General features: G+C 60.1%; 179 protein-coding genes, 1 tRNA gene and 3 pseudogenes (2 of these 183 running past the window's edge). 103 read left to right on the top strand and 80 right to left on the bottom strand.

The features are described 5' to 3' along the window. The 11 genes from ACGSLL_RS01400 to ACGSLL_RS01350 form a co-directional block, all read left to right on the top strand. Window positions 1-1,003, top strand: partial view of a DUF1302 domain-containing protein gene (locus ACGSLL_RS01400; protein ID WP_394502426.1) — the 3' portion only. The gene continues 641 nt to the left of window position 1, outside the view; the window shows 1,003 of its 1,644 coding nt (coding positions 642-1,644); its start codon lies beyond the left edge, outside the window; its stop codon occupies window positions 1,001-1,003. Between the two features lie 8 nt (window positions 1,004-1,011). Next, entirely contained in the window at window positions 1,012-3,414 is a 2,403-nt protein-coding gene (locus ACGSLL_RS01395) for an efflux RND transporter permease subunit (RefSeq protein ID WP_394502424.1), read from the top strand. 10 nt (window positions 3,415-3,424) lie between these two features. Continuing rightward, entirely contained in the window at window positions 3,425-4,369 is a 945-nt protein-coding gene (locus tag ACGSLL_RS01390) for a WD40/YVTN/BNR-like repeat-containing protein (protein ID WP_394502422.1), read from the top strand. 244 nt (window positions 4,370-4,613) lie between these two features. Continuing rightward, window positions 4,614-5,897, top strand: a complete 1,284-nt coding sequence (locus ACGSLL_RS01385; RefSeq protein ID WP_122843987.1) for an acyl-CoA dehydrogenase family protein — start codon at window positions 4,614-4,616, stop codon at window positions 5,895-5,897. Between the two features lie 54 nt (window positions 5,898-5,951). After that, complete coding sequence (locus ACGSLL_RS01380; RefSeq protein WP_394502419.1) at window positions 5,952-7,085, top strand: saccharopine dehydrogenase family protein; 1,134 nt, start codon at window positions 5,952-5,954, stop codon at window positions 7,083-7,085. A gap of 10 nt (window positions 7,086-7,095) precedes the next feature. Continuing rightward, window positions 7,096-8,655, top strand: a complete 1,560-nt coding sequence (locus ACGSLL_RS01375) for an AMP-binding protein (RefSeq protein ID WP_394502417.1) — start codon at window positions 7,096-7,098, stop codon at window positions 8,653-8,655. A gap of 13 nt (window positions 8,656-8,668) precedes the next feature. Next, window positions 8,669-9,907 (top strand): thiolase family protein, encoded by a 1,239-nt coding sequence (locus ACGSLL_RS01370; RefSeq protein ID WP_394502415.1) that lies wholly within the window; start codon window positions 8,669-8,671, stop codon window positions 9,905-9,907. Between the two features lie 11 nt (window positions 9,908-9,918). Further along, the gene (locus tag ACGSLL_RS01365) at window positions 9,919-11,286 is read left to right on the top strand and encodes an NAD(P)/FAD-dependent oxidoreductase (RefSeq protein WP_394502413.1); all 1,368 of its coding nucleotides are present in this window, start codon (window positions 9,919-9,921) and stop codon (window positions 11,284-11,286) included. A 190-nt stretch (window positions 11,287-11,476) separates the two neighbouring features. Beyond that, window positions 11,477-12,949, top strand: coding sequence for a flavin monoamine oxidase family protein (locus ACGSLL_RS01360; RefSeq protein ID WP_394502411.1), 1,473 nt, complete (start codon window positions 11,477-11,479; stop codon window positions 12,947-12,949). Window positions 12,950-12,958: 9 nt separating this feature from the next. Then, on the top strand, window positions 12,959-13,615 hold the full coding sequence (locus ACGSLL_RS01355; protein WP_394502408.1) for a c-type cytochrome: 657 nt from the start codon (window positions 12,959-12,961) through the stop codon (window positions 13,613-13,615). Between the two features lie 39 nt (window positions 13,616-13,654). After that, entirely contained in the window at window positions 13,655-14,317 is a 663-nt protein-coding gene (locus tag ACGSLL_RS01350; RefSeq protein ID WP_394502405.1) for a hypothetical protein, read from the top strand. An 88-nt stretch (window positions 14,318-14,405) separates the two neighbouring features. On the opposite strand, the gene ACGSLL_RS01345 is transcribed toward ACGSLL_RS01350, so the two are convergent. The 5 genes from ACGSLL_RS01345 to ACGSLL_RS01325 all read right to left on the bottom strand — a co-directional run bounded on the left by ACGSLL_RS01345 (window position 14,406) and on the right by ACGSLL_RS01325 (window position 18,744). Further along, window positions 14,406-15,062, bottom strand: a complete 657-nt coding sequence (locus ACGSLL_RS01345) for a c-type cytochrome (RefSeq protein WP_394502403.1) — start codon at window positions 15,060-15,062, stop codon at window positions 14,406-14,408. Then, window positions 15,062-16,546: a flavin monoamine oxidase family protein gene (locus tag ACGSLL_RS01340; RefSeq protein WP_394502401.1), complete on the bottom strand. Its 1,485-nt coding sequence runs from the start codon at window positions 16,544-16,546 to the stop codon at window positions 15,062-15,064. Before ACGSLL_RS01340 ends, ACGSLL_RS01345 begins: the two co-directional genes overlap by 1 nt. 181 nt (window positions 16,547-16,727) lie before the next feature. Continuing rightward, window positions 16,728-17,390, bottom strand: coding sequence for a TetR/AcrR family transcriptional regulator (locus ACGSLL_RS01335; protein ID WP_394502398.1), 663 nt, complete (start codon window positions 17,388-17,390; stop codon window positions 16,728-16,730). 90 nt (window positions 17,391-17,480) lie between these two features. After that, on the bottom strand, window positions 17,481-17,897 hold the full coding sequence (locus tag ACGSLL_RS01330; RefSeq protein ID WP_394502396.1) for a RidA family protein: 417 nt from the start codon (window positions 17,895-17,897) through the stop codon (window positions 17,481-17,483). 13 nt (window positions 17,898-17,910) lie between these two features. Further along, on the bottom strand, window positions 17,911-18,744 hold the full coding sequence (locus tag ACGSLL_RS01325) for a phytanoyl-CoA dioxygenase family protein (RefSeq protein ID WP_394502394.1): 834 nt from the start codon (window positions 18,742-18,744) through the stop codon (window positions 17,911-17,913). Between the two features lie 185 nt (window positions 18,745-18,929). Between ACGSLL_RS01325 and ACGSLL_RS01320 the strand changes: the two are divergent. Then, window positions 18,930-19,221, top strand: a pseudogene (locus tag ACGSLL_RS01320) (winged helix-turn-helix domain-containing protein); the annotation flags it as partial. Between the two features lie 728 nt (window positions 19,222-19,949). Here ACGSLL_RS01320 and ACGSLL_RS01315 read toward each other — a convergent pair. Further along, a complete protein-coding gene (locus ACGSLL_RS01315) occupies window positions 19,950-20,465 on the bottom strand; it encodes a cupin domain-containing protein (protein WP_394502392.1) in 516 nt (171 codons plus the stop codon). 79 nt (window positions 20,466-20,544) lie between these two features. After that, entirely contained in the window at window positions 20,545-21,531 is a 987-nt protein-coding gene (locus tag ACGSLL_RS01310; RefSeq protein WP_394502390.1) for an SDR family NAD(P)-dependent oxidoreductase, read from the bottom strand. A 556-nt stretch (window positions 21,532-22,087) separates the two neighbouring features. Here ACGSLL_RS01310 and rfaH point away from each other — a divergent pair. The 15 genes from rfaH to ACGSLL_RS01235 all read left to right on the top strand — a co-directional run bounded on the left by rfaH (window position 22,088) and on the right by ACGSLL_RS01235 (window position 39,989). After that, a complete protein-coding gene (rfaH, locus tag ACGSLL_RS01305) occupies window positions 22,088-22,621 on the top strand; it encodes a transcription/translation regulatory transformer protein RfaH (RefSeq protein WP_394502388.1) in 534 nt (177 codons plus the stop codon). Window positions 22,622-22,658: 37 nt separating this feature from the next. Continuing rightward, complete coding sequence (locus tag ACGSLL_RS01300) at window positions 22,659-23,819, top strand: outer membrane beta-barrel protein (RefSeq protein ID WP_394502384.1); 1,161 nt, start codon at window positions 22,659-22,661, stop codon at window positions 23,817-23,819. A 12-nt stretch (window positions 23,820-23,831) separates the two neighbouring features. Beyond that, window positions 23,832-24,365, top strand: coding sequence for a polysaccharide biosynthesis/export family protein (locus tag ACGSLL_RS01295; protein ID WP_394502382.1), 534 nt, complete (start codon window positions 23,832-23,834; stop codon window positions 24,363-24,365). A gap of 2 nt (window positions 24,366-24,367) precedes the next feature. Beyond that, complete coding sequence (locus ACGSLL_RS01290) at window positions 24,368-26,689, top strand: GumC family protein (protein ID WP_394502380.1); 2,322 nt, start codon at window positions 24,368-24,370, stop codon at window positions 26,687-26,689. A 148-nt stretch (window positions 26,690-26,837) separates the two neighbouring features. Next, complete coding sequence (locus ACGSLL_RS01285; protein WP_394502377.1) at window positions 26,838-28,229, top strand: undecaprenyl-phosphate glucose phosphotransferase; 1,392 nt, start codon at window positions 26,838-26,840, stop codon at window positions 28,227-28,229. A 70-nt stretch (window positions 28,230-28,299) separates the two neighbouring features. Then, window positions 28,300-29,640, top strand: a complete 1,341-nt coding sequence (locus tag ACGSLL_RS01280) for a UDP-glucose dehydrogenase family protein (protein WP_394502375.1) — start codon at window positions 28,300-28,302, stop codon at window positions 29,638-29,640. A gap of 13 nt (window positions 29,641-29,653) precedes the next feature. Further along, the gene (locus tag ACGSLL_RS01275) at window positions 29,654-30,358 is read left to right on the top strand and encodes a WecB/TagA/CpsF family glycosyltransferase (protein ID WP_394502372.1); all 705 of its coding nucleotides are present in this window, start codon (window positions 29,654-29,656) and stop codon (window positions 30,356-30,358) included. A 2-nt stretch (window positions 30,359-30,360) separates the two neighbouring features. After that, window positions 30,361-31,443: a glycosyltransferase gene (locus ACGSLL_RS01270; RefSeq protein ID WP_394502370.1), complete on the top strand. Its 1,083-nt coding sequence runs from the start codon at window positions 30,361-30,363 to the stop codon at window positions 31,441-31,443. Beyond that, window positions 31,440-32,552 (top strand): glycosyltransferase, encoded by a 1,113-nt coding sequence (locus tag ACGSLL_RS01265; protein ID WP_394502368.1) that lies wholly within the window; start codon window positions 31,440-31,442, stop codon window positions 32,550-32,552. Before ACGSLL_RS01270 ends, ACGSLL_RS01265 begins: the two co-directional genes overlap by 4 nt. Next, window positions 32,549-33,862 carry an O-antigen ligase family protein gene (locus tag ACGSLL_RS01260; RefSeq protein WP_394502365.1) on the top strand — a complete coding sequence of 438 codons (1,314 nt, stop codon included), beginning with the start codon at window positions 32,549-32,551 and terminating at the stop codon, window positions 33,860-33,862. Before ACGSLL_RS01265 ends, ACGSLL_RS01260 begins: the two co-directional genes overlap by 4 nt. Window positions 33,863-33,879: 17 nt before the next feature. Then, window positions 33,880-34,824, top strand: a complete 945-nt coding sequence (locus ACGSLL_RS01255) for a glycosyltransferase family 2 protein (RefSeq protein WP_394502363.1) — start codon at window positions 33,880-33,882, stop codon at window positions 34,822-34,824. A gap of 13 nt (window positions 34,825-34,837) precedes the next feature. Beyond that, on the top strand, window positions 34,838-36,256 hold the full coding sequence (locus ACGSLL_RS01250; protein ID WP_394502361.1) for an oligosaccharide flippase family protein: 1,419 nt from the start codon (window positions 34,838-34,840) through the stop codon (window positions 36,254-36,256). Between the two features lie 32 nt (window positions 36,257-36,288). Continuing rightward, entirely contained in the window at window positions 36,289-37,344 is a 1,056-nt protein-coding gene (gene galE, locus ACGSLL_RS01245; protein WP_394502359.1) for a UDP-glucose 4-epimerase GalE, read from the top strand. Beyond that, a complete protein-coding gene (locus ACGSLL_RS01240; RefSeq protein ID WP_394502357.1) occupies window positions 37,341-38,843 on the top strand; it encodes a family 16 glycosylhydrolase in 1,503 nt (500 codons plus the stop codon). The genes galE and ACGSLL_RS01240 overlap by 4 nt, the downstream gene beginning before the upstream one ends. 96 nt (window positions 38,844-38,939) lie before the next feature. Then, window positions 38,940-39,989, top strand: a complete 1,050-nt coding sequence (locus ACGSLL_RS01235; RefSeq protein ID WP_394502355.1) for an acyltransferase family protein — start codon at window positions 38,940-38,942, stop codon at window positions 39,987-39,989. A 10-nt stretch (window positions 39,990-39,999) separates the two neighbouring features. Here ACGSLL_RS01235 and ACGSLL_RS01230 read toward each other — a convergent pair whose 3' ends face one another. Further along, on the bottom strand, window positions 40,000-40,899 hold the full coding sequence (locus ACGSLL_RS01230; protein WP_394502353.1) for a helix-turn-helix domain-containing protein: 900 nt from the start codon (window positions 40,897-40,899) through the stop codon (window positions 40,000-40,002). A 162-nt stretch (window positions 40,900-41,061) separates the two neighbouring features. Between ACGSLL_RS01230 and ACGSLL_RS01225 the strand changes: the two genes are divergently transcribed. From ACGSLL_RS01225 to ACGSLL_RS01205, 5 genes are all read left to right on the top strand, one after another. Next, entirely contained in the window at window positions 41,062-42,420 is a 1,359-nt protein-coding gene (locus ACGSLL_RS01225; protein WP_394502351.1) for a glutamine synthetase family protein, read from the top strand. Window positions 42,421-42,846: 426 nt separating this feature from the next. Beyond that, window positions 42,847-43,935 carry a polyamine ABC transporter substrate-binding protein gene (locus ACGSLL_RS01220; protein WP_394502349.1) on the top strand — a complete coding sequence of 363 codons (1,089 nt, stop codon included), beginning with the start codon at window positions 42,847-42,849 and terminating at the stop codon, window positions 43,933-43,935. Beyond that, window positions 43,932-45,233, top strand: a complete 1,302-nt coding sequence (locus tag ACGSLL_RS01215) for an NAD(P)/FAD-dependent oxidoreductase (protein ID WP_394502346.1) — start codon at window positions 43,932-43,934, stop codon at window positions 45,231-45,233. Before ACGSLL_RS01220 ends, ACGSLL_RS01215 begins: the two co-directional genes overlap by 4 nt. Window positions 45,234-45,462: 229 nt before the next feature. Continuing rightward, the gene (locus ACGSLL_RS01210) at window positions 45,463-47,118 is read left to right on the top strand and encodes a PqiB family protein (RefSeq protein WP_394502344.1); all 1,656 of its coding nucleotides are present in this window, start codon (window positions 45,463-45,465) and stop codon (window positions 47,116-47,118) included. 17 nt (window positions 47,119-47,135) lie between these two features. Then, window positions 47,136-47,687 carry a PqiC family protein gene (locus tag ACGSLL_RS01205; protein WP_394502342.1) on the top strand — a complete coding sequence of 184 codons (552 nt, stop codon included), beginning with the start codon at window positions 47,136-47,138 and terminating at the stop codon, window positions 47,685-47,687. 6 nt (window positions 47,688-47,693) lie between these two features. Here ACGSLL_RS01205 and ACGSLL_RS01200 read toward each other — a convergent pair whose 3' ends face one another. Beyond that, the gene (locus tag ACGSLL_RS01200) at window positions 47,694-48,539 is read right to left on the bottom strand and encodes a site-specific integrase (protein WP_231990226.1); all 846 of its coding nucleotides are present in this window, start codon (window positions 48,537-48,539) and stop codon (window positions 47,694-47,696) included. A gap of 430 nt (window positions 48,540-48,969) precedes the next feature. Here ACGSLL_RS01200 and ACGSLL_RS01195 point away from each other — a divergent pair, with 430 nt between their 5' ends. From ACGSLL_RS01195 to ACGSLL_RS01180, 4 genes are all read left to right on the top strand, one after another. Beyond that, window positions 48,970-50,349: a UDP-glucose dehydrogenase family protein gene (locus ACGSLL_RS01195; RefSeq protein ID WP_394502340.1), complete on the top strand. Its 1,380-nt coding sequence runs from the start codon at window positions 48,970-48,972 to the stop codon at window positions 50,347-50,349. A 949-nt stretch (window positions 50,350-51,298) separates the two neighbouring features. Continuing rightward, window positions 51,299-51,988: an HPP family protein gene (locus ACGSLL_RS01190; RefSeq protein WP_394502338.1), complete on the top strand. Its 690-nt coding sequence runs from the start codon at window positions 51,299-51,301 to the stop codon at window positions 51,986-51,988. 142 nt (window positions 51,989-52,130) lie between these two features. Further along, window positions 52,131-53,237 carry an enoyl-CoA hydratase/isomerase family protein gene (locus ACGSLL_RS01185; protein WP_394502336.1) on the top strand — a complete coding sequence of 369 codons (1,107 nt, stop codon included), beginning with the start codon at window positions 52,131-52,133 and terminating at the stop codon, window positions 53,235-53,237. Window positions 53,238-53,240: 3 nt separating this feature from the next. Then, entirely contained in the window at window positions 53,241-54,392 is a 1,152-nt protein-coding gene (locus ACGSLL_RS01180; RefSeq protein ID WP_394502334.1) for an acyl-CoA dehydrogenase family protein, read from the top strand. 227 nt (window positions 54,393-54,619) lie between these two features. Here the strand turns inward: ACGSLL_RS01180 and ACGSLL_RS01175 are convergent, their stop codons facing one another. The 5 genes from ACGSLL_RS01175 to ACGSLL_RS01155 all read right to left on the bottom strand — a co-directional run bounded on the left by ACGSLL_RS01175 (window position 54,620) and on the right by ACGSLL_RS01155 (window position 60,327). After that, entirely contained in the window at window positions 54,620-55,393 is a 774-nt protein-coding gene (locus tag ACGSLL_RS01175; protein ID WP_394502332.1) for an enoyl-CoA hydratase, read from the bottom strand. A 15-nt stretch (window positions 55,394-55,408) separates the two neighbouring features. Continuing rightward, window positions 55,409-56,536: an acyl-CoA dehydrogenase gene (locus ACGSLL_RS01170; protein ID WP_394502330.1), complete on the bottom strand. Its 1,128-nt coding sequence runs from the start codon at window positions 56,534-56,536 to the stop codon at window positions 55,409-55,411. 142 nt (window positions 56,537-56,678) lie between these two features. Beyond that, a complete protein-coding gene (locus ACGSLL_RS01165; RefSeq protein ID WP_394502327.1) occupies window positions 56,679-57,872 on the bottom strand; it encodes an acetyl-CoA C-acyltransferase in 1,194 nt (397 codons plus the stop codon). Window positions 57,873-57,884: 12 nt separating this feature from the next. Beyond that, entirely contained in the window at window positions 57,885-58,646 is a 762-nt protein-coding gene (locus tag ACGSLL_RS01160; RefSeq protein ID WP_394502325.1) for an SDR family NAD(P)-dependent oxidoreductase, read from the bottom strand. Window positions 58,647-58,662: 16 nt separating this feature from the next. Next, entirely contained in the window at window positions 58,663-60,327 is a 1,665-nt protein-coding gene (locus tag ACGSLL_RS01155; protein WP_394502323.1) for an AMP-binding protein, read from the bottom strand. A 247-nt stretch (window positions 60,328-60,574) separates the two neighbouring features. Here ACGSLL_RS01155 and ACGSLL_RS01150 point away from each other — a divergent pair, with 247 nt between their 5' ends. Next, complete coding sequence (locus tag ACGSLL_RS01150) at window positions 60,575-63,763, top strand: dermonecrotic toxin domain-containing protein (RefSeq protein ID WP_394502320.1); 3,189 nt, start codon at window positions 60,575-60,577, stop codon at window positions 63,761-63,763. 1 nt (window position 63,764) lies between these two features. On the opposite strand, the gene ACGSLL_RS01145 is transcribed toward ACGSLL_RS01150, so the two are convergent. Continuing rightward, complete coding sequence (locus ACGSLL_RS01145) at window positions 63,765-64,802, bottom strand: AraC family transcriptional regulator (protein ID WP_394502318.1); 1,038 nt, start codon at window positions 64,800-64,802, stop codon at window positions 63,765-63,767. 403 nt (window positions 64,803-65,205) lie between these two features. Between ACGSLL_RS01145 and efeU the strand changes: the two genes are divergently transcribed. Genes efeU through efeO (ACGSLL_RS01125) form a run of 4 tightly spaced genes read left to right on the top strand, consistent with a single transcriptional unit; the run spans window position 65,206 to window position 69,416 of the window. Continuing rightward, a complete protein-coding gene (efeU, locus tag ACGSLL_RS01140; protein WP_394502316.1) occupies window positions 65,206-66,045 on the top strand; it encodes an iron uptake transporter permease EfeU in 840 nt (279 codons plus the stop codon). An 8-nt stretch (window positions 66,046-66,053) separates the two neighbouring features. Beyond that, on the top strand, window positions 66,054-67,253 hold the full coding sequence (gene efeO / locus ACGSLL_RS01135) for an iron uptake system protein EfeO (RefSeq protein WP_394502314.1): 1,200 nt from the start codon (window positions 66,054-66,056) through the stop codon (window positions 67,251-67,253). A gap of 18 nt (window positions 67,254-67,271) precedes the next feature. After that, window positions 67,272-68,570, top strand: a complete 1,299-nt coding sequence (gene efeB / locus ACGSLL_RS01130) for an iron uptake transporter deferrochelatase/peroxidase subunit (protein ID WP_394502312.1) — start codon at window positions 67,272-67,274, stop codon at window positions 68,568-68,570. A 21-nt stretch (window positions 68,571-68,591) separates the two neighbouring features. Beyond that, window positions 68,592-69,416 (top strand): iron uptake system protein EfeO, encoded by an 825-nt coding sequence (gene efeO / locus ACGSLL_RS01125; protein WP_394502310.1) that lies wholly within the window; start codon window positions 68,592-68,594, stop codon window positions 69,414-69,416. Between the two features lie 122 nt (window positions 69,417-69,538). On the opposite strand, the gene pssA is transcribed toward efeO (ACGSLL_RS01125), so the two are convergent. Then, on the bottom strand, window positions 69,539-70,882 hold the full coding sequence (pssA, locus tag ACGSLL_RS01120; RefSeq protein WP_394502308.1) for a CDP-diacylglycerol--serine O-phosphatidyltransferase: 1,344 nt from the start codon (window positions 70,880-70,882) through the stop codon (window positions 69,539-69,541). 215 nt (window positions 70,883-71,097) lie between these two features. Here pssA and ACGSLL_RS01115 point away from each other — a divergent pair, with 215 nt between their 5' ends. After that, on the top strand, window positions 71,098-71,661 hold the full coding sequence (locus ACGSLL_RS01115) for a TetR/AcrR family transcriptional regulator (RefSeq protein WP_394502306.1): 564 nt from the start codon (window positions 71,098-71,100) through the stop codon (window positions 71,659-71,661). A gap of 54 nt (window positions 71,662-71,715) precedes the next feature. Then, window positions 71,716-72,195 (top strand): nuclear transport factor 2 family protein, encoded by a 480-nt coding sequence (locus ACGSLL_RS01110; RefSeq protein ID WP_394502304.1) that lies wholly within the window; start codon window positions 71,716-71,718, stop codon window positions 72,193-72,195. 85 nt (window positions 72,196-72,280) lie between these two features. On the opposite strand, the gene ACGSLL_RS01105 is transcribed toward ACGSLL_RS01110, so the two are convergent. The 13 genes from ACGSLL_RS01105 to ACGSLL_RS01045 all read right to left on the bottom strand — a co-directional run bounded on the left by ACGSLL_RS01105 (window position 72,281) and on the right by ACGSLL_RS01045 (window position 93,925). Next, the gene (locus ACGSLL_RS01105; RefSeq protein WP_394502301.1) at window positions 72,281-74,134 is read right to left on the bottom strand and encodes a polyurethane esterase; all 1,854 of its coding nucleotides are present in this window, start codon (window positions 74,132-74,134) and stop codon (window positions 72,281-72,283) included. A gap of 217 nt (window positions 74,135-74,351) precedes the next feature. Continuing rightward, entirely contained in the window at window positions 74,352-76,040 is a 1,689-nt protein-coding gene (locus ACGSLL_RS01100) for a polyurethane esterase (RefSeq protein WP_394502299.1), read from the bottom strand. Between the two features lie 68 nt (window positions 76,041-76,108). Further along, window positions 76,109-79,186: an autotransporter domain-containing protein gene (locus ACGSLL_RS01095; protein ID WP_394502297.1), complete on the bottom strand. Its 3,078-nt coding sequence runs from the start codon at window positions 79,184-79,186 to the stop codon at window positions 76,109-76,111. A 172-nt stretch (window positions 79,187-79,358) separates the two neighbouring features. Beyond that, window positions 79,359-82,310 (bottom strand): autotransporter serine peptidase EprS, encoded by a 2,952-nt coding sequence (eprS, locus tag ACGSLL_RS01090; protein WP_394502294.1) that lies wholly within the window; start codon window positions 82,308-82,310, stop codon window positions 79,359-79,361. Between the two features lie 216 nt (window positions 82,311-82,526). After that, the gene (locus ACGSLL_RS01085; RefSeq protein WP_394502292.1) at window positions 82,527-83,894 is read right to left on the bottom strand and encodes a TolC family outer membrane protein; all 1,368 of its coding nucleotides are present in this window, start codon (window positions 83,892-83,894) and stop codon (window positions 82,527-82,529) included. A gap of 2 nt (window positions 83,895-83,896) precedes the next feature. Beyond that, window positions 83,897-85,246 carry an HlyD family type I secretion periplasmic adaptor subunit gene (locus tag ACGSLL_RS01080; RefSeq protein WP_093101589.1) on the bottom strand — a complete coding sequence of 450 codons (1,350 nt, stop codon included), beginning with the start codon at window positions 85,244-85,246 and terminating at the stop codon, window positions 83,897-83,899. Continuing rightward, entirely contained in the window at window positions 85,243-87,018 is a 1,776-nt protein-coding gene (locus ACGSLL_RS01075; RefSeq protein WP_394502289.1) for a type I secretion system permease/ATPase, read from the bottom strand. Before ACGSLL_RS01075 ends, ACGSLL_RS01080 begins: the two co-directional genes overlap by 4 nt. A gap of 210 nt (window positions 87,019-87,228) precedes the next feature. After that, the gene (locus ACGSLL_RS01070) at window positions 87,229-87,651 is read right to left on the bottom strand and encodes an AprI/Inh family metalloprotease inhibitor (RefSeq protein WP_394502287.1); all 423 of its coding nucleotides are present in this window, start codon (window positions 87,649-87,651) and stop codon (window positions 87,229-87,231) included. 93 nt (window positions 87,652-87,744) lie between these two features. Further along, entirely contained in the window at window positions 87,745-89,190 is a 1,446-nt protein-coding gene (locus ACGSLL_RS01065) for a serralysin family metalloprotease (protein ID WP_394502285.1), read from the bottom strand. Between the two features lie 941 nt (window positions 89,191-90,131). Continuing rightward, a complete protein-coding gene (locus ACGSLL_RS01060; RefSeq protein ID WP_394502283.1) occupies window positions 90,132-91,217 on the bottom strand; it encodes a polyamine ABC transporter substrate-binding protein in 1,086 nt (361 codons plus the stop codon). 58 nt (window positions 91,218-91,275) lie between these two features. After that, window positions 91,276-91,620 carry a cupin domain-containing protein gene (locus ACGSLL_RS01055; protein ID WP_394502281.1) on the bottom strand — a complete coding sequence of 115 codons (345 nt, stop codon included), beginning with the start codon at window positions 91,618-91,620 and terminating at the stop codon, window positions 91,276-91,278. 30 nt (window positions 91,621-91,650) lie between these two features. Then, a complete protein-coding gene (locus tag ACGSLL_RS01050) occupies window positions 91,651-93,057 on the bottom strand; it encodes an NAD(P)/FAD-dependent oxidoreductase (protein ID WP_394502279.1) in 1,407 nt (468 codons plus the stop codon). Between the two features lie 52 nt (window positions 93,058-93,109). Continuing rightward, window positions 93,110-93,925, bottom strand: a complete 816-nt coding sequence (locus tag ACGSLL_RS01045; RefSeq protein WP_394502277.1) for a helix-turn-helix domain-containing protein — start codon at window positions 93,923-93,925, stop codon at window positions 93,110-93,112. 262 nt (window positions 93,926-94,187) lie between these two features. Between ACGSLL_RS01045 and ACGSLL_RS01040 the strand changes: the two genes are divergently transcribed. Continuing rightward, window positions 94,188-94,460 (top strand): DUF1652 domain-containing protein, encoded by a 273-nt coding sequence (locus ACGSLL_RS01040; protein ID WP_203418104.1) that lies wholly within the window; start codon window positions 94,188-94,190, stop codon window positions 94,458-94,460. 59 nt (window positions 94,461-94,519) lie between these two features. Here the strand turns inward: ACGSLL_RS01040 and ACGSLL_RS01035 are convergent, their stop codons facing one another. Next, window positions 94,520-96,985 (bottom strand): UvrD-helicase domain-containing protein, encoded by a 2,466-nt coding sequence (locus ACGSLL_RS01035; protein WP_394502274.1) that lies wholly within the window; start codon window positions 96,983-96,985, stop codon window positions 94,520-94,522. 255 nt (window positions 96,986-97,240) lie between these two features. Between ACGSLL_RS01035 and ACGSLL_RS01030 the strand changes: the two genes are divergently transcribed. Further along, on the top strand, window positions 97,241-97,936 hold the full coding sequence (locus ACGSLL_RS01030; protein WP_394502272.1) for a pirin family protein: 696 nt from the start codon (window positions 97,241-97,243) through the stop codon (window positions 97,934-97,936). Between the two features lie 188 nt (window positions 97,937-98,124). Here the strand turns inward: ACGSLL_RS01030 and pgm are convergent, their stop codons facing one another. The 4 genes from pgm to ACGSLL_RS01010 all read right to left on the bottom strand — a co-directional run bounded on the left by pgm (window position 98,125) and on the right by ACGSLL_RS01010 (window position 104,367). Further along, window positions 98,125-99,771, bottom strand: coding sequence for a phosphoglucomutase (alpha-D-glucose-1,6-bisphosphate-dependent) (pgm, locus tag ACGSLL_RS01025; protein WP_394502270.1), 1,647 nt, complete (start codon window positions 99,769-99,771; stop codon window positions 98,125-98,127). 105 nt (window positions 99,772-99,876) lie between these two features. Then, window positions 99,877-101,277: an aminotransferase-like domain-containing protein gene (locus ACGSLL_RS01020; RefSeq protein ID WP_394503065.1), complete on the bottom strand. Its 1,401-nt coding sequence runs from the start codon at window positions 101,275-101,277 to the stop codon at window positions 99,877-99,879. Window positions 101,278-101,326: 49 nt separating this feature from the next. Then, on the bottom strand, window positions 101,327-102,793 hold the full coding sequence (locus tag ACGSLL_RS01015) for a hypothetical protein (RefSeq protein ID WP_394502268.1): 1,467 nt from the start codon (window positions 102,791-102,793) through the stop codon (window positions 101,327-101,329). 551 nt (window positions 102,794-103,344) lie between these two features. Further along, on the bottom strand, window positions 103,345-104,367 hold the full coding sequence (locus tag ACGSLL_RS01010) for a zinc-dependent alcohol dehydrogenase family protein (RefSeq protein ID WP_394502266.1): 1,023 nt from the start codon (window positions 104,365-104,367) through the stop codon (window positions 103,345-103,347). A gap of 270 nt (window positions 104,368-104,637) precedes the next feature. Between ACGSLL_RS01010 and ACGSLL_RS01005 the strand changes: the two genes are divergently transcribed. After that, window positions 104,638-105,552 carry a LysR family transcriptional regulator gene (locus ACGSLL_RS01005; RefSeq protein WP_090283491.1) on the top strand — a complete coding sequence of 305 codons (915 nt, stop codon included), beginning with the start codon at window positions 104,638-104,640 and terminating at the stop codon, window positions 105,550-105,552. Between the two features lie 111 nt (window positions 105,553-105,663). Here ACGSLL_RS01005 and ACGSLL_RS01000 read toward each other — a convergent pair whose 3' ends face one another. After that, window positions 105,664-106,914 carry an MFS transporter gene (locus ACGSLL_RS01000; protein ID WP_394502263.1) on the bottom strand — a complete coding sequence of 417 codons (1,251 nt, stop codon included), beginning with the start codon at window positions 106,912-106,914 and terminating at the stop codon, window positions 105,664-105,666. A 102-nt stretch (window positions 106,915-107,016) separates the two neighbouring features. Between ACGSLL_RS01000 and ACGSLL_RS00995 the strand changes: the two genes are divergently transcribed. After that, a complete protein-coding gene (locus tag ACGSLL_RS00995; RefSeq protein ID WP_394502261.1) occupies window positions 107,017-107,985 on the top strand; it encodes an AraC family transcriptional regulator in 969 nt (322 codons plus the stop codon). Between the two features lie 34 nt (window positions 107,986-108,019). On the opposite strand, the gene ACGSLL_RS00990 is transcribed toward ACGSLL_RS00995, so the two are convergent. From ACGSLL_RS00990 to ACGSLL_RS00980, 3 genes are read right to left on the bottom strand one after another with little or no spacing between them, the layout of a single operon-like run. Next, window positions 108,020-109,255, bottom strand: a complete 1,236-nt coding sequence (locus tag ACGSLL_RS00990) for an MFS transporter (RefSeq protein ID WP_394502259.1) — start codon at window positions 109,253-109,255, stop codon at window positions 108,020-108,022. A 42-nt stretch (window positions 109,256-109,297) separates the two neighbouring features. Continuing rightward, window positions 109,298-110,401, bottom strand: coding sequence for a sugar phosphate isomerase/epimerase family protein (locus ACGSLL_RS00985; RefSeq protein WP_394502257.1), 1,104 nt, complete (start codon window positions 110,399-110,401; stop codon window positions 109,298-109,300). Next, window positions 110,398-111,564 (bottom strand): Gfo/Idh/MocA family protein, encoded by a 1,167-nt coding sequence (locus ACGSLL_RS00980; protein ID WP_394502255.1) that lies wholly within the window; start codon window positions 111,562-111,564, stop codon window positions 110,398-110,400. The genes ACGSLL_RS00985 and ACGSLL_RS00980 overlap by 4 nt, the downstream gene beginning before the upstream one ends. Before the next feature lie 178 nt (window positions 111,565-111,742). On the opposite strand from ACGSLL_RS00980, the gene ACGSLL_RS00975 reads away from it, so the two are divergent. Further along, complete coding sequence (locus ACGSLL_RS00975) at window positions 111,743-112,750, top strand: LacI family DNA-binding transcriptional regulator (RefSeq protein WP_394502252.1); 1,008 nt, start codon at window positions 111,743-111,745, stop codon at window positions 112,748-112,750. 33 nt (window positions 112,751-112,783) lie between these two features. Here ACGSLL_RS00975 and ACGSLL_RS00970 read toward each other — a convergent pair whose 3' ends face one another. The 3 genes from ACGSLL_RS00970 to gcvA all read right to left on the bottom strand — a co-directional run bounded on the left by ACGSLL_RS00970 (window position 112,784) and on the right by gcvA (window position 115,376). Next, window positions 112,784-113,545 (bottom strand): SDR family oxidoreductase, encoded by a 762-nt coding sequence (locus tag ACGSLL_RS00970; RefSeq protein ID WP_394502250.1) that lies wholly within the window; start codon window positions 113,543-113,545, stop codon window positions 112,784-112,786. A gap of 28 nt (window positions 113,546-113,573) precedes the next feature. Next, window positions 113,574-114,401: an EamA family transporter gene (locus ACGSLL_RS00965; protein WP_394502248.1), complete on the bottom strand. Its 828-nt coding sequence runs from the start codon at window positions 114,399-114,401 to the stop codon at window positions 113,574-113,576. Window positions 114,402-114,482: 81 nt separating this feature from the next. After that, on the bottom strand, window positions 114,483-115,376 hold the full coding sequence (gene gcvA / locus ACGSLL_RS00960) for a transcriptional regulator GcvA (protein WP_394502246.1): 894 nt from the start codon (window positions 115,374-115,376) through the stop codon (window positions 114,483-114,485). Between the two features lie 242 nt (window positions 115,377-115,618). Between gcvA and ACGSLL_RS00955 the strand changes: the two genes are divergently transcribed. The 9 genes from ACGSLL_RS00955 to ACGSLL_RS00915 all read left to right on the top strand — a co-directional run bounded on the left by ACGSLL_RS00955 (window position 115,619) and on the right by ACGSLL_RS00915 (window position 133,714). Next, a complete protein-coding gene (locus tag ACGSLL_RS00955; protein ID WP_394502244.1) occupies window positions 115,619-117,358 on the top strand; it encodes a dipeptidase in 1,740 nt (579 codons plus the stop codon). Between the two features lie 974 nt (window positions 117,359-118,332). After that, window positions 118,333-119,586 carry a multidrug efflux RND transporter periplasmic adaptor subunit MexE gene (gene mexE, locus ACGSLL_RS00950; RefSeq protein WP_394502242.1) on the top strand — a complete coding sequence of 418 codons (1,254 nt, stop codon included), beginning with the start codon at window positions 118,333-118,335 and terminating at the stop codon, window positions 119,584-119,586. Window positions 119,587-119,601: 15 nt separating this feature from the next. Next, window positions 119,602-122,793 (top strand): efflux RND transporter permease subunit, encoded by a 3,192-nt coding sequence (locus ACGSLL_RS00945; RefSeq protein ID WP_394502240.1) that lies wholly within the window; start codon window positions 119,602-119,604, stop codon window positions 122,791-122,793. Then, window positions 122,790-124,211: an efflux transporter outer membrane subunit gene (locus ACGSLL_RS00940; RefSeq protein WP_090283548.1), complete on the top strand. Its 1,422-nt coding sequence runs from the start codon at window positions 122,790-122,792 to the stop codon at window positions 124,209-124,211. The genes ACGSLL_RS00945 and ACGSLL_RS00940 overlap by 4 nt, the downstream gene beginning before the upstream one ends. 1,128 nt (window positions 124,212-125,339) lie before the next feature. Beyond that, window positions 125,340-127,055 (top strand): amidase, encoded by a 1,716-nt coding sequence (locus ACGSLL_RS00935; RefSeq protein ID WP_394502237.1) that lies wholly within the window; start codon window positions 125,340-125,342, stop codon window positions 127,053-127,055. A gap of 418 nt (window positions 127,056-127,473) precedes the next feature. After that, complete coding sequence (locus ACGSLL_RS00930; protein ID WP_394502235.1) at window positions 127,474-128,769, top strand: OprD family porin; 1,296 nt, start codon at window positions 127,474-127,476, stop codon at window positions 128,767-128,769. A 257-nt stretch (window positions 128,770-129,026) separates the two neighbouring features. Then, a complete protein-coding gene (locus ACGSLL_RS00925) occupies window positions 129,027-129,380 on the top strand; it encodes a type II toxin-antitoxin system ParD family antitoxin (protein WP_394503063.1) in 354 nt (117 codons plus the stop codon). Window positions 129,381-129,707: 327 nt separating this feature from the next. Then, complete coding sequence (locus tag ACGSLL_RS00920; RefSeq protein ID WP_394502233.1) at window positions 129,708-132,911, top strand: hypothetical protein; 3,204 nt, start codon at window positions 129,708-129,710, stop codon at window positions 132,909-132,911. A 443-nt stretch (window positions 132,912-133,354) separates the two neighbouring features. Beyond that, window positions 133,355-133,714, top strand: coding sequence for a DUF6124 family protein (locus ACGSLL_RS00915; protein ID WP_394502231.1), 360 nt, complete (start codon window positions 133,355-133,357; stop codon window positions 133,712-133,714). A gap of 216 nt (window positions 133,715-133,930) precedes the next feature. Here ACGSLL_RS00915 and ACGSLL_RS00910 read toward each other — a convergent pair. From ACGSLL_RS00910 to fdnG, 7 genes are all read right to left on the bottom strand, one after another. Continuing rightward, window positions 133,931-134,026, bottom strand: a tRNA-Sec gene (locus tag ACGSLL_RS00910). A gap of 6 nt (window positions 134,027-134,032) precedes the next feature. Then, window positions 134,033-135,949, bottom strand: coding sequence for a selenocysteine-specific translation elongation factor (gene selB, locus ACGSLL_RS00905; protein ID WP_394503061.1), 1,917 nt, complete (start codon window positions 135,947-135,949; stop codon window positions 134,033-134,035). Beyond that, window positions 135,946-137,346: an L-seryl-tRNA(Sec) selenium transferase gene (gene selA / locus ACGSLL_RS00900; protein ID WP_394502229.1), complete on the bottom strand. Its 1,401-nt coding sequence runs from the start codon at window positions 137,344-137,346 to the stop codon at window positions 135,946-135,948. The genes selB and selA overlap by 4 nt, the downstream gene beginning before the upstream one ends. Window positions 137,347-137,397: 51 nt before the next feature. Further along, window positions 137,398-138,324: a formate dehydrogenase accessory protein FdhE gene (gene fdhE / locus ACGSLL_RS00895; RefSeq protein ID WP_394502227.1), complete on the bottom strand. Its 927-nt coding sequence runs from the start codon at window positions 138,322-138,324 to the stop codon at window positions 137,398-137,400. 3 nt (window positions 138,325-138,327) lie between these two features. Beyond that, window positions 138,328-138,993 (bottom strand): formate dehydrogenase subunit gamma, encoded by a 666-nt coding sequence (locus ACGSLL_RS00890; protein ID WP_394502225.1) that lies wholly within the window; start codon window positions 138,991-138,993, stop codon window positions 138,328-138,330. Continuing rightward, window positions 138,990-139,925: a formate dehydrogenase subunit beta gene (fdxH, locus tag ACGSLL_RS00885; RefSeq protein WP_394502223.1), complete on the bottom strand. Its 936-nt coding sequence runs from the start codon at window positions 139,923-139,925 to the stop codon at window positions 138,990-138,992. The genes ACGSLL_RS00890 and fdxH overlap by 4 nt, the downstream gene beginning before the upstream one ends. Before the next feature lie 14 nt (window positions 139,926-139,939). Further along, window positions 139,940-143,005 (bottom strand): formate dehydrogenase-N subunit alpha, encoded by a 3,066-nt coding sequence (gene fdnG, locus ACGSLL_RS00880; RefSeq protein ID WP_394502221.1) that lies wholly within the window; start codon window positions 143,003-143,005, stop codon window positions 139,940-139,942. Between the two features lie 342 nt (window positions 143,006-143,347). Here fdnG and ACGSLL_RS00875 point away from each other — a divergent pair, with 342 nt between their 5' ends. The 4 genes from ACGSLL_RS00875 to ACGSLL_RS00860 all read left to right on the top strand — a co-directional run bounded on the left by ACGSLL_RS00875 (window position 143,348) and on the right by ACGSLL_RS00860 (window position 148,180). Beyond that, a complete protein-coding gene (locus ACGSLL_RS00875) occupies window positions 143,348-144,502 on the top strand; it encodes a MalY/PatB family protein (RefSeq protein ID WP_394502218.1) in 1,155 nt (384 codons plus the stop codon). A gap of 735 nt (window positions 144,503-145,237) precedes the next feature. Continuing rightward, window positions 145,238-146,095 carry a glucose 1-dehydrogenase gene (locus tag ACGSLL_RS00870; protein ID WP_394502216.1) on the top strand — a complete coding sequence of 286 codons (858 nt, stop codon included), beginning with the start codon at window positions 145,238-145,240 and terminating at the stop codon, window positions 146,093-146,095. Window positions 146,096-146,182: 87 nt separating this feature from the next. Next, window positions 146,183-146,794, top strand: a complete 612-nt coding sequence (locus ACGSLL_RS00865) for a Yip1 family protein (RefSeq protein ID WP_394502214.1) — start codon at window positions 146,183-146,185, stop codon at window positions 146,792-146,794. Window positions 146,795-146,836: 42 nt separating this feature from the next. Further along, on the top strand, window positions 146,837-148,180 hold the full coding sequence (locus ACGSLL_RS00860) for a cation:proton antiporter (RefSeq protein ID WP_394502212.1): 1,344 nt from the start codon (window positions 146,837-146,839) through the stop codon (window positions 148,178-148,180). A gap of 23 nt (window positions 148,181-148,203) precedes the next feature. Here the strand turns inward: ACGSLL_RS00860 and ACGSLL_RS00855 are convergent, their stop codons facing one another. Beyond that, on the bottom strand, window positions 148,204-148,368 hold the full coding sequence (locus tag ACGSLL_RS00855; RefSeq protein ID WP_203418149.1) for a hypothetical protein: 165 nt from the start codon (window positions 148,366-148,368) through the stop codon (window positions 148,204-148,206). Here ACGSLL_RS00855 and ACGSLL_RS00850 point away from each other — a divergent pair. After that, window positions 148,367-148,663 (top strand): hypothetical protein, encoded by a 297-nt coding sequence (locus ACGSLL_RS00850; protein WP_394502209.1) that lies wholly within the window; start codon window positions 148,367-148,369, stop codon window positions 148,661-148,663. The genes ACGSLL_RS00855 and ACGSLL_RS00850 overlap by 2 nt on opposite strands. Before the next feature lie 248 nt (window positions 148,664-148,911). On the opposite strand, the gene ACGSLL_RS00845 is transcribed toward ACGSLL_RS00850, so the two are convergent. From ACGSLL_RS00845 to ACGSLL_RS00830, 4 genes are all read right to left on the bottom strand, one after another. Continuing rightward, complete coding sequence (locus ACGSLL_RS00845; RefSeq protein ID WP_394502207.1) at window positions 148,912-149,451, bottom strand: hypothetical protein; 540 nt, start codon at window positions 149,449-149,451, stop codon at window positions 148,912-148,914. A gap of 78 nt (window positions 149,452-149,529) precedes the next feature. After that, window positions 149,530-151,449, bottom strand: a complete 1,920-nt coding sequence (locus ACGSLL_RS00840; protein WP_394502205.1) for a hybrid sensor histidine kinase/response regulator — start codon at window positions 151,447-151,449, stop codon at window positions 149,530-149,532. 5 nt (window positions 151,450-151,454) lie between these two features. Next, on the bottom strand, window positions 151,455-153,773 hold the full coding sequence (locus ACGSLL_RS00835; protein WP_394502203.1) for an ATP-dependent DNA helicase: 2,319 nt from the start codon (window positions 153,771-153,773) through the stop codon (window positions 151,455-151,457). Beyond that, window positions 153,770-155,437: a VRR-NUC domain-containing protein gene (locus ACGSLL_RS00830; protein ID WP_394502199.1), complete on the bottom strand. Its 1,668-nt coding sequence runs from the start codon at window positions 155,435-155,437 to the stop codon at window positions 153,770-153,772. The genes ACGSLL_RS00835 and ACGSLL_RS00830 overlap by 4 nt, the downstream gene beginning before the upstream one ends. 177 nt (window positions 155,438-155,614) lie before the next feature. On the opposite strand from ACGSLL_RS00830, the gene ACGSLL_RS00825 reads away from it, so the two are divergent. Next, on the top strand, window positions 155,615-155,839 hold the full coding sequence (locus ACGSLL_RS00825) for a YgdI/YgdR family lipoprotein (RefSeq protein WP_394502197.1): 225 nt from the start codon (window positions 155,615-155,617) through the stop codon (window positions 155,837-155,839). 45 nt (window positions 155,840-155,884) lie between these two features. Here ACGSLL_RS00825 and ACGSLL_RS00820 read toward each other — a convergent pair whose 3' ends face one another. After that, a complete protein-coding gene (locus ACGSLL_RS00820; protein WP_394502195.1) occupies window positions 155,885-156,259 on the bottom strand; it encodes a hypothetical protein in 375 nt (124 codons plus the stop codon). Between the two features lie 399 nt (window positions 156,260-156,658). Here ACGSLL_RS00820 and ACGSLL_RS00815 point away from each other — a divergent pair, with 399 nt between their 5' ends. Further along, a complete protein-coding gene (locus ACGSLL_RS00815; RefSeq protein ID WP_394502193.1) occupies window positions 156,659-157,438 on the top strand; it encodes a TSUP family transporter in 780 nt (259 codons plus the stop codon). Here ACGSLL_RS00815 and nudC read toward each other — a convergent pair. From nudC to ACGSLL_RS00795, 4 genes are all read right to left on the bottom strand, one after another. Beyond that, window positions 157,406-158,236: an NAD(+) diphosphatase gene (gene nudC / locus ACGSLL_RS00810; RefSeq protein WP_394502191.1), complete on the bottom strand. Its 831-nt coding sequence runs from the start codon at window positions 158,234-158,236 to the stop codon at window positions 157,406-157,408. The genes ACGSLL_RS00815 and nudC overlap by 33 nt on opposite strands. A gap of 6 nt (window positions 158,237-158,242) precedes the next feature. Further along, window positions 158,243-159,055, bottom strand: a complete 813-nt coding sequence (locus ACGSLL_RS00805) for a crotonase/enoyl-CoA hydratase family protein (RefSeq protein ID WP_093101431.1) — start codon at window positions 159,053-159,055, stop codon at window positions 158,243-158,245. A gap of 232 nt (window positions 159,056-159,287) precedes the next feature. Beyond that, window positions 159,288-160,433: a PQQ-dependent sugar dehydrogenase gene (locus ACGSLL_RS00800; protein WP_394502188.1), complete on the bottom strand. Its 1,146-nt coding sequence runs from the start codon at window positions 160,431-160,433 to the stop codon at window positions 159,288-159,290. A 51-nt stretch (window positions 160,434-160,484) separates the two neighbouring features. Then, entirely contained in the window at window positions 160,485-160,805 is a 321-nt protein-coding gene (locus ACGSLL_RS00795; protein WP_394502186.1) for a hypothetical protein, read from the bottom strand. Window positions 160,806-160,994: 189 nt separating this feature from the next. Between ACGSLL_RS00795 and ku the strand changes: the two genes are divergently transcribed. After that, a complete protein-coding gene (gene ku / locus ACGSLL_RS00790) occupies window positions 160,995-161,855 on the top strand; it encodes a non-homologous end joining protein Ku (protein WP_394502183.1) in 861 nt (286 codons plus the stop codon). A 643-nt stretch (window positions 161,856-162,498) separates the two neighbouring features. Here the strand turns inward: ku and lpxO are convergent. Both lpxO and ACGSLL_RS00780 read right to left on the bottom strand, forming a co-directional pair. Further along, window positions 162,499-163,398, bottom strand: coding sequence for a lipid A hydroxylase LpxO (lpxO, locus tag ACGSLL_RS00785; protein WP_394502181.1), 900 nt, complete (start codon window positions 163,396-163,398; stop codon window positions 162,499-162,501). Window positions 163,399-163,672: 274 nt separating this feature from the next. Then, window positions 163,673-164,206, bottom strand: coding sequence for a hypothetical protein (locus tag ACGSLL_RS00780; protein WP_394503100.1), 534 nt, complete (start codon window positions 164,204-164,206; stop codon window positions 163,673-163,675). On the opposite strand from ACGSLL_RS00780, the gene ACGSLL_RS00775 reads away from it, so the two are divergent. From ACGSLL_RS00775 to ACGSLL_RS00765, 3 genes are all read left to right on the top strand, one after another. Beyond that, window positions 164,205-164,486: a hypothetical protein gene (locus tag ACGSLL_RS00775; RefSeq protein ID WP_394502179.1), complete on the top strand. Its 282-nt coding sequence runs from the start codon at window positions 164,205-164,207 to the stop codon at window positions 164,484-164,486. The genes ACGSLL_RS00780 and ACGSLL_RS00775 overlap by 2 nt on opposite strands. A gap of 282 nt (window positions 164,487-164,768) precedes the next feature. Next, complete coding sequence (locus tag ACGSLL_RS00770; protein WP_208937436.1) at window positions 164,769-166,355, top strand: ABC-F family ATPase; 1,587 nt, start codon at window positions 164,769-164,771, stop codon at window positions 166,353-166,355. Between the two features lie 413 nt (window positions 166,356-166,768). Beyond that, window positions 166,769-167,956, top strand: a complete 1,188-nt coding sequence (locus ACGSLL_RS00765; RefSeq protein WP_394502175.1) for an MFS transporter — start codon at window positions 166,769-166,771, stop codon at window positions 167,954-167,956. Between the two features lie 133 nt (window positions 167,957-168,089). On the opposite strand, the gene ACGSLL_RS00760 is transcribed toward ACGSLL_RS00765, so the two are convergent. Both ACGSLL_RS00760 and ACGSLL_RS00755 read right to left on the bottom strand, forming a co-directional pair. Next, window positions 168,090-169,127 (bottom strand): alpha/beta hydrolase family protein, encoded by a 1,038-nt coding sequence (locus ACGSLL_RS00760; protein WP_394502173.1) that lies wholly within the window; start codon window positions 169,125-169,127, stop codon window positions 168,090-168,092. A gap of 201 nt (window positions 169,128-169,328) precedes the next feature. Beyond that, window positions 169,329-169,940 carry an FMN-dependent NADH-azoreductase gene (locus ACGSLL_RS00755; RefSeq protein WP_394502171.1) on the bottom strand — a complete coding sequence of 204 codons (612 nt, stop codon included), beginning with the start codon at window positions 169,938-169,940 and terminating at the stop codon, window positions 169,329-169,331. 127 nt (window positions 169,941-170,067) lie between these two features. Here ACGSLL_RS00755 and ACGSLL_RS00750 point away from each other — a divergent pair, with 127 nt between their 5' ends. Both ACGSLL_RS00750 and ACGSLL_RS00745 read left to right on the top strand, forming a co-directional pair. After that, window positions 170,068-170,976 (top strand): LysR substrate-binding domain-containing protein, encoded by a 909-nt coding sequence (locus ACGSLL_RS00750; protein WP_208937433.1) that lies wholly within the window; start codon window positions 170,068-170,070, stop codon window positions 170,974-170,976. Then, window positions 170,973-171,332, top strand: a complete 360-nt coding sequence (locus ACGSLL_RS00745) for an MmcQ/YjbR family DNA-binding protein (RefSeq protein WP_394502168.1) — start codon at window positions 170,973-170,975, stop codon at window positions 171,330-171,332. The genes ACGSLL_RS00750 and ACGSLL_RS00745 overlap by 4 nt, the downstream gene beginning before the upstream one ends. A gap of 120 nt (window positions 171,333-171,452) precedes the next feature. Here the strand turns inward: ACGSLL_RS00745 and ACGSLL_RS00740 are convergent, their stop codons facing one another. After that, entirely contained in the window at window positions 171,453-171,881 is a 429-nt protein-coding gene (locus tag ACGSLL_RS00740) for a DUF1294 domain-containing protein (protein WP_394502166.1), read from the bottom strand. Then, window positions 171,878-172,708 carry an undecaprenyl-diphosphate phosphatase gene (locus ACGSLL_RS00735; RefSeq protein ID WP_208937430.1) on the bottom strand — a complete coding sequence of 277 codons (831 nt, stop codon included), beginning with the start codon at window positions 172,706-172,708 and terminating at the stop codon, window positions 171,878-171,880. Before ACGSLL_RS00735 ends, ACGSLL_RS00740 begins: the two co-directional genes overlap by 4 nt. A 304-nt stretch (window positions 172,709-173,012) precedes the next feature. On the opposite strand from ACGSLL_RS00735, the gene ACGSLL_RS00730 reads away from it, so the two are divergent. The 10 genes from ACGSLL_RS00730 to ACGSLL_RS00685 all read left to right on the top strand — a co-directional run bounded on the left by ACGSLL_RS00730 (window position 173,013) and on the right by ACGSLL_RS00685 (window position 183,571). Beyond that, complete coding sequence (locus ACGSLL_RS00730; RefSeq protein ID WP_394502163.1) at window positions 173,013-174,647, top strand: methyl-accepting chemotaxis protein; 1,635 nt, start codon at window positions 173,013-173,015, stop codon at window positions 174,645-174,647. Between the two features lie 166 nt (window positions 174,648-174,813). Continuing rightward, on the top strand, window positions 174,814-175,377 hold the full coding sequence (pnuC, locus tag ACGSLL_RS00725) for a nicotinamide riboside transporter PnuC (RefSeq protein WP_394502161.1): 564 nt from the start codon (window positions 174,814-174,816) through the stop codon (window positions 175,375-175,377). Next, window positions 175,374-175,928 (top strand): AAA family ATPase, encoded by a 555-nt coding sequence (locus tag ACGSLL_RS00720; RefSeq protein WP_394503059.1) that lies wholly within the window; start codon window positions 175,374-175,376, stop codon window positions 175,926-175,928. The genes pnuC and ACGSLL_RS00720 overlap by 4 nt, the downstream gene beginning before the upstream one ends. A gap of 291 nt (window positions 175,929-176,219) precedes the next feature. Continuing rightward, on the top strand, window positions 176,220-176,669 hold the full coding sequence (locus ACGSLL_RS00715) for a hypothetical protein (RefSeq protein WP_394502159.1): 450 nt from the start codon (window positions 176,220-176,222) through the stop codon (window positions 176,667-176,669). 1 nt (window position 176,670) lies between these two features. Beyond that, window positions 176,671-177,243, top strand: a complete 573-nt coding sequence (locus ACGSLL_RS00710; RefSeq protein WP_394502156.1) for an adhesin — start codon at window positions 176,671-176,673, stop codon at window positions 177,241-177,243. Between the two features lie 68 nt (window positions 177,244-177,311). Next, complete coding sequence (locus tag ACGSLL_RS00705; protein WP_208937425.1) at window positions 177,312-178,313, top strand: heme utilization protein; 1,002 nt, start codon at window positions 177,312-177,314, stop codon at window positions 178,311-178,313. Window positions 178,314-178,378: 65 nt separating this feature from the next. Then, on the top strand, window positions 178,379-179,059 hold the full coding sequence (locus ACGSLL_RS00700) for a C39 family peptidase (protein ID WP_039760558.1): 681 nt from the start codon (window positions 178,379-178,381) through the stop codon (window positions 179,057-179,059). 43 nt (window positions 179,060-179,102) lie between these two features. Continuing rightward, window positions 179,103-179,849: a hypothetical protein gene (locus tag ACGSLL_RS00695; protein WP_394502153.1), complete on the top strand. Its 747-nt coding sequence runs from the start codon at window positions 179,103-179,105 to the stop codon at window positions 179,847-179,849. A 45-nt stretch (window positions 179,850-179,894) separates the two neighbouring features. Beyond that, on the top strand, window positions 179,895-181,211 hold the full coding sequence (locus tag ACGSLL_RS00690) for a transporter (protein WP_090283650.1): 1,317 nt from the start codon (window positions 179,895-179,897) through the stop codon (window positions 181,209-181,211). A gap of 167 nt (window positions 181,212-181,378) precedes the next feature. After that, window positions 181,379-183,571: a hypothetical protein gene (locus ACGSLL_RS00685; protein WP_394502151.1), complete on the top strand. Its 2,193-nt coding sequence runs from the start codon at window positions 181,379-181,381 to the stop codon at window positions 183,569-183,571. Between the two features lie 294 nt (window positions 183,572-183,865). On the opposite strand, the gene ACGSLL_RS00680 is transcribed toward ACGSLL_RS00685, so the two are convergent. Further along, window positions 183,866-185,191 (bottom strand): sigma-54 dependent transcriptional regulator, encoded by a 1,326-nt coding sequence (locus ACGSLL_RS00680; RefSeq protein WP_090283651.1) that lies wholly within the window; start codon window positions 185,189-185,191, stop codon window positions 183,866-183,868. A gap of 355 nt (window positions 185,192-185,546) precedes the next feature. On the opposite strand from ACGSLL_RS00680, the gene ACGSLL_RS00675 reads away from it, so the two are divergent. The 4 genes from ACGSLL_RS00675 (at window position 185,547) to nhaB (ending at window position 190,142) form a co-directional block, all read left to right on the top strand. Beyond that, window positions 185,547-185,813: a hypothetical protein gene (locus ACGSLL_RS00675; RefSeq protein WP_394502148.1), complete on the top strand. Its 267-nt coding sequence runs from the start codon at window positions 185,547-185,549 to the stop codon at window positions 185,811-185,813. A gap of 277 nt (window positions 185,814-186,090) precedes the next feature. Further along, window positions 186,091-187,404, top strand: coding sequence for an NHL repeat-containing protein (locus tag ACGSLL_RS00670; protein WP_394502146.1), 1,314 nt, complete (start codon window positions 186,091-186,093; stop codon window positions 187,402-187,404). A 133-nt stretch (window positions 187,405-187,537) separates the two neighbouring features. Beyond that, complete coding sequence (locus ACGSLL_RS00665) at window positions 187,538-188,464, top strand: hypothetical protein (RefSeq protein ID WP_394502144.1); 927 nt, start codon at window positions 187,538-187,540, stop codon at window positions 188,462-188,464. A 175-nt stretch (window positions 188,465-188,639) separates the two neighbouring features. Continuing rightward, on the top strand, window positions 188,640-190,142 hold the full coding sequence (nhaB, locus tag ACGSLL_RS00660; protein WP_394502142.1) for a sodium/proton antiporter NhaB: 1,503 nt from the start codon (window positions 188,640-188,642) through the stop codon (window positions 190,140-190,142). A gap of 167 nt (window positions 190,143-190,309) precedes the next feature. Here the strand turns inward: nhaB and ACGSLL_RS00655 are convergent, their stop codons facing one another. Genes ACGSLL_RS00655 through gnd form a run of 3 tightly spaced genes read right to left on the bottom strand, consistent with a single transcriptional unit; the run spans window position 190,310 to window position 193,628 of the window. Then, window positions 190,310-191,131: an HAD family hydrolase gene (locus ACGSLL_RS00655; protein WP_394502140.1), complete on the bottom strand. Its 822-nt coding sequence runs from the start codon at window positions 191,129-191,131 to the stop codon at window positions 190,310-190,312. After that, window positions 191,128-192,651: a glucose-6-phosphate dehydrogenase gene (zwf, locus tag ACGSLL_RS00650; protein WP_394502138.1), complete on the bottom strand. Its 1,524-nt coding sequence runs from the start codon at window positions 192,649-192,651 to the stop codon at window positions 191,128-191,130. Before zwf ends, ACGSLL_RS00655 begins: the two co-directional genes overlap by 4 nt. Beyond that, window positions 192,648-193,628, bottom strand: a complete 981-nt coding sequence (gene gnd / locus ACGSLL_RS00645) for a phosphogluconate dehydrogenase (NAD(+)-dependent, decarboxylating) (RefSeq protein WP_258449227.1) — start codon at window positions 193,626-193,628, stop codon at window positions 192,648-192,650. The genes zwf and gnd overlap by 4 nt, the downstream gene beginning before the upstream one ends. 273 nt (window positions 193,629-193,901) lie before the next feature. Here gnd and ACGSLL_RS00640 point away from each other — a divergent pair, with 273 nt between their 5' ends. From ACGSLL_RS00640 to ACGSLL_RS00625, 4 genes are all read left to right on the top strand, one after another. Next, window positions 193,902-194,084: a DUF6026 family protein gene (locus ACGSLL_RS00640; RefSeq protein ID WP_394502135.1), complete on the top strand. Its 183-nt coding sequence runs from the start codon at window positions 193,902-193,904 to the stop codon at window positions 194,082-194,084. 204 nt (window positions 194,085-194,288) lie between these two features. Next, window positions 194,289-196,037, top strand: coding sequence for a phosphoethanolamine transferase CptA (locus ACGSLL_RS00635; protein ID WP_394502133.1), 1,749 nt, complete (start codon window positions 194,289-194,291; stop codon window positions 196,035-196,037). A gap of 145 nt (window positions 196,038-196,182) precedes the next feature. Next, complete coding sequence (locus ACGSLL_RS00630) at window positions 196,183-198,411, top strand: TonB-dependent siderophore receptor (protein WP_394502130.1); 2,229 nt, start codon at window positions 196,183-196,185, stop codon at window positions 198,409-198,411. A 195-nt stretch (window positions 198,412-198,606) separates the two neighbouring features. After that, complete coding sequence (locus ACGSLL_RS00625) at window positions 198,607-198,822, top strand: hypothetical protein (RefSeq protein WP_394502128.1); 216 nt, start codon at window positions 198,607-198,609, stop codon at window positions 198,820-198,822. Window positions 198,823-199,119: 297 nt separating this feature from the next. On the opposite strand, the gene ACGSLL_RS00620 is transcribed toward ACGSLL_RS00625, so the two are convergent. The 5 genes from ACGSLL_RS00620 to ACGSLL_RS00600 form a co-directional block, all read right to left on the bottom strand. Continuing rightward, window positions 199,120-199,617, bottom strand: coding sequence for a GNAT family N-acetyltransferase (locus tag ACGSLL_RS00620; protein ID WP_394502126.1), 498 nt, complete (start codon window positions 199,615-199,617; stop codon window positions 199,120-199,122). A 106-nt stretch (window positions 199,618-199,723) separates the two neighbouring features. Then, window positions 199,724-200,308 (bottom strand): DinB family protein, encoded by a 585-nt coding sequence (locus ACGSLL_RS00615; protein WP_394502124.1) that lies wholly within the window; start codon window positions 200,306-200,308, stop codon window positions 199,724-199,726. 17 nt (window positions 200,309-200,325) lie between these two features. Beyond that, complete coding sequence (gene zapE, locus ACGSLL_RS00610) at window positions 200,326-201,444, bottom strand: cell division protein ZapE (RefSeq protein WP_394502122.1); 1,119 nt, start codon at window positions 201,442-201,444, stop codon at window positions 200,326-200,328. A gap of 22 nt (window positions 201,445-201,466) precedes the next feature. Further along, window positions 201,467-201,808 (bottom strand): nuclear transport factor 2 family protein, encoded by a 342-nt coding sequence (locus ACGSLL_RS00605; protein WP_394502120.1) that lies wholly within the window; start codon window positions 201,806-201,808, stop codon window positions 201,467-201,469. 52 nt (window positions 201,809-201,860) lie between these two features. Next, on the bottom strand, window positions 201,861-202,577 hold the full coding sequence (locus ACGSLL_RS00600) for a helix-turn-helix transcriptional regulator (RefSeq protein ID WP_394502118.1): 717 nt from the start codon (window positions 202,575-202,577) through the stop codon (window positions 201,861-201,863). 340 nt (window positions 202,578-202,917) lie between these two features. On the opposite strand from ACGSLL_RS00600, the gene ACGSLL_RS00595 reads away from it, so the two are divergent. Together ACGSLL_RS00595 and ACGSLL_RS00590 are read left to right on the top strand one after the other, a co-directional pair. Beyond that, a complete protein-coding gene (locus ACGSLL_RS00595) occupies window positions 202,918-204,384 on the top strand; it encodes a nucleobase:cation symporter-2 family protein (protein ID WP_394502116.1) in 1,467 nt (488 codons plus the stop codon). Between the two features lie 67 nt (window positions 204,385-204,451). Beyond that, on the top strand, window positions 204,452-204,925 hold the full coding sequence (locus tag ACGSLL_RS00590) for an LEA/WHy family protein (RefSeq protein WP_394502113.1): 474 nt from the start codon (window positions 204,452-204,454) through the stop codon (window positions 204,923-204,925). A 304-nt stretch (window positions 204,926-205,229) separates the two neighbouring features. Here ACGSLL_RS00590 and ACGSLL_RS00585 read toward each other — a convergent pair whose 3' ends face one another. Beyond that, on the bottom strand, window positions 205,230-206,153 hold the full coding sequence (locus tag ACGSLL_RS00585) for a carbon-nitrogen hydrolase family protein (RefSeq protein ID WP_394502111.1): 924 nt from the start codon (window positions 206,151-206,153) through the stop codon (window positions 205,230-205,232). An 84-nt stretch (window positions 206,154-206,237) separates the two neighbouring features. On the opposite strand from ACGSLL_RS00585, the gene ACGSLL_RS00580 reads away from it, so the two are divergent. Beyond that, window positions 206,238-207,146 (top strand): LysR family transcriptional regulator, encoded by a 909-nt coding sequence (locus tag ACGSLL_RS00580; protein WP_394502109.1) that lies wholly within the window; start codon window positions 206,238-206,240, stop codon window positions 207,144-207,146. Window positions 207,147-207,149: 3 nt separating this feature from the next. Here the strand turns inward: ACGSLL_RS00580 and ACGSLL_RS00575 are convergent, their stop codons facing one another. After that, window positions 207,150-207,404 (bottom strand): hypothetical protein, encoded by a 255-nt coding sequence (locus ACGSLL_RS00575; protein ID WP_095189013.1) that lies wholly within the window; start codon window positions 207,402-207,404, stop codon window positions 207,150-207,152. A 153-nt stretch (window positions 207,405-207,557) separates the two neighbouring features. Between ACGSLL_RS00575 and ACGSLL_RS00570 the strand changes: the two genes are divergently transcribed. Further along, window positions 207,558-207,875, top strand: coding sequence for an ElaB/YgaM/YqjD family protein (locus ACGSLL_RS00570; protein WP_090283688.1), 318 nt, complete (start codon window positions 207,558-207,560; stop codon window positions 207,873-207,875). An 863-nt stretch (window positions 207,876-208,738) separates the two neighbouring features. On the opposite strand, the gene ACGSLL_RS00565 is transcribed toward ACGSLL_RS00570, so the two are convergent. Further along, window positions 208,739-209,779, bottom strand: a complete 1,041-nt coding sequence (locus ACGSLL_RS00565) for an Ldh family oxidoreductase (RefSeq protein WP_394502106.1) — start codon at window positions 209,777-209,779, stop codon at window positions 208,739-208,741. A 230-nt stretch (window positions 209,780-210,009) separates the two neighbouring features. Between ACGSLL_RS00565 and ACGSLL_RS00560 the strand changes: the two genes are divergently transcribed. Continuing rightward, window positions 210,010-214,872, top strand: coding sequence for a dermonecrotic toxin domain-containing protein (locus ACGSLL_RS00560; RefSeq protein ID WP_394502103.1), 4,863 nt, complete (start codon window positions 210,010-210,012; stop codon window positions 214,870-214,872). A 70-nt stretch (window positions 214,873-214,942) separates the two neighbouring features. Here ACGSLL_RS00560 and ACGSLL_RS00555 read toward each other — a convergent pair whose 3' ends face one another. Further along, window positions 214,943-215,212: a PepSY domain-containing protein gene (locus tag ACGSLL_RS00555; protein WP_394502101.1), complete on the bottom strand. Its 270-nt coding sequence runs from the start codon at window positions 215,210-215,212 to the stop codon at window positions 214,943-214,945. A gap of 152 nt (window positions 215,213-215,364) precedes the next feature. Here ACGSLL_RS00555 and ACGSLL_RS00550 point away from each other — a divergent pair, with 152 nt between their 5' ends. Then, window positions 215,365-216,366 carry a FecR family protein gene (locus ACGSLL_RS00550; RefSeq protein WP_394502099.1) on the top strand — a complete coding sequence of 334 codons (1,002 nt, stop codon included), beginning with the start codon at window positions 215,365-215,367 and terminating at the stop codon, window positions 216,364-216,366. A 53-nt stretch (window positions 216,367-216,419) separates the two neighbouring features. On the opposite strand, the gene pvdQ is transcribed toward ACGSLL_RS00550, so the two are convergent. After that, window positions 216,420-218,765 (bottom strand): bifunctional acylase PvdQ, encoded by a 2,346-nt coding sequence (pvdQ, locus tag ACGSLL_RS00545; RefSeq protein WP_394502097.1) that lies wholly within the window; start codon window positions 218,763-218,765, stop codon window positions 216,420-216,422. An 880-nt stretch (window positions 218,766-219,645) separates the two neighbouring features. On the opposite strand from pvdQ, the gene ACGSLL_RS00540 reads away from it, so the two are divergent. Beyond that, a complete protein-coding gene (locus ACGSLL_RS00540; protein WP_394502095.1) occupies window positions 219,646-220,023 on the top strand; it encodes a fe2+ zn2+ uptake regulation protein in 378 nt (125 codons plus the stop codon). 18 nt (window positions 220,024-220,041) lie between these two features. Here the strand turns inward: ACGSLL_RS00540 and ACGSLL_RS00535 are convergent, their stop codons facing one another. Next, window positions 220,042-220,230 (bottom strand): hypothetical protein, encoded by a 189-nt coding sequence (locus ACGSLL_RS00535; protein ID WP_394502093.1) that lies wholly within the window; start codon window positions 220,228-220,230, stop codon window positions 220,042-220,044. Between the two features lie 157 nt (window positions 220,231-220,387). Here ACGSLL_RS00535 and ACGSLL_RS00530 point away from each other — a divergent pair, with 157 nt between their 5' ends. From ACGSLL_RS00530 to ACGSLL_RS00505, 6 genes are all read left to right on the top strand, one after another. Continuing rightward, complete coding sequence (locus ACGSLL_RS00530; RefSeq protein WP_394502091.1) at window positions 220,388-220,522, top strand: hypothetical protein; 135 nt, start codon at window positions 220,388-220,390, stop codon at window positions 220,520-220,522. Between the two features lie 240 nt (window positions 220,523-220,762). After that, window positions 220,763-222,010: an MFS transporter gene (locus tag ACGSLL_RS00525; RefSeq protein ID WP_394502089.1), complete on the top strand. Its 1,248-nt coding sequence runs from the start codon at window positions 220,763-220,765 to the stop codon at window positions 222,008-222,010. Window positions 222,011-222,023: 13 nt separating this feature from the next. Next, window positions 222,024-223,154 (top strand): LuxE/PaaK family acyltransferase, encoded by a 1,131-nt coding sequence (locus ACGSLL_RS00520; protein WP_394502087.1) that lies wholly within the window; start codon window positions 222,024-222,026, stop codon window positions 223,152-223,154. A gap of 1 nt (window position 223,155) precedes the next feature. After that, the gene (locus ACGSLL_RS00515) at window positions 223,156-225,558 is read left to right on the top strand and encodes an acyl-CoA reductase (RefSeq protein ID WP_394502084.1); all 2,403 of its coding nucleotides are present in this window, start codon (window positions 223,156-223,158) and stop codon (window positions 225,556-225,558) included. Between the two features lie 37 nt (window positions 225,559-225,595). Continuing rightward, on the top strand, window positions 225,596-226,897 hold the full coding sequence (locus ACGSLL_RS00510) for a phenylacetate--CoA ligase family protein (protein WP_394502082.1): 1,302 nt from the start codon (window positions 225,596-225,598) through the stop codon (window positions 226,895-226,897). Further along, window positions 226,885-227,823 (top strand): GNAT family N-acetyltransferase, encoded by a 939-nt coding sequence (locus ACGSLL_RS00505; protein WP_394502079.1) that lies wholly within the window; start codon window positions 226,885-226,887, stop codon window positions 227,821-227,823. Before ACGSLL_RS00510 ends, ACGSLL_RS00505 begins: the two co-directional genes overlap by 13 nt. A 45-nt stretch (window positions 227,824-227,868) precedes the next feature. Here ACGSLL_RS00505 and ACGSLL_RS00500 read toward each other — a convergent pair whose 3' ends face one another. Then, window positions 227,869-228,396, bottom strand: a complete 528-nt coding sequence (locus ACGSLL_RS00500) for a hypothetical protein (protein WP_394502077.1) — start codon at window positions 228,394-228,396, stop codon at window positions 227,869-227,871. A 380-nt stretch (window positions 228,397-228,776) separates the two neighbouring features. Between ACGSLL_RS00500 and ACGSLL_RS00495 the strand changes: the two are divergent. Both ACGSLL_RS00495 and ACGSLL_RS00490 read left to right on the top strand, forming a co-directional pair. Then, a pseudogene (locus ACGSLL_RS00495) lies at window positions 228,777-229,907 on the top strand (HAMP domain-containing protein); the annotation flags it as partial. Between the two features lie 333 nt (window positions 229,908-230,240). Further along, window positions 230,241-230,686 (top strand): annotated as a pseudogene (locus ACGSLL_RS00490) (methyl-accepting chemotaxis protein) (its annotated part continues 82 nt past the right edge of the window); the annotation flags it as partial.

Below are 230,686 nucleotides of genomic sequence, written 5' to 3'. Positions count from 1 at the left end.
GCCGGCGCCGATGCTCAGCCTCGCGTCGGGGCTTGGCGCAGGAGTGAATATCGAGGCGTACTGGCAGTTCAACTGGAACAAAAGCGAATTGCCGCCAGTGGGCAGCTATTGGTCCACCACCCATGCGCTGGGCGAGGGCAGGGGGGCCTACGGGTACGATGAAAAAGAGGCGCGCAACGGCGGCCAATGGGGCGTATCGCTGCGCTGGCAGCCTGACAACACCGATCTCAACCTGGGTCTGTACGTGATGCGTTACCACGACAAACTGCCGTCACTGAGCGTGCAGGTGGATCCGCAAACCTTCGCCGTGTCGCCGACCTGGGAATATCCGGAAGACCGCATGATGTACGGCATCAGCGCCAACATGCCGGTCGGCGACTGGGCCTTGGGCACCGAGTTGTCCTACCGCCCCAAAGATGCGGTACCGCTCAACCCGGTCATCGACGCCTGCGCCGCCAACGGCGGCAAATGCTGGAAAGACGCAAAGAAACTGCAGTGGCACCTGACCGGCATCTACAGCATGACGCCGTCCAACTCGCCAACCTTGCTTGAATTCACCGGTGCCAGCACCGGCACCTTGTTGAGCGAACTGGTGGTCGTGAAATACCCCGGCCTGCATAACGACTACGCCGGGGAACCGATCGCCGCCGGCCTCAATACCTGGCAACTGGATCCGGCCATTGCGCCAAGCGCCAAGGGCAACAAAACCTCCTCCGGCATTAGCCTCGATTTGAGCCTGACCTACGACAACACGCTGATTCCCGGCTGGCAGGTCACGCCGGGCGTGTTCTATTCGCGCTCGATCAATGGACGCACTCCGAACCTGTCAGCCACCTTCACCGAAGACGCCAGCAGTATGAATCTGTACCTCAATTTCGTGCGCAATCCGGCGAGCTGGCAGATCTCGGCCAACTACGCAAAGTTCATGGGCGGCAAGACTCCTTACGATCAACTGCTGCGTGATCGCGATTACGTCGGCCTTGTGGTTTCCCGAACCCTGTGAGGCGCGCCGTGAACAGTTCCCTGAACCTCAAGCAAAACCCTGTGCGCGGCGTCCTGCCGCGCATCGAACAATGGCTGTTCTCGCACCGCCTGCTGACGTTGGCGAGTCTGGCGCTGTTCACTGTGGGCATGGCCTGGTTTGCCGTGCAGTTGCGCATGGAAGCCGGGTTTGAAAAGCAACTGCCCATCGGCCACGAATACATCGAAACCTTTGAGACCTACCGCAATGACTTGCTCGGCGCGAACCGGTTGACGGTGGTGGTCAAGGCGCACCAAGGGACGATCTGGAGTCAGCCAGCGCTCAAGCGTCTTTATGACGTCACCCAGGCGCTGATCTTTCTGCCCAACGTGTCACGCAGCAGCGTGCGTTCGTTGTGGACGCCCAACGCGTTCGTCAATGAAATCACCGAGGAGGGCTTTCGTGCCGACCCGCTGGTACCGGGGACGGTAACCCCGGAAAGTCTCGATGAGGCGAGCATTGCGATGATCGCCAACTCGACGGCGCAGGGCGGTTTTATCGGGACGCTGGTGGCTCGCGACCAGAGCAGCGCGATGATCACGGTCGATCTCAACGAGTTCGATGCCACCGGCCAGCGCCTGGATTATGTGGCGTACAACCAGGTGCTGGAGCAGCAGATTCGCCGTCAGTTCGAAGACCAGGATTTCGAGATCCAGATCATCGGCTTCGCCAAGCAGATCGGGGACATTGCCGTGGGTGCGTCGGCGGTTCTCGAGTTCTGTCTGCTGGCCTTGTTGCTGACGGCGGCTGCGGTGTACTGGTACTGCCATTCGCTACGCTTCACCTTGCTGGCGGTGGGTTGCTCGCTGGTGTCGCTGATCTGGCAGTTCGGCGCCTTGCGTCTGCTCGGTTACGGCCTGGATCCGCTGGCGGTGCTGGTGCCGTTTCTGGTGTTTGCCATCGGCGTGTCCCATGGCGTGCAACAAATCAACTTCATCGTTCGCGAGATCGCCTGCGGCAAGTCGGTGGAGGGCGCGGCGCGAGCCAGTTTCAGTGGGTTGCTGATTCCCGGCACGCTGGCGTTGGTCACCGCATTTGTATCGTTCGTGACATTGCTGTTGATCCCGATCCCCATGGTGCGAGAACTGGCAATCACCGCGTCATTGGGGGTCGCGTTCAAGATCGTCACCAATCTGGTGATGCTGCCGGTGGTGGCCTCGATGCTCAGCGTACAGGACGGTTACGCTGCGGCCGAGGAAGTTTCTCGCCAGCGCCGCGCTCGTTGGTTGCACGGTCTCGCACGTTTGAGCGTATGGCACAACGTGCGCTGGGTGCTGGGCATGGCGGTGCTGATCTTTGTCACAGCCGCCTGGCAAAGCCATGATCGAGTGGTCGGTTCCTTGCAGGCCGGCGCCCCGGAACTGCGCGAGGATGCGCGCTTCAATCGGGATGCGCTGTCGATCGCCAGCCATTACGACATCGGTCTGGACTGGCTCAGTGTGGTGTTCGAGGTCAAGGTCGAGGGTGGGGCGAACGACTGCGAAAACGTTGCGCTCGGCCAGTATCAGGACCGCTTCGTCTGGGCCATGCAAGGAGTGCCTGGTGTGGTCTCGGTGACTTCGTTTTCCAACAGCCTGCGTCAGTTCAACGAGGGTTATAACGAGGGCAACCCGAAAATGAACGCGGTGCCTATCGACCCGACCAACTACTCGTCGATGGCCGCCGAGGTGGCTCGCGTGCCCGGAATGATGCGGCCCGATTGCAGCATGACCGCGGTGCATCTGTTTCTCGCCGATCACAAGGCGACCACCATTCACCGGGTGATCGCGGCGGCCAAGGCGTTCCGTAGCCAGTTCACTCAGCCCGGAGTGAGTGTACGTCTGGCGTCCGGTAATGCCGGTGTGATTGCGGCGATCAACGAAGAGGTGGAACGCAGCGAGCTGCCGATGATGCTTTACGTCTATGGCGCAATCGCGCTGCTGGTATTTGTCGTCTATCGCGACTGGCGTGCCGTGCTGGTCTGCTGCCTGCCGCTGACCCTGGGTACTTTCATCGGCTACTGGTTCATGAAAGAACTGCAGATCGGCCTGACCATCGCCACCTTGCCGGTCATGGTGCTCGCCGTCGGCATCGGCGTGGATTACGCGTTCTACATCTACAACCGTTTGCAGCTGCATCAGGCCCTCGGCCAGCCGATCACCAAAGCTGTCGAGCACGCGCTGCTGGAGGTCGGCGTCGCCACGATTTTTACCGCCATCACCCTGGCGGTGGGCGTCGCCACCTGGGCGTTTTCCGATCTGAAGTTCCAGGCAGACATGGGCAAACTGTTGGCCTTCATGTTTCTGGTCAACATGATCATGGCCATGACCGTTCTCCCAGCCTTCGCCGTATGGCTGGAGCGGACATTCCCGCGGCGGCGCCCAGTGCGTCTGATCGGCTCACTGGTGCATTGAGGAGACAGCCATGCGAAACCTGATGCCTTTACTGGTTCTGATGTTGCCGACGCTGTTGCAGGCGTCATCCTTGTCGGCGGTTCCGGCGACCGTGACGGCCAGCGCCACAGCCGCGACGCTGTTGAGCGTTGCCCGCGCCGGGGAGCGAACCGTTGCCGTCGGCGATCACGGTGTGGTGCTGCTGTCGGACGATCACGGCGGGCATTTCCGCCAGGCGGCGTCCGTGCCGTTGTCCACGCCTCTGACCGGGGTGTCCTTCGTCGACGCCCGTCAGGGTTGGGCGGTGGGTCACTGGGGGGCGATTCTGGCCACTACTGACGGCGGCGACACCTGGCAGGTGCAGCGCCTGTCCAGTGCGGAAGATCGGCCGCTGTTTGCCGTGCACTTTTTCAATCCGCAGCAAGGGGTGGCGGTGGGGCTGTGGTCGCTGGTACTGACCACCGATGACGGCGGCAAGACCTGGACCGAGCAGCAACTTGAAGCTCCGCCAGGATCGAAGCGCGCCGACCTGAACCTGATGGGGCTGTTTGCCGATCGAGAAGGGCGCTTGTACGCCACCGCCGAACGCGGCCAGTTATTGCGCTCGGACGATCAGGGCAAGCACTGGCGCTATATCGATACCGGTTACAGCGGCACGTTGTGGACGGGTGCGGTGCTGGGCGACGGCTCGCTGCTGGTGGGCGGGCAACGCGGCACGTTGCTGCACGGCTCCGCCGACGGCGCACGCTGGCAGCGCGTACCGCTGCAGAGCAAGAGCTCGGTCACCGCCATCGATGTTTCCGGGCAGACAGTCATTGCGGTAGGGCTCGACGGCTTGCTCGTGCGCAGTGACAACGGTGGCCAAAGTTTCCATGAGCAACCCAGCGGCGACGGGGTTTCGCTCACGGCGACACTGCTGAACGGGGATGGCTCGCCGATCGTGTTTTCCCGTAGAGGCGTCGTTTCTCGGCGCTGATACCCGGGTGGATGTCGGGAGGCCGGCGCCATGCTGGATTCCCGGCAGTTCAGCGCGATTTTTTCTCAAACAAACTGCTGATTTTCGGCCGGTTTTCCCGTGCCTGAAGAAGTCTTTGCACGCTCGAAATAATAAACATAACGTGTGTTGCGTTAAATAATTTTGCTTGTTAGAGTCGATGACAAATAACAAGACGCAGCACGTTGCAAGCGCAGCGGCTGCCACTCTCGATGGAGGTACTTTGATGATCTCGCTTAAGTCGACACTCACCCTGCCAGCCGCCGGACTCACCGGTTTCGAAACCCCGCTGACAGAAGAGGAGGCTGCGATTCAGGCCTCCGTGCACCGCTTCGCCAAAGAAGTGTTGCGGCCATTGGGTCGCGAGCTGGATCGCATGACCGCCGAAGAGGTGGTTGCCCCCGGCTCGCCTTACTACTCGCTGTTTGCCGAATTCGCCAAACTCGGCCTCGACCCTGCGCTGTTGGCGCAGTTGCCGCCGGACATGGCGGTGCGGATCGAATCGCTGATCGGTGAAGAACTCGGTTGGGGTGATGCCGGGCTGGCGATCTCTTTGGGCTGCGCCGGTTTCCCTCTGCAAATGGCCGTTGCCGCCGGCAATGCCGAACTGGTCGAACTCTGCCAGGGCCGGATCGGCTGCTGGATGGCCACCCAACCCGACCGTGGCAGCGACAACCAGATCTTCGACATGGCGCGGGACTGGCCAGCGGGCAAGCCCGGCAATATCGGTAACCTGACCGCCAAAGTAGTTGGCGATGAAGTCATCCTCAACGGCCAGAGCTCGGCGTGGGTCTCCAACGGCGTCATCGCTCAGGTCGCACTGGGCTTGATCTGCGCCGATTACGGTGACGGTTTTTACGATGAGAATGGCCGGCCACACGGGATTGCGCTGATTATTCCGCTCGATCTCAAGGGCGTGTCCAAAGGCAAGCCGCTGGACAAAATCGGGCAGCGCTCCTTGCCCCAAGGCGAAATCTACTTCGACAGCGTACGTGTGCCCCGGCGCTTTGCTATCGCCGAGCGCGACAACTACTACGGCGCCGTCAGTTCCTCCTGGTCGTTCGCCGGCACCCACATGGGGCAGGTGTTTACCGGCGTCGCACGTGCCGCCTTCGAAATGGCCCTGCAGTACTGCCATGAACGCCGCCAGGGCGGGCATCCGTTGATCGACCACCAGATGACCCGCCTGCGTCTGGGCGACATGTTGCGTCGGGTCGAAACGGCCCGTGCGGTCGCCCGCCGTTCGCTGAGCTTCGCGCGCCTTTCACCGCAAACCCATCCGTACGCTACCGCCTCCGCCAAGGTCACGGTGACCGAAGAGGCAATGGCTGTTGTGCAGGAAGCTTTCCGTCTGTTCGGCGGCAATGGCACCACCCGTGAATACCCGATCGAAAAACTCTTGCGTGACACCCAGTCGTCATTGATCGAGGACGGCGAAAACCGCGTCCTGACCATGCGCTTGGGGCTGCTTGCCCAGCAGCTGTACGCCGAAGGTTGGGCCAACAACTGATTCTGCATTCACCCGACATTACTCATCCAAAAACAACAAATGAGGTAAATCCCGATGGCCAAATATCCTGTCGTTGTCTACGGCGCCAGTGGTTACACCGGCATGCTGATCATGGACTGGTTGATCGACCAGCACATCCCGTTCACCGCCGTTGCGCGCAACGCCGCGCGGGCTCAGGAAATGATGGCGCAACGTGTCGTCGGTCTGGAGTCGGCCACTTACGAAATCATTGAATGCGTCCACGAGGTCGACGCGCTGGTCTCGGTGTTCAAAGGTGCGCGCGTGGTGTGCAACACAGTCGGCCCGTTCATCAATTTTGGCCTGACTGCCGTGGAAGCGGCCTTGAAAGCTGGCTGCCATTATCTGGATCCGGCCGGCGAGCAGGCGCACATCCGGGCCTTGCGCGACCAGTTCGGCGAGTTGTATCGCCAGGCCGGGCTGCTGCTGTCGCCATCGTTGGCGTACATGTACACCTACGCCGAGATCGCCGCCGAACTGGCCCTGGAGACGCCGGGTGTCGATTCGCTGGAAACCGCGACCCTGACCCGTGGCCCACGCACCGGTGCCGCCGGGGTGACTGTCGGTTCTACGGCGACCATTTTCGAAGGCGTGCGTTACCCCGGTGCCTACCTGTGGGAGAAGGAACTGGTGCCTTATGCACCGAACGCCAGCTTCAACGTGGTCTGCCCCGATCTGCTGGAAGCGGTGTTCTGCCTGCCTTGGGGCGGCACCTCGCTGCCAGTGTTCTTCGAGGACGATGGCCGGGTGCGCAGTTGCATGTCCTGTGTCGGCTTCTACGACAACCCGGTGATGAAAATGGTCCACGGCCTGGGCGAGAAGTGGGAAGCCGAATACAAGCACCTGCCCAAAGAACAGCAGGACGCGGTGATTCAGAGCCTAGTGCAATCGACCACCCCGAGCATGCCACCGCGTGAGCGCAGCACCCTGCAACGTACCGTAGACTTCGCGATCGGCCGCGGTCAACTGACAGCGGTGCGTGCCACCGTGCATGGCATCACGCCGTACATCGCCACCGGCGCCTTGCACGCCGCAGCCGTGGTCAAGCTGTTGAATAACGACACCGCCAAGACCGGTTTCGCCTCGTCCTCGAAAGCCTTCGGTCATCGCTACCTGCTGGGCTTCCTTGAACAGCGTGGCCTGGCCCGCGCAACCGTTACTCAACTGTGAAGTGACTAACATGGCGATTATTGATTTCTTTGACCGTGGCTGGCGGATCAATCCGTACGGCGCGGCGTACATCCAGGACGGTCGGGTATTCACCTTCACCGAAGTCCGCCACCTGTCCTGCCGGATCGCCAACGCATTGTTGGCGGCCGGTTTACCCAGCGGCACGAAAGGTGCAGTCTGGTCCGCCAACGACGCGGTGGCCTGGACCTGCACCCTGGGACTCTGGCGCGCCAATCTGTGCTGGATTCCCGTCGGCGCACGCAACAGCGCCGAAGAGAACCGTCACGTGCTCGATGCCTTCGACTGCGAGGTGCTGTTTTTTCAGCGAGAGTTCGCGCCGATCATCGACGCATTGCGTCCGAGCCTGCCGAAAATCCGTTTGTGGATCTGCATCGACGAGCACCTGCCGGGGGCGCCGTCGCTCAAGTCCTGGATTGATGATCAGCCGGTCACGGCACCGGAGGTCGAGTATCAACTGGACGATGTCGTGGCACTCTCGCCAACCGGCGGCACCACCGGGCTGCCCAAGGGGGTGATGAACACCCATCGCAGTATCCAGACGTTCTGCGCGCACTTCATGATCAATTTCCCTTACGGGGATGACCATCCGCCAGTCAACCTGGCGGCGGCGCCGATGACCCACACCGCTGGCACGCTGTCGCTGCCGTGCACCTCGCGGGGCGGCACCGTGGTGATCATTACCAAACCGGATCCGGCGCTGATGCTGGCAATGATCCCGAAGTACAAGGTCACCGAAACCTTTTTGCCGCCGACCGTGATCTATCGACTGTTGGATGTGCCGGATCTGGCGCAGAAGGTCGATTTCAGCTCGCTGAAGTATTTCCTGTACGGCGCGGCGCCGATGTCGGTGGACAAACTCAAGCAAGCCATCGAGACCTTCGGCCCGGTGATGGCCGGCGGTTACGGCCAGACGGAAGCCCCAGCCTCGATCTCCAACCTGCCGCCCGCCGAGCATCTGCACGGAGGACGCCTGGCATCGGACGAGCGTCTGTCTTCGGTGGGCCGGCCTAATCCGCTGGTGCGCGTGGAAATCCTCAGCGACGCTGGGGACATCCTCGGTCAGGGTCAAACCGGCGAAATCTGTGTACGCGGCGATCTGGTGATGAAGGGGTATTACAAGGACCCGCAGAAAACCGCAGAAACCATCATCGATGGCTGGCTGCACACCGGCGACATCGGCCACGTTGATGCGCACGGCTACCTGCACATTACCGACCGCAAGAAAGACATGATCATCTCCGGCGGATTCAACGTTTATCCCAGTGAAGTCGAGCAAGTGCTGTGGAGTCATCCGGCGGTGCAGGACTGCGCGGTCATCGGTGTGCCGGATGAGCAATGGGGCGAGGGCGTGAAAGCCGTGGTCGAGTTGAGCGCCGGGCATACCGTCACCGCCGAGGAGTTGATCGAGCTGTGCAAGAGCCGGCTCGGCTCGGTCAAGTCGCCGAAAACCGTGGATTTCATTGATGCATTGCCGCGCAGCCCGGTCGGCAAGGTGCTGAAGAAAGATCTGCGTGCCCATTACTGGCAAAACGTTGAGCGGCGTATCTGAGGGGAATGATGTGATGGAACCTATCTACATCGCCGGCATTGCCATGACCGAGTTCGGTCGTCACCTGGACCGCAGCCTTCAGGATCTGGCGCTGGAGGCCTTACAAGGCGCACTCGCCGACTCCGGTGCCCTGCGCGCCGATATCGGTGCGGTGTTCTACGCCGGGATCACCAACGGTCATCTGCAAGGACAACTGTCGATTCCCGGGCAGGTGCTGTGCAGCAAGATCGGCCTCGAAGGGGTGCCGGTGTACAACGTCGAAAACGCTTGTGCCTCGGGCAGTACCGCGGTTCATCTGGCGGTGCAGAGCTTGCGCTCAGGAGCTACCGACGTGGCCCTGGCGTTGGGCGCGGAGAAAATGAACGTGCCGGACAAGGCGCGGGCGCTGGCTCTGTTCGAAACCGGCTGGGATGTTTCCACCGCCGAGGAAAACTACGCGACGCTGGTGAAAATGGGCGAGGGCATCGTGGTGCCGACGGGCTCGGAATCCGATCGTCCATACAGCAAGTTCATGGCCATCTATGCCGCCATGTGTCGCTGGCACATGAAGACCTACGGCACCACTCAGCGACAGATTGCGGCGGTATGCGCCAAGAACCATCAACACTCGGTGCACAACCCGTATTCGCAGTTTCGCAAGACCTTCACCATTGAGGAAGTGCTCGCCGCGCCGCCGATTACCTATCCGATCACACTGCCGATGTGTGCGCCGTTATCCGACGGCGCGGCCGCCGCGATTCTCTGTACCGAGGCGGGACTGAAACGCATCGGTGCCGACCCGAAACGTTGTGTACGGATCGCCGCCAGCGTGATCCGCAGCTTCACCCTGCGCGGGCTCGATGAGCCGCACAAGCACGTCAGCCTATTGGCAGCGCGTGAAGCCTACGAAATCGCCGGCCTTGGCCCGCAGGACATGCACGTGGCCGAAGTGCACGACGCCTCGGCCATGGGCGAAATCATCCAGGCGGAAAACCTCGGGCTTGCGCCGCTGGGGGAGGGTGGTGTGTGTGCCGAACGCGGCGATTTCACCCTGGGTGGTCGCCTGCCGATCAATCCCTCCGGGGGCCTGGAATCCAAGGGCCATCCGCTGGGTGCGACAGGGATCGGCCAGTTGTACGAGCTGACCACCCAGTTGCGAGGGGAGGCCGGTGCACGCCAGGTACCCGGTGCGCGGTATGCCATCCAGGAAAACGGTGGCGGGCTGCAGGGTGTCGAGGAAGCCGCCGTCGCTATTCACATCCTGAGTCGATAGGAGCACATCACATGTCCATGACCTACCTATCACGAGAGCTGGAAAGCCACTTCGCCGGCGGGCATTTCCGTCGGCTGGGTGGCTGGGTCGAAACCCCGGCTGATCTGCAACCCGAGCTCGAGGGCGATGTCAGCGCGGACGTCATCGTGATCGGTGCCGGTTTCGCCGGGCTGTCCACCGCCCTGGAACTGACGGCGTTGGGGGCCACGGTTGTGGTGCTGGAGCAAGCGTTTGCCGGTTTCGGCGCCAGCGGGCGGAACGCCGGCTATCTGGGTGGCAGCATCGGCATCGAGTTCGAGTTGTTCTTGAAACGTGTCGGCAAGGAAAAAGCGCAAAACATCGTCAGGTTCTATGACGAAGCGGTCGCCTACGTCGAAGGTCGATTGCGCGAACTGGGGATCGACTGCGACTACAACGCCTCGGGCATCATCAGGGCGGGCATCCATCCGTCGCAGAAGAAAAGGCTGCGCAAAAGCATGGCCGTGGGCCACGAATTGGGTTCGCCAACCGAGTTTCTGGATCAGGCACAAATGCGCGCGCGGGGGATTCCACCGGCCTTTCTGTTTGGCTGCCTGCAACGCCACGGCGGTACCCTGGACCCTGGCAAATACGTGATGGGCCTGCGCCGCGGTGCACTCCAGGCGGGGGTGAGGCTGTATGAAAACACCACGCTTGAGTCGTACTCCGACGGGCCGACGATCACCTGCCGGACGCCACGCGGGCGGGCGAGCGCGCCAATAGTGGTGCTGGCCACCAATGCCTTTACGCCGCAGCTCGGACTTCTGCGCGACAAAGTCGTACCATTTCGGGTGTCGGCGGTCGAAACCGAGCCATTGACACCACAACAGTTGGCATCGCTGGGCTGGGCAGGGCGGGAAGGGTTGACCACGCCGCACCTGGTGATGGAAAGCCATCGCCTGACCGCACGCAATACGCTGCTGATGACCACCAAACGGCTGGGTTATGCCTACGGCTCGAAAACCCCGAACATTCCCGATGAGGTGACCTACCGCGCGTTGCAAGACAACCTTGGCGTGCGTTTCCCGATGTTGCGCGGTGTCGGCATTCAAGCGTGCTGGAGTGGTTACGTCAGCATGGCCTACGACGCGTTGCCGGTGGTGGGCGAAACCGGGTCGCACCACAACATTCTCTACACCGCGGGTTGCTCCGGACACGGTGTCGCCTCGCAGTCGCTGGTCGGCCATCTGCTGGCGGAAAGAATCGGCGGTATCGAGCATCCGCTGCTCGCCGCGCTGCGGCATAAAACCCCGAAAACCCTGCCCGAACCGCTGCAGTGGTGCGCCGTGAATGTGGCGCTGGGGGGAGCACATCTGCTGGACGAATACACCAACCGCAAAGTTGCGCGCCCTCATGCCTGACGGTTGAGGCTTATAGAACCAACACGCTGATTTTCCGTGGTGACGCTGACCTTGAAGTCCTGGGTCCGGCAGGCGTTCGCCTGCAGAAAGACAAACGAATGTTTGCGTTTTCGTCACCATTTTTTACTGCCGCACCCACGCTCGGCTACGGGCGTTCAATCCAACAATAACGTGATGTGAGGCCTCGAACATGAGCACTGACGCCCCTCCCGATCTGAAGCGAAGACAATTACTCAAACTGGCCGGTGCGACCGCCGCCGTGGGATCGATAGGTTTGAACCTTGGCCTGGCCAATGCTGACGATGCGCTGCAAAAAGACAGTCCGGACGATGTGTTTGACGTGGTGATCATCGGTGCCGGCCTGGCTGGTTTGACCGCCGCCCGTGATCTGCATCTGGCAGGTTGTGAGTCGCTGCTGGTGCTTGAAGCGCGCGATCGTGTCGGCGGCCGCACCCTCAATCATGACTTGGGCTCCGGCTACATCTCCGAAGCCGGAGGTCAGTGGATCGGTCCCGGACAAACCGCCGTAGCGGATCTGGCCCGTGAGCTTGAGGTCGGTACCTTTCCCAGTTTCTATGACGGGGAAACCGTGATCCTTGGGGGCGATGGACGTGTAGCCGTCGATTTGAAAGGCACCTTCGGTACCGACGAAAGCGTCTCGGCAAAACTCAGCGAGCTGTCGCGTGATGTGCCGTGCGGGGCGCCATGGAAATCCCCCAGGGTGGCCGAACTGGACAAGCTCTCGGCGGGCGACTGGCTCGCTCAGCAAAACATCAAGCCGGAAGACCGCGCAGGGTGGAATGCCAGCTTCCTCCTGACCTGCGGTGTCACGCCGGCAAAGATGGGCTTCTTGCATTTTCTGTCGATGATCAATTCGGCCGGAAGCGAATACATGCGGCTCGATTCGATCAAGGACAGCGCGCAAGGCACACGGATCGTCGGCGGTTCACAGGTTCTCAGCAGCAAAATGGCGAAATTGCTGGGCGACAAGGTTCTCTTGTCGTGCCCGGTGCGCAAAATTGCTGACTGGAACCGCGACATCGTCAGACTGCAAACGGATCAGGGCGAGATCCGCGCCCGCCGGGTGATCATAGCGATTCATCCCGCGCTGTGCCAACGCCTGCAATTCGATCCACCGCTGCCCGAAGCTCGCGCCGCCCTGCAGCGGGCCTGGCCAGCGCACTCGCCGGCACGCAAGACCGCAATGGTTTACCCGCGGCCTTTCTGGCGCGACAAGGGCTTGAACGGCCACATCATTCAGGTCGGCGGGCCGGTCATCTGGGCTTACGACAACTCGCCGCCAGACGGAGAAATCGGCGTGATCAACGCATTCATTCTGAATGCCGCCGCCCCCACCGACCCCGAAGCCGCGAAGCGTGTGCAGACCGAAATCTATGCACGCGCCCTGGGGGACGCAGCGCTTGAGCCGGTTTCCTACCACGATCACGACTGGGCGCATTTCGACCCGTGGACCATCACGTGCGTGTCGCCGATTCCCCCCGGTTTCTGGTCGACACATGGCGAGGCACTGCGTCCGCCGTGCGGCAATCTGTTCTGGTCGGGCAGCGAAACCGCTGACATCTGGGCAGGTTACATGGACGGTGCCGTGCGCGCCGGACGCCACAGCGCCTTGCAGGTGCTCAACGCGTTACGTCGGGCATAGGAGGCGGCAATGAAAAAAATCATAGCGCTTGGCGTCATCGCGGTCATTGCGGTGCTGGTGGCGGTTTTCGGCCGTGATCTGCTCGACCTGTATCGGCTGCAGACTTACATCACGACCTCCACGGAGGCCTATCAGGCCGAACGCGGAAACTGGCCACACCTGACCGATGCCTGCACCGGTTGCCATGGCAGCCACGGTAACTCGCTGAACCCGACGTATCCGAGCCTGGCCGGGCAACCCGCCGCGTATCTGTCTGCCCAGTTGCGCAACTTCGCGAGCGGGCAACGGCTTGCGCCCCACATGGGGCCGCTGGCGATGACCCTCAGCCCGGATGAAATTGATCTGCTGGCGAAGTTCTATGCCCGGCAATCGGTAGGTGCCGATGCGGCTGTCAGCCCTGACGAGGGGCTGAAGGGTCAGGGCAAACAACTGGTGCAAACCCGCGGTTGCACCGCCTGTCATGGTGCCCAACTGATGGGTCACGACGCATTCCCGCGACTGGCTTCACAAGGCCAGGACTACCTTTTGGCCCAGCTCAACGCTTTTGCCAGCGGCAAGCGAATTGAGCCCACTGGCGCGATGCAAGCCATGGCAGCGGCGCTTTCAGCGCAGGAGCGCCAGGCAATTGCGGCTTACCTGGCTGCACTGGTTCCTCAACCCCGCTAACCCATCAAATTTTCTGTCAGCTGTACCGAGGCTATCGTTATGGAACCGAGAAATATCGTGCTGTGCCTTGCCTGTTTCTTGCTGCTTGCCAATGGTCTGACCTTTGGCATCAGGTTTCTGAAGAAGAGAAACCTGCTACTGGCTCTGGAGTGGTTTGTGGTTGCCTTTTCCGCGACAAACTTCTTGATCTTCTTCCTGACAGGATCGGAGCATGCGTACCTGATTTCATACGTCTGCGACGCGTTCTCCAGAGCCTTCGGAATTCCACTGATTACCGTGCTCGGGCTGATGGCGGTAACGCATGCGTACAAGCCCTCCGTGAGCAAGGAGCTCATGATGTTTGCCGGCGCTCTGTTGGGCACGCTCGCGTTGATCTCTACCAAGGTCCTGGTCACGCTCCTACCGTATTTCTACGTGCTGATGTGGGTGATGTTTTCGGTCTACCTGGTGTATTTCGCGGTACGCCTGGCAAATGCCGGAGAGTCATTGCATGCGATCGGTGTGATGTTTGGCATGCTCGCCTCACTGACCATTGCCTGCATCTACGACTTCTACAAGATCCCCGGCGACGACAGCAATGTGCTGCTCAACTTCTACGTGCTTGCACTGACGACCTGGGCTTATCTGCTGGTGCACCTGTATTACGCGTATTGCGCGCTGGAGCGCGCGAAGGGCGCAATGACAGTTCTGCAAACGCGCTGAGGGGGAGTTGAAGTGCTCGAAGCCGCCGTTCTGGCGGCTTTTTTGCGTGATGCGGAGTAGGGCGGTGGGTATCCTTGCCCGGGCAGGATCAAGAGTTCAGCTTGGCCAGATAATGCGCCACGGCCTTGATGTCCTCATCGGACAGGGTGCCCGCCATGGCATTCATGGCCTGCGTCGGATCGGTGCGTTGGCCACGTTTGAAAGCGCTCAGTTGATCGCTCAGATAAAGCTGCCCTTGTCCGGCGATACGCGGAGCCAGGGGGCCGCCAGAGAGTTTTTCGCCGTGGCAGGCTGCACAACCATTGGCGGCGACCACACGCTCACCGCGCTGGTCCAGTGCATCATCCTTCGCCGGGACTTCAGTCACGCCTGGTTGCTGTTCGGCAAAATAACTGGCCAGGCGCTTGATCTGCTCGTCGGTCAGATTGGCCGCCAGCGGCTGCATCTGGGCATTGTGGCGACGCCCTTCGGAAAACGCGCGCAACTGGTTTTCGATGTACGCCGCGGGCTGCCCTGCAAGCGCTGCGTATTGAGCGTCGCGGGGTTGACCGTTGGCGCCATGGCAAAGCGCGCAGGTGTCCTGCAACTGTGGCCACGCACCGCCGTTGGCCTGGTACGCAGCGTCGTGCTGATCCACGGCCTGCATGAAACGATAGCCCGCCCACAGTTCCGGACCGGAAATCGCTATTGATCCGGCCAACGCCGCGCTCACGGCGATGGCTCCAAACACCATAGTCCGCTTCATCAGGCGTTCCTCCGCGGTTGAAGCAACGCCTGCAGCGCTTCCATGGCCGCGCGGCGTCCGGCACGGACCGCACCGTCCATTGCCCCGGCCCAGATCTCCGCAGTCTCGGTCCCCGACCAGATCAGGCGACCGACCGCCGGTCTCAGGTACTCGCCCCATTGCGTCCAGAAACCGGGAGGCATAGGGGATATACAACTCAAACTCCACGAATCGATCTTGCCCCAGTCCAGATCATGAAACTGAATCGGGTGTAGGGCCTGTTCGCCCATGGCGCTGGCGTAAATCGCCGACAGGGTATCCTGCGCCGTTTTCGGGTCATGGGGTAATTGTCCGGTCCTGACGAAGCCGCTCAGCACGCCAAGGCTGCCGTCCGCCGGGGAGTTGTCAAAGGCCCAGATCAGCGGACCGTCCACTGGCACAATCTGCCCATTGAGGCCTTGGTCGCGCCAGAACGGGCGCTCATAGACGTGCACGGTCTTGCGCATCGGTGCATGGGCCGGCCAATGCCGCTGCAGCTCGGCACGCCCGGACGGCAGGGGCGGATCAAAGACGATCTGATTGCACAGCGCCGGGCTCAGCGCAGCAATTACCTGCCGCGTGCGGATGATGCCCTGATCGGTGTGCAACTCGACGACATCACGATCCCAACCGACAATCTTGCGCACCGGGCACGCCAACCGAATTTTATCTCCGAGAGCATGCGCCATCTTCAAACTGAGAATTTGCGAGCCGCCAGCCAGACGAGATTCCTGCGCACCACCCTGGACCCCTTCGAGCTTTTCGAGGCGGCAGTCCGAGGAGTTGATCATCGCCAGGTAATGCAAAAGCCCCATGCCGGCCGGCGTGGTACCGAAGGTGAGGCTCACGGACATGTTGAAGCCGATCTTGTCGACGTTGCTGATGCCTTGACCGGCCAGCCATTGGCCAATCGACAGTTTGTCCAGCTCAGCCGCGTCCTTGGCTTTCCACGGCGCTTTGCTGGGGACGCCTTCGGCGAGCTTGTTCAGTTTTGCGACGACTTCGGTATTGGAATTCGGCCCGTCGCTGAGATCTTCCTGGATGTTGACCTCGTCGATCAGATACACCGCCTTGCCCTTGTAGTAGGTGGGGAAGGTGGCAACATCGAGCTGTCTGGCCAGGTCGGCGATCGATGTTTGCCCGGGGCCGATCCATTGGCCACCAGCCTCGGAGATCACGCCATCGCCCAGATCATGGTTAAGCGTGCGACCACCGACGCGGTCGCGGGCTTCAAGTATGGCAAACGACTCGCACCCAGCGGCCTGGAGGTCTCTGGCGGAGGTGAGCCCGGAAAGCCCTGCGCCTATGATCACCACATCCAGAATCGAGGTATCTACAGGTTCGGTTTGCGCCATCGCGCGCCCGGTGACACCGAGGCCTCCGGCGAGGGCTGCGCCTCCTATCGCTTGTAATAACAATCGTCGCTGTCGTGATTGCGTCGACAGTTCATCGAGATCCGCATCCATTTTCACCTCCGTCTTTTATTTATAATCACAGTTGTTATGCGAATATATGACGGATCAGGAATTCAGCAAAGTGAATTCGGCGCGATGTCGATTAACCGTGGGTATGAGCGAAAGGCGGGCGCGACCAGGCGGGGTCCGCTGCGCAAATGAAGCGAACCTTGTTAATGCCTGAGGGCAGGGTTTAGCGAGCGGGGCTGATCAGCGTGATGACCGCATCCATCAAGGCCTTGCTGCGTTTTGCTTCAAATCGCTCTGGCTCGATTGGCAGCATCATCATCCAGCCGTCACTCAGCGCGCTGAGCTGATCGGCAAGCAGATCGGCAGCAATGTCCTTGCGGATGATGCCTTGGGTTTGTCCCTTGCGCAGAATGCTGGCGAGATCCTCGCGAAAGCGCGAATAACGTTTCTGGATAACGTCGGCAAATACCGGTTCGTGTCGGGCGTGGGCAAGCATCTGAAACAAGGCCAGCCAACGCGCCGAGTCGTTGGCTTGAGTCAGGTTCAACCATTGCTCGATCATTGCCCTGACGTCGACTTTTTCCTGATCGGCATCCAGCAAATGGTCGAACTCGTCGAACAGACTCTGCGCCGCCGCCGTGATCATTTCTTCCTTATTGGCAAAGTAATAGGTCACGGCGCCCGTGGTGCAGCCGGCATGACTGGCGACCTTGCGCAGAGACGTCCCGGCATAACCTTCCTGGGCAATGACTTCGATGGCTGCGGTCAACAGTTCACCGCGTTTTTCCAGACGATTACCTACGGGACGACCGCGACGTGGAGCGGGCGCGGAATCACTGTCAATGGAGTGCTGATTATCCGTGGAAGGTGCTTGGGCATCATGCATGAGAGAAAGTGATTCCGTTGGTTTTAGGCGTTGAGCCGACAGCGGCTGCGAACGCCATTTTGGCTTGGCACGTCGCGATCATGCAATCGTTCAGATTCGGCCGCTGCCAATCACCGCGACGGCCCGGACTTCCACGCGCAAGCCCGGCATTGCCAGTTGGGAAATGCCGACAGCGGTCCAGGCTGGATAACGTTCAGGGAAGTATTCGTCCTTTACCTGTCCAAAGGCGTGCACTTCGGCCTGCAGGTCAGTATGAAACGTCATCAGCTCGACCACATCGGCCAGGCTTGCGCCCGCAGCTTCGAGGATGGTCCGCAAGGACTGAAACGCCAGATGGGATTGCGCCTGGATGCCGTTGGCTGGAACCATGGCCTCGTCGATACCGACCTGGCCGGACACCCAGATCATGTTGCCGACGCGCGTGGCCTGGGAAAAGTGGAAGTTGTCGTAGATCGCCTGGGTGTGACCAGGGTTGAAGGACTGACGCTGCAGGTCTTGAGTGCTCATGGCGGTGCTCCTCTTATATTAATTGGCGGAACGTTGGGTGGCGGAAGGCGTCTCCCGCTTTCAGCGTCGACAGTTCTTCAGTGAACAGCACGCCTTGCTGCGGATAACCGCCGGTGCTGTGTTCTGGCAAGGGATGGAAGGTGGCGTCGTCGCCAAAGAAACGGAAAACGAAGGTGTGACGATCAGGGAAAGCTTCATCCACCGGAGCGCCGCCATGCAGCGAACCCGGATGCAGCAGAAGGATATCGCCAGGCTCGGTGGCCCACGAAATGATCTCGAATGCCTCGGGATCGTTTTGCCGCAAAGCCTCGATGTCCGGCAGGCGTGGCAATGCATCGCCGCCATGCAGCGGTTGAGTCGGATCATTCGGATCGCGAAACGTGGTGCCGTCGTAGCGTGGTCCTTTGTGTGAACCTCGAACGATTTCCAAAGCGTTTTTCTTCGGCACTGATTCAAAACTGATCCAGGCATTGGCCCAGTGGTTTCCAGCCCACGGCAGATAAGACGTGTCCTGATGCCAAAGCGTGCGAGACCCGCGCCCACCTGCTTTGAGAAACACTTCTTCGGCGAAGTACCACACGTTCTCCGAGCCCCAGAGCTGGGCAAACAGCTGGCCAAAGGGCAGGGAGGTCACCAGTTCTTCGAGACGGGCCTTGGCGACGGGATTGGCGTTGTCGACGTGCGACTGTTGCTCCGTTCCGTCGAACATGCGAGTCGCATGAGGGCCGTGATTCTCGACAGCCCAGTCATAGGCCACCCGGCACTCGGCCAATTGATCTTTGTTCAGAAAACCTTTGATCAGGACGGCCCCGTCTTCCAGGAACGCCTTTCGCACAGAGAGTTGCATGAGAGCTTTCTCCTCGAAAATGCCACTTGGCGATTTCGATGCTAGCAGGCGACCAGATTAAACACAACGGATGTTATCTTAATATTGCTATCGGTTGCGGTTGCTGGTTTTGGAAGACGGGCACACACCAACAACGGCGCCTCAGGATCAAACATGCGAGGGTTTCAGCCCGTATTTCCTTGAACTCGGGTCAACTGTCGATCGATCGCATTGGCCGGGTAGTGAGCCTGGCCGATCAAAGAATCGACCTGACAACCATGGAGTTCGAACTACTGTCCTTGCTGGCCAGCGCGGCGGGCACAGTTTTTCTCGCGACGACATCCTCAACGTATTCGCGGCATTCCTTTCGACGGGATCAACCGCAGTGTCGATGTTCACATCAGTAAATTGCGCGGAAAGCTCAATGACAACCCTCGAAATCCAGAGCTCATGAAGACGATTTGGGGCAGGGGTTACCTTTTCAATCCGTTTGCTTAGGAGGCATAGATAATTATGAAAAAGGACGTGCTGATTTTGCTGTTTTTGTCTGGATTCCAGCGTCGCTGTATTCGGTTTATGGTTGGCATCAGGCACAGGGAAAACAGATCGTCGATGTCGATCAGTCAACGATGGTGCGGGCTGACACGTACCAGTCAACAAGTACCATAACGAGTGCTCATGAGTCAGCGACGTTCTTGTGCACGATCAGCAAATTGCCACATCGCATAGAAGAGCCGGATAAAGAAATATATCAACAACGTATTTTTCTGAGAGCTTCAGCGCATTCTCTCGAAGCATTCCGAGCAACGTAGCCCTTGTCGGCAAGCAACCAAACCGCTGATACACCTTTGACCATAGACCGAAGCGTTTCGGCAGATCTCACCACGCAGCACCCGAGCAGAACACCCAGACTACGCCATCGAGCAGAAGCCGGGCTATCAAACGTCTCCAAGGGGAGGCCCATCGCCCGCTGAGGAATCAGGGGTTTCGCATCTTCAGTTTCCCGCATTTCGCAGGTTTAGTACTGAGCGCTAGGAGCGGGCGCCAAGACACGAGCTGCTATATCTAACAGGATATCCGATTTAACATAATATACATTACACGTAACAAAGTATTACGACGTCAGCCTCGATGTACGTGGCATTTCAGTCTGCTGCGAAGCTACAGCACGCTTCCCGCTGATCCACTGCTATTTGCAATCTGCGCCATTTTGCAATCTGAGCCATTCAGCCTTTGTCCCGCGTCAGCTTTGCAATCAACGCGCGATGCTGCGGAAATTGCGCAGTGAGGTTTCCTCGATCAGCCATTTCCATGTCTGCAAAATCAAATCCCGGCGAAACCGCCTCGCTGATCAATCCGAATCCATGTGGACCGTTGAGTAAGCGTGAAGCTTTCCAGATGCCACCCGGTACGTGCAATTGCAGATGTTGGCCGGCAAGAATGTCGCTGCCCATGATCAGAGTCTGCAATGAGCCGTCTGCGTGGATCAGGCTGTATTCGATGGGATCGCCTAGATGGAAATAATGCAGGATGTCGGACTGGTTGAAATGAAACTGTCCCACCGGTGATTGCTCAGTCAACAGATAGAAGATCGACGTCAGCAGATAGCGCGGCCCTGTGCTGGTTTCCAGGCTGGCGCGGTGGTCGGATTGATAGGTTCGGCGGAAATACCCACCTTCGACGTGAGCTTCGAGACCCAGTGCATTGATGACGTCTTGTGCATCGGGTTTAGCTTGAATCATCGCCGCTCCCTTGATCCTAATAGATTCTCTTGATAGCTCAACTAAACGGCCATTTAGTGTAGCTATCAATAAACTTCGCTCAGCCGGCCTGGATTTGATAATAATCGCGATACCACGCAACAAATCGGGACACGCCGTCTGCAACATCCACTTGTGGAGAAAACCCCGTCCATTGTGCAAGTACCGATACATCAGCCCATGTACTGACGACATCGCCCGCTTGCAGCGGCAGAAAATTGTATTGAGCTTTAACCCCCAGCGCTTTCTCCAGGCAGTCGACAAAATCCAGCAACTTTATAGGCTTGCCACGCCCTATGTTGAACAGTTTGTTAACGCCCTCGCCCTCCTTCGCCGGTACCGGCGGTTTTGGACATAACCGCGCGATGCCTTCGACTATGTCATTTATATAAGTGAAGTCCCGCGCCATCTGGCCGTTGTTGTAAATATCGATCGGCTGCCCCTGCAGGATCGCCTGAGTGAACTTGAACAACGCCATATCCGGTCGACCCCAAGGCCCATAAACGGTAAAAAAGCGCAGGCCGCTGGCTTTCAATCTGTAGAGATGGCAATAGCTGCTGGCTAATAATTCGTTGGCGCGTTTGGTGGCTGCGTACAGCGATACCGGACGTTCGACCGGGTTGTCGACACTGTAGGGCAGCTCGCTGTTTGCGCCGTACACCGAACTGCTCGAGGCATAGATGAAATGCGCTGGCTGGTAAAAACGACAGGCCTCCAGTACGTTCAAAAAGCCGACCAGGTTTGATTGCGCATAGGCATCCGGGTTGTCCTGCGAATAACGCACACCGGCCTGAGCGGCCAGATGGATGACTTCGGTAAAACGATGCTCTTTGAACAGCGTCATCAGTGCCGGTTTATCAACTATGTCTATCAGTTGAAAATCGAAGCCTGGCAGTTCTCTTAGTTGCTTTAATCGTGCCCGCTTTAGCTCAACGCTGTAATAATCGTTGAGGTTGTCGATACCGATTACTTGCTGGCCTTGTTGAGCTAATCGTTTCGCCGTGTGATACCCGATAAAGCCTGCCGCGCCAGTCACAAGAACGGTCATAGTCCCTGCTCCCCTCGATCGAATAGGCGATGAGTTATAACGCCGTCCGCCAGAAGCCGTCCATAGCTTATAAGCATTTCGTAGCCGCTCAATGCTGGAAGGTCTCAGCAACCCTGACGCTAGCGGTCAGTGTAAAAAAAACGAACACGCTCGAACGTCAAATTAAAAACCCTTTATAAACAGTAAGATAGTCACACGAGATACAGCTAGTCGACAAATGGCGTGTTTTTTGACTCGGATCGTTTGACAGACTGCGAAGACTGGCCGATAACTACCAACGTCTAGCTGAACACGGCGCGAGTCCTTTCTCACTCGCTCCAGAAAGTTCTTCAGTTAACCACTTAGCGACCTAACATAAACACTGCGACATGCAGGCTGTGCGGTAGCTTTGCCCTCTAAAAAGTTTAATCGCATGTTGCACCTGAGAAGTGCTTCATTATTGAAACACTCCAACGTTACATCATAATAAAAACATCCCCTGCCAATTGTCTTTGCACGGCCCTGAATAGAGCTTCTGCCTGCCCTAAACTTCTCGAACATCCAAGAGTTTACTCGCATGTCAGCAATCAGCTCGGATCAACCCAATTGGTATCTGTTGCAATGCAAACCACGCCAGGATGAGCGCGCCCACCTCAACCTGCTTCAGCAACACTTCGTGGTCTTTCACCCTCAACTGTTCACCGAGCGCGTCATTCGCGGGAAACGACAGCGCGTGATGGAGTCGTTATTCCCCGGTTATCTGTTTATCCAGCTCAGCCGCACGGACAATTGGGCACCGCTGCGCTCGACCCGTGGCGTCAGCCGGATTGTCGAGTTCAATCACGGTCCCGTCGCCGTGGCAGAGCATGTCATCGAACACCTGCGCGAGCGCTGCCTGGGATCGGATTCAGATGTGCAAGGCCGGCTTGAACCCGGTGAGCCTTTGCGCATCATCAGCGGCCCGCTCTCACCGCTCGAGGGTGTATTCCAGGCATTACAAGGCAATGATCGCGTCATGCTGCTTCTACAGTTTCTCAACCGCGAACAGCCTGTGTGCCTGCCGCTTAGCGTTATCCAGCGACAACAACACAACTTCCAATCGTACAAATAACTGCTTGTCTCACCTGCCATTTCTCAGGAGCCATGACATGGCCTTGAAATCACGCTGCCCTGTTGCACTGATCATGGCCTCTTTCTACCCGGGAATGGCCTGGAGCACCGATCCGCAAGCGATAAACGTTTATGGATTCGACTTCACGCCGACGTTCGTTCTTTCAGAAAGTTACGACGACAACTTTCGCGAGGTGGAAGATAACAAGCAGTCGTCGATGATCACCAAGGTGGCGCCCTCCTTCGAGCTCAAGGCCGAAGATCGCAATAGCGCCACGCGACTGATCTGGCAACCGACGCGCTACATCTATCACGACGACTCCGATGCTTCGAACACGGCGCAACGTGTGCGTGCCGAGAGCGTAATGGAGTTTACCGATCGCCATCGTTTGAAGCTTGACGCCGAATACCGCAAATGGGAGCGCACCGAGTCGACGGCGGTCGAGGGCATCAACGACAAGCTCAACAACAAACGGGTTGGCGGGCTATATACCTTCGGCGCGAAAAGCGCAGACAACCAGATCGACATCGGCGCCAATTACGCGCAACTGCGCTACGACAATGGCGATGGCATCAATGCCGACAAGGAACGCGACACCACTGCCGTTACTGGCACCTGGTACCACCGCATCGGCAGCAACACCCGAGGCTTGCTCGAATATGACCACACCGACTTCGACTACAAGCAGGCGAACAGTCCGCGCAGCAGCGTATCGGACGCCGTACTCGCCGGTGCCGTCTGGGATTTCACGGCACGCACGACGGGCAAAGTGCGCGTCGGTTATGAAAAAAAGAACTTCGACAGCAACCAATCCAATGACCTCGACAACCCCACCTGGCAAGTCGATCTGCAATGGAAACCGCGCACGTATTCGACGTTTACCTTTGTCGCACGCCAGGCGCTTGCCGAGGGCGACGATGGCGCGGAGGCCGTGAAGTCGACCTTCACGCAAGTCGGCTGGCGGCACGGCTGGACCGAACGAATTACCACTGTGGCCCAGGCCGGGCTCGGCCGTTACGTCTACGAAGGACAGAGCCGCACCGACGACTTTCAGGATTACAACCTCGCGGTGATCTATGCGATGCGCCGCTGGCTGGACATCGAAGTCGGCTATCGCTTGCGCGACAACGATTCCGATGCCGACAACGAAAGCTTCACCCGCAACGTGTTTCAGATCAGTTTCAACGTCAGCCTTTGAGAGGGTCTCGACATGAACACATCCGCACTTGTCCTGTCGTTCACGCTGGTGATGGCATCGCCTCTTTACGCGGCAGACCCCGGCACGCAATACAAACTGGCCGCTGGCGATGTGTTGCGCATCATCGTCTTCGGTGAGCCGGAGTTGAGCCTGAAGAAGATCCGTCTCAGCGATGCCGGCACCTTTTCCTACCCCTTTCTCGGCGAAATCTCCGCCAAAGGGCTGACCCCCAGCCAGGTCGAAAAGATTATTGTCGACGGCCTCAAACAAGGCTACCTGATCGACCCGAAAGTCAGTCTCAGCCAGATCGAATACCGCTCCTTTTACATCAATGGCGAGGTGAAAAAGCCCGGTAGCTATCCGTTCGTGCCGGGCCTGACGCTGGAGAAAGCCATTGCCTTGGGTGGTGGCTTGACCGAGCGGGCTTCGATCAAGCGCGTCACCATCTTGCGAGGCGACAGTGGCGCGACCGACACCGATAACGTGACGCGCAGCACCACGATTGCCCCCGGCGACACCATTTCCATTGCACAAGGGTTCTTCTGATCATGGACAACAGCCTTGGCACTTACGTCGAACGTCCTTTGCAAGCGCACGTGCAGCCGCATCAACAGCACAGCGAAGACAAGGACACCCTGGATCTGCTGAAACTCTGGCGGGTGATCTGGCGCGCGAAATGGAGTATCGCCTGGCTGATTCTGGTGAGCGGTTTGCTGGCGACCATTGTGGTCTCGAACATCACTCCCCAGTACATCGGCAGCACCACCCTGCTGTTCAACGACAAGAGCCCGCCGCTGATGTCTTTTCAGCAGGTCAAGGACTCAAACAGCAACACCACTGACTACCTGCAAACGCAACAGGCGCTCCTGCAATCGCGGGATCTGGCCGAGCGCGCGGTGAAAAAACTTGGGCTGACCACCCACCCGGTCACCGACCCGCGCCAGCAACCGAAGTCGTGGTTCGCCCCACGCGAATGGCTGGCCGCTGTTGATCTGGACAAATGGTTACCGGGGCTGGGCCTGGAGCGCTGGCTGCCGGAAAAACAGCCGGTCACCGAAGACGAGGTGTTCAATCAGGTCACGCAAAACCTGATGCTGCACACCAGTGTCAAGTTCGTCGGCAAGAGCCAGTTGCTCGAAATCGAGGTCGAGCTGCCAGACCCGGTTCTCGCCGCCGCCGCAGCCAATGCACTGGCCCGCGGTTTCACCGACAGCCAGCTCGACACCAGTGAAAAGTCCACGCAAACCACCACGGCGTGGATGAACACCCGGCTGGTGAAGCTGCGTGACAACTTGCGTGCCGCCGAGAAAAAGCTCCAGGGCTACCGCGAAGAACAAGGTCTGGTAGACGTCGGCGGCGTCGCCACGATCAGCGCCAACGAGCTGGAGATGACCGGCAATCGCATGGTCGACGCCCGCCGCAACCGCGCTGAAGCCGAAAGCGAATATCGGCAGGCCAAGGCCTTGGGCAACGGTGATCTGAGCAAACTGTCCAGCGTACCGGCGGTGTTGAGTAACCCGCTGGTGCAGAAATTCCAGGCGGACCGCGCCTTGGCCCAGGCCAAGGTCGATGAATTGTCTGGGCGCTATGGGCCGAAACACCCGAGCCTGCTGTCCGCGCAATCGGAATTGCGCACCGCCACCACCAGCCTGCAGTTGCAGGTGCAACAGGTGGTCGCCGGGATCGAGCGGCAGTACCAGCTCGCCACGGCCAGTGAGGCTTCGCTGCGCCAGTCCTTCAACAGCAACAAGGCGCAGATTCAGGACATTGCCCGCAAGGAATTCCAGTTGCGTGAGTTCCAGCGTGAGGTCGACAGCTCGCGGGCGCTCTACGAAACCTTCGTCACCCGCCTGAAGGAAACCACCGCCACCGCCGACATGGACTCGACCAAAGTGCGCATCGTCGACCCGGCGATTGTGCCGGTCGATCCGAGCAAACCGCGCAAAACCTTGATCGTGGCGATCGTTGCCTTGATCGCAGCGGTGATCGGTGTGGCCCTGGCCCTGCTGTTCGACAGTCTGAGCAATACCTTTAAAACCGACGAGTCGATCGAAAGCGCGCTGAACATCCCGCTGCTCAGCGTGGTGCCGTTGGTCATGAAGAAGAATCGTCGGCAACTGGCGCGTTTGTTCGAAGACAACGACAACCCACGCTTCTCCGAGACGATCCGCAACCTGCGCACCTGGCTGATGCTGCAAAGCAACGAGATGCCCTCGCAGGTGGTGCTGATCACTTCAACGGTTGCCGGTGAAGGCAAAAGCACGATTGCCAACAACCTCGCCAGCTCGCTGGCACCGCTGGAAAGGGTACTGCTGATCGATGCCGACATGCGCCAGCCGACGCTGTCGCAGAATTTTGACTTCCCGCCGGACAGCCCCGGCCTGGCCAATGTGATTGCCGGTACCGCGAGGTTTGAAGACTGCATCGTTTCGGTGGGCAATCTGGACATGTTGCTGGCGGGCAAGGTCATGCCGTCGACGCGCGATTCGCACGCCGCGCCGCGTCTGCCCTCGCCTGCCGAGCCGCCTAACGCGCTGCAACCACCGCCGCAGGATCTGCTCAGTTCACCGCGCATGGCGCGCATGCTCGAAGCGCTGCGCTCGCGTTACCGGCACATCATCATCGACTCGCCGCCTGCAGAATTGATCAGCGACGCGCTGTTGCTGGCCAAGCATTCGGACGCGGTGATTTACGTGGTCAAGGCTGACAGCACCCCGATCAGCCAGGTCCAGCGCGGCCTCGCCATGTTGCAACAGAGTCATGTGCCGGTATTTGGCACAGTGCTCAACCAGGTCGACCTGCGCAAGGCGCGCAAGTATGGCCATCACCACTCCCGGGCGTTCTATAACTACGATTTCGCGCCCAGGTAACACCGGGCGCTCGCGCCTGCCGCCGCACCCCTTTCTGCCAACACACAACTCGCTTCACCTCTGCCGAGCCACGGAAAAGCCAGCGGGAAGACACCTCGTGTCTGCTCGCTCAGCGCTGACGCATTACTGCTGCCTTGAGGTCAAGCCCATGACTCCGCTCTATACCGCTCATATGACGCAACGCCGCGGCCTGACCTTCTGGGGTCAGTGGTCGTGCGCAATGCTGTTGGCCACGTCGTTGCTGGTGCTGCTGGTGTATTGGCGCGTCGGCTACCTGACCAGCGAATATCGCATCCTGATTATCCTGGCTGTGCTCGGCTCAGTGCCGATCTACAGCGTGATGCGCGTGTATCACAAACGCTATGGCCTGGTGGTCGGGCTCGGCAGACTGCTGGCCGGCTGGTTGATTTTGCTCGCGGTGCTGGCGGCGATTGCCTTCGTCACGCAGACCAGCGCGATCTATTCACGCCAGGTGATCATCCTCTGGGCGGTGTTGGGTTTCGTGGTCCAGGCGGCGAGTTTTCTGCCCCTGCATTACCTGGCCCGGTTGTACTCACGCAAGATCTGCAACGAGCGCCGCTCGGTGATCATCGGCACTTGCCCGACCGCGCATGAACTGGCGAAAAAGCTCTCCACACCTAATCGTGCGCTGGTGCTGGGCTTTGTCGCTGCCGCCGATGACAGCGGCCCCGCACCGAGCATCTTGCCGCTGCTTGGCCGTGTCGACGCGATCCGCGAGATCATCGCCCGCCTTGAGGTACGCCGCGTGTACATCGTGCTGAACATGGCGCATGCCGCGACCATCGAGGCGCTGTACATCGACCTGCTCGACGTCAATGTCGACGTGGTGTGGATTCCGGATTTCGGCAGCATGGTGTTGCTCAACCATTCGATCTCGGAAATCGAGCGAATGCCGGCCATCTACCTCAACGAAAGCCTGATCAGCTCGCATCCGGCCAGTCTGTTGTGCAAGGACCTGTTCGAGCGCAGCCTCGCCGCCCTGGCGATCGTGCTGCTCAGCCCGTTGCTGTTGGCGGTGGCGACCGCGATCAAGCTGACCTCCGCCGGCCCGGTGCTGTTCAAGCAGAACCGCCACGGCTGCAACGGCGAAGTGATCAAGGTGTGGAAGTTTCGTTCGATGCACGTTCACGACGACCGTGAGGTGCGCCAGGCCACCCGCAACGACAACCGCCTCACGCCGATCGGCCACTTCCTGCGGCGCAGCTCCATCGATGAATTGCCGCAGCTGTTCAACGTCCTGTTCGGGCAGATGGCCCTGGTCGGTCCGCGCCCCCACGCCGTCACCCACAACATCTATTACACCGGCAAGGTGCGCGCCTACATGGCTCGCCATCGGCTCAAGCCGGGCATCACCGGGCTGGCTCAGATTACCGGCCATCGCGGCGAAACCGAAACGCTGGAAAAGATGCAGCTGCGCGTCGCCCAGGACCTCAATTACATCAATCAATGGTCGCTGTGGCTCGACCTGAAGATCCTCCTCAAGACCCCCTTCACGCTGTTCTCGAAAAACATCTACTGACCCCCTGCCCCACCGCTGCCTGCCCCTGCCCGTCCGTTGATAACCGGTCATGACGACCTGAGGTTTGACCATGAATGTGAGCGTATTCGGTATTGGTTATGTTGGCCTTGTCCAAGGCGCCGCACTGGCTGAGGTCGGGCACAGTGTGCTCTGCGTCGATGTCGACGTCGCCCGGGTCGAGGCCTTGAAGGAAGGCACTCTGCCGATCTACGAGCCGGGCCTGAAAAGCCTGGTGCGTGACAACTATCAGAGCGGTCGGCTGCGCTTCGGCACCGACCTGGTCGACGCCGTGCACCATGGCGATGTGTTGCTGATCGCGGTCGGCACACCGCCGGACGAAGACGGTTCGGCGGACCTGCAATACGTGTTGAGCGTGGCGCACACCATCGCGCTGAACATGGATCGCCACCAGATCATCGTCGACAAATCCACCGTGCCGGTCGGCACTGGCGACCGGGTGCGCGCCCACATCGAGCAGGTACTGGCCGACAACGACCGCAGCGATCTGACGTTCGATGTGGTTTCCAATCCGGAATTTCTCAAGGAAGGCTGCGCCGTCGACGACTGCATGCGCCCGGACCGGATCATCATCGGTACCGATAGCGCGCGTGCCGAAGAAGTCATGCGCGAACTGTATGAGCCGTTCAATCGCAATCGCGAAAAAATCCTCGTCATGGACGTGCGCAGTGCCGAGCTGACCAAGTACGCCGCCAACTGCATGCTGGCGACCAAGATCAGCTTCATGAACGAAATGGCTTGCCTGGCCGAAAGCCTTGGCGCCGATATCGAGAAGGTCCGCCACGGCATCGGCTCGGACCCGCGCATCGGCTATCAGTTCATCTACCCCGGCCCAGGCTATGGCGGTTCGTGTTTCCCGAAAGACGTGAAGGCGCTGATCCACGCCGCCACCGGCGTCGACTTTGACGCCCGCGTGCTCAAGGCCGTCGAGGCGCGCAACCAGGAACAGAAAACCACGCTTTACAGCAAGATTTTCAATCACTTCGACGGCCACCTCAGCGGCAAGACCTTTGCCCTGTGGGGGCTGAGCTTCAAGCCCAACACCGACGACATGCGCGAAGCACCCAGCCGCGTGTTGATGGAAGCCCTGTGGCGCGCCGGCGCCAATGTGCAGGCTTTCGATCCGAAAGCCATGGAAGAGGCGCAGCGCATTTATGGCTCGCGCGATGACCTGACCCTGACCGGCACCAAGGAAGCGGCACTGAAAAATGCCGACGCGCTGATCATCGTCACCGAGTGGCAGGCGTTTCGCGCGCCGGACTTCGACGTCCTCAGCGCGCGGCTCAAGCAACCGCTGATTTTCGACGGGCGCAACCTGTTCGATCCGCAACGCTTGAGCAAACGCGGCTTCACCTACGTCTCGGTGGGTCGTCAGACCCTCTCTGTGATCTGACGGGAGCCGCGCCATGTTGAAACTTGAACTGGTCGGGCAGTACTCGCCGAAATTGCTTGAGGCCAACCAGGCCTATTCGTTCATCAACTTTGCCTCGATCAGCAGCGTCTTCGCGCAGCGCTCGGGGGCCATCACCTATTTTTGCGACGGCATGCTGATGTCGTCGTTCATGTCGCGGGTGACCGGCAGAACCATCGGCCGGGTCAGCTTCGACTTCACCTCGATTGCCGACCATGTCCTGGGTGGGGCCGAGCGCCTGGGCAAACGGGTTTACTTCGTCGGTGCCCGGCAAGGCGAACTTGAGCTGTTCATGCGCAAGATCCAGGCCCTGTATCCACGGCTGAACGTTGCCGGTTACCACAACGGTTATTTCAACGCCGCCGAGGCTGAGGCGCTGCACGCCGACATCTGCCGCAGCGAAGCGAACATTCTGATTGTCGGCCTTGGCGCCGGCCTGCAGGAACAGTTCGAACAGGATGTGCTGCGCGCAGGTTTTCAAGGCGTTGCCTTCACCTGTGGCGGCTTCATTCGCCAGGAAGCACTGGCGTCGCGGCAATACTACCCGGCGTTGATCAACCGCCTGCACCTGCGCGCTTTCTACCGCATGTACCGCGAGCCGCACACGATCAAGCGCTACCTCATCGATTACCCGAGCAACTTCCTGCACCTGCTGGCCCTGCTCGCACGGCGCAAAGTCGCCATCAGTGTCGGGGAGTGACCATGCACATTCTGTTCATTCTCAAGGATTTCAAATCCGGTGGCGGCGTCGAGCGCGTGCAGCAGCGGCTGTCCGAGCAGTTTCTCAAGGATGGCCGGCGCGTGAGTTTCTTCGTCATGAACGGCGAAACCCCGGACACCGAAGGCAATCAACGTCACCACAGCGGCGGTGGCAACGGCATCGCCGGCCTGCTCCGCTCGATCGTGCTGCTGCGCCGGGTGATTCGTGATGAGCAGGTGACCCATCTGATTTCCGCCAAGGAGCAGGCCAACCTCTGCACCTGGTTCGCCACGCTGGGCAGTGCCTGCCAAGTCATCTACAGCCGACACATCGCCCTTGATTGCAAAGAGCAGAAAACCAACCCGTCGAGCCTGCGCCTGCTATACGCCTTGTACCTGTGCGGCAGCGGCAAAGTGGTCACGGTCTCCACGGCGTTGCGCCAGTCGCTGGTCCGCTTGTTGCCGTGGGGCCGCAAGCGCATCAGCTTTTGTCCGAACGCGGTGATCACCGAGCAACTGTTCCAGGCCTCACGGGCACCGTTGCTCGCCGGGTTGCCCGAAGCTTACTGGTTGGGATTGGGACGCCTGACCCAGCAGAAAGGCTTTGATTTGTTGCTCGACGCCTACGCCCTGGCCTTGCAACAACGCACCCTGCCGGACCTGGTGATCGCCGGCGACGGGCCGATGCGCGACGCACTCAAAGCGCAGGCGCAACGCCTGGGTATCGCACGACGGGTGCACTTCACCGGTTACCTGAGCAACCCCTATCCGCTGCTCAGAAACGCGCGGCTGTTCATTCTCAGTTCCACCCACGAAGGCATGCCGACCGTGCTGATCGAAGCGCTGGCACTGGGCACGCCGGTGCTGGCCAGCGACTGCGAAACCGGGCCCCGAGAACTGCTGGACAACGGCCAGCTCGGCCTGCTGGTCAAGGTCAACGACGTGCCGGCACTGGCTGAGGGAATGCTGCAAAGCCTGACTTCGCGCGATGACGCGATGCCCCATGAACACACTCTGACCGAAGCGCTGCGCCCGTATACCAGCCAGCACGCGGCACAGGCGTATTACCAGGTATGGAATCAATGAAAAAATTCCTCATCATCCTCCACGACCTCAGCGCCGGCGGCGCCGAGAAAATGATGACGCGCCTGGCCGGTGCGCTGGTCGACGCGGGCAACGATGTAACCCTGCTCCTGCTCACCGGCGGCGGCATCAACGCCAAATACCTCGATCCACGCGTCAAGACTGTCGAGCTGCACAGCCCGCGTAGTGTTCGTGCGATTCCGGCACTCGCGCGGTTTCTGCGCGCCAATCGTTTCGATGCGCAACTGGCGGCGCTGACCCACGTCAACGTCGTGGCCATCGCCGCGGCGCTGCTGTCCGGCACGCTGGCGCGCCTGCACGTCAGCGAACGCAACGCGTTTTCCCACGATAAACACGTCAATCCAGCCCTCATGGTGCGGCTGGCCTACAGCGCGGCGCCGCTGCTGTATCGGCTGATTCCCAACCCGGTGATTTGCGTGTCGAAAGGCGTTGCCCAGGATCTGGTCGATACCACCATCGCCCGCCGCCAGGACGTGACCACTGCCGACAATCCGGTGCTCGACGACGACTTCTACAAAAAGCGCCCGGGCCGCCCCAGTCACCGCTGGCTGCTGGGAAAGTCCGGTGCGGTAATCGTTGCGGTGGGCCGTCTGGCCCGGCAAAAAGGTTTCGACACGTTGATCAGCGCGATGGCCGCGCTACCCGATACCCACGTGCGTCTGATCATCTTTGGCGAAGGTTCGCTGCGCCCGCAGTTGCTGGAACAGGCCCGCGAACTGGGCGTCGCCGAGCGTGTCGATCTGCCGGGTTACACCGCCGACCCTCTGGCGGAAGTCGCCGCTGCCGATTGTTTTGTCTTGTCGTCGCGCTTCGAGGGCAGCCCGAATGCGCTGGTCGAGGCCCTGGCCACGGGCACGCCGGTGGTCGCGACTCGCTGCCCCCACGGCCCGGCGGAAATCCTCATCAATGGTCTGGTGGCACCGCTGGTTGAGGTTGACGACGCGCCCGCGTTGGCGCAGGCGATCGGCCTGCAGCTCAACACACCGCGCCATTTCAAGCGCGATACCCGGCTCGAGGCGGCGGCCCGCTTCGCCAATACCCCCGCCCTGCAGACCTACCTCACGGCGATGCTTGGGAGCGCTGCATCATGAGCACCCTGACGATCCGCTATTCAACGTTGCGCGACGGCTTCGCCCTGTTCGGCGTGCTGTTTTACATCCAGGTGATCACCTTTGCCCTCGGCCTTGGCGGCGGTTTCAGCTTTGGCGACGTCGACAAAGACCTCGAAGGCAGCGTCGCCAACCAGGTTTGCGGACTGGTGACGTTGTTGGTGCCGTTGTTTTTCTTTATCCGCAACAAGGTCTTCCTGAGCAAAACCTTCTACCGCAGCAACTTCTTTCTGCTGCTGTTCCTGTTCTGTGTGATCGCTTCGATCGGCTGGTCCCACGACCCGATGCTCAGTCTGAAACGGGTGATCGCGCTGCTCGGCGTGGTGTTTTTCGCCGGCTTTATTGCCTGGAACTACCCGCTGGAAAAGATCGTGTACATGCTCGGCTGTGCGATCGGCGCCGCGGCGTTCATCGGGCTGATACTGGCGGTGGTCATGCCTGACGTCGCGTTCCTCTCCGGGGGCATCCGCGACGGCGCCTTCAAGGGGATTTTTGCCGAAAAGAATGCCGGGGCGCGGCTTAACGCCGTGGCCATCCTGTTATTGCTGCCGATGATCCGTCAGGGCAACCGCCGGGCGCTGTTCTGCGCGTTGTGTTCGCTGGTGGCGATTCTGCTCGCGCAGTCGGCGACCGGCGTCGCTCTGGTGGTGTTCGGCACGGTGAGCTATTGGTATTTCCTGACCCTGATCCGCCTGCGCATCCACCGCTCGCAGGCGCTGTTTTTCGCCAGCACGGCGCTGTTTCTGCTGGCGGGCCTGTTGCTCTACAACCACGTTGCCTGGCTGCTGGAAATCGCTGGTCGCGACCCGTCGCTGACCGACCGCACGCTGATCTGGGAACTGCTTTCACCCTTCGTCGAAGAGCAATGGCTCAAGGGTTATGGCTTCGGCGCTTTCTGGGCCAGCCCCGATGCCGATGCGTTCATCACCCGTTGGGGCTACATCGGCAACGCCCACAGCGGCTACATGGAAACCCTGCTCAACGGCGGTGTGATCCAGTTGAGCGCACTGATTCTGCTGTTCGGCGAAGCGCTGCTCAAACAGTACCGCGCCGTGACCGCCAACCACACGGCGCAACTGCGCGCCAGTGCGCTGGTGATCATCGGCCTGTTCGCCGTCACCAACTACGTGGCGTACGTGATTCCCAACTACCGCTCCGCCGAATTCCTGGTGTTCTGCACCCTCGCCCTGTCCTTCCGGCATCAACTGGTGATGCTCCCCGCGTTCAAACCGACAAACCCGCGCCAGCGTCAGGCTGGCCGGGCATTTGCGCCTGATTCCGCCAAGGCGTAACCCAAGGAGAAGCCGCCGTGACAAACCCAGCCCCGCATACTGTTTGCGTTCTGATCCCGATGTACAACGGCGTCGACAGCATTGAGCAAACGCTGACCTCGCTGGCCGAACAGACGCGCCTGCCCGATCACGTCATCGTCATCGACGATGGCTCCACCGATGACGGGCCGCAACGGGTGCGGAACTTCGCCGCGCCGTTTCGCCTGACCCTGTTGCAGCAGGCCAACGCCGGCCAGGCCAGTGCGCGCAATACCGGTTTGCACCACAGTCAGGAAACCTTCGTGGCGATGCTCGATGCCGATGACCAGTGGCGCCCGCAAAAACTCGAGCTGCAACTGGCGCTATATGACGAACTTGAACAGCAGGGTCGCCCGGTGGGGCTGATCGATTGCTACACGCAGGTCAATTACAGCAACGGCAAGCGACAGCTGGACGCCGTGCGCAAGAGCGGCATGCACTTCTACGACTTCGTCCACGCCAACGTGCTCAATGGCGTGTCTGCCGCACTGGTCAAACGCGACGTGATGCTGCAACTCGGCGGCTTCGATGCCGGCCTGCGTTATTGCGAAGACCGCTTCATGTGGACGCGCATCGCCGAACACTGGGAAATCCACACGGTGCCGCAAGTGCTGCTCGAACGCACGGTCAACGACGGCAACATGACCGCGCAACCGAAAAAGCACTACCAGAACAAGATGAAGTTCATCGACGTGTATCTCGAGCGCTATGGCGCGCAGCTGAGCAAACAGCAGCACATCGATTTCGTACTCGGCAATCACACCGATTTTCTCAATACCTTTTCCCGGCGTGGCGATCATGCCGAGGTGCTCGATGTGTACCGGCGGATGTTCGAATACTCCTGGCAGACGCTGATCTTCGATCACGGCAAACCGACCTTGCGCTGTCTCTACGCCCTCGCCCGCACCGGGTTCAAGGCACCGGCATCAACCGCCGCTCAATGATCCGGTAACCGCCATGGCCAATCACCGCCTCGTCACCCTCGGCTGGATCTTCACCGAAAAGTTCGGCCTGATCCTGCTGTCGATGATCACCTTCGTCGCCTATGCGCGCCTGCTGTCACCGGCCGAGCTGGGTGTGGGCACGATCATCATCGCCATCGTCGAGCTGGTCGGGCTGATCTACTCCTCGGTGCTGGAAGACCCGCTGGTCCGCCTGGAACGGCTGGAGGACAAACACATCTCGACGGCGTTCTGGGCGGCGGTGCTGGTCAGCCTCGCGTCGATTGTGCTGATCTCCGTGGCGGTGCTGTTTTATACGACCGACCCGGTGCTGCGCTGGATGACCGCGCTGGCCTCGGTGAAGATCCTGTTCACCATGATGGCGCGGGTCTACGTGGCGCAAATGCGCCGCAGCGGCAACTTCAAGGCGCTCGCCTCGCGCACCTTGCTGGGCAAGATTGTCGGCGGTTTCGCCGGTATCGCGGTGGCGCTCTGGGGACTCGGCGCCTGGGCGGTGATCGCTCAGGCACTGATCATGGAATTCATCTCGATCATCGTGCTGATGCGCGCAGACCCGCGGCGCATCGCTTTTTACATCGACGGTGCGTTCTTGCGTGAGCTGATCAAGGCCGGCACCCCGGTGGCAATCAACGCACTCAGTTCACAGACCCTGCAGCGCGGCGTCAACGTGGTGCTGGGGATCACGGCTGGGGCGAATGCGGTCGGCATGTTCAACATGGCCATGCGCATCATCGACCTGCCGCGCACGGCCATTTACAACGGCCTGCTGAGCTATGCGTTGCCAGCGTTTTCCCGGCGCAGCACCGAGCCGTTGCGCCTGCTCGGAATCATCGGCGACTCGACTGTGGTCAGCAGCTTTCTGTTGACGCCGCTGTTCCTCGGCATCGCCCTGACGGCCAGCGATCTGATCCTGTTGATCTTCGGCGCCAAGTGGGCCGAGGCGATTCCTTTGCTGCAAGTGCTGGCGTGCACGGCGGCCGTCGGCAACATGGCGATGTACGCCACCACCGCGCTGGTCGCGGTCAACCGCAGCCATCTGACGATCAAGGCCGAAGTGCTGACCACGCTGCTGGCGCTGCTGTTGGTGTACGTCTTCGGCAGTGTCTATGGCGGCATGGCCGCTGCGGTGGCGCTGCTGGTGCGCATGCTGCTGATCACGCCCCTGCAGATCCGCGGCCTGAACGCTGCCGTCGGTTATGACTGGCGCCGCTTCTTCGATTCCAACTACCGCAGCGTGCTGGCCTCGCTGGTGATGGTCACGACCGTGTTGTCGGTGTCGCCGCACCTGGCGGTTCAAGGCTACCTGCACCTGCTGTGCGACATCTCGCTTGGCGCGCTGAGCTATGCCGTGGCGTATAGCGTCCTGCACCCGCGCTGGCCGCAGGAATTCAAATCGGTGTTCACCGCTCGCTGAATTCAGTCCCCGAAAAACAGGAAGGCCCATCCATGCGTAAAACTACGTTGATTACTGGCGGCGCCGGTTATATCGGCTCGCATACCGCTTTGGCCCTGATCAATGCCGGACGCCACGTGCTGGTGCTCGACAACCTGTGCAACAGCAGTCGCGAGTGCATCAAGCGTCTGGAGCAGTTGACCCTGAGCCGGGTCGATTTCATCAGGGGCGATATTCGCGACGCGCACTTGCTCGACAACCTCTTCGGCCGCTACGACATCGACGCCGTGGTGCATTTCGCCAGCCTCAAATCCGTGGCCGAAAGCGTGAGCAACCCGTTGGACTACTACACCAACAATGTCGCCGGCACGCTGGAACTGTGCCGGGCGATGGCGCGCAACGAAGTGTTCAAACTGGTCTTCAGCTCTTCGGCGACGGTGTATGGCGATCCGGCGAGCACGCCGATTTCAGAAGATGTCGGCACCGGCAAACCGGTCAACCCCTACGGCCGAAGCAAACTGATGATCGAGGAACTGCTGACCGATCTGTGCCACTCCGATCCGCGCTGGAGTGTCGCCTTGTTGCGCTATTTCAATCCGATCGGTGCTCACGAGAGCGGGATGATCGGCGAAGATCCCAGCGGCCGGCCGAACAACCTGTTGCCGTGCCTGACCCAGGTTGCCATTGGCCGGATACCTGAACTGACGGTGTTCGGCAGCGATTACCCGACCGTCGATGGCACCTGCGTGCGCGATTACATCCATGTCGTCGATCTCGCCATCGGCCATCTCAAGGCCCTGCTGAAGTTGCAGCACACCAGCGGCGTCGACGTTTGGAACCTCGGTACCGGCGTGGGTTACAGCGTGCTGCAGATCATTCAGAGTTTCGAAGACATCACCGGCATCGCCATCCCCTATCGCTTTGCCCCGCGCCGTGCAGGTGACGTTGCCAAAATGTTTGCCGACCCGGGCAAGGCCGGACGGGAATTGGGCTGGACCGCGCAGCGCGACCTGCAACAGATGATCGTCGATGCCTGGCGCTGGCAGTCGTGCAATCCGCAGGGCTATCAGTCTTCTTTCAAGATTCCGGCGTTGAGCGTCGCCCGATGAGGGTTCATGGCGTGCTGTTTCTGTGGCTGCTGGGGTTTGCCCTGGCCGGCAACGCCGCGCCAGCGCCGCCCGGTGTTCCCGCCGCCGGGCTGGTGCTGTGGCTGGACGCCGCTGATGCGCAAAGCGTGCAACTCGACGAGCAGAACCGCGTGTTGCGCTGGAAGGACAAATCCGCCAGTGGCCATGATGCCAGCGCCGACAGCCCCGGCGCGGCGCCTCAGTGGCTGCCGGACGCGGTGAACGGTCGTGCGGTGGTGCGCTTCAACGGCGTGTCGGGTTTGCTCGGCAAAGCCATCCGCAACGCCAAAGGTCCGGTGACCGTATTAGTCGTATCCCGGCGCACGACAGAACAAGCCGGGGCCGATGCCTGGCAACGCTTGTTCAGTTCACGCCCGCAAACCTCCAGCAACGACAACGTCCTGCCGAATTTCGCCATCAGCCTGCGCGACGCCGCCGCGTATGCGATCAACGTTTCGGTGCTGGAGCTTTACGACGTACCGATCGGCCCGTTTGGCATCGGCCGCAACGCCGTTGGCACGGCGGACAACTTTCGCGGCGACATCGCCGAAGTGCTGGTCTATGACCGTGCGTTTGCCTCGCTCGCCGACCGCCAGCAAGCCTTTCAGTACCTGGCGGACCGCTGGACCGTGGCGGTCCCGCCGATCGCTGATACCTGGACCCGGGTCGGCCCGCTCGGCGCTGTACCGAACCGGACCAACAGCAATCTGCCGCTGTCCGATCAGGCCAACAGCAGTCAGTGGGTGCTCAACGACAAGCTGTCCGACGAGTTCAACGGCAGCACGCTCGACCGCACACGCTGGCACGTCAATCACGGCGTCGGCAACGAATCGCTCGGCCGCAAACCGGCGCTGTACACCGAGAAAAACGCCAGCGTCAGCAACGGCAACCTGAACATTGTTTTCCGCAAGGAAACCTTGCCGGAAAAGTACGTGAAACTCGGTTTCAAGGACTACACCTCCGCCATGGTCCGCACCCTTGAGAAGGGCTTGTTCGGCTATTACGAAGCGCGGGCGAAACCGATGAATTCCGCCGGCTCCAGCGCCTTCTGGCTGGCCTGGACCGGCATGGCCGACAACGCCACCGAAATCGACATTTTCGAAATCGCCGGCAAGACCAAGGACGGCAAGCTGGACCGTTCGTACCACATGAACGCCCACCTCTGGGCTACGCCGCAAAGCACCGAGCACATCGCCGATGGCAGCATCTGGGTCAGCCCATGGCGACTGGCCGACGACTTTCATGTCTACGGCTTCGACTGGCAGCCCGACACGTTGCGCTGGTATGTCGATGGCGTGCTGGTGCGCGAATCGCGCAACAAATACTTCTTCTTCCCGATGGAAATCGTCTTCGACAGCGAGGCCATGTGGTCATGGTTTGGCGTGGTCGACGATGCCGACCTTCCCTCAACGTTCGAAGTCGACTACATCAAGATGTGGCAACGCCGTGCGTCGCTGTCCCAGGCCGGGAGCACGCCATGAGCCGCCACTGCTGTTTCAGCTTGCGCCTTGGGTCGAACCTTGTTCGACAGAGTCGTCAGTTTTTGATCAGCGCTGATCAGTCCGGAGCGCATCTACATGAACAATCGACGGCTCAAGGAACTGGATCTACTGCGTTTTCTGGCGGCCCTGGCCGTGGTGTTCTTTCACTATGCGTTTCGCGGTTATGCCAAGGGCGACATGTCGGCGATGCCCTACCCGCTGCTGGCTGAGCCGGCCAAGTACGGCTATCTGGGGGTTGAGCTGTTTTTCATGATCAGCGGCTTCGTGATTCTGATGACCGCCTCCAGCAATAACCTCAAAGTGTTTTTCATCTCCCGCGTGGTGCGCCTGTGCCCGGCCTTCTGGGTGTGCTGCACGATCACCTTCCTGGTGATCCTCGCTGTTGGCCAACCCAGGTTCAGCGCTGATTTTTATCAATACGTGGTCAACATGGCGTTTCTCAGCGAGATGCTGAATGTCGAGCCCATCGACGGCGTGTACTGGTCGCTGTTCGTCGAGATCAAGTTCTACCTGATGATTTCCGTGTTGCTGGCCTTGAAGAAAATCGACCGGATCGAGCCGTGCATGGCAGTCTGGCTGCTGATCTCTGCAGTCGCTGAGGTGCTGCAATTCGAAAAGCTGCGCTCGATGCTGATTACCGATTATGCCGCGTGGTTTATCGCCGGGGCGACGTTTTATCTGGCTTGGGCCAAGGGCTTCACACCACTGCGGATTGTGCTGCTGGCGGGCGCACTGGCACTGGCGCTGTTCACTTCCGTGGTGTGGGCCGCGTCGATCGAGAGCAAATATGCCACCGACTACGACCCGCTGATCATCTGCGCCGTGGTGGTGCTGTTTTTCGTGATTTTCCTGTTGATCGCGACCAACCGCATGTCCGCTCTGCAACGCTGGAACTGGACAGCGCTGGGCGTGCTGACTTACCCGCTGTACCTGCTGCATCAGATGATTGGTTTCATGATTTTCAACATCGCCTACCCGGCGATCGATCCGCACCTGCTGCTCTGGGGCACGCTGGCGTTCATGATCGGTGTGTCGTGGTTGATTCACGAGCAGATCGAGAAACCCATGGCGCAGTCGATAAAAAAGTCTCTGTCGATTTCCTTCAAACTGGTCAGGGCCGACTAGTCCGCCAGGGTCAGCCGCGCTTGAGCGTCTCGCTCGGCAGCTCTTTGAACAGCGCCCGGTAGCTGCTGGAAAACCGCCCCAGATGCCAGAACGACCAGTGCATCGCCACTTCGGCCACGGTGGTTTCCGTCGGCCGACGCCTGAGCAGTTCGCGGTGCGCGCTGTTCAACCGACGCAAGCGTAACCAGTGGCTTGGCGTCATCCCCGTGTAGGCCTTGAAGGCCTGTTGCAATTGCCGCAGCGACACCCCCGCCACCTGCGCCAACTCGAGCAGATTGAGCGCATCTTCCGGCGAATCCGCCGCCCACTCCCCCACGCGTTTCATGATCATCCGTTCTTCGCCGCGCCGCTGCAGGCCGCTGCGATCGAGGCGCGCCTGCGCGTTGTCGAGGATGAACAGACAGTCTTCCAACAGCTGTTGAGTCAGCGCCTCTTTTCCTTCTATATCAATGGCTTGCGACAACTTCGTGAGAGTCGCGCTTAACCAGCGACTGAACAAGGCGTTCTGTCCGCAGGTGAGCGGCGCCATGAACAGCCCGTCGAATTTCGCCACATCCAGCCCATGCTCACGGACGAATGCCGGACCGAACACCACGGCGATTTCCTGGTAATTCTCCGGGGTGATCCAGATGTTGCGGCTCTCTTCGTTGAGCAGGTACAGCGCGTTGTCGCTGCGATCGAAACAGAACGCCAGAGCCCCGGACGGCGCGCTGAAATTCTGCTCGACCCGGGTATTCATCTGCTCTTCGTAGACCTCGACGCCCTGCAGATCCAGATAGCGGATCTGCCCGGCGAAATGCCCCGGCGACATCTGCTGGTAATGCTGGACCCAGCCCGGTGTGGCGCGCACTTGCTCGGCCACATCGGCGGTGTTGAAGGCTTGAACCTGAAGCGGATTGCACGTTGTCATGAGGTGACCTTGCGCACTCTTTTGGTGCGCTTGGGTGCTGCTTAAAGTGGATAGATGGATTCACTGGCCGCGCCCAAGATAGACGCCAACGCGCCACAGGGGAAGGGGCGGAAGATGAAACCCGCCCTCCCCGGCGTCTACAAAACCAATAACGAGGTCTTTATGAATGCCCCCTTCGATCAGCTGTTCACGTGGCTGAAAGATCACAAGATTACCGAAGTCGAATGCGTGGTCAGCGACCTGACCGGCATCGCCCGCGGCAAGATCGCACCGACCAACAAGTTCCTGCAGGAGCGCGGCATGCGCCTGCCGGAAAGTGTGCTGCTGCAAACGGTAACCGGGGATTTTGTCGACGACGATATCTACTACGACCTGCTCGACCCTGCTGACATCGACATGGTCTGCAAGCCGGTGTCCGATGCGGTGTATGTGATTCCGTGGGCAATCGAGCCGACCGCGATCGTCATCCACGACACCTTCGACAAGTTCGGCAACCCGATCGAACTGTCGCCGCGCAACGTGCTGAAGAAAGTCCTGCAGCTGTACACCGACAAAGGCTGGAAGCCGATTGTCGCGCCGGAAATGGAGTTCTACCTGACCCAACGCTGCGAAGACCCGGACCTGCCACTCAAGGCACCGCTGGGCCGCTCCGGTCGTGCGGAAAGTGGCCGGCAATCGTTTTCCATCGATGCCGCCAACGAATTCGATCCGCTGTTCGAAGACGTCTACGACTGGTGCGAACTGCAAGGTCTGGACCTCGACACGCTGATCCACGAAGACGGCCCGGCGCAAATGGAAATCAACTTCCGCCACGGCGACGCGCTGGACCTGGCCGACCAGATCACCGTGTTCAAACGCACCCTGCGCGAAGCGGCGCTCAAGCACAACGTCACCGCAACGTTCATGGCCAAGCCGATTGGCGACGAGCCGGGCAGCGCCATGCACTTGCACCAGAGCGTGGTCGACATCGCCACCGGCCAGCCGATTTTCGCCAATGCCGACGGCAGCATGAGCGAGCTGTTCCGCCAGCACATCGGTGGTTTGCAGAAGTACATCCCGAAAGTGCTGCCAATGTTCGCGCCCAACGTGAACTCGTTCCGCCGCTTCCTGCCCGACACCTCGGCACCGGTCAACGTCGAATGGGGTGAAGAAAACCGCACCGTCGGCTTGCGTGTGCCGACCTCGGGCCCGGAATCGATGCGCGTGGAAAACCGCCTGCCTGGCGCCGATGCCAACCCGTATCTGGCGATCGCTGCAAGTCTGCTCTGCGGATACCTCGGCATGGTCGAACAGGTCGAGCCGAGCGCCGCCGTTGAAGGCCGGGCTTACGAGCGCCGCAACCTGCGCCTGCCGATCACCATCGAAGAAGCGCTGACCCAGATGGAAGAATGCACCACCGTGGCCGAATACCTGGGCGCCAAGTTCGTGCGCGGCTACGTCGCGGTGAAACGCGCCGAACACGAAAACTTCAAACGCGTGATCAGCTCGTGGGAGCGCGAGTTCCTGCTGCTGAGCGTCTGACCCAAACCTGCACAAATCCCTGTAGGAGTGAGCCTGCTCGCGATGACGTCGGCGCATCCAACATCAATGTCGCCTGCCCCATCGCATTCGCGAGCAGGCTCGCTCCCACAGGGTTTTGGAGTGTGGTCAGGTCCTATGTACAGCGCCATTCCAATGTGGGAGCGAGCCTGCTCGCGATGGCGTCGGCACATCCAACATCAATGTCGCCTGAAACACCGCTATCGCGAGCAGGCAGGCTCCCACAGGGTTTTGGAGTGTGGTCAGGTCCTATGTACAGCGCCATTCCAATGTGGGAGCGAGCCTGCTCGCGATGGCGGCGGCACATCCAACATCAATGTCGCCTGGCATACCGCTTTCGCGAGCAGGCTCGCTCCCACATGAATCGTGTAACGCCCAAGAAATCCAACAATTTGAAGAGGTGTCGACATGCGTCTGTTGAAATCCGTACTCCCGGTTGCACTGAGCATTGTGTTCAGCGCTGTGGCGCAAGCCCAACCCCAGGTCAGCGTCTACAACTGGACCGACTACATCGGCGAAACCACCCTCGCCGACTTCCAGAACCAGACCGGAATCAAAGTCATCTACGACGTGTTCGATTCCAACGAAACCCTCGAAGGCAAACTCCTCGCCGGGCGTACCGGGTATGACGTGGTGGTGCCGTCCAACCACTTCCTCGCACGCCAGGTGAAGGCCGGCGCTTTCCTCAAGCTCGATCGCTCGCAACTGCCAAACTGGAAAAACCTCGACCCGAAACTGCTCGAACTGCTGGAGAAAAACGATCCGGGCAATGCCCATTCGGTGCCGTACCTGTGGGGCACCAACGGCATCGGCTACAACGTCGACAAGGTCAAGCAAGTGCTGGGCATCGACCACATCGATTCGTGGGCCGTGCTGTTCGAGCCGGAAAACCTGAAAAAACTCAGTGCCTGCGGCGTGTCGATGATGGATTCCGCCGACGAGGTGTTCCCCGCCGTGCTCAATTACATGGGCATGGACCCGCGCAGCGAAAACCCCGAAGACTATAAAAAGGCTGAAGCCAAACTGCTGAGCATCCGCCCATACATCACCTATTTCCATTCCTCGAAGTACGTTTCCGACCTGGCCAACGGTGATATCTGCGTGGCGTTCGGTTACTCCGGCGATGTGTTCCAGGCGGCCAACCGCGCCAAGGAAGCCAAGAACGGCGTGAACATCGCTTACGCCATTCCCAAGGAAGGCTCGAACCTGTGGTTCGACCTGCTCGCGATCCCGGCCGACGCCAGTAACCCCAAGGAAGCCCACGCCTTCATCAATTACCTGCTCGATCCGCAGGTGATCGCCAAGGTCAGCGCCGCGGTCGGTTACGCCAACCCGAACCCGGCCGCCAAGCCGTTCATGGATCAGGAACTGGTCAACAACCCCGAGGTTTATCCGCCGCAAGCGGTGCTCGACAAACTCTACATCTCCTCGACACCACCGCAGGCGATCATGCGGTTGATGACCCGCTCGTGGAGCAAAGTGAAGTCGAACAAATGAGTCAGTACAGCCAGGAACACGCGCGCTCCTATTACGCCGCATCGGCGCGAGCGAGCACTGCCTACCCGGTTCTCGAGGACGATCTGAGCGCTGATGTCTGCGTAATCGGCGGCGGTTTCACCGGGGTCAATACCGCGATCGAACTGGCGCAGCGCGGGCTTTCGGTGATTCTGCTCGAGGCGCGGCGAATCGGCTGGGGTGCCAGCGGGCGTAATGGCGGTCAGTTGATTCGCGGCATCGGCCATGACGTTTCGGGTTTCGCCAAATACGTCGGCGAGGAAGGCGTGACGTATTTGCAGCGCGCGGGCATCGATTCGGTAGAGCTGGTACGCCAGCGCATCGCTGAGCATCAGATCGACTGCGACTTGCGCTGGGGCTTCTGTGAACTGGCCAACACCCGCGCGCAGTTTGCTGCGTTCCAGACGGAACAGGCTGAACTTGGCAAACTCGGCTATGCCCATGAAACCCGTCTGGTCGGGCCTGAACAGATCCGTCAGCAAGTGGTCAACGCCGAAGGTTATGCCGGCGGACTGATCGACATGGGTTCCGGGCATCTGCATCCGCTCGATCTAGTGCAAGGCGAGGCTCGTCTGGCGGCCGCGCTCGGTGTGCGGGTGTTCGAGCACAGCCCTGTGCTTGAAATCGTCCATGGCCCCACCGTGCAGGTGCGCTGCGCGGGCGGCACGGTGCGCGCCGGCAGTCTGGTGCTCGGCTGCAATGCGCATCTCGATGAACTGGAACAGCAGCTCAGCGGCAAGGTGCTGCCGGCGGGCAGTTACATCATCGCCACCGAGCCGTTGTCCGCTGCTCGCGCCGCGCAGCTGATCCCGCAGAACCTGGCGCTGTGCGACCAGAAAGTCGGCCTCGATTACTACCGGCTCTCGGCTGACCGGCGTTTGCTGTTTGGCGGCGCCTGTCACTATTCCGGGCGCGATCCGGCGGACATCGCCGCATACATGCGGCCGAAGCTGCTCAAAGTGTTTCCGCAATTGGCCGATGTGCGTATCGATTATCAGTGGGGCGGCAAGATCGGCATTACCGCCAATCGCTTCCCGCAGGTGGGCCGCCTCCAGCAACAGCCGAACGTGTTCTATGCGCAGGGTTATTCCGGGCACGGCCTCAACGTCACGCACTGGTGCGCGAAACTGCTCGGCGAGGCGATCCACGCCGGACACAGCCAAGGCCTCGACGTGTTCAGCCGTGTGCCGCACATGACCTTTCCCGGCGGCACGGCGCTGCGCTCGCCGCTGCTGGCATTGGGGATGTTCTGGTATCGGCTGCGCGAATTGCTCGGTTGAAATCCTGCTGGCGATGGCGGTGGGTCTGTTGGAGCAATGGTGGCTGACAGACCGCTATCGCTGGCAAGCCAGCTCCCACACGGAATTGGGGGGTTGCCTGGTGCCGGGGCCATCTCAGGGGCTGGTGGAATTGGCTATTTCGGTTTGCTCTATCGCAAGGCACTTCTATATTGATGAAGTGCTTTTGCGTTCCTGACGCTCAGTGCCCAATGAATTAAGGAGGACATGGATGAAGTCGTCAGCCAGCGACGAGCCGCGCGCACCCGGTCAGGCCCCGATCAAGACCCGCCGTTTCGGCGTTTCACTGGTCTGGATCGTGCCCATCGTCGCCGTTCTGGTGGGCATCTCGCTGGTGATCCACAACATCCTCCAGGAAGGTCCGACCATCACCGTCACCTTCAAGACCGGTGATGGCCTCACCGCCAACAAGACCGAAGTGCGCTATCGCAACGTGGTGATCGGGCATGTCTCGGATGTTGAACTGGCCGACGACCATAAAAACGTCAACGCCACGATTAAACTAGCCAAACAGGCCGAAAGCTTCACCCGCGAGGATTCGCAGTTCTGGGTGGTGCGCCCGCGCATTGGCGCTGGGGGTGTGTCCGGCATCGACACCCTGCTCTCCGGTGACTACATCGGCGCCGACATTGGTCAGGCAAACAACCGCGCCAAGCACTTCACCGGTCTGGAAAATCCACCGCCGATCACCTACGGCGAGCCGGGTAAACGCTTCACCCTGCACGCGCCCGACCTCGGGTCGCTGGACATCGGCTCGCCGGTCTACTACCGCAAGATTCCCGTCGGCCAAGTGGTGTCGTATGCGCTGGATACCGATGGCAAAGGCGTCAACATAGAAGTGTTCATCAATTCGCCCAACGACGCCTACGTCACCGAGAACACGCGGTTCTGGAACGCCAGCGGGATCGACGTGAATGTCGGCGCCAACGGCTTTGCAGTGAAAACCGAATCGTTGTCGACCCTGCTGGTCGGCGGCATCGCTTTCCGCGCGCCAGACTACAGCCCCAATGACACCACCGCCGCAGAGGACAAGGATTATGAACTGTTCGCTGACCAGACCAGCGCCCTCGCCCCACCCAATGGCAAGGCGCAATACCTGACTCTGCGTTTTGATCAGGCCCTGCGCGGGCTCAAAGTCGACGCTCCGGTGGAATTCCTGGGCGTCGAGATTGGTCGAGTGGTCGCGGTCAATCTGGACTTTGACGAGGTCAAGCGAACCTTTCCGGTGAACGTCGGCATCGTTATTTATCCGCAACGACTGGGTCGCGCCCACGCGAAAATCCTCAAGACCTACAAAGGCGACGAAAACGACGAAGCCACCGGCGCGCGCCTGATCGCCACATTCGTTGAAAATGGTCTGCGCGCGCAGGCACGCAACGGCAACCTGCTTACCGGGCAGTTGTACATCTCGCTGGATTTCTACCCGAAAGCGCCGAAAGTCGCGTTCGATGCGACAGCCCGGCCGATCAGCATCCCGACTGTCCCCGGCAGCCTCGAGCAGTTGCAGGAAAAACTCGAAGCGATGGTCAACAAGATCAACGCACTGCCGGTGGAACGCATCGCCAGCAATCTCGACAGCAATCTGGTCGAGCTGCGCAAAGGCCTCAGCCAGTTCAACGCCAAGACCTTGCCGAGCGTGCAAAGCACCCTCGCCGATGTCAGCAAAACGTTGCAGTCAGCCAATTCGACCCTCGCCGAAGATTCGCCGCAACGCGAGCAACTGGGGCAGACCCTCGACGAACTCGGACGCATGTCGCGCTCCCTGCGTGAGCTGTCGGATTACCTCGGCCGGCATCCGGAATCGCTGATTCGCGGGCGGCCCGACAACGCCGCACCGCTGGACCTCAAAGGACCGCCACGCAATTGAGCACAGGAGCGAAACCCATGGCATCACCGCTGAAAATCAGCGTGCTCGCGGCGATCATGCTACTCGGCGCCTGCCGCAGCGACCCGATCAGCTTTCACACCCTGACCCCGGTGCATCAGGGCGCCGGGCGCAGCGGTGCGGACATTGCCATCGAGAGCGTCAGCGTGCCGCCGCAGGTCGATCGGCCGCAAATCGTCATCCGCGAAGGCAATAGCGGCCTGGCGATTCTCGAAACCGATTGGTGGGGCGCCAGCCTGATCGACGAACTGCGCAGCGCCCTGCTCGACCAGTTGAGCAGTGGCGCAGGCCAGCAACGCGCGTCGGTGCGCGTGGAAGTACAGCGCTTCGATTCGATTCCCGGCCAATACGCGTTGATGGATGTGAAATGGCGCCTGCGTGCGCTCGGTGAGCCTGACGCCGACTTGCTGACCTGTCGCTCGATCCTGCAGACGCCGTCGGGGCCGAGCATCGAGGAACTGGTGACCGCGCAGCAGAACAACGTCAAACGTCTGGCCGCGCAGATCACTCAGGCCGCCAGCCGTTCAAGCGGTTGCCCGGCCTCGAACTGAATCAGCTCACAGATCGAAACGATCCACTGCCCGCCGCCGCTCGTTGTCATCGCGCACATCGTAGTTGGCGGTGGTCTGGATGTTGCTGTGATGCGCCAGTTTCTGCGCGATCGACAGGTCGTGTTCTTCGATAACCCGCGTGATAAATGACCGACGGAAATCATGCGGCATGATCTTCACCCCGACCTGCGTGCCACGCTGACGGGCGATGTAGTAGATCGCGTGCTTGGTGATGCGCTCGCGGGTGATGTGGTTGCCCCTGCGAATGCGGTTGAACAGAAACGCATCATCGCTCTCGCCCTCCTTCAGCTGAGAACGGCGCAGTTCCAGCCACGCATTGAGTTTGGCGAACGCCCAGGTCGGCGCGTACTTGATCAGTTGTTTGTTGCCCTTGCCGGTGACCGTCAGGCTGCGCTCGCTGAAGTCGACCTGGTTGAGGTCCAGATCCACCGACTCTGATTTGCGCATACCGGTCCCATACAGCAGCGCGATCACAGCGGCGTCGCGCAGCCCTTGCGGGCGTGGATCGGCGGCGCAGACCTCCATCAATTCGTGAATCAGCGTGCGCTTGAGGTTGCGCCCCTGAGACAGGCGCGTACCGGCGATGGCTTTGACCGAGCGCATCTTCAACAGATGATCCTGACTGATCAGGCTCATGCGCCAGGCTTCATTCATTACCCCGCGCACGGCGTTCACGTACAGCGAAGAGGTGTTCGGCGCGTAGCCGTCTTCGCGCAGCGCGGCGACCAGCGCCACGACGTCTTCCGGTTGCAGGCCGTGCCAGGGAATGTCCTCGATGTCCACGTCCTCGAAGCCGAGGCGATCGGCCGCGTCCTGCAGGACGTAGCGCATGGTCAACTGACTGGAAGGCGCCAGGCGCGTCAGGTAGAGCGTCAGTGGATTGGTGGTGGACGCGGTGGATTCAGTACTCGACAAGTCAATCAAACGAAACGGCCTTGGTAAAAATACAATTCAACAAAACGACACGATGACAAAACGGGCAAGTGCCGGGCTGCCCCAAAAAAAGGCCTACAACCTGCCGCCCGACCGCTTGAAAGTCAATCAGGCATTCCCCGGTCGGCATTCCAACCCCTTGAATTGAAGCGCTTTTCAGACAACCGGGTGCTGGCATTGAGCCTGTGCTGAGTGAACGGCTGTCAGCATCGCCTGCCTGTCTGCACCGCCAGCAAGTCGCATCGCACAAAACGGTAGGCAAATTGAAACATGCCCTTGCCTATCCTGACGCCAGATCATGAACACCCGTCCGGCTCAGGAGTGTCCTATGAAAATCACGGTCTTCGGCAGCGGTTACGTGGGTCTGGTGCAAGCGGCGGTATTGGCCGAGGTGGGCCATGAGGTCGTGTGCATGGACGTCGATCAGCACAAAGTCGACCAGTTGCGCCAGGGCCACGTCAGTATTTTCGAACCGGGGCTGGCAAACCTGGTGCGCGAGGGCTTGGACGCCAAACGCCTGCACTTCACCAGCGATGAGAAACTCGCAGTGCAGCACGGCCGGGTTGCGTTTATCGCCGTGGGCACGCCTTCACGTGAGGATGGTTCGGCGGATTTGCGTTACGTGCTCTCCGTGGGCGACGCGATTGCCCGGCACCGTGAGCAGCCGTTGATCGTGGTAGAGAAATCCACGGTGCCGGTGGGCACCGGCGACACCTTGCGCGCGCACATCGAAAAGGCCTTGATCAAGGTCGGCCGGCTGCTGCAGTTCGATATTGTCTCCAATCCGGAATTTCTCAAGGAAGGCTCGGCCGTTGCCGACTGCCGCCGCCCGGACCGCATCATCATTGGCTGCGAAGGCAACGACGTGCGCGACGTGATGCGCGATCTGTATGCGCCGTTCAACCGCAACCATGACCGCATCCTGTTCATGGACCTGCGCAGCGCCGAACTGACCAAATACGCCGCCAATTGCATGCTCGCGACCAAGATCAGCTTCATCAACCAGATTGCCGAACTCGCCGAACACCTGGGCGCCGACATCGAAGCGGTGCGTCAAGGCATCGGCGCCGACACGCGCATCGGCTATCACTTCATCTATCCGGGCTGCGGCTATGGCGGTTCGTGCTTTCCCAAGGACATGCGCGCGCTGATCCACAGCGCCGAACAAGCGCACTGCTCCAGCGACTTGTTGCAAGCGGTCGAAGCGATCAACCAGCGCCAGAAGCACAAGCTGTTCGAGCGTATCAACGCGTTCTACCAAGGCGACCTGCGTGGCAAGACCTTCGCCCTGTGGGGCCTGGCGTTCAAACCCAACACCGACGACATGCGCGAAGCACCGAGCCGGGTCCTGCTCGAAGCCTTGTGGGCGGCCGGCGCCAGCGTCCGCGCCTTCGACCCCGAAGCCATGCAGCAAACCCAGAACCTCTACCCCGACGAAGCGAAACTGCTGTTGATGGGCACCCCCGAATCGGTCCTGCCCGGCGCCGACGCCCTGATCATCTGCACCGAATGGCAACAATTCAAAGCCCCGGATTTCGAACTGATCAAACAACGCCTCAACAGCCCGGTGATCTTCGACGGCCGCAACCTCTACGACGCCGAACGCCTGGCCCGCATCGGCTTCCACTACTTCGCCATGGGCCGCGGCAAATCGCGGCAACTGCCGATCCCGCTGCAACAATGGCCGCGTGCGTCGGATGTGGCGTAAGTCGTCCTGTTTATTCGCAGTCTTTTCAAATTCATTTCAAACAGACAACGCCAACCCTCACCCTAGCCCTCTCCCAGAGGGAGAGGGAACTGATCGGGGTGGACGCCAGAGGTACGCCGACGTGCGAACCGAGTCGTACGCGATTCTCAAAAATCAAAAGCCCCTCACCCTAGCCCTCTCCCGGAGGGAGAGGGAACTGATCGTGGTGGATGTTAGAGGCACGCCGACGTGCGATACCGAGTCGTACGCGATTTCAAAGCAAAGCAGATCGGCTCCCTCTCCTCGGGGAGAGGGCTGGGGTGAGGGGCAGCCACACCACAAATCCCAAGCCATGCGCCGCTTCTCACCACTCAATAGGCCGAGTGTCAGCTCGCCTGCTTTTGATCTTGACTCACCGGCGACGTCGGAAGGCTGAGTGGAGGGATTGATCCGGGCGTGGGAGCGCAGCGACCGTACGACGAAGTCGTACACAGCGGAAGGAGGTGCAGCGCAGCAAACCGTAGCCGCTGCGCCCGGATCGATCCCGCAGCGAAGGGACCCGAGCCTGCGAGGGCCGTACGTAGGAGCAAAGCCTTTTGGTTCCTTTTTGGCGTCTGAAAAAGGGACTCGCCGTAAGGGCGAAACCGCCAGCAGCAGCACCCGAAGCAACGGATATGTACACAAAAAAACCAGCGCCAGAAATAAAAACCATAGCTCCCACAAGGAATGCGCGGTGTCGCGGCTAGACCGCCAGCAAATGCACAATTTCGCTCAGTCGCGAAGATGCCGAACTGATTAAATTCAAAATTAATGCACTAACTCTGCATTAATATGAATTTGTCAGCATCCACTTTGCCCGGCAAACTGTGCGCGTTCCTCCCCCAATGTTGGAACGCTTCGAGGGCTTTCCGGGTATGCCGGACAAGTCCTTTTTTTTTGTCCTGAATTTGCTGCAAAGGATCGGATTCACATGCTCGCTCGCTGGTTGCCCGCCGCTATCAACACCCGTCCCACCGAATGGAGTCGCGCCGCCATCGGCATGGCGCTGGGGACGTTGTTCAGTGTCTGGATGTGCGCACAAGTCTTCGGCCATGACGTTGCCTATCACCTGATCGGCCCGCTCGGCGCCTCTGCGGTGCTGCTGTTTGCGGTGTCCTCGGGCGCCCTCGCCCAGCCCTGGTCGATCCTCGGCGGTTACCTGTGTGCCGGCGGCGTCGCGCTGCTGGTCGCCCATGTCCTCGGCCGCACCCTCGGCAGTGCCTGTCTGGCAGCGGGCATGGCGCTGATTCTGATGTGCTGGCTGCGTTGCCTGCATCCACCGGCCGGCGCCTTGGCATTAACGTTGGTGCTGGCTGACCCCGCCACCATCGCGATGGACTGGAAAGCCATGGAACCGGTAATGCTCGGCGCGGTGTGCATGCTCGTCAGCGCCCTCGCCTACAACAACCTGACCCGCATCCGCTACCCGAAACGTCCGGCCGAACCGGCGCCGCTGGTGACGCCGGTCGACAACCTCGCCATCACTGCCGAAGACCTGAAACTGGCGCTGGCGGAGATGGAGGCGTTCATCGACGTTACCCCCGAAGACCTTGAGCGTCTGGTGCATGTCAGTGAGCTGTACGCCAAGCGTCGCAGCATCGGAGAAGTTTTTTCCAAGTAATTTTCCATGGTTCGGCTAAGGTAAAAACGCAAACAGCGCCTGCATATATCCGGGTTGTACAGGGCAAATTTGCACTGTTACGATCGGCTACTGCCCGTGCGCGGGCTTTTCAAATAAAGACAATAAAAGCAGGGAGTTACAGATGACAGCTCAGGCTTCATCCCAGCGGACCGCGTCCATGGATGCCACACAGAACGAAGTGCTGGCCGAGGTGCGCAACCACATCGGTCACCTGACCCTGAACCGCCCCGCCGGCCTCAACGCCATCACCCTCGACATGGTCCGCCAACTGCAACAGCAGCTTGATGCCTGGGCCACCGACGCCACTGTGCACGCCATTGTTCTGCGCGGTGCCGGCGAAAAAGCCTTCTGCGCCGGCGGCGACATTCGTTCGCTGTACGACAGTTTCAAAAGCGGCGACACCCTGCATGAAGATTTCTTCGTCGAGGAATACGCCCTCGACCTGACCCTGCATCACTACCGCAAGCCGGTGCTGGCGTTGATGGACGGTTTCGTCCTCGGCGGTGGCATGGGCCTGGTGCAAGGCGCCGATTTGCGCGTGGTGACCGACAAGAGCCGTCTGGCGATGCCGGAAGTGGCCATCGGTTATTTCCCGGATGTCGGCGGCAGTTATTTCCTCTCGCGCATCCCCGGCGAACTGGGGATTTATCTTGGCGTCAGCGGCGTGCAGATCCGCGCGGCCGATGCGCTGTATTGCGGCCTGGCCGACTGGTATCTGGACAGCAGCAAACTGGCGCTGCTCGACGAAAAACTCGACCAGATGGAATGGCAGGACACGCCACTCAAAGCGCTGCAGAACCTGCTCGCCAAACACGCCGTGCAAACCTTGCCTGATGCTCCGCTGCAAGCCTTGCGGCCGGCCATCGATCACTTTTTCGCCCTGCCGGATGTGCCGAGCATGGTCGAGCAAATGCGCGAGGTCACTGTCGCCAACAGCCACGACTGGGCGCTGACCACCGCTGACCTTTTGGAAACCCGCTCGCCACTGGCGATGGCAGTGACATTGGAAATGCTCCGCCGTGGACGTCAACTGAGCCTTGAGCGGTGCTTTGACCTGGAACTGCATCTGGATCGCCAATGGTTTGCCCGTGGCGATCTGATCGAAGGCGTGCGCGCCCTGCTGATCGATAAAGACAAGACGCCACGCTGGAGTCCGCCCACCCTCCGCGAGCTCGACGCGGCGCACGTCGCGAGTTTTTTCCACAGTTTTGATGAAAGCGGGAGCTGAGCCATGCACGATCTCGAACTGACTGAAGAACAAGTGATGATCCGCGACATGGCCCGGGATTTTGCCCGTGGCGAAATCGCGCCCCATGCACAAGCGTGGGAAAAGGCTGGCTGGATCGACGACGCGCTGGTGGCGAAAATGGGCGAGTTGGGCCTGCTCGGCATGGTGGTGCCGGAAGAATGGGGCGGCACCTACGTCGATTACGTCGCCTATGCGCTGGCCGTGGAGGAAATCTCCGCCGGTGATGGCGCGACCGGCGCGTTCATGAGCATTCACAACTCGGTCGGCTGCGGCCCGGTGCTCAATTACGGCAGCGATGAGCAAAAGCAGACCTGGCTGGCCGATCTGGCCAGCGGCCAGACCATCGGCTGCTTTTGCCTGACCGAGCCGCAGGCCGGCTCTGAAGCGCACAATCTGCGCACGCGCGCTGAACTGCATGACGGTCAGTGGGTGATCAACGGCGCCAAGCAATTTGTCAGCAACGGCAAACGGGCGAAACTGGCGATCGTGTTTGCGGTGACCGATCCCGAGCTGGGCAAGAAAGGCCTTTCGGCGTTTCTGGTGCCGACCGATACGGCGGGTTTCATCGTCGATCGTACCGAACACAAAATGGGCATTCGCGCCTCCGACACCTGCGCGGTGACGTTGAACAACTGCAGCATTCCTGAGGCCAACCTGCTCGGCGAACGCGGCAAAGGTTTGGCGATCGCCCTGTCCAACCTCGAAGGCGGACGCATCGGCATCGCCGCGCAAGCACTGGGCATCGCCCGGGCGGCGTTCGAGGCGGCGCTGGCGTATGCCCAGGAGCGCGTGCAGTTCGATAAACCGATCATCGAACACCAAAGCATCGCCAACCTGCTGGCCGACATGCACCTGCAGATCAACGCGGCACGCTTGCTGATTCTGCACGCAGCGCGGCTGCGCACGGCGGGCAAACCGTGTCTGTCCGAAGCGTCGCAGGCCAAGCTGTTTGCCTCGGAAATGGCCGAGAAAGTCTGCTCGTCAGCGATTCAGATCCATGGCGGTTATGGTTATCTGGAAGATTACCCGGTCGAGAAGTACTACCGCGATGCGCGGATTACCCAGATCTATGAAGGCTCGAGCGAGATTCAGCGGATGGTGATTGCGCGGGATTTGAAGAGCTATCAGTTGTAGTGGTGTCGGCCGCTTCCCCTCACCCCAGCCCTCTCCCAGAGGGAGAGGGAGCCGACCGAGGTGTCCTGCGTCATGCGCCGACCTGAAAAACCCAGTTGATTATGGATTCAGTGAAGCCAGCTCAGGTCGGCGGATCACTCGCATCCACCACGGTCAGTCCCCTCTCCCTCCGGGAGAGGGCTAGGGTGAGGGGCTTTTGCCTTGGCTGTTGCTTGTGCTTTTGCCGCTTACTTACCCTGAAATTCAGCCGGCCGCTTGCCAATAAACGCCGCCATCCCTTCCTTCTGATCCTGCGTGGCAAACGCCGCATGGAACACCCGACGCTCGAACCGCACGCCTTCGCTCAGGTTTACCTCAAAGGCGCGGTTCACGCTTTCCTTGATCATCATCGCAATCGGCAGTGACTTGTCAGCGATCACCGCCGCCACTTTCAGCGCTTCATCAAGCAATTCATCGCTTGGCACGATCCGCGCGACGATGCCGCAGCGTTCGGCTTCTACCGCATCGATCATGCGCCCGCTGAGGCACATTTCCATGGCTTTGGCCTTGCCCACGGCGCGGGTCAGGCGCTGGGTGCCGCCCATGCCTGGGAGCACGCCGAGGTTGATTTCCGGTTGGCCGAATCTGGCGTTGTCGCCGGCCAGGATGAAGTCGCACATCAGCGCCAGTTCGCAACCGCCGCCAAGCGCAAAACCATTGACCGCGGCGATGATCGGCTTGCGCCGGTTGGCGACGCGGTCGCTGTCGCTGAACAGGTCGTCCATGTAGATCTGCGGGTACGTCAGCTCGGCCATTTCCTTGATGTCGGCCCCGGCAGCAAAAGCCTTTTTCGAACCGGTGAGGACGATGCAGCCAATGTTCGCGTCTGCTTCCAGCGCATCAAGGGCCTGGTTCACTTCACTGACCAGTTGCGCGTTCAGCGCGTTCAGCGCCTGCGGCCGATTGAGGGTGATCAGGCCAACGCGGCCGTGGGTTTCGAGCAGGATGGTGTCGAAAATCATGAAGAAGTTTCCTTGTCAGAGATTGCGCGAAATGACCATGCGCTGAATGTCGCTGGTGCCTTCGTAGATCTGGCAGACCCGCACGTCGCGGTAGATGCGTTCCAGCGGAAAGTCGTTGAGATAACCGTAACCGCCGAGGGTTTGCAAGGCCATCGAGCAGACCTTCTCGGCCATCTCCGAGGCGAACAGCTTGGCCATCGATGCCTCGACCAGAGCCGGTTGGCCGCTGTCTCGCAGGGCGGCGGCGTAATGGACCATTTGCCGGGCGACGGCGATCTGCGTAGCCATGTCGGCCAAGCGAAATGCCACCGCCTGATGCTCGATGATCGGCTTGCCGAACGTATCGCGTTCACGGGCGTAGTCACGCGCCGCTTCGAAAGCTGCGCGGGCCATGCCCACCGACTGCGCGGCGATGCCGACGCGGCCGCCCTCAAGGTTGGCCAGGGCGATTTTGTAGCCTTCGCCCTCCTCGCCCAAACGATTGGCCAGCGGAACCTTGAGTTCTTCGAAAAGAATCTGGCAGGTGTCCGAGGCGTGCTGGCCGAGTTTGTCTTCAACCCGCGCGACGCTGTAACCCGGCGAATCGGTCGGCACGATAAACGCGCTGATGCCGCGCTTGCCGGCGCTCGGATCGGTCACTGCAAACACAATCACCACCCCGGCGTTCTGCCCGGAGGTGATGAACTGTTTGCAACCGTTGAGCACGTAATGATCGCCCTCGCGCCGGGCGCGGGTCTTCAGGCTGCTGGCATCGGAGCCGGCCTGCGGTTCGGTCAGGGCGAAGGCACCGAGCATGGCGCCGCTGGCCAGCGGCTTGAGGAAGCGCTCGCGCTGGTCGTCATTGCCGAATTTGAGGATCGGCACGCAACCCACCGAGTTGTGCACGCTCATGATCGTCGAGCAGGCGCCATCGCCGGCGGCGATTTCTTCCAGGGCCATGGCGTAGGCCAGGTAACCGGTGTCGCAACCGCCCCACTGCTCCGGCACGAGCATGCCGAAAAAACCGAGTTCGGCCATCTCGGCGATGGCTTCCCTGGGAAAACGGTGCTCACGGTCCCACTCGGCGGCGAACGGTTTCAGGCGCTCCTCGGCGAACTGCCGGGCCATGTCGCGGATCTGGGTTTGGTCTTCGTTGGGAATCATGGTGAATCCTTAATCCTTGTAACACCACAGACCCCTGTGGGAGCGAGCCTGCTCGCGAAGGCGTCGGTACAATTAGCATTCATTTGGCTGATACACCGCTTTCGCGAGCAGGCTCGCTCCCACAATGGCGTTTCGCGGCGCGTCAATAAACGCATTCCACCGCCATCGCCGTGGCTTCGCCGCCGCCAATGCAGATCGCCGCAATCCCGCGCTTGAGCTGTTTCTGCCGCAGCGCCGCCAGCAGCGTCACCAGAATCCGCGCACCTGACGCCCCGATCGGATGGCCGAGCGCACACGCCCCGCCGTGCACATTGAGCTTGTCGTGGGGGATCTCCAGGTGCGTCATCGCCGCCATGCCGACCACGGCGAAAGCTTCGTTGACCTCGAACAGGTCGACCTGCTCCAGCGCCCAGCCGGTTTTCTTGATCAGCTTCTTGATCGCCCCGATCGGTGCGGTCGGAAACAGCCCCGGCGTGTCTGCGAAAGCGGCGTGACCATGGATCACCGCCAGCGGTTTCAAACCCAGGGTTTGCGCTTGCGACTGACGCATCAGCACCAGCGCCGCGGCTCCATCAGAGATTGAACTGGAGTTGGCCGCCGTCACCGTACCGCCTTCGCGGAACGCCGGTTTCAGCGAGGCAACCTTGTCCAGCTTGGCTTTTGGTGGCTGTTCATCGTGACTGATAAGCACCTGCTCTTTGCCCACGGTCACCGTCAGCGGGACGATTTCGTCCTTGAAGCTGCCGTCCTTGATCGCCTGCTGGGCGCGGGTGGTCGAGGCGATGGCGAAAGCGTCCTGAGCCTCGCGGCTGAAGCCGTTGGTTTCGGCGCAGTCTTCGGCGAAGGTGCCCATCAGACGGCCCTTGTCGTAGGCGTCTTCGAGGCCGTCGAGGAACATCGAGTCGAGCACGCGGCCATGGCCCATGCGGTAACCGGCGCGGGCGCGATCGAGCAGATACGGCGAGTTGGACATGCTTTCCATGCCCCCGGCGATCACTACATCGGCGCTGCCGGCAATGAGCATGTCGTGGGCGAGAATGGTGGTTTCCATGCCCGAACCGCACATCTTGTTGACCGTGGTGCAGCGGGTCGATTTATCCAGCCCGGCGCCCAGCGCCGCCTGACGTGCCGGTGCCTGGCCGAGGCCGGCGGGCAGCACGCAGCCGAACAACACCTCATCGACCGCATCGCTGGCGACACCCGCGCGCTCGACCGCAGCCTTGATCGCGGCAGCACCGAGTTGCGGCGCGGTGAGGCTTTTCAATTCGCCCTGGAAACCGCCCATCGGCGTGCGCACCGCGCTGACGATGACAATCGGATCATTGGAAATAGTCATGACAAATCCTCCTTACCTGGCAGCCATGCGCAAGGCGCCGTCGAGACGGATCACCTCGCCGTTGAGCATGCTGTTTTCGATGATGTGCCGCACCAGCGCGGCGTATTCGGCCGGCTTGCCCAGCCGTGGCGGGAACGGTACGCCGGCGGCCAGCGAGTCGCGCACTTCCGGGGTCATGCCGGCCATCATCGGCGTTTCGAAAATCCCCGGGGCGATGGTCATCACGCGGATGCCGAAGCGCGCCAGTTCGCGGGCGGCCGGCAGGGTCAGGCTGGCGATCGCACCTTTGGAGGCCGAGTACGCCGCCTGGCCGATCTGGCCGTCAAACGCCGCCACCGAGGCGGTGTTGATGATCACCCCGCGCTCGCCATCGGCGTTGGCTTCAGACTCGGCAATCGCCGCCGCGGCCAGACGCAGCATGTTGAAGCTGCCGATCAGGTTGACGTTGATCACCTGGGCAAAACTGCTCAGTGCATGCGGGCCGGTCTTGCCGAGGATTTTTTCGCCACGGACGATGCCGGCGCAGTTGACCAGGCCGTTGAGGCTGCCAAACGCATCCAGCGTCGCCTGCACTGCGGCTTCGGCGGCAGCTTCGTTGCTGATGTCGGCCACCACGCTTTGCGCGCCCAGGCGCTGCGCCTGAGCGGCCACGGCCTCGGCGTTCATGTCCACCAGCATCACTTTCGCGCCGGCGCTGACCAGCAGCTCAGCGCTGGCGGCACCGAGGCCGGACGCGCCGCCGGTGACGATAAAAACCTTGTTCTCGATCTGCATGACTGTTTCCTTCGATTCAAGCTGAAACGTTATGCGCCGCAGCCTCTTGAGCCTTGGCGATTTCCTGGTTGCGCAAGATAAAGCGCTGCAATTTGCCACTCGGGGTCTTGGGCAATTCGCTGACAAATTCGATTTCCCGCGGGTACGAATGCGCGGCCAGACGCTTGCGCACGTGTTGGCGCAGTTCTTCAGCCAGCTCGGGCGCTGCGCGGTATTGCGCACTGAGCACGACGAAGGCTTTGACCAGTTCGGTGCGCTCCGGGTCGGGTTTGCCGACCACCGCCGCTTCGACCACCGCCGGGTGTTCGATCAGCGCACTCTCTACATCGAACGGGCCGACGCGGTAACCGGAGGTGGTGATCACATCGTCGCTGCGGCCGACGAAGCTTATGCTGCCGTCCGGGTTCCACTCGACGGTGTCGCCGCTGAGGTAATAGTTGCCGACAAACGCCTTGGTCGGCGCGCCTTCGTAGCCGCCGAACCAGCACATCGGCGATTGCGGGCGGTCGATGGCGAGAATGCCAGGCTGGCCGACGCCGAGTTCGTTGTGGTGTTCATCGAGCACCACGATGCGGTGGCCCGGCGAGGCGAAACCGGCGGCGCCGACGTGTACCGGATGGTCGAGGCCGTGGTGGTTGCACAGGACCATGCCCAGTTCGGTCTGGCCGTAATGATCGTGGATGACCACGTCGAGATGGTCGGCGAACCAACGAATCACTTCCGGGTTCAACGGCTCGCCGGCACTGCTGACGATGCGCAGTTTGCCCTTGATCGACTTGGCGAATTCCTCACCCCCGGCAATCAACAGCCGGTAGGCCGTCGGCGACCCGGTGAGGTTGCTGATGCCGTATTTGTTGATCACCCGGCAGGTGCTCTCGAGGGTGAACGGGCCGTCGTAGAAGGTGATCGGATGGCCCAGCGCCAACGGCCCGGTGACGCCGAAATAGATGCCGTAGGCCCAGCCCGGATCGGCCACGTTCCAGAACGCATCTTCCGGGCGCAGGTCCACGGCATCGCGGGTGTAACTCTTGAAAGCGACGATGGCCTTGAGCGGTACCGACAGCGCTTTCGCCGGGCCGGTAGTGCCGGAGGTGAACATCAGCAGGAACGGATCTTCGCCGGTCAGCAGCACCGGTTTGCATGCGCTGGAATAGTTGGCCAACTCGGCCCAGAAGCTGTAATCGCCGCGCACGATGCCTTGGCCCTTGGCGCCGCCCACGGTGACCAGCGTCGGGCAATCGGCGACTTCGGCGAGTTTCGGCCGGTTCACCGCATCGGTCACCACGACTTTGGCGCCGGAACTGTTCAGCCGATGTTCGAGGGCTTTCGGGCCGAATGCGGTGAACAACGGCTGATACACCGCGCCGATGCGCCAGGTGGCGAGTACGGTAATCAGCAGCTCGACATTGCGCGGCAGCAGTCCGGCGACCCTGTCGCCCTTCTGCACGCCCTGGGCGAGAAGGAAGTTGGCGAAACGCGCGGCTTTGTCTTGCAGGTCAGTGAAGGTGTACGTCGCACTGCTGCCGTCGCGGCCCTCCCAGAACAACGCGATGCGCCCCGGCAAGGCGTGGCGGTCGCAGCATTCGACACAGGCGTTGAGCGCCGCCAGCGAACCGCTGAGCGCGGCCTCGACGGTGTGCTGATAGTTGAACCGTGCGGTAGCAGACAAGTAATCGCGCATTGCCAGAATCCCTCGGTGTTTTTATTAGGCTGGGAACCGTAAACAACAGGGCAATAGTCGCGCTGCACGGGGCGCCGGGCAATGGTCAAAGCCATCAAGCTGGTTGACTGGTTTGGCCAAAATCCTTCAGCTCGATTCGTTCTCGCTTACAAGTTGATAATCATATGCACTGGCGATTGCCAGGGTATATCGGTAGCTTCGTGAATACTTCAAACCGTCATTATTTTTATTCACTGAGAAGTATGCCATGTCACTTTCTTCAACCATTCCTGATGCACAGGATTTCATTTTCGAACAATCGCTATTGGCGCAGTTCAAGGACCGGCCGACACTACGAAAAACAGCCCGACAACAACTGGAAAATTATCTCCAGCATTGTCTGGCATCGTCATCGTTATCGCTGGATATACTTTTTTATAATGACCCTCAGTTGCCCCCGGACGCTGATCCAGTCACGTTGCTTGAGGCGTTTCTTCAAGCTTTCGCCGCTGGGCGTTGCCTGCTGATAAACGCAGATACTCTGATCATTCCAGTCAACGCCGCCGATCGGGACAAGATCGACCTGGCCGACTTCCAATCGGCTATCGAAGATATTTGTCATACTTTGGTTGATACCCTGCAAGAGCAACTACTGAATTACTGGCAGCAACCGGCCGACAACCAGATGAGTCGCTGGCAATGGTTGTCGGAAGCATTGAAAGATGCCTGCGCGTCTAATATCAATGAGGCACTTCACCAGAAAGATGAAGCGTTTTATTTTGCATTGACGGGGTTGGTCATCAGACCGGAAAAACAGCACAGGGCATTGTTCAATGAGCATTTGCGGCCCTCGGCGTGTTTATTGAAATTCACCATCAATGAAGGCGAGGATGCCTGTTCGCTGATTTATCCGGCGCTGATGGTTACCGACACGTCAGGCACCGTATTGATTCAACCGTCTGGTGCCTGGGAAAGGTTCAGCACCGAGTCGGCGTGCATACAAAACGTCGCTCAGCACTTGCAACTGCGCTGGGAAGTTGCATCTCTGAGCGTCCAGCGTTATGAACCGAATGCCGATATTTTTGATGAACTGGCGCGGGTTTTGATCGATCGGCAATTGCTCGATCTGCAAAACATCAGGTTTCCGGTCGATCAAATGTTCGTCAGCGCCGAGCAACAGTTCGACAAGATCACCGACCCGCTTCGCTTGTTTGCGGGTACGAGGCATATGATTACTCACGCAGAGAACGTCGACAGGCATTTGCCGTCGTGGCTTGCACACGCGGATGCTGACGACCGCCGGACTTATCGGCGTTTTGTTGCAGCGATGGCCGCCACGCATTGGCAGTACGACGGCGCAACGTTCTTCACCCATCTGCTCTCCATCCGCGACTTCACCTATCAGGCCCTCATCGAGCAGATGAGTCGCGACGGACATGAACCGGTCGATCCCGATCGCATCGAATTGCACATCAAAGTCTCCGAAGGCGTTCCCGGCGGCTGGGGAATTCAGGAAACGAAGCGCCTGGGCGTTATCGACTTTGCACTGGAGAATCTTGCCGGCCTGCCCTGGGGGCAGATGACCGTCAAAGGCTTGCAGCAGCAAAACGTACCGGACTGGCTGACCCCGCAATACGCCAAAGCACTTATCCAGGCAGTTGACATCGGACGCACCTATCCTGCGTATCTGAAACAACACCTGCTGGATGACCCAAACGAAGCGGCGTCGCGACAAAACCTGTTCAAGGTGCAATTACGCGACCAGCTCCCCCTGCAGGCACTGCAGGCAAAACTTGGCGGTGAGCACGGATTTGATGATAACGGTGCCAACCTGATCATCGCACTGGCTGACGAGCAACAAGCGGCGAACACGCTGCGCGTCAGTCCCTTGCATCTGCGCCTGGGTCAAGTGCTGAACATGTTTGTCATTGAAGGCACCGAACGCAATGCACCGGTGGTGCTTTACCGCCCCTTCTATTCGCCTTCATTGATTCAATTTGCCTCCAGGGAACATCTGCAACGCGCGATCGAATCGGATGCTGCGCTGCAAAAAAGTATTCACGACTGGTACAAAGCCTCGGTGCGTCACACTGGATTGCTGGGTGCCAACGAAATTCGCCTGCGTTGGGAAATGACCGTATCGCCCGCCCTGCAGGGCGATATATTTCAACCGTTGTACGCGGCCAACAGCCAGGCGCTGGTGGAGCTGGCGGACCGGCAGTCGGTGTCCAACGCCGAGAGTCGCTGGGCCAACTTCAAGACGCTTGGCTGGTTGATATTCGAATCGCTGCTACCACTGGTCACCGGGCCGGCGGCCACTGCGGGATGGTTGCTGCAATTGGCGGTCAGCCTCAAGGCTGACCTTCAAGCGCTATCGGCATCGGACGGTCAGGACAAATCATTTGCCGTCGCTGACCTGCTGCTCAACCTCGCTGCGGTCCTGATGCACGCGGGACGCCTCTCCAAGGGCGCTGGAAAAATCAACAATGCGCCGCTCATCGAGCCTGAGGTTTTCGAATATTCGGTCGAAAATCCAGATCCCGCTGCGCCAGATATTCCAGTTGAAGAACACGCAACGCTGCCCAGTGAGCAGCACCCGCAGACAGACCAGGCGAGCACCACAAACGCATGGGCCAAGCCGCGGGCTGCGTATTCCGAGGGGCAGCAGGCACTGCTCGACAGCTTTGCACTGAAAAAACCGGCGGATCTGGGCCCGGCGATCGCACAAGGGCGAAACAAGGGCCTGTATCGCTACAACGACAGGTGGCACGCGCTGGTTGGCGAGCAATTCTTTCGCGTCTCGATTGAAGAAGGTCCGGTGCTGATCATTGACCCCGTGGACAATTCCCGTCCGGGCCCCTTCCTGACTTCTGACGGTCAAGGGCGCTGGACGATAGATAACCGGCTGTACCTGAGGGGCGGAGCGCCTAACAAACGCGCGCACGACGGCTCCAATAACGAGGCGCCGGGCCCATCACGCCGGGCGATTGCTGACAGCAGTGGATTCCCGGCCGTCATCGAAACCGAAATCGAGACCCTGCCCGAGCGTCTGTATCATTACGTCAACAAGGAAAAGCTGGCGTCGATCAAAGCCTTGAGCACGTCGTTCATCAATAACTCCTCGAACGATGCTTACGGCAGGCCGCAGCGCAGTGTCGTCGGATTGTACGTGACCGACCTGGCCCCTAATTCAATGCCACGCCAGCAGCTGTCGGAAACCCTGTTTGGCAAGAACCGCCACAACGTTTCCTCTCGCGCCAACAAAATTCATGCCGTGCTGGAGCTTGATCCCACACGGTATCCAAAGGGCAGCGTGAAGCTCTACAAACTCGAAAGCCCGAAACTGTCGGATCATATCTACGTGTTGCGCGGTGCGAAGAATGAATTGAGCTTGCGCATCAAAGCCTCCGCATTTGGCACCGGCACAACGGCGCTGGTCAGTGTGAAGGAGCTTTGATTCAGTGCTCAGCCGGGCTGGATCCCGCTGGCTGGCTGAGGATCAGGCTACGATAGTGGCCGGGGTTCGACCCCGACCACTTGCGAAACGCCTTGTAGAACGAACTCACGTCAGCAAAGCCTAGGTGCGCGGCAATTTCGGCGAAGCTGATCGACGGCTCCGCCAGCCAGGAGATCGCCAGTTCCTTGCGCACGCTGTCCTTGAGCCCTTGATAAGTCTGCCCTTCTACCGCCAGGCGACGGCGCAACGTCGACGCGGACATGCACAACTGCAGGGCCAGCGCTTCGGTTTCCGGCCATTGTTCGGCAGGCAGTTGTCGCAAATCGTGCTTGATCCGGCTGGCGAGGCTCTCGGGATCGCGATATTTCACCAGAATGTTCGCCGGCGCATGGGCCAGGAAGCGCTGCAGTTCTTCGGGGCTGCGCTTGATCGGCAGGTCGAGGCAGTCGGCGGAAAAAATCATCCGCGTGCGTGGGCGCCCGAAACGCAGGTTTGGCGAAAACATCACTTGATAGTCGTCGGTGAAGTCTGGCGCCGGGCAACGTAGCTCGATCGCCAGAATCGGGATGCGCCGCCCGGCCAGCCAGCAGGCAACGCCGTGGACGATCATCCAGTAGGTGAAGTAGGTAAAAGCGCGACGCGGTTCGGGGTGGTCTTCGAGCAGGACGATTTCCGCCAGACTCTGCTGGTGCACCAATTGCGCCGGCAGCCGCTCGAGCATCAGCGAGAGAAAACCCAGCCCGGTATCCAGCCCCGTCGCCAGCGTCGGTTGCGCCATGGCGCTGCGGCACAGGAACGCCAGGCTGCCGGACTTGAGCTTGCGCGGGTCCATGCCGAAAAACTCATCGTCGCAGCGTCGGGCCAACAGGCGCCAGAGCTTCGCGTACTGCGATGCGGGCACCCGTGCGTGCTCGGCCTCAAGCAATGCCGGATCAATTCCGACCTTGCGCAAAACCTCTTGCGTGCCCGCGCCAGGCGCACAACTTTGCAACAGCGCTTCGCGCACCAGTTGAATGGCGATGGTGTCTTTTTCCGACATGGAACGCGGCGAGCCTTATGGTTATTCCGGTGCCGGCATCTTACCCCGGTGGGAGCGAGCCTGCTCGCGAAGGCGTTGGGTCAGGCGGCTACGATGTTGAAAGTGCCGCCGTCTTCGCGAGCAGGCTCGCTCCCACAGGATTGGTGGCGTACGCAGAATCGTGGCTATCCACACCCCCCCCTGTAGGAGCGAGCCTGCTCGCGATAGCGGTCTGCCTGTTGACTCATAAAGTGAATGACACACCGCTTTCGCGAGCAGGCTCGCTCCTACAAGGGATATGGGTGAGGCGAAGATCGGTTTTGTTCAGGTTAGGTTCAGCTAAATGTCAATCAGTGCCATTTGGGAATGAGTGTCATTATGTTACAACTTAGCCACCTATCTAAATCACCGTTGGTTGTGCCGAATGCTCGTTCCCTTTCTGATCATGCTGCGCGAAGGCATTGAAGCCGCGCTGATCGTTGGCATCATCGCCAGTTACCTGCAGCAAACCGGCCGTGGGCAGTGGATGCCCGCCGTGTGGATCGGGGTTTTCCTCGCTGCCGCCCTCGCCTTGCTGGTCGGCGGTGGCCTGGAACTGGTCAGCGCTGAATTCCCGCAGAAGCAACAGGAGCTGTTCGAGGGCGTCGTCGGGCTGGTCGCCGTGGGCATTCTCAGTTCGATGGTGTTCTGGATGCGCAAGGTCGCCCGTTCGATCAAGCATTCGCTGCAGGCCTCGCTGGATCAGGCGCTGACCGCGTCGAAGCATCAGGTGATCGCGTTGATCGCCATGGTGTTCTTCGCTGTCGCCCGCGAAGGCCTGGAAACGGTGTTCTTTTTGCTCGCGGTGTTCCAGCAGAGCGAAGGTCCGGGCGCGCCGATCGGCGCACTGCTCGGGCTGGTACTGGCCGTCATCGTCGGCTTGCTGATCTACAGCGGCAGCATGCGCCTCAATCTCTCGGCGTTCTTCAAGTGGACCGGGCTGTTCATTCTGGTGGTGGCCGCCGGCATCCTCGCCAACTCGGTGCAGGCGCTGCATGAGGCCGGGCTGTGGAATCACTGGCAGACCGTGCTGTTCGACTTCAGCGCGACCCTGCCGATGGATGGCCCGCTGGGCGCGGTGCTGGCCGGCATGTTCGGTTATCAGGATGCACCGACTTTCAGCACCCTCGGTGCCTATGTGATCTACCTGCTGGTGGCGCTGGTGATGTTCTTTCTGCCGGCGCCCGCGCCATCCGTGTCATCGACTTCCGTTTCCAGCCAATAAGGGCCTCCATGTCCAAGCCTAAAACTCCACAGGCCTCGCCTCCCCGTGCCTTGCGCTGGGCGCTGGCCGGTTCGGTGGTGGTGATGATCGCCGCCGGCGGGTTGTTCTATTACGCGTCGCAATTGGCCGCTGCCAAGCGTCAGCATAACCGCGACGAAGTGGTGGTCAACATCCATCCCGGTAACTGCGAGCCGAATGCCCTGAGCGTGCCGGCCGGGCGCGCCAGTTTCCGTATCGTCAACCGTTCGGACCGCGCCGTGGAATGGGAAATCCTCGACGGCGTGCTGGTAGTCGAAGAGCGCGAAAACATTGCACCGGGGCTAAGTCAGGTAATCAACGCCAATCTGCAACCCGGCGACTATGCGATCACCTGCGGCTTGCTGAGCAATCCGCGTGGCACCTTGCATGTGACCCCGACCGCAGCGTCCGACGCCGCGGCCAAAGCCAAGCCGTCGATGGTGGCGTTTGTCGGGCCGCTGTCGGAATTTCGCGTGTACCTGGCCAGCCAGAGCAGCGCACTGATCAGAACCGTGAGCGCCCTGAATGAGGCGATCGCCAACGGCGATGTGAGTCAGGCGCAGGCGCTGTATGTGCCGGCGCGTGCTGCCTATCAGCGTTTGGCCCCGGCGGCGCAACGCCTCGCCGAACTGGATAACCGCATCAATGCCCGCGCCGATTACTTCGAAAAACGCGAAGCGGATCCGGGCTTCGTTGGGTTCCATCGCCTCGAATACGCGCTGTTCCAGCAACGCAAACTCGACGGCCTGGCGCCGGTGGCGCAACAACTGCTCAGCGACGTCACTGAGTTGAAACAGCAACTGCTCGCCCAGTCACTGCCACCGGAGCAACTGGTGAGCATCGTCGTGCGCAACCTCAACACGCTCGCCGACGTGCGCGCAGCCAACGGTGAAGAAGAACGCTACAGCCACACTGACCTCAACGGTTTCGCCGCCAATGCGCAGACCGCGCACAAGGTCGTCGATCTACTGCGTCCGATGCTGAGCAAATCCGCCGCCGAGCTGTTGCCGAAAATCGACGCCGCGCAGGCCGATTTTGAGGCCGCGCTGAGCAACCACAAGCTTGCCGACGGCTACGCCAGCTACGACAGCGTCAGCGGCGAACAACGTCAGCAGCTCGCCAATAAAGCCCAGGCCCTGGCCGACGCGCTGAATGGCATCGATCCCGCCCTTGGCCTTTCCGGCCTGTAAGCAGAAGACCTGACCCCGATGAAAGAACTCGAAACGCTCAACCTGCAACGTCGCCGTGTGCTCATGGGCATGGGCGCCGCCGGTGTCGCCCTCGCCGGCTCGGCCCTGAGCTGCCCGGCCATGGCCGCCGCGCCGGCGCAAGTCACCGAAGCGCCAAGCAGCGACAAGACCGAAGACCGCCACGATTTCCACGGCGTACACCAAACCGGAATTGTCACGCCGCGCCCGGCCTCGGGCATGCTGGTGGCGTTCGATGTGCTGGCCAGTGATCGAAACGATCTGGAGCGGCTGTTCCGCACCCTCAACGAGCGCATCGCGTTTCTGATGAAGGGCGGTCCGGTGGCGCAGATCGATCCGAAACTGCCGCCGCCGGATTCCGGCATCCTTGGCCCGAATGTCACGCCGGACAACCTGACCATCACCGTGTCTGTCGGTGATTCGCTGTTCGACGAGCGCTTCGGTCTCGCCGCAGCCAAGCCGAAACGTCTGCAACGCATGGTCGGCTTCCCCAACGACGCGCTGGATGCCGATTGCTGCCACGGCGACCTGAGCCTGCAGTTCTGCTCGAACACTGCCGACACCAACATTCATGCGCTGCGCGACATCGTCAAAAACCTTCCGGACCTGCTGCTGGTGCGCTGGAAACAGGAAGGCAGCGTACCGCCGCAAGCCCCGGCAAAGCCGGGCGTGCCGGCGCAATCGGCGCGCAACTTTCTCGGTTTTCGCGACGGCTCGGCCAACCCTGACTCCAACGACGGCAAGGAAATGGATCGGCTGGTCTGGGTGCAGCCCGGCAGCGACGAGCCGGCCTGGGCGGCCCACGGCAGTTATCAGGCGGTGCGGATCATCCGCAACTTCGTCGAACGCTGGGACCGCACGCCGTTGCAGGAACAGGAAAGCATCATTGGCCGGGTCAAAACCACCGGTGCGCCGATGGGCGCCGAGCATGAAAGCCAGGTCCCCGATTACCGCAAGGACCCGGCCGGCAAGCTGACAAAGCTCGACGCCCACATCCGACTGGCCAACCCGCGCACCGCCGCGAGCCAGGCCAACCTGATCCTGCGCCGGCCGTTCAACTACTCCAACGGTGTGAACAAGAACGGTCAACTCGACATGGGCCTGTTGTTCATCTGCTACCAGGCCGACCTGGAAAAAGGCTTTATCACCGTGCAAACCCGCCTCAACGGCGAACCGCTTGAGGAATACCTCAAACCGGTCGGCGGCGGCTACTTCTTCACCCTGCCCGGTGTCACCAGCGACAAGGACTTTATCGGTCGCTCGCTGCTCAACGCCACCCAACCAAAAACTGCCGCCTGAAAACACACTGGAGCCGCCCCGATGAAAAAGACCCCACTCGCTTTACTGCTGACCCTTGGTTTGCTCAACACCCCGCTGTCGGCCTTCGCCGCGACGGCACCGCTGGATCTGGTGGGACCGGTGTCGGACTACAAGATCTATGTCACCGAAAAGCTCGATGAACTGGCCAGCCACACCCAGCAGTTCACTGACGCCGTGAAAAAAGGCGACCTCGCCACCGCGCAAAAACTCTACGCACCGACCCGTGTGTATTACGAGTCGATCGAGCCGATTGCCGAACTGTTCAGCGACCTCGACGCATCCATCGATTCACGCGTCGACGATCACGAAAAGGGCGTCAAGGCCGAGGACTTCACCGGCTTCCACCGCCTCGAATATTCACTGTTTTCGGAGAAGTCGACGCAAGGGCTCGACGCACTGGCCGACGGTTTGAACAAAGACGTCAAAGACCTGCAGACCCGCGTCGCCGGCCTGACTTTCCCGCCGGAAAAAGTCGTCGGTGGCGCGGCGGCGCTGCTCGAAGAAGTCGCCGCGACAAAGATTTCCGGTGAAGAAGATCGCTACAGCCACACCGACCTCTATGACTTCCAGGGCAACATCGATGGCGCGAAAAAAATCGTCGACCTGTTCCGCCCGCAGATCGAGCAGCAGGACAAGGCATTTGCCGCCAAGGTCGACAAGAACTTTGCCACCGTGGACAAAATCCTCGCCAAGTACAAAACCGCTGATGGCGGGTTCGAGACCTACGACAAGGTCAAGGACAACGACCGCAAGGCGCTGGTCGGCCCGGTGAATACCTTGGCTGAGGATTTGTCGACGTTGCGCGGCAAGCTGGGCCTGAACTAGGGTTTGTAGCGCCTGAACAGGCCTCTTCGCGAGCAGGCTCGCTCCCACAGGGGAATGCACTGCAACTGTGGGAGCGAGCCTGCTCGCGAAGGCGTTTTTCGCCGCGCTACATCAATCGGGTTTTACAAAATGCGGTAAAGCAACCGCTCAATCCGCACCCGACTCACGCGCTTGAGAAACTTGGCCACCCCGGCCGGGTAATCCGGCAGCGTCTCCAGGTTCTGAAAACTGTCGATGCGCGTGGTGTGGCGGAATATCTCTTCCAGCTCCTGCGCTCGCGGTGCCAGCCATTCACCTTTCGGATCATCGATCAGCAGTGCGTTTTCCAGGTCGAGGCGGAACGCCCGTGGATTGAGGTTGTTGCCGGTCAGCAACGTGTAACGCTGATCGACCCACATGCCTTTGAGGTGATAGGTATTGTCGCCGTCGCGCCACAGGTGCAGGTTCAACTGACCGCTGTCGATGTTGCGCTGATGGCGTTTGGCAAAGCGGCGCAGGCTGATCTCGTAGAGATACGGCAGCGCGGCGATCACCTTGAACGGCTCGCTCGGCGGAATGTAAAAGTCGTTGGCGGTCTTGTCGCCGACCACGATGTCGATCTTCACCCCGCGCGCCAAGGCCCGGTTGATTTCGCGGATCACCCCCAGCGGCAGGTTGAAGTACGGCGTGCAGATGGTCAGTTGGGTCTGCGCGCTGGCAATCAGCTCGAGAATCGCCCGGTTCAGCGGGTTGTTCTTGCCGACACCCAGTAGCGGGCTGACCGACAGCCCTTCCCTGCCGCTGCTGCCTTTGGCCGTGTCGTACGTGGCGTATTTCAAGCGGCTGCGCAGATCACCGATATCGTTGCGCAGGCTGCGCGTGGTCGGCAGGTTGGGCAGATCGAGGCGATGAACCGCCTTCGATTCAATCAGACCGTGCTTGACCAGGTGATGCATCGAGTCCGCCAGGTCGTGGCTGTGCAGGACGTGATAACGGTCGAAGCGGTACTTGTCGAACTTGTGCAGATAAACGTTGTTCAGACTCGCGCCGCTGTACACCACGCAGTCATCAATGATGAAGCCCTTCAGGTGTAAGACGCCGAACAGTTCGCGGGTCTGCACCGGCACGCCGTACACCGGCACTTCACTTTCGTGAGTGCGGGTCATTTCCTGATACCACGCCGAATTGCCCGGCTGCTTGCCGGCACCGATCAAGCCACGCTGCGCGCGCAACCAGTCGACCACCACGGCGATTTCCAGCTCGGGGCGCTTGAGTTTGGCGGCGTGCAGGGCATCGAGTATTTCCTGACCGGCTTCGTCCTGCTGCAGATACAGCGCGACGATGTAGATGCGCTGCGTCGCGCTGGCGATTTTTTCCAGCAGGCAACGACGGAACTCGGCGGCACCGGACAGAATGGTCACGGCCTCGGCGGTCAGCGGGAAGCTGCGCAGTTTGGGCAGCAGGGAACGTTTGAAAAGCAACGGCATAGGGCTCGCAATGGGTCGAATCCGAAGAGGTTGAGAGCTTACACCATCGTTCCCTTCGGGTCTCGTGAGTGTCTGTGATGGCCCCTTCGCGAGCAGGCTCGCTCCCACAGGGGAATGCATTTCAAATGTGGGAGCGAGCCCGCTCGCGAAGGCGATTTCAAGGCCAGGAAAGAAGTTGCTTGACCAAGGAGAACATCCGTTCTACTGTTCGCAGCATGAACGAACTTACTAGCAGTGAGACCCGCGACATCATTCTCGATGTCACCGAAAAGCTGATCTATAAGAGTGGCATCGCCGCCACCAGCATGGATCTTCTGGTGAAGACCGCCGGCGTTTCCAGAAAAAGTATTTACCGTTACTTTGCCGACAAGGACGCGCTGGTCGTTGCCGCACTGCGACGCCGTGATATCCGCTGGATGGACTGGTACAAAAACGCTGTCGATCAGGCCGAAACCCCGGCCGATCGCCTGCTCAACCTGTTCAGCGTGCTCACAGGCTGGTTCGCCTCCGAGGGCTTTCGCGGCTGTGCATTCATCAATACCAGTGGCGAGACCGGCGACGCGCAGGACCCGGTGCGGCGGGTCGCCAAGGAACACAAACAGAAGCTGCTCGACTATGTGTGCGAGCTCTGTACCGAACATGGCGCCGAAGATCCGTTGTTGCTGGCCAGGCAATTACTGATCCTGATCGACGGCGCCATTACCGTAGCGCTTGTGATGGGTGATCACAGTGCCGCCGATAATGCGCAATGCATGGCGCGAAAGTTATTGGGGCTGTAATGCCTTTATAAGCCGGACATGTTGTTTGATTGTTAACTCATTAGGGAGACTGATATGTCGACTGCAGCCCAGGTACGTCCGCCATCGCCACCGTTCAACCGCGAATCGGCCATCGAAAAGGTGCGTCTGGCCGAGGACGGCTGGAATAGCCGCGATCCGGAAAGGGTCTCGCTGGCTTATACCCTCGACACAAAATGGCGCAACCGCGCCGAGTTCGCCACCAACCGCGAAGAAGCCAAGGCCTTTCTCACCCGCAAGTGGGCCAAAGAGCTGGATTACCGTTTGATCAAGGAACTCTGGGCCTACTCCGATACCCGCATCGCGGTGCGTTATGCCTACGAGTGGCACGATGATTCGGGCAACTGGTTCCGTTCCTACGGCAACGAAAACTGGGAATTCGATGACAACGGTTTGATGTTCCAGCGTTACGCCTGCATCAACGACATGCCGATCAAGGAAAGCGAGCGCAAGTTCCTCTGGCCGCTGGGCCGGCGCCCGGACGATCACCCAGGGCTGTCCGATCTCGGTCTTTGAATCAGATTTTCAATGTAGGAGCCAGCCTGCTGGCGATAGCGGATTGCCGGATCACCGGCAATCCGGCGCAATAAGCGCCACCCCATCAGGCGATAACAATCCCGTCGCCGCTCAGGCTATTGAGCGACACCCCGACCAGCGTCACCGAATCATTGCCAAACGTCAGCACGGTGTCCTGGCCGACGCTGCTGGCATGCGCCCGGAAATCCTCCGCCGGCGAAACGCCCTGCACGCCGAGAAACACCAGTTTGTCGTTGGCCGTATAACCGGTCACCCGGTCCTGGCCGAACGCGCCGCTGAACAGGAAGGTATCGGCGCCCCCGCCCGACTCGAGCAGATCATTGCCGGCGCCGCCAACAAACACATCGTTGCCAGTGCCGCCAATCAGGTGGTCGTTACCGTCGAGCCCGAACAACCAGTCGCCGCCGGCATGAGCCTTGAGCGTATCGGCGCCGCTGCTGCCTTTCACGCTGGATTCGTACGCGCTGAGGTTGCTGCCAACCTTCAGGCCGCTGGCCGTGACGCTGTGAACCACGTCGTCCTTGAACAGCCCCCAGAGAAAGCCCGGCTCTTTGCTGACGATGCTGCCGATGTCGCGGGTGATGCTGATGCCGCCGCTGGCATCGCGCATGTACAGGTTGCCAGCGCCATCGTTGGCGAACTCGAAGTTCTTCACCGAACCTTGCAGGTCGAGGCTGTTACTGCCCTGCCCGCCAAGAATGATGTTGTAGCCGCCGCTGTCGCGGAAGCTGTCGTTGCCGGCGCGGCCTTCCAGATAATCGTTGCCGCTGCCGCCCTGGATCAGGTCGTTGTTATCGCTGCCGATGATGAACGTGCTGCCCTTGTGGGTTTCGGCGTTGCGGTTGAGGTCCTGCACCCAGGTGTTAGCCCGCGCCGGGTCCGAGAGGTTGGCGACGATGATCGTCGAATCGCGGCTGGTCAGGTCGTAGAACTTCGAGTCCAGCACCCGCGTCATGCCGTCGCCGTAACCGGTCGGCAAGTGCGAAATCCAAGTGGGAATATTGAGGATCGAGAACGGCAGCACGTTCCAGGCGCTGGAGGCGTAATGGTCGTTGAAGCTGACGATGTTGTCGGTGGTCGAGGTGTGCGCCGCATCGTGCACGCCTACCGAAGCGCCGGTGAAGGTCGAGCCGTCGAGGGCGCGGAACACCGGGTCGTTTTCATAGCCGATGTTGAGCACCTTGTCGGTGCTGCTCTGGGTCGGCGAGGCGTAGGCGATGTAGTTGGAGTCGGCAAAGAAACCGCCCCACTTGCCGCCGCTCAGGTCCGCCATGCTGTTGACCGCCAGCCCGCCAAGACTGTGGCCGCTGACCAGAATGTCCTTGCCGGTAAGACCGTTGGCCCTGGCGAACGCCATGACATCGTTGAGCAGGTTGCCGAACGCTTCGCCGACGTAGTTTTTCGCATAATCGGCAGGACCGAACGCAGCGAGCAGGTCGTTGATCACGTCGCCGATCGAATCGCCAATGAGGATTTCCCGCGGGCCGCTGGTACCGCGAAAGGCAATCCCCAATTCGGTGAGATGGCCTTGGGCATCGTATTTGCCGAGGATTTCCACTTGCGCACTGGTGTAGCCGGGTTTCTCGCCGAAGAACGTCCCGCGTGCATCGGTCTTGCCGTCATAGCCCAATTGCGTGGCGCTGATCGGCGTCCATCCGGCCTTTTGCACCGCTTCAAGGGCGAGCTTTTCCGAGTCGGGGTTCCACGCAATGCCAGGGATTACGCCTTGCGAATCGGTCCCGCCAATCAGCGCGGTGACCAGCGTGGCCGGCAGACCTAAACCGAAACCGTTGTGCTGATAACCGCTGGCGAAGCCGTTATCGAGGTTGTGGTAGGAATACAGCGTGATCGCCATGGCGTCGCTGAACAACGCCTTGGAATCGGCCGTACCGAGGTTCTTGTAGTCATACACACCCATTGCTATTGCCTCTCTTGTTGTTGGAATTGTTCAGAGATAGCTCACAGCCAGAGCGCCCCACGGGGACGCCCCGGAGCATTGTCACTACTGCTTTAGATTTTTCATTGTGGGAGCGAGCCCGCTCGCGAATGGGATCTGTCAGTCAATATTTGCCTCGCTGACACAGCGCTTTCGCGAGCAGGCTCGCTCCCACATTGGATCTCCTACAGATTTGCCATCAGGTGAAAACGAACGCCGAGTCCGACAGGTTAGCCACTCCGACCCCGATCAGGGTCACGGCATAGTCGCCAATCTTCAGCACGGTATCGCCACCGGACTGCGCGGCGTGTTGTTTGTAGTCGTAGCCCTGCCCCGCGCCTTCGACGCCCATGAACACCAGTTTGTCGCTGCCCTGATATCCATTGATCGCATCGAAGCCGAAGGCGCCGCTGAACAGGAACGTGTTGTTGCCTCCCACCGCCGTCATCACGTCATTACCAGCGCCGCCGACAAAGGTCACTTGGCCCTTGTCGCTGATCAGGCGGTCGTCGCCACCGAGGCCGAACAGCCAGTCGCCGTCAGCGCTGGCGTGCAGCGCATTGCCGTAACCATCGCCGCTGAGCGAATGGTTGTAGTGGGTCAGCTCGCTGCCATGGCTCAAACCCTTGGCAGTGACACCCCAGGTGATCTCCTTGCTGCCCCACCACGACCCCGCCTCTTGGCTGACCAGCGCGCCGATGTCACGGGTCAGGCTGATGCCGCCATAAGCGTCACGCACGTACAGGGTGCCGTCGCCGTCGTTGGCGAAGCTGAAGTTCTGCAGCGGCTTTTGCAGTTCGAAGGTGTTGTGCCCCTGACCACCGAGCAGAATGTTGAAACCGCCGTCATCGCGGAACCGATCGTCACCGCCCAGGCCTTCCAGAAAGTCGTTACCGCTGCCGCCCTTGAGCCAGTCGCTGCTGTGCGTGCCGATAATCAACGTACTGCCCACATGCGGCTCGCCGCTGCGACCAAGGTCTTCAACCCAGGTCTTGCCGCGCGAAGCCTCTTCCAGGTTGGAGACGATGATCGTCGAGTCCTTATGGGTCAGTGGATAGAACTGCGAGTCGATCACCCGGTTCAAGCCATCGGCATAGCCCAGCGAACTGTGGGCCGACCAGTTCAGCGGATTGACGATGCTGAACGGCACCAGGTTCTGCGCGGTGGACCCGTAGTTGTCAGTGAAATTGACGATGTTGTCAGTGGTCGAATCGTGCGCGCCGTCGTGCTTGCCGAGCGAGCCGCTGCTGAACGTCGTGCCATCGAGCACGCGGAACACCGGGTCATTTTCATAACCGATGTTCAGCACGTTGCTGCCGGTGCTGCTCTGGGTCGGCGAGGCGAAGGCGATGTAACTGGCATCCTTGAAGAACCCGCCCCAGTGGCTGGTGCTCAGCTCGGCCACGCTGTTGACCCCGAGCCCGCCAAGGCTGTGGCCGCTGATCAACACGTCCTTGGCGGCGATGCCGTTGGCGATGGCAAATGCGGCAACAGCCTTGAGCAGATTATCGAAGGCATTTTTCGCGTAGTTGCTCGCGTAATCCGATGGACCGAAAGCGGCCAGCAGGTTGTTTTTCATGTCGCCGTAGGTGTCGCTGTAACCGAGCCCGCCAGTGCCACGAAAGGCGATGCCAATGCCGATCAGCTTGCCGGCGGCATCATATTTGCCGAGCACTTCGGCCTCGGCGCTGGTGTAGCCGTCCTGCTCACCGAAGAACGTGCCCAGCGGGCCGACCTTGCCCTGATAACCCAGCGCCGACGCCGCGACGGGCGCCCAGGCGGTGGCCGGCAAAGGTTTGCCGGTCGGCGAGTAGGCATACAGCGTCAGGGCGATGGCGTCGCTGTACAACGCTTTGCCATCGGCATTTCGGTAATCGAACAATCCCATGTCGTGCCCTCTCTTCCCTTGAACCGGCAGTGCCCGCAGGCACTGCCGCTCATCTCAAAAACAGCGTTTTAGAATTGCCAATCCAGAGTCAGCCCCACGCCGTGGTCTTTTTCGTTCGAGCCCACCAGACCGTTGTAATCCAGATTGACCCGCACGTCACGATTGAGCGCCAGACCGGCGCGCACGCCGACCACCGCTGCGTCGCGATCCATCGACACGCTCTGCACGGTGAACGCGCTGTTGCCGTTGGCGAATGCGAGGTGGCTGTCGGCGTCGACACTGCTCAGGTTGTGCTGCCAGCCGAGGCTCGCGCCCAGTTCCAGCTGATGCTGATCAGACAAGGCGAAGCTGCGCTTGGCCCGGACGCCGAGGGTCGACAGCACCACGTCGCGGTTGTCCTCACCGCCCTTGAGCGCCGCCGCGTCACCCTTTTCGGTGAAGCTGTCGGTGTTGAGGTGGACGTAGGACAGATTGGCGAACGGCTCCAGATTCATCGGTTGCAGGCCCAGGTCGTAAGCGGCCTCGGTGAACAACTGCGCCGTGGTCGCATCGCGCTTGGTTTTCTGCTGGCCGCTGACACCGGCAAATTGCAGATCACGTTTGGCATCGATGCGGTGCCAGCTGTAGGCGCCGCCAACGGTCAAGCGCAGGGCATCGACCTCATGCCCCAGATACGCACCCAAGTGGTAGCTGTCGACCGACGCCGACGAATGCGTGCCGCTGCCCATGCTCAACGAGCTGTCGCTATAACCGGTGACGAAACCCAGGCGTGTATCTTCAGCAATCAAGCCGTCGACACCGGCAAGCAGACCACCGATCGAGCTCGTGGAATCGGCGTTCTCGTGGCCGCCATCGCTTTTGCCCCACGACCCCAGCACCTTGACCCAGGCGTTGCTGCGATCGTCAGTCGGCGCATCCGCGTTGAACAGATCGCGCTCACGCAGACGCTCACCCACCGCTTCGCGCAGGTAGCGGCTGTCGTTGATCAGCAAGGTGCCGATGGCCGGATGAATCTCGCCGGAGAGTTGCTGGAACGCTTGCTGCGCCGACGCCGCGTTTGGCGACAGCAGCAGGGTTTCGAACAAGGCATTGCCGGCGCCCAGACGCTCAGCCGCCGCACCGACCGCGCGCTGATTTGGCGTCAGGCCGACGCTGGCGAACGAGGCGTCATTACGCCCCACCGCCAGTTGAATGCCGTCCGCCGAATACGCCAACGTGCCGCCAAGGAAGGCGTAATCCGGCAACACCTGGCCGAAGCGTCCTTCAATGCCACCGGCCGCTTGCAGGATGTTGTAACGCGTACCGAGCAGGCTCTGCACTTCGCTGGTGGTCAGCAAGGTCGGGCTGTTTTCCAGCGACATGCTCACCGTGGCGCCTTCGATGACCGCTTTACCACCGGCGACGATCTGGTCGCTGCTGGTCGGCGACAGCTCGACGGCGTAGGTCGAACCCGGCGCGAAGGTCACGTCACCGGCAACATTCAGCGTGCCGATCGAGTTACCCGGCGCCACCGTGCCGCCGCTGTTCACCGCCAACGCGCCGACACGGCCATTGCCACCGAGGATACCGCCGTCATTCACGGTGACGGCCGATTGCAGCGAACCATTGATGGCCAGCCGTCCCTGATTGACCAGGGTCGGGCCGCTGTAGGTGTTGTTGCCCGTCAGCACCAGGGTGCCGATGCCCTGTTTGGTCAGGCCGCCGTGACCGGAAATATCGTTGCGCCAGGTGTCGAGGCCGCAGGTGATGTCCGTGCATACGCGCTCGGTCGGCTTGCCCTTATCGATGATTGCGCCGATGCCCGGCAGATCGGCGACAAACTGACCGGAACCGTAGGCGCCGTCGATGCGAAATTCGGCGGGAATGTCCTGCTCGGTGACGAACATCGACGGACCGTCGATGGCCTTGCGCAGGTTGATCATGCCCCAGCCGTACAGCGCGTCGATGCCCGGTGCGCCAAGGTCGGTCGCGGTGGTGCGCAGAACGGTAGCGACCTGATCGCCCGTCATGTACGGAAAGCGCTCCATCAGCACCGCCACCGAACCGGCAACGTGCGGCGCCGCCATCGAGGTGCCGTTGTAGTTGGCGTAACTGGTGCTCAGGTTGTCGAGGTTGGTGCCCTCGATGATCGAGCTGTAGATTTTCGTGCCCGGCGCGGCCACGCAGAAGCTCGCGGTGTAGCCGCAGCGCGAGGAGAACGTGCTCATGATGTACGGATTACTGCTGGCCAGATCCGGGTTCTGTTGCAGGGCGGCGACGGTGATCCAGTTCGGCGCGATATCCGGGACGAAATAGCCAAGGCCGGCGATCGCATCGGGGTTGTTGAGGTTGTAGTCGTTGCCTGCGGCGAAAATCGTGACGATGCCGCTGCGCGCCGCGGCGATGGCGCCGTCATAGGCGCCGCCGGGTTTGGTCCCGAGCAGCGTGCGGATCTCGTTGAACTGCAACTGCGCGTCATTGACGGTGAAGTGCGGATACGCCGGATCACGGCCACCGAGGTCGAAGCGGTCGGTGATACCAATGCCCCAGCTGTTATTGATGATCCGCGCGCCGCTGGCGATCAGCGCATCCCAACCGGCCTTGTACACCGCGCCGTCGTTGCCGCGCACGATGCCGTCTTCCGGGCCGGGGTCGCCGTTGTCGGCGCTGATGATCTGCGCGCCGAAGGCCACGCCGTGCATGACGCCACCGTCACGGCTGCCAGCGGCAATGCCGCCGACGTGGGTGCCGTGAGCGCCGAGTTTGCCGTTCGAGCCGACCGTAGGCGAGCCGTCATAGAGGAACGCGTCCCCGGCTTTGACCGGGATGTACGGGTCGGTGTATTCGCGGATCCCGCGGGTGACCAGGGTGACGACTTTATTGCTGCCGGAGAACTCCGGATGCGCGGCGTACACCGGCTGGTCGAAGATCCCCAGTTTCACGCCCTTACCGGTGTAACCGGCGGCATAGGCGTAATCGGCACCGATTGCGCCCAGGCCCCAATCGGCCTGGAATTCGCTACTGCGCCAGCTCGACGGATCACCCGTGCGGCCGTTCTCCACGTAAGGCGCAGCGTGGGCTGTGCCAATGGCGCAAAGCACGGCGAGGGTCAGGGTTTTCAGGGCAAAGCGGCCACCCGTTTGCGCGGGGGTATTGTTGTTGTTCATCCAGCGACCTTCCTTAGTGTTGTTGCGAAAAATCCGTCTCAATCCGCACGCTGATCGTTCCCACGCTCCGCGTGGGAATGCAGCCCGTGACGCTCCGCGTCACTGGACGCAGAGCGTCCCTTGAGGCATTCCCACGCAGAGCGTGGGAACGATCACGTCAGAGGACCAGTGTTCAGAACTGCCAGTTCAGGCTCAGGCCGACGCCGTGCAGCTTCTCGCGACTGGCCAGTTGTCCGTGGTAATCGAGGTTGACCCGCACGTCCTTGCTCAACGCCAGGCTGGCCTGCACACCGACCAGCGCGGCGTCGCGCACCAGCGCTGAACTTTGCACTGCGTACGGCGTGCCACCGCTGGCAAAGCGCAGGTGCTGCTCGGAATCGATGTCGCTGAGGCTGTGCTGCCAGCCGAGGCTGCCGCTGACGTCCAGCGCTTGCCCGCTCGAGATATTGAAGGTCTTGCGCGCCCGTACACCGAGGGTGCTGAGCACCGCGTCGCGCTGATCGCCCGAGCTTTTCAACGCTGCCGCATCGCCTTTTTCAGTCAAACCTTCAGTGTCCAGGTGCACGTAGGCCAGGTTGGCAAACGGCTCCAGCGCCAACGGTTGCAGGTCGACTCGATAGGCCGCCTCGCCGAACACTTGTGTGGTTGCCGCGTCGACCTTGGCTTTCTGTTTACCGCTGACGTCGCCGTAATGCAGGTCGCGCTGCACATCGGCGCGCTGCCAGCTGTACGCCGCGCCAGTGCTCAAGCGCCAGGCGCCGATTTCGTGCCCGACGTAGGCACCGAGGTGATAGCTGTCGACCTTGGCCGACGAGTGCGTGCCCGACCCCATGCTCAGCGAACTGTCGCTGTAACCGGTGACCAGACCGATGCGGGTCTGCTCGTCCAGTGCGCCATCGACACCCGCCAGCAGGCCACCGATCGAGGTGTTGTAGCCGGCCGTGTCGTGGCCCGAATCGGTTGACCCCCACGCGCCGAGGGCTTTGACCCAGCCGTTGCTTTGCCCGGCACGGCTGTCGCGCAGGCGCTCGCCCACCGCGTCACGAACCTGGCGGCTGTCATTGATCAGCATCGTGCCGAGCGCCGGGTAGATTTCGCCGCTCAACTGCTGGAACGCCTGTTGCGCAGTTGGCGCGTCTGGCGCACGCAGCAGGCTTTCAAACACTGCGTTGCCGGCGCCCAGTCCTTCGACGGCAGCGGCCACCGAGCGTTGGTTCGGCGTCTGGCCGACACTGGCGAACGACGTCGCGTTGCGCTCGATGTTCAGTTGAATGCCAGTGGCCGCGTAATCGAGGTTGCCGCCGATGAACAGGTAATTGGGCACTATCGCGCCGAACTGGCCCTGAATACCGCCAGCCGCCTGCAGGATGTTGTACTGGCGACCGAGCAGGCTTTGCGCCTCGGCAGTGCTGAGCAGCGTCGGGCTGTTTTCCAGTGAAAGGCTGACGGTGGCGCCACTCACATTCGCCGTGCCGCCGGCGACGATGCGATCACTGCTGGTCGGCGACAGCTCCACCGCATAAGTCGACCCTGCGGCCAGCGTCACATCACCGGCGACGTTCAAGGTGCCGATGGAGTTGCCCGGCGCGACTCGCCCGCCGTTTTTCACCGACAGCGTGGCAATGCGTCCAGAGCCGCCGAGGGTGCCGCTGTTGTTGACCGTGACCGCTGAAGTCAGCGAGCCATTGACCGACAGCAGCCCGCCATTGACCGTGGTCGGCCCGCGATAGGTGTTGTCGCCACTCAGGACCAAATGCCCGGCGCCCGATTTGCTCAGGCTGCCCTCGTATACGCGCCCCGCTGCTGCCGCATCGCGCGCCGTGCCGACAGCGTAATCGGTCTGATCCTGCTGACTGGCACCGGCTGGAACGCCGTTCTGCCAGCCCTTGTCTTGCAGGGTCTGCTGCCAGGCGCGGTGTTCGGCGAGGTCTTCGTTTTGCCGTTGGACCAGCGCCTTGTCGGAGATGTCATTGCTCCAGACATCGCTCTGCCCTGCCCCAAGATTGGCGTCAAACGCGCCGAGCAACTGCCCCGGTCCGCGCATCGCCCGGTTCAGATTGGCCACGCCCCAACCGACGCGTTCGTTTGGCGCATCGGTGAGCGAACCATCCAGTTGCGTTGCGGTGGTCAGCAGCACTTGCAACGCCTGCTGATTGTTCATGTACGGATAGCGTTCCATCACCAGCGCCAGCGCGGCGGTGGCATGTGGTGCGGCCATCGAGGTGCCGGACTTGATTGCATAACCGCCGCCAGGAATGGTGCTGTCGATCTTCGCGCCGGGGGTAGTGATGCACCAGTATTTGGCGATGCCACACTGGTTGTACTTTTGCTGATTGCTTTGATCCAGCCCGGAGACCGCCAGCCAGTGGCCTTCCAGATCCGGCTGAAAGTACGGCAGCGCCGAGCGCACGCTAGCGTTCGGGTAGCCGCTGTTACCGGCACTGAACACGTTGATCACGCCACGGCGCGATACGTCCGCCGCCGCGTCGAGCCAAGTGCCTTGATTCCAGTGCTGGGCATAAGCGGCATGCAGGTCGGCCAGTGTGCGATAGCTGACATCCGGCGGCTGGCTGCCCCAACTGTTGTTGATCGCGCGCACGCCGGCATCGGCCAACGCGTCATACACCGCTTTGAAATAGCGTGGGTCGGGGCTGGGGCCGAAGAGGAAACTGTCGTTGTTGTTGGTGTTGCCGACGTAGATCTGCGCGTTGTACGCAACGCCGTGCATGCCGCTGCCATCGCGCGCGGCGCCCAGGGTGCCGACCACGTGGGTGCCGTGAGAATCGTTGTTGGGGTTGAGGGTGCCGTCGACGTTGAACGCTGAGCCGTCGAGGTAAGTGCCGCTGGCCAGCACCGGCTGGTAGCGGTCGCGGCTGAATTCCGGGTGGGCGGCATCGAAGCCGGAATCGAGGGCGCCGATTTTCACGCCTTTACCGGTGATGCCCGCCGCGTAAGCGTACTCGGCCTGCATGCGGCTCAAGCCCCAGTCGCGGACGAATTCGGCGCTGCGCCAACTGGCTGGATCGCCGGGTTTGCCGGCTTCGAGGTAGGCGGCGCAGGCCGGTGTTGCCGAGATTACAAACAGCAGGGTGCCGACCGAAACCGGCTTGATGCGTACGTCCATGTTCTGTTCTCGCTTTTATTGTTTTTGTGGCAGGCTTTTCTATGGTGTCGCCTGCTTCCCCTCACCCCAGCCCTCTCCCCCAGGAGAGGGAGCCGTTTTGTGTTGAGCTTCGAACCGAGTCCAACTCAGCTTCTGTAGTGAATTCACTATCGAACCGTCAGGTCGGCGGACTTCTTCAGCATCCCCCAATCGGTCCCCTCTCCCCTTGGGAGAGGGTTAGGGTGAGGGCTGCCCGGCGACCACAAATGCCTCGTCCACCCGCGCCAGATCCTGCTCGTTCAAGGTCCCGGCGTAAAAATGCAACTTGGTCCAGGCCATCAAATAGTCATACCGCGCCTGCGCCAGATCGCGGCGGGTGGTGAACAGTTGTTGCTCGGCGTTCAACGCATCGAGGTTGGTCCGCTCACCGCCGAGAATGCTTTGCTTGGTCGACACCACCAGTGCTTCGGCCGAACTCAGGGCTTTCTGATAGGCGCGCAGTTTGCTCACCCCGGACAGGCAAGCGCTGAACTGGCGGCGCAGTTCGATCAGCGTCTCGCGGGTCTTGCCGTCCAGTTCGTATTCGGCCTGCTCCATGGTGCGGCTGGCCTGGCGGGTCGAGGCGGATACGCCGCCACCGGCATACAGCGGCACGCTGACTTCAAAGCCAATGGTGTTGGTTTCATAACGCTGATTGTAGGTGTTGCCGCTTTCCGATTCGTTCTGGCGCATCGAGGCGTAGGCGCTGACTTTCGGCAGGTGCCCGGCGCGGTTGCGCTCCACTTCGTAACGCGCAACTTCCACGGCCTGGCGCTGCGAGGCGAGGTTGGGGTTGTTGCTAACCGCCAGTTCGTGCCAGGTATCGTAATTAGCCGGTTGTAGAGCGAAGGTCTGAAAGTTCTGGTTGAGCGGCGCCAGATCACCGATGTCCACGGCCGGCGTGCCGACCAGTGCGCCCAGTTCGCGCAGCGCGGCGTCCTGCTCGTTGCGCGCCTCGATTTCCTCGGCGGTCGCCAGTTCATAGCGCGACTCGGCTTCGAGGATGTCGGTGCGGGTGCCCTCGCCCTGCTTGAACAGGTGTTCGTTCTGCTGGAACTGCTGCTCGTAGGCCTTCTTCTTCGCCAGCGCGATGTCGATCTGGTCCTGGGCAAACAGCGCCTTGGTGTAGTTGTCGAGTACACGCACCAACAATTCCTGGCTCTTGCCACGGAAGGCTTCGTCGGCGAACAACGACTGCGCCACACCTTTGCGATACGCCGCATACGCCTCGTAATCGAGCAATGGTTGTTGCAGAGTCAGCGCCGAGCCGTAACTGCTGTAGTTACGATCATCGGTACGATTGCGGGCGCGCTCGTCCAGCGACGTGGCTTTCGACGAGTTGCGGCCCTTGTTATAGGTGTAACCGATGCGCGGCAACAGCCCGGCGCGGCCGATGGCGCGGTTTTCCAGACCGGCATCGCGTTCCTTGATTGCGCCGAGGAACACCGGGTCATTGCGCAACGCCTGTTCGTAGATCTCGAACGGCCCCATGGCCGCTACTGCCGATTGGCTCGCGAGCAGCGTCAGCGCCGCCAGCATTGAAAACCTGGTCATACAGCCGAACATCCTTATTCCTCGGTCAATGCGGAACCGGCCCGGTCGAGCAGCGGTTTGAACAGGTAATTGAGGAGTGAACGTTCACCAGTGCGCACGAACATTTCTGCCGGCATGCCGGGTTTGATCACCAGACCGTTGAGCTTTTCCATGGCCTGGTCGCTGACGCTGCTGCGCAGCACGTAGTACGGCACGCCGGTTTTTTCGTCGACCATCTGGTCGGCGGAAATCAGGCTGACTTCGCCCGGTACGCGCGGGGTTTTACTCTGGTTGAACGCGGTAAACAGAATGTCCACCGGCAAATGCGTACCGACCTTGTCGATCAGGCTGATCGGCAAGTGGCCTTCGACTTCCAGCGAGGTGCCCTGCGGCACGATCTCCAGCAACGTTTCGCCCTGGCGCACCACGGCGCCTTCGGTGTGCACGCCGAGGTTGACTGCGACGCCGTCGGCAGTGGCGACAATCTCGCTGTGTTGCAGGTCGAAACCGGCCGAGGTCAGTTGCTCCGACAGGGTCACGCTTTTCAGTTGCGCGTCGGCCAGTTGCGTCCGCACTTCCTTCTGATATTCCTCGCTGTGCTGTTGCAGCTTCAGGCGCGTTTCGAGGATGCCCTGCTCGACCCGGCCGCTCTCGCCGGTGTTTTCCGCCAGTTGCTGCTGCACTTGCGACAGTTGCCGCTGATATTCCATCAAGCGGTTGCGCGGGATGTAACCGTTGTCAGCCAGTGGCTGCAGGTTGCTCAGTTGCTGTTGCAGCGAGTCAGCCTGCGCGTTCAGGTCGGTGCGGGCGCGGCGCATGCCAGCCAGTTGCGCGGTGGCGCCTTCGATGCTCGCGCGCAATCCGGCCTGCTCGCGGTAGAACGCCTCGCGGCGACTGCTGAACAGTTGCCGCTGGCCTTCCAGCACCAGCGCCAGGCGTGGGTCCGGATCGCTGCTCAGTTCCGCCGGGAAAGTCACTTGCTTGAGGTTGTCACGCTCGGCCTGCCAGCGCGCGAGGCTGGCCCAGGCCATGCGGTATTGCGCTTGCAGCGACTGCACGTCGGCGGCGACCTGAGTCTGGTCGAGACGGAACAGCGGTTGACCCTGCTTCACGATCTCGCCTTCGCGCACCAGAATCCGGCTGACCACGCCGCTGCTCATCGACTGCACGGCTTTGCGCTTGCCGGAAACCACAACGGTGCCCTGCACCGGAATGCCCTGATCGAGCGGCGCCAGTGCCGCCCAGGTAAAGAAACTGCCGGCGCCGACGATCGCCAGAATCCAGCCCATGCGCGCGAAAAACTTCGCATCGCGCTCCGGGCGCTCGCTCAGGTAGGCGTGTTCCATGTTCGCTTCGTTTTCAGTGTTCATGCTTGCGCTGCTCATACACCCGAATTCCTCGTCGAGGGCTGATACTGTCGGCTCATGCTGAGCCCGCCCGGTGCCTGCGCGGCTTTTTCACGTTGTTGTTCAGGGTTGCCGGAGAGCGCCTTGAGCACGTCCTGGCTCGGGCCGAAGGCTTGCAGGCGGCCTTCGTTGAGCACCAGCAACTTGTCAGCCTGGGCCAGCACCGAAGAACGATGCGTCACCAGCACCACTGTGGTGCCCTGCGCCTTGAGTGCGGCAATCGCACTGGCCAGCGCTGCTTCGCCGACGGTGTCGAGGTTGGAATTGGGTTCATCGAGCACCACCAGCGTCGGCGTGCCATACATCGCGCGGGCCAGGGCGACGCGCTGCTTCTGGCCGCCGGACAAGCCACTGCCGTCCTCGCCCAGCTGCGTGTCGTAGCCTTGCGGCAAGCGCAGGATCATCTCGTGGACGCCGGCCTGTTGTGCGGCCGCCACCACTTGCTGCGGGTCGGCCTGGCTGAAACGCGCGATGTTCTCGGCGATGCTGCCGCTGAACAGTTCGATGTCCTGCGGCAGATAACCGATGTACGGGCCGAGCTGATCGCGATTCCAGCGATGAATATCCGCGCCGTCCAGGCGCACGGTGCCGCCCAGCGTCGGCCACACGCCGACCAGTACCCGCGCCAAGGTCGATTTACCCGAACCGGAAGCGCCGAGCACACCAAGCACTTCGCCAGCGGCGAGGTTGAAATTGACCATATGCAAGGTCGCGTTACGCTGCCCCGGCGGGCCGGCGCTCACCTGTTCAAAGGTGATCTGGCCTTTCGGCGCCGGCAGCGCCATGGCGTCGTCACTCGGCGGGAACGCTTGCAGCAGCGCGTCGAGACGGCGGTAAGCCAGCTTCGCCCCGCTCCATTGTTTCCACACCGCGATCAACTGGTCGATCGGGCTGAGCACGCGGCCCATCAGAATGGAGCCGGCGATCATCATGCCGGCGGTCATATCGCCCTTGATCACCAGCAAGGCGCCGAGGCCCAGCACCAGCGATTGCAGGCACAGACGCAGGGTTTTGCTCAGCGAGCTGATCACCGCGCCAGTGTCGCTGGCCTGATTCTGAAAACCGAGAAAGCGCGAGTGCACCTGGAACCAGCGCTTGCGCAGCGAACCGAGCATGCCCATCGCCTGAATGGTTTCGGCGTTGTGCAAATGGCTGGTAGCCAACTGGCTGGATTTCTGCGAAAAACCCGCGGCTTCGCCCAACGGCTTTTTGGTCATGTATTCGTTCAGGCACGCCAGCGCGATCAGCAACAGCGCGCCGGCCGTGGCGAGTACGCCAAGCCAGACGTTGAACAGGTAAATCACAAACAGATACACCGGAAACCACGGCGCATCGAAAAACGCGAACAGCGCGGGGCCGGTAACGAATTGGCGAATATGGGTCAGGTCGCCCAGCGATTGCCCGGCATTGCCCTCGCCCTTGAACAGGTTGCGTTCGAACGCGGCCTGATACACCCGCAGGTTAAAACGGCGTTCCAGCTGGCTGCCGATACGGATGACGATAAAACTGCGCACCACTTCCAGCAGGCCGATGAAGGCGAAGAAGCCGACCACCATCAGCGACAGCATCGCCAGGGTCGTTTCGTTCTGCGACGAGAGCACGCGGTCATAGACCTGCAGCATGTAGATGGAGGGCACCAGCATCAGCACGTTAATCAGCGCCGTGAAGCAACCGACACTGATCAGGATGCTTTTATAGTCAGCCAAAGCCTTGAACAAGGGAGCGGTGGCTGGAGCCTTCGCCATCTTCATTGAGTATTCCTGAAAACAATCTCTCGCCATTCATTGGCGAAATTCGAGTTGATAATCCGCACACTGGCGGAACTTGCATTTTCGCCTGGCGCTTACACTTTCATAACAACTAGCACCTTGAACTACGGAGCAGTTGTCAATTAAGGGTGGCTTATAACGCCGAGGCAGTCCTTTATATTCAAACTTCGTTTCTGACTTGATCGCTGCCGATCAACGCGCTGTGCGCTCAAGGGTAATGATCAGGCCCGATTTCAAAGTACTCAGATAAAGCCCATCACGTTGTCGGCTGAAGAACTGGATTCTTGAGCCTTCGTTGCCCGTGACCGACAGGCCGTCAGGTTCGGCAAACCAGCCGATCGGCGGTTGCTCCAGCCAGGCGCCGAGACAGTCGGCGCCTTCACCCAACGTCTGGTTCGCGCGCAACTCCACCGTACAGGTGTTCGAGGGCTTGTCCTGATGCTTTTGCGCCTGCCGATCATCACCTGCCGCAGACAATGTCGCTTGCCACTGCCCGGCAAATACCGCCGGATCTTCCAGTCTGAGGCTGCTTGCCATGCTCGTTTCTCCTGAAACCATGATGAACGCCGCCATAAGCCACGCCTCTGCCTTGTAGGTAAAAGCCTTACCGATCATGGGAATAATCACTCCGGCGTGTAGCCTTGCTTACAGTCCAGCTCAATGCAAGCGGACAAAGCGGCGCATCACGCGCCGCTTGGTCCTTTTACATCACGCCACGATGTCGCTGGTGGCTGCCTGGCCAACGGTGCTGACGATGAAGTCAGCCACGCCGTGCCCGGAGAAGTCCACCGACAACAGGCTGTTGCCACCCGACGAGGTCAGCACTGCATCGCCGGCCGCACCGGTGAAGCTGTTGACGAAGTGCAGGCCTGCGCCGTTAGTGATGCCCGTCAGGTCGATCTTGTCCAGACCGCTGACGAAATCGAGAATCTGATCGATCGCCCCCGGCCTGGAATCGGAACTGGCCGCGAACACAAAGGTGTCCGAACCCGAACCGCCCCACAGCTTGTCGGCACCGCCCGCGCCGAAGAGGATGTCGTTACCGGCACCGCCCTTGAGCTCGTTGGCCACGCTGTTGCCGATCAGTAAATCACTGCCGGAACCACCAATGGCGTTCTCGATGATCGCGCCTTTGGCAATCGACACGTTGCCGACCATGCCACCGACGTCGGAGAACGAGGCGTCATTAAGGTTGATTTTCTGGTTCTGCGTGAAGCCGGAGAAATCCAGGGTGTCCCTGCCGCCCGCGTCCCAGACCGAGAACACAACTTTGTCGCTGGACGACGAAGCACTGAGGAAATCCCGGCCGGTGTTGGAGTTGAAGCCGTAGGTGCTGTCACCGGTACGGGTGTTCATGTTGGCGCCGTAGAGCTTCTGGATGGCGGCGATATCGTCCATCAGCGGCCCAGAGGCATACGCCTCGACCCCGCCCTTGCTGAAGTTCTGGTTGGTGTTGCTTTCACTCCAGTAGCTCATGATGCTGTAACCGCGGGTGTCCTGCCCGTAGGTCGCATCGTTGTAGGTCGGGTTGCCATTGCCGGCGTTGTAGTCACCAGGGTGCGCAAGACCGAGGGTATGACCGATCTCGTGGGTCAGGGTCTGACGGCCGTAGTTGTTCAGGTCCGGGGTCTTGTTCTGCGTATAACCACTGTTAATCAGGTACCACGAAGTACCGTCATAACCGGCACCGGTCCCCGGCAAATAAGCGAACGCCGCCGCGCCATCCTGACCACCGCTGTAGTTACCGAAGGTCATGTGCCCGTCACCGCCCGAGGCTTTCTCGGTGAAGGTCACATTGGCCACATCGGCCCACGACTGCATGGCGAGCTTGGCCTGAGCCTGCTGCTGCGCACTGAACTGGCTGAACCCGCTGATCCCGTGCTTGTTCATCGTGCTGAACGAAGCCGAGGTCAGGAACGTATAGGTCAGCTCGATCTTGCCGCTACCGTCCTTGTCCTGATAAGCAGCACCGTCGCGCAGCAACTGCGTAGCGGCCTGGTCGACGGAATAGGACGGTTTGCCATTGACCGTGAGATTACCGCCACGATCGTATTGATGGCTGAAGCTGTTGATCTGGTTGTAGGCCGAACTGAAGGCAGCCAACTGAAACGCCTGCTCGGCGGAATCAACAGCACTGGTTTTGACTTTCGACATAAACACACTTCCTTGTTAAGCAATGGAACAGTTTTTGTCCGATAGGACGATCCCTGGCGAGATCGTCCTATCACTCGCCCAATGAAGGCGTAAGAAACCTGACACAATTGGAAATGTTGCGTAAAGGATTTTTTTAGTTGGAAGGAGAGTGTTCCGGGTAAATGGCCGGAAACATGGCACGCAAAGGTTGAAGATTGTTTGAAGTTGCTAAGCGAGTGCGAAATCGTCTGACGATTTTCTATTTAAATATTAAATATCGGTAAGTTTGATTTTGTTAGGTGCGTCGCACTTTTTAATGCGGCGATATTGGATTGATATCAAATAATATTGGGAGTGAAAACCTTTAAAGCGGCGCTCCCCCGAAAAGCCCCTCACCCTAGCCCTCTCCTGGAGGGAGAGGGAACCGACCGGGGTGGATGTGAGATCTACGCCGACGGGATACCGAGTCGCACGCGATTTTCAAAGCCAAAGCAGATCGGCTCCCTCTCCAGGGGGAGAGGGCTGGGGTGAGGGGAAACTCCACCACAAATCCAAAGCCAACCACCCGCTTCTAACCACTCAACAATGAGCGCCAGCTCGAGTGCCCTTGATCTTGCCTAACCAGCGACATCGGAAGGCTGAGTAGAGGGATTGATCCGGGCGTGGGAGCGCAGCGACCGTCTGGCGCAGCCAGACACAGCGGAAGGAGGTGCAGCGAAGCAAACCGTAGCCGCTGCGCCCGGAGCGATCCCGGAGCGAAGGAACCCGAGCCTGCGAGGGCCGAACGCAGGAGCAAAGCCTTTTGGTTCCTTTTTGCTGGGCCGGCACTCCGGCGTCTGAAAAAGGGACTCGCCGTAAGGGCGAAACCGCCAGCCGCAACACCCAAGCAAACGGATATTCACCCAAAACCCCAGGAACCTGGTCGGCCCAGAGGCCGCCAAGTCCAAAGCCCAAAAAGAAGCTCAACTCCCCGTACGAATCTTGTTCCAAACACGCGTCCGCACCCGGTCAATATTCAAAGGCATCGCCTCCAGCGCAAACAGCTTACCCATCATCTCAGGGCTCGGATAAACCTTCGTATCGTTCCTGATCGCCGGATCAATCAAGCCATCCGCCTGCTCATTACCATTGGCGTAATGCACATAATTACTGATCCCCGCCATCACCTCAGGGCGCAACAGATAATTCATGAACGCATACCCGGCCTTCTCATCCGGCGCATCAGCCGGCATGGCCACCATGTCAAACCAGATCGCCGCGCCCTCCTTGGGAATCGCATAGCCAATCTCGACACCATTCTTCGCCTCTTTCGCCCGGTTCTCCGCCTGCAAAATGTCCCCGGAGAACCCCACCGCCACGCAAATATCGCCATTGGCCAGATCACTGGTGTATTTCGACGAATGGAAATAGCTCACATACGGCCGAACTTTCATCAACAGCGCTTCGGCTTTTTTATAGTCCTCGGGATTCTTGCTGTGGTGCGGCAAGCCCAGATAATTCAGCGCCGCCGGCAGCAATTCCGGCCCATTGTCGAGAATTGCTACCCCGCACTTCTGCAGTTTCTGCATGTTCTCGGGCTTGAAGATCAGGTCCCAGGAATCCACCGGTGCGTTGTCACCCAACACCGCCTTGACCTTGGCGATGTTGTAACCGATGCCGGTGCTGCCCCACAGATACGGAAAACCGTGTTCGTTGCCCGGGTCATTGGTCTGCAGCGCCTTGAGCAGCACCGGGTTGAGGTTCTTCCAGTTCGGCAACTGGCTCTTGTCGAGTTTCTTCAGCGCCCCGCCCTGGATCTGCCGAGCCATGAAATGGTTCGACGGAAACACCACGTCGTAACCGGATTTACCGGTCATCAACTTGCCGTCCAAGGTTTCGTTGCTGTCGTAGACGTCGTACGTGACGCCGATGCCCATGGCTTTTTCGAAGTTTTTGGTGGTATCCGGCGCGATGTAGTCGGACCAGTTGTAAACCTTGACCGTTTCCGCGGCCTGAGCAAGGGAAACGGCGAGCATCAGCGGTGCCAGAGCGAGGGTCTTGCGGATCATGGATCGATTCCTGTGTGGGTTGTCTTTCTTGTTGGCAGGCAATCAAAGGATCAAATAATCAGAAAATCAGCACGTAGCTCTTGCGCACGGTTTCCTGGATATCCCAGATACCGAGCGTGTTGGCCGGCAACATCAGTGCGTCGCCACCTTGTATGTGCAGGGTTTCGCCACCGCCGTCGGGGGTGAACGTGCAGCGTCCGGAAATGAAATGGCAGAACTCCTGCGCGGTGATCTGCCGCCGCCAGCGCCCGGGGGTGCATTCCCAGACGCCGGTTTCGACGCCATCGTCGCGCTCGACGCTGGTGGTCGAGGCCACCGCGACCGGCTCGCCGAGGGGCACGGCCACCGGGCTGGATTCATCGAGTTGTAAAGTGGCGGTATTCTTGAACTGGGTGATGCTCATGGGCTTACCTGTTTGTGGAAATGACGACGTTCAATGCATGAAACCTTCCATGAAACCGGCGACCCGGCTGGCGAGTTTGCGTCGCCACGGCGCAGTCGCAGGGTTCGCCAGAGTCTGGTCTTCGTGGACGAAGCTTTTGATGATCGCGTTGTAGCCGAGCCAGCGGCACGGTTCCGGCTCCCAGGCGCGCAAGGCATGAATGCCGCCATCCGCCAGCACCCAGGGTTGCTGCACCAGTTCGCTGTCGCGCTCAAGAATCAGATCAGCCAGAGTCCGGCCGCCGAGATTGCTGGCACCGACGCCCTCCCCGCCATAACCACCCGACAGCGCGATGCCGTTGGCAAGGTCGCATAGCATGTGCGGTTTGAAGTGCCGCGACATACCGAGATTGCCGCCCCAGGCGTGGGTGATCTGCACGTTTTTCAGCTGAGGGAACAATTCGCCGAACAGATAGCGCCGCAGCTCGACTTCATCGCGGCTCAGATCAAAGTTGTGGCGCAGCTTGCCGGCAAACTGGTAACCGCCGCGCGCGCCGAAGATCAAACGGTTATCGGCGCTGCGCTGGCCATAGGTAACCTGACGGCTGAACTCGCTGAAGGCCTGACCGCGATTGAGGCCGATTTCGTCCCAGGTTGCCTGGGACAGCGGCTCAGTGGCGACGATCAGGCTTTGCACCGGCAACTGATAACGGCCCAGCGGTGGCAACGTTACCGAATAGCCCTCGACGGCCGGCACGATCCAGCGGCTGCGCACACTGGCCTTGGCCGTGCGCAAACTGCCGGACTGCCATTGAGTGACCGGGCTGTTTTCGTAGATATTCACGCCCATGGCCTGCACGGTACGCGCCAGCCCCCGCACCAGTTTCGCCGGGTGAATGGTCGCTACATGAGGCGCGTAAATGCCGCCGTATGGCTTGGCGATGCGGATCTGCTGCGCCAGTTGTTCCGGGCTGAGCCAACGGTAATCGTCGTCAGTCAGGCCTTGGGCGCGGAGTTTTGCCAGATAATCGCGCAGGTTCGCTTCTTGCTCCGGATAACGTGCCGCGCAGTACAGCACCCCGCCCTTGCGATAATCACAGTCAATACCCTCTCGTTCGAGGACGATTTCTACCTCATCGGGAATACTGTGCAGCAGATCGAATGACGCACGACGCTGCTCTGGCGACAGTCCGGCGAGCAAGCGATCCTCGCCGAGCAGGTTGCCCATCAGCCAGCCGCCATTGCGCCCGGATGCGCCAAAACCGGCGGTTTGCGCTTCGACAATCGCAATGTCGAGGCCCGGTGCGTGTTTTTTCAGGTAATAGGCCGTCCACAGCCCGGTATAGCCGGCGCCGATAATCGCCACATCGACATCCAGGTCTCGCTCAAGCTCGGGCCGCGCGGTTAGCGACTCGTCGAGCTGGTCCATCCACAAACTGATCGTGCGCCACGCCGGCATGCCAGACTCCGCCACTGAAAATCTTCGATGGCGTCGATCCTAGTGGCACTGCTCAACCCATGTCTTGCGCGCGTGCCCGCAAAGAAATTTGCTTGACGTAGGCCTTGGGCGACTGGCCGGTGTGCTGGCGAAAACAGCTGTAAAACGCTGACAACGAATTGAAACCGGCGGCGAACGCCAGCTCATCGATACGCAGCGGCGGCACCGCGCTGTCGAGTGAGCGCAGCAAATGTTGCAAGCGCGCCTGATTGACGTAGCGGTAGAAGCTTTGCCCCAGCACTTGATTGAGCAGGTAGGAAATCTGGTTGCGGCTGTAGCCGCACTCCTTTGCCACCCGCTGCAGGTCGAGTTCGGGATCGAGGTACGGCTGCTGCTTTTCGAAGTATTGCTGCAGGTCTTCGGCCATGAAGCTCAACTGGCGCGGCGACAGGCCCAGGCGACTCGCTGCCGGCCGCTGACTCGCCGAGGCAGTACCAGCCGTTTGCGTGCGCACCAGCGAGGCGTATTCGTTGACCCGCCAGATCAGCCCATCCCTGACCGTGATCGCCTCGCTCGAGCGGAACGACACCAGGCCATCACCACCGCGTAAGGTCACTTCGTATTGAATGAACGCAGTGTTGCCATCGACGCGAATGCGGTCGCAATGCTCAAGCAGTTCGTCGGATTCTCGCGGCATGCTGACCCGCACGTACTCACGCAATTCATCAAGGCCAAGCACGCGGTTCTGGAAAAAATCGTTGTACTGGATGTCCGGGTGATACAGCGCCATGACGCTGTCCAGATCACGATGTTTCCAGCTCAAGTGGTAGCGCATGACCACAGCCGCCGTGGCCTGGGTCTGATCGGGGCCGTCGTCATCGGTTTGCATGGAAGGCTCGAAAAAAAGAACCGAGCTTGCCCAAGATCGGCAGGTGCGGCAACGAAAAATCAGTGATGGCCATTTGGTAACTTCTCTGGGCGACGTGATCCACATCAAAATAATCGCTGCAATCGCCAAATGGACTGAAAATTCTCACGAGAATTTCACAACTCGATGCTACTTTTAATAACTGTCACCGGTTGAGCCAATGAAGGCTCTTCCCACCTAACATGAGCAAAAGGAAGCGCTCGATGAAGAAGGCGGGCAACACATGAATAAAGGGTTTAGCAAAGTCACGTTCCCCAATGCATGCCAGCTGATGCGCTGGCATTTTCATCCCATGGGTTTCGAAGCAACGATGGACGCGCCAGGCAGCATGGTTGCCCGTCTGTTCGATCGCGCCAGTGGGGAAACCATGATTGCCATCGCCGGTATTCCCTGCGCGACGGTCATGAATGCGGCAGACGTGGAACGAATCATCGAGGCCGTGGAGGATGAGCTGGAAGCTTTCATTCCTCCAGAGTCTCTCAGGAGTTACGCCTAGCCCATTGATATAAAAAGAAAAAAGCCCGCAGTGTGCGGGCTTTTTTGTGTTCAGATGGTTTATCTGGTTTTGCGATGATCAACAAAGAACGGCTTGTTGCTGGCGACCCGATCGGACGCCCGTGGCATGTTCACCGCTTGCCCTTCCTGGGGCTCAACGTACCAATAGCAATGGCTGACAGCACGGGTGATACCGACATAGGCAAGGCGCAGGATTTCGTCCTTTTGCGCGTTGTCATAGGGATCGCTGTCGCCCGCTTTACCGAGGCCGGCCATGCGGTAAACCTGATTCTTGTACGGCGAGCTGGTCAGGTGCTGGCAATCGCCGAGCAGGAACACCGCATCGGCCTGCAAGCCTTTGGCGCTGTGGTAGGTCAGTTGTTTCAGACGCCGAGCCTCATAGGGCAAGCTCGAATCCACATTAACTACGGCCTGAATATGTTCTGCTATCAATGACTTATCGCCGCTTTTTCGATAAAGCATCAAGATCGAATGGCCTTGGCGATAGTGCTCGGACAAGCGCTCGGCCAGTGCCTGATCGTCTCGTTCGAGAACGTTGACCGCTTGCAACGGCTTGGGCGCACCGCTGGCCCTGGCCTTTTTGCCCGGGATGGCCGGCGCCGCGCGAACGATATGTTCGGCGGCATCGATGATGTGTTGGTGGCTGCGGTAATTGTCGCTGAGCATCACACGCGTCGTGCTCGGCGACGGGAATTCCTTGTCGAACGCCATGAAGTAACTCGGCGAACTGCCGCGCCAGCCGTAGATCGACTGCCAGTCATCGCCAACACACAGCAACGATGATCGCTGCGCGCCGCGCCCGACATGCATGGCCGGGCCTCGGCTGCGAATTTCTGCGAGGCTTGCGCGTATCCACGAGACGATTTGCGGCGAAACGTCCTGAAATTCGTCAATCATCAGGTGCGACAGCGGCCGAAGCAGCTCATCGCTCAACAGCTTGAGGTTTTCCGGCGAATGCTCGCTGAACAAGGCGAACATCCGGTTGTAGGTCATGACCGGTGGTTTCTGATCAAGCAGATGGTCCTCGAAAGCACGCCAGAACAGGCTCAGCGCTTCGAAGAAAAACCGGTCCGGGTCGTCCTTGGCGAAACTCATGCGACTGACGGCGTCAGGCACATCCAGCCCCAGGTTCTCGATAAACCCGGCCGCAGCGACAAAACAATCGAGCAGCGGCGCGGAAGCCAGCTCGCCCTTGACCTTGTATTCGAAGCCCGGCCCGGCGCTGGCATCACCCCCCAAGGTTGCCAAAACGCGCCTTGACGATTCGTAACTATCAATCCAGATCAATGGCTTACGGCAGAAAGCTTGAAACAGGGTGCGCTTTACCGCCCACTCTGCGCGCACGCTGAGTTTGGCGTTTGGCCGGCAAAGCTGCGGATTTTCGCGCTGATCGAAACCCAGTACCACCCACGCGTCCAGGCTCGGGATGTAGCCGTGACTGTGGAATTTCGCACCATTGATCTCGAACGTCTGCCGATTCGGCTCGATGCCTTTGATCGGCCACGCACCGGCGCGAAACCACAGATCCTCGATCACATCGCAGAGTTCTTCATCACGCCGCGACGCCAGTTCCGTTACCGCTACGCGTTTCTGTACGTCCGGGTGATCACGCTCAAGCTCTTTCAACTGCAAACCGGCGCGGGATAACGGCTGAATCAGCTGACAGAAACGCTCGTCTTCGTTAAACAAGCGGTGATAGCAGGCATTGAGCTGCTGGCGCTGCGCGTCATTGATGCGCAAGTCAAACGGGTTGCTGTCGACCTCTTCGGCAGCGCCCTGCGCTCTGTCACTGAGATTCTCGAAAGCCTGTAAACGCTCGAAACCCGGCAAGCTCCGCACCATTGGCAGAATGCGCGAATGGAAGGTACGCACCAGTTCACGAGCCTGGCGCAGATTCACTGGCAAATCCCAGAGTGCGAACACTTCAATCAGTTTGTTGATGAAATCCTTGCGTGACTCGCGGGTGAAGGTCACCACCGTCATTGAGTCCAGCTCGAAACCCAGATAGTGCTTTAGCAGAAGAATACGCAGCACCAGCGTGGTCGACTTACCCGCACCGGCCCCGGCGACCACCGAGGTCGACGGCGTTTCGCTGAAGATCATCTTCCATTGCGCGGCGCTCGGCTGCGCGTGGGCAGGCAGCAGGCGGGCGACATCGGCTTTCATGCGTTTTTTCAGTTCGGCCGTCAGCGGCAGTCGCCAATCGTCGAACAAATGATTGTCGACGCTGGGCGGGCGGTGCTCGGTGTTGCGGCTGTCGCGAATCAGCAGCACCTGCCGGCCTTCCTCTAGCCCTTCGAGCTTGCCTTGTTTAAAGCCGTAATCGACACCGGCGGTGTGCCCGCTGCGAAAGCCATCCGCCTGCCCGTGCAACCAGGACGCACGGTGCTGCGCGCGCAAACGGGTCAAGCCATGGCCGAAAAAACGCGCCGCGAGGCGTTTGAACCAGGGCATCTCGGCCAATGGACGAAGTTCGGGAGGGAGATCGGGGGTGTGTTGCGCCACGCAGACGGCTCCAGTGTGTGAGGCTAAGGCGGCTATGGTGGCCGGATTCGCCGCGCGTTTCTAGCGAAATGCTTATGGGTCATCGGTTTAGACGATGAAATGAAAGTCGGGTGAGATGTTTTTGTTTTTCTTTACATCAAGTAATTCGATGGTAATGGCGCATTTTTTACGCTTTTTATCGATAGTTAACGGGTAGATGATCGCCGTCATAAACCACCGGTTTCGCCCTGTGCCGAACCTATTGCGGAGACGATCATGCTTGAACTCAGACCTTTCAATTCGCTGGGCGCAGCCAATCACGGCTGGCTCGACGCCCACCATCATTTCTCGTTCGCCGAGTATTACGACCCGCAACGCATGAACTGGGGCAACCTGCGCGTGTGGAATGACGATGTGATCGCCGCCGGCAGCGGTTTTCCGCAGCATCCGCACCGCGACATGGAAATCATCACCTATGTGCGTGAAGGTGCGATCACTCACCAGGACAACCTGGGCAACAAGGGCCGCACCGAAGCCGGCGATGTACAGGTGATGAGCGCTGGCACCGGCATTGCGCACAGTGAATACAATCTGGAGACCCAGGACACGCGGATCTTCCAGATCTGGATTCTGCCGACTGAAACCGGTGCGCCGCCCTCCTGGGGAGCCAAACCGTTTCCGAAAGGCCAGCGTGAAGGGTTTGTAACCTTGGCCAGCGGCAAGGACGGCGATAATCAGAGCCTGCGAATCCGCGCCGATGCGCGTCTGGTTGCAGCGAATCTCAAAGCCGGCGAAACCGCGGAATACCGTCTGGATGAAGGGCGCCGCGCGTATCTCGTCCCGGCTACCGGTGTGATTGAAGTCAACGGCTTGCGTGCACAAGCTCGAGACGGCGTTGCGGTTGCGCAGGAGCAAGTGCTGACGGTGACTGCAGTTGAAGACAGTGAAATCGTGCTGGTGGATCTGGCCTGAGGCCTCCATTGCAACCCCTTGTGGGAGCGAGCCTGCTCGCGATGGCGTAGTTGCAGTCGATGAGTTCGTTCGCTGATACGCCGCATTCGCGAGCAGGCTCGCTCCCACAGGGAATGCTGGTTGCTGTTTGAAATGAAAAAGCCCCCGCCATCGTGAGATGACGGGGGCTTTTTGTCATCGTTCAAGCATCAACGGCTGGAAATAGCCCCATCCACCAATGCCTGCGCTTCAACCACCAGTTGTTTGAGGTGGTCATCACCGATAAAGCTCTCGGCGTAGATCTTGTAAATGTCTTCAGTGCCCGACGGCCGTGCGGCGAACCAGCCGTTCTCGGTCATCACCTTCAGACCGCCGATCGCCTGATCGTTACCCGGCGCGTGGCTGAGAATGCTCTGGATTTTCTCACCGGCCAATTCGGTCGAGGTCACTTGCTCCGGCGACAGCTTGCTCAGCAGCGCCTTCTGCTCCGGATTGGCCTTGGCATCGACGCGCACCGAGAACGGCTCGCCCAACTCATCGGTCAGCGCCTTGTACGCCTGGCTCGGATCGCGCCCGGTTCGCGCGGTCATTTCGGCGGCAAGCAGGGCCGGAATCAGACCATCCTTGTCGGTGCTCCAGACGCCGCCGTCCTTGCGCAGGAACGACGCACCCGCACTTTCTTCGCCGCCAAAACCCAGCGAGCCATCGAACAGGCCTTCAGCGAACCATTTGAAACCGACCGGGACTTCGTACAGACGACGGCCCAGACGTTTGGCGACGCGGTCGATCAAGCCGCTGCTGACCACGGTTTTACCCACGGCGGCATCCGCACGCCATTGCGGACGATTCTGAAACAGATAATCGATGGAAACCGCCAGATAGCTGTTCGGTGCCAGCAAACCTCCCGACGGTGTGACGATACCGTGGCGGTCATGATCCGGGTCGCAGGCAAACGCAACGTCAAAGCGCTCTTTCAGGCCGATCAGGCCTTGCATCGCGTGGCTGGAGGACGGGTCCATGCGAATCTGCCCATCCCAGTCGACGGTCATGAAACGGAACGTCGCATCGACTTCCTTGTTGACCACTTGCAGATCCAGACGGTAATGCTCGGCAATCGCCGACCAGTAGCGCACCCCTGCTCCACCCAGCGGATCAACACCCAGACGCAGTTTGGCGTCACGGATGGCGTCGAAATCGATCACATTGATCAGGTCGGCAACGTAGGTGTTGACGTAGTCATGACGATGGGTGGTGCTGGCCTTGAGCGCCTGCTCGTAGCTGATGCGTTTCACACCTGCCAGTTTGTTGACCAACAATTCGTTGGCCTTGGCTTCGATCCACTTGGTGATGTGGGTATCAGCCGGCCCGCCATTGGTAGGGTTGTATTTGTAACCACCGCTTTGAGGCGGGTTGTGCGACGGCGTGATAACGATGCCGTCTGCCAGGCCCGAGGTGCGGCCACGGTTGTAGCAGAGAATGGCGTGGGAAATGGCCGGTGTCGGCGTGTATTCATCACCTTCGGCGATCATCACCGTGACACCGTTGGCTGCCAGGACTTCCAGCGCGCTGGCACCGGCCGGGGTCGACAGCGCATGCGTGTCGATGCCGACGAACAATGGCCCGGTAATACCTTGCGCTTCGCGGTACAGGCAAATGGCCTGGCTGATCGCCAGAACGTGCCACTCGTTGAAACTCAGGTCGAACGAGCTGCCCCGGTGTCCGGAAGTACCGAACGCCACACGCTGAGTGGAAATCGACGCGTCGGGCTGTCCGGTGTAGTAAGCCGTTACCAGTCGCGGGATATCGACCAACAGTTCTGCCGGTGCCGGTTTGCCCGCAAAAGGACTGAGTGTCATGCAAAACCTCTGAAATGGAGTGATTCAGGAATAGAGCGCAGTTTACTGGCAGTTTGACCGTCGTGCGACGGGATCTATCCGGAACTCTTCCGATGTTTTTTAACGTTACTCAGCGGGCGCCAGGCGCAAGGCATCCCCCAGCAATCCGACCACACTGGCCAGATCACGCTCACCATGACTCAGTGAACTCAAACGCAGGTTTTGCCTGTGCAACCCCTGCAAGCTGAACAATTCGCCCGGCGCAACCACGATCTGCTGTCTGAGCAGCCGCTGGAAAACCTGAGCCATGTTGACCGGTCGCAACGAGCGCACCCACACGGTCGCGCCGCCTTCAGGCTCGACGACGTGCACGGCATCGCCCAGGCGATCATGCAACAATGCAATCAACGGCGTGCGACGCTCTTTGAGCATTCTTCGCAATACCGACAGATGCTGGTCCAGTCGACCGCCACCCAGCAGTCTGGCAATGGCTTTCTGGCGGATCGGTGACAAGCGGAACGCGCGCAACAGAAAGTGCCGCTGCAACTCATGGCGCCAATGCCGCGACAACAGAAAACCGAACGGTGCTTCTGCGCCGATGAATTTTTCGAACGTCGAGAACACCAGCAACCGTTCAGGATCCAGCCAATCGCGCAAGGGCTGTGCACCTTCACCATCATGCAGTTCGCTGTAGCAATCGTTTTCCAGCACCCAGGTGCCATGCAATGCCAATAAATGCGCAATCGCCTGCTGGTTACTCAACGGTCGCAGACTGCCGCACGGCATATTCAATGCAGAAGACACCAGCATCAAGCGCACCGATTCGTGCTTTAGCAGCGACTCGAGCCGTTGCGGGTCCACCTGCCCTCCGCCCAGCAGCGGCAATTCGATGACGTGCACCTGCGCCGCTTCCAGCAGACGCAGGATCACCCAGTCGCATGGCGATTCAACCACCACGGTGGCACCGCGCAATTCCAGCACCGAAATCAGAATCTCCAGCACCCCGCGCAAGTCCGCGCCGATATAGACGTCATCCGCTCGCCAGTAATTGGCCGTGGATGTGGTGTATCGCGCGGCCAATACGGTGCGCAACTCCCGCTCGCCGCAGGGTTGAACCAGCGCAGGTGCTTGCCGTGGATACTGGCGCAGCAACTCGCGTTCCAGCATCAGTAACGGACTGTCCAGTGGCTGCAATGATGCCGGGTCGTCGGCGCTCAGCACGCACATGCCCGGGCGTCTGGCGTTGACGTACACCGTTTCCAGCAGATCATGGCTGCCATCAAGCGAATCCATATCGTGAAGCGCCTGAGCGTAATATCCGGACTTGGCGATCGAGTAGACACGCCCCTCCTTTTCCAGCAGCGAATAGGCGTACTGCACCGTCGAGATTGATACGCTTAGTCGCTCTGCCAGTTGCCGCAGCGAAGGCAAGCGCACGGGAGGCCCCTTTCCAGCCTCGTCTATCAACAAGGTCAGATACCGATAAACCGCCTGATAAACGAAGTCATTGTCCCTCGACGCTTTCACAATCCCGTATCCGTGGGCATCCATTCATCTCCAGACGAGGCGTTCATCATCAGCCTTTCGCCGATCGGTCTATCGGCGGCTGTGCTGCGGCGCAATGGTCGTCGAGGCCGGGCGACTCGGCCGGGCCTGGTGCAGACAGACAAACCGGCCCCATGGCATAGAGACGCACGATCAACCTGAGCGGCAGCCCGCTGACATCGGTCATCCACTTCACGACCTGCTCGGGGGCATGCAGGCCTTGCATCGCCCGGTGCAGGTCCGGAATCGCCACCAGCATGCCAGGGTGACAATGGCGCAGGAACGCCTCCAGGCCAGCGCCGCCGTCGATGAACGGGGCAAACAGCAGGCATGTCAGTTGTATCTGGTTCAAATCGAAGCTGGCTGACAAAGCCCCTTCCGCCTGCGCGCCCAATTGATCGAACTCGCGCAAATTGCCGAAACTGGCCAGCATTTGCTCGCACACGGATTCGGGTACCTGTTTTTGCCGCATCGTCAGCAAACTGCTTGTCAGGTAATCGCCGACTCCCGCCTCGTAGGTCCGCCCTTCGATGAATTGCGCCTGCAAACCGCGCAAATGAGCCACCACTACGGGTTCTGCGTGTTCATCGTCGGTTTGATAGAGCGTCATGTCGTCCGCCTGAAAACCGAGGAAATCACTGAGCAATGGCCAGCGTTCCTCAAGCTTGCCGACAATCATGTCGTTGATATGAATGAAACTGGTGCGCCGACAGGCTTCAAATTGGCCTTCCGGACGCCAGACCACCCGCTCGTCCTCCGGATAGAATTCACGGTAATAATCGCCACCCAGCGCATCAAGCAAAGGGAAAAGTCTGTCGAAGCCGACATTGCTCACCTGCGGCCCGGCGATGCCAGCCTTTTGAACAGCACGGTCCAGCCCGTCCAGAAAATGCTGCTGACGGCGCGCCGATTCGCTGCCGATCATTGCGTCCACGCCGTGATTCCAGCGCGCGACCTGGCCATAGAACTCGGCGGTAGCGAGGTAGGCGTCATCCCACAAATGCAGCGGTTCGTCCCGGTTGCGGCGATGCCCGAGCAATAACAGGTTGAGGCGATTGGCTTCGCGGCCTGCATCGCTGACCGGCGACTGATGATCAAACGGCACGACTTCCCGATGGTCCACCATCACCAGTTCGACTCGCGGATCGTCATACAGAAACAAGGCACTGTAGCTGCGATGCATGTTCTGCAGTGACGTCTGGTTATTGCCGTTCCAGCGCAGATTGGCGACTCGCAGTTGAAATGTCGCCGGCGCCCGACTCGCAATGCTCAACTGTGCCGCGCGCAGCAACGCCAGCGTGTAACAACTGTCCCGCGACCCGGACTGGTTCACCAATACCTTGAAATGACCAATGTTCTCCATGCCGCCCGCGGCCACCGCCAGCCGCTGGATCAACAGCTGCAGGGCCGTGCGTTCGGCACGGGAAAAAAAGCTCAGCAACCGTTGCAACACTTGCTGATAGACATAGTTCATTGCTTGATCATGGATCGTGCTCATCGGTATTTACCCGGAATCGAAAGTTTCATGCCGCGCTCACGCAGACAGCCGTGACGCGACAATTCATCAATAAGTAATAGACGCTCAAATGCTAACACTTACAACTTTGAAGTTATTTGAAACACTTGAGCTGGCAAAACCCTGAGGATCGCCTTTTTTTGGCCTCAAAGCCCTGTATTTGCTGGGTTATTTCCATTAACCATTCGTCCTAGGAAATTTCCCACAGCGTCCGAAGGCAAGTGAGTACAAGAAAAAGAGAAGCGGTTTCCGAATCGTCTTACAGCAATTAAACAAAAGTTGCCGCTATCAACAGTTTCAACCGTTAGATGTCGCGCAGGACAAATAGAATGCACAGCCATGGCTCATTCCTTGAGATGAAAGTAATCATTCAATTATCAGGGCTTATATGGCGATTAGAAGATACAGATCGAGAGCAAAAACCAGTTCAGTTGTAGAAAAGGCATGCGGATGCCGCTTCAACAAATGGGGTTTTCGCAAGGAAGACTAAACGCAGAGGAGTCCGTGGGACCACGGACTCCGAGGGGCAGGGTTTATGCCGGTTCGACTTGCAGGGCGACCCGTTCGCGGCACGGACATTCGTCCATGTAGCGATGTGCTTCGACAAACTCGTTGAACGCGAATACACGGGTTTTCAGCGGCAGCAGTACGCGGTCAGCGGTGAGCTGGTTGATGTCACGCAGTGCACGTTGCAGGGCGACGTGGTCCTGGGTGATGCCCAGCTCGGGCTTGCCAGTGAAATTGCCGATGCAATGGACGAAGAACTGGATGTTCTTCTGAAATGCCGCACAGGCCGGGAACGGCGTCTGATTGCCGCCCTGCAAGCCATACAGCACCAGGCTGCCACGCGGTGCCAGCACATCGCCGAGCAGCGACATCTGCGGGCCACCCAGCCCGTCGAACACGACATCGACGCCACGGTTGTCGGTGATCTTGTTGACTCGCATCAACAGATCTTCCTCTTCCGTGACGATGACTTTCTCTGCACCAAGGGACAGCAGATACTCGCGTTCCCCGGCTTCCTTGGTCGCGGCAATCACCCGCACACCCAGCGCCTTGCCCAACTGGACAAATGACGGGCCGGCGCAATGACTGGCATCGGTGACCAGGGCGAATTGCCCCGGCTTGACCCGCGCCAGATCGGCGTAAGCAAAGTAGGCGATCAGCAGCGGCGTGTAATGCACGCTGGCTTCGATCGGGCTGAGGACGTCCGGATAACGGGTCAGCGCGGTACGCGGCAGCACAATCGACTCGCCATAAACCGGATAGTCGTTGGGGCTTTCAGCCGGGAAACTGGCGACCTTGTCGCCAACGGACAGGTCCTCGACGTCGGCACCGACTGCGGTGACCACACCGGCCATTTCATGGCCAAGGCCCGATGGCAGACGTGCCTGGGACGAAGCCAGGTTCTGACGCCAGAGGGTGTCATACCAGCTGATGCCGATGGCTTCGACACGCACCTGCACTTCGCCAGGACCTGGCTGAGCGGCCGCATGCTCTTCGCATTTGAGCACCTCGGCCGGACCAAACTTGTGAAAACGGATCGTGCGGGACATCGCAAACCTCGTCAAAGTAACCTCTAATGCCATGAACTCTATCTGGGCTTTCGGCCCAAGACCATCAGTGGCTATTAATAGTCGACATGCCTGTCATTGATTCCGCAACTGGGGCGGCATTGGCAACAATCAGCAAAAAAGCGCTGCCGCCGTCTGGTAAAAGCTGAATTTTCCGGTGCAGAGTACCAGCCTTTCCCCGTAAGATTCATGCCGGCCATTGTTCTCATATGGCCGCTCTCGTCAAGCTTGATGACTCTGCCAGGACTCCAGATGAATCGTAATGACCTGCGTCGTGTCGACCTGAACCTGTTGATCGTATTCGAAACATTGATGCACGAACGCAGTGTGACCCGGGCGGCAGAAAAGCTCTTTCTCGGACAACCGGCGATCAGCGCGGCGCTGTCACGCCTGCGCAGCCTGTTCGACGACCCGCTGTTCGTGCGCACCGGGCGCAGCATGGAACCGTCTGCCCGCGCGGTGGAAATCTTCGCCCTGCTCTCGCCCGCCCTCGACTCGATTTCCACCGCCGTCAGCCGCGCGGCGGAGTTCGACCCGGCCACCAGCACCTCGGTATTTCGCATCGGCTTGTCCGACGACGTCGAATTCGCCCTGCTGCCGATGCTGCTCAAGCGCCTGCGCGCCGAAGCACCGGGCATCGTGCTGGTGGTGCGCCGGGTCAACTACATCCTGATGCCCGGCCTGCTGGCCTCCGGCGAAATCTCGATCGGCGTCAGCTACACCACCGACCTTCCGGCCAACGCCAAGCGCAAAGTCCTGCGCCGTAGCGCCCCCAAACTGCTGCGCGCCGACACCGTACCCGGCCCGCTGAGCCTAGACGATTATTGCGCGCGCCCGCATGCGCTGGTGTCGTTTGCCGGCGACCTCAGCGGCTTTGTCGACGAAGAACTGGAAAAACTCGACCGCAAACGCCACGTGGTGCTGGCCGTGCCGCAATTCAATGGCCTGGGGACGCTGCTGGCGGGCACGGACATCGTCGCGACCGTGCCGGATTACACCGCAGATGCGTTGACGGCTGCTGGCGGACTGCGCGCCGAAGACCCGCCGTTGCCGACGCGCACGTTTGAACTGCACATGGCCTGGCGGGGGTCGCAGGATAATGACCCGGGTGAGCGTTGGTTGAGGTCGCGGATTCAGATGTTCTTCGGCGATCCGGACAGTCTTTAAGCGTCGCCGGACAGCCCGTTCAGCTGACCATTTTTCCAACCATTCCAGCGCATTACCGATACCTGCTGCGCGCAACGATTTGCGGCGAATCGAGGCGGTGGGAAAACCGGATCAAAGGTGCAACGCCGGTTTGGGCGGGTGAACGCCATGGCTAGAGGGAACGCGAACACGCAGGGCAATCAGCAACGCGGCCAGCAGCATCAGCACGGCCGCCGCTACGAACACGCCTGCGCTGCCACCGAGGCTGAACATCGCCCCACCTGCGGCGGCGCCCGTGGCGATGGCTGACTGCACGGAGGCCACTACCATGCCTCCGGCGCTTTCCGCCTGATCGGGTACCGCGCTGGCGACCCAGTTCGACCACGCCACCGGCACACCACCAAAGGCCAAGCCCCAGACTGCCAGCAGCGCCGCCTGCGCCGGCACCGAGGCCGGCAGCAGCACCAACGCCAGTGCTGCAACACCGACCAGCGCGGGCATCAGCACCAGAGTGGCCAACGGGTGGTGCTCCAGCAGCCTGCCGGCTAACAACGTGCCGACGAAGTTCGCCACACCGAACCCCAGCAGCATCAGTGACAGCCCTTGCGAACCGATCCCGGTAGTCCCTTCAAGGAATGGCCGAACATAGGTAAACATCGCGAAGTGTCCGCTGTGCACCAGCACACAACCGAACATCCCCATGGCGATGCCTGGGCGCAGCAACACCTCGAAAACGGTGCGAAGCCTTGCTGGCCGCCGCGGCGCGAGTTTCGGCAGCGTGAATGACTGGAAAGCCAGGGTCACCATGCCTACCGCCGCCGCTGCAAAGAACGCGCTGCGCCAGCCATACAACCCGCCCAGATAGCTGCCCAGCGGCACTGCCACTACTGTGCCGATGGCGATGCCGCTGAAAATGATCGACAGCGCCCGCGGCAACAAGGCACTCGGCACCAAGCGCATCGCTACTGCCGCCGCCATGCTCCAGAACCCGCCAAGCGCAATGCCCAGCAAGATGCGCATCACTAACAGCACCGCGAAGCTTGAGGAAACGGCGACCAACAGATTGGAAGCGACCATCAACAGGGAGAAACCCAACAACACCCAACGTCGGTCGATGCCGCGGGTCAGACCAGGCACCAACAAGCCAGCGAACAGCGCCACCACGGCTGTCACCGTTACTGCCTGCCCCGCCAGCGCTTCGGACACGCCCAGCTCGGTCGCCATCAGCGTCAACAAGCTGGCCGGAAGGTATTCAGCGGTCAGTAATCCGAACACCCCCATTGCCAACGAGAAGACAGCCATCCACGCGGGTGCTGCTGGCTCTACGTCAGCGCTGACGCCGCAATGGCGGTCGGACGCGGTGTTACATACACAGTCAGTCATTGTTTGGATCTCCCAATCTTCATTTCGAGCCGCAGTCTAGGCGTCGAAAACTGGATGATCTATGATCCTGAGTCTCTGCTTTTTGACCGAAACACCTGAACGATGCCTGCAGATCAATTTGCTCTCTCCTCGGACCTCATCAACGAACTGTTGCGCAGCATGCGCCTGCGTGGCGTTGACTACCGGCGTATCCAGACGGGCTCAATCTTCGGTTTGGGCTTTGCGGAAAAACCAGGGCACGCCTGGTTCCACTTCATGGCCGTCGGCAATGCGGTGCTGCGAATGGACGACGGCAGCACCTATGCGCTGTCTGCCGGCAACGCGGTGTTCATCTCCCATGGCGTAGCCCATCGACTGTTTTCCCATCCGGATGCGCCTGTCCAGGACATCGATCATCTGGACGGTGCGCCCTTGGGTGACGCCGTCCGCGCGGTAGACACCGGAACCGATGCCAGCCCTGCCCCGAGCACTATTTTGTTCAGTGCTTGTATGGAGTTTGAACTGGGCAGTATCCATGGCCTTGGCAGGCTGATGCCGGGCTTGATGCTGATTGACGCCGGCGGCCAGCGCTACCCCGGGCTGGTGCCGATCCTGACCACCATGGAACGCGAGGTCAGCGCCGCACGCGTTGGCTACGCCGGTATCCTCGCGCGTTTGGCCGACGTGGTAGCCGCCATGGTCGTTCGCGGCTGGGTGGAGTGCGCCTGCGGGAATGCTTCTGGCCTGGTCGCCGCCTTGCGCGACCCCCGCTTGGCCGGTGCACTGCTTGCGCTCCATCAACAACCGGGCCGCGACTGGACTGTTGCGCAGTTGGCAGAACACTGCAATACCTCACGCTCGGCCTTCGCGGACCGCTTCCAGACAACCATTGGCATGGCCCCGCTGCGCTATGTCACCGAACTGCGAATGCGGCTCGCAAGCCAATGGCTGACCCTCGAGAGGCTACCGATTGAAGAGGTAGCGCAGCGTTTGGGCTATACCTCCCAGGCCGCGTTCAGTCGTGCATTCAAACGCATTACAGGCGAGACGCCTGGATTGAGTCGCAAGGTCAGGCAAGCCGAACGCAGCTAGTCGATGGCCGAGGCGAACAGGCGCAGGTCCCCGCTCAAGCCTTGGCAGGCACCATCCCGGACTTGCGAGCGTCACGAAAGGCAAACAAAAACACCAACACCACGCCCAGTGAAAAGAACGCCGGAAACAACCAGATGCTCTGCCACTGATGCCCTTCAGGTGTGGCGTAATAATCGGAGACATGCCCCGCGACCCAGAAGCCGATCAGCATGCCAACGCCGTAGGTCGCCAGGGTGATCAGGCCCTGGGCCGAGCTTCTGAAGCGCTCAGGGGTTTTGGCGTCGGTGTAGATCTGCCCGGAGACGAAGAAAAAGTCGTAGCAGATACCGTGCAGGGCGATACCGGTGAACAGCATGAAGGCCAGGTCGGCGTTGTTGCCGTAGGCGAACAACACGTAGCGCAAGGCCCATGCCAGCATGCCCATCAATAACGCGATCTTGATGCCGAAGCGGTGAATGAACAGCGGCAACAGGAGCATGAACAGCACTTCGGACACCTGCCCGATGGCCATCTTCGCGGTGGGGTTGGTCATGCCGATGTCCGCCAGAAACGGATTGGCATTCTGGTAATAGAACGCCAGCGGGATGCAGATCAGGATCGAGGCGATGAAAAACACCAGGTAGCTGCGGTCTTTCAACAGGCCCAGGGCGTCGAGGCCAAGTAGCTGTTTGACGCCAGTTCGGGCGTTCTCGGTTTTCAACGGTGCGGTACGCGGCAGCGTGAAGCTGTAGACGCCCAGCACCAGAGAGGCCAGCGCCGCCATCAGGAAGGTGTTGCGCAGGCCGCCCGACGCGATCGCGGCTTTCGAGTCCCAGGCGAAGACAAAACTGATCACCACACCGGCAACGATCCAGCCCACGGTGCCCCACACACGAATGCGCGAGAATTCCAGCGCCGGGTCGCGCATCTGCCGAAAGGCAACCGAGTTGACCAATGCCAGCGTCGGCATGTAGATCATCATGTAGGCGAGTACGTAGGGATAGAACGCGGCAAAATCCGCCGCCCGGTAAAGCTGATAAAGCAACACCGCGCCCAGCAGATGCAACACCGCCAGAATGCGTTCGGCATTGAAGAAACGGTCAGCGATCAGACCGATCACGAACGGGGCAATGATCGCGCCCCAGGATTGGGTCGAGAACGCCATGCCGATCTGGCTGCCGCTGGCGCCCAGTTGGCTGGAAAGAAAAGTGCCCAGGGTGACGAACCAGCCACCCCAGATAAAGAACTGCAGAAACATCATGGCGCTCAGGCGCGCGGTCATCCAGGTCATCACAGTCACCGTCTTGTTTTTATTGGAAGCAGCGGGTGAAACTCAGGCGTCGGGCAAGCCCAGCAAGCGCCTGTTGGAAGCCGCGTCGCTGGCCACGCTGACGAAATCGTCAAAGGCCTTTTGGCTTCGGGTAATCATGTGCTCGCGGATGAATGCAGCACCCTCCGCAGCGCCTTGCGCCGAGTCTTTCAGGCAGCACTCCCACTCCAGCACGGCCCAGCCGCTGAATCCGTATTGAGTCAGCTTGCTGAAAATCGACTTGAAGTCGATCTGCCCGTCACCCAGCGAACGGAAGCGTCCGGGACGCTCGACCCAGCCCTGATAACCGCCATAGACACCGGAACGTGCATCCGGACGGAATTCCGCGTCCTTGACGTGGAACATGCGGATACGCGAGTGATAACGGTCAATGAAGCCCAGGTAGTCCATCTGTTGCAGCAACAAGTGGCTGGGGTCGTAGAGGATCGCGGCGCGGGGATGATGATCGACGGCTTCAAGGAAACGCTCGAACGAGGCGCCGTCGTGCAGGTCTTCACCGGGGTGAATTTCGTAGCACAGGTCGACACCGGCCTCGTCGAAACAGTCAAGGATCGGCAACCAGCGCTTGGCCAGTTCGGCAAACCCTTGCTCGACCAGACCGCTTGGGCGCTGCGGCCACGGGTACATGTAGGGCCAGAGCAGAGCCCCGGAAAACGTGGCGTGTGCGGTCAGGCCCAGTCGCTGGCTGGCCCGCGCCGCCAGTTTCAATTGCTCGATGGCCCACTCGGTGCGCGCCTGAGGCTGGCCGCGCAAATGAGCCGGCGCAAAATCATCGAACAGCGCATCGAACGCCGGGTGAACCGCCACCAATTGCCCTTGCAGGTGCGTCGACAGTTCACTGATTTCCACGCCGGCGTGGGCGCACACGGCTTTCAATTCATCGCAATAGCTCTGGCTTTCAGCCGCGCGTTGCAGATCGATAAAGCGTGTGCCCAGCGTCGGCAGTTGAATGGCGCTGTAGCCTTGGGACGCCGCCCATTGCGCGATATTGGCCAGGGTGTCGAATGGCGCTTCATCACCGATGAACTGCGCCAGAAAGATCCCCGGGCCGCGCAGGCCTTGGGAAACCGCAGCAGTCGCGGACACAGCGGATGGTTGCGGTTTCATACGTTGCACTCCAAAGGCGTCCATTTGGCATCGCTGTGGTGACTGGCAATGGCTGTTTCGATAAACGCCATGCCGCGCAGGCCCACTTCGATCCCCGGCACGCCAGGCGCGGTATTTTTAGCGCCACCTGTGCGAATGGCCGTGGCAAAGTCGCCGTAGAGATTGGCCATCGCTTCCAGATAACCTTCGGGATGCCCGGCGGGCAGGCGCATACGTTGGGTCGCGGCCGCGCACAACCACGGCTGCCCGGTGCCGGAACGCAGGGTGCGCATCGGTTGCTCGAGTGAGCGATGAATCAAGCTGTTGGGCTGTTCCTGACGCCATTCGAGGCCGCCCTTGTCACCGTAGACTCGAATGCTCAGGGGGTTCTCTTCGCCCGCACAGACCTGACTGGCGATCAGCACCCCGCTGGCCCCTTGTGCCGTCTTGAAGAGCATGGCGGCATCGTCATCCAACTGACGGCCCTCGACGTGCACACCGAGGTTGGCACACAGGTGGGTGATGGTTTGATCAGCCACAAACTCGGCGAGGGAAAAGGCGTGGGTGCCGATATCGGCGATGCAGCCGCCCGCACCGGACAACGCTGGCTGCCCGCGCCACTCGGCCTGCCTGTTGCCCTGCCCGGCTACATCCTGGCTGAGCCAGCCCTGGGGATATTCCACCAGCACCTTGCGTACGTTTCCGATGACGCCGTTGCGCACCATGTCCCGTGCTTGCCAGACCATCGGGTAACCCAGATAGGTATGCGCCAGGCCGTACAGTCCGGCGCTGTTGTTCAACCGGGTTCTGAGGTCCTGCAGTTCAGCCAGGCTCAACGCAGCGGGTTTCTCGCTGAACACATGAAAACCTGCAGCCAGTGCTTCGCTGGCCACCGGCGCGTGCAGATGATTGGGCGTCACGATTACCAGCAACTCCATGCGCTGCTCAGCCGGTAGCGCACGCTCGGCTTCCAGCATCAATTGCCATGTGCTGTAACAGCGCGACTGAGGCAGGCCCAAGCGGTTGCCGGTACGCAGGTTGTTCTGTGCGTCGCGACTGAACGCTCCGCACACCAACTCAAAGCGGCCATCGAGCCCCGCGGCCTGATGATGCGCTTGAGCGATAAACGAGCCCTCTCCGCCACCGACAAAGCCCATTCTTATTTTAGGAATCACTGTGTTCATTGCTGACCTTCTCTGTCCGGCGCGGCTGGAAGCCATTAGGATGTAACCGGTTACATTTGAGCAGGAATTTAGGCGCTCGGGCCTGAGCTGTCAAACTGATCATCACGCTCGCAAGGATTCAAGCGCAGGCAGACCTGCTGTAAGCTCGCCCGACGTTCAGTTCACACATGAGGTGGTTTTGTCCAATATCCGTGAAGTCGCGCGGCTCGCTGGCGTTTCGGTCGCCACCGTATCGCGCACCCTGAAATCGCCCGAGCGTGTGCGCCAGGCCACCCGAGACATCGTCAATGCCGCCGTCGAGCAAGCGGGTTATCGCCCCAACCTGATGGCCGTGCAGTTCCGCTCACGGCGCACCGGTAACCTCGTGATTCTGGTTCCAAAGATTGCCAACAGCTTTTTTGCCCGGGTGATCAGCGGCGCGCAATCGGCTGCCCAGGCCGCCGGTTATCGACTGCTGTTGTGCGATACCCAGGGTCGCGAAGAGATCGAGCGTGAGTTCGCCGAACTGGTCTACGCGCATCAGGCTGACGGTGTGATCCAGTTGCGCGCCTATGACCCCTTCCCGACCGGCAGCGCTGAGCCGCCACCGATGGTCAACGCCTGTGAAGTCATCCAGGGTGGACGCCATCCCACCATCAGCCTCGACAATCATGCCGCGGCCAAGGCCATGACTGAACACTTGATCGGTCTGGGCCATCGGCGGATTGGCCTGATCAAAGGCCCTCAACACAGCCCCCTTACCCAAGCGCGGGTAGCGGGTTATCAGGCGGCGCTGGCCAAGGCAGGCATCCCCAGCGACCCGGCGATCATCTGCCACGGCGATTTCAGCTTGCGCGCCGGCTACGACGGCGCCGCCGCCCTGCTGACGCTAAGCGATCGCCCTACCGCGCTGTTTTGTGAAAATGATGAGATGGCCATTGGCGCGCTCAAGCGCATCAAGGAAGCCGGCCTGCGGGTGCCCGAAGATATCTCGGTGGTGGGATTCGATGATATTCCGTTGGCGCATTACTGTGATCCCCCCCTGACCACCATTGCCCAGCCCGCCGAAGGTTTTGGCCGCAAGGCTGTGGAGATGTTGATCAATCTGATCGAGAAAAAGATCAAACCTGAGCAGCACGTGATCCTGCCGTTTGAGCTGACGATACGTGAGAGTTCGGCTGCGCCTTCAGTCCGTCAGCTCGGCTGAGTTTCAAAGCCGATACAGCTTCAGCCGTCTGAATCACTTCCCACCGGTCACATCCAGAAAGGTACCAGTGACAAACGATGCCTCGGCGCTCGCCAGCCAAAGAATGGCCCGCGCAACCTCCTCCGGTTGCCCGCCTCGGCCCATGGGAATCGAGTCCTTGACGCGATCGACTCGTCCCGGTTCGCCGCCGCTGGCGTGCATGTCGGTGTAGATGTGGCCGGGGCGGATGCAGTTGACGCGTATGCCTTCGCGGGCGACTTCCTTGGCCAGGCCGATGGTGAAGGTTTCCAGTGCGCCTTTCGACGCGGCGTAGTCGACGTATTCATTGGGGCTGCCGAGACGCGCCGATGCCGAAGACACATTGATCACCACGCCGCCCGGGCCGTTATGCCGGTGCGACATGCGCTTGATGGCCTGTTGGGCGCACAGGATCGGGCCGATGGCGTTGACCGCAAAAATGCGTTGCATCCGCGCGAAGTCGAGGTCTTCGAGACGCGATTGCCTGGCCAGCATCCCGGCATTGTTGACCAGCACGTCGATGCGTCCGAACGTGCGGTCGATGGCCGCGAACAATTCGGCGACCTGTTCAGGATCGGCACTGTCGGCGCGCACCGCCAACCCCCTGCGCCCCGCGGCTTGCACATCCGCAATCACCGCCCGCGCCGCGGACTCGTTGGCCACGTAGCTGATGGCGACGTCATAGCCTTGCGCGGCAGCGAGTCGGGCCGTGGCGGCGCCCACTCCGCGGCTGCCACCGGTGATCAGAATCAAGGGTGCCTGCGAGACTTCACTCATGAACCTGACTCCTGATTGGTCGGCCGTGTCAGCCGATGATGAAAATACCGCTGACGATCACCACGCACGCCAATATCCGCCGGACGCTGAGTGCTTCGCCGAGAAACAGATAGCCGATCAACGCCGCAAACAGCACGCTGGTTTCGCGCAATGCCGATACCGCGCCCAGCGGCGCTTCGTTCATTGCGTAAATGACGATGGCGTAGGCCAGCAACGAGACCAGCCCGCCGATGACGGCGGCTGACGTTCCGGGACGCAGGGTGAACAGGCTGCGGGCGTCGCGCAGGGCGATATACACCGCAGGCATCAGCAAACCCCACAACGCGCACATCCACACGGTGTAGGCCAGCGGCGCGCCGGACAGCCGGGCGCCGATACCGTCGACAACGCTGTAAGCGGCAATAAAACAACCGGTGCCGAGCGCGTAAGGGAGGCTCGGCACCGACAGCCTGCGCCCGCTAAAGGCCAGCGAAATAATTCCGCCCGACACCAACGCAACGCCAAGCAGTTGGCCGGGCGCGATGCGTTCACCGGCGAAAACGGCAGCACCGAGGGTGATCAGCGCTGGCGACGACCCACGGGAAATCGGATAGACCTGGCCCAGCTCCGCGACCCGGTAACTGCGCACCAGAAACAGGTTGTAGCCGACATGCAGCAGCGCCGAGAGCAGCGCGTAACCCCAGCTTGCGGCGGCGGGCAGCGGCATGAACGCAGCGGCGATGGCACAGGTGATCGCAATGGCGATGCACATCACCGTCATCGACCACAGCCTGTCAGCTCCGCCACGCAGCAGAGCGTTCCAACTGGCATGCAGCAGTGCGGCGAAAAGAACCAGGATGACGATATGAGTAGGCATGGGCACCATATTAGGTAAGGCAATCAGCGGACTGAAGCGAAGTCTCCTCACTGTGTCATGAGTAATTCCTCATGTATCCACTCAGCGGACTTTCATCGCCTCGCTCATCAACCATTGGCGAAAGCTGACAATGTGCGGCTGCGCTTCGATGCCCTTGGGACAGACAAAGTAGTAGGCCAGCGGCGATGCGAATGGCACGTCGAACAGGCGCACCAGTCGGCCATCGGCAATCTCGTTCCCGACGTGGCCGCTGCGCACCAGCGCCACACCCTGACCGAGCAAAGCCGCTTCGACCGTCATGTTGGTGTCGCCAAACCGGACGCTTTCGCGAACGGGCGAAAACCCCAGCCCGATGGCTTCGAACCAGGCTTCCCATTTCGGCACCAGCTCGGCGCCATCGCGGGTCAGCAGCGGAAAGTGCAGCAGTTCGGCCGGGCTGTGCGGCATGCCTAAGCGTTGCAACAATTCGGGACTGGCGACCGGAAATACCTGCTCGCCGAACAGAAACTCCGCATACAGCCCCGGGTAGTTGCCCTTGCCCAGGCGGATCGCCACGTCAGCCTGGCCCGCGGCGAAATGGATGATTTTGTCTGTAGTGTCCAGCGCCACCAACAGTTCGGGGTGCTGCCGCGAAAGATTCGGCAATCGCGGCAACAGCCATTTCAGCGCAAACGAATACGTCGTGCTGACGCTCAGCCGCACCCTGCCCTTTTGCTCGCGCAAGTCAGCCAGTGTCGCCTCCAGACTGATGAAAAATTCCCGCACGATCGGCGCCAGCGTCGCCCCCGCGGCGGTGAGGCGTAGCGCCTTGCCGCGCTCAAACAACTGCAGCCCCCACAGCGCTTCGAGGTGTTTGAGCTGATGGCTGACCGCGCTTTGGGTCACATGCAGTTCTTCTGCGGCAGCGGTGAAAGTCGGGTGCCGGGTGGCGACTTCAAAGGCACGCAAGGTTGCGGTCGGCGGGAGATCTTTCATGGGCCGGTCATCCGATCGAATTGGCGGCCACGAGCTGAGCATGAATAACCGCTCATGATCAAGTCATGACGCGTTTTTGCGCCGTGAGAGGTTTTCATCGATGCGTCGCTTTTGCCGTTCTGTGCGACACGTCCCGTTTCAGGGCTCCCGCATTCCTGCGCAGCGGTGGTAGTTTGTAAGTGCATGTGTCCTGAGATTCAGGCACGACTTATTTATCACTCTGCAAAGGAATGCCTTTCGCAATGAATGTCCCTTTCAAAAAACTCGCGGCCACAACGCTGATGCTGGCCGGCCTCGCCGTCTTCACCGCGCCTGCACAAGCCAACATCACCGCGCAGCAAAGCGCCGAGATACTGAAAACCTACAACACCACGTCGGTGACTGATTTCCATCAGTTCCTCACTGAACTGGGCAAAAGTGATCTGGCGAAAAAAGCCGAGATCAGCCCGGCCATCAGCGCCTATCTCGGCAAAAAGACCCTGACCGCTGAACAGCAGAACGAAATCTATCGCCTGCTCGGGCTGTACACGCGAGTGAAATACAGCGCTGCGGCCACCGAAACCCTGCGTGAGCTGGTCGAGATCCCGACCTACCGCAAGGACGGCGTCGAGCAGCACGACAACCCGGAATTCATCAAGATCGCCGCGAAGATCAAGAGTCTCGCCGAGTCGTTCGGTCTGAAATTCCGCAACATCGACAATCGCGTCTACGAGATTTCCCTCGACGGCAGCGGTGACGAAGTCGTGGGCATTCACGCGCACGCCGATGTGGTGCCGGTGACGCCGGAAAACTGGGTGCTCAAGGATGGCACCCGCCTCGACCCGTTCAAGATCACCCTGATCGGTGACCGCATGTACGGTCGCGGCACTGAAGATGACAAGAACGGCATCGTCGTCACCCTGTACGCAATGAAGGTGATCAAGGAAGAAAAGCTGCCACTGGTGCGCAACTTCAAGCTGCTGGTCGACACCACCGAAGAAACCACGGGTGACGCGATCCCCTACTACTTCGAACGCAACCCGACGCCCAACTACAACCTCGCACTGGACGGCGGCTACCCGGTGGTGATCGCCGAAAAAGGTTACGGCACCGTCATGGCCAACTTCGCCAAGCGCAAAGGCGAAGGCAACGGTGCAGAAATCGTTGCGTTGACCGGCGGCATGGCGACCAATCAGATCCCATCTGCCTCGGTAGCCACCCTGCTCACCGACAAGCCCGCAGAACTGGCGGCCAGCCTGCAAAAGGCCGGTAACGAATACGCCAAGCGCAACGGTGGCGATTTCGAGGTCAGCGCCAAAGTCGATGGCAAGGACGTCAAACTGACGGTGACTGGCGTGTCCGCGCACTCCTCCGAACCCGAGTCCGGAGTCAATCCGGTGGCGCGTATGCTCGACTTCATCAATAGCCTTGATGGCAAGGTCGCGTTCAAACACAACCACATCACCGACGCCGCGCGTTACCTCGCCGACAATTGGGGCCTGGATTATCTCGGCAACAAGCTCGGCGTCGGTTTCTCCGACGCGTTCATGGGGCCGCTGACCACCTCGCCGACCTTCGTCGGCATGGACGACAAGACCTTCAAGCTGGCGGTCAATCTCCGAGTGCCGAAGGGCAAGTCGCCGGAGAAGCTCAAAGCCGAAATCGCCGACAAACTCGCCGCCTGGAGCAAGAAAACTCACGTCGCAGTGGCGTTCGATTATTCGGTCGCAGCACCGATGTACCGCAACCCCGAGGGTGAATGGGTCAAGGCATTGCTGGCGGTCGCCACCGAAAACCTTGGCATGAAACACGAGTTCGGCACCTCTGCAGGCGCAACTTCGGTGCATGAACTGCCTAACGGCGTGCAGTTCGGCCTGGCCATGCCTGACGTGAAATACACCGGCCACACCGACGGCGAATTCAAAACCGTCGAGCAATTCCAGCTGGACCTGCAAATCGTCACCGAAATGATCGGCCGCATCGGCCAGTTGCCGAAACTCTGATTGGCTCGCCGGGCCCGCTGCAATGGTGGGTTCGGCGTTTTAATTGCCGCGTAACCTGTGGGAGCCAGCCTGCTGGCGATGGCGGTGGGTCTGGCAATGAAAGTGTCGCCTGTGCGACCGCCATCGCTTGCAGGCAAGCTCCCACAGGGATCGCGTGCATCACCAGGCCAGCAATCGAAAATCAAAAGCCCCTCACCCTAGCCCTCTCCCGGAGGGAGAGGGGACTGATCGGGGTGGATGCGAGAGCAACGCCGACCTGCGATACCGAGTCGAACGCAAAATTTGAAAAGCCCAAAGATCGGCTCCCTCTCCCTCCGGGAGAGGGCTGGGGTGAGGGGCAAATCCACCGCAAATCCCAAGCCAAGCGACGCTTCTAACCACTCAACAATGAGCTTTAGCTCGAGTGCCTTTGATCTTGATCTTGCCTAACCAGCGACGTCGGAAGGCTGAGTGGAGGGATTGATCCGGGCGTGGGAGCGCAGCGACCGTCTGGCGCAGCCAGACACAGCGGAAGGAGGTGCAGCGCAGCAAACCGTAGCCGCTGCGCCCGGATCGATCCCGGAGCGAAGGGACCCGAGCCTGCGAGGGCCGAACGCAGGAGCAAGCGTTTTGGGTTACCTTTTTGGCGTTTGAAAAAGGTGACCCGCCGTAAGGGCGGAACCGTAAGTGGCCGTTACCGCAGCAACGGATATGTACACAGCATCCAAAAAAACCAGCGCCTGAAACAAAGCCATCGCTTGCAGGCAAACTCCCACAAAATCCAACGCGACCCATAAACCGCGATCGTTGCACGCCACGCAACAGATCATTGCCCACAACCCTATTGATAGCCCCCTAACGAAAGGTGCACGCTAGAGGGCTGATCACGGTCTTATATCATTCCGAATGATAGTTACCTTTGCTTCATTCGATTCGTGCCATCACACCCCGCCGAGCATCATCCGCCCATCTTCAATACTTTGGCGGATGCATCCATGGAACATTCACTCAAACATTTGCGCTTCCCGTTGGCCCTTTTGGCCGTACTGGTGATGAGCGCCTGCGGCAAAACCCCGGAGACCGCCGCTGCCATGCCACCTGCAAAAGTCAGCGTGGCCAAGGTGCTGGAACAACCGGTCAATGAGTGGGACGAATTCACCGGGCGCCTCGAAGCGCCGGAAACCGTCGAAATCCGTCCACGGGTCTCCGGCCAGATCGATCAGGTAGCCTTCACCGAAGGCGCACTGGTCAAGAAAGGCGACCTGCTGTTCCAGATCGACCCGCGTCCGTTCCAGGCCGAGGTCCGCCGCCTCGAAGCCCTGGTTGCCCAAGCCCGCGCCACCGCCACCCGCAGTGAAAACGAAGCCGCTCGCGGCGAACGTCTGCGTACCAGCAACGCGATCTCCGCCGAACTGGCCGATTCGCGCACCAGCGCTGCCCAGGAAGCCCGCGCCGCCGTCGGTGCCCTGCAAGCGCAACTCGATCTGGCCAAACTGAACCTGAGTTTCACCCGCGTTACCGCGCCGATCAGCGGTCGCGTCAGCCGTGCCGAGATCACCGCCGGCAACCTGGTCACCGCCGACACCACTGCCCTGACCAGCGTCGTTTCGACCGACAAGGTCTACGCCTACTTCGACGCCGACGAGCGTGTGTTCCTCAAGTACACCCAACTGGCCCGCAACGGTCAGCGCGGCGCGACGACCCCGGTGTACATGGGCCTGTCCAACGAGGACGGCAACCCGCACCTCGGCCAGATGAACTTCGTCGACAACCAGGTCAACCCGAAAACCGGCACCATCCGTGGCCGCGCGGTGTTCGACAACACTGACGGCACCTACACCCCAGGCCTGTACGCACGGCTGAAACTGGTCGGCAGCGGCACCTACAACGCCATGCTGATCAACGACGAAGCCGTCGGCACCGACCTGGGCAAGAAGTTCGTGCTGGTGATGGATGCGGACAACAAAACCGCTTACCGCCCTGTCGAGCTCGGGCCGAAAATCGAAGGCCTGCGCATCGTCCGCACCGGCCTGCAGAAAGACGACACGATCATCGTCAAGGGCCTGCAGCGGGTGCGTCCCGGCTCGCCGGTTACCCCTGAAGTGATCCCGATGGCCAGCGAGCAGACCCTCGCCGCCCTCGCCCAACAACGTCAAGCGCTGGAAGCCAGCAACCTGCCCAAAGTCGCCCCTGCCAAGGGTGCGTCGGGTTCGGCTGCGAAGCTGGCTGCCACGACCCCACGCGGTTAAGGGACGACAACTCCGATGAATTTTTCCCAATTCTTCATTTCCCGGCCGATCTTCGCAGCGGTGCTGTCGCTGTTGATCCTGATCGCCGGTGCGATCTCGCTGTTCCAGTTGCCGATCAGCGAATACCCGGAAGTCGTGCCGCCGACCGTGGTGGTGCGTGCCAACTTCCCGGGTGCCAACCCCAAAGTCATCGGTGAAACCGTGGCCGCGCCGTTGGAGCAAGCCATCACCGGCGTCGAGAACATGCTGTACATGTCCTCGCAATCGACCGCTGACGGCAAGATCACCCTGACCATCACCTTCGCCCTGGGCACTGACCTGGACAACGCGCAGGTACAGGTGCAGAACCGCGTGACCCGGACCGAGCCGAAACTTCCAGAAGAAGTGACGCGCATCGGTATCACCGTCGACAAGGCCTCGCCCGACCTGACCATGGTTGTGCACTTGACCTCCCCGGACAAGCGCTACGACATGCTCTATCTGTCCAACTACGCGATCCTCAACATCAAGGATGAGCTGGCGCGTCTCGGTGGTGTCGGTGACGTGCAGCTGTTCGGCATGGGCGATTACTCGCTGCGTGTCTGGCTCGATCCGAACAAGACCGCTTCGCGCAATCTGACTGCAACCGACGTGGTCACTGCGATCCGCGAGCAGAACCGTCAGGTGGCTGCCGGCCAGCTCGGCGCCCCCCCTGCCCCGACCGCGCAAAGCTTCCAGTTGTCGATCAACACCCAGGGCCGTCTGGTCACTGAGGAAGAGTTCGAAAACATCGTGATTCGTGCTGGTGACGACGGCGAAATCACCCGCCTCAAAGACATCGCTCGCGTCGAGCTCGGCTCCAGCCAATACGCGTTGCGTTCGCTGCTGAACAACCAGCCGGCCGTGGCGATTCCGATCTTCCAGCGCCCGGGCTCCAACGCCATCGATATCTCGAACGAAGTTCGCGGCAAGATGGAAGAGCTGAAGAAAGGCTTCCCGCAGGGCATGGACTACAGCATCGTCTATGACCCGACGATCTTCGTGCGCGGCTCGATCGAGGCGGTGGTTCACACCCTCTTCGAAGCACTGATCCTCGTGGTCTTGGTGGTGATCCTGTTCCTGCAGACCTGGCGCGCCTCGATCATTCCGTTGGTGGCGGTGCCGGTATCGTTGATCGGTACGTTTGCGGTGATGCACCTGTTCGGCTTCTCGCTCAACGCCCTGTCGCTGTTCGGCCTGGTACTGGCGATCGGTATCGTGGTGGACGACGCCATCGTGGTGGTGGAGAACGTCGAGCGAAACATCGAACTCGGACTGACACCGGTCGAAGCGACCAAACGGGCGATGCGTGAAGTGACCGGCCCGATCATCGCGACGGCGCTGGTGCTGTGTGCGGTGTTCGTACCTGCCGCGTTCATTTCCGGCCTTACCGGGCAGTTCTACAAGCAGTTCGCCCTGACCATTGCCATCTCGACGGTGATCTCGGCCTTCAACTCGCTGACCCTGTCGCCAGCGCTGGCCGCCGTTCTGCTGAAAAGCCACGACGCGCCGAAAGACCGCTTCTCGAAAGTGCTCGACAAGATCTTCGGTGGCTGGCTGTTCCGCCCGTTCAACCGCTTCTTCGATCGTGCCAGCCATGGTTACGTCGGCACCGTGCGCCGGGTCATCCGTGGCAGCGGCATCGCCCTGCTGCTGTATGCAGGCCTGATGGTGCTGACCTTCTTCGGTTTCTCCAGCACGCCGACCGGTTTCGTACCCGGCCAGGACAAGCAATACCTGGTGGCCTTCGCGCAACTGCCGGACGCCTCGAGCCTGGATCGCACCGAAGACGTGATCAAGCGCATGTCTGACCTGGCGCTGAAACAGCCGGGCGTGGAAAGCGCCGTAGCGTTCCCGGGCCTGTCGATCAACGGCTTCACCAACAGCCCGAACGCCGGCATCGTCTTCGTCACCCTGAAACCGTTCGACGAGCGTAAAGACCCGAGCATGTCCGCCGGTGCAATCGCCGGGGCCTTGAACGGTCAGTACGCGAACATTCAAGAGGCGTACATGGCGATCTTCCCGCCACCGCCGGTACAGGGTCTGGGCACCATTGGTGGTTTCCGTCTGCAAATCGAAGACCGTGGCAACCTCGGTTACGACGAGCTGTACAAAGAAACCATGAACATCATCAACAAGAGCCACAACGTGCCGGAACTGGCCGGCCTGTTCACCAGTTACACCGTGAACGTGCCGCAGGTCGATGCTGCTATCGATCGCGAAAAAGCCAAGACCCACGGCGTGGCCGTCAGCGACATCTTCGACACCCTGCAGATCTACCTGGGTTCGCTGTATGCCAACGACTTCAACCGTTTCGGGCGCACCTATCAGGTCAACGTTCAGGCTGAGCAGCAGTTCCGCCTCGAGTCCGACCAGATCGGCCAGCTGAAAGTACGCAACAACAAAGGCGAGATGATCCCGCTGGCGACCTTCATCAAGGTCAGCGACACCTCGGGGCCGGACCGTGTGATGCACTACAACGGCTTCATCACCGCAGAAATCAACGGTGCTGCCGCCCCTGGGTACAGCTCCGGCCAGGCGGAAAAAGCCATCGAGAAACTGCTCAAGGAAGAACTGCCGAACGGCATGACCTACGAGTGGACCGACCTGACCTACCAGCAGATTCTGTCCGGCAACACCGCGCTGTTCGTGTTCCCGCTCTGCGTATTGCTGGCGTTCCTGGTGCTCGCTGCTCAGTACGAAAGCTGGAGCCTGCCACTGGCGGTGATCCTGATCGTACCGATGACCCTGCTCTCGGCCATCACCGGCGTGATCATCTCGGGCGGTGACAACAACATCTTCACCCAGATCGGCCTCATCGTACTGGTGGGACTGGCCTGTAAGAACGCGATTCTGATCGTCGAGTTTGCCAAGGACAAACAGGAAGAAGGCCTCGACCCGCTCGCCGCGGTACTGGAAGCCTGCCGTCTGCGTCTGCGGCCGATCCTGATGACCTCCTTCGCGTTCATCATGGGTGTGGTGCCACTGGTGTTCTCCAGCGGTGCCGGTGCCGAGATGCGTCATGCCATGGGTGTGGCGGTGTTCTCCGGGATGCTCGGGGTGACCTTCTTCGGTCTGTTGCTGACGCCAGTGTTCTACGTGCTGATCCGTAACTTCGTTGAACGCAGTGAGGCCCGCAAGGCGGCCAAAGCGCACAACCTTCCAAAGCCACTGGAGGCGCATCAATGAGTCTGAAAGTCTTCCTGCCGAGCCTGTTGGTGCTGGCCCTCAGCGCCTGCGCCGTCGGCCCCGACTACAAGACCCCAGCCACGGAGGCGGCCAACATCACGGCCGCCACCGACGGCGCCGCCGGGCAAAAGAACTTCGACCGGTCGAAATTCGAAGGCATCTGGTGGCAGCAATTCGATGACCCGACCCTCAACCAGTTGGTCACGCAATCGCTGCAAGGCAACCGTGAACTGCGCGTAGCGTTTGCCCGCTGGAAAGCCGCTCGGGCAATTCGCGACGATGCCAGCAACGACGCGATGCCGACCATCACCAGCCGTGCCAGCAGTGACCTGGGCAAAGGCCAGATTCCCGGCCAGACCACCGACCGGGTCAACAGCGAACGCTACGATCTGGGCCTGGACATGGCCTGGGAACTGGACCTGTTCGGGCGCATCCAGCGCAATCTGGAAGCCAGCGACGCCGACCAGCAGGCTGCCGAAGCCGACCTGTATCAACTGCAAGTCACCATGATTGCCGAACTGGTCGACGCTTACGGGCAACTGCGCGGTGCGCAACTGCGCGAAAAGATCGCAGTGGCCAACCTGAACAACCAGGTCGAGTCACGCAAGATCACCGTCAGCCTGCGTGATGCCGGTGTCGGTGATCAGCTCGACGTGGAACGCGCCGATGCGCGCCTGGCCAACGTCGAAGCGACCGTGCCGCAATTGCAGGCGGAACAGGTGCGGCAGAAAAACCGCATCGCCACCCTGCTCGGTGAGCGCCCGGACAAGCTGACCGTCGACCTGAGCCCGAAAGACCTGCCAGCGATTGCCAAGGCCTTGCCGATTGGCGATCCGGGTGAACTGTTGCAACGTCGCCCGGACATCCTCAGCGCTGAACGCCAACTGGCCTCGGCCACGGCGCGTATCGGTGTAGCGAAAGCCGATCTGTTCCCGCGCGTCAGCCTCAGCGGCTTCCTCGGCTGGACCGCCGGGCGCGGCTCGCAGATCGGTTCGTCGGCCGCCAATGCCTGGGCCCTCGGCCCGAGCATCACCTGGGCTGCGTTTGACCTCGGCAGCGTGCGCGCCCGTTTACGCGGCGCCGATGCCGAAGCCGAAGGCGCACTGGCGACCTATGAGCAGCAAGTGCTGCTGGCGCTGGAAGAATCGGAAAACGCCTTCAGCGATTACGGCAAGCGTCAGCAACGGCTGATCTCGCTGATCCGTCAAAGCGAATCGAGCCGCAAGGCCGCCGACCTCGCTGAAATCCGCTACCGCGAAGGCACCACCGACTTCCTCGTGCTGCTCGATGCACAGCGCGAGCGGCTGAACGCCGAAGACAGCCAGGCCCAGGCCGAAGTTGATCTGTATCGCGGCATCGTCGCCATCTACAAAGCCCTCGGCGGCGGCTGGCAGCCGGAGACCGTTGCCAGCAAGTAATCGCTTTTAAAAGAGCTCCTTTGGTTGGCCGCAACCAACCAATTTTTTTGCCCCGCGCATCATTCGGTCGCGGGGTTTTTTTATGGGTTTTTTTAAGTTGTTGTGATTTTGCTGGGGGTCGTGGTGGATCAGTTTCAGTGGTGTCGGCTGATCGGCCGCTATCGCTTGCAGGCAAGCTCCCACATTTTGAACGCATTCTTTCAGTAGGAACGACATCACCTTGTGGCAGCCAGCCTGCTGGCGATAGCGCAGGTCAGGTAAATGCCTGAACTCAACCTGAAAATCAAAAGCCCCTCACCCTAGCCCTCTCCCGGAGGGAGAGGGGACTGACCGTGGTGGATACGAGAGATACGCCAACCTGCGATATCGAGTTGAACTCAGACTTTGAATGCCCACAAATCGGCTCCCTCTCCCTCGGGAGAGGGCTGGGGTGAGGGGCGAATCCACCACAAATCCCAAAGCCAACCACCCGCTTCTAACCACTCAACAATGAGCGCCAGCTCGAGTGTTCTTGATCTTGATCTTGCCTGACCAGCGACATCGGAAGGCTGAGCGCAGGGATCGATCCGGGCGTGGGAGCGCAGCGACCGTCTGGCGCAGCCAGACACAGCGCAAGTAGGTGCAGCGAAGCAAACCGTAGGCGCTGCGCCCGGATCGGTCCCGGAGCGAAGGAACCCGAGCCTGCGAGGGCCGTACGTAGGAGCAAAGCCTTTTGGTTCCTTTTTGGCGTCTGAAAAAGGGACTCGCCGTAAGGGCGAAACCGCCAGCAGCCGTTACCGCAGCAACGGATATGTACCCAAAACTCAGCGCCTGCAAGAAAGCCATCGCTTGCAGGCAAGCTCCCACATTTGGAATGCATTCTTCCCGTCAAACCCATGGCCGCCTTAAATGCAGTATTCCTGTGCAACCTTTTGCCGCCTGAAATGCAGCCCCTGTGGGAGCCAGCCTGCTGGCGATGAGGCCCACGAAAAAGAAGAAATTCTGCTGCCAATCCACTCCGCCGATTACTCCGCGCCCTGCTTGGTGTTAAATAGGCGCCAGTCTTAACCTTGTCGCCTGAAGCCGTGCAACGAGAACTGCCATGAACAGCTATTGCTACAACGCCCAACCGCAAACGGCGGTGCGCGCATGATCGAAGTCACCGAAGTGTCCATCGCGCAATTGCGCGCCGCACTCGAATCCGGCCAGACCACCGCGGTCGAGCTGGTCGAGGCCTATCTGGCACGCATCGATGCCTACGACGGCCCCGACACACCGACCGCGCTGAACGCCGTGGTGGTGCGCAACCCCGAAGCCTTGAACGAAGCCCGCGCCTCTGACGCACGCCGCGCCAAGGGCCAGACTCTCGGCCCGCTCGACGGCATTCCTTACACCGCCAAGGACAGTTATCTGGTCAAAGGCCTGACCGCCGCCTCGGGCAGCCCGGCCTTCGCCGATCTGGTCGCGCATCGCGACGCCTTCACCATTGAACGCCTGCGCGCCGCCGGGGCGATTTGCCTGGGCAAGACCAACATGCCGCCGATGGCCAATGGCGGCATGCAGCGCGGTGTTTATGGCCGTGCCGAAAGTCCTTACAACGCCGCGTATCTGACCGCGCCGTTTGCCTCTGGCTCGTCAAACGGTGCCGGTACCGCGACCGCCGCCAGTTTCGCCGCGTTCGGTCTGGCTGAAGAAACCTGGTCAAGCGGTCGGGGCCCGGCATCCAACAACGGTTTGTGCGCCTATACGCCGTCGCGCGGGATCATCTCGGTGCGCGGCAACTGGCCGTTGACCCCGACCATGGACGTGGTGGTGCCTTTTGCGCGGACCATGGCCGACTTGCTCGAAGTACTCGACGTGGTCGTCGCCGAAGACCCGGACACTCGCGGCGACCTCTGGCGCCTGCAACCGTGGGTGCCGATCCCGCGCGTCAGCGAAGTGCGCCCGGCGTCCTACGCCGAACTCGCTGCCGATCGTGCCGCGCTGGCCGGCAAGCGTTTCGCCATTCCGCGCATGTACATCAATGCCGATTCCGAAGCCGGCACCAGCGAAGCCCCGGGCATCGGTGGCCCGACCGGCCAACGCATCAACACCCGCGCCTCGGTGATCGAGCTATGGCAGCAAGCGCGTCAAGCGCTGGAAGCGGCCGGTGCTGAAGTAGTCGAAACCGATTTCCCGCTGGTATCGAACTGCGAAGGCGATCGCCCCGGCGCGCCGACCGTGTTCAACCGTGGGCTGGTGTCGAAGGAGTTTCTGCATCATGAACTGTGGGACCTGACTGCGTGGGCGTTCGACGATTTCCTGCAAGCCAACGGTGACCCGAAACTCAATCGTCTGGTTGACGTCGACGGGCCGAAGATCTTCCCGCACGATCCGGGCACCCTGCCCAATCGTGAAGGCGATCTGGCCGCCGGCATGGACGAATACGTACGCATGGCTGAGCGCGGTATTACGCCGTGGAATGAAATCCCTACTGTGGCCGATGGCCTGCGCGGCCTCGAACAGACCCGCCGCCTCGACCTCGAAGACTGGATGGACAACCTCGGCCTCGACGCCGTGCTGTTCCCCACCGTCGCCGACGTCGGCCCGGCGGACGCAGACGTCAACCCGGCCTCGGCCGACATCGCCTGGAGCAACGGCATCTGGGTGGCCAACGGCAACCTCGCAATCCGCCACCTCGGCGTACCAACGGTCACCGTACCAATGGGTGTCATGGCCGACATCGGCATGCCCGTCGGCCTGACCTTCGCCGGCCGCGCCTACGACGACTCCAGCCTGCTGCGCCTGGCCGCCGCCTTCGAATCCACCGGCAACAAACGCCAGATCCCCCCGCGCACACCGCCGCTGTCGGCCAAGGGGCAATAAAGATCTTTATTTGAAAAGCAATCACTGTGGCGGCCAGCCTGCTGGCGATAGCTGACTCTCAGTCAATGAAAGGTTGAATGTTCAACCGCTATCGCTTGCAGGCAAGCTCCCACAGGTTTTGTGTCATGGCTGAATATTCAGACACACCAAAAAACCCTGTGGGAGCTGGCTCGCCAGCGATGGCGCCAGCCAATTCACCACGGTTCTGAAGCCGAACCGACATCCACTGTGGGAGCGAGCCTGCTCGCGAAAGCGGTGTGTCAGCTTGCAGAGATTGTGACTGACCCACCGCCAGCGCGAGCAGGCTCACTTCTACAAGGGTTTGTGTCACGGCAAGAAGTAAGCACATCCGCGCAATCCCTTCGCACCCATTTCCCCGATCATCCCAGCCATCCCCACTACCGCTGGCACACTGATCATGATCGACCGCGCCCCATCGCGCCTCACCCTGCTTGCGCTCCTCTGCGGTCTCAACGCCAGCGCTCACGCCAGCGGCTTCTTCGACGATGCCAAAAGCCAGGTCCTGAGCCGCAACTTCTACCTGAGCAACGACTACCGCTCGCCCACGCCCTCGGGCAAAAACTACAAACAGGAATGGGCTCAAGGCTTTATCGGCACCTTCTCATCCGGCTTCACCGAAGGCAGCATTGGCTTCGGTATCGATGCCCACGCTTTCGCGGGGCTGAAACTGGACGGTGGCAGAGGCCATTCCGGAGCCGGCCTGCTGCCCGTCGACAGCGATGGCCGTAGCGAAAACGACTACTCCAGCGCCGGCGGCGCGCTGAAACTGAAGGCCTCACGCACCACCCTCGCCTTCGGTGAAATGACCGTCGAGACGCCGGTGTTCGACACCTCCGACAAACGCCTGCAACCGGAATACGCCACGGGATTCCTGCTCAACAGCGCCGAGTTCGACAACCTCAACCTGGTCGCCGGCCACTTCACTGCGTTCAAGAACCAGGACAGTTCCTCCGGCCACGGCGATTTCTACGGTTACGGCGCTAACACCGAAGCCGGCGGCATCAGTTTCGTCGGCGCCGACCTGTTCAGCGACAATCCGCTGGGCGGCGCGCTGTACGCCTCGGAGCTCAGCGACACCTGGCACCAGTACTACGGCAACCTGCACTTCAAACAATCCGGGCTGCTGCTCGACGCCAACCTCTACCACACCCGCGACACCGGTCGTGCACTGGCCGGCGAGATCGACAACACCGCGTTCAGCCTGTCCGGCAAATACGCCTTCGGCCCACATGCGGTGATGCTCGGCTGGCAACGCATCAACGGCGACACCCCCTTCGATTTCGTCGGCGGCGACTCGATCTACCTCGCCAACTCGATCAAATACGCCGACTTCAACGGTGCCAACGAACGCTCCTGGCAGGCCCGCTACGACCTCGACCTCGGCGCCTTCGGCATCCCCGGCCTGAAATTCATGACCCGCTACGTCACCGGCAGCCATATCGACGGCACCCACGCGCCCAAGGGCGGCGCCTACAACCCGTTCGACGCCGACAGCGGACAATACCAGCCACAGCAAGGCGATGGCGGCAAACACTGGGAACGCGATATCGACTTGAAATACGTCGTCCAGTCCGGCGCAGCCAAGGATCTGTCGGTGCAACTGTCGCACGTCACCCACCGGGCGAATGAGGCGCAGGCCGGGGATGATATTGACCGGGTTTATGTAGTCATCGAATACCCGCTGGGCTTATAACCCGTTCATTTTGCAATGCGTTCAACCTGTGTGAGCCAGCCTGCTGGCGATGGCGGCAGGTCAGGCACAACATTTGTGGCTGAACAACTGCTATCGCGAGCAGGCTCACTCCTACAAAAGAACGGGGCAAGTTCGCAAGGTTGGCGGCGGTTGGCGGGTTTGGCCTCACTCCCTATCCTCGCGCCCTGTCACGACTCATTCGTGACCGGGTTTGACGGCCTGGACTTCCTCACTACGCGCATAGCCTCTCTTTGCTCGTGCACTTTTGTGCCCGCTCATTGCATGGTGACTGTGTGTGGGGCATCTTCGGATGCGCCGGGTTTGTGAGGACCGGTCCGTCAACCTGCACACAGTTGCCACCCATTCGTTTGACCATACGAAAAACCAGCATCGGGACTGAACACCGAGAGCAACGAATCCAAGCTCAGATCGATGCAAGTGACGGCTGTAACGACAGCGAATGCATCCAGGATTCAGTGGGCCGTGAGCAAGAGCGAAACACTGCGTTGGAAGCCGTCCGCGCTGCGCTTGGGAAAGGCGAAATCAGTGGAAATCTTCAGCCATTCGATCCCAAGGCATTCAAAAACAGAATGTTGAACACCCTGAAATAGCGAACTCGCGTGCAAGTCTGACCTATCCACAAAGTCAAACTGCCAGGCACAAACCCTTGTGGGAGCGAGCCTGCTCGCGAAAGCGGTGTGTCATCAAACCTTAAGCTGACTGATCCGACGCCTTCGCGAGCAGGCTCGCTCCCACAAGGGAATCGCGGCAAATCTCAAGGTCGCTGGCGGTTGAAGGAATGCGATTCTGTGCTTTTGAATCCACTACCGTCCGTCGCCACCTGTCAGAGTTGACAGTAGCCAACCTTCCCCACCCGGTGTTTGATCGCTGTATCGAGGCCAGCGCTCACTCTGGCCATTCACCCAGGAAGGTGTCCCATGGCAATTGCTCGAAACGACGAAGCGCTCGTCCTTTATCCTGCCACCATCGAATTGGCCACCGACGGTGTCATCAGCGATCCCGCCCCACCGGCGGGCGTGACGGTGGAAGGGGTACCGCTGGGGATTTTCAAGGAGGTAACTCGGGCGAACGGCACACTCGCCGCTGCCGTTAAAGTCCTTGTCGACCCGCCGCTGGATACCCGCCTGTACGAAGAAATCACATTGTGGCTCAACGGCACTCAGATCGGCCTGCCGCAGAATGTCGTCGACGACATCATGACCTTCGACCTGTTCCAGTCTGAGTTGCGTGACAATGCGATCAATGTCCTTCAGTACAAACTGAAAACCCACGGCGGCAATATCAGCGAATCCACAGAGCTCTGGGCGCTGTATAGCGCCACCCTGCCCGGTGGCAACAACGTGCCGGGAGCGGGCGCACATCCGGCGTTGGCGATCAGATTTCCTCCGGAATTGGGTAACCCGGCGAGCATCGGCAAGGACGAAGTCGAAAAAGGTGTCCAGCTCACCTTTGACTACCCCTACCGCAAAGCTCACGACACCATCATCTACGAGATCAACCGTGAACGTTTCACCTACACGGTCAGACCCGATGAAATCGACAAGCCTGTCTCGGTGCTGATTGATCGCGCCAAGTTCGAAATGATTGGCAGCCTCGACAACTGCCCGTTTTCCTACACCCTGGTCGATCAACTGCTCAATGCCACCCACAACCGCCGCTGGTCAACGTTCATTTTTGCCAACATTGATCTTGAGCGGGTGGTCTTGCCGATGCCGCTGTTGCGCGAAAAAGCCGCAGATAACACGGATGATCCATACATAGTGGATCTCAAGAAGCTGGATGGCGGCCCACTGTTAGTGGTTGTTCGTCCAAACCATTCGCTGTATGAGCTGGGCGACTGGGTGACGGCGTATTACCAGTTGGACGATTCAGTGGAAAAGGCGACAGAAGGTGGTGCGTTCCCGGCTGATGATTTTGGCGGACTGGATCCGTGCATCGTTTACATACCCAATGATCAGCTTATTTCAGGCAAAAGCTTGCAGGTGCGTTTTGTGGTTGAACGACCAAAGGGCAACGTCATTGGCACATCACGCACGGCCATGGCTGACATCATTGGTGAGGCGGCACCCGAACTGGCCCCGCCGACGATTAAACAAGCTTCGGGCACGAGCCTTGATCCGCTGGATGCGCAGAACGCGCTGACAGCCGTGATCGATTATGTTGGCATGCTCGTCGACGACAAAATCACGGTGACCTGGGCCGCAGCTGCAGGCACCCCCGCGGATGGCTCGCATACTACTGCGCCGTGGCCGGTGGCGACGGTCGGGCCGCAGGAGATCCCACTGCTGCAATCAGTGGTGGCCTTCAACCTTGGCAAACCGGTGACGGTGAGCTACACCGTGATCCGTGGCAGCGGTGAGCCGGTGCCGTCGCTGCAATTAACGCTGACGGTGCAGTCACTGCAACAGAAAGATTTACCCCGCCCTGAAATCGACGGTATGCCGGGTGAGGTGCTGGATGTCCATGCATTGATCGATACCGCCAGCACGCGGATCGCTAAATGGGCGCTTATCGCGCTCGGGCAGAAACTCTGGATGCGTTATTTCGGCACCAAGGCCGATAACTCGCCGTACAGTTCGCAGACCTATAACGCGACGCCCGTACCCTCCGCTGGTTTGCCCAATGGCATGTCCCCCAATGCTCCAGTCGTTGATTTGCGTGGATTAAAAGATGGCTCGGAGTTGAAGATCGAGTTCAAGGTGACGTTCGATAGAGGTACGAATGAAGCCGCTGCACAGACGTTTCCGGTACGTACTTATACGCTCAAGGCTGTTGAGGAAGTAATCCCAACTATCACCTCAGTAAAAGGTTCGCCTAGCGGGGATGATATTCCCGCCGGCGGCCAGACCGTAGAAACGGCCATTATCCTGTCAGGTACGGCCACTCCAGGCACAAAAATCGATCTGGCCAATTACGGCACGCTGATGCCGAATACCGAAATGCAAACAGACTCAAAGGGGAAATGGACATTCACACTGACGACTCTGATTGCCGGAACTACCTACAGCCTGAGCGCCAGACGCAAGGACGGCACGCTCTCCAATACCTGGAACATTGTCGTGGTCGCATCGGTAGTGCCGACACTGGACGATGTGCTGGATGACAAAGGGGTGGATGTGCCAGAGGGTAAAACGACCGTCAGTACCGAGCTGACGCTTAAAGGAACCGCGAGCCTGGGTCAGAAAATCAATATCCGTGACGGCACCGGTGCCGGCTCGGCCACAAGGGGAACCGCGACCGCTGACGGAGTGACAGGTATCTGGGAACTTTCGATTACCGTGCCACTTGGCGCGCGGCGTTTGTACGCCGAGGCTTGTTATCCGAGTAATCCGGTGTATTCGAATGTGCGGAATTTGACGGTGACAGAAGATGTTGTCCCCACCATTAACTCTGTTAAAGGCGCAGTGAATGGTGAGAATATTCCTCAGGATGGCACGACTGGAGTAACTACAATTGTACTAAGCGGTATCGCCGCGAAAGGTCAAGAGGTCAAATTAATTGATAACACAGTTCCAAAAGGCCAGGCCATTGCCGATTTAATATCAGGCATTTGGAAGCTTACGGTTGAAAACCTCAGTATTGGGCAGCATGAATTCACCGCCAAAGCCTTATATGGGACTTATAAAGAATCAACCCCGTGGAAATTGAGGGTCAAAGACGTAGACATTGAAAATTTTGAAGGTGTCAAAAATATAGAGTTATTTTCACCCGGGGAATTCGCAAACGCTGGCAAATTGAAAATGACCTTTGTAAGCGCAAGCAACAGCGGCCTTTTAGCGATCGAAGAACCTTATGGACAATTCCCGCCCATGGGAGGAAGGATGTTTTACGCATGGGTTCCGTTTAACGGTTGGTCCATTACTTATCAACTCGACTTGATTGGTCGGACAACAAGCAGAATAAGATTTTGGCTTTTTTTATGGCCCGGCAAACCAGACTCGTCAGATACGACCATCGCTTTTTTAAACTCATCGGGCACAACATTACTTACAAAAAATGTGCAGGCTATTTCCCCAGAGCGGGCTCAGGAAATTGATTCAGGAACACTATCCGCCATTGCGTCCGTCAGAATAAAAGCATACAAGAGCGCCTATATTGATAACGTTGAGTTTAGTAACTGAACAAGGACAGGTATAGGAGTGAGCCTGCTCGCGATAGCGGTTTGTCTGGTTCGAATGCATCGACCTGAAACATCCTAATCGCGAGCAGGCCATCAGATTCGGAGCAACTTTTCGATTTAAACGAAGGCGTTTAAAAGACACCTCCAGACACGCCTCCGAGGCTACAAATCCTTGCGCCATTGCCTACAGCCAAGCCAGAATCCGCCGGCTTGTGCGTTTTGGGGGCGGGTTCTATTGTGGTCCGGTCGCTGAATATTCAGTGATCGGGTTTAGCAGCCCGGGTTATCTCTAGACGCACAAAGTCTGTCTCCGTTATGGCGGCTTTGCGTGGGGCACTTCGGTGCGCCGGGTTCTAGAGTCCTGGTCTGCTAACCCGCGTACAGCCGCCACCTACTTCGTTAGCAGCGAACGGTGGCAGCTTCACTACTCTAGAGGCTTCAACCATGATCAAACCAACCCCCAACCCGCCCGAAACCGATCCCACCTCCCCCTACGAATCCCTCGACTCCACCAAACTCCACGACGCCGCCGACCGCGCCCTCGATCACTACCTCTGCCCGCCCGGCTCCCCGCCACCGCCGCGTAAAAAACGCACCATGTACGCCGTGACCGCCGATTTCAAAAACGAGGAACTGCTGGCCAACGCCTGCGAAACCCTCGCCTCGGCCAGAACCATCGCCAATGACTTCGCCAACCTCATTCCGGCCTCGCAACGCAGAACGCTGCTGGGGATTGCGCAACTGATCATGCTCGGCGAGCTGGCGGTGAGTCGGGCGCTGGATAATCTGGAATTGCCGCAGTAACAAGCCCTAATTAAGCGCTGCGGCTACTGACGTCTTCGCGGGCAAGCCCGCTCCCACAGGGAATGGTGTCGATCAGCAACTTTGTGTCTACACGCAGAACCTGTGGGAGCGAGCTTGCTCGCGAAGGCGGTGGGTCAGTCACTGAGAGGTCGGCGGGTACACCGCCTTCGCGAGCAGGCTCGCTCCCACATTAAACCGCCAATGCTTTAAGGAAACTGGCGGAAGGCAGCCGGAGTCGAACCTGCCCGGGAACGGATGCCGTCCCCAACCGGGTTTGAAGCCCGGCCGCGCCACCGGGCGCGATTGCCTTCCTTTGACTCATTGCGCGTTGGCATTGGCCAGCGCGTTGTCGTGACGGATCTGCCGTGATTCGCCGATGCGCCGGGTCAGGCCCAGTCGGTCGAAATACTCCAGATACTGAATGCAGCGTTTGCGTCCCAAGCCTAGCGCATCGCGGAAGGTTGTCACCTGGATCTGCGGATTTTCCGCGGCCAGTGCCAGTAACACCTCGGCCATGCGGCGCAGTTGCGCGTCATTCAGAAACAGATCACGCACCACTTGATGCATCAATCCGAGCCGCGCGCGTTTGCGCAGTAGAAGGCGTACGGCGGCGTCGTCGTGGCCGAGCATTTTCGCGACGTCGCGGACCCATGGCGGGTCGAATTCGGCGTTGTCGAACAGCGGTTGCAGTTGCTGCCACAGGGTTTCGTCCTCGGCGTTCAGGCGCACCTGATGGTCGGGCAGGTGCATCCAGGGGCCGCTGGTGTGGATCGAGCCGGCGCTGAGCAGTTCGTCGAGCAGGCTGATGAAGGTCGAACGCTCGAGCGCCAGACCGCTGAAGCGCCGCAGGCGGTCGCGGTCGGGGCCCATCTGGTCGGGCTCTTGTTCGTGAAATTGTGCGAGGCGTTGCAGCAAATTGAATTTCAGTTGCGCCCAGCGCTGTACGTTGAACAGCAGCGGGCCTTGGCGGGTGTCGATCAGGCGGACGTTGTGCGCTAATGACCAGGATGCGCGCGGGCGATTGAACTGGCGTTCGAGGCGTTGCGGATCAAGGCCGCCGGCGCTGTGGTTGAGGAGCACCGGCAAGGCCTGTTCGAGGCTGTCGCTGCTGGTGAGGGTTTGCAGTTGCGCCAGACGCTCCGGGCTGCGGCGTTGCCGGGCCGGGGCAAACGGATCGAGCACCGTGCCGCCGCCCAAGGTGCGTTGCGCGCTGGAATCACGCAGGATCAGCCGGTCGCCCTGCACCGCGTGTACCGGCGCGTTGATCAGCAGTTGCGCGAACATGCGTTCGCCGGGGCTCAACCGTGGGCCTTCGAGCAAAGCGACGCGGGCGATCACGTCTTGGGTGCCGAGGTGGACGTGCACCGGGTGAAAGTGTTCGAAGGTGCGTTCGCCGGGCAGCAGTTGAAAGTCGATATCGACCCGTTGCGTCGGCGCGTGCAGCCACTCGCTCAGCAGCCATTGGCCGCGATGGAGCTGCGCCAGTTCCAGGCGCTCGCCGCTCAGGTTCAGCGCCACCCGTTGGCCGGCGAGCGCCTGTTCGGCGGGTTGGTTCTGCGCATGCAGGCCACGCACGCGGACGGTTTTACCGGACGGCGCGAGGGTGAGTTTGTCGCCGACTGACACCGTGCCCGACAGCGCCGTGCCGGTGACGACGATCCCGGCGCCGGCCACGCTGAACGCGCGATCGATCGCCAAACGAAATCCACCTTCGCCACTGCGCGCCTGCACCTCGTTTTGCGCCTGCACCAACGCCGCGCGCAACGCCTCAACGCCCCGCCCGCTCACGCTCGACACCGTGAAGATCGGCGCGTCGGCGAACGGCCCCGGCGCGAGCAGATCCAGCACCTGGCGCTGCACCTCTTCCGCCCTGCCCGCCTCGACCCGGTCGCACTTGGTGATCGCCACCACCGCGCGGGGGATGCCGAGCAGTTCGACAATCGCCAGATGCTCACGAGTCTGGGGCATCACGCCGTCATCGGCGGCGACCACCAGCAACACCAAGTCGATGCCCTGCGCACCGGCGAGCATGTTGTGGGTGAATTTCTCGTGGCCGGGCACGTCGATAAACCCGCTCAGGCCAGCACCGGGCTGCAGTTCGGCGTAGAGATAACCGAGGTCGATGGTCATGCCGCGCTCGCGTTCCTGCGGGCGACGGTCGCCGGTTTGCCCGGTCAGCGCTTGCAGCAGCGACGTCTTGCCGTGGTCGATGTGCCCCGCCGTGCCGACGATCACGGTACGGCCTGCAACTGCGGCAATTGCGCGAGCCACGCCGGCTCATCGTCGAGCTGGCGCAGATCCAGCCACAGCGCATCGTCGTCGAGGCGCCCGAGCACCGGGATCGGCAAGGCGCGCAACGCGGCTTCGAGATTCAGCAGGTAACGCCCGCGCAGGCGCTTCGACACCTGCGGCCGACAACACAGCGCCGCACTCGGCAAACGCGCCACCGGCTGGCTGCCGCTGCCGATCATGCCCAGGGCCTCGACTCCGCTGACACTCCAAGTCTCACCCAGCATGTCAGCCAGCACCGGCTGCAACCGTGAAGCCTGGGCGAAAATGTCAGCCTGCGAGCGGGTTAAAAGCCGCAAACTCGGCAAGCGCTCGGCCAGTCGATCAGGATCGCGATACAGCCCGAGCACCGCCTCCAACGCGGCCAGGGTCAACTTGTCCACGCGCAACGCACGTTTCAGCGGGTTTTTCTTGATCTTCGCGATCAGTTCTTTGCGGCCGACGATCAACCCGGCCTGCGGGCCGCCAAGCAATTTGTCGCCGCTGAAGGTGACGATATCGGCACCATCGAGCAGCGCCTGACGCACCGTCGGCTCCGCCGGCAAACCCCAGCGCGTCAAATCCAGAAGGCTGCCACTGCCCAGATCCTCCAGCAACGGCAAGCCATGCTGATGGGCCAGCTCGGCAAGTTCAGCGGTCGGCACGCGAGCGGTAAAACCTTCAATGCTGTAGTTGCTCGCGTGCACGCGCATGATCAAACCGCTGCGCGGGCTGATCGCTGCTTCGTAATCGCGGGCGTGGGTGCGGTTGGTGGTGCCGACTTCGTGCAGGCGCACACCGGCGCGGGCCATGATGTCGGGAATGCGAAAGGCGCCGCCGATCTCGATCAGCTCGCCGCGCGAGATGATGCCTTCCTTGCGCGCGCCGAGGCTGTTGAGGGTCAGCAACACGGCGGCGGCATTGTTGTTGACCACGGTGACGGCTTCGGCGCCGGTCAGTTCGCGGATCAGGCCTTCGATCAAATCGTCGCGATCGCCGCGTTTGCCGCTGGCCAGATCGAATTCCAGATTCAGCGGATAGCGTGCGGCGTTCTCCACCGCAGCGATGGCTTCGTCCGGCAACAAGGCGCGACCGAGATTGGTGTGCAGTACCGTGCCGGTCAGGTTGAACACACGGCGCACCTGACTGCGCTGCTGCTGGGTCAGGCGTTCGCCAACCCGGCCGGCGAGCACTTCGGGACTGATTTCAATTGCCGAGACTTGCCCGTTCAACACGTCGTTTCGCAGCTCATTGAGCAATTGTCGAAGGCTCGCCAGCACCGACTCGCGGCCGTGACGCTCAAGCAAAGGCCCACACGCCGGATGGCGCAAAAGCCCATCAATGGAAGGTAACCGCAGGGACATCCGCCACTCCTGGAGTCAATCGCTATCGCCCAAGAGTGTAGACGCTGCGGCTCATTCGTCTCCCGGCGCCAGCAACAGATTCGGTGCCAGCCGCTGAAAGCCGTCCTGCGCCAGGCGCATGTCCAGCAGCAAACTGCCGAGATCCGCCGATAAAGCCTCGGCTTCGGCATCGTTTTCCAGATAGACCAGTTTCAGATAGCTGTTGCAGCCGGGGCAGACTTCCGCGCGCAACGGTGCCTGATTGGCGGCGTGGCGATCGTCCTCAAAACTCAGATAATCGAGGCCTTTGCTCGACTCGCAATACACGCACTTGACCCGCACCACATGCCATTCGCAGGCGCACAGCGAACACACCAGATAGCGCAAGCCGTTGTGTTTACCGCGATGGCGGATCACCCCGGCCATCGCCGGAGAACCGCACGCCGGGCATTGGCTGAGGCTGTCGCCGTGTTTCAGTTGCAGATGGGCGGCGCTGAGCAACCAGTGACTCCACGCCACTTGCAGCGCCGCGCCAAGGAATGGCACCAGTTGCGCCGGCACTAAGGAATACTGGCCACTGACCAGCGCGACAGCCCAGGAACGCCATTGACCGGCGCTGGCCACCCGCAAGGTCGTCACTGCCTCGATAACAGCGGGTTGCCCCGAAGGTTCATAACGCTGCAACAGCGCCAAAAGATAAGCCTGCCAGCCCTCCTCGCGCACCAGCGTGTCAGCAGCGAACGGCGGCAAGCCATGTTGCTGGCAAGCCTCGATGCGTTGCTGATCAAATGGCGCGGTCAGCGGCGGATCATCGAACACCTGCTGCTGAACCCGGCACAACCCGGCAATCAAACGCAGATAGTCAGCCAGCGCATGCCCCTCGGCCAGTTGCTCGAGCCGTTGCGCGCGCAGCACAAACAGGTTGCGCGGCGGCAGATACAAAAACGGGGGCGAACTGGCCGCCGCTTCGATTTCACCGGGTTCCAGAATAGTCGGCAAACGTCAGCCCTTTTTACTGATGGGTCGCTCCGGCACGTCCACGGGACGTTCATCGCGGGTAATGTCGCGGTACCACAGCGCGTGATGTTTTCTCGCCCAGGCGCGGCTGACCCAGCCGTGCAACATGGCGTCGACCGAGCCCTTGATCCACAGCCCGGCATAAATGTGCACGATGATGCTCAACACCAGAATGAACCCGGCAAGCGCATGCAACAGCATCGCCCAGCGGATCACGCTGATGCCGAAGTACACGCTGAACCACGCGCGCCAGATCACCAGCCCGGTGAACAGCAAAGCCAACATGCATAGCAGTAAAGTCCAGAACAGCAGTTTCTGCCCGGCGTTGTATTTGCCCACCGGCGGGACGCTGTCTTCGTCGTTGACCATGACCCGGTTGATCCGCCGCAGCCATTGCCGATCGTTGGCGATGAAAAAGTTCGTACGCCAGAAGCTGAAGACCAGGCCGAGGAACAGCACGAACATGGCGATGCCCATGTAGGGGTGCAGAATCCGCGTCCAGGTGCCGCCGCCGAACAGGTTGCTCAGCCAGAACAGCGCCGGGTGAAACAGCGCCAGCCCGGACAACCCGGCCATGAAAAACAGGATCGCCACCAGCCAGTGATTGGTGCGCTGGTTGGCGCTGTAACGCAGGATTGTCTTGTGGCTCATGGCCGCTCCTCCCCGCGTGGATCGTAGGTGTGCACCGCCGGGTCGACGACATGCACCGAGGTGTCGGGCGGCGTCGGCTGTTCATCCTCTTCGACGCGATTGGGGCCGACGCGTACATAGTGGAAGAACCCGGCAATCACCGCCGCGCCCATCGCCAGCAGCGCCAAGGGTTTGCTGACACCTTTCCACAACTCCACCAGCGGACTGATCGCCGGATGATCCGGCAACCCGGCGTAGAGTTTTGGTGTGTCAGCGTGGTGCAACACGTACATCACATGCGTGCCGCCGACGCCGGCCGGGTCGTACAAACCGGCGTTTTCAAAACCACGGCTTTTCAGGTCGACGATGCGTTCGGCGGCGTGCTCTTTCATGTCTTCCTTGGTGCCGAAGACGATGGCGCCGGTCGGGCAGGTTTTCACGCAGGCCGGTTCCAGGCCCACCGCCACGCGATCGGAACACAAGGTGCACTTGTAGGCCTTGTGATCCTTTTGCGAGATGCGCGGAATGTTGAACGGGCAACCGGTGATGCAGTAACCGCAGCCGATGCAGTGATCCTGATTGAAATCGACGATGCCGTTGGCGTGCTGGATGATCGCGCCGGGGCTCGGGCATGCCGCGAGGCAACCGGGCTCGGCGCAATGCATGCAGCCGTCCTTGCGGATCAGCCATTCGAGGTTGCCGGCGTCGGTTTCGTGCTCGGTGAAGCGCATCAGCGTCCACGTGTCCGCGGTCAGGTCCTGCGGGTTGTCGTAGGTGCCGTGGTTGTGGCCGACCTCGTCGCGCAGCTCGTTCCATTCCGAGCAGGCAACCTGGCAGGCCTTGCAGCCGATACATTTGGTGGTGTCGATCAGCTTGGCGACGGCTTGCTGATTGCGCACCGACGGCGGCACCGTGGTGGTGGCCGAGCGGGCAATGATGTCTTGGCTGGCCATTTATAAGATCTCCACTAGAGCTTCTCCACGTTGACCAGGAATGACTTGGATTCCGGGGTCTGGGTGTTGCCATCGCCGAGGAACGGCACCAGCGTGTTGGTCAGGTAACCGTGGCGCGTCAGGCCGGTGAAGCCCCAGTGCAGCGGGATGCCGATCTGGTGCACGACCTGGCCGTTGACCTGCAGCGGCCGAATCCGCTTGGTCACCACTGCCACCGCTTCGATAAAGCCGCGCTTGCAACTGACCCGCACGCGATCACCGGCGGCGATGCCCTTCTCTTTCGCCAGCACTTCGCCGATTTCGACGAATTGCTCGGGTTGCGCAATCGCGTTCAACTTGCAGTGCTTGCTCCAGAAGTGGAAATGCTCGGTCAGCCGGTAACTGGTGCCGGCGTAGGGGAAGTCCTTGGCCTCGCCGAGGCTTTCCCAGACCGAATCGAAAATTCGCGCTGCCGGGTTGCTGGTGGCTTTCTTGTTTTGCGGGTGCAGCGGGTTGATGCCGATCGGCGTTTCGAATGGCTCGTAGTGCTCGGGGAATGGCCCTTCGTTCATCTTGTCGACGGCGAAGAAGCGCGCCACACCTTCGGGGTTCATGATGAACGGATTCATCCCGGCTTCCGGCGGCACGTCAGCCTTGTAATCCGGCACATCGGTGCCGCCCCAGGTTTTGCCGTTCCACCAGACCAGACGTTTTTTCGGGTCCCATGGCTTGCCGGCAAGGTCGGCGGAAGCGCGGTTATAGAGAATCCGCCGATTGGCCGGCCACGCCCAGGCCCAGCCTTGATGCTGGTGCATGCCGTACGGGTCGGCATTGTCACGGCGGGCCATCTGGTTGCCGGCCTCGGTCCAGCTGCCGGCGAAGATCCAGCAACCCGACGCGGTGCTGCCGTCGTCCTTGAGCAAGCCGAACCCGGCCAGTTGCGTACCGGCCTTGACCATGGCGCCAGTGGCATCGGTGAAGTCGGTCACTGCGCTGCCGTTGATTTCCTTGGCCAGTTCTTCCGGCGAAGGCTCGTCGGCGATCTTGTACGGCCACGACAGTTTCAGCAGCGGATCGGGAAATTTGCCGCCCTCGGCCTGGTAGCGTTTGCGCAGGCGCAGGAACAGTTCGCTCATGATGCGTATGTCGGTCTGCGCTTCGCCCGGGCCATCGGCGCCCTTCCAGTGCCATTGCAGCCAGCGACTGCTGTTGACCAGCGAGCCGTCTTCCTCGGCGAAACAGGTGGTCGGCAGGCGAATGACTTCGGTCTGGATTTCGGCGGTTTTCACGTCGTTGTACGGCCCGACGTTATGCCAGAACTCCGAGGTTTCGGTGGCCAGCGGGTCCATCACCACCAGCCATTTCAGCTTCGCCAGGGCGGCCATCACGCGGTTCTTGTCCGGCAGTGCGGCGATCGGGTTGAAGCCCTGGCACATGTAGCCGTTCACTTTGCCCTGGCTCATCAGGTCGAACATTTTCAGGACGTCGTAGTTGGGAATGTCCAGTTTCGGCAAATGATCGAACAGCCAGTTGTTCTCGGCGGTGGCGTTGGCGCCGTACCAGGATTTCATCAGGCTGACGTGGAACTTGCTGTAGTTCTGCCAGTACGAAAGCTGCCCCGGCCGCAGCGGCACTTGCGTGCGCTTGTGAATGAACTGGGCGTAATCCTGCTCGGTGTCGCTGGCCAGCGTCAGGTAACCGGGCAGCGCGTTGGACAGCAGACCGAGGTCGGTCAGGCCCTGAATGTTCGAGTGCCCACGCAAGGCATTCACCCCGCCACCTGGCATGCCGACGTTGCCCAGCAGCAATTGCACCATCGCCGCGCTGCGGATGATCTGCGCGCCGATCGAGTGCTGGGTCCAGCCGAGGGCGTAGAGAATCGTCATGGTCTTGCCAGGCGTCGAGCAGGTGGCGATCTCGTCCCAGATTTTTTGCATGGCGTCGACCGGCATGCCACAGATCTGGCTCGCCAACTCGATGTTGTAGCGGCTGTAATGCTGCTTCATCAATTGATAGACGCAGCGCGGGTCCTGCAGGGTCGGGTCGACCCGGACGAAGCCGTCCTCGGCGAACTCGTAGCCCCAGCCGGACTTATCGGTGTAGCTGCGCTTTTCCGCGTCATAGCCACTGAAAATGCCGTCCTCGAAGCCATAACCGGCTTTGACGATGAACGACACGTCGGTGTAGTTGCGCACGTATTCGTGCTGGATCCTGTCAGTGGTCAGCAGGTAATTGATCAGCCCGCCCATGAAGGCGATGTCGGTGCCGGTGCGGATCGGCGCGTAATAGTCGGCCACCGAAGCGGTCCGAGTAAAACGCGGATCGACCACGATCAGCCGCGCAGCGTTGTGCGCCTTGGCCTCGGTCACCCATTTGAAGCCGCACGGGTGCGCTTCTGCTGCGTTGCCACCCATCACCAGGATCAGATTCGCGTTGGCGATGTCGGTCCAGGTATTGGTCATGGCACCACGGCCGTACGTCGGGGCAAGACTTGCCACCGTCGGGCCGTGTCAGACACGCGCCTGGTTATCGAACCCCAGCATGCCGAGGCTGCGAATCACCTTCTGGGTGATGTAGCCGGCTTCGTTGGACGCCGCCGAGGCCGCGAGGAAACCGGTGCTCAGCCAGCGATTCACCGTTTGCCCGTTGGCATTCTTTTCGATGAAATTGGCGTCGCGGTCGGTTTTCATCAGGTCGGCGATGCGATCGAGCGCTTCGTCCCAGCTGATTCGCGTCCACTCGCTGCTGCCGGGCTTGCGCACCTGCGGGTACTGCAAGCGGCCGGGGCTGTGAATGAAGTCGAGCAGACCGGCGCCTTTCGGGCAAAGGGTGCCGCGATTGACCGGGTGGTCAGCGTCGCCCTCGATGTGAATGATGTTCTGCGCCACGTTTTTCCCGGCATCGCCCTGGCTGTACATGATCAAACCGCAGCCGACCGAGCAATACGGGCAGGTGTTGCGGGTTTCATGGGTGTGGGCGAGCTTGAAGTGGCGCACCTGCTCGGCGAAGGCTGGCGTCGGGGCCATGCCCAACGCGCCCAGGCTTGAGCCTGCAAGGCCGATACCTGCGACCTTGAAGAACTGACGACGGCTGAGATCCATCGTGCACTCCTGATCAGGTGGAACCCGGTACTGGTGCCGGGTTTTATCTGGACAATCACGGTTGCGACGCCTTGGCGTCGACTTTTTCACTGTAGACAATCAGCGCAGCGCCTGGGTGAAAACCGACCGTCGGGTGTTTTCAGCCCCGCTACCGAAGCCCATGTGGGAGCGAGCCTGCTCGCGAATGCGTCGTGTCAGTCGGCATTCATTTCAATGACACACCGCTTTCGCGAGCAGGCTCGCTCCCACAGGGGGCTGCGGTGTGATGAGGTTTTGTATGCCTCGCCGTAGCCACGGGCTTATCATGACGCCCCTGAACAACCCGCCTTCACGAGACCGCGCATGACTTTCGATTTTGATCAGGTATTCGACCGCCACGACACCGGCAGCACCAAGTGGAGCCGCTATCCGGCGGATGTCCTGCCGATGTGGGTCGCGGACATGGACTTTGCCGCGCCGCCAGTGGTGATCGAGGCCTTGCAGCAGCGCTTGCTGCACCCGCTGGTGGGCTACAGCGTGGCGCAGGACAACTTGCGTGAGGCGATCATTGCCGACCTGTGGGCCAAGTACGCCTGGCAGGTCAAGCCGCAGGAGCTGATCTTCCTGCCGGGTGTCGAGTCCGGTTTCAACATGGCGCTCAAGGCATTGGTGCAGCCGCAGCAGAACGTTGTGGTGCAAGTGCCGAACTACCCGCCGCTGCGTCACGCGCCGGGCCATTGGGGGTTGAACAAGGTTGAACTGGAGTTCGTTGCTCAGGCGGATGGCAGCTATGCAACGCCACTGACGGCGCTGCGTGATGCGCTGGTGGGCGGCGGCGCGCTGTTGTTGAGCAATCCGCACAATCCGATCGGCAAGGTGTTCGGTGCGCAGGAGCTGCATGATGTGGCTGAGATCTGCATGGCTCACGATGCCTGGATCATCTCTGACGAAATTCATGCCGAGCTGTGCTTCGACGGTCGCGTGCATGTTCCGACGGCATCGCTGAGCCCCGAGATCGCCCAGCGCACCATTACGCTGATGTCGGCGAGCAAGGCTTACAACATTGCCGGCCTGAAGACGTCGTTCATGATCATTCAGAACGCTGCCCTGCGTGAGCGTGTCAATCATGCTCGTTGCGGCATGGTCGACAGCGTCAATCCGCTGGGCATGGAGGCCACTCGCGTGGCGTACAGCGAAGGCGCGCCTTGGTTGGCCGAGCTGAAGGGTTATCTTCAGGGCAATCGTGACTGGCTGGTTGAGGCTGTGCGCAGTCGTTTGCCGGGGGTGACGATCAATGTGCCGCAGGGGACTTCCCTGGCGTGGCTGGATTGTTCGGCGCTGGATCTGCCGGATCCGCAGCGGTTCTTTCTTGAGCAGGGCAAGGTCGGGCTCAGTGCGGGGGTGGATTTTGGTGATCAGCATCAGCAGTTTGTGCGCTTGAATTTTGGTTGCCCGCGGTCGTTGCTGGAAGAAGGCATCGGTCGGATGGAGCGTGCGCTGGCGCAGCGTGGTGCTTGATTTCCCGGTGGGAGCTTGCCTGCAAGCGGTGGCTTGCTTCTTTTGAATGGGTACATATCCGTTGCTGCGGTAAAGGCGGCTTAGGGTTCCGCCCTTACGGCGGGTCACCTTTTTCAAACGCCAAAAAGGTAACCCAAAACGCTTGCTCCTACGTTCGGCCCTCGCAGGCTCGGGTCCCTTCGCTCCGGGACTGATCCGGGCGCAGCGGCTACGGTTTGCTGCGCGGCACCTCCTTCCGCTGTGTACGACTTCGTCGTACGGTCGCTACGCTCCCACGCCCGGATCAATCCCTGCGCTCAGCCTTCCGATGTCGCTGGTTAGGCAAGACCAAGATCAAGGGCACGCGAGCTAACGCTCATTGTTGAGTGGTTAGAAGCGCCGTATGGCTTGAGATCTTCAGTGGATTCGCCCCTCACCCCAGCCCTCTCCCGAGGGAGAGGGAGCCGATCTGCGTGCCTTTCAAAATTTGAGTACGACTCGGTATTTGGAGTCGGCGCAGCCCTCGCATCCACCTCGGTCAGTCCCCTCTCCCTCCGGGAGAGGGCTAGGGTGAGGGGCTTTTGATTTTCGGTTGCTGGACTGGTGGTGCACACGATCCCTGTGGCAGCTTGTCCGCAAGCTCCCACATTGGTTTTGCATCTCGTTCGAAAGACGCCAGCGCAAATCCGATCGAACTCACGGCAAATCCCCCGGGTCAACCCGAGACACTTGCCTTGAAACGAAGGAGACCCTGCGATGAGCAACTATCCAAAACCACCCTTCCCCAAACAAGCCCAACCTGTGCCTGGTTCGCAGCGCAAGATGGAGCCGTATCCCGATTGCGGTGAGCAAAGTTATGTCGGTTCGGGGCGGCTGGCCGGCAAGATTGCCTTGATCACTGGTGCTGACAGTGGCATCGGTCGCGCGGTGGCGATTGCCTTTGCGCGTGAAGGCGCCGACGTTGCCGTGGCGTATCTGGACGAACATGAAGACGCCAAGGAAACCGCGCGCTGGGTCGAGCAGGCTGGGCGTCAGTGTCTGTTGTTGCCGGGTGACATCGCCGATAAAGCCCAGTGTCAGGCGCTGGTCGACAAGACCGTCGAGCGCTTTGGCCGTATCGATGTGCTGGTCAATAACGCGGCGTTCCAGATGACCCATGAGAATTTCGAAGAGATTCCCGACGAAGAATGGGTGATGACCTTCGATGTGAACATCACGGCGATGTTCCGCATCTGTCAGGCCGCGATCAAACACATGCGCCCAGGCTCATCGATCATCAACACCAGTTCGGTCAATTCGGACATGCCCAAGCCGACGCTGCTCGCCTACGCGACCACCAAAGGGGCGATTGCCAACTTCACCGGTGGCCTGGCGCAGATGCTTGGGCCGAAGGAGATCCGCGTCAACAGCGTCGCGCCGGGGCCGATCTGGACGCCGTTGATCGTCTCGACCATGCCTGACGAAGAAGTGCAGAACTTCGGTGGCAGCACGCCGCTTGGTCGCCCCGGTCAACCGGTGGAAGTTGCGCCGATCTATGTGCTGCTGGCCTCGGACGAAGCCAGTTACATCACCGGTCAGCGCTACGGCGTGACCGGCGGTAAACCGATGCTCTGACCGCCCGCGAGAAAAACTGAACCCAGCGGCGTGGCGCCCTCTCCATAACTGTAGAGCCCGACGGGCTAACAGGATCAGGAGGTCGTCATGTCCGCACCTATCGTCAAGCTGTTCACCCGCCCCAACTTCGCCTGGACCGATATCCGCCGCGAAGAAGAAGCCCACCCCCGACACTACCTCGCGCACCTGCTGGTGCTGGCGCTGATTCCAGCGGTGTGCCTGTTCATCGGCACCACCAACGTCGGCTGGAGCCTGGCGGTCGGCGAGAACGTGCGACTGAGCACGGCCAGCGCCTTGCAGCTGTGCGTTCTGCTATACGTGACCATCGTCGTCGGCGTGGCGATCATGGGCGGCTTCATTCGCTGGATGTCGCGCACCTTTGACGCGCGGCCGACGCTCAACCAATGCATCGGTTTTGCCGCTTACACCGTGACGCCGTTTTTCATCGCCGGGATTGCCGGGCTTTACCCGAGCCGCTGGCTGGCGATTCTGGTGCTCGGTGCGGCGTCGATTTATTCGACTTTCCTGTTGTTTGTCGGGCTGCCGACGTTCATGCACGAGCGCAAGGAACAAGGCCTGCTCTACTCCGCCTCCGTCTGGGGGGTTGGCCTGTTGGTGCTGGTGACGCTGCTGGTATCGATGATTCTGCTGTGGTTCAACGTGCTCATTCCCGAGTACCTGCGCACGACCACGGGTTGAGCCTATGAATGTGTTTACCTTGCTGTTTGATGGTGGCCGTTCGTGAGTTTCACGGTGTGGGTTGCCGTGCTCGGCGCGGTTCTGCTGACACTGGCGTTGACTTCGTCGTACCTGCGCTGGATGCCAGTGACCACGTCGGCCGTGTGCCTGTTGCTGGGCATTGCCATCGGTCCGAGCGGCCTCAATCTGTTGAAACTGTCGCTGGAAAACGCCTCGCTGTGGATGGAGCACCTGACCGAGGTGGCGGTGCTGTTTTCCCTGTTCGTGTGCGGCCTGAAGCTGCGTTTACCGCTGACTGACAAACCCTGGCGCATTGCCTTCGGCCTGGCCGGCCCGGTCATGGTGCTGACCATCGCCGGGGTCTGCCTGCTGTTGCACTGGGGCCTGCAGTTGCCGTGGGGACCGTCGTTGCTGATCGGCGCGATTCTGGCACCTACCGATCCGGTGCTCGCGGCGTTGGTGCAGGTCAATGATGCGCGTGACATCGACAGCGTGCGCTTTGGCCTGTCCGGCGAGGCCGGTTTGAATGACGGCATCGCCTTCCCGTTCGTGATTCTCGGGTTGCTGCTGATTCACAGCGACAACGCCGGCGGCGAGCTGCAAGGCTGGCTGTTGCGCAGTGTGCTGTGGGCAGTGCCGGCGGGTTTGCTGACCGGTTACTGGATGGGTCGCGGCATCGGGCGCGTCACGGTGTTGCTGCGTATCCATAATGAAGACAGCACTCTTAGCCCCAATGATTACCTCGCTTTGGCGCTGATCGCCCTGGCTTACGTGCTCGCCGAAGCCATCGGCGGTTACGGCTTTCTCTCGGTATTCGCCGCCGGCCTCGGCTTGCGTCAGGTCGAAGTGAAGTCCACCGGCGTCAGCCAGCCGCCGGCCGAGCATCTGGTGCAACCGGTGGTGGGCCACCTGAACGTCGAACCGCAACACGCCGTGCGCGGCGACACCGATGAACTGAAGAGCAGCCAATTGGCCGCCGGCATCATGATGGGCGACATGCTCGCGTTCGGCGGGCTGGTCGAACGGGCCATGGAAGTGTTTCTGGTGACCCTGCTTGGCGTGGTGCTGCTGGCGCATTGGGATTGGCGGGCGCTGCTGGTGGGCGCTGTGCTGTTCTGCCTGATTCGCCCAGCCTGCGTCGCGCTGATGCCATGGGGCACTCTGCTCAAGGGCCGTCAGCGGCTGTTGATCGGCTGGTTCGGCATTCGCGGGATCGGCAGCTTGTTTTACCTGTTCTTTGCCTTGAATCACGGTCTGACCAACAACGTCGCCACCCTGTGTACCGACCTGACGTTATCGGTGGTGGCGCTGAGCATCCTAGTGCACGGCATCAGCACCCAGCCAATCCTTGCGGGCTACGAACAGTACAAAAAACAAAAAAGCTGATTTTTAATCCGGCGCTTTAACGGTTAATTGATCGAAGTTTTTTCTGCAAAAAAATGGATCCCCGCTTCGTTGCCAGCGGTCACAACCATAACCGTCGCTGAATGCATCAAGCGGCGGCCCGGCAGGTTCGATTCCCCTGCGGCGCGACGCCTATGAAACGGAATCCTGAAGAAAAAGGTTACGGTCATGAAAGAACGTTCGACTCCTGCGCAAATCAAGGCTTGCAGAGCATTGGCTCTGGAACGCAACCGGCAATTGTTCGATAACGCCCACACCCTCAACCGCGCGGCCAACGCGTTGCTTGAGGTGGAGAATCTGGATATGGAGCAGTTCGAGCATTACCGGGCCTTACGCAAGAAAGCCGATTTGCTGTTTGAGGATGCGATTGATCATTTATGCGTGTTGAATGAGGATTTTCCGCCGATTCCACAGGCGTCGCAGTATTCCCAGGCGGTTGAGCGCGAGCTTGAAGTGGCGAGTTGAGCCTGAAAAGCCCCTCACCCTAGCCCTCTCCCGGAGGGAGAGGGAACCGACCGCAGTGACTATTTGAATTGCGTCGACCTGAAATACCGAGTGAACGCCAAATTTGAATCTTGCGAAGATCTGCTCCCTTTCCCCCTCGCCCCCCTTGGGGGAGAGGGCTGGGGTGAGGGGGTTCGATCGAAAATCCACTACAAAATCCATGCGAACAAAGAGTCCAAGCCTCCAGGGCTTCTCAGTTCCCGCAGCCATCATCCCCCCGGATTCGTCACCTGGATAAACACCGCATACCCCCCCAGCACTATCCAGAACGTCGCAAAGATCCACGGCGTGCGCAGCGAAAACAACAGCGACTTGCGATAGCCCTTGTGGCTCGACTCGACCTCGCTGAACAGCGGCGACTCGTCATACGCCAACCCCATCACCGGTTCAGCCTGCAATAACTGGCTCTGCTTGAAATGCCAGTGATCAATGATTTCATACGCCGCACGAATGCCCGGCCAGGCGTTCAGCGAGCTGAGCACGCCGAGCAAGGCAAGAAACGGCGGCACCACTAATGTGAACAACTTGCCCCACTCCGGGTTGAGGTTAGCCATGCACGAGGCGAATGCGATCACCAGAAACGACTGCGCCGCCAGATAGGCGTCGGTGCGGTTGGCGAGGATGCTGGTTTCGTACTGGATTTCGCGTCGATAGAAATCCAGACGTTCCTTGGGCGAGCCGAACATCTTGGCGTTGTGTTCGGTCAGCGCCTCTTCTTCAGCGGTAGGGTGGGTCAATATGCGAGACAAAACAAACGCGCTCCGAGGTGGTTAAAAACCTTTCGAAAACCTTGGAGGCGGACAAGTTCAGGCGAACTGACCAGCGCCTCATTTCATCGATTGCGCAATGATCGCTACCAACCCCATCTGCGTGAACGGCTTGGGCAGGCGCGGCAGCTCAGCGGCGAAACCCTCCAGGCGCTCGGCGTAACCGGTGGCGAGGATGACTGGCAGGTCCGGTTTGAGCATACGCACGGCGTGGGCCAGTTGCGCACCGCTCATTTTGGGCATGGCCATGTCGGTGATCATCAGGTCGATGAGTTCGCCCTGATCGAACAGGCGCAACGCTTGCTCACCGGACGTGGCGCCGAGGACGCGATGGCCAAGGTCTTCAAGCAACAGGCTGGTGCTGGTCAGTACCAGCGAATCGTCATCGACCACCAGCACGCTGAGGCGTGGCACCGAAACCGGCGTGGCCGAGGAAAGCTGCGGCTTGCTGGCGACGCCCTCAAGGGCGACCGGAATCCACAGTTCAGCCGTGGTGCCCTGGCCCTTTTCGCTTTTGAGGATGAAACGGCCACCGAGCTGTTCAATAAAACCATGGACCATCGACAAGCCCAGCCCGGTGCCCTTGCCCAGCCCCTTGGTGGTGAAAAACGGGTCGCGGGCCGACGCCAGCGTGTTGGCATCCATGCCCTCCCCGGTGTCGATCAGACTCAGGCACACGTAGTGCCCGGCCGGCAACTGCGAATCACCCAGCTCCAGCACCACTTGCGGCTGCGCGGTGATAGTCACCGTGCCGCCGTCGGGCATGGCGTCGCGGGCATTGGTTGCCAGATTGAGCAAGGCCAGTTCGAGCTGATTGTTGTCGGCCAGCACTGGCTGCAGATCGTCGGGAAAGCGCGTTTCGATGCGGATGCCCGGCCCCAGCGAGCTGCGCAGCAATCCGGTGATGCCCTGCACCAACTGGGCAATATCGACCGATTCGGTCTTGAGCTCCTGGCGGCGGGCGAATGCCAGCATGCGCTGGGTCAGCGACACACCGCGCAAGGCACCCTGAGTGGCGTTTTCCAGCAGACGGCTGATCTTCGGGTCGGCGCCCATGCGCTTTTGCACGATCTCCAGATTGCCGAGGATCACCGTCAGCAGGTTATTGAAATCATGGGCAATGCCCCCGCTGAGTTGACCGATGGCCTGCATCTTCTGCGCCTGAAACAGCGCTTCACGGGTTTTTTCCAATGCCTGGCGGGATTGATGGGCTTCGGTGATATCACGGGTGATCTTGGCAAAACCGAGCAGGATGCCGGTATCGCCGCGAATCGCATCGACCACTACATGCGCCAGAAAGCGTGTGCCGTCCTTGCGCATGCGCCAGCTCTTGTTCTCGAAACGGCCCTCGCGGGTGGCGATTTCCAGCGAGCGTTGCGGCTCGCCGAGTTCGCGGTCTTCGGGGGTGTAAAAGATCGAGAAATGCTGACCGATGATCTCTCCCGGCATATAACCCTTGATCCGCTGCGCACCCTGATTCCAGTTGCTGACCCGGCCTTCGGGGCTGAGCATGTAGATTGCGTAATCGGTAACGCCCTGCACCAGCAGACGAAACTGCTGTTCGCTTTGCTTGAGGGTTTCCTCGGCCATTTTGCGATCGGTGAGGTCACGGGTGATCTTGGCGAAACCGAGCAGGCGGCCATCGGGGTCGATGATCGGGTCGATCACCACGTGCGACCAGAAATTGGTGCCGTCCTTGCGTACTCGCCAGCCCTCGCCTTCAAAGCGCCCTTCGTTGATCGCCGTATTCAGCGCACGTTGCGGCAAACCGGCGGCGCGGTCTTCTGCGGTGTAGAACCGTGAAAAGTGTTCGCCGAGGATTTCTGCTTCTTCGTAGCCCTTGAAGCGTTTGGCCCCGGAATTCCAGCTGGTGATTATGCCGTCAGGGTCGATCATGTAGATCGCGTAATCGATCACCGAGTCGATCAGCAGGCGAAAACGCATGTTCTCGATCTCAGCGCTTTTAGGGTTTTCGCTCATCTTGCTCACCGGCCGTTGTCATGAGCGAAATTATGCGGCAATCCGTCGATTTGGGAAGCCGTGGTTTCATGATTGATTGCCCACCAGCGTGGCAATAGCTGCTTGATCCGGCTTTCGGCAAAGCGGTCGTCGATCAGCATGACCACGCCGCGATCCTCACGGGTGCGGATGACTCGGCCAGCGGCCTGTACGACTTTCTGCAGGCCGGGGTACAAATAGGTGTAGTCATAACCGGCACCGAAAATCGCCGCCATGCGCCGTTTCAGCTGTTCATTGATCGGGTTGAGCTGGGCCAGCCCCAGTGTGGCGATGAACGCGCCGATCAAGCGCGCACCGGGCAGATCGATGCCCTCGCCGAACGCACCGCCGAGCACAGCAAAGCCGATGCCCTGGCTGTGCGCGGTGAATTGATCGAGAAACGCCTGCCGCGCGCCTTCGACCATGCCCCGCGACTGTTGCCAGAGGGTGATCTGCGGATAACGCTCGGCCATCAGCGCCGCCACTTGTTGCAGATAGTCGAAGCTGCTGAAAAACGCCAGATAGTTGCCGGGGTGCTCGCTGAACTGGCGCGCGATCAGTTCGACGATCGGCTCAAGCGACGCCTGGCGATGGTTGAACCGGGTGGAGATGCGGCTGATGATCTGCACATTCAGCTGTTCGGCGTGGAACGGCGATTCGACGTCGATCCATACAGTGTCGGCGGGTGTGCCGAGCAGATCGGCGTAATAATTGCGCGGGCTGAGCGTGGCGGAAAACAGCACACTGCTGCGCGCCGCCGTCAGTCTGGGGCCAATGAACGCCGCCGGCACGACATTGCGCAGGCACAACTGCGACAGCGGCTTTTTGCGTTCGAGGTCGCGTTTGCTGATATCGAACAGGTAATGCGCGTCGTACAGCTCCGCCACGCGGGCGAATTGCAGCAGCTCGAAATAGAAATTCTGCAAGCCACTGTCGAGGCCTTGCGGGTGTTCGTTGAGGTAGTCGCCAATGGCGGCGCAACACAGTGAAATCGCCTGCAGAAGCTTTTCCGGCGCCTTGTCATACGCCTGATACGCCAGCGTCTGTGGTGCATGCAGGGCGTTCCATTCACGATTGAGGCGTTGAAGGCTGTTTTTCAGCGGCGCGGGAGCAGTTTTGCGCACGCTGCCCAGCACAAACTGATCAAGGCTGGCGCTGTACATCTGCCGGCCGCGTTCGACGAGGTTATGCGCCTCATCGGCAAGCACCGCGACCTTCCATTGGTTGAGCTGGGCGAGGCCAAACAGCAGCGCGCTGAAGTCGAAGTAATAGTTGTAGTCGGCGACCACCACGTCGGCCCAGCGCGCCATTTCCTGACTCAGATAATAAGGACAGACCGCATGTTGCGCGGCGACCTCGCGCATCGCCGCTTGATCAAGCAAGCGAATCCGACTGGCCGCCTCGCGCGCCGCGGGCAGGCGATCGTAAAAGCCCTTGGCCAGCGGGCAGGAGTCGCCATGGCAGGCCTTGTCCGGGTGTTCGCAGGCCTTGTCCCGCGCGACCATTTCCAGCACCCGCAGGGGCAAGGCCGGCGATTGTTTGAACAACACCTGGCTGGCATCCAGCGCCAGTTTGCGCCCCGGGGTTTTCGCGGTGAGGAAGAACACCTTGTCCAGTTGCTGCGGCGCCAGCGCCTTGAGCATCGGGAACAGCGTGCCGAGGGTCTTGCCGATGCCGGTTGGCGCCTGCGCCATCAGGCAGCGACCGGTGCTGACCGCTTTGAACACCGATTCGGCCAGATGCCGTTGGCCAGGGCGAAAATCTGCATGGGGAAAAGCCAATTGCTGCGCCGCTTGATTGCGCGCCTCGCGATGGGCCATTTCCTGCTCGGCCCAGAGCAGGAACACGCCGCACTGCTGCTCGAAAAAAGCTTTGAGCATTTCAGCGCTGAACGACTCGACCAGGCAGGTTTCCTTCTCGCTGACGATGTCGAAATACACCAGGGCCAGATTGATCTGTTGCAAATCGAGCTTGCAGCACATCAACCAGCCATAGATCTTCGCCTGCGCCCAATGCAACTGGCGGTGGTTGGCGGGCTGCTTGCTCAGGTCGCCGCGGTAGGTTTTGACTTCTTCCAGGCAGTTGGCTGTCGGGTCGTAGCCGTCCGCCCTGCCCTTGACCTTCAACTGGCGGAACTCGCCTTCGAGCGCCACCTCGCTCTGGTACTTCTCGCTGCGCCGCGACGCAACGGTGCGATGCCCGGCGATGCCTTCCAGCGCTGTGGGTGACGGGGTGAAACGCAAGTCGAGGTCACCGCTCTTGGCAGTGAACTCACACAGTGCGCGCACGGCGATGCTGTAGCTCAAGCGCTCTGCTCCGCCCATTGCACGTAACACACGGCTACCGGCATCTGGTGTTCGTGGCAGAACTCCAGCCAGCGCAGCTGGTTGTCCTGCAAGCGATCGCCGGGGCCTTTGACTTCGATCATTCGGTAGGTTTTGCGCTGCGGCCAGAACTGGATCAGATCGGGCATGCCGGCGCGATTGGCCTTGATGTCGAGCAGCAAGCGGTTGAACCAGTGCTTCAGATGCTCGGCGGGCAGGCAAGCCAGCGCCTGTTCCAGCAATTGCTCGTTCAATGCGCCCCAGAACACGAACGGCGACTGAATGCCCCACTTGGCAACGAAGCGTTCGCGGATGGTTGCGATGTAACGGCCATCGTCGAGTTCGCTCAGGCACGCCTGAAACAGCTCGGCGCGGCGCTGCTGGAAATCTTCGTTGAGCAAATCCACCGGCCCGCGCTGGAACGGGTGAAAGAACGCACCGGGCAATGGCGCGAAAATCGCCGGCCAGCACAGCAGGCCGAACAGCGAGTTGATCAGGCTGTTTTCCACGTAATGCACCGGGCCGTCGTCATCGTGCAGATGCGCCTGCACGTAATACTCGACGGACAACGTCGGGTCGACTCTGGGTAAATGCAGATCCAGGCGCTCCACCGCTCTCGCCGCAATACGTTTGAGCGGCGGCCCACCGAGCTTGCGCCGCAAACGCGGCACGATCCGCTGCAAACCCTGTTGCTCGGCGGCGCTTTCCGGGGCCTGCTGCGCGAGGGTCGCCAGTTCCAGCGCCAGCGGGTACTCGCCGCTGCGCTCCAGCACGCGGAGCATGCGCAAGCGTGCGCCGGGATAGCCGCAGTCGCGGTAAATGCTCAGGGCCAAGGCAAATTCGCTGATGCGCTCGCAATACTGGCCGATCTGAAACAACACCTTGCCGCGCCGCCGTTGCAGCCACGGGTTGTCGAAGTGCAACGCGCTGACCTGCGCGACGACGTCCTCAAGCGGCTCACCGGCTTCAAAGCGCAATTGGCACTGGTGCAGGAAGAGGCAGGCGTCGACGTCGTCACGACTGCGCAGGCCGCGCGAGTCAGCGCAGAATTCGACTTTCTCGTAGGTAAAGATGCCAAGGTCGGCGAGGACGAATTCCGACCAGTCCTGATAAAGATTGCCGAAGAACATCAGGCGCAAGCGGTCGCACAGGTCCATCAGGGTCAGGCTGAACAGGCGGTCGGCCAGTTGCGGCGCCCAGTCGCGCAGGCTGCGCGGTTCGCTGAACTGCTCGGAGAGCAACGCCACCCAGTCATCCTTGCGCCCCTTGGGCTGCTCGATGGCGGCGCCGAACGCTTGCAGCAGCTCTGCCTTGAGCAGCACATCGAACAACTCGGCAAGCGTCAGAGGCGCGTGTTCCTCGACCCAGCCGTGGGCCAGCAACGGTTGCGCGGCTTTGGCGATGTCGCCGATTTCCAGGTAATTGAGTTTGCCCGCGCGAAAATGCACACCCTTGCGCATGACCATCCGCACCAGTAAACCCTGCGACGGCCGCGGCAAGGCTTTGAAGTCGCGAATGAAGGCATGCTCGCTTTCGCTCATCACGTCGGCATAACGAAGTTCAAGCCAATCAAGCACTTGGCGGAAGTTGTTAAGGTAATAGAACGGATCGTCGAGGGGGTTGGCAGTCACGGAATTCAGGGCCATGGCGAAGCGGGTACTGGTTATGCGTACAGATATCAGCTCTGCCCCGCCCGGCGCAAACGGAAAATGATCAATGGCATTTTTTTAGCGGGCCATCGAACTTTTCCGGTACGGATGGCACCAACCGCGTTAGAGGCCGACAATGCTCGGCAGCATATGAATGAGGCACACGAGGTGGGTATGAAAATCAAGACACTGGGCATTCCTTTGGCCATCGCTGCAGCCCTGGCTCTGGGCGGTTGCTCGACCGCAACCGTGGTCACTTTGCAGAACGGCACCCAGTATCTGACCAAGGACATGCCGAAGACCGAAACCGAGGATGGTTTCTATGAGTTCGAAGACATCTCCGGGGCGAAAGTGAAGGTTCGCGCGGATGAAGTCGCCACCGTTCGCGAAGAAGACTGATAGCCGCCAGTGGAGCTGCCGCACAAGGCAGCTCCGAGGGCGCAATTACCGGGGCTGGCTCAGGCCCGGAATGCTGTTGTCGCAACTGACATAGGTGCCGCCACGCCGGACAAGCTCCTCCTGCAGGCGCCGACAACGCGCCAGGTCCTGCTGCTCCATTCGATCGATGATCGGGTTGCCGGTGGTTTGCGACACCACGTCGTCGCCCAGGCGAAACGTTACGTACGGTTGTTCGGGCTGGATCTGAAAACGGCTTTTTGCTTCGACGGGCTCGATGACCTCAGCGTCCGCTGCGCTCGGCAACTGTTCGGTGGTCACGCCGTAGCGGCTGAGAATCGAACTGTGAGGCAGATCGGCCCAGGCACTGGCCGATCCCAGCACCAATGTGACGAAACCGATATACCCCTTGAAACCTTTCACGTTTGAAACTCCTTGTGAATGTGATGATGCCTTCGCGAGCAGGCCACCTGTTAAAATGCGTTCCCCGTGTGGGAGCGAGCCTGCTCGCGAAGAGGACGGCCCAGGCTGCGATAATCCCGAGAATGGCTATAGAACGTAAAAACACGTACTGGCTTTAGGCCGCATTTTTTCTGATGCAGGGTTTTGAGTCGGGGAATGGCTGCTGAGTCACTTTTAATACCAAGTTGTCAGCCATCGCCAGCAGGCTGGCCACAGGGGATTTGCATTCGCCGCGAAATCATTGTGAGAGCCAGCGTGCTGGCGATGGCGCCGTAACGGTCGCCGCAACAATTGGAAATGAGTAACATGTCCGGCCTCCCCGCAGCCCATGTTCTGCGCCTTGCCGAATAAGCCGATTCCATGCCCTTCGAACTCAGCGTTGACCTCACCACTCTGGCCATTCTGGCCGCTGTTGCCTTCCTTGCCGGTTTCATCGATGCCATTGCTGGCGGCGGCGGGCTGCTGACCACGCCCGCCCTGCTCACTGCGGGTCTGCCGCCGCATCTGGTGCTAGGCACCAACAAACTGAGTTCGACCTTCGGTTCGGCGACCGCCAGTTTCACCTTCTATAAGCGCAAACTGTTCCATCCGCGCCAGTGGACGCACGCGATCGTAGGCACGCTGGTCGGCGCGCTGACCGGTGCCGTCGTCGCGCATTACCTGCCCGCCGAGTGGCTGAACAAGATGCTGCCGGTGATCGTCTTTGCCTGCGGTCTGTACCTGTTGTTCGGCGGCACGCCGAAAGCGCCGCTGGACAGCAACGCGCCGATCAAAAAGAAATGGCAATCGACCCAAGGCTTCAGCCTCGGCTTCTACGACGGTGTGGCCGGCCCCGGCACCGGCGCGTTCTGGACCGTGAGCAGCCTGCTGCTGTATCCGATCGATCTGGTCAAGGCCAGCGGCGTGGCGCGCAGCATGAATTTCGTCAGCAACATTGCGGCGCTGTCGGTGTTCATCTTTTCCGGTCAGGTCGACTGGGTCATCGGCCTGTGCATGGGCCTGTCAGTGATGGTCGGTGCATTCTTTGGCGCGCGCACCGCTATCAGCGGCGGCGCCAAATTCATTCGCCCGGTGTTCATTACCGTGGTGCTGGGCTTGACCGTACGCCTAGCCTGGCAGCACTGGTTCAGCGTGGCCTAAGCGCCGCGCCACATAGACGTCGATCAGGTAACGAGCAATCGATTTCGACGCCGGCAACGGCGGCAAATCATGCACGTTGAACCACTGGGCGTCTTCGATCTCGTCCTCCTGACAGACAATCTCACCGCCAGCGTATTCGGCATGGAAGCCGAGCATCATCGAATGCGGGAATGGCCAGCACTGGCTGCCCATGTACTGAATGTTCTTGACCTCGATCTGCACTTCTTCGCGCACTTCGCGGATCAGGCATTCCTCAGCGGACTCGCCTGGCTCGGCGAACCCGGCCAGCGTGCTATAGACGCCGGTAACGAAACGCGGTGAACGGGCCAGCAAAATCTCGTCACCTCGCGTGATCAGCACGATCATGCTCGGCGAGATTCGCGGGTAACTGCGCAAGTCGCAGGGCTGGCAATACATCGCCCGCTCGCGCGGCACTTGAGTCATGGGTTGGCCGCAATTGCCGCAGAAGCGATGCTCGCGGGCCCAGGTGCCGATCTGCGCGGCGTAACCGAGCACTTTGTAGATCGTGTGCTCACCTTCAAGCATGAAAGCGCGCAGGCCTTTCCAACTGCAACCCGGGACCTCGCTGGCGCTGCGCAACTCGAACAGATACACCGGCTCGCCATCGAGATGGCCAATGCCATGTTCGGCGAGGATCGACAGGTCCTGACGCTTGAGCCATTCGCGTGGGAACAGCGCGCCGTTGTCATCGAACAGAAAGCCTTCCGGGCTGCGTGCCACGGCGATACCGCCGGGTTGATCGGTGTCGAGTACTGCAGTGGTCCAGCGAGCTGTCATGGTTTCTCAGTCCAGAAATTCGGGTTTCTGTTTGCTCATATGGGCGGCCATGGCCACGCGCAAGTCGGTGGATTGCAGCATGGCGGCGTTCCAGGTGGCAACGTATTCGAGGCCGTCGTCGATGCGATGGTCACGCATGTAGCTGATCATTTCCTTGGTGCCGGTGACCGCGATCGGCGATTTCGAGGCAATCTCACGGGCGATGTCGAACACGCCTTCGAGCAGTGCGTCCTTGTCGCTGTAAACGCGATTGACCAGGCCGATATTACGCGCCTCGTCAGCCCCAAAGGTGCGACCGGTGTAAGCCAGTTCACGCAGCATGCCGTCACCGATGATCCGTGGCAACCGTTGCAAAGTGCCAACATCGGCAGCCATGCCGATATCGATTTCCTTGATCGAGAATTGCGCGTCCTCGGCGGCGTAGCGCATGTCGCAGGCAGAAATCAGGTCGATCGCGCCGCCCAGGCAATAGCCCTGAACCGCGGCCAACACCGGTTTGCGGCAATTGTCGACGGCGTTGAACGAGGCTTGCAGGGCGAGAATCTTGCGTCGCAGCAGCCGCGCGTTGCGCCCGACGTCCTTGCCCAGTTCATTGGCGACCCCTGCCAGCATCATCAGGTCGATGCCCGAGGAAAAGTGCTTGCCATTGCCACTGAGAACCACCACGCGCACTTCGTCGGTATCGTCGATCCACTGAAAAATCTCGATGATCTCGCTCCAGAACGCGGCATTCATCGCATTGATCTTTTCCGGGCGATTGATCTGCACATGGGCGATGTTATCGGCCAGTTCGACGCTGAAGGCGGAGTATTGAGACATGGCAGTGATCCTTTACCGGGCTGAAAATGAGCCCCGAACTATACCAAGGCATCACGGCGGCGGTTCGGCCAAATGCGGGACTGTCCGGAGTTTTGCTTCGCCCCGGCCGGCCTCTTCGTGAGCAGGATCGCTCCCACATTTGGCATGCAATATCCCTTGTGGGAGCGAGCCTGCTCGCGAAGGCGCCCGGCCAGTCAATAAAGATTCCTCAGAATTCAGGGCAATGGTCGTCTTACTTCAGGCCGACTCTGTACAGCGAGCCTTTATCCTCATCGGTCAGCACATACAAATAACCATCCGGCCCCTGGCGCACGTCACGGATTCGCTGATTCAGTTCGCCCAGCAGACGTTCCTCGTGCACAACCTTGTCGCCATCGAACTGCAAACGGATCAGTTCCTGCGTCACCAGCGCACCGATAAACGCATTGTGCTGCCACGCTTTGAAGCGGTCGCCATCGTAGAACGTCATGCCGGTGACGCCCGGCGATTTCTCCCAGACATGGTGCGGCGCCACCGTGCCTTCGGCGTTTTTGCCCTGAGCTTCGGGAATGGGTTGCATCGAGTAATTGATGCCGTGGGTTGCCAGCGGCCAGCCATAGTTCTTGCCGCGCTCGATGATATTCACCTCGTCGCCACCACGCGGGCCGTGTTCGTTTTCCCATAGCGTACCGGTCCAGGGATTGAGCGCGGCGCCCTGCGGATTGCGCAGGCCATAGGCCCAGATTTCCGGGCGTACGCCGGATTGGCCGACGAAGGGATTGTCGTCCGGCACTTTGCCGTCCGGGTACAGACGCACGACCTTGCCTTGCAGCTTGTCGAGATCCTGCGCGGTTGGCCGGTCGTTGTTTTCGCCCAGGGTGATGAACAGATAACCGTCGCGGTCGAACACCAGCCGCGAGCCGAAATGATTGCCGACCGAGAGCTTCGGTTCCTGACGGAAGATCACTTTGAAATCCTTCAAGGTCTTCAAGTCATCGGAAAGCCGCCCGCGCCCAACCGCCGTCCCGGCCTTGTTGCCGGCACCACCGCCTTCGGCATACGACAGGTACACCAGCCGATCCTGCTTGAAGTCCGGCGACAGCACCACGTCCAGCAAACCGCCCTGCCCCTTGGCCCAGACCTGCGGCACGCCAGAGACAGGCGCTGACAGTTTGCCGTCGTTACCGACTACACGCAGATTGCCCGGCCGCTCGGTCACCAGCATGCCTTGGCGGTCCGGCAGAAACGCCAATGCCCACGGGTGCTCAAGGCCTGCAGCAACGGTGGTGACTTCGAGGGTGCCCTGCTCGCTTTGCAGCTCTTTGGGCGCAGCGGCGAAGGACGGCGCGCTGATGAGCGCGCTGGCACACAGTGTGGCTAAAAGGGTTTTACGCAACATGCACGATTCCTTTTGTTCGTTTCAAGGGCCGGCAGAACCCGGTTCTGCCGCTCAACGGTTGCTGTCTCCGCTGCGCGGAGGCGGGTTGGGGATGAAGGTTGGAGGTTTGCCCGGCACCGAGCGAATCGGCTGGCCGTTGCCAATGCCACGGTTCTCGACGGTGGGCTGACGGGGCGTCGGAACGGTGTTGGGACCGCGAATGGGCGGTGTACTCGGCTGGGTGCCTTGCATGCTGTTGGGATTGGCCCGGCGAATCGGGCTGTTGTACGGATTGTTGCTGTTGCCGGTCGGACTCTGCGCCAGCAACAGGTCAGCCTGAACCAGACCGCCGCTGAGCAGCAGGGCGAAGATGCCAAGCATGATTCGCTTCATGACGCAGCCTCTCGATGAGCAAGGAATAGAGCCTTCGAGTCCACGCTACGCTGCGGGTTCGGATTTGTTAACCCACACGCCTTAAACAACATGTAACACGACTTGACCAAGTGACAGCCGGCCCACGCATTCCGGGGAAACTTTCCGCCCGGCGCACAGGTCATCCGATCATCACTCGGAGAACTGGCTATGGCTCGAGCAATCTGGAAAGGCGCGATCAGTTTCGGCCTGGTGCACATCCCTGTCGCGCTGGTCTCGGCAACCTCGTCGCAGGGCGTGGACTTCGATTGGCTCGACAGCCGCAGCATGGAGCCAGTGGGCTATAAACGGGTAAACAAGGTCACCGGCAAGGAAGTCACCAAAGAACACATCGTCAAAGGTGTGGCCTATGAAAAAGGCCGCTATGTGGTGCTCAGCGAAGAAGAAATCCGCTCCGCGCACCCGGTGTCGACGCAAACCATCGACATCTTCTCCTTCGTCGACGCCGAACAGATTCCCCTGCAAAACATCGACACGCCGTACTACCTGGCACCCGACAAGCGCGGCGGCAAGGTCTACGCACTGCTGCGCGAGACCCTGAGCAAAACCAACAAAGTCGCCCTCTCCCGCGTGGTCTTGCATACACGGCAGTACCTAGCCGCGCTGATGCCGGTCGAGGATGCGCTGGTGCTGGTGAAACTGCGCTGGCCTCAGGAAGTGCGCAGTCTCGATGAACTGGCACTGGGCAGCGAAGTGACCAAACCGCAGTTGGCCAAGGGCGAACTGGACATGGCCAAACGCCTGGTGGTAGACATGAGCGGCGACTGGAGCCCCGACGACTACAAGGACGAGTTCGAAGACAAGATCATGGCGCTGGTCGAGAAGAAAGCCCATGAAGGCAAGATCGAAGATGTTGAAACAGTGGGCGGCGAAGAAGAACGTAAAACCGCTGACGTTATCGATTTGACCGAACTGCTAAAACGCAGCCTGGGCGGCAAGGCACCGGCCAAGTCCAAGGCAAAACCGGCGGCCAAGGCACCGGCGAAGCGGACGAAGAAGGCGTCTGGGTGAGCAATAGCCAGCGAAATGAGGGCTGAAAATCAAAAGCCCCTCACCCTAGCCCTCTCCCAGAGGGAGAGGGAACTGACCGAGGTGAATGCGAGAGGTACGCTGACTTCGGATACCGAGTCGAACACAAACGTCAAAGCCAACCCAAATCGGCTCCCTCTCCCTCGGGAGAGGGCTGGGGTGAGGGGCGAATCCACCACAAATCCCAAGCCAACCACCCGCTTTTAACCACTCAACAATGAGCGTTAGCTCGCGTGCTCTTGATCTTGCCTAACCAGCGACATCGGAAGGCTGAGTGGAGGGATTGATCCGGGCGTGGGAGCGCAGCGACCGTCTGGCGCAGCCAGACACAGCGCAAGGAGGTGCAGCGCAGCAAACCGTAGCCGCTGCGCCCGGATCGATCCCGCAGCGAAGGGACCCGAGCTTGCGAGGGCCGAACGCAGGAGCAAGCCTTTTGGGTTACCTTTTTGGCGTTTGAAAAAGGTGACCCGCCGTAAGGGCGGAACCGTAAGTAGCCGTTACCGCAGCAACGGATATGCACCCAAAACCAAAAAACTCAGCGCTTGAAAAAAGCCTTCGCGAGCAGGCTCGCTCCCACAGTGGTTACGCAAACACATGAACCCACTGCGCAAGCCACGAACAAAAATCAGATCAGAATAAAGATCGCCAACAATCCGGCAAAAATCGCCCACTTCTCCAGGTAATAACGCGTACGGTTACGCTTCTTCAACTCCTTGCCCCGCAACCGAATCTTGTAGATCCGCGCAAACAAACGGTTAATGCCACCCGTACGATCGCCGGCATCGTTCGGCGCACCCGCCGCCGACATCACCGTACGGCTGAACCAGCTATTGAATGCCGCCGCCCAGCGATACTTCATCGGCCGCTCAATGTCACAGAACAGAATGATGCGGTTCTTGTCGGTAGTGTTTTCAGCGTAATGAATAAACGTCTCGTCGAACATCACCGCCTCACCATCGCGCCAGTGATAGCTCTCACCGTCGACGTTGATGTAGCAACCGGCATCGTTCGGCGTGTCCAGCCCCAAGTGATAACGATAGGAACCGGCATACGGATCGCGATGACGCACCAGCTTCGAACCCGGTGGCAGTTCGGCAAACATCGCCGCCTTGATCGAACCGATGCTCTGCACCAGTTCAGTGGTGCGCGGGCAGAGTTTCATCGCCGAAGGATGACTCTCGCCATACCACTTCAGATAGAAACGCTTCCAGCCGCTCTTGAAGAACGAGTTGAAACCGACATCGTCATACTGGTTCGAGCGCTTGATCTCACCGGCACGCAACAGATTCTGGCCTTCTTCGCGGATCTCCTCCCAGTGCGCCTGCAAGGGACTCAGATCGGGAAACTCGCTCGGGTCGAGATAAGGCTGGTTCGGCTTTTTCGAAAACAGATAGAGGAAGCAATTGATCGGCGCGAGAAACGTCGAGTGGTCGCTCAGTTGTCGACCGAGCTTGTGCCGCACACGCCCGCGCAGGTGAACGTAGGCAATCGAAACGACATAGATAGCTGCAATGATGAGTTTCACGGAAATCGTCACACGTCAGAAGTGAACAAACTGCGCGCCGGGTGGCCGAAGGCCCTGCGTCTTGTGCAGCGGTCTGAATACAAAGTGGCACGTCCTTGAGCCCACGCCGCCATCCGGCGTCGGTGAAAGGTGGCATTTTAGCCACAGTTTGTAACCGACTGTGAACCTTCATCTGTGAAAAACTGTCATGCGCAGCATTAAACGCCGATAGCGCCGACATCGCGCCACCTTGGAAAGTTTGCAGAGTGGACGACTGCCGACGTTCTGCAGGCAATCAACAGTTTCCCGGCGGGATGCCGTCTTTATTGAAGTCTTTCAAGCGCTCGCGCTCCTGCTCAGTGGAATGCGCTGGCGCGGTGTCGTTCGGTTGGTTGTTTGGTTGATCGCCGGGTTGATCTTGCTTTTCTTCGGTCATGATGATGCTCCCCTTGGTAGCTACGCATACCGCGCTCGGCGGTTGCTCCAGCTGTCGCTCTTCGTGCCCACTCGGAAACTGCAGCGACGAGATTTTCAGGCAATCGCGCTGCTCGCGCGCAAGGCTCTCGAGGGTAAATGCCCGGGCTTGATCGGCAGCGTTTTTCAAGAGTTGCCAGTCGTCCCGCGTGATCCATTCGTGAAGCAGCAATTCGTCGGCGCGCTGGATCAGCGTGTGGTGATAATGCTCGGGAAAATCCAGACGATAAGCGTCGTCCTCCAGCAACAGACGCCACGCTTTCAGTTCCATTTCAAGATCGGTCTCACTCACGATGGTGCCCTCCTCAAGTCGGTGGTTTACCTCGCGCAACTCAGTTGCCTTGACGGCGATCATGCGCACATTCCGTTGGGTCGGCGAATGGCGTTTTACAGTGCAACGGCCGTATGAAAAGGCTTGCGGTCTCATGGAGATGACAAGGCGACCAGGGAAAACCTCGATTTTCTTGCGCCGAAACCCGATGAGCGGTGAGGCGTCCGGTTCAGACTTCAACCGCAGCACGGCTGGCAGCGTCGGTACAACGCTCAACGATCATGCAGCACCGGACATGCTGGCCGAAGCATGGCGATGGCAATGCAGTCAGCTTGAAACCGAGTGGTTCAGAGAAGCCAAGTGAATCCTGCCGCACCCGCCAAAGCAGATCACAGCAATGTGCGTTGGCTGGTCGCGCTGCCATACAACTGCCTTCTCAGTTATGCGACAATGCGCGCAATGTCCAACATATGACCCCCGCATGCATCGCTCAGCAGCCTGGCCACACCGGCCAATGGTTGCTGGCGAAGCATGCGCGTTGGCGCAACTCAAGCTCGGACCGGGCGGAGCCGGCAAAGCTCCAGGTTGGTATCAAGTCGGTATCAGGCACACAAGACCCGCTCCAAACCATTGATAGGTAAGGTAATTGATCTCCACAGCTAACATCACGATGCAGTTCGGCGCCAAGCCGCTCTTCGAAAACGTTTCGGTCAAATTCGGCGCGGGCAATCGCTACGGTCTGATTGGCGCCAACGGTTGCGGCAAGTCGACCTTCATGAAAATCCTTGGCGGCGACCTCGACCCGTCCGGCGGCCAGGTCATGCTCGAGCCGAACGTGCGTCTGGGCAAGCTGCGCCAGGATCAGTTCGCTTACGAAGAATTCAGCGTGATCGACACCGTGATCATGGGTCACGAAGAATTGTGGAAGGTCAAGGCCGAGCGCGACCGCATCTATTCGATGGCGGAAATGACCGAAGAAGACGGCATGGCCGTCGCCGAGCTGGAAACCGAGTTCGCCGAGATGGACGGCTACACCGCCGAATCCCGTGCCGGTGAACTGCTGCTGGGGCTGGGCATTCCGCTGGAACAGCATTTCGGTCCGATGAGCGAAGTTTCGCCAGGCTGGAAACTGCGTGTATTGCTGGCGCAGGCGCTGTTCTCCGATCCGGAAGTGCTGTTGCTCGACGAACCGACCAACCACTTGGACATCAACACCATTCGCTGGCTGGAAAACATCCTGACCCAGCGTAACAGCCTGATGATCATCATCTCCCACGACCGGCACTTCCTGAACAGCGTGTGCACGCACATGGCTGACCTGGATTACGGCGAGCTGCGCCTGTTCCCGGGCAACTACGACGAGTACATGACCGTGGCGACCCAGTCCCGCGAGCAACTGCTGTCGGACAACGCCAAGAAGAAAGCGCAGATTTCCGAACTGCAATCGTTCGTCAGCCGCTTCTCGGCCAACGCCTCGAAAGCCAAGCAGGCCACCTCCCGCGCCAAGGCGATCGACAAGATCCAGCTGGCCGAGGTCAAGCCTTCGAGCCGCGTCAGCCCGTTCATTCGTTTCGAACAGAACAAGAAGCTGCACCGTCAGGCGGTCATGGTCGAGAAAATGGCCAAGGGTTTCGACGGCAAGCCGCTGTTCAAGGATTTCAGCTTCCAGGTTGAAGCCGGCGAGCGCGTGGCGATCATCGGCCCGAACGGTATCGGTAAAACCACCCTGCTGCGCACCTTGGTCAACGAGCTGACCCCGGATGCCGGTACCGTCAAGTGGACCGACGCTGCTGAATTGGGCTACTACGCTCAGGACCACGCACACGATTTCGAAGACGACGTCACCCTGTTCGACTGGATGGGCCAGTGGACCCAGGGCGAGCAGATGATTCGCGGTACTTTGGGCCGGATGCTGTTCTCCAACGACGAGATCCTCAAGTCGGTCAAGGTCATCTCCGGTGGTGAGCAAGGCCGCATGCTGTTCGGCAAGCTGATCCTGCAAAAGCCGAACGTGCTGATCATGGACGAACCGACCAACCACCTGGACATGGAATCGATCGAAGCGCTGAACCTGGCGCTGGAAAACTACCCGGGCACGCTGATCTTCGTCAGCCACGACCGCGAGTTCGTATCCTCGCTGGCCACACGCATCATCGAGCTGAGCCCGGATGGCGTGACCGACTTCAGCGGCACTTACGATGATTACCTGCGTAGCCAAGGCGTCGTTTTTTAAACGCAGCTGTGAGTTATTAGCTGCAAGCTGCAAGTTAAAAGCCCTGTCCTTGGTGACGGGGCTTTTTGCATTTTGAGCGCAGTGATTTGTTGGTGCGGCGACCTTCGCGAGCAGGCTCGCTCCCACATTTGGAATGCGCTTTACCTGCCATGATCGTTCCCACGCTCCGCGTGGGAATGCAGCCCGGGACGCGCCGCGTCCCAAAGCAGACGCAGAGCGTCCATGGCGGCGTTACCACGCGGAGCGTGGGAACGATCAGACCGCACGCAGAACCATCTGGGAGCGAGCCTGCTCGCGAAGGCGGCCTCAGCATCACCGCACTCATCGGTGAAGTCGTTAGCCTGCTTTCTTTTCATCCATGCCCGCGCCATGATGACCGCAACGCTCCCACCGCCGCCCGCGATCGAGTTCTCATGTCTGCACAGCCTCAACCCCCGCAAAGCTCTCTGGCGATCACGCTGAAGATCGTCTCCATCGTCTTCTATACCTTCATTGCGTTCCTCTGCATCGGCCTGCCGATCGCGGTGTTGCCCGGTTACGTGCACGAGCAACTGGGTTTCAGTGCGGTGATTGCCGGGCTGGTGATTGGTTCGCAGTACCTGGCCACCCTGCTCAGCCGGCCGATGGCCGGGCGCATGTCGGACACCCTCGGAACCAAGCGGGCGATCATTTACGGTTTGTGGGGGATTGTCCTGAGTGGTGTGCTGACGCTGCTTTCGACGTTACTGCAGGACTTTGCCCTGACCAGCCTGATCATTCTGATTATCGGCCGCTTACTGCTGGGCGTGGCGCAAGGGTTGATCGGCGTGGGCACGATCAGTTGGTGCATGGGCGCGGTCGGCGTCGAACACACGGCCAAATCCATTGGCTGGAACGGCATTGCATCGTACGGCGCCATCGCTATCGGCGCGCCGCTGGGTGTGGTGATGGTCGCCGATTATGGCTTTACCAGCCTCGGCATTGCCCTGGCTGCGCTGGCGGCCGGTGCGCTGCTGTTGATTCGCAACAAACCCTCGGTGCCGGTGATCCGCGGTGAACGCCTGCCGTTCTGGGCGGTGTTCGGGCGCATAGCCCCGTACGGCATGAGCCTGACCCTGGCCTCGATCGGTTACGGCACGCTGACCACCTTCATCACCCTTTATTACCTGGACCGCGGCTGGACCGGCGCGGCGTACTGCCTGACGGTGTTCGGCGTGTGTTTCATCCTGTCGCGGCTGCTGTTCATTTCGGCGATTGCGCGTTTTGGCGGGTTCACTTCGGCCATCGCCTGCATGGGCATCGAAACCCTGGGCCTGGTTTTGCTGTGGCTGGCGCCGTCCACCGCGTTCGCTCTGGTCGGCGCCGGGCTGGCGGGGTTTGGCCTGTCGCTGGTTTACCCGGCCCTGGGCGTCGAGGCGATCAAGCAAGTCCCTAGTTCCAGCCGTGGATCAGGGCTGGGGGCGTATGCGGTGTTTTTCGATCTGGCGCTGGCGATTTCCGGGCCGTTGATGGGCGCGGTGGCGTTGAATCTGGGCTATGGGTGGATATTCTTCAGTGCGGCGATGTTGTCGGTGATCGGCCTGGGGCTGACGTTGCTGCTCAAGCGCCGGACCACCACCTGAACCTGCACACCGCCCATGTGGGAGCGAGCCTGCTCGCGAATGCGTAGTGTCAGTCGACATTTCATTTCCTGGTACACCGCCTTCGCGAGCAGGCTCGCTCCCACAGTAGTCCACATTGTGTGTTGGGTCGGGTTTATTGATCTGCCGTCTGCATTCCCGCCCGCGTAGGCTTGCCCAGCGCATGGGAGAAGAACCGGCCGGCCTCGGAGATCAGGTTGCGGTGAATGTCCTCGCGGTCGACGCCATCAGCATCGGTGCACAGCGCCGGCATCGCACGGATCTGCTCTTCATTGCACGGCGCCAGGAACACGAAATGCCCTGCCCCGGCGAGTAATTTGAAATCCGGCGCGGTCGGCAGTTTGCGCGCCAGTGCGGCGGCGTTCTTGTCGAAGGCCACCAGTTTGTCGCCATCGCCGCTATAAAGCAGCACCGGCACGTGCACATCGGCCAGGGTGTGCCGGCCGAACTTCAGGCTCAGCGGCGCCATCAGCAGCAAGGCGTGGACGCGCGGATCGGGCACCGGTTGCAGATCATCGCGATCGACGATCAATTCACCCTGAGTGTTGCAGGCGTCATGGTCATCGGGGCGCTCCTGGCAATAGCGCCGCAGGCGATCCAGATCCGGCTGCGCGCCGGAGAGGATCAACGCGGTCTCGCCGCCCGCCGAATAACCGATCACGCCGACCTGCTCAGCATTCACATAAGGCGCAAGCATGCCGTCGCCGAGTGTCGCGGTGATCGCTTGGGAAATCTGGATCGGCCGCCCGTAGAGATTGCTCAGGGTACCCAATCGACTGTGATCCTTAGAGTTGTCACCCGGGTGAATCACCGCGACCACCACAAAGCCTTTGCGCGCCAGCGAAGTCGCGAGATCGTGCAAGGCCAGCGGCGTGCCGGTGTTGCCGTGAGAGAGCATGAGCATGGGAAAACGGCCGATGGCGACTTTAGTGTCTTCACCCGCCTCGACCGAATAGCCCTCGAGCAGGCTCTGGTGTTCGCGCTCGCTGGACGGGTAGAACGCGATCGCGCGCATCGGTTGCAGATCGAGCGGGTCGAGAAAGGTCATTTCGTGGTACCCGACGCTCCACACCGGATGTCGTCCGGGCGCAGCCTGCACTGAATCGAGGCTGACCAGCAGGCCTATCAGTAACACTGCACAAAGACGCACCATGGATGCCCCACCCTGTTTTGACTGAATCCTTTTATTCGCTGCCTGCGTGGATCGGCGCGCGAACGCTGAGCGTTCAACTGCATAACCCGGGCCAGATTATGTAATAACCAGAAACAAAAAACTCCGTATTCGCCCCTTGCGGAACCAGAATACAGAGTTTTTTGAGTGGTGCCTGAACCTCAGCTGTTCTTTACGCAAGCCTTACGCGGCGGCGAACAGCTGCTCACTGATCTTCGCTTGGGCAGCGGTCATCGCGTTGTTGCGAACTTCTTCACCGTAAGCCAGACCTTCAGCGCGAACGATCTCGATGTCGGTGATGCCGAGGAAGCCCAAGACCAGCTTCAGATATTCTTCGTGAGCGATGCCGCTGGCCTGACCGGCATGAATGCCGCCGGAGGTGGACACGATCACTACTTTCTTGCCGCCGCACAGGCCTTCAGGGCCGGCTTCGGTGTAACGGAACGTCTGGCCGGCGACGGCAACGCGGTCGATCCATGCCTTGAGTTGGGTGGGTACGGTGAAGTTGTACATCGGCGCGGCGATCACTACGGCGTCGGCAGCGATGAACTCGGCCAGGGTGCTGGCGCTCAGTTCGGCTTCGTGCTGTTGTGCGGCGTCGCGCAGTTCAGCGGTGGTGCCAGCGGCGACCAAAGTAGTCGCGGAAAAGTGGCTGATCGCGTCAGCCGCCAGATCACGGTAAGTCACCACGGCGCTCGGCTCAGTGGCCTGCCAGGCTTTGACGACCTGGCTGCTCAGCTGACGGGATGCCGAGTTGTCGCCCAGAATGCTCGAATCGATGTGCAGCAGTTTCATGTGGATGCTCCTTAAGTGATCGTCGGTGGCGACGCAATGGAGACAATCCTACGCAAGAAACCAATGGATGATTAGCCGCCTGCAATGCGATAGTTTGTCCTATTGATAGAACAGTCGGATGATTTGCATGCAAGACCTCAACGATCTCTACTATTTCGCTAAAGTCGTCGAGGCCGGCGGATTCGCCGCCGCCGGGCGTTTGTTGGGTATTCCCAAGTCGCGGCTGTCGCGGCGCATCGCCGAACTTGAAGAACGCCTCGGCGCGCGGCTGCTGCAACGCACTACGCGCCAGCTCAATCTGACGGCGGTTGGCGAGCGCTACTTGCGCCATTGTCAGGCGATGCTGCTAGAAGCGGAAATGGCTGATGAGGCGGTGGCGAGCATGTCCAGCGAGCCGCGCGGGCGCTTGCGGGTGTCTTGCCCGACCGGACTGGCGCGGGAAATGCTGCCGTGGGTGATCAGCGAATTCCTCGGCAAATTTCCCCAGGTGCAATTGGAAGTCGTCCTGCTCAATCGCCGCGTCGATCTGGTTGGCGAAGGTTTCGATGTGGCATTGCGCGTGCGCGAGCATGGCGATGAGGATCCACTGCTGGTGACTCGGCGTTTGCGGCAGGCGCAAATGGTCGTGGTCGGCAGCCCGGCATTCATCGCGGGACACTCGGTCAATCATCCAGAGGACCTGAAAAACCTCCCGGTGCTCGGGGCGCTTGAGGCTGATCGGCTGGTCCATGTGCGCTTGCTCGATGCTCAGGGCAAGAGTTTCGAACTGAACATGGAAGCGCGTCTGGGCATCGATGACTTTATTGTGCGCAAGGCCTGTGTGCTGGCCGGCCAGGGTTTCACCTTGCTGCCGATGATGTATTGCGATGAAGAACTGCGTAACGGCACGCTGGTGCAGATGCTGCCGGAGTGGTCACTGCCCGGTGGTTGGCTGCAAGCGGTGTATCCACATCGACGCGGGGTGATGCCGGCGGTGCGTGCGTGGATCGATCATCTGGTCGAATCGTTCAATGCCTGTGGGGAGCGACCGTTATGAGCAAGGGAAAAATGAACGAAGCCCAAGTGGCGGCGTTCTGCCTGGCATTGCCGGGCGCTCGGGAAGATTACAAGTGGGGCGGCGTGCGGGTGTTTTCGATTGCCGGCAACAAGATGTTTGCCTTGCAAGGACTGCGCGGCGACTCGCTGGCCTTCAAAGTCGACAAGGATCTGTTTCTCGGCCATTGCGACCGCCCGGGGATTCACCCGGCGCCGTATCTGGCACGAGCGCAGTGGATCATCATGCACCCGCCCTACCCGCTGGGCGCCGAGGAGTTGCAGGGGCTGTTGCAGCGTTCGCATCAGTTGGTGGTGGGCAAGTTGCCGAAGAAAACCCAAATCGGTCTTATGCTGTAACCCCCAATCCCCCTGTGGGAGCGAGCCTGCTCGCGAAAGCGGAATTTCATTCAACGATGATGTTGTCTGACACGGCCCCTTCGCGAGCAGGCTCGCTCCCACAGGTTTTTTTGCAGTTCTTTAGAATAGGGTCAGCAGATTCGAGCCGAGGAACAGCTGGTCGATCCAGAACACCTGATGCAGCGCGACGATCACCCAGAAAAGAACCTGAAACGACACCTTGCGCGTCTTGTGCCGGAACACTTGCTGGGCGATCAGTGCGCCCGGCCAGCCGCCGGCCAGTTCCACGGCGTGAAGGATGTTTTCCGGGGTGCGCCAGGCATCGGTGCGGGCCTTGCGCTTGTCGGCCCAGTACATGAAGAACGCCAGCACACTGACAATCCCGTACGCCGCCAGCGGCACCAGGGAAATCTCGCGCAGCCACATCGACACGGAGCCGAACAGCGGCAGCGCGCACACCACCAGTAGCACCAGCAGTTTGAGTCTCAGATGCTGGATCGCGCCGCCCGAAGACCGACCTTCGGTGCGGCGTGCGCGGGAATCGTTCATGGTTTGGCCGCCGCCCAGTCGACCCAGCCGAACTGCCAGGTCGCCAGAATCACCAGGCCGAACACGATCCGGTACCAGGCGAACGCCGCGTAACTGTGGCTGGCAATGAACTTGAGCAGGCCGCGCACGGCGATCATGGCGAAAATGAACGCCGTGACGAAACCGATGGCGAACACCGGAAAATCCGCTGGCACGAACAAATGGCGATATTTATAGCCCGAGTAGACTGCTGCGCCGACCATGGTTGGCATCGCCAGAAAGAACGAAAATTCAGTGGCGGTTTTGCGCGACAGTCCGAACAACAAGCCGCCAATGATCGTCGAGCCGGAGCGTGAGGTGCCGGGAATCATCGCCAGGCATTGGGCAAAACCGACTTTCAGCGCGTCCTTCCAGGTAATCTCGTCAACGGTTTCGGCGTGCACTTCGTGCTGACGCTTCTCCGCCCACAACATGATCACCCCGCCAACCACCAGCGCGGCCGCGACCGTGATCGGGTTGAACAGGTATTCGTGGATCAGGTCGGCAAAAATCACCCCCAACACCACCGCCGGCAAAAACGCGATCAGCAGGTTGGCGGTGAAGCGCCGTGCGCTGGGCTGGGTCGGCAAGCCGATGACCACATCGAGGATCTTGCGGCGAAACTCCCAGACCACCGCGAGAATCGCGCCGAGCTGAATAATGATATTGAACGCCATGGCTCGTTCGCCGCCGAAATCGAGCAAGTCGGCAACGATGATCTGGTGTCCGGTACTGGAAATGGGCAAAAACTCCGTCAGCCCTTCTACAACTCCTAGTATCAGTGCCTGCAAGGCCGTCCAAAGATCCATCAAACCCCCAAAGAGCGATGCGCAGCGGCATGCCCCGATAGTATTTTTTTACGTTCACTGCGATCAGCGTAGCTGCTTATGGCTGTACCGATTCCGCGCGCACAGAATCCACACGAAACGGTAAAAATTCCGTGAAATTTCAAAATGGATTCAGGTTTTCACGCGCGGGGCCGAAATCCTAACAGACAAGCCCCAATAGCGCTGCCGCGTTATACGACTTGGGTCGCGTATGCCTGTCCACGCAATCATGGTTGGATGCTGGCGATCGATCATTACAAGAACAAGAATCCGGAGTGACAGCGTTATGAACAGCTTGCGCAGTGTGTCGATCAGCCGACGCTTGTGGCTCATCTTGATTGTGGCGGTGGTGATGTTGCTGACCTTGGGCGTGCTGATGCTCAAGCAGATCCATGACGACCTCTACCACGCCAAGGCCCAGAAAACCCAGCATGTAGTGCAGACCGCCAGCGGCCTGCTGACCTATTACCATGGCCTGCAAACCGCCGGCACCTTGACCAGGGAAGCGGCGCAGCAACAGGCGCTGACGGCGATTCGCGGCTTGCGCTACGACCAGAGCGATTACTTCTGGATCAACGACCTCACGCCCGTGATGGTCATGCACCCGACCAATCCCAAGCTCGAAGGCCAGAACCTCTCGGCGATCCGCGACCCGGACGGTTTTGCGGTGTTCAACGAGATGGTCGCTATCGCCAAGGCCAAAGGCGCTGGCATGGTCAACTATCGCTGGCCGAAACCCGGCGCCACCGACCCGGTGGCGAAGACCTCCTACGTCAAACTGTTCGAACCGTGGGGCTGGGTGATCGGCTCCGGCGTGTACGTCGATGACGTGCAGGCCGAATTCCAGGGGCAAATGATCAAGGCCTCGGCGATCGGCCTGGCCATCGCCCTGATCATGGCGCTGCTGGTGATCCTGATCGCGCGCAGCATCGTCCGGCCGTTGCAGGAAACCGTCAACGCCATGGCCAACATCGCCAGCGGCGAAAGCGACCTGACCCGCAGCCTCGATACCCACGGCAAAGACGAAGTCACCGAACTGGCCCACCACTTCAACGCGTTCACCGCCAAGTTACGCCGGGTGATCGGCGACTTGCAGGTCTCGGCCAGTGCCCTCGGCCAATCTTCCAGCGAGCTGGGCAACGACGCGTCGCAGGCGCAGCAACGCAGTCAGCAGCAGTCGCAGCAGATGGAACTGGTGGCCACGGCGATCAACGAAGTGACGTATGGCGTGCAGGACGTGGCGAAAAACGCCGAACATGCCGCCGCCGAGATGCGTGATGCCGAAGCGCAGGCGCAGCAGGGCCAGATCAACATCGACGGCAGCCTGCAACAGATCGACAAGCTGTCCGGCACCATCGATCAAGCGGTGGAAGTGATTCGCACACTGGCCGCGGAAAGCACGCAGATTGGCAGCGTGCTGGAAGTGATTCGCTCGATTGCCGAACAAACCAACCTGCTCGCGCTCAACGCCGCCATCGAAGCCGCGCGCGCCGGCGAGCAAGGGCGCGGGTTTGCCGTGGTCGCGGACGAAGTGCGTTTGTTGGCGCAGCGTACGCAGAAGTCGACGGCGGAAATCCAGTCGATGATCGAGCGCTTGCAGAATCATTCCGAAGCAGCCGTGAAGGTGATCGGCGACAGCAGCAAGGCCTCGCAACTGACCATCGAACAGGCGGGGCTTGCCGGCGCCAGCCTCAACGCGATCGGCCAGGCCCTGCGCAATCTCAACGGCCTGAACGCCTCGATTGCCAGCGCGACGTTGCAGCAGGCGCATGTGGTTGAAGACATCAACCAGAACGTGACGCAGGCGGCGGGGCTTTCGCACAGCACGGCGTTGGCGGCGGAGCAGTCGAGTGCGGCGAGTTTGCGGCTTGGGCAGTTGAGTGAGCAGCTCAACGGGTTGCTGCGCCAGTTTCGCGTCTGACCCATAACCTGTGGGAGCGAGCCTGCTCGCGAAGACGTAGGGCCAGTCAAAGAAGATGTCGACTGGACTGGCCCTTTCGCGAGCAGGCTCGCTCCCACAGGGTACTTCTGTGTTTTGGCGAATGCAGTACAATCCGCCCCCTCTTCAACTCCCCCAAGGATCCTCAATGTCCGGGCTCGAACTGTTTGCCGCCGCCCTCGGTGTGATCGCCGTCTGGCTGACGGTCAAACAGAATCCATGGTGCTGGCCGATCGGGCTGGTCATGGTGTTGCTCTACAGCTGGATCTTCTTTGAAGTGAAGCTGTATTCGGACATGTTGCTGCAAGTGATCTACGCCGCGCTGCAACTCTACGGCTGGTGGCAATGGACCCGCGCCGGGACGATGCACGACGGGCGTGCGGTGACCCGGCTGGATGCTCGCGCCGTCGCCCTTGGCCTTGGCGTCGGCGCGCTCGGCAGTGTGCTGCTCGGCGCGGCCATGGCGCACTGGACCGACGCTGCGCAACCGTGGCTCGATGCGGCGCTTACCGGTTTCAGCCTGGTCGCGCAGTTATGGATGGCGCAGAAGCGTCTGCAATGCTGGGCGCTGTGGTTTGTGCTGGATGTGATCTTCGTCGGCTTGTTCCTCTATAAAGGGCTTTATCTCACCGCTGCGTTGTATGGGCTGTTTACCTTGCTGGCCGTGCTGGGCTATCGCGAATGGCGCGCCGACCCGGCGCTGCGCACATGAAGGTGGTGGTGCTGACCGGCCCGGAATCCAGCGGCAAGAGCTGGCTGGCGGCCGGCCTGCAACAGCGCTTTGGCGGCGTGCGCGTGGATGAATACGTGCGCCGCTTTATCGAGCTCAATCCTCGCGACACTTGCCTGGCGGATATTCCCGAGATCGCTCGCGGCCAGTTGCAATGGGAGGACGACGCGCGGGCGCAGCGGCCTGCGCTGCTGATTCTCGACACCCACCTGCTGAGCAACATGCTCTGGAGCCAGACGCTATTCGGTGCGTGCCCGGCGTGGCTGGAACAGGAGTTGCTGACGCGGCATTACGACCTGCATCTGCTGCTATCGCCGGAACAGGTCGACTGGACCGACGACGGTCAGCGCTGCCAGCCGGATCTTGCCGAGCGGCAGGCGTTTTATCAGGCGACTCGACAGTGGCTCGAGGACCATCAACAACCGCTGCAAATCATTGCCGGCAGCTGGGCCGAGCGTCAGGTGCAGGCTTTCGCTGCCGTTGAGCGTTTGCTGGCTGAAAGCCCCGAACACGGGCCAAATGTCCATTCCTGAAACACCCTCCCTCCCGAAGAAGGCCGACTTCAACACGATTCACAGCTTTGTCATGCCGGTTGTTTCAAACCTGAAACAACACCGCACCCAGCCTTGATCCAGAGCGTCGCTCAGCCAGTCGACAGCTCAGCGCGCGCCTGCCTGTTTCAAGGTTGAAACAGATCCCGCACAACGCTGACGAATATTTAACTAACACTCTGAAATCAAAGCACATTTCAAAAGCGGCACAGCTTTCGCTCTCTCCTTCACAACGCTGACCAAGGGCAGCCTGTTGAAGAAGGAATTGCAGCCGTGGGGACTTTCAAAATTGGATTGACCTGTCTTGTGCTGATCGGATCGGCAGCCAGCGCGATGATCAGCCTCAGCGTGCAGGCCCAAGGCAATGGCGTGATCGTCCTTCAGCGCGACGTTCAGCCGATCCCGATCGGGCGCAATGGCGGCAAAGACCCCTACCCGACTACCGTCAACGCCAACCCTTCGGCACGCATCAATCAGACCGTCAACAGCACTGAGCTCAGCGACGGCGATTTCGCCAGTGTCGCCAGCGGTTCTTCGATACGCGGCAACATCACCACACCCAATTCGAACCTGCCCGGCATGAACACCCTGACCAACCAGAACGGTCTGCCCGGCATGCGCGTGGGCAGCGGCGGCGGTGCCGGTGGCTCGATTTCCAACACCGTCAACCGTGCCATGAGCACCGGTCTGGCGCCTCTGACCCGCATGGCCGGAGGCCAATGAAATGAATCGCACCCTGCTGCTCCTCGCCCTCCTCGGCTGCACCAGCGCCATGGCTGATTCGAACACGGTCAACCGCGCCAACCTTCAGGATTCCGGCGCGCAATACCGCGGCAACTTCAACGTCAACCAGGCCGCCGGTGACCAGATGCAGCAAGCCAACACCAAGGCGATCGCCATCGGCACCGAATCCCGCGCGACCACCCAGGTCATGCAGAAAATCGACACCCCCGCCAGCCGCGCCATCGACGCGAGCGCCAACATCGGCGGCACCGCTTTCAGCAATGGCAACGGCATCCTCGGTGTAAACCAGGGTGCCGGCGCCAACAATCAAATGGCCAACGTCACGCGGATCAGCATCAGTGCTGCCCCGCAGAGCGTTGACGACAGCGCCCTTTCGCAACAGAACGTGGCGTTTTTACCGAGCTCAGGAGCAACTGGTACCTCACCCGGCAGTCGCCAGGTCACGACGAGTGATCAGGCCTTCACCGGCAGCCGCGGGGTTATCCAGGTGAACCAGAGTGCCGGGGTGGGGAACCGAATGGCCAACACCCTGAGCATCCGGGTCGCAGACTGACCCATACAAAGTGCAAGTGGAAAAGTAACAACACTTAACCCAACTAATAAGCACGATGGAGAAACACCATGAAACCTACAATGGCTCTCAAACCACTGGTTTTCGCACTCGCAGCAGTGATGGCAATCGCAGCACAGGCAGGCGGCCGTGATGACAACAACGGTCATGGTAACGGGCATGGCAATGGACACGGCAACGGTCACGGCCAGCCACAGGGTCCAAATCTTGAACAACTGCTGCAAATCACCGCCGGCGCCGGCGCCGCTGTACTCGACGCGCAAAACAGCGACGGCAACGTGGTGAAAAACCAGGGCACGCTGAACAACGCCAACGCCAGCGACTCGCTCAACGGCTCCAACGGCAACATGGGCGCCAACGTTGCCGCCGGCGACGGCAATCAGCAGGACAACGCTGCTGCGCTGGCCACCGCTGACGAAAGCTTCATCTTCGGCAACGCTGTTGCGGCCTCGAGCGCGACTCAGGTCAACAACAACAACTACGTGAAAAACTCCTCCACGTTCAACAACGCCACGCTCAACAACGCCGGCAACAATGGTTCCGGCAACATCGGCATCAACGTGAGTTCGGGCAACTTCAACCAGCAGAAAAACAACCTGGCGATCGCCGTATCGGGTGGCCGTGTAGCCACTGCCGCCGCTGCTGCCAACCAGTCCTCCACTGGCCTGGTCGTAGAAAACAAAGGCGTGCAGGCTTACAAAACCGACACCCTTACCGGTACCTATGCAGCCGCTGGCGTGTTCAAAGCCAAAGGCACTGCAACCATCGAAGACGACAACCATGGCGGTTGGGGTAACCGTGGCGGCGGCCACGGCGGCAACGATGATCAGAAAGCCAAGTTCGAAGCCGTGGGCAGTTTTGGCCTCGCTGGCGTCACCACCCAACAAGTGTTGACCAAAGATGGCTGGAAAACCCCGGTGGTCAACAACGCCAACATGACCAACTCGATGAACAACTTCTCCGGCAACGGCGGAGCCAACGTCTCGGCCGGTGTCGGCAACCAGCAAAGCAACTCGCTGTCCATCGCCGCAGGTTGCAAAGCCTGCATGTAAGCGCGATCGAAACGAAAGCCCCGGCAACGGGGCTTTTTCCCTGGTTCCACAAGGCGTATTCGATCATGCGGACTCCTGCCCTCCTCGCTCTGCTTTGTCTGTGTGGCCTGACTCAGGCGGCGCAGATGCCCGTCGCTGCCCTGCCTGGCGGCGTGCTGGTCTACAAGGACGTGCAAAGCATTCGTGAGCGCAAGTTTGCCGACATCGTCGAACAGAAAACCGATTTCAGTTGCGGCGCTGCTGCACTGGCAACGGTATTGCGCCAGGCCTATTGGCTCGACGTCGATGAGGAGCACATCATCAAAGGCATGCTGGTCAACGCTGACCAGGACCTTGTGCGTACGCAAGGTTTCTCCATGCTCGACATGAAGCGCTACGTGGAAAGCATCGGCATGCGCGCCCGTGGTTACCGGATCCCGCCCGAAAAACTCGAAGCGGTGACCATTCCGGTGGTGGTTCTGATGGATATTCGCGGCTACAAGCATTTCGTCGTGCTGCAGCGTTCGGACAAAGATTGGGTCTACATCGGTGACCCTGTTCTCGGCCACAAACGCTACAAGCATGATGACTTTGTCAAAGGTTGGAACGGCATAGTCTTTGCCATCGTCGGCCCCGGTTACGACAAGGCCAATGCCTTGCGCAGCCCTCCCGTGCCGCTGACGGCGAAGAATTCGCTGGACGGTTTCAACCCGGTCAAAGATGCGGAGTTGATGGATTTCGGGTTCATTCAGAGCGACTTCTTTTAATCGCCGAGTTAGAGAATGGGACTGGATGTCCCGGGAGCAGCAGATGAAAACCTCATACTGGCTGGCCGCCGCCTGCCTGGCAGCGGGTGCGTCAGGCTTTGCCCATGCCGGATTCAAACCCATCGAAATCAAGGACCAGGAGCTCGCCGAGCTGCGTGGTCGGTACGTCATGCCGGGGCGGATCATCAGCTTCGGCATTGTAATGAGCAGCACCTGGCGCAACGCCAGCGGCGACCTCATCGGCGCAGCCACCTCGATGCAGGTCCAGGCCGCCACCGTCAAACCGGAGTTCTATGTCTCGACCATCAAGGAGTCGGGCAATGGCAGCACGCCAACGCTGGGGACGGGCACCGTGATCGGTGGCGCCGGCCTCAACAGCACGCAAGGCGTGACGCAAAGCGTGCGCGCCGCGGGCGATGGCAACACCGCCAACAACAACGTCGCGATCAACGTCAGCGAAGCCAGTCAGGCGCCGGCATTGGTGCCGTCGCAGGGCCAGGCGCTCGTCGCCGGGCAGACCATCACTGGCAGCAACGGCGCTGGCAGCGTCGCGGTTTCGGCCAATGGCGGCGGCGTGCAAATGGCCATTCAGGCCAGCGGCAATCAGGGCACTGCACTGCAACAAGTCGCTCAGGGTGGCCTGCTGCAAAACACCCGCCTGCTGGGCAGTGCCAACGTGGTTAACAACCTTACGCAACTCAACGTCGTACTCAACAATAACGGCAGAAGCGCCGGTGCACTGGACTGCAACCTGACCCAACTCGGGGCCCTACGCAGTATCGGATATTGAACTACGCTGAGTCTCGATCATTGGGCTTAAAGGGACGGCTTATTCATGTATCGATCAGTATCACTGCGTGCCGCAGTGTGTTTGAGTACCCTTCTCCCGGCGGCAATGCTGCAAGCAGCGCCCGACGCCGATGTAGAAGCCCTGAAACGGGAACTTCTGGAACTGAAACAACGATACGAAGTACAACAACAGGCCCTGGCCGTCCTTGAACAACGGGTTCGCCAGGTCGAAGAACAGCCCGCCGCCCCACCGCCAAAACGCCTGGCCAAATCGCCATCGGACATGAAAGGCAATCGCGTCGCTACCGGAGCCGCCACCGGCACCGGTGCGGCCGCAGCATCGGGAGGCGCTGCCGGGGGCAGTGGCGCATCCTACGGGCAATCGCTGGCCGATGATTCGCAACCGGCGCAAAGCGTTTCCAACCTGTATGACGAAGCCAGCGGCTTTTTCGGGGGCGGCAAATTCAGTTTCGAAACCGGCGTCACCTATTCGCGCTATGACACCCGCCAGTTGATCCTCAACGGCTTCCTGGCACTGGATTCGATCTTTCTCGGCAACATCAACCTCGACCGGATCAAGGCTGACACCTGGACCCTCGACCTCACCGGCCGCTACAACTTCGACAACCGCTGGCAGTTCGATCTGAACGTGCCGGTGGTGTACCGCGAATCGACTTACCAGTCCGGCGGCGGCAATCAGGGCGCGGCCGGGGTGACCACCGAAGAAACCGTGACCAAAGACCCAACCATTGGCGACGTCAACTTCGGCATCGCCTACAAGTTCCTCGACGAGTCGGTCAACACCCCGGACGCCGTCGTGACCCTGCGCGTCAAAGCCCCCACCGGCAAGGACCCGTTCGGCATCAAACTGCGCCAGACCGACGCCAACTCGAACCTGTTCGTGCCCGACACCCTGCCCACCGGCAACGGCGTCTGGTCGATCACCCCGGGCATCTCGCTGGTCAAGACCTTCGACCCGGCGGTGCTGTTCGGCAGCCTGTCGTACACCCACAACCTGGAGGAGTCGTTCGACGACATCAGCTCCACCGTCAACCAGAAAACCCCGGGCAAGGTGCGCATCGGCGACAGCTTCCAGATCGGCGCCGGTATCGCTTTTGCCTTGAACGAGAAGATGAGCATGTCGTTCTCGGTGTCCGACCTGGTGCAGCGCAAGAGCAAGCTGAAACAGGACGGCGGCGATTGGGAATCGGTGATCTCCAGCGATGCCAACGCCGGTTATTTCAATATCGGCATGACCATCGCGGCCACCGACAACCTGACCATCGTGCCCAATCTGTCGCTGGGCATGACCGACGATGCGCCGGATTTTTCCTTCAGCCTGAAATTCCCGTATTACTTCTGACAAAGCAACATCGCAGCCTTCGTTTAACCAAGGCATGTGGATTCGACCACTGGTCGGAAACAGCCCCGCACCTGTCAGATCTGACAGGTGCGTTTTGTCCGCAGATCCCTTCTGATAGTTCCATGGCCTGGTTGCTGATGACCAGTCTAATCTCAGGAGCATTTGCCATGACCACTCTCACCGCAGCAGACCTTTATCCTGCACGGATTCCATCGGCGACCAGGCTAGAAACCCCGGGGCCGTATCACGGCGGTATCGCGATACATTCCATTGCAGCAGGGTTGCTGACTGTCATCATTGACCCTTGGTTAAACCAGACGAAGGACGATAAATGTGAGTTGTACTGGGATAACGATTACACACCGGTGGATACATTTACGATCCCCGATAACGTTGCTCAGGAGGTTCGTTTTCAAATCTCCGGAGGCCTGATTACCGATGGCTCCGCAAAGGTGTTTTATACCGTCGAACGCTTTCCTCAGGAGCCGGTTAAGTCTGTCGAGTTGCTGATGTGGGTCAAGTTGACCCGGCCGGGCGGCGACGACGACGGCGACAGCGAGCCAGGGCACTCAGGTCTTAAATATGAGCTGATGCCAGATCCATCCAAGGGGGTCGATGCGACGATGGCCAAGGGCGGAATCCGAATGCTCATCGATCGCTATCGATACATCGCCCCTTACGACCGTATCTTCGCCAAGTGGGGAGACGAAGAGATAACTCATTATCCCGTCACTCAGCTGCAGATTGACGATCCGGACAATAACCCGCTCTTTTTGACTTTTACCGAGGAGGTAATAAAGCGACAAGGCAACGGCCGTGACATACCGGTGAGTTTCCGTGTGGCGGACCGTGTTGGCAATCTCACTGATCCAAGAGACCCTTGGGCAAAATACACTTATGTGTCGGTGGATCTGACTGAGCGCTTGGCCGCGCCGTTGATTCGGTTCAATAACCAAACTGTAACCACCATCGATTTGGCTCAACTGGGCAGCAGCGACTTAACGGTCCGCGTCTACTTTACATCCCCACATTTCCAACAGAATGATGAGGTCCGCCTGACGTGGACCGGGACGCCGCAGCAGGGCCAGCCAATTGTCATCGGCCCGCTGAGCACGATGGTGGATGAAGTGCCCGGCCACTTTGACTTCACCATTCCTAACGCTTCGGTCAAGCCTTTGGGTGGCGGTTCGGCTAAAGCGAAATATCAGTTGTTTCGAGGCGCCCAACCGATCGGAGTCTCAAACGACGCGCCCCTCGACGTCATCGGTGAAGCCAGCCAACTCGAGCCGCCTACCGTTCCCGAGGCGCCCGATTACGAACTTGATCCGAATGTGCATCAAGCGGGTTTTACGGTGGTGTTTGATAATCTGAAGTTGAATGCCAATGATGAGCTTGAACTGGAAGTGGCGGGACGGCCGGGAGAGGGTTCGGTACCGCCGGAGAAAAAAGTTATCGCGGCCGGTCAAACGAAAGTTGAATTCAAAATACATTTTTCGATTACCGGAGCAAACCTGCAGCGCGTTGTACTGTTGAAATACCGAGTGATCAGTGGAGCACCGGCCCAGACTCAGGAATTGAGGATTGGCGAGTTACGACAGTCGAGCATGCCGATGCCTTTGCTTGAAGGGTTTGATGGGGATGTGCTGGATGTTGGGTTGATCAAGGATGACACGAAGGTGTTATGTGGGGCTTGGCCGTTTCAGTGTGTGGGGTGTCCGATTTGGTTGAAGTATGTGGAGACGTTTGCAGGTGGCGGGGAACGGGTTAAGGAACAGTTTCTGGGAGTGGTGCATGATCAAGCGGCAGGGTTGAGCTATACGACGGAAGTGCAGTGGTTGCGGGAGTGCAAGGATGATTCGGCGGTTTCGATTGTTTTGAAGGTTGGGTTGTTTGTGGGGGCGGGGTTGGGGGATGCGGTGGAGTGTCGGGGGAGGGTTTATAGCATTAGAGCGGGATTTGATGATCTTACTGATTTTACAAATTTTCAATGGAATAATTGGATGAGCCACTACTGGGGCGGGGGCTGGAAGTACGACATAGTAAAAGATGGAGACGAGTTTTTTTTGAGTCCAGTTAAAAGTGATGGCTTTTGGCAAATTTTGGTAGGAAAAATATTTTATGAGCTTGATATTTTTTCGCGATATAGTTTTAGTTTTGATTATAGAGCAACGGGCGGTGCGAGGTATTCAGTTGATACGTCAATACATATACCTGTGAATACAGATCTGCCGGCCACATCGATTTGGACTACCAAAACTGTTGATGTTAGATTTGATGAAGAACCGATTGTATGCCTAAATATACGATCAGCTGAAGGTTCATTGCGGCTTGATAATCTTCGGTTAAAGAAGGTTTTTTGAAGCTTTATTGCCGACAAGTCTCGAAACGTAATAGATATTTGTCGGCTATATATAATAGCTGAGCGCGTGAGTTGGACATAATTTTTATTTTCGTTATAAATAGCCAATACGCTATTTTAGCTTAAGGGTTTATTCCGATTCACCCGTATTCTGCGACAATGTACGGCTGCCACTACCTCTCAACACTTCGCAGATGAGTCTTTTGGCCATTTTTTGCAGAGTCCGCCTCATCAACAACGTTTCCACAGACGCAGACCTTTGCCATATTGCTTATTCATTTAGCAGGTCGGCTGTTCACCGGATCTGATGTTTGTGCAACAACCGATAAAACGTCGGCCGCGACACGCCGAGCACTTTCGCCGCAACGCTGAGGTTATCGCTGTGCCGGTTCAATACGTCGCACAGCGCCTGGCGTTCGGCGCGGGTTTTGTAGTCTTCGAGAGTGCCCATCGGTGTGGCGATCGAATGTTGGCTGATCAGGCCCAGATCACGGGCTTCGATCTGTCGGCCCTCAGCCAACACCAGACCTCGGCGCACACGGTTGGCCAGCTCACGCACATTGCCCGGCCAGTCATGTTTGCCCATGGCGATCAGTGCGTCTTCGCTGAAGCTGCGCGGACGCCGTCCGGTTTCGTGGCTGTAAAAGTGCGAAAAATGATTGGCCAGCATCGACAGATCGCCGTGCCGTTCGCGCAAAGGCGCGGTCACCACTTGCAGGACGTTGAGGCGGTAATACAGATCCTCACGAAAAAGTTTTTTCTCGATCGCCGCCTCAAGGTCGACGTGAGTCGCCGCCAGCACCCGCACATCCACCGGTATCGGCTGGCTGCCGCCGACGCGCTCGATGTGTTTTTCCTGGAGAAAGCGCAACAGATTGGCTTGCAGCTCCAGCGGCAGATCGCCGATTTCATCGAGAAACAGCGTGCCGCCATTGGCCGCTTCGATGCGCCCGACCTTGCGTTGATGCGCGCCGGTGAAGGCGCCTTTTTCGTGGCCGAACAGTTCCGATTGAATCAGATGCTCGGGGATGGCGCCGCAGTTGATCGCTACGAAGGGCTTGCTGTGGCGCTGGGACTGGCGGTGCAGCGTGCGCGCAACCAGTTCTTTACCGGTACCACTTTCGCCGCGAATCAATACCGGCGATTCGGTGGGTGCCAGTTTGCTGAGCAACTTGCGCAGTTCGCGGATCGGTTTGCTGTCGCCCAGCAGTTCATGCTCGGGCTGGTCGACGTGAATCGTGCCTTGCCCGCGCAAACGGGCCATGCCGAATGCGCGCCCGAGGGTGACCTGGACCCGCGAGACATCGAACGGCAAGGTGTGAAAGTCGAAAAACCATTCACAGACGAAGTCACCGACATTCTGCAAACGCAGGACTTCCTGATTGAGCACGGCGATCCATTCGGTGCCGCTTCGGCTGATCAACTCTTTGACCGCTTCGGGTCGTTCGAGGTGAAACGGCTGTAATCGCAGCAAACCGATGTCACAACTGCGCTCGGCGGCATTCTCCAATGAACAACTGTCGACATCCCAGCCGACCGCGCGTAAACCTGGCAATAAGCGGTGGCAGTCGTCGCACGGATCGACCACCAATAAACGTCGTAACGCAGGCGCTTCGCTCATGACTGTTCCTTGGCGCCAAATAAAGGAAATGAGTGTAAAAACAGTCATTTGGCAGACCCGACTGTAACACTAGCAAGATTTTGACAGCCCCTTGTATCGATTGCTTATAGGCGCCCAGTCAAACCGGTTATAAGAATGTAAGTTGTTAGTAAGCTATCGACTTAGTTGGCTTTCAAACGCTTTCACCGGGCTTTCAAAAAACAGTTTCAAAGCAAGATTTGAAAGAAACTTTGAAATTTCTTTGTTTCAGGTGTGACCCGTTCAAGGGTTGCGTGCATCAGTACAAGTAACCAGCCGAACGGTAAGCCCAACCGACGGCACATCATTTGATTGGGCACGACAGAGAGAAGACCCCATGACCGCCCCGCTCCGTATCAACGAAGCTCTTCTGATTGCCAACCACGCCTTCAAACCTTTCCACTGCGTGGCCTGGGCGCCGCAAGACGGCAATGGCGAACTGAGCCTGACCGTCGTCGACCGGACCAATTCGCACATCGGCCGCAAACAGATCCCAAGCAGCGCCTACTCCGACCCGGCGCAACTCGAGCAGCTGCTGCAGCAGGCTCGCGCTGAACTCAGCGAAGAAGGTTACAACCTGCAGTCGTGGTCGATGCCACACTGATTGGCGCTGCAGCGGATGACTTCATTGTCATCCGCCCTCTTCGCTTAGTTGCAACCTTGTAAGCTTTCAACTGCCCGCATAATTCTTTTCAAGCCGACCAGGCTTAATTGCTTGGTCGGCTTTCTTTAGGTTCAAAAAGACACTGTTCTGGCACAGTGCGACTCTCCGCCTGTTAGTTCTTACAGTTGTACTTCTCCCGGTTCAGGGATTGAATGTTCCGCTCGTGCAGTTACCCACCCGGTTCGCGGTCATGGTCAACTCGCAAGGAGATGCGTGCATGTCCACCCTGAACACTTTTGCGTTGCCGGCCGTACCGACGACAGTTTCGCCGTCGTTTATTCCTCGGTCCGGGCAGCTCGATAAAACTTTTGGCACTCAGGGCGTCGCCCAGGTGTATTTCGCAGGCAGCGTGTCCAGCCTGAGCGAAGACATCGCCCTCGATGCACAGGGCCGAATTCTGGTCGCGGCGAAAGTCTGCGATGCCCGCGGCAGCCGGTTTGGCCTGGCGCGCATGCTCGCCGACGGCTCCGCAGACCTGACCTTTGGCGCGCACGGCAGCGTGATTGGCACCTTCGCCCACGGTTTCGAAGCCACCGGCGGCAAGGTCAAGGTGCTGGCGGACGGGCGCATTCTCTTGGCCGGCCTACATTACGAAAACGCCCATCGCACCCTGCCCGCGTTGGCCTTGTTCGACGCGGACGGCAAGCCGGAGGTGTCCTTTGGCGACAACGGCCGGCAGGTGGTATGTCTGCCGGGCAACCTGTCCATGGGCAGCCGCGATGCCTGGCTGCCACCGGGCGTGCCGGGGGCCGAAGCCTGCGACGTCGCCGTGCAGGACGACGGGCGAATTCTGTTGATCGCCAACCATCATTTTGAACTGGTCGACCATGCCGGCATGCTGATTCGCCTCATGCCCGACGGCAGTCTGGACGACACCTTCAATGGGCGCGGCTTTGTGATGATCCGTCATTTATTGCTCAACACCTGGCTGAGCAGCCTGTTGTTGCAAAAGGACGGCCGAATCGTGGTCGCCGGCTCCATCGATCTTCCCCAGGAAGGCTTGCTCGCGCGTTACCTGCCCGACGGCCGTCTCGATGAGTGTTTCGCCGTGGACGGCTTTATGGCGTTCAAGGCTGAGAACAAAAGTGTTCAAGTCAGTCGCGTTCTCGATACGCAAGATGCACTGCACTGTTTCGGAAGCAGCCGCGATCCCATCCGGTGCCTGTCCTTCACCCTGCACTCGAACGGCCGACCGGACATCCACAGTCATGGTGGTCAACCGCAGCTTCTGCAAATCGGCCACAGCGGTTGCCAGTGGAGCACCGCTCAGCATTTGCCGGACGGTCGGATGATCGCAGTCGGCGCAACCATCGGCGGCGTCGAGGCGGATTTTATCGTTGCACGCTATTTGAGCGACGGCAGCCTCGATCCCGCGTTCGGCGATGGCAATGGCTGGCTGCGCACGCGTCTGGGACGCAGCCTGGACTCGGCCAATTCGGTGGCCGTGCAGGCGAATGGCGGGATTCTGGTGGGCGGGTTTTCGCTGGATGGGAATTATCGGGCGGTAGTTGTGCGGTATCTCGATCGGTAGGCGGAGTAGCCTTACCGTTGGTCGGGATTACATGCGCACCTGTAATTTCTGACAGTAGACGACAAGCTCAATCAGGCTTCAGATAGCCGGACGCGCAAATTGTTGCGCGCTATCCCGAAAAAGGAATTTTGATATGAACGATTTAGTAACGCCATCCAAACATCGGAGAAACGTTGAACTTGCGCCGGGAAACGCTGAGTTGGAGGCGACCCGCATCCTTTCCATCGTCAACGGCGATGACCTCTTCATTCCACCTGATGGCATAACCACCAACGGTGATTTGAAGTTTGTCGGCGCGGCAAAGCCAAATCAATTCGCGGAGATACTTGACCATGACATTCCGGTGCACGATCCGGTGACGGTTGATGACACTGGTCATTTCAGCGCCAAGCTACTTGATCAAAAACGAGGTCTTCACGTTTACAGTGTGAAAACGACCGACGGACAACAGTCGGCCCCGTGGAACATCAACGTGGAAGTGCACGAAACCGTTTCAATCGACTCGGTATACGGCCCTGACGGCACGCTTATTGGTAATGGAAAGGATACCCATCATAACGAGCTCAATTTCATCGGCGTTGGTTCGCCAGGTAAAGTCGTGGAACTGGTGAATAACGGTACCGTTCTCAAACTTCTGAATGTCGGCGCAGACGGGCACTGGAGCGCCAACCTGAAAGACCTCAACACAGGAACTCAAAATTTCATCGCACGGGAGACTGATGGGCAGCAATCATCCCCATGGAGGGTGTTGATAAAGCAACCAGCACCCATCAGCATCCAATTTGTCATTGGCAATGAAAGCTTTCAATTGATCGGGAACCACGAGCCCACTACCGATAGGAAGGTGACATTGGTCGGCACAGCAAACCCCGGTGAAACCGGCTGGATTGTCGATTATAAACGCGACCTCGTGCCCTTCGCTGCTAACGATCAGGGTGTCTATTTTGCAACGATCGAAGGGCTGGAGGAAAACGGCTTTCATACCTTCCGGCTGCGATCCGACCTCGGCCGACTCTCCTGGCCTTGGGCAATCAAGGTGATTCCGTCGAAACTGGGATAAACGCGTATTCAATAGAATATGAAGGCCGGTCGAGACATGACTCGATCGGCCTACGTTGATTGAGCTTTCTCCGGTGCGGTCACTCATATCAGCGGCAGAGGTAAAATCCAGTTACACCTTGAACTTCCTCGACACATCCGGCAACTTGCGCGCTTCTATAAAAAAGGAGCAACCGATGTCCGGTTCGATGACCCAGGCGTTCGCGCAAAACTTTCTCGGGCATTCGCCACGCTGGTACAAGGCGACCATCGTTGGCTTCCTGATCCTCAATGCCGTGGTGCTGTTCAGCATCGGCCCGGTGGCGGCCGGCTGGTTGCTGGTGATCGAGTTCATCTTCACCCTCGCCATGGCGCTCAAGTGTTACCCGTTGATGCCCGGCGGCTTGCTGCTGGTCGAAGCGCTGCTGCTGAAGATGACCACGCCGCAGGCGCTCTACGATGAACTGGTGCACAACTTCCCGGTGATCCTGCTGCTGATGTTCATGGTGGCCGGTATCTACTTCATGAAGGACCTGCTGCTGTTCCTGTTTTCGCGGCTGCTGCTGGGCGTGCGCTCAAAAGCCGTGCTGGCGCTGATGTTCTGCTTTCTCTCGGCCTTTCTCTCGGCGTTTCTTGATGCGCTGACGGTAACGGCGGTCATCATCAGCGCCGGTGTAGGCTTCTATTCGGTTTATCACCGCGTTGCGTCCGGTAACGATCCGCGCAAGGACAGTGAAATCGCTGACGATGAGAATCTGCCGAAGCTGCACCACGACGATCTCGAACAATTTCGCGCGTTCCTGCGCAGTCTGTTGATGCACGGTGCGGTGGGTACCGCTTTGGGCGGAGTCTGCACGCTGGTCGGCGAGCCGCAGAACCTGTTGATCGGTCATGAGATGGGCTGGCACTTCGGCGAGTTCTTCACCAAGGTAGCGCCGGTTTCGTTGCCAGTGCTGGCTGCGGGTCTGATCACCTGCGTATTGTTGGAGAAGCTGCGCTGGTTTGGCTACGGCACATTGCTGCCGGACAACGTGCGCAACGTATTGGCCGATTACGCCGCCGAAGACAACGCCGACCGCACCCCGCGCCAACGCGCGGCACTGCTGGTGCAAGGCGCTGCGGCGTTGATCCTGATCGCCTGCCTGGCCATGCATGTCGCTGAGGTCGGTCTGATCGGTTTGATGGTGATTGTATTGATCACCGCGTTTACCGGCATCACCGACGAACATCGTCTGGGCAGCGCGTTCAAGGACGCTATGCCGTTCACCGCGTTGCTGGTGGTGTTCTTTGCGGTGGTGGCGGTGATCCACGATCAGCAGCTGTTCGCACCGTTGATTCAGTGGGTGCTGGCGCTGCCGGTCGAGCAACAACCGGGCATGCTGTTCATTGCCAATGGTCTACTGTCGGCGATCAGCGACAACGTATTCGTCGCGACGATTTACATCACCGAAGTGAAGCAGGCATTCCTGGCCGGGCACATGAGCCGTGAGCATTTCGAGACGCTGGCCATCGCCATCAACACCGGCACCAACCTGCCGAGCGTGGCGACACCGAACGGTCAGGCGGCGTTTCTGTTCCTGCTGACCTCGGCGATTGCACCGCTGGTGCGTTTGTCGTACGGACGGATGGTGTGGATGGCGGTGCCGTATACCGTGGTGATGGGTGGGCTGGGCTGGTATGCAGTGAGCTACTGGCTCTGACCTGCTCCGGATGGGAGTCACCCTGCCGGCTCCCATAACGACTGTCGAAACGAAGAACCCTGTGGGAGCGAGCCTGCTCGCGAAAGCGCAGTGTCAGACAACGAAAATGTTGAATGACACACCGCAATCGCCAGCAGGCTGGCTCCCACATTGGTTTTGGGGTTGGTTCAGCGAGGAAGGATGAACTTCTCGATCGCCTGAGCCACGCCGTCTTCGGTGTTGGCCGCGGTGACCACATCCGCCTGGCGCTTCACCGCCTCCTCCGCCTGGCCCATGGCAATCGACAAGCCTGCGCACTTGAACATCGCCGGATCATTGCCACCGTCACCGATTGCCGCCGTTTGCTCCAGCGGTACGCCAAGGTATTCAGCAATCGTCGTCAGCGCTGTGCCTTTGTTGGCTTCCAGCGCCGTGACATCCAGATACACCGGTTGCGAGCGCGAGACCTGCGCCATGCCGTTGACCTTCGGCAGCAGCTGCGCCTCAAGCTCGATCAACAACTCAGTGTTGTTGCTGGTGGCGACGATCTTGTCGATCCTTTCCAGATACGGCTCAAAACTCTCCACGACCACCGGCGGATAGCCGAGGCCGTGCTGCTCGCGCGGGACCATCGGCCCGTGCGGATCCTTGAGCAGCCAGTCGCCGCCGCTGAATACCCAGACTTCGACGTCCGGCTGATCGGCGAACAACGCCAGCGCGATCAGCGCCGTGGTCGCCGGCAGATAATGCGCGGCCAGCAGGCTGCCGTCAGGCTTGACGATGGTGCCGCCATTGAACGCGGCAGTGGGCAAATCAACGCCCAGGGCTTCGATCTGCTGCAACATGGCTTTAGGCGGCCGGCCGGTGGCAAGGCTGAACAACACGCCCGCCTCACGCAGCGACCGCACCGCGTCGATGGTGCGCTGGCTCAAAGTGTGATCGGGCAGCAACAGCGTGCCATCCATGTCGCTGAGCAGAAAACGGATAGGGAGTTTCGGCAGGTCACTCATCCGAGGCCGTGCCAGACGCGACCATCGCGAGTCAGCAGATCTTCGGCGGCCTGCGGGCCATCTTCGCCGGCCGCGTATTGCTGCACGCTGGCATCCTGTTGCCAGGCATCGAGGAACGGTTGCACGGCACGCCAGCCGTTCTCGATATTGTCAGCGCGCTGGAACAGCGTCTGGTCGCCGGTCAGGCAGTCGTAGATCAAGGTTTCGTAGCCGGTCGAGGCCTGCATTTCGAAAAAGTCCTTGTAGGCAAACCCCAGTTCGATATTGGCCATGTTCAGCGCCGGCCCCGGCCGCTTGGCCAGCAGGTCGAACCACATGCCTTCGTTGGGCTGGATCTGGATGCGCAGGTAGGTCGGTTGCAGCTCATCGACTTCGGTATCGCGGAACTGCGCATACGGCGCCGGTTTGAAGCAGATGACGATCTCGGTGTCGCGTACGCTCATGCGCTTGCCGGTGCGCAGGTAGAACGGTACGCCGACCCAGCGCCAGTTATCGATCATCACTTTCAGCGCCACGTAGGTTTCGGTGGTGCTGTCCGGCGAGACATTGGCTTCTTCGCGATAACCGCTCAACGGTTTGCCATCGATTTCGCCGGCGCTGTACTGACCGCGGACTGAGTTGGCCCGCGCCTCCTCGACCGACCAGGGACGAATCGCCCCCACCACCTTGGCTTTCTCACCGCGTACTGCATCGGCGCCAAATGCCGCCGGCGGCTCCATCGCGACCATCGCCAGCAACTGGAACAGGTGATTGGGCACCATGTCGCGCAGTGCGCCGGTGTGTTCGTAAAAACTGCCACGGGTCTCGACGCCGACGGTTTCGGCGGCAGTGATCTGTACGTGGTCGATGTAGTGGTTGTTCCAGAACGCTTCGAACAGACTGTTGGAGAACCGGCTGACCAGAATGTTCTGCACGGTTTCCTTGCCCAGATAATGGTCGATCCGATAGATCTGCTTCTCGGACATGACCTTGAGCAAACAGGCGTTCAACGCTTCGGCGGTTTGCAGATCGGAGCCGAACGGCTTCTCGATCACCACCCTTCGGAACGCTTCCGGGGTTTCTTCGAGCAGTTTCGCAGCGCCGAGGCGGCGCACGACTTCGCTGAAGAAACGCGGCGCGGTGGCCAGATAGAACACCGCGTTGCCGGTGCCGCTGTCGGCGATTTTCGCCGCCAGCGCTGAATAAGTGCTGTCATCCAGAAAGTCGCCCTGGACGTAGCTGATACCTTTGGCGAGTTTGGCCCACAAGGCCGGATCAAGCATCTGACCGCCCTTGCCGACCTTGGCCGCCGCTTCACTGCGAATGAAGTCTTCGAGCTTTTGCGCGAAGGCTTCATCGGTAATTGCGTTGTGGTCAACGCCGACGATCCGCAGATTGTCGTCAAGCAAGCCGTCGCGACTGAGGTTGTACAGCGCCGGCATCAGCAAGCGCTTGACCAGGTCGCCGTGGGCACCGAACAGAAACAGCGTGGTCGGTGGTGCGGGTTCTGCCTTGGACTTTCTGCGGATCGTTCGGGTCATTTCTTCGCTGTCTCCACGTGGCCGCCGAAGCCGAAGCGCTGCGCGGAAAGAATCTTGTCGCCGAAGGTGCCCTGACCGCGCGAACGGTAACGCGAGAACAGCGAGTTCGACAGCACCGGTACCGGCACCGCTTGCTCCATGGCCGCCTCGATGGTCCATTGGCCTTCGCCGCTATCCGCTACGGAACCGGAGAAACCGTCGAGTTTCGGATCGCTGGCCAGCGCATCGGCGGTCAGGTCGAGCAACCACGACGAGACGACGCTGCCGCGACGCCAGACTTCGGCAATGTCGGCCACATTCAGATCGAAACGCTGATCTTCCGGCAGGCGTTCACTGGATTTGGTCTTGAGAATGTCGAAGCCTTCGGCGAACGCGGCCATCATGCCGTACTCGATACCGTTGTGAATCATCTTCACGAAGTGCCCGGCACCGGCAGGACCGGCATGGATGTAACCGTGCTCGGCGCGGTGGTCATCGGACTTGCGGTCCTTGGTGCGCGGGATGTCACCCATGCCCGGCGCCAGTGCGGCGAACAACGGGTCGAGACGCTGCACGGTGTCGGCATCGCCACCGATCATCATGCAATAGCCACGCTCCAGGCCCCAGACGCCGCCGGAGGTGCCGACGTCGATGTAGTGCAAGCCCTTTTCGGCCAGGGTCTTGGCCCGGCGAATGTCGTCCTTATAGTTGGTGTTGCCGCCGTCGATGATGGTATCGCCGGCTTCGAGCAGATCGCTCAGGGTGTTGATGGTGTCTTCGGTCGGTGCGCCGGCCGGCAGCATGACCCAGACCGCGCGCGGCTTGGCCAGCCCGGCAACCAGTGCCGGCAGATCGGCGACGCCAGTGGAGCCCTCGGCGACCAGGTTGTCGATGAAAGCGGTATTGCGGTCGTAAACAACGGTGGTGTGACCGTTGAGCATCAGACGTCGCGCAATATTGCCGCCCATGCGGCCCAGTCCAATAATCCCGAGTTGCATGTGCTGATGCTCCTTACTACAAATAAATATGTGTCATTGGTTATAGCCCAACGCGACTGATGGAGGTTAGTCCAGAGCGTTGCGATGAAGTTTCCGGGCATTGTGCCCGATCCAGACTGATAACGCCGCAAATCGTGCCGAAGACACACCGACCATGAAAAATAAAAAAGTTCCATAAATGGGCAAAAGAAATCAAAATTGGCGCCGATAGTAAGTCACCACCTCAGATCAGGGGTGGCTTACAGTTGATGCACGCCATTTGCGAGGTGAGCAATGGGCACAGTACACACAGCAATGCCGCCACAAACCCTGTACGTCACGATCCGTCGCGATGAATTGCGTCAGTTGAAAGACGAACGTGACCAGTTGAAGCACGAGCTGGCGCAGTTGCGCCTGTTGACCCAGGGCTCGCAGCCGCAACCCTTGCCGGTCGTTCAGCGTCACCCCCACGCCTGATCCCCGCCTGATTCGGGAACGGCAGCCGCGGTTCCCGACATGATGCCCCTGCCCCTTTGCGGGCCACGCGAGTTTGAACTCACGAACTTTTCACATCGGCTTGGTGATACTGCGCCGCATTCTGGCCGTACCTGCGTGTATGGCCTCCGTTCGTCGGTTTCACGGATGTTCCGGCGGTGGTTGTAACCAGAGCTGGAGCGCCGAATGGCATTGTTCAAACGCAGCACAACGACTGCGGCAGGTTTTGATTGGGCCGGACTTCTCTGGCTGTTCGTATTCTTCTGGTACTTCTCAGGTATCACCCAACTGCTGATTCAACTGACCGGCACCTCGGGCTTCACCGGGTTCCGTCAGGCCTTCGTCATGAGCGCGATCTGGCTGGCGCCGATGCTGCTGTTCCCCAAGCGCACCAAACTGCTCGCGGCGATCATCGGCGTGGTGCTGTGGGCCTGCTCGATGGCCAGCCTTGGCTATTTCTTCATTTACGAGCAGGAATTCTCGCAAAGCGTCATCTTCATCATGTTCGAGTCGAACGTGTCCGAAGCCGGCGAATACATGACGCAGTACTTCGCTTGGTGGATGGTCCCGGCGTTTCTTGCGCATACCGCGTTTGCCTATTTCCTGTGGACGCGTCTGCGCCCGGTGTACATGCCGCGTGGCCGCGCCTTCGTCGCAGCGATGGCGATCCTGATTGCCGTGATCGGCTACCCGCTGGTCAAACAGACCTTGCGCATGGGTACCTTTGAACAAGGCTTTGAAAAATTCGAAACCCGCATCGAGCCGGCGGTGCCGTGGCAGATGGTGGTGGCCTATCACCGCTATCAGGAAACCCTCGCCGACATGCAGGGCATGCTGCACAACGTCAGCAAGATCGCGCCGCTGAAAAACCTGAAGGATGCCTCGGGCAATCAACCGCAGACCCTGGTCCTGGTGATCGGCGAATCGACCAACCGCCAGCGCATGAGCCTCTACGGTTATCCACGCAACACCACGCCGGAGCTGGACAAACTCAAGGATCAACTGGCGGTGTTCGACAACGTCGTCACCCCGCGCCCGTACACGATCGAGGCGTTGCAACAGGTGTTGACCTTCGCTGACGAACTGCATCCGGATCTGTACCTCTCGACGCCATCGCTGGTCAGCGTGATGAAACAGGCGGGTTACAAGACGTTCTGGATCACCAACCAGCAGACCATGACCAAGCGCAACACCATGCTCACGACCTTTTCCGAACAGGCCGACGAGCAGGTGTACCTCAACAACAACCGCAACCAGAACGCCGCGCAGTACGACGGCGACGTCATCGAGCCGTTCAACAAGGCTCTGGCCGACGCCGCACCGCGCAAGCTGATCGTCGTGCATCTGCTCGGTACGCACATGAGCTACCAGTACCGTTATCCGCCGACCTTCGACAAGTTCAAGGACCGCGAAGGCGTACCGGCCGGCGTGCGTGACGATCAGGTGCCGACCTACAACAGCTACGACAACGCGGTGCTGTACAACGACTTCGTCGTCTCGAGCCTGATCAAGGATTACGCCAAATCCGATCCGAACGGCTTTTTGCTGTACCTCTCCGACCACGGTGAAGACGTGTTCGACTCGGTCGGCCACAAGACCCTCGGCCGTAACGAAAACAAACCGACCGCGCCGATGTACACCATCCCGTTCATGGCCTGGGCCTCGCCAAAGTGGAAGGAAAACCACGACTGGAATTTTGCCGGCGACCTTGACCGCCCTTACAGCAGCTCGCACCTGATCCACACCTGGGCCGACATGGCCGGGTTGAGCTTCGACGAACTCGACCGCAGCAAGAGCCTGGTCAGCGACAGCTTCAAGGAGCGGCCGCTATTGATTGGCGACCCGTACCAGACCGCGCAACGCGCATTGATCGACTTCAGCCTGATGAAGCCGAAAAAGCCCGAGGCGACCGTGGCAGAAGCGACGGAGCAGTAAAACCGAAGGGGCCACAGCGGCCCCTTTTTTTTCCCCCGACACATTTGCAAATAACAATATTTCTCGTTAAAGCCTAAATCGTCGCCTCAGCCTTCGTCTTTGAACCAACGGAATTTTTCCCTTCGAAGACAAGGAGTCGGCTGCGATGCTCGCGCCCATTACCCGTTCCATGACTCTCACGCTCGGCCTCTGCGGCGCGGCGATCAGCCCTGCTCTGCTGGCGCAAAACCAGTCTGAAAAGCAACCAGCGCCAGCCAGTTCGGCGCTTGAGCTGGCGGCGACCAGCGTCACCGCCCAAGGCCTGGGCAGCACCACCGAAAACACCGAGTCCTACACCACAGGCGCGATGAGCACCGCGACGCGGTTGAACCTGTCGATCAAGGAAACCCCGCAATCGGTGTCGGTGATCACCCGTCAGCAAATGGATGATTTCAAACTCGGTACGTTGTCCGAGGCCATGCGTCAGACCACCGGCGTGGTAGTGCAGCACCTGGATTCGGATCGGGTCAGTTATTCGTCGCGCGGCTATGCGATCAATAATTTCCAGATCGACGGGATGCTCAATACCTTTGATCGCATGAAGTCAGATTCGGACACGATCATCTACGACCGCATAGAAGTGGTTCGCGGTGCCACGGGGCTGACCACCGGTGCTGGCGATCCATCGGCGACGATCAACATGGTACGCAAGCGCCCGACTGCGCAATGGCAGGCACTGGCCGGGGTCAGTGGTGGCAGCTACGACAATTATTACAGCTATGTGGATGTCGGCGGGCCGCTGGCGTTCGACGGTCGTCTGCGTGGGCGCAGCGTGCTGGCGTATCGCGACAACCAGTCGATCAAGGACAAATACGCGCTGCAACGCGAGGTCGGTTACGGCGTGCTTGAAGCGGATCTGACCGACTCAACGGTGCTCGCGGTGGGTTACGACTATCAGAACAAGCATGTGCAGGGTTCGTCGTGGGGCACGGTGCCTTACTGGAATGCCGATGGCAGCAAGGCCGGGCTGGGGCGCTCGACCAACATGGCGACGTCGTGGAGTTCCTGGCCGCTGCAAGACAAAACCGCCTTCGCCACTCTTGATCAGCAACTGGCGGGCGGCTGGCACTTGAAAGCGGCTTACACCCATCGGCAAAGCGATACCGACGGCAAGGTCTATTTCGGCGGAGCGGGTTTTCCCGCGGCCGACCGCAGCGGCATGCTCGCGTATACCTCGCACATGATCGGCACGCAGAAAATGCAGGCCTATGACTTCAACGTGTCAGGCCCTTACGCCTTGTTCGGCCGCGAGCACGAAATGATGTTCGGCTACGGCGAGGCCGAGCGTCGTTCGAATTCCCCGTACACCATCGCTGGCGCACGCCCCGGCGACTACGGGATCATCCGCGACTGGAAATACATGGGCAACATCGGCAAGTTCAGCGACACCGTCACTGACCTCACGGGTTCAAAGGACGATACCCGACAGAAAGCAGGCTACATCGCCACGCGTCTGAGTCTCACCGATGAACTGCACGCCGTGCTGGGCAGCCGCTACGGCAGTTGGCAAGCGTCCAGCACCAGCAACAGTTATGACGCCGACCGCCAGCTAAGCAAGGTCGATCACACCGGCCAGAAGCAGAACGATATCTGGACGCCGTATGCCGGCCTGCTGTACGACCTGACGCCGGAATACACGGCCTACGTCAGTTACACCGACATTTTCAAACCCCAGGGTAATCGCGACAAGAATCGCCAGTACATCGACCCGGTGGTCGGCAAGAATTACGAACTGGGCCTCAAGGGCAGTTTGCTTCAGGAGCGCTTGAATGTTGCCACGGCGCTGTTCTGGAGCAAGCAGGACAACGTCGCCGAGGTGGACAATTCAGCGCCGCCTGATCCGGTCACGCGTGAGCAGTTCTACAGATCCGGCGGCAAGGGCAACAAGGTCAACGGCTTTGAAGCCGAAGTCTCCGGCGAAGTCCTGCGCGGCTGGAACATGACCGCCGGTTACACCTATACCCACTCGGTCAACGGCGAGAGTGAGCGCAGCAACACCAATGAGCCGATGAATCTGTTGCGCGTGTCCACAGCGTATCGTCTGCCGGGCGAATGGCAGGCGCTGACCGTCGGTGGCGCGGTGAATTGGCAGAGCGATGTGTATGGCACGTCGACCCGGCCAGTCGGGAATGGCGTGGAAACGGCGCGGATCAAGCAGAGTGCCTACACCGTGGTCAATCTGATGTCGCGTTACGAGTTTGACCGGCACCTGTCGGCTTCGCTCAACGTCAACAATCTGTTCGACAAGAAGTATTACGACAACGTCGGTTTCTACAACGGTGTTTATTGGGGCGATCCGCGCACGCTGACCGTGAGCCTCGACTGGAAGCTCTGACCCGCTCGCACTGATCGTTCCCACGCTCTGCGTGGGAACGATCATGCTCGGCGCTGTGTGCATCCAGCACTCTGCAACATGCTGCAAAACTCACCCTGAGCGGGCGTTAACCCCGCGTTAATTCGCACGGTAGAGACTCCTTTCGAGTTTTGCTTCATGGACGAAACGGCTCCCACTTATTCAGTAGGAGGCACCATGAAAATCTCTACCCTGATCCTTGCCGGGCTGTTTGCCCTGGGTTCTGCCAGCGTCTTCGCCGAAGGCGGCGCTGAGCGCATGCGCTATTACTACGACAACTTCCCGGTTCAACAGAGCCAGAGCGCGCAACAGAGCGACGCCAACGCGGAAGAAATTCGCGTTCCCGCCGACCAGACCGCGCAAGTGACCGAGTCCTACCGCGACCGGGATTGACCGAGCAACCGATGGACCTTCCGTGGCTCCGCTCTGGCCCGGGAGATGACAGTTGAGGCGCCCTTTTGGGGGCGCCTTTTTTTATGGTTGGGTGGTTGCTTGTTCGGCTTGGGATTTGTGGTGAATCTTCCCCTCACCCCAGCCCTCTCCCGAGGGAGAGGGAGCCGATTTGTGTCGTTTTCAGAATCTGAGTTCGGCTCGATATTTCAGGTCGGCGTAGCTTGCCCAAGCACCTCGGTCAGTCCCCTCTCCCTCCGGGCGGTCCGACGTTTCGGGAGGGTTAGGGTGAGGGGCTTTTCAGGCCTTCAGATCCTTTACCCAGAACAACATCCGCCCATGATCCGGATCAAACATCCCCGGGGCGAAGCCGAACTTGCGATACGACTGCTGCGCAATGGCATTGCCTTCCAGCACTTCGAGAGTAATTTTGCAGCAGCCGCGCTGGCGCGAGATTTCTTCAACCTTTTGCAGCATCTTCTGGCTCAGACCCAAGCCACGGAACTGGCTCATGACCGCCACGTCGTGAACATTGACCAGTGGCTTGCAGGTGAAGGTCGAGAAACCTTCAAAACAATTGACCAGCCCCGCCGGTTCGCCGCCGACGAAGGCCAGTACGCTGAACGCGTGCGGGCGGCGGGCGAGTTCTTCGGGCAGTCGGCGCAGCAGGTCCGGATCGAGCGAGTGGCCGCCGCCCATTGGGTCTTCTGCATAGTGATTGAGCACAATGCCGATGGCTTCGGCGTGCGTTGGGTTGCTGTAGCTGGCCTGAAGTACCAGAATTTCTGCGGAATCCATTTCCATCCCCGAACAGACAAAAGCCCCGGTGCGCAAGGTACACACTGATAGGCTGCCTGACCTTAACGCGGCCACATACCGCTGAGCAACCGGCAAATCTGCAAGATCAGGCGTGGCCCCAGATCAATTCCTCGGTCCAGCCGAGTTCGGCGAAGTCTGCAGCACGCAACGCGCTTTCGCCGGCGCAGAAAAACTCGTCCAGTTGCGGCGGTTTCACCGAAGTATCGCTAAGCATCGCGTGCACCTGGCCGCGGTGATGGATCTGGTGTTCGAACAGATGCGACAGCAAGCGCAGGCGGCTGTCGTGCTGGGGCGTGTCGCGGGCGATGGTGACGATTCGGTTCAGATCGGCATCGCGCAGTTGCTCGCAATAGGCGATCAACCGACGGTCGACGCGAGCCTGTTCTTCACGCAGTTGAACGGCGTCAGTAAACGGCTCGTCTGCATTGAAAAATACATAGCAGTCAGGATGCGGTTCAGCCCCGCGCAGTTCGCGCTCCAGTGCATCGACGTAAAACCAGTCACACGTCAGGATATGGTTCAGCGTCAAGCGAATACTCGGGAAAAAGCTTACTCGCGGCGCCGCAAGATCCGCCGCGCTGAGCTGGCGCCAGGCCGTGGCCAGACGATGATTGGCCCAGGCATTCTGATAAGCCAGGGTCAGCAAGTGATGGGACAACGGTTGACTCATCTCGGCACCCTTTTCGCTCAAGCGTTGGCAAAGCGCTGCAATTGCATCTCCTGCAAGCGACTGAGGGTGCGGCGGAACGGGAATTCCAGATAACCCTCGGTATACAGCGCGGCCATCGGCACTTCGGCCTCAACGTACAACGGCACCTTGCGGTCGTAGCACTCATCGACCAGCGCGATGAACCGCCGCACACCGTCGTCATGTACCGACAACTGCGGCAGTTCCCGATCGCCCGCGACCACGCGTTCGGCGCCATCCTCGGTGCCACGGGCAATGCGCCCTTCGCGCTTGCGTGCGCTGAGATTTGGCACCTCGCTCAACAGAATAGCCCGATAGCGATCGCACAGCGCGATGAAGTCCATGGCGGCGAACGGTTGCTCGCACAAGTCGGCGTAACGACACCACAGCACGTGTTCGGATGCCTGTACGACATTGAGCTGGCGGTGCCCGACCGGGACCGGTTCGATACTGACCGATTGCCCCTCGGCCAATCCATTGAACACATCCGCCAATGGGCTTGGCGAATGACTGCTGGCGACAAAATACCGCTGTTCCACAGTGCCCGGATGCAAACGGTGATCCTCAGCGCCATTCACCGCAATCACCTGCATATGCGCCTTGATCGCGGCAATCGCCGGGACGAAACGGTCGCGATTGAAGCCGTCGGCGTACAACTCGTCCGGCGGCAGGTTGGATGTGCAAACGATCACCACGCCTTCGTCGAACATCACCTGAAACAACCGCCCGAGAATGATCGCGTCACCGATGTCGTTGACGAACAACTCATCGAAGCACAGCACTTTCACCTCAGCCGCCAGCTCTTTGGCCAGCGCGCGCAACGGATCGGCAATCCCGGTCAACTGGAACGAGCGCTGATGCACCCAGCCCATGAAGTGATGAAAATGCTGGCGTCGCGCCGACACCCGCAGGCTCTGGTGGAACTGATCCATCAGCCAGGTCTTGCCGCGCCCGACCGGGCCCCACAGATAAACGCCGGCGACCGAACGAGCGCCGGCGTGCAGCGCTTCGTGGCATTTTTGCAGGGCCCAGACCGCGTGTTCCTGGGCTTCATCCTGGACGAAGCCATTGTGCTGGACCGCGTATTGCCAGGCGCTTAAGGGGGAGTCGAAATTCATGCGCGGCAGTATGCCACGACGGCTACAGGGAAATATCCAGCCGGGCAATTTTCCCTTGTTCATTCAATCGGAACGTATAGCGCAACTGGGCCGGACTGCCTGGGAATGTCCCGGAAACCAGTCCGTGGACCAGCACCTTGCCGGTGCGCTGTTGCACCTTCAGCACTTCAACGCGTGGCTGATAGCGTTGCCCGGTGTCGTGCATCCATTGCGCGATGGCTTGAGAACCGACCTGATGCTGGGCTTCATCGAACACGTTGGCATCCTCGGCGAAAAAACTGGTCACCCGCGATGTGTCGCGGGCGTTTGCCGCATCGATATACGCAGCGATCGCCGGGGCCAGTGCAGAGACGGGATGGGACATGGTTGCAGCTCCTTGTTGTCTGATTCTGCGACCATCCTAAAACAGCGTCATGTCAGTTTTTGTCAGGAGTGAAACGGCCTTCTTCGTCCAGTTGCATCTGCTTGCGCCAAGTGCGCAACAGGTCGCTGCGCCGGCCCGGATAAGCCTCGCCCTGCAGATTCGCAGCGCTGATGCGGTCGGTTCGAAACGTCCGATAGGCACTGCGCAATTCACACCAGGCGACGATGATCCGCACTTCATTGAGAAAACCCAGTGCCAAGGGCCAGATCAGCCGCTGACTCGGCACCTGCTGCGCGTCGGCGTAATCGATGTGCAGTTTGGCCTGGTCACGAATGGCATGACGAAACACGTTCAGCGGCACGGCGTTCTGCGGAAAACCGTAGCCCGGCGGCCCCGGCAGCACGGTGGGATTGCGTAATGCTTCCTGCGCTTGCGGGTCAAGCACGGCGGCAATCTTGGCCAAAGCATCAGCCGCCGCTTTGCTCAATATTTCATCGCCGCGCTGATCGACATAGCGCAAACCGAGGACGATGGCTTCGGTTTCTTCGGCGTTGAGCATCAGCGGTGGCAGGAACAGACCGTTGCGCAACACATAGCCGATTCCCGCCTCGCCTTGAATCGGCGCGCCAAGGGCAGTCAGCTCGGCGATGTCGCGATAGAGCGTGCGCTCGGACACTTGCAGCTCAGCGGCCAAGGTCGCGGCAGTCACCGGGCGCTTTTTGCCACGCAGCACTTGCAACAGGGTCAACAGTCGGGTGGTACGCGACACGATGGGCAGGCTCTGGTCGGAAAGACCTCGCAGATTAGCAGAGGCTGATGTCAGAAAATGGCAGGAGCTTGAGGGGTCAGCGGGATCGTTTCCATGCTCCGGCGCGGGAATGCCTCTATGGAGGCTCGGTGTTCGGCTCTGCATGAGACGGGCTGCATTCCCACGCAGGAGCGTGGGAACGATCAGTGAGGGCCGCGCGTTCACATGAATCGATTTAGCCGGCAGCGCCCTTAAAAGCTGACCTTTCGGGCAGTTATTGCTCGTTGCCCTCGCCGCCCGCTTGCGGCATCCTGCGCCTCCATTTTCTGACCCGGCCCCGCTTCGCAGCGCGCAAAACACCATGACCGCCTCTGAAAACACCCCGCGCAACAATGACCTGATCTACGGCCTCAACGACCGCCCGCACCTGACTGCCACCGTGTTTGCCGCGCTGCAACACGTACTGGCCAGCTTCGTCGGGATCATCACGCCGACCCTGATCATGGGCGGCGCCCTCGGCCTGCAAAGCGAAATTCCTTACCTGATCAGCATGGCTCTGTTCGTTTCCGGGCTCGGCACGTTCGTCCAGGCCAAGCGCTTCGGCCCGGTCGGCTCTGGTCTGCTGTGTCTGCAAGGTACGAGTTTTTCCTTTATCAGCGTGATTCTCAGCGCCGGTTTCATGGTCAAGGCGCGCGGTGGCGGCACCGACGAAATCCTCTCGACAATCTTCGGCGTGTGCTTTTTCGCCGCGTTCATCGAAGTGGTGCTGAGCCAGTTCATCGGCAAACTGCGCATGCTGATCACCCCGGTGGTCACCGGCACGATCATCACCTTGATGGGCCTGTCGCTGATCAAAGTGGCAATGACCGACATCGCCGGCGGCTTTGGCGCAGCAGACCTGGGCGCGGCCAGCCATGTGTTTCTGGCGGCGCTGGTGATCGGCACCATCGTCGTGCTGAACCGGGTCGACGTGCCGTTCCTGCGCCTGGGCGCGATCGTCATCGGCCTGACCCTCGGTTATGTCGTTGCGTGGCTGATGGGCACGGTGGATTTCGCCGCGATGCCCGCCGTGCCGCTGTTCAGCGTGCCGGTGCCGTTCAAATATGGCTTCAATTTCGACTGGGTGGCGTTCGTGCCGGTGGCGGTGATCTTCCTCGTTTCGCCACTGGAAGCGGCCGGTGATCTGACCGCCAACTCGATGATTTCGCGGCAACCGGTCAAGGGTCCGCTGTACATTCGCCGGATCAAGTCCGGCCTGCTTGCTGACGGTCTCAATTCGGCCATGGCCGCAGTGTTCAACAGCATGCCGATGGTCACCTTCGCGCAGAACAACGGGGTGATTCAGCTCACCGGTGTGGCCAGCCGCTATGTCGCTTTCTTCATTGCCGGGTTGCTGGTGATTCTCGGTCTGTTCCCGATGATCGGCGCGGTGCTGCAGTTGATGCCGAAACCCGTGCTCGGCGGTGCCGAACTGGTGATGTTTGGCACCGTCGCCGTGGCCGGGATCAAGATCCTCGCCGAAGCCGGCCTGCATCGACGCAACATGCTGATCGTCGCAATCTCGCTGGGCATGGGTCTGGGTATCGCGGCGGTCCCGGAAGTGCTGCGCGAACTGCCGCAGGCATTGCGCAACATCTTCGAATCGCCAATCACCGTCGGCGCACTGTGCGCGATTGTGCTGAATATCTTCCTGCCGGAGGAATTCATCGAGCTGGAAGAAGACGACTTCGATCCGGAAGCTTCTATTCTTCAGGTCATGGAAAACCCGGACATGCCGGCCAAGGCTGAACCTGGCCCAGCGGTGGCTGTCGCACAAGAGAACCGCTGATGTCTGGCCTTTAACAAAAAGGGCTGAACCGACACGCCGGTTCAGCCCTTTTTTCGAGAGACCGTTTATGCGCCGCCTCCACGCCCTGATTCTGTCGCTGCTGCTGTTATCCCTGAGCGCCTGCGCGCTGTTCCCCAGTCGTGATCCGGTCAATATCAACGTGGTCGGTCTCGAACCATTGCCGAGCCAGGATCTGGAAGTACGCTTCGCGATCAGACTGCGCGTGCAGAATCCCAACGAAACCGCGATCGACTACAACGGCATCGCCCTCGATCTGGAGGTCAACGGCCATTCACTGGCCTCGGGCGTAAGCGATCAGAGCGGCTCGATCCCGCGCTTTTCCGAAACCATCGTCAGCGTACCGGTGAGCATTTCCGCATTCTCGGTCCTGCGCCAGACCCTGGGCCTGAGCCAGACACAAACCCTCGACAACCTGCCTTACGTCCTGCGCGGCAAACTCGCGGGAGGGCTGTTCGGCACTATGCGTTTTGTGGACAGCGGCACGTTGAGTTTGCCCAGGGCGAGTGCCGCAACGTGGTAACGAAAGGCTTTCTCTCAGGGTTGCGGTGAACGCAGGTTTCGCGGATTAAACTCAAATCATTGTGGGAGCGAGCCTGCTCGCGAAAGCGGGGTGTCAGTCAACTTGTGTGTTGAATCAGCTGACGCATTCGCGAGCAGGCTCGCTCCCACAGGTATTTGCGGCGGGCGCAGAATTAGCGGCAAACCGTAACCATTGTGGGAGCGAGCCTGCTCGCGAAAGCGGGTTGTCAGGCAACTGATGGGTTGGATGTGCTAGCGCATTCGCGAGCAGGCTCGCTCCCACAGGGATTTGAGTTAGGCGTCAGTCAATTGTTGAAGCGCACTCCGGGCTTGGCGCGTTCATCGACGGATAACTCGAATACGTCCGGCCGCGCATAGTGGCCGACAACGTCGTAGTCGTAACGTGCGCGCACCAGTTCGTCGGTGTTGATTTCTGCAGTGAGCAGCCCGGCTTCGCCGCGTAACGGTCCTGCCAGCACGTCACCCATTGGGCCGACAATCACGCTGCCGCCGGCAATCAGCGGACGGTCTGCTGGCCAGTTGGCGATGTCCACGCCCAGTTCGTTCGGCGAGGCCTGGACCTGGCAGGCGCTGACCACAAAACAACGCCCTTCATGGGCGATGTGACGCATGCTCACTTGCCACATTTCACGCTCGTCAACCGTCGGCGCACACCAGACCTCGATGCCTTTGGCGTACATCGCCGTGCGCAGCAACGGCATCATGTTTTCCCAGCACACCACCGCGCCGAGCTTGCCGACCTGAGTGTCGAACACCGGCAAGGTCGAGCCATCGCCCTTGCCCCAGATCAGCCTTTCGGTGCCGGTCGGCATCAGTTTGCGGTGCTTGCCGACCAGTCCGGCCTGCGGGTCGAAGTACAGCGCGGTGCAATACAGGGTGCTGCCGGCGCGCTCGATCACGCCGATCACCAGGTTGGCTCCGGTACGCGCGGACAGCCCGGCGAGCGCATCGGTTTCTGCGCCCGGCACGTCAATCGCGTTGGCGAAGTAGCGGGCATAGGCTTCACGGCCCTCGGGCAGGCGATAGCCCAGTTGCGTGCCGAAGCTTTCGCCTTTCGGGTAACCGCCGAGCAACGCTTCGGGCATGACCACCAGCGCCGCGCCGGCTTCGCTGATCGCGGTTTCCCAGCTCAGAATCTGCTCGAGGGTGGCTTGTTTGCCGGCGGGCAATGAGCCGATTTGCAGGGCAGCGACAATGGATTTGGGCATCGCAGTAACTCCGTCAGGTTCAGTGGTTGCCGATTCTGCGGCGCCACGCGATCATGAATAAAGCCCCGCTCACTGCTGAATGATATGAACCAAATGAATATCGCCAACATCGACCTCAATCTGCTGAAAGTGTTCGAAGCCCTGCACGAAGAATCCAGCGCCAGCCGCGCTGCCCTGCGTCTGGGCGTCACGCAATCGGCAGTCAGCGCAGCACTGCGGCGGTTGCGCGAGGTTTACGGCGATCAGTTGTTCGTGCGCACCGGGCGCGGCCTCGCGCCGACGCTCAAGGCCAATCAGTTGAAACCGGTGGTCAGCGAAGCGTTGAATAAATGTCGGCAAAGCCTGGCGATGGTCGATCCAGCGGCCAATCAATACGACGGGCGCTCGGTGACCATCGGCCTTTCCGATGATTTCGAGATTGCCTATGGCCGGCGCCTGATCGAAGAAATTGCCTGCAGCCTGCCGAAGTTACGCGTGATATTTCGCCAGACCCACAGCCAGATCGTCGCTCGCGCGCTGATGGAGCGCAGCATTGATCTGGCGATTACCGCCGGTGGTTTTGCCGAGCGTTTGCTCAGCCGGCAGGTGCTGGGTGAAGGCGGTTATGCGTGCCTGGTCGAGCCGTCGAGTCTCGCGCCCGGCCAGGAACAGATCGGGCTGGAGGAGTTTGTCGCCCGCGAGCACATTCTGGTGTCGTCCGGCGGCTTTATCGGCATTACCGATGAGGGTTTGGCAGCACTGGGCTTGAGTCGCCGGGTCTGTGCGTCGACTACGCATTTTGCCGCGCTGCCCTGGTTGCTCAAGGGCAGCCGTGCGGTGGCGACGATACCGGCGCACGCCGCCGAAAGCATTGCGGCGCTCAGCGGTCTGGCATTGCTGCCCTGCCCGCTGCCATTGCCGCGTTACCCGATCGAACTGGGCTGGCGTACCAGCGCGCAGATCGATCCGCTGGTGGTCAAGGTTCGCGAGGTGATTGCCGCGACCTTCAACTGAGCGTTACTTGCTCGCAGCCATCAGTCGATTGACTTCACTGCGCACCATGTTGGCGAATTCCGGCGGCGACATGCCGTCGAGTTCTGCGCGGACCCATTCGGCCCATTTGCCTTTGCGTTTGGCGCGCTCGCCAAACAACCGCGCGGCCTCGCCTTTGGCTTTGCCCAGATTGTTCTGCCAGAGTTCGAACAGACGGGATTTCTCATCTTCCAGCGCGGCGCGCTCTGCGAGTGATTTGTCGGCCAGATTGAAACTCATGGGGATTTATCCTGCTGCGTAAAATGGCGACATCTTACACGGTCAGTCGAATTCTCCGGGGCAGGTTTTTCTGTTGAGGAGAGTTGGCGTGCAACTTTTTGCGTTGCGCCATACTCCATTGCTCACTGTCCATTCATCTGCAAGGAGTCACCCATGGCCCGCAAATCTGCCGTGCAAGCCGCTGAAGAACAAATCAAGGATCAGGCGTTCAGCGAACTTCAGGCGCTGATTGAAGAATCGGACAAGTTGCTCAAGAGCAGTGCTTCACTGGTCGGCGAGGAGGCGGAAACGCTTCGTGGTCAAATCGCTTTGAAATTGCAGCAGGCGCTGGATTCGGTGTCGAATGTACGGGATCGGACCAAGCCCGCGGTCGAGGCGACCGAGACCTATATAGGGGGTCATCCTTGGCAGACGGTGGCGATTTCGGCCGGGTTCGGGTTGGTGGTCGGGTTGTTGCTTGGCCGACGTTGAGGTTTTTTTGATTTGGGAAAAAGCGGATCTTTGGGTTCGCTTTTTTTTTGTGTTTGGTTTTTTGGACTTGGCGGCCTCTGGGCCGACCAGGCTCTTGGGGTTTTGGGTGTATATCCGATTCTTTGGGTGTTGCGGCTGGCGGTTCCGCTCTTACAGCGGGTCACTTTTGCAGACGCCCAAAAGTAACCAAAACGCTGGGCCCCTGCGTTCGGCCCTCGCAAGCTCGGGTTCCTTCGCTCCGGGACCGATCCGGGCGCAGCGGCTACGGTTTGCTTCGCTGCACCTCCTTCCGCTGTGTCTGGCTGCGCCAGACGGTCGCTGCGCTCCCACGCCCGGATCGATCCCTCCACTCAGCCTGCCGATGGGGCCGGTTAGGCAAGATCAAAAGCACTCGAGCTAACGCTCATTGTTGAGTGGTTAGAAGCGGGGGGTTGGCTTTGGATTGGTTGTGTGGCTGCCCCTCACCCCAGCCCTCTCCCCTTGGAGAGGGAGCCGATTTCAGTTGGTTCCAAGATTTGTGTTCAATTCGGTACTGCATGTTGGCGTACGTCTTCCAATCACCGCGGTCAGTCCCCTCTCCCTCCGGGAGAGGGCTAGGGTGGGGCTTTTGATCCTGGCTTACTCTCCCGCCAATTCCCGCAATTGCCCAAGCGTCTGCGCATCCAGCACGATGCCTTCAGCCACTGAGCGGCTGCGCTGCCCATGCCGGCGGTCGCCTGGCAGGCGTTTAGGGAGCCGATTTCGGTTGGTTTCAAGATTTGTGTTCAATTCGGTATTGCATGTTGGCGTACGTCTTCCAATCACCGCGGTCAGTCCCCTCTCCCTCCGGGAGAGGGCTAGGGTGAGGGGCTTTTGATCCTGGCTTACTCTCCCGCCAATTCCCGCAATTGCCCAAGCGTCTGCGCATCCAGCACGATTCCTTCAGCCAGTGAGCGGCTGCGTTGCCAATGACGGCGATCGCCGGGCAGGCGCTTGAGGCCGACGCTGTGCATCTGGCGAACCAGTTCGCCGCTGCGTTCGGCGAAGCTTTGGCCGGCGGCTTTGCTGGGGTCGATGACGATGAGCAGTTGGCCGGTCCATGGGGTTTTCGCACCGGGGTGGTTGGACCAGTCGAATTCGAAGGAGAAGTTGCCGCCAGTGAGTGCCGCTGCCAGCAGTTCGACCATCATCGACAATGCCGAGCCTTTGTGGCCGCCGAATGGCAGGAGCGCGCCGCCTTCGAGGATGGCTTTGGGGTCCTGGGTCGGTTGGCCGAGGCTGTCGACGCCCATGCCGGGCGGCAGGCGTTCGCCTTTGCGGGCGGCGATCTGGACGTCGCCGTGGGCGATGGCGCTGGTCGCCAGGTCGAAGACGATGGGCGCGGCGCCAGCGCGGGGGGCGGCGAAGGCGATCGGGTTGGTGCCGAACAGTGGGCGATCGGCGCCGTGGGGGACGACGCAGGTCATGCTGTTGACCACACTGAGCGCCACCAGCCCTTCATCGGCAAAGGGTTCGACATCCGGCCACAACGCTGCGAAGTGGTGCGAGTTACGGATCGCCAGTACGGCGATCCCGGCGTGACGGGCCTTTTCCACCAATAACGGGCGGGCGGCGGCCAATGCCGGTTGGGCGAAACCGTTGCCGGCGTCAACGCGCACGAAGCCGGCGGCGACGTCTTCGACTTTTGGCACGGCGTGGCCATTGACCCAGCCGCTTTTCAGCGTCGACACGTATCCGGGCATCCTGAACACACCGTGACTGTGGGCACCGTCGCGCTCGGCCGCTGCACAGTTGGCGGCGAGCACACGGGCGACGTCGGCGGAGGTGCCGTGGCGCAGAAAAATCGTTTCAAGCAATTGCGTCAGCGCTTCCAGGGACAACGCGGACGAGACAGCAGAGGGCACATGATCGTGTGGCGCAGACATCTGAAGCTCCAGAATGATTATTGGAGGGAACAACAGCGTACGGACGACTTGCCCTGCGATTAACCATGGCGCAGCGGTCGGCTGTCAACCCTCGGCTGGTTCAAGGATGACGCGCGCATGGGCGTGGCAGATTTCAGCGCGGTGGGTGCGGTAACCCGGTACCGCCAGTGCGTCGAGTGGCGAATCTATCGTGAATGCCCTGCCCATGGCTTCCGCTCAGAGCTACGACGATGTCCAGCACCACCGCCCCGCTGCTTTTTCCCGAAATTCTGCAATCCACCGGCCTGCATACCGAGCTGGCCAAAACGCATGGTTTGAACAGCAAAGACTTCGATTGGCTGGCCCATGTGCAGTTGGCGACGCACGCCCTGCGCAAGGAACAGACGCCACCGATGCTTGCCGAACGCATTTTGCTCAACGCTGACAAACAGTTGGCCGTCCCCCTCGCCGGTAGCTTCATTCTGAGCGCCGGCCCGGATGACGGCGGTGTGTTTCTCTATACGCCCTACGACGGCCTGAAAAAGTACAGCGATGAAGATGCACTGACCGAGGCCTTGCAAGCGCGGCTCGACGAGGCCGGTGAACACGATGAGCTGCTGGCCTTCATCAGCGTCTCCCGGCGCAAGGAAGTGGTGGAGAAAGGCGGTATCACCTTTACTCGCGAAACGATCGACGGCGACGTGTTCACGGATCAGCAGTGCGCAATCGACGAAGCTCGCAATATTGGCCTGCGTGATGTGCTGGACGAACTGAAACGTCTGCCATCGCTGACAACCCTGCTGGACAAGATTCTCGACGAACTGCTGGCACCGCACTTCGCTGGACTGCAGCAGGCGCAGACCCGCGTCAGCCTGTATTCGACCAGCGGCGCCACCGCCGGCGATCGCAGGCAGCGGATCAATTCGCTGTCATTGCATGAAGCACTGCTTGTGCATTTGCGCCGTCAGGGCTGGCCGCGTGGTCAGTCAGCCGAATTCTCGCACCCTGCTCGCTCCAGTGACGACAATGATCAGAAAGCCTGGGCAGACGCGCTCAGATCCGCATCGGGAAAGCTGACCATGCTGTTGTTTCGACAGCTGGAGGCTTACTGGAACGCGCCCTCCTTCGAAGGCTCGCCCAGACGCGCATTCTTGCGCCAGACGCTAAAGGACTTGGCGCGAGCTGACCTGATGATCAAGCGCGAAACAAACATCCTCGATGCCAGGGAGTTCGATGCCCTGCACAGTGTGATCCGCGAGTCGCACACGGCTGTGCGTCGGCCCACTTTCGAAACGGTGTGCTTGCGCAAGGAAACGACCTCGGTTGAACTGGCTGGCTCATTGATGATCAATCACGCCAAGGCCTACCTCTATACCCCCACTCAGGGCCTGCAAGTGCTTGACGATTACGCCGACCTCAAGCAAACACTGACTGCCAAACTCGATGCCGGTGGTCATGAAGACGAGCTGTACGGTCTTATGAGCCTTGAAGAACGTAATCGCTATCTGGAATTGATCGATCCGCAGGTCTCCGGCCAGCACATCGGCGGCGACATCATCGCGACGCTGTTTGAGGCGATACTGACCAAGCAGCGCCAGAACGTCGAATTTGCCTTGCAGCGGTTTCGCCAGAATGAACAATCGATTGATATTCACGCGCTTTTCGACAAGGCGCTGGATATCCGCTCGATGCTCCACGAGCGCTTGCTCAAGCTGGAGGTCAATGAGCGCTGGAGCACCCGTCCACTGTTTGCCAGCACCCCGCCTTCCTCAGTGGTGCAGGCAGACAAGGTGGCGCAACTGGCGCTCAAGCTTGAGCGAGAAGAGGACAATCTCAGCAGTAATCTGCGCGCTCAGCCAACCGCCAACAACGCCGAGCAAGAGCGCTTTCTGCAGGCCATATTGTGGAAACTGGCGAAGGCGTTCGAAGACGGTATTCGTGCCGAGGCGAATATCAACCACCTCAGCGGAACGTGGCTGGCAGCCGAGCGCAACATCGTCGACACGGTGTTCGATGCCAGGAAGCCGACCCGCACGGCGCGTAAATCGCTCAACGGTTTTCGCCCTGATGCATGGTCGCTCACGCTTACCGGGCCCGGCGAGACCGGCACGCTGCCACTTGCCCACTGCGTTCTGTTGACCGAACGCGGTGGTCTCGATGTCGCGCACTCCGGTCGCGCGATCCTGTGGACGCCAGCGGTTGGCCTGGAGTCGTTCAACGATATCGCCCTTGCGCAAGAAGCCCTGCAGAACCGCCTGGACGACAAAAACCAGTGCCAAACGCTGCTGGAAAACTTGCCCACCGCACAACAGCGGCTGGACGAAACCTGCACGCTCGGCAGCTTCCAGTTGATTGACGGCAGTGTGGCAAGCGATCGCATGCGGTCGGCCATCGAGCATTTCCTCGACCATTGCCGGATGCTGCGCCAATGCATCGAAGACAAGGACACGCTTGCACGCTTCCTCGAGCAAATGACTCGTTCCTCGATCAACACCAACCTTGTTCGCGCCATCGAACTCGCTAAGGCCCTGGCCCGCCAGCTGGACTATCCCGACTGGTTACAGATGGCGCCGATCCCGGAACAGCGCACGCAGCTCGCCTTGCTGGATCAACTGCGGGACAGCTTTGTCGATGGCAAGGATTTTCTTGATGATGTGCCGGCCTTGTCTGCGTATGTCGAACAAACATTGCAGACCTTGCTCGACGCCAGATTTCCCAAAAACGGCCTCAAGCCGACGGATATTCTGATCACCCCGAATCTGATGCTTGCCGGTCCGGCCTGCCACCTGCTCGATTTTGCCTCGCATCACTTCAATGTCGTGCAAGGCACCGGTTTCAAGGTCGCCTCGCTGACCGCCACGCCATTGCCGGCGAAACTCGATCAGTCAGCGGTCAAGCAATTGCTGCAGTCGCTGGCAATCACAACCACCTATGCGCGCAAAGTCAGCGACGCACTGACCGCTGACACAGCGTCGGCGCGCACCAGTAAAGAACGCTTTCTGCGCCAGTTGCCCTGGCATTTGATGCAGCACGCCCATTCGCTGAAGTTGCAGCAGAAATTGTCAGACACCGGCTACGACGCGATATGCCAGGTGCTGGACATGCCCGATGCAATCGCCCGCGCCACCGTGGCACAGGCGCAGGCTGTCGTCAGTCCGCTGTCATTGATCAAGACCAGCGGAGCCGACGCCATCACCGCTCTCGGGCTGTATGTCATCAGCTCGGGCGCCGGGCAAAGCGGGCCGCTGGTGCTCTATGCGCCATTTTCGCGCTTCGTGTTTCGTGAATTCGAAGCTGAAACACAGTTGATCGAGGCGCTGAACGCACCCGGGCATTTTCAGGATCTGGTGATACGCCGCCTGCCGTCCGGGCAACAAGCCGTGTTCAGCAACCTGCTGAAGACGACCCTTGGCCAAACCAGCGAGATCACGCTTCAGAGCATCCCCATCCGCGGCAACCTGCTGGAGCGGCTGCACAAGGACACCCTCGACCTGCTGCCACGACTGCTCGGTTGCCAAATGCAAATCGAAGCGCAATCCGATTGGGAGGCCGCGAAGTTTCTCTTCAGCAGCGGTGTACGCCTGGTGCCTCACTTGTTGCCAGGCAAGCTCGCCTCGTTGTTTTATCTATGGAAAAGCTATAACGACTTCAAAGACTCCGCCGAAGACCTGCAGCAACACCATTGGTCAAACGCGCTGAAAAGTTTTATCAGCGGGGCGATCTCGCTGTTCAGTCTCGGTCAGCTGTCGTGGCAAAACGAAGAGGAACAAACCACTGAGGTATTCGCCACCGAGGCCGCTGCCGCCATGAGCGAAACCACGACCAACAACCCGGTAAAAACCGCGCCGCGCTGGAACAAAGTCTCACCCGTCACGGCCACTCGGCTTGATTTGCAATCGTTTGAAACCAGCATCGCGCTGCAAGACCTCACCCTCGAAGGCAACAAACTGGTATATCGCAACGCTTCTGGCACGCAGAAATACGCGGCGATCGCTGGCAAGGTCTATCCGGTCATTGAGTCTGAAAAAACCTGGTACCTGCATCACACGGAGGACGGGCAAGGACCAGAGCTTGAGCAAAACAACGGCAGACTGGTTCTTGCCCGTCGCAGCAAGCCTGTCCATCGCTGTCGATCGAGGCAACGCGATCGTGAGCAAATCGAAGTCGAGCGCAGCCGCTCTTATCTGATGTATATCCAGGCCAAGGGAATGGCGCAAATCAACAAGCGCTATCCCGCCCGCGCCTTCGTCATACAGCAAGCTGTCGTTCGCGCACGTACCTACGCGCTCAACTGCCTGCATAACTATGTCATTCACCGCGGCAATCTGGCGGGCACTCGGTTGGAGCGTCTGTTCAAGGATGTCTTCGAGGTCTCGCAGGTTACCCCGTCGCTGCTGAAAAAAATCGAAGCGGTCATTATCCCGCTTTGCCGCGAACTGACCGATCCGAAAGATGACCTGCTCTATACCGAGCGCTTTTTCGCCGGGCTGAACTCCCGTTACGGCGATACCACTGTTGCCTTCGTTTTCAATGAGGACAAACGAAAGATTGTTCACCTGACCGAAGTGTTCTTCAACCCGGGTATGGACCCTTACACGGCTTACCTGCCTGCGCGGTTCAATGTGGATTCCCACGCCCGTGCGGTTGCGCTGATTCACGAACTGTCGCACTTGCTGTTTAAAACCGAAGACTTCGGTTCGGTGGAAGCATTCGCGCCGTTTCCTGACCTCATCGATACGGCCACGGCAGAAGGGCAATTGCTCAAAGACGATGCAGACCGTTTGCGCCAGAGTTTTTCCCGCTTCACTGCGGCATCTCAATTGTTCGTGGATAGAGATGACAACGGTGCGTTGGTCGACCTGGACAAATTGCCCAGGCTAGCCAAGGTGCTGGACAGACTACTTGCCCTGACCAGGACCAAAAATCTCGCCGATGCGCGCAAGGCCTTCCGCAGTGCAGTCTCGGCAGATGCCAGGATTGAAGTTATCCTGGCCAACGCCGATTCGATCGCCTTGCTCATCAGCGAAATGGGCCGGCAACTCGACCCGTTGCCAGCGCCGCTCCCGTTGCCGGCGCCAGCCTCCAGCCAGACCCGCGACATGCCGTCGGCATAACCGGCGCAAAAAAATGCGCAGGCCCAAGGCCTGCGCATTCGCGTGAAGCAATGAGTCGCGCCGGCTGAGCTCAGTCCTTCTGATCGCGCAATACATTGCCCGAGGCGCCGTCGATGCGGAACTCGTAGACAACGCCATCGGCCTTGCGCCCTTCCCCTTCCCAATAACCATCATTGTCGGCGCCGATCTCGTAGACTTCGACATAGCCTGCTTTGGTCTTGGCAACCTCGATGGCTTTTTCGATGGTGATCCAGCCAGCACCCGGTTTATCGGCTAACGCAGCGCCCGTGCTGAGCAAGGCGGCGGTGGCAATCAAAGCGGCAAAAGTGTGTTTGATCATTTTTTCACTCCATTTATGGATAGTGGTCATTGGCGTCCTGTTTTTTGGGTGCCTGAGGAAAAAATAAGTTCCAATTTGATGGGTAAATGCCATGACGGCAGTTCTCGGCCACTTCCCCAGAAGGTTAGAATGTGCGAAATCAGGACGAGTCCATGACCCAAGACACCCTCTCGGAAGCCGAATACGATGCGATCACCGATGCCGCTGCGCATTGGTGCATGCGCGTGCACGCCGCTGATTGCACGGCGCAAGAGCGGCGCGCCTTTCAGCAATGGCACGACGCGCACCCGCTGCATGCATTCGAATACGAGGCCATGCTGGAAATCTGGGACGTAGCCGGACACTTGCCGCGCGCCGAGCCTGCGCCGTTCATGCCCGCGGCACGGTCTTCACGCCCGTGGCGCCAATGGGCGATAGCCGCAGGTGTCTGTGCCCTCGCGTTGCCGCTGGCGGCATATTCGGGCTGGAATCTGGGCTGGCTGCCCAACAGCTATCAGCATTTTTCCGCTACTGGGGAGATCCGCCAGGTCACGCTAAGTGATGGCAGCCAGTTGGAACTGAACCTGAATACAGATCTGACTTTCAGCAATTACAAGGACGAGCGCCGGGTGGCCCTCAAGCAGGGTGAGGCATTCTTCTCCGTCAGCCATGATGTGTCGCACCCTTTCGTGGTGCGTGCAGGCGAAGGCGAGATCCGCGTCACGGGGACGCGCTTCAATGTCTGGATGTATAACGATCAAGTGCGCGTCAACCTCGTCGAAGGTTCGGTGCTGGTGACCAGCAACCGCTCGTTGCCCGGGGATGGTCTGCGCCTTGGGCCGTCGATGCAGGCGCGTTACCAGCGTGGCGATTACATGCCGCAGATCAGCCAGACCTACGCCAGCGACACTTCGCTGACCTGGCGCGACGGCAAACTGGTATTGGACAATCTCGCACTGAGCGAAGCATTGCCCCTGATCAACCGCTACTTGACCAAACCACTGGAGCTGGCGGATACGCGGACCGGCTCAATTCGCGTGGGCGGCATTTACAACATCAAAGCGCTGAACAACTTGCCCGACAGCCTGCCCAAAGTGCTGCCCGTCTATCTGACGCGCAACAAGGAAGGCAATCCGGTAATCAACTCGATACCGCAACAGCCGCCGAAAAGCTGAAGGCCGCGCCCCTTGCGGGATGCGGCCTTCATTTGCTTCATCTACCTTCGGGTTTATTGAGCGGCCACTTTCCCCGCCTTATCCAGTGTCTCGCCAACGGTCTGCACCTGATACTGCGGGTCTGCCTGGATCTGCTGCTCAGTGAACGGCAGAACACTCCACTGTTTCTTCGAAAACGCTTCAGTCTGATCCCGCGAGTATTTCGATGCCGGATCGCTCGATAACGAGAACGCCAACAGCCCTTGAGCGTGCGGCCCCTTGTCATCGAAGCTCACCACTTGCAGATAACTGGTGCCACTGATCACTTCGAGTTTGCCGTCTTCACGCGGCACACTCTGGATTGCGTTGTAGATCCCCAAGGTGCCGGGCCCACCATGAATCGGCGTTTGCCGCCCGCCACTGCTGACGACCTGGATATCACCCCAGCGGGTTTTCTCGTCGAGGCCCATTTTCCTGCTGGTCTCCAATGACGCCAGCATCGCCCCGCGCAGAGCCTTGGCCACTTCCGGCTGCTCGACCGCCAGACCGCGCGGCGTATGTTGCGCATCCTTCGGATCGAAGCCGACACGCCAGACTTCCGGCACGGCTTGCAAGGCCTGCATGATGTTCTGGAAATGCACCAGCCCCACGCCCGCGTTCAGATTCGCCCGACCGTCCCAAGCAGTGAGACTGGCACAAACCGGTTGCAGAGCCTTTGCATCCGCGCCAAGGTCAGATTCACAGAACTTCAGCAGATCCGGCACCACCTGAGTCGCCAGATACACCTGATCGTCCATCACCATCTGTTGCAGGTCCTTGACCGCCAGCGAGCCTTTTTTGCTCAGCGTGCCCAGGCGATCAAGGGCGAAACGTGATCGCAAGCCCAGCGGTTGGCCGTCCTGGCTGATCAGCGGCGAGAACCCGGTGAGCGGTTGCGCCGGGTTGGCCAGCCATGCCGAGTCGTTGGAATGCTGAACGAAGTCCTTGCGCAGCAGTTGCGGCAACTGGCTGGCCGCATAAATGCCCTTCTGTGCGGCTTGCGGGTCGCTATCCCAGGCGCAGGCGTCGTTGGAACCGTCGAGCACGATCAGTTGCGTGCCCATCCGTGGATCGCTGCATTTGGCCAGTTTCTCGGCATTGACGTTGGGCACCACCGAAAGGTTCATGTACAGCGTCTGGCCCTTGTCATCGACGGCCAGGGTGTTGACCCACGGTATGCCCTGAATCGTGTGCACCGAATCCTGCAACTGCTGGAGCGTGGACGCCTGATTCATGGCGTACCATTGTTTCAGCACGCGATCGTTATCGAGGTTGGCGTCGCGCAGGCTATAGGCATACTGATGGTCCCAGTCGAGCTTGCCCGGCCACTGCACAATCGGCCCGAACTGCGAGCTGTAGACATCCTTGCTCACCGGCACGACCTGGCCGTCGGCCTGCTTGACCTGCACGGTCACGGTCTGCTTGTGCATCGGCATCGACTGGCCATCGAGCAGATAACGGGTGGAGTCCTTCGGATCCAGTTGCAGGCGATACAGCGTGAAGTGTTTGGACGAGTCGACCGTATGCGTCCACGCCAGATGCTGGTTGAAACCAATGTTGATCATCGGCAGCCCCGGCAACGCTGCGCCCATGACGTCGAGTTTGCCGGGAATGGTCAGGTGCATCTGATAAAAACGCATGCCGCCGACCCACGGAAAATGCGGATTGGCCAGCAGCATCCCGCGCCCGTTGAACGAGCGCTCACTGCCCACGGCCACGGCGTTGCTGCCGCGATCAAGGGCAAAACGTTGTTGACGGGCATCGGCCAGCCGATAAGCCTGCGCCCCCTGGCGAATGGCAGCTGTCGCTTGCGGCGCGGTGGCACCGGCCAGGGCTTCGGCAAACTGCCCGACCCCGCCCTCGACCAGCAAACGCCGGGTGAGCTTGACCAGATCCTGCGCTGCGATGTCGCGCACCCACTCACCCTGACATTGCTGCGGCAAGCCCTGCTTGCGGCGTTCGGCCAGATAACGGTTGTAGCCAGCGGCATAACCCTCGACCAGATCACGTACCGGCCCCGGTTGCGCCTGCCAGAAGCCATCAACCGCCTCCGGCGTATTCAACCAGGTGAAAAACACATCGCTGACGCGGTTTTCGCGCTGCTCGACCGTGAACTGATCCGGCCCGAAATACCGCGAACGCTGGCCATTGACCGTAACGATCTCATTGGCCAGCAGGCACAGATTGTCCTGCGCATACGCATAACCAATCCCGAACCCGAGCCCGCGCTCGTCCTGCGCACGAATATGCGGCACACCAAAAGCGGTCCGGCGAATATCGGCACTGGCCCCGCTGGCTGGGCTCAACGCATGAGCTGAACAACTCACGCCCAGAAAAACGCCAGCCAACGTCAGCCTGGTTAATTGTCTGTAAATAATCACGCTTGCTCCTGATCAACATGCCATAGAGCGGATCGGACACCGACGCAAACACAGCACCCGGCGGACCCGCCCCGCTAATTCCCACGCGTCCTTGCGCAATGAGCCTGTCGAAGAAACGAAGCAGGTGAAGAAAAATTTAGGGCGCCGGGAAGCTCCCGTCAGATCACGTCGACGGCCAGATCAAAATCAAAAGCCCCTCACTCTAGCCCTCTCCCAGAGGGAGAGGGGACTGATCGCAGGGAATTTGAGAATTGCATCGAGCTGCAATTGCGCGTCGAACGCAAAACTTGAAACGCATACCAATCGGCTCCCTCTCCCTCGGGAGAGGGCTGGGGTGAGGGGCAGCCACACCACAAAACCAAAGCCAACCCCCCGCTTCTAACCACTCAACAATGAGCGTTAGCTCGCGTGCTCTTGATGTTGATCTTGCCTAACCAGCGACATCGGAAGGCTGAGTGGAGGGATCGATCCGGGCGTGGGAGCGCAGCGACCGTCTGGCGCAGCCAGACACAGCGGAAGGAGGTGCAGCGAAGCAAACCGTAGCCGCTGCGCCCGGATCGGTCCCGGAGCGAAGGGACCCGAGCCTGCGAGGGCCGAACGCAGGAGCAAAGCCTTTTGGTTCCTTTTTGGCGTTTGAAAAAGGGACTCGCCGTAAGGGCGAAACCGCCAGCCGCAACACCAAAAAAAACGGATATTCACCCAAAACACCCAGAGCTTGGTCGGCCCAGAAGCCGCCACGCCCCCAAAAAATCACAAGAAATAAACATCGGGCCAACAAATTTTCCACATCTTTTCTTTCATGATTCGCCAAGCTCATACGTCTAGTTCTGAGAGAGCAAAAAAACCCATTCCCGATCAGGCCCTGAAAAGGAGTAAGCGCATGTACAACTCGCAACTACCAACGGACGGTAGCCAGGCCCCCCAAGGAATTTCCATGAGCCAGAACGCGAGCAATTTCGGCCCACGCGGCGAGCGACACGGCAACGAACGCATCCGGTTGCTGCTGAAAAGTTTCGGCCTGCGCACCAGCCTGATTCGTCTGAAAGTCATTGACGCCTTGCTGGTTGCGGCACAAAGCGAGCGGCGTCTGGGCGTGCGCGGTGTCCATAGCCAATTGCTGGATCTGGACATCCCGCTGTCTTTTCTCAGTGTGCGCGAAGTGCTCAAACGTTTATGTGCCGAAGGCGTGATCACCTTCAATGAAGACAAAAGCTACAGCCTGCATCCACAGGCTGCAGCGGTCCTCAGTCACGATTGAGGCGGGCGACGATCACCGTCAAGGCTTGACCTTGCGGCGCATCACGCCGTTGATGATCACGACGACGACCGCCACAGCGATCGCAACGAACTGGAACGTCTTCTCGGTGATCATCCCGGCGTTTTGCAGCCACGAAAGGCCCAGCATGATCGCCAGGACCGACAAGGCGATCAGAATCGAATAAATCAAGCGTTGCTTCTGGGTCATTGCGGCTTCCTGTAACTCTGATATGTATCCGGTTTGTATCCAATTGCATGCCATGCACTTACCGTGTTACCGGAATGCGCCGCAGCAAGCGGGGTCTCATGTTACAGCCGCGCAAGCGTTTTGGCTTGCTGGCGGCGTCACCCTGAGGATTTTTCAAATGCTGCGTCGCATCACCTGGTTGATTCCCGTTCTGGCACTGCTCACGCTCAGTGGCTGCATCATCTTCCCCCACGGGCATGGCGATCATCACCGTTATGACCAGGGAGGCCCTGGCTATTATCAACATCGCTAGAACGGGGTTATTCCCCTCCCTCCGCGTCGATACATTGACCGCAGCTGAACATCTCCAGCCCGTTTGAGAACCATCAAGGCCCGCCAACGCGGGCTTTGCTGTTGCTGCGCTAAACAAAATCGCGCCGCAGTAAACAAGTTGCAAGCATTTGAAATTTGCTGTCGCAGCAAAACAATAGGTTGCGGCAGTCTGCGGCACTTAGTCTCTGGGAACTACTTCGATATACAAACAGGGATGTTTATGCAGAGAACACTTATACCCATCGGCCCGCGACAGGTGCTGGGCTTCTGCCTGGCAATCAGCGCCTTTGAACTGTTGACCTACATGGCCAGCGACCTGGTCATGCCGGCCATGCTCGGCGTAACCCGCGAGTTGCAGGCTGATGCGCGGCATGTTCCTCACGCCTTCAACCTCTATCTGTTGGGCGGGGTTTGCCTGCAATGGCTGATCGGGCCGCTGTCCGATCAATGGGGGCGACGCCGCATGTTGCTGATCGGCTGCGCCTTGTTTGCGGCGGCGTGCGCGGCGGCATTCGTCAGCCAGAGTATTGCCGCGTTCAATCTGCTGCGGCTGTTGCAAGGCATGGGCATTGGCTTTGTTGTCGCGGTCAGCTACCCGGCCTTGCAGGAAGTGTTCTGTGAGGCCGATGCGGTGCGCCTGATGGCGCTGCTCGGCAATATCGCGCTGTTGTCGCCGCTGATCGGGCCATTGCTGGGTGTCGTTCTGCTGCAATGGATGTCATGGCGCGAGCTGTTTCTGAGTCTGGGCGTTGCCGCTTTGCTGGTCTGGCTGGGGCTGTTTGTCTGGATGCCGGAGACGATCGGAATGACCCGGCGCGACGGGCACCGACAAGCGCCAATTGAATTTTCCTGGCAGCAGACCTGGCAACGCTACCGCGCACTGCTGGGCAATCGACGCTTTCTCGCCGCAAGCCTCGCGCTGGGGCTGATGAGCTTGCCGCTGATTGCCTGGATCGGTCTGGCACCGCTGCTGCTGATGCAGTTGCTTGACCTGACGCCTGTGCAATATGGCCTGTGGCAGATCCCGATTTTCACCGCAGTGATCGCCGGCAATCTGATTCTCGACCGTTTATTACCCACGTATTCCCTGCCCCGGATTATCCGACTGGCGCTCTGGCCGTTCTGCACCGGTTTGCTCGCATTGATTGGCTGCGCTTTGTTCGGCGTCGGCCTCGCGCCGGTGGTCGCCAGTCTGTCGGTGTATGCGGTCGGGCTGGGCATGAGCAATGCGGCGCTGTACCGCCTCGCACTGTTTGCCAGCGATGACAGCAAGGGCCTGGTTTCAGCGCTGGTCGGCATGTTGTCGATTGCGCTCATGGGCCTTGGCGGCGGGCTGATTGCAACCATCGGCGGCGGCGCACGCCTCGAACTCTTCGCGCTCTGCGCCGCCTTCAGTGGCCTGATGTGCCTGCCTCTGCTGCAGGGCTTGTTGACCAGCCGCAATCGCGCAGCCGCTTGCGATCAGTAAAAGGACAATCGACATGCTTCAACTACCCGCCTGCGATGCGCTGTGTGCATTGCCGAATCCCTATTGCCTGGACGCCGTACAGGCAGACCTGTTCGATCATGCCATGCGTGAGATCAGCCAGTACCATTGTCAACACACACCTGGCTACGAACATTGGTTGCATGCCAATGGCCTGACTGTCCGCGACCTCGACGGCCTTCGTGACTGGTCGCGACTGCCGCCCATTCTCGCCAACTTTTTCAAGCAGCAGGTGTTGCTCAGCCCCAGCGCAGAAAACGCCGTGGAACTGACCTCATCCGGCACCAGCGGGCAGAAAAGCCGCATGCGCTACGATCAGCGTAGCCTGTCGCGCGCACAGTTCATGGTCGAACGAATTTTCCATCACTACGCTTGGGATACCGCGGATACGCCCTGCAATTACCTGCTGCTCAGTTACGAGCCGCACGGTGAAATCACCCTCGGAACATCCTTTACCGACCAGTTTCTGTGCCGCTTCGCTCCGGCGAATCGGGTGGTCTACGCGTTACGCAGCAATGGCCAAGGCCATCAGTTTGATCTTTTTGGCGTCATCACAGCGCTGCAGGCATTCGCAGAAGAAGGCCTCCCCGTGCGAATTTTCGGCTTCCCGGCGTTTCTCTGGCAGGCGCTGCAACATATGCAGGCCACCGAGGTGCCAGCGCTGACACTGCCGCAACAGTCACTGGTGTTTTTTGGCGGTGGCTGGAAAACCCGCGCCAGCGACGAAATTCCCAAACAACAACTGTATGCACGCATCGCCGCGCAATTGGGCATCGAGACAGCGCGTTGCCGCGACGGTTACGGCGCAGTCGAGCACGCGGTGCCTTACATCGAATGCGCACATCACCATTTCCATGTGCCGGTTTACGCCAGGGTTTACGTGCGCAATCCGGAGGATTTTTCCGTCCAGCCCTACGGTCGACAAGGCTTGCTGGGGTTCGTTTCGCCTTACATTTCGTCGAGTCCCGCACACGCGGTGGTCATGAGCGATCTGGCCACCCTGCATCCCGGATCGAGCTGCGGCTGTGGCCTGCCCAGCGACTGGTTCGAACTGCATGGCCGCGCCGGTACCACCGCAGGCAGAAGCTGCGCGATGGCAGCCGCTGAATTACTGGGGAGGCACTGACATGTACCTGATCAACGGAACACTCACTGCCGACGTCGATCTCGACAAGGCCTTGATGCACTTGCAGCAAAACCTGCCGCAACAGCTGCGCACCCCCCTTGACCGCGCAACCGTGCTGACCGCGGTCGAACACTTCGCGCAGCAGTTGCAAAACACCACGCCAGCGCTGCCACTCGATGATGAGCAACGGCTGGCACTGATTGATTTCTGCCGGCCGCAAGCACTGCAGCACAAACTCGAACGTGAGCTTGGCGAACAATCCGAGTCGCTACGACGCATCGACTATCGGCAAACGCATTTTGAACGCTGGTGCCCGTTGGGCCTGGTGGTGCATGTCACACCCGCCAACGCCCCGCTGTTGGCCTGCTGCGCGATGATCGAAAGCCTGCTGGCCGGCAACATCAACTGGCTGCGCCCGAGCAGCAGCGATCAAGGGCTGACGGCAAAGCTGCTGCACGTCCTGGTGCACAGCGACCCCAGCGGCCAGTTGCGTGATTATCTGGCGGTGCTGCCGGTTGCAACAGCGCAGATCGGTCAGTTGTGCCAATGGGCCAACGGCGTATCGGCCTGGGGCGGCGAAACCGCATTGCGCGCCATTCGTGAACAGTTGCCGCCCGGTTGTCGCTGGATCGACTGGGGCCATCGCATCAGCTTTGCCTACCTGACGCCGGACGCTGGATCAGCGCCGAGCCTGGAAGCATTGGTCGATGAGGTATGCCGTCTCGATCAGCAGGCCTGCTCCAGCCCGCAATGGCTGCTGGTCGACAGTGATGACCCGACCGTGCTGGAAGCCATCGGCGCAGGCCTTGCCGCGGCGTTCGAGCGCCGCGCTGAACAGTGGCCGGCGCTGCTGCCGACGATTCAGGAAGCCAGTGAGATCAGCACCCAGACGATGATGGCGCGGCTGAGCCAGAGTTTTTCCGGGACGACCGGGCGCGTCTGGAGTACACCAAGATGGCGAGTGATCTGGACCCACGATCATTCGCTTGCGCCCTCCTCGCTGTTTCGCACATTGCTGCTCAAACCACTGCCCCGGCAGCGGTTGACCGAGCACCTGCTGCCATGGCGCAACGTCTTGCAGAGCTGCGCACTGGTCTGCGATGAGACGCAGATCAGCGAGCTGACACGCGAACTGATTGCCGCAGGCGTCAGCCGAATTGCACCAGTCAATGCGATTCATGACGGTTACGCGGGCGAGCCCCACGACGGCGTGTATGCGCTGCAACGCCTGAGTCGTCGGGTGTCGGCAAGCGTCACACCGACACAGATCACCAAGCAGATGAGCCTCGACCCGGCGCCTTGCGCTATGGTCCTGGCGGGCCTGCCGATCACCGATAAAAGCACCTTCATCGCAACGCCGCCCGCCGCCGCCGCGCAGCTGTTTTTCCGCTCTGGCGGAAGCAGCGGCACCCCGGCGCTGTCGGGCTTCAGTTACCGCGACTTTGACCGGCAAATGCGCGCGACGGCCGACGGTCTGTTTGCGGCGGGTCTCGATCCGCGCCGCGACAAGGTCATGAACCTGTTTTTCAGTGGTGGTCTGTACGGTGGTTTCTTCAGTTTCGCCAAGGTGCTCGAACTGCTGGGCGCCAGCCACCTGCCCATGGGTGCGCCCGCTGACGATGACTACAGCGACATCGCGCAAGTGATCATCGAACAGAACGTCACCGTGCTGATCGGCATGCCCAGCACCGTGCACCGGCTCTTTCTTAACGAGGGGCAGCGTTTGCGCGGGTATGGCGCGATAGAAAAAGTATTCCTCGGCGGTGAGCACATCAGTGAGCAGTGCCGCGAGCTGTTACAGGGTTGCGGCGTGACCTGCATTCGCTCGGCGGTGTATGGCAGCGTCGATGCCGGCCCCTCAGGACATGCGTGCGCAGCGACCCACGACGGCGTGTTTCATCTGATGGAGGCTGTGCAGCAACTGGAAATCGTTGCCCTGAACGCCGACGTGCCGGTGGTGGGCGATGAGGTCGGGCGTTTGCTGTTTACCTCGAGAGCGCGCGAGGGCCAACGCGTGCAGCGTTATGAAGTCGGCGATACCGGCCGCTGGATCGCCGGCGAGTGCCCGTGCGGCCTGGCTTCGCCGCGTTTCGAGTTGCTGCAACGGCACGGCCGATTGCTGCGCATCGGCACCGATTTCATCTGCCTCGAAGAGCTCGCCGGGTATTTGCAAACGTCATTTCAGCTACAGCTCGATCATGCGCCTGACGGTCCGGAACGCCTGCTGATTCGCAGCCCGTGTGTACCGGCCGACGTCCATGAGCGCCTGCAACATTACACGACACTGAACATGCTCCAGCGCAACGGACTGCTCACGGTGACGGCGCAACTCTGCGCGCCTGAGCAATTTCGCAGAAATAACCACAGCGGCAAGACACCCTTGCTGATTGACGCGCGCCGCTAGCGCTCGTCGTCATGGCCTGAATAAAAAAGAGACCTGAATGAATACCCGACCTGAACTCAACCAATTAATCGCGTTTGTTCGCGAGAACTCACCGTATTACGCCAGGCATTGGCAACACATCGCCGCGCAGGACACCGCACTCGATCAACTGCCGGTAGTCGATCCAGAGCAGTATTGGCAGGCCAGCCAACCCCTCGAACGCTGGCCGGTATTGACCTCGGCAGTCGAACGCGCGCTGGTATTCCAAACCGGAGGCACCACCGGTGCCGGCAAGCTTTCCGTATTTACCCGCAAGGAATGGCAGGCGCTGGTCAGTGACTTCGGCAGTCAGCTTGGCCAACAACTCAATCGGGGCGACCGGGTCGCCAATCTGTTCTTCGTCGGCGACCTGTATGCCAGTTTCATTTTTATCCATGATGCCCTGGCGCACGAAGGCGCAGGTGTCATCGAATACCCCTTCACCGGCGATGTCGATTTCGCGGTTCTCGCTGATGCCATCCGTGAGTACCGGATCAACGTGCTGGCGGGCGTCCCCGCCCAGTTGCTGGCATTCGCCGGCGAGCTCGAGCGCCAGTCGCTGTGTCTCACTGAGGTTGAAACGCTGCTTTACGGCGGCGAAAGCCTCTTCGACGGGCAAATGCAAAGGCTGCGCCGGGTGTTTCCCAATGCGCGCATTGCTTCGATCGGCTACGCCAGCGTCGATGCCGGATTGATCGGCGCCGCGACCCGCGATTGCGCTTTGGGCGAACACCGCATGCTGCCGGCGCACAGCGTGCTGGAAATCATCGATGAGCACAGCGGTGAGGTCATCGACGATTGCGAGCGGATCGGCCGGCTGGTCGTGACCAACCTCACCCGCCGGTTGATGCCGCTGATCCGCTACCCGGTCGGCGACCTTGCCTGCTGGCGCGAACCGGCCACTGCAGCGATGCGCAAGTTTGCCTTGATGGGCCGCAGTGGCAGCAGCCGGCGTATCCGTGTGGGCAGTCTGACCTTGTTGACCGAAGACATTCAGCGGATTGTCCAGCGCACCACCGGGAGCGAGGACTGGCAACTGATCATCGGCCAATCGGCAAGCGTCGATATCGTCACCCTCAAGTGGCTGGCGGATGCACAAATGACCGCAAACGCACCAGTCAACGCCGCATTGCACAGCGAACTCATCGGCTTGTATCCGTTGATCACGCAACTGTGCGCGCAGCAATTGCTTGAAGTGCAGGTACTCAGGTGTACCGCCGGGCAACTCGCCCGGCACCCACGCTCCGGCAAGCATCAACGGGTCGTTGATCTGCGCGTTTATGACAATGCCCGTCCGGAGCAACGTCCATGGACAACGTGACGTTACGCAGCTATCGCCGCAGCGACGCGGGCGCTGTCAGCCGCCTGTTCCGCGAAATCTATGGCGACCACTACGTGCAGCCGCACGTGTATCTGCCGCTGATGATCAATCAGAATCACGGCGAGGGTCGTTGGCATTCGTTGTTGGCGCACTCCGACAACAAGCTGCTAGGACATGCCAGCTTGTGCCGAAACAGCGGATCACACACCGCGGAGCTGGCGTTGAGCGTGGTACATCCATCGGGACGCGGGCAGAACATCGCCACGCAGTTGGGGGTACGCCTGCTGATCCACGCACAAGCGCTGGGCTGCCACGGCGTGACCATCAAACAGGTGACGCAACACCTTTACACGCAGCGCATGGCCGAGCGCCTGGGTTTCTGCAGTACCGGGTTATTACTCGATTACGTCCCGTCGCCATTCGGCGAGCCGCTGCCGGAGTCGATCGTGGTCGGATTCACCGCCATTGATGGTTATCGCCGTCCGCTACCGGCCCTCCAGTGGCCTGATAGCTGTGGCGATTTCATGGAGCGCTTGTGCAGGATTTACGGGACGCAGGACAAGCAGCCGCCGTGGGTCGGGGCCCCCATGCATGTCGAGCACTGTTCCGGGCGTTACGATGTGACCTTGAAAAAACTCGATGGCAACCTGTTGAAACAGCTACGCCAGTTGCCCTTGCAATGGATGGTCTCGATCAGGCTCAGGCTCGCCAGCGGTTTTGCCAGCGCCACCGAGAGCCTGGCAGCAATGGGTTTCATCTTCACCGGGATTGCCCCGAATGAACGTTGCGCGGGCTGGCTGGCACTGTTTCATCGGGGCTATCACGCGCGAACGCTGGAACTGCATTGCCCGCACATTCAGCGTTTGCATGACCGAGCCCAGCAGCACATCACACCTTGTGTTGCCGAGATGCCGCCAATGGATTGAGCAGACCTGGCTCGCTCGAGCATGAGCGGGCCAGCACCGCCGCGTTTACGCCTTGGCCTTTACGCCTTGGTCGACCGGTTTGGCAACGTTGCCTTCGCCGTAGGTCTTGAGGTTCTGCAGGACGTAAATGGCTTTCTTGAATTCGGGAATGAGGTTTTTGCCGTAGGCGTTGCCATTCAGGCCATTGGTCTGGATCGCATCCAGCTGAGTGGCGAAATATTCCAGTGCGTTGAACTTGGCATCGACGTCCTTGATCACGCCGAAACGATCGAACTTGTCGCCTGCGTTTTTCAGGGTCAGGGAAGTGATTTCGGAAATCAGCCCGCGGCTGCGCAGCATCTCGCTGAGATTGCCCAACTGTTTGACCGACACATTCGCCGGATCGAAGCCCTTGATTGCCCTGCGCAATCCTTGCTTGTCCATTTCAGCGGTGTTCAACGCCGTAGGGTTGGTGCCGACCAGGGTGAGCATCTGCTGCACCTTGACGCTCTGGCCCACCTGTTTCTTGGCGCCGGTGTCGCGAACCATCACCCCTGCCTTGCTCTCCCAACCGCCGACAATACCGATTGTCATGAAATGTCTCCCTGCAAAATGTCCATGAGGATGTCCGTTCTGAATGCGTTAATGGGCGCGAGTATCGGCGGGCGAACTAATGGCACCAACCTCTTTTTGCACATTTTTACAATTCTCGTACATTCACGATACAAAAGCCAAACAACCCGCAGGCCGTGTGCCAGAGCTGTCATCGCATTGTCATGTGAGTGCATTTTTACAACGCGCGCAGGTGCCAGCCCCAACGTTCGTATCAAGCCTGATACCAACCGGTCATCGGCGCCGCAATTATTAGCACGCAAGTACCTCAAGCTTCGCCCGAGAGCGACGATACGCTTTCAATACCCTCACTGTCGCAACCCTGCCCCCTAACAAGAAACGCTGCTCAAGGACCGGTCTCCATGCCCGCATTCCGCACCATTCAGGCTCGCTATACGCTGTTTCTGGTTCTGTTCATTCTGTTGTTGTCGGTGTTGACGGTGGTCGGCATCAGCCAACTGGTCGCTCCTAAACTGCGGGAAACCGAAGAACAAGTGGTGCTCAACCGCATCGCTGAAGTGGCCGAGCAGATTCAAGGCGAACTGAACAAGGTGCAGGCGCAACAGCGCAGCATCACCCAAACCATTCCGTTGCTCGACAGCGCCGCCATCGACACGGTGCTGCCGGGGCTGGTCGATCAGTACGGCGAGTTGAAGGTGTTTGGCGGCGGGATCTGGCCGCTGCCGGGCCAGCGCGAAGCCGGGCGCAACAAGTTCAGTACGTTCTGGCACCGCGACGCCTCGGGCAAGCTCGCCGTCAATACGTTCTGGAACAGCGATGCGGCCCCCAACTATTACGACCAGAGCTGGCACAAGGGCGGCATGGCCACACCCCGCGGCCAGTGCGCCTGGGCAGCAGCCTATAAAGATGATGCCAGCGCCGAGCCACGCACCAACTGCGCCATGGCGATTCAGAAAAACGGCAGCGCCTGGGGCGTGTCGACGATTGACGTGACCCTGGGTTTCTTCAACGATCTGGTGGCGCGCAAGGAAAAAGACCTCAACGCCGAAATGCTGATTGTTGAAGCCGACGGCAAGATCATCAGCAACAGTTCGCGCATCAGCGGTCCGATCGTGCTGAAGAACATCAGTGAATTGGCTGCGACCTCGACCTTCGCCGCCCAGGTTAAAGCGGGTCTGCAGAACCGCGACCAGGCGCAGCGCAGCGAATTCGATAACAACGGTGAAGACAGCACGTTCTTCATGCGCCCGATCGAGGGCACGCCGTGGTTCCTCGCCACCGCTCTGCCGACGAAAATGCTCACCGCCCAGCGTGACGACGTTCTCAGCACCTTGAGCATGCTGCAGATTCCGCTGGTGATCCTGTTGGTGCTGTTACAGGTCTATGCGATTCGCCAGTTGGTGCAACGCATGAAAGCTTTGAAAGCCAACATCGACTTGCTCTCCAGCGGGGATGCCGATCTGACCCGCCGCATCACCATTCGCGCCGAGGACGAACTCGGTGCCATTGGTCATTCGGTCAACACGTTTATCGCCTACCTGCAAAACATGATCAGCGAAGTGACCCAGGCCACCGGCGCCATGGCTTCCAGCCTCGATGACCTGCAGCGTACGTCGGCGCACACCGGGCAGATCCTGCTGCGCCACGCCTCGGAAACCGATCAGACCGTCACCGCCATCACCGAAATGAGTTCCACCGCCGAAAGCGTGGCGCAGAACGCTGCCGAAACCGCGGCGTTCACTCAACGCGCCAATGAGAACGCCGATCGCTCGCGTGTGGTGGTCGGCGAAGCCACCAACAGTGTGGTTGCGCTGATCGATGAAGTGGCGAGTGCCACGCACAAGGTTGAAAACATGCAGCAGGACGCCCAGCGCATCACCGAAATTCTCGGCGTGATCGGCGCGATTGCCGGGCAGACCAACCTGCTCGCACTCAACGCCGCCATCGAAGCCGCACGCGCCGGCGAACAGGGTCGCGGTTTTGCCGTGGTGGCCGACGAGGTACGCGCCCTCGCCGCTCGAACCCAGGCCAGTACGTCGGAAATCAACGAGATGCTTACCCGCCTGACGCAGGGCGTGAGTTCGTCGGTCAGCGCCATGGAAAACACCCAGGCCAGTTGCCAGTCCGCCGCTGACGCCACGGCGCGGGTCAACTCGGGGCTGGACGAAATGGCCGGTTCGGTCAGTCATATCAACAGCCTCAGCACCCAGATCGCTACCGCGGCCGAGCAGCAAAGCGCCGTCACCGAAGAGATCAACCGCAGCATGGTGCAGATCCGCCACATGGTCGACGAACTGGTGCAGAGCGGCCA

It is taken from the genome of Pseudomonas retamae, assembly GCF_043496865.1.
Classification (GTDB): Bacteria; Pseudomonadota; Gammaproteobacteria; order Pseudomonadales; family Pseudomonadaceae; genus Aquipseudomonas; species Aquipseudomonas retamae.
This window is presented reverse-complemented; position numbering and strand designations above follow the sequence as displayed.

Excerpts from the sequence above, each read along its gene's own strand:
- ACGSLL_RS01065 (WP_394502285.1), bottom strand. The coding sequence starts at position 89,190 with ATGTCGAAAGTCAAAACCAGTGCTGTTGATTCCGCCGAGCAGGCGTTT.
- ACGSLL_RS01165 (WP_394502327.1), bottom strand. The coding sequence starts at position 57,872 with ATGACTATTTCCAATGATCCGATTGTCATCGTCAGCGCGGTGCGCACG.
- ACGSLL_RS00935 (WP_394502237.1), top strand. The coding sequence starts at position 125,340 with ATGATCGAAGTCACCGAAGTGTCCATCGCGCAATTGCGCGCCGCACTC.
- ACGSLL_RS00525 (WP_394502089.1), top strand. The coding sequence starts at position 220,763 with ATGCAGAGAACACTTATACCCATCGGCCCGCGACAGGTGCTGGGCTTC.
- ACGSLL_RS01275 (WP_394502372.1), top strand. The coding sequence starts at position 29,654 with ATGTTGAAACTTGAACTGGTCGGGCAGTACTCGCCGAAATTGCTTGAG.
- ACGSLL_RS01350 (WP_394502405.1), top strand. The coding sequence starts at position 13,655 with ATGGAACCGAGAAATATCGTGCTGTGCCTTGCCTGTTTCTTGCTGCTT.
- ACGSLL_RS00520 (WP_394502087.1), top strand. The coding sequence starts at position 222,024 with ATGCTTCAACTACCCGCCTGCGATGCGCTGTGTGCATTGCCGAATCCC.
- ACGSLL_RS00830 (WP_394502199.1), bottom strand. The coding sequence starts at position 155,437 with ATGGCCCTGAATTCCGTGACTGCCAACCCCCTCGACGATCCGTTCTAT.
- ACGSLL_RS00630 (WP_394502130.1), top strand. The coding sequence starts at position 196,183 with ATGCTCGCGCCCATTACCCGTTCCATGACTCTCACGCTCGGCCTCTGC.
- ACGSLL_RS01370 (WP_394502415.1), top strand. The coding sequence starts at position 8,669 with ATGGAACCTATCTACATCGCCGGCATTGCCATGACCGAGTTCGGTCGT.
- ACGSLL_RS01195 (WP_394502340.1), top strand. The coding sequence starts at position 48,970 with ATGAAAATCACGGTCTTCGGCAGCGGTTACGTGGGTCTGGTGCAAGCG.
- ACGSLL_RS00590 (WP_394502113.1), top strand. The coding sequence starts at position 204,452 with ATGCGCCGCCTCCACGCCCTGATTCTGTCGCTGCTGCTGTTATCCCTG.
- ACGSLL_RS01330 (WP_394502396.1), bottom strand. The coding sequence starts at position 17,897 with ATGAGCACTCAAGACCTGCAGCGTCAGTCCTTCAACCCTGGTCACACC.
- ACGSLL_RS00915 (WP_394502231.1), top strand. The coding sequence starts at position 133,355 with ATGATCAAACCAACCCCCAACCCGCCCGAAACCGATCCCACCTCCCCC.
- ACGSLL_RS00695 (WP_394502153.1), top strand. The coding sequence starts at position 179,103 with ATGAAAACCTCATACTGGCTGGCCGCCGCCTGCCTGGCAGCGGGTGCG.
- ACGSLL_RS01010 (WP_394502266.1), bottom strand. The coding sequence starts at position 104,367 with ATGTCCCGCACGATCCGTTTTCACAAGTTTGGTCCGGCCGAGGTGCTC.
- pssA (WP_394502308.1), bottom strand. The coding sequence starts at position 70,882 with ATGCCGTTGCTTTTCAAACGTTCCCTGCTGCCCAAACTGCGCAGCTTC.
- ACGSLL_RS00750 (WP_208937433.1), top strand. The coding sequence starts at position 170,068 with ATGCAAGACCTCAACGATCTCTACTATTTCGCTAAAGTCGTCGAGGCC.
- gcvA (WP_394502246.1), bottom strand. The coding sequence starts at position 115,376 with ATGAAAGATCTCCCGCCGACCGCAACCTTGCGTGCCTTTGAAGTCGCC.
- ACGSLL_RS01375 (WP_394502417.1), top strand. The coding sequence starts at position 7,096 with ATGGCGATTATTGATTTCTTTGACCGTGGCTGGCGGATCAATCCGTAC.
- ACGSLL_RS01225 (WP_394502351.1), top strand. The coding sequence starts at position 41,062 with ATGAATGCCCCCTTCGATCAGCTGTTCACGTGGCTGAAAGATCACAAG.
- ACGSLL_RS00575 (WP_095189013.1), bottom strand. The coding sequence starts at position 207,404 with ATGAGTTTCAATCTGGCCGACAAATCACTCGCAGAGCGCGCCGCGCTG.
- ACGSLL_RS00530 (WP_394502091.1), top strand. The coding sequence starts at position 220,388 with ATGCTGCGTCGCATCACCTGGTTGATTCCCGTTCTGGCACTGCTCACG.
- ACGSLL_RS01000 (WP_394502263.1), bottom strand. The coding sequence starts at position 106,914 with ATGACTGACTGTGTATGTAACACCGCGTCCGACCGCCATTGCGGCGTC.
- ACGSLL_RS00635 (WP_394502133.1), top strand. The coding sequence starts at position 194,289 with ATGGCATTGTTCAAACGCAGCACAACGACTGCGGCAGGTTTTGATTGG.
- ACGSLL_RS00735 (WP_208937430.1), bottom strand. The coding sequence starts at position 172,708 with ATGGATCTTTGGACGGCCTTGCAGGCACTGATACTAGGAGTTGTAGAA.
- efeB (WP_394502312.1), top strand. The coding sequence starts at position 67,272 with ATGAAAGAACTCGAAACGCTCAACCTGCAACGTCGCCGTGTGCTCATG.
- ACGSLL_RS01250 (WP_394502361.1), top strand. The coding sequence starts at position 34,838 with ATGGCCAATCACCGCCTCGTCACCCTCGGCTGGATCTTCACCGAAAAG.
- mexE (WP_394502242.1), top strand. The coding sequence starts at position 118,333 with ATGGAACATTCACTCAAACATTTGCGCTTCCCGTTGGCCCTTTTGGCC.
- ACGSLL_RS00690 (WP_090283650.1), top strand. The coding sequence starts at position 179,895 with ATGTATCGATCAGTATCACTGCGTGCCGCAGTGTGTTTGAGTACCCTT.
- ACGSLL_RS00700 (WP_039760558.1), top strand. The coding sequence starts at position 178,379 with ATGCGGACTCCTGCCCTCCTCGCTCTGCTTTGTCTGTGTGGCCTGACT.
- ACGSLL_RS00620 (WP_394502126.1), bottom strand. The coding sequence starts at position 199,617 with ATGGATTCCGCAGAAATTCTGGTACTTCAGGCCAGCTACAGCAACCCA.
- ACGSLL_RS00870 (WP_394502216.1), top strand. The coding sequence starts at position 145,238 with ATGAGCAACTATCCAAAACCACCCTTCCCCAAACAAGCCCAACCTGTG.
- ACGSLL_RS00780 (WP_394503100.1), bottom strand. The coding sequence starts at position 164,206 with ATGATCGCCGTCAAGGCAACTGAGTTGCGCGAGGTAAACCACCGACTT.
- ACGSLL_RS00825 (WP_394502197.1), top strand. The coding sequence starts at position 155,615 with ATGAAAATCAAGACACTGGGCATTCCTTTGGCCATCGCTGCAGCCCTG.
- ACGSLL_RS01055 (WP_394502281.1), bottom strand. The coding sequence starts at position 91,620 with ATGAGCATCACCCAGTTCAAGAATACCGCCACTTTACAACTCGATGAA.
- galE (WP_394502359.1), top strand. The coding sequence starts at position 36,289 with ATGCGTAAAACTACGTTGATTACTGGCGGCGCCGGTTATATCGGCTCG.
- ACGSLL_RS00640 (WP_394502135.1), top strand. The coding sequence starts at position 193,902 with ATGGGCACAGTACACACAGCAATGCCGCCACAAACCCTGTACGTCACG.
- ACGSLL_RS01180 (WP_394502334.1), top strand. The coding sequence starts at position 53,241 with ATGCACGATCTCGAACTGACTGAAGAACAAGTGATGATCCGCGACATG.
- ACGSLL_RS01315 (WP_394502392.1), bottom strand. The coding sequence starts at position 20,465 with ATGATTCAAGCTAAACCCGATGCACAAGACGTCATCAATGCACTGGGT.
- ACGSLL_RS01080 (WP_093101589.1), bottom strand. The coding sequence starts at position 85,246 with ATGAGCAGCGCAAGCATGAACACTGAAAACGAAGCGAACATGGAACAC.
- ACGSLL_RS00675 (WP_394502148.1), top strand. The coding sequence starts at position 185,547 with ATGACCGCCCCGCTCCGTATCAACGAAGCTCTTCTGATTGCCAACCAC.
- ACGSLL_RS01005 (WP_090283491.1), top strand. The coding sequence starts at position 104,638 with ATGAATCGTAATGACCTGCGTCGTGTCGACCTGAACCTGTTGATCGTA.
- ACGSLL_RS00815 (WP_394502193.1), top strand. The coding sequence starts at position 156,659 with ATGCCCTTCGAACTCAGCGTTGACCTCACCACTCTGGCCATTCTGGCC.
- ACGSLL_RS00685 (WP_394502151.1), top strand. The coding sequence starts at position 181,379 with ATGACCACTCTCACCGCAGCAGACCTTTATCCTGCACGGATTCCATCG.
- ACGSLL_RS01365 (WP_394502413.1), top strand. The coding sequence starts at position 9,919 with ATGTCCATGACCTACCTATCACGAGAGCTGGAAAGCCACTTCGCCGGC.
- nhaB (WP_394502142.1), top strand. The coding sequence starts at position 188,640 with ATGTCCGGTTCGATGACCCAGGCGTTCGCGCAAAACTTTCTCGGGCAT.
- ACGSLL_RS01105 (WP_394502301.1), bottom strand. The coding sequence starts at position 74,134 with ATGGGTGTGTATGACTACAAGAACCTCGGTACGGCCGATTCCAAGGCG.
- ACGSLL_RS01300 (WP_394502384.1), top strand. The coding sequence starts at position 22,659 with ATGGCCTTGAAATCACGCTGCCCTGTTGCACTGATCATGGCCTCTTTC.
- ACGSLL_RS01345 (WP_394502403.1), bottom strand. The coding sequence starts at position 15,062 with ATGAAGCGGACTATGGTGTTTGGAGCCATCGCCGTGAGCGCGGCGTTG.
- zapE (WP_394502122.1), bottom strand. The coding sequence starts at position 201,444 with ATGAATTTCGACTCCCCCTTAAGCGCCTGGCAATACGCGGTCCAGCAC.
- ACGSLL_RS01045 (WP_394502277.1), bottom strand. The coding sequence starts at position 93,925 with ATGCAAACCGATGACGACGGCCCCGATCAGACCCAGGCCACGGCGGCT.
- ACGSLL_RS01095 (WP_394502297.1), bottom strand. The coding sequence starts at position 79,186 with ATGAACAACAACAATACCCCCGCGCAAACGGGTGGCCGCTTTGCCCTG.
- ACGSLL_RS00850 (WP_394502209.1), top strand. The coding sequence starts at position 148,367 with ATGAAAGAACGTTCGACTCCTGCGCAAATCAAGGCTTGCAGAGCATTG.
- ACGSLL_RS00970 (WP_394502250.1), bottom strand. The coding sequence starts at position 113,545 with ATGAGTGAAGTCTCGCAGGCACCCTTGATTCTGATCACCGGTGGCAGC.
- ACGSLL_RS01100 (WP_394502299.1), bottom strand. The coding sequence starts at position 76,040 with ATGGGATTGTTCGATTACCGAAATGCCGATGGCAAAGCGTTGTACAGC.
- ACGSLL_RS01185 (WP_394502336.1), top strand. The coding sequence starts at position 52,131 with ATGACAGCTCAGGCTTCATCCCAGCGGACCGCGTCCATGGATGCCACA.
- ACGSLL_RS01235 (WP_394502355.1), top strand. The coding sequence starts at position 38,940 with ATGAACAATCGACGGCTCAAGGAACTGGATCTACTGCGTTTTCTGGCG.
- efeU (WP_394502316.1), top strand. The coding sequence starts at position 65,206 with ATGCTCGTTCCCTTTCTGATCATGCTGCGCGAAGGCATTGAAGCCGCG.
- ACGSLL_RS00805 (WP_093101431.1), bottom strand. The coding sequence starts at position 159,055 with ATGTCTCAATACTCCGCCTTCAGCGTCGAACTGGCCGATAACATCGCC.
- ACGSLL_RS00840 (WP_394502205.1), bottom strand. The coding sequence starts at position 151,449 with ATGAGCGAAAACCCTAAAAGCGCTGAGATCGAGAACATGCGTTTTCGC.
- ACGSLL_RS01270 (WP_394502370.1), top strand. The coding sequence starts at position 30,361 with ATGCACATTCTGTTCATTCTCAAGGATTTCAAATCCGGTGGCGGCGTC.
- ACGSLL_RS01290 (WP_394502380.1), top strand. The coding sequence starts at position 24,368 with ATGGACAACAGCCTTGGCACTTACGTCGAACGTCCTTTGCAAGCGCAC.
- ACGSLL_RS00540 (WP_394502095.1), top strand. The coding sequence starts at position 219,646 with ATGTACAACTCGCAACTACCAACGGACGGTAGCCAGGCCCCCCAAGGA.
- ACGSLL_RS01070 (WP_394502287.1), bottom strand. The coding sequence starts at position 87,651 with ATGATCGGTAAGGCTTTTACCTACAAGGCAGAGGCGTGGCTTATGGCG.
- zwf (WP_394502138.1), bottom strand. The coding sequence starts at position 192,651 with ATGACCCGAACGATCCGCAGAAAGTCCAAGGCAGAACCCGCACCACCG.
- ACGSLL_RS00595 (WP_394502116.1), top strand. The coding sequence starts at position 202,918 with ATGACCGCCTCTGAAAACACCCCGCGCAACAATGACCTGATCTACGGC.
- ACGSLL_RS00680 (WP_090283651.1), bottom strand. The coding sequence starts at position 185,191 with ATGAGCGAAGCGCCTGCGTTACGACGTTTATTGGTGGTCGATCCGTGC.
- ACGSLL_RS00865 (WP_394502214.1), top strand. The coding sequence starts at position 146,183 with ATGTCCGCACCTATCGTCAAGCTGTTCACCCGCCCCAACTTCGCCTGG.
- ACGSLL_RS01205 (WP_394502342.1), top strand. The coding sequence starts at position 47,136 with ATGGCATCACCGCTGAAAATCAGCGTGCTCGCGGCGATCATGCTACTC.
- ACGSLL_RS01385 (WP_122843987.1), top strand. The coding sequence starts at position 4,614 with ATGATCTCGCTTAAGTCGACACTCACCCTGCCAGCCGCCGGACTCACC.
- ACGSLL_RS00775 (WP_394502179.1), top strand. The coding sequence starts at position 164,205 with ATGCGCACATTCCGTTGGGTCGGCGAATGGCGTTTTACAGTGCAACGG.
- eprS (WP_394502294.1), bottom strand. The coding sequence starts at position 82,310 with ATGGACGTACGCATCAAGCCGGTTTCGGTCGGCACCCTGCTGTTTGTA.
- ACGSLL_RS01145 (WP_394502318.1), bottom strand. The coding sequence starts at position 64,802 with ATGTCGGAAAAAGACACCATCGCCATTCAACTGGTGCGCGAAGCGCTG.
- ACGSLL_RS01160 (WP_394502325.1), bottom strand. The coding sequence starts at position 58,646 with ATGCAGATCGAGAACAAGGTTTTTATCGTCACCGGCGGCGCGTCCGGC.
- ACGSLL_RS00505 (WP_394502079.1), top strand. The coding sequence starts at position 226,885 with ATGGACAACGTGACGTTACGCAGCTATCGCCGCAGCGACGCGGGCGCT.
- ACGSLL_RS00585 (WP_394502111.1), bottom strand. The coding sequence starts at position 206,153 with ATGCCCAAATCCATTGTCGCTGCCCTGCAAATCGGCTCATTGCCCGCC.
- ACGSLL_RS01360 (WP_394502411.1), top strand. The coding sequence starts at position 11,477 with ATGAGCACTGACGCCCCTCCCGATCTGAAGCGAAGACAATTACTCAAA.
- pgm (WP_394502270.1), bottom strand. The coding sequence starts at position 99,771 with ATGACACTCAGTCCTTTTGCGGGCAAACCGGCACCGGCAGAACTGTTG.
- pnuC (WP_394502161.1), top strand. The coding sequence starts at position 174,814 with ATGTCCGGGCTCGAACTGTTTGCCGCCGCCCTCGGTGTGATCGCCGTC.
- ACGSLL_RS01380 (WP_394502419.1), top strand. The coding sequence starts at position 5,952 with ATGGCCAAATATCCTGTCGTTGTCTACGGCGCCAGTGGTTACACCGGC.
- ACGSLL_RS00605 (WP_394502120.1), bottom strand. The coding sequence starts at position 201,808 with ATGTCCCATCCCGTCTCTGCACTGGCCCCGGCGATCGCTGCGTATATC.
- ACGSLL_RS00665 (WP_394502144.1), top strand. The coding sequence starts at position 187,538 with ATGAACGATTTAGTAACGCCATCCAAACATCGGAGAAACGTTGAACTT.
- ACGSLL_RS00655 (WP_394502140.1), bottom strand. The coding sequence starts at position 191,131 with ATGAGTGACCTGCCGAAACTCCCTATCCGTTTTCTGCTCAGCGACATG.
- ACGSLL_RS01155 (WP_394502323.1), bottom strand. The coding sequence starts at position 60,327 with ATGCGCGATTACTTGTCTGCTACCGCACGGTTCAACTATCAGCACACC.
- ACGSLL_RS00855 (WP_203418149.1), bottom strand. The coding sequence starts at position 148,368 with ATGACCGTAACCTTTTTCTTCAGGATTCCGTTTCATAGGCGTCGCGCC.
- ACGSLL_RS00510 (WP_394502082.1), top strand. The coding sequence starts at position 225,596 with ATGAATACCCGACCTGAACTCAACCAATTAATCGCGTTTGTTCGCGAG.
- ACGSLL_RS00930 (WP_394502235.1), top strand. The coding sequence starts at position 127,474 with ATGATCGACCGCGCCCCATCGCGCCTCACCCTGCTTGCGCTCCTCTGC.
- ACGSLL_RS00565 (WP_394502106.1), bottom strand. The coding sequence starts at position 209,779 with ATGTCTGCGCCACACGATCATGTGCCCTCTGCTGTCTCGTCCGCGTTG.
- ACGSLL_RS01325 (WP_394502394.1), bottom strand. The coding sequence starts at position 18,744 with ATGCAACTCTCTGTGCGAAAGGCGTTCCTGGAAGACGGGGCCGTCCTG.
- ACGSLL_RS01175 (WP_394502332.1), bottom strand. The coding sequence starts at position 55,393 with ATGATTTTCGACACCATCCTGCTCGAAACCCACGGCCGCGTTGGCCTG.
- ACGSLL_RS00555 (WP_394502101.1), bottom strand. The coding sequence starts at position 215,212 with ATGATCAAACACACTTTTGCCGCTTTGATTGCCACCGCCGCCTTGCTC.
- ACGSLL_RS00800 (WP_394502188.1), bottom strand. The coding sequence starts at position 160,433 with ATGTTGCGTAAAACCCTTTTAGCCACACTGTGTGCCAGCGCGCTCATC.
- ACGSLL_RS00765 (WP_394502175.1), top strand. The coding sequence starts at position 166,769 with ATGTCTGCACAGCCTCAACCCCCGCAAAGCTCTCTGGCGATCACGCTG.
- ku (WP_394502183.1), top strand. The coding sequence starts at position 160,995 with ATGGCTCGAGCAATCTGGAAAGGCGCGATCAGTTTCGGCCTGGTGCAC.
- ACGSLL_RS00995 (WP_394502261.1), top strand. The coding sequence starts at position 107,017 with ATGCCTGCAGATCAATTTGCTCTCTCCTCGGACCTCATCAACGAACTG.
- ACGSLL_RS00515 (WP_394502084.1), top strand. The coding sequence starts at position 223,156 with ATGTACCTGATCAACGGAACACTCACTGCCGACGTCGATCTCGACAAG.
- ACGSLL_RS00940 (WP_090283548.1), top strand. The coding sequence starts at position 122,790 with ATGAGTCTGAAAGTCTTCCTGCCGAGCCTGTTGGTGCTGGCCCTCAGC.
- ACGSLL_RS00990 (WP_394502259.1), bottom strand. The coding sequence starts at position 109,255 with ATGACCTGGATGACCGCGCGCCTGAGCGCCATGATGTTTCTGCAGTTC.
- ACGSLL_RS00550 (WP_394502099.1), top strand. The coding sequence starts at position 215,365 with ATGACCCAAGACACCCTCTCGGAAGCCGAATACGATGCGATCACCGAT.
- ACGSLL_RS01075 (WP_394502289.1), bottom strand. The coding sequence starts at position 87,018 with ATGAAGATGGCGAAGGCTCCAGCCACCGCTCCCTTGTTCAAGGCTTTG.
- rfaH (WP_394502388.1), top strand. The coding sequence starts at position 22,088 with ATGTCAGCAATCAGCTCGGATCAACCCAATTGGTATCTGTTGCAATGC.
- ACGSLL_RS00500 (WP_394502077.1), bottom strand. The coding sequence starts at position 228,396 with ATGACAATCGGTATTGTCGGCGGTTGGGAGAGCAAGGCAGGGGTGATG.
- ACGSLL_RS00535 (WP_394502093.1), bottom strand. The coding sequence starts at position 220,230 with ATGACCCAGAAGCAACGCTTGATTTATTCGATTCTGATCGCCTTGTCG.
- ACGSLL_RS01110 (WP_394502304.1), top strand. The coding sequence starts at position 71,716 with ATGTCGACTGCAGCCCAGGTACGTCCGCCATCGCCACCGTTCAACCGC.
- ACGSLL_RS01170 (WP_394502330.1), bottom strand. The coding sequence starts at position 56,536 with ATGATTCCCAACGAAGACCAAACCCAGATCCGCGACATGGCCCGGCAG.
- ACGSLL_RS01340 (WP_394502401.1), bottom strand. The coding sequence starts at position 16,546 with ATGGATGCGGATCTCGATGAACTGTCGACGCAATCACGACAGCGACGA.
- ACGSLL_RS01210 (WP_394502344.1), top strand. The coding sequence starts at position 45,463 with ATGAAGTCGTCAGCCAGCGACGAGCCGCGCGCACCCGGTCAGGCCCCG.
- ACGSLL_RS01355 (WP_394502408.1), top strand. The coding sequence starts at position 12,959 with ATGAAAAAAATCATAGCGCTTGGCGTCATCGCGGTCATTGCGGTGCTG.
- gnd (WP_258449227.1), bottom strand. The coding sequence starts at position 193,628 with ATGCAACTCGGGATTATTGGACTGGGCCGCATGGGCGGCAATATTGCG.
- nudC (WP_394502191.1), bottom strand. The coding sequence starts at position 158,236 with ATGACAGCTCGCTGGACCACTGCAGTACTCGACACCGATCAACCCGGC.
- ACGSLL_RS00755 (WP_394502171.1), bottom strand. The coding sequence starts at position 169,940 with ATGAAACTGCTGCACATCGATTCGAGCATTCTGGGCGACAACTCGGCA.
- ACGSLL_RS00745 (WP_394502168.1), top strand. The coding sequence starts at position 170,973 with ATGAGCAAGGGAAAAATGAACGAAGCCCAAGTGGCGGCGTTCTGCCTG.
- ACGSLL_RS01215 (WP_394502346.1), top strand. The coding sequence starts at position 43,932 with ATGAGTCAGTACAGCCAGGAACACGCGCGCTCCTATTACGCCGCATCG.
- ACGSLL_RS01390 (WP_394502422.1), top strand. The coding sequence starts at position 3,425 with ATGCGAAACCTGATGCCTTTACTGGTTCTGATGTTGCCGACGCTGTTG.
- ACGSLL_RS01295 (WP_394502382.1), top strand. The coding sequence starts at position 23,832 with ATGAACACATCCGCACTTGTCCTGTCGTTCACGCTGGTGATGGCATCG.
- ACGSLL_RS01060 (WP_394502283.1), bottom strand. The coding sequence starts at position 91,217 with ATGATCCGCAAGACCCTCGCTCTGGCACCGCTGATGCTCGCCGTTTCC.
- ACGSLL_RS01220 (WP_394502349.1), top strand. The coding sequence starts at position 42,847 with ATGCGTCTGTTGAAATCCGTACTCCCGGTTGCACTGAGCATTGTGTTC.
- ACGSLL_RS00795 (WP_394502186.1), bottom strand. The coding sequence starts at position 160,805 with ATGAAGCGAATCATGCTTGGCATCTTCGCCCTGCTGCTCAGCGGCGGT.
- ACGSLL_RS00740 (WP_394502166.1), bottom strand. The coding sequence starts at position 171,881 with ATGAACGATTCCCGCGCACGCCGCACCGAAGGTCGGTCTTCGGGCGGC.
- ACGSLL_RS00875 (WP_394502218.1), top strand. The coding sequence starts at position 143,348 with ATGACTTTCGATTTTGATCAGGTATTCGACCGCCACGACACCGGCAGC.
- ACGSLL_RS01115 (WP_394502306.1), top strand. The coding sequence starts at position 71,098 with ATGAACGAACTTACTAGCAGTGAGACCCGCGACATCATTCTCGATGTC.
- efeO (WP_394502314.1), top strand. The coding sequence starts at position 66,054 with ATGTCCAAGCCTAAAACTCCACAGGCCTCGCCTCCCCGTGCCTTGCGC.
- ACGSLL_RS01015 (WP_394502268.1), bottom strand. The coding sequence starts at position 102,793 with ATGAGCACGATCCATGATCAAGCAATGAACTATGTCTATCAGCAAGTG.
- ACGSLL_RS00965 (WP_394502248.1), bottom strand. The coding sequence starts at position 114,401 with ATGCCTACTCATATCGTCATCCTGGTTCTTTTCGCCGCACTGCTGCAT.
- ACGSLL_RS00705 (WP_208937425.1), top strand. The coding sequence starts at position 177,312 with ATGAAACCTACAATGGCTCTCAAACCACTGGTTTTCGCACTCGCAGCA.
- ACGSLL_RS00710 (WP_394502156.1), top strand. The coding sequence starts at position 176,671 with ATGAATCGCACCCTGCTGCTCCTCGCCCTCCTCGGCTGCACCAGCGCC.
- ACGSLL_RS00985 (WP_394502257.1), bottom strand. The coding sequence starts at position 110,401 with ATGAAACCGCAACCATCCGCTGTGTCCGCGACTGCTGCGGTTTCCCAA.
- ACGSLL_RS01285 (WP_394502377.1), top strand. The coding sequence starts at position 26,838 with ATGACTCCGCTCTATACCGCTCATATGACGCAACGCCGCGGCCTGACC.
- ACGSLL_RS01190 (WP_394502338.1), top strand. The coding sequence starts at position 51,299 with ATGCTCGCTCGCTGGTTGCCCGCCGCTATCAACACCCGTCCCACCGAA.
- ACGSLL_RS00730 (WP_394502163.1), top strand. The coding sequence starts at position 173,013 with ATGAACAGCTTGCGCAGTGTGTCGATCAGCCGACGCTTGTGGCTCATC.
- ACGSLL_RS00670 (WP_394502146.1), top strand. The coding sequence starts at position 186,091 with ATGTCCACCCTGAACACTTTTGCGTTGCCGGCCGTACCGACGACAGTT.
- ACGSLL_RS00945 (WP_394502240.1), top strand. The coding sequence starts at position 119,602 with ATGAATTTTTCCCAATTCTTCATTTCCCGGCCGATCTTCGCAGCGGTG.
- ACGSLL_RS00920 (WP_394502233.1), top strand. The coding sequence starts at position 129,708 with ATGGCAATTGCTCGAAACGACGAAGCGCTCGTCCTTTATCCTGCCACC.
- ACGSLL_RS01280 (WP_394502375.1), top strand. The coding sequence starts at position 28,300 with ATGAATGTGAGCGTATTCGGTATTGGTTATGTTGGCCTTGTCCAAGGC.
- ACGSLL_RS01240 (WP_394502357.1), top strand. The coding sequence starts at position 37,341 with ATGAGGGTTCATGGCGTGCTGTTTCTGTGGCTGCTGGGGTTTGCCCTG.
- ACGSLL_RS01040 (WP_203418104.1), top strand. The coding sequence starts at position 94,188 with ATGAATAAAGGGTTTAGCAAAGTCACGTTCCCCAATGCATGCCAGCTG.
- ACGSLL_RS01260 (WP_394502365.1), top strand. The coding sequence starts at position 32,549 with ATGAGCACCCTGACGATCCGCTATTCAACGTTGCGCGACGGCTTCGCC.
- ACGSLL_RS00580 (WP_394502109.1), top strand. The coding sequence starts at position 206,238 with ATGAACCAAATGAATATCGCCAACATCGACCTCAATCTGCTGAAAGTG.
- ACGSLL_RS01200 (WP_231990226.1), bottom strand. The coding sequence starts at position 48,539 with ATGCGCTACGTCCTGCAGGACGCGGCCGATCGCCTCGGCTTCGAGGAC.
- ACGSLL_RS00570 (WP_090283688.1), top strand. The coding sequence starts at position 207,558 with ATGGCCCGCAAATCTGCCGTGCAAGCCGCTGAAGAACAAATCAAGGAT.
- ACGSLL_RS00720 (WP_394503059.1), top strand. The coding sequence starts at position 175,374 with ATGAAGGTGGTGGTGCTGACCGGCCCGGAATCCAGCGGCAAGAGCTGG.
- ACGSLL_RS01050 (WP_394502279.1), bottom strand. The coding sequence starts at position 93,057 with ATGCCGGCGTGGCGCACGATCAGTTTGTGGATGGACCAGCTCGACGAG.
- ACGSLL_RS01230 (WP_394502353.1), bottom strand. The coding sequence starts at position 40,899 with ATGACAACGTGCAATCCGCTTCAGGTTCAAGCCTTCAACACCGCCGAT.
- ACGSLL_RS00980 (WP_394502255.1), bottom strand. The coding sequence starts at position 111,564 with ATGAACACAGTGATTCCTAAAATAAGAATGGGCTTTGTCGGTGGCGGA.
- ACGSLL_RS01310 (WP_394502390.1), bottom strand. The coding sequence starts at position 21,531 with ATGACCGTTCTTGTGACTGGCGCGGCAGGCTTTATCGGGTATCACACG.
- ACGSLL_RS00560 (WP_394502103.1), top strand. The coding sequence starts at position 210,010 with ATGTCCAGCACCACCGCCCCGCTGCTTTTTCCCGAAATTCTGCAATCC.
- ACGSLL_RS00625 (WP_394502128.1), top strand. The coding sequence starts at position 198,607 with ATGAAAATCTCTACCCTGATCCTTGCCGGGCTGTTTGCCCTGGGTTCT.
- ACGSLL_RS01335 (WP_394502398.1), bottom strand. The coding sequence starts at position 17,390 with ATGCATGATGCCCAAGCACCTTCCACGGATAATCAGCACTCCATTGAC.
- ACGSLL_RS01150 (WP_394502320.1), top strand. The coding sequence starts at position 60,575 with ATGTCACTTTCTTCAACCATTCCTGATGCACAGGATTTCATTTTCGAA.
- ACGSLL_RS01085 (WP_394502292.1), bottom strand. The coding sequence starts at position 83,894 with ATGTTCGGCTGTATGACCAGGTTTTCAATGCTGGCGGCGCTGACGCTG.
- ACGSLL_RS01030 (WP_394502272.1), top strand. The coding sequence starts at position 97,241 with ATGCTTGAACTCAGACCTTTCAATTCGCTGGGCGCAGCCAATCACGGC.
- ACGSLL_RS00615 (WP_394502124.1), bottom strand. The coding sequence starts at position 200,308 with ATGAGTCAACCGTTGTCCCATCACTTGCTGACCCTGGCTTATCAGAAT.
- selA (WP_394502229.1), bottom strand. The coding sequence starts at position 137,346 with ATGTCCCTGCGGTTACCTTCCATTGATGGGCTTTTGCGCCATCCGGCG.
- ACGSLL_RS01265 (WP_394502368.1), top strand. The coding sequence starts at position 31,440 with ATGAAAAAATTCCTCATCATCCTCCACGACCTCAGCGCCGGCGGCGCC.
- ACGSLL_RS00760 (WP_394502173.1), bottom strand. The coding sequence starts at position 169,127 with ATGGTGCGTCTTTGTGCAGTGTTACTGATAGGCCTGCTGGTCAGCCTC.
- fdxH (WP_394502223.1), bottom strand. The coding sequence starts at position 139,925 with ATGGCCAGCCAAGACATCATTGCCCGCTCGGCCACCACCACGGTGCCG.
- ACGSLL_RS00955 (WP_394502244.1), top strand. The coding sequence starts at position 115,619 with ATGAATGTCCCTTTCAAAAAACTCGCGGCCACAACGCTGATGCTGGCC.
- ACGSLL_RS00890 (WP_394502225.1), bottom strand. The coding sequence starts at position 138,993 with ATGAGCCACAAGACAATCCTGCGTTACAGCGCCAACCAGCGCACCAAT.
- efeO (WP_394502310.1), top strand. The coding sequence starts at position 68,592 with ATGAAAAAGACCCCACTCGCTTTACTGCTGACCCTTGGTTTGCTCAAC.